General features: G+C 62.6%; 241 protein-coding genes, 5 tRNA genes and 2 pseudogenes (1 of these 248 running past the window's edge). 92 read left to right on the top strand and 156 right to left on the bottom strand.

Translation table 11 applies throughout. The features are described 5' to 3' along the window. The 5 genes from FJ867_RS10350 to eno form a co-directional block, all read right to left on the bottom strand. Window positions 1-415, bottom strand: a 415-nt coding sequence (locus tag FJ867_RS10350) for a biotin/lipoyl-containing protein (RefSeq protein ID WP_246675031.1), incomplete at its 3' end; no start/stop codon positions are given. Window positions 416-433: 18 nt separating this feature from the next. Beyond that, the gene (locus tag FJ867_RS10345; RefSeq protein WP_140515428.1) at window positions 434-1825 is read right to left on the bottom strand and encodes a pyruvate dehydrogenase complex E1 component subunit beta; all 1392 of its coding nucleotides are present in this window, start codon (window positions 1823-1825) and stop codon (window positions 434-436) included. Between the two features lie 15 nt (window positions 1826-1840). After that, a complete protein-coding gene (pdhA, locus tag FJ867_RS10340) occupies window positions 1841-2878 on the bottom strand; it encodes a pyruvate dehydrogenase (acetyl-transferring) E1 component subunit alpha (protein ID WP_140525504.1) in 1038 nt (345 codons plus the stop codon). Window positions 2879-3092: 214 nt separating this feature from the next. Next, a complete protein-coding gene (locus FJ867_RS10335; protein WP_140501344.1) occupies window positions 3093-3416 on the bottom strand; it encodes a septum formation initiator family protein in 324 nt (107 codons plus the stop codon). 157 nt (window positions 3417-3573) lie between these two features. Next, window positions 3574-4848: a phosphopyruvate hydratase gene (gene eno, locus FJ867_RS10330; protein WP_140817298.1), complete on the bottom strand. Its 1275-nt coding sequence runs from the start codon at window positions 4846-4848 to the stop codon at window positions 3574-3576. A 199-nt stretch (window positions 4849-5047) separates the two neighbouring features. Between eno and FJ867_RS29285 the strand changes: the two genes are divergently transcribed. Continuing rightward, on the top strand, window positions 5048-5170 hold the full coding sequence (locus FJ867_RS29285) for a hypothetical protein (protein ID WP_263483006.1): 123 nt from the start codon (window positions 5048-5050) through the stop codon (window positions 5168-5170). A 68-nt stretch (window positions 5171-5238) separates the two neighbouring features. Here the strand turns inward: FJ867_RS29285 and FJ867_RS10325 are convergent, their stop codons facing one another. The 7 genes from FJ867_RS10325 to FJ867_RS10300 all read right to left on the bottom strand — a co-directional run bounded on the left by FJ867_RS10325 (window position 5239) and on the right by FJ867_RS10300 (window position 11697). Continuing rightward, window positions 5239-5604: a PRC-barrel domain-containing protein gene (locus FJ867_RS10325; RefSeq protein WP_140501340.1), complete on the bottom strand. Its 366-nt coding sequence runs from the start codon at window positions 5602-5604 to the stop codon at window positions 5239-5241. Window positions 5605-5776: 172 nt separating this feature from the next. Then, on the bottom strand, window positions 5777-6622 hold the full coding sequence (gene kdsA, locus FJ867_RS10320) for a 3-deoxy-8-phosphooctulonate synthase (RefSeq protein ID WP_140817296.1): 846 nt from the start codon (window positions 6620-6622) through the stop codon (window positions 5777-5779). Beyond that, a complete protein-coding gene (locus FJ867_RS10315; protein ID WP_140584221.1) occupies window positions 6619-7509 on the bottom strand; it encodes a VOC family protein in 891 nt (296 codons plus the stop codon). Before FJ867_RS10315 ends, kdsA begins: the two co-directional genes overlap by 4 nt. A gap of 48 nt (window positions 7510-7557) precedes the next feature. Then, on the bottom strand, window positions 7558-7848 hold the full coding sequence (locus FJ867_RS10310) for a Dabb family protein (RefSeq protein WP_140501335.1): 291 nt from the start codon (window positions 7846-7848) through the stop codon (window positions 7558-7560). Window positions 7849-7966: 118 nt separating this feature from the next. After that, a complete protein-coding gene (locus tag FJ867_RS29280; protein WP_263486323.1) occupies window positions 7967-8101 on the bottom strand; it encodes a hypothetical protein in 135 nt (44 codons plus the stop codon). Between the two features lie 201 nt (window positions 8102-8302). Continuing rightward, window positions 8303-10279 carry a bifunctional 2',3'-cyclic-nucleotide 2'-phosphodiesterase/3'-nucleotidase gene (locus tag FJ867_RS10305; protein ID WP_140817294.1) on the bottom strand — a complete coding sequence of 659 codons (1977 nt, stop codon included), beginning with the start codon at window positions 10277-10279 and terminating at the stop codon, window positions 8303-8305. A gap of 152 nt (window positions 10280-10431) precedes the next feature. Beyond that, window positions 10432-11697 (bottom strand): NAD(P)/FAD-dependent oxidoreductase, encoded by a 1266-nt coding sequence (locus FJ867_RS10300; RefSeq protein WP_140817292.1) that lies wholly within the window; start codon window positions 11695-11697, stop codon window positions 10432-10434. A gap of 165 nt (window positions 11698-11862) precedes the next feature. Here FJ867_RS10300 and FJ867_RS10295 point away from each other — a divergent pair, with 165 nt between their 5' ends. After that, a complete protein-coding gene (locus FJ867_RS10295; RefSeq protein ID WP_140501329.1) occupies window positions 11863-12522 on the top strand; it encodes a 5-formyltetrahydrofolate cyclo-ligase in 660 nt (219 codons plus the stop codon). 30 nt (window positions 12523-12552) lie between these two features. On the opposite strand, the gene FJ867_RS10290 is transcribed toward FJ867_RS10295, so the two are convergent. Next, entirely contained in the window at window positions 12553-13026 is a 474-nt protein-coding gene (locus tag FJ867_RS10290) for an Lrp/AsnC family transcriptional regulator (protein ID WP_140501327.1), read from the bottom strand. A gap of 158 nt (window positions 13027-13184) precedes the next feature. Here FJ867_RS10290 and ald point away from each other — a divergent pair, with 158 nt between their 5' ends. Beyond that, window positions 13185-14300: an alanine dehydrogenase gene (gene ald, locus FJ867_RS10285; RefSeq protein WP_140501325.1), complete on the top strand. Its 1116-nt coding sequence runs from the start codon at window positions 13185-13187 to the stop codon at window positions 14298-14300. A gap of 376 nt (window positions 14301-14676) precedes the next feature. Here ald and FJ867_RS10280 read toward each other — a convergent pair whose 3' ends face one another. The 6 genes from FJ867_RS10280 to FJ867_RS10255 all read right to left on the bottom strand — a co-directional run bounded on the left by FJ867_RS10280 (window position 14677) and on the right by FJ867_RS10255 (window position 19218). Further along, window positions 14677-15144 carry a DUF1203 domain-containing protein gene (locus FJ867_RS10280; protein ID WP_140557270.1) on the bottom strand — a complete coding sequence of 156 codons (468 nt, stop codon included), beginning with the start codon at window positions 15142-15144 and terminating at the stop codon, window positions 14677-14679. Window positions 15145-15287: 143 nt separating this feature from the next. Next, complete coding sequence (locus FJ867_RS10275; RefSeq protein ID WP_140817290.1) at window positions 15288-15845, bottom strand: OmpA family protein; 558 nt, start codon at window positions 15843-15845, stop codon at window positions 15288-15290. Between the two features lie 96 nt (window positions 15846-15941). Next, window positions 15942-16505, bottom strand: a complete 564-nt coding sequence (locus FJ867_RS10270; RefSeq protein ID WP_140761945.1) for a GNAT family N-acetyltransferase — start codon at window positions 16503-16505, stop codon at window positions 15942-15944. Between the two features lie 2 nt (window positions 16506-16507). After that, a complete protein-coding gene (gene sseA / locus FJ867_RS10265) occupies window positions 16508-17359 on the bottom strand; it encodes a 3-mercaptopyruvate sulfurtransferase (protein ID WP_140501318.1) in 852 nt (283 codons plus the stop codon). Between the two features lie 81 nt (window positions 17360-17440). Further along, window positions 17441-18184 carry an alanyl-tRNA editing protein gene (locus FJ867_RS10260; protein WP_140515436.1) on the bottom strand — a complete coding sequence of 248 codons (744 nt, stop codon included), beginning with the start codon at window positions 18182-18184 and terminating at the stop codon, window positions 17441-17443. Beyond that, entirely contained in the window at window positions 18184-19218 is a 1035-nt protein-coding gene (locus FJ867_RS10255) for a cysteine synthase A (protein ID WP_140501314.1), read from the bottom strand. The genes FJ867_RS10260 and FJ867_RS10255 overlap by 1 nt, the downstream gene beginning before the upstream one ends. 229 nt (window positions 19219-19447) lie before the next feature. On the opposite strand from FJ867_RS10255, the gene FJ867_RS10250 reads away from it, so the two are divergent. Both FJ867_RS10250 and FJ867_RS10245 read left to right on the top strand, forming a co-directional pair. Further along, window positions 19448-20269 (top strand): SDR family oxidoreductase, encoded by an 822-nt coding sequence (locus FJ867_RS10250; RefSeq protein WP_140501312.1) that lies wholly within the window; start codon window positions 19448-19450, stop codon window positions 20267-20269. A 92-nt stretch (window positions 20270-20361) separates the two neighbouring features. Then, window positions 20362-21336, top strand: coding sequence for an alpha/beta fold hydrolase (locus FJ867_RS10245; protein ID WP_140625160.1), 975 nt, complete (start codon window positions 20362-20364; stop codon window positions 21334-21336). Between the two features lie 108 nt (window positions 21337-21444). Here FJ867_RS10245 and FJ867_RS10240 read toward each other — a convergent pair whose 3' ends face one another. Beyond that, on the bottom strand, window positions 21445-22860 hold the full coding sequence (locus FJ867_RS10240; RefSeq protein ID WP_140515439.1) for a DEAD/DEAH box helicase: 1416 nt from the start codon (window positions 22858-22860) through the stop codon (window positions 21445-21447). Window positions 22861-23258: 398 nt separating this feature from the next. Between FJ867_RS10240 and FJ867_RS10235 the strand changes: the two genes are divergently transcribed. Next, entirely contained in the window at window positions 23259-24791 is a 1533-nt protein-coding gene (locus FJ867_RS10235; protein WP_140584214.1) for an acyl-CoA carboxylase subunit beta, read from the top strand. A gap of 18 nt (window positions 24792-24809) precedes the next feature. Here the strand turns inward: FJ867_RS10235 and FJ867_RS10230 are convergent, their stop codons facing one another. Next, window positions 24810-26339: an NAD(P)H-hydrate dehydratase gene (locus tag FJ867_RS10230; RefSeq protein ID WP_140817320.1), complete on the bottom strand. Its 1530-nt coding sequence runs from the start codon at window positions 26337-26339 to the stop codon at window positions 24810-24812. A 334-nt stretch (window positions 26340-26673) separates the two neighbouring features. On the opposite strand from FJ867_RS10230, the gene FJ867_RS10225 reads away from it, so the two are divergent. Both FJ867_RS10225 and glnA read left to right on the top strand, forming a co-directional pair. Then, on the top strand, window positions 26674-27012 hold the full coding sequence (locus FJ867_RS10225; protein WP_006205430.1) for a P-II family nitrogen regulator: 339 nt from the start codon (window positions 26674-26676) through the stop codon (window positions 27010-27012). Window positions 27013-27070: 58 nt separating this feature from the next. Next, window positions 27071-28480, top strand: a complete 1410-nt coding sequence (gene glnA, locus FJ867_RS10220) for a type I glutamate--ammonia ligase (RefSeq protein ID WP_140527990.1) — start codon at window positions 27071-27073, stop codon at window positions 28478-28480. An 850-nt stretch (window positions 28481-29330) separates the two neighbouring features. On the opposite strand, the gene FJ867_RS10215 is transcribed toward glnA, so the two are convergent. Beyond that, window positions 29331-30371 carry a glutamine synthetase beta-grasp domain-containing protein gene (locus FJ867_RS10215; RefSeq protein WP_140501300.1) on the bottom strand — a complete coding sequence of 347 codons (1041 nt, stop codon included), beginning with the start codon at window positions 30369-30371 and terminating at the stop codon, window positions 29331-29333. A 311-nt stretch (window positions 30372-30682) separates the two neighbouring features. Here FJ867_RS10215 and FJ867_RS10210 point away from each other — a divergent pair, with 311 nt between their 5' ends. Continuing rightward, entirely contained in the window at window positions 30683-30877 is a 195-nt protein-coding gene (locus tag FJ867_RS10210; RefSeq protein ID WP_140501298.1) for a DUF2735 domain-containing protein, read from the top strand. 77 nt (window positions 30878-30954) lie between these two features. On the opposite strand, the gene FJ867_RS10205 is transcribed toward FJ867_RS10210, so the two are convergent. From FJ867_RS10205 to rpsL, 39 genes are all read right to left on the bottom strand, one after another. Further along, window positions 30955-32844 carry an MFS transporter gene (locus FJ867_RS10205; RefSeq protein ID WP_140525514.1) on the bottom strand — a complete coding sequence of 630 codons (1890 nt, stop codon included), beginning with the start codon at window positions 32842-32844 and terminating at the stop codon, window positions 30955-30957. 172 nt (window positions 32845-33016) lie between these two features. Continuing rightward, window positions 33017-33808: an ATP12 family chaperone protein gene (locus FJ867_RS10200; RefSeq protein WP_140817288.1), complete on the bottom strand. Its 792-nt coding sequence runs from the start codon at window positions 33806-33808 to the stop codon at window positions 33017-33019. A 1-nt stretch (window position 33809) separates the two neighbouring features. Then, on the bottom strand, window positions 33810-34733 hold the full coding sequence (locus FJ867_RS10195; RefSeq protein ID WP_140817287.1) for a DMT family transporter: 924 nt from the start codon (window positions 34731-34733) through the stop codon (window positions 33810-33812). Between the two features lie 2 nt (window positions 34734-34735). Next, on the bottom strand, window positions 34736-35716 hold the full coding sequence (locus FJ867_RS10190; RefSeq protein WP_140515445.1) for an RluA family pseudouridine synthase: 981 nt from the start codon (window positions 35714-35716) through the stop codon (window positions 34736-34738). A 60-nt stretch (window positions 35717-35776) separates the two neighbouring features. Next, entirely contained in the window at window positions 35777-36151 is a 375-nt protein-coding gene (crcB, locus tag FJ867_RS10185) for a fluoride efflux transporter CrcB (RefSeq protein WP_140561136.1), read from the bottom strand. Between the two features lie 67 nt (window positions 36152-36218). Continuing rightward, a complete protein-coding gene (locus tag FJ867_RS10180) occupies window positions 36219-37049 on the bottom strand; it encodes an aspartyl/asparaginyl beta-hydroxylase domain-containing protein (RefSeq protein WP_140584208.1) in 831 nt (276 codons plus the stop codon). A gap of 325 nt (window positions 37050-37374) precedes the next feature. Beyond that, window positions 37375-38682 carry a replication-associated recombination protein A gene (locus tag FJ867_RS10170; RefSeq protein ID WP_140817283.1) on the bottom strand — a complete coding sequence of 436 codons (1308 nt, stop codon included), beginning with the start codon at window positions 38680-38682 and terminating at the stop codon, window positions 37375-37377. Between the two features lie 45 nt (window positions 38683-38727). Then, on the bottom strand, window positions 38728-40218 hold the full coding sequence (locus FJ867_RS10165; protein WP_140525519.1) for a DegQ family serine endoprotease: 1491 nt from the start codon (window positions 40216-40218) through the stop codon (window positions 38728-38730). 162 nt (window positions 40219-40380) lie between these two features. Further along, window positions 40381-40812, bottom strand: a complete 432-nt coding sequence (rplQ, locus tag FJ867_RS10160) for a 50S ribosomal protein L17 (protein ID WP_140501279.1) — start codon at window positions 40810-40812, stop codon at window positions 40381-40383. 43 nt (window positions 40813-40855) lie between these two features. Continuing rightward, on the bottom strand, window positions 40856-41866 hold the full coding sequence (locus FJ867_RS10155; protein WP_023682599.1) for a DNA-directed RNA polymerase subunit alpha: 1011 nt from the start codon (window positions 41864-41866) through the stop codon (window positions 40856-40858). 101 nt (window positions 41867-41967) lie between these two features. Beyond that, on the bottom strand, window positions 41968-42357 hold the full coding sequence (gene rpsK, locus FJ867_RS10150) for a 30S ribosomal protein S11 (RefSeq protein ID WP_006205444.1): 390 nt from the start codon (window positions 42355-42357) through the stop codon (window positions 41968-41970). Window positions 42358-42512: 155 nt separating this feature from the next. After that, window positions 42513-42881 carry a 30S ribosomal protein S13 gene (rpsM, locus tag FJ867_RS10145; protein WP_006205445.1) on the bottom strand — a complete coding sequence of 123 codons (369 nt, stop codon included), beginning with the start codon at window positions 42879-42881 and terminating at the stop codon, window positions 42513-42515. A gap of 191 nt (window positions 42882-43072) precedes the next feature. Next, window positions 43073-43681, bottom strand: coding sequence for an adenylate kinase (locus FJ867_RS10140; protein WP_140501277.1), 609 nt, complete (start codon window positions 43679-43681; stop codon window positions 43073-43075). Further along, complete coding sequence (secY, locus tag FJ867_RS10135) at window positions 43678-45018, bottom strand: preprotein translocase subunit SecY (RefSeq protein ID WP_140501275.1); 1341 nt, start codon at window positions 45016-45018, stop codon at window positions 43678-43680. Before secY ends, FJ867_RS10140 begins: the two co-directional genes overlap by 4 nt. A gap of 191 nt (window positions 45019-45209) precedes the next feature. After that, a complete protein-coding gene (gene rplO, locus FJ867_RS10130) occupies window positions 45210-45683 on the bottom strand; it encodes a 50S ribosomal protein L15 (protein ID WP_140501273.1) in 474 nt (157 codons plus the stop codon). Window positions 45684-45705: 22 nt separating this feature from the next. Next, window positions 45706-45903, bottom strand: coding sequence for a 50S ribosomal protein L30 (rpmD, locus tag FJ867_RS10125; RefSeq protein ID WP_006205449.1), 198 nt, complete (start codon window positions 45901-45903; stop codon window positions 45706-45708). Between the two features lie 24 nt (window positions 45904-45927). Beyond that, window positions 45928-46491, bottom strand: coding sequence for a 30S ribosomal protein S5 (gene rpsE / locus FJ867_RS10120; RefSeq protein WP_006333394.1), 564 nt, complete (start codon window positions 46489-46491; stop codon window positions 45928-45930). A gap of 147 nt (window positions 46492-46638) precedes the next feature. After that, window positions 46639-46998, bottom strand: coding sequence for a 50S ribosomal protein L18 (gene rplR / locus FJ867_RS10115; protein ID WP_140501271.1), 360 nt, complete (start codon window positions 46996-46998; stop codon window positions 46639-46641). Window positions 46999-47137: 139 nt separating this feature from the next. Continuing rightward, window positions 47138-47671, bottom strand: a complete 534-nt coding sequence (gene rplF, locus FJ867_RS10110; protein ID WP_140501269.1) for a 50S ribosomal protein L6 — start codon at window positions 47669-47671, stop codon at window positions 47138-47140. 93 nt (window positions 47672-47764) lie between these two features. After that, window positions 47765-48163, bottom strand: coding sequence for a 30S ribosomal protein S8 (gene rpsH / locus FJ867_RS10105; protein ID WP_006205453.1), 399 nt, complete (start codon window positions 48161-48163; stop codon window positions 47765-47767). A gap of 12 nt (window positions 48164-48175) precedes the next feature. Then, window positions 48176-48481, bottom strand: a complete 306-nt coding sequence (gene rpsN / locus FJ867_RS10100; protein WP_013895695.1) for a 30S ribosomal protein S14 — start codon at window positions 48479-48481, stop codon at window positions 48176-48178. A gap of 27 nt (window positions 48482-48508) precedes the next feature. Further along, window positions 48509-49087 carry a 50S ribosomal protein L5 gene (gene rplE / locus FJ867_RS10095; protein WP_023717521.1) on the bottom strand — a complete coding sequence of 193 codons (579 nt, stop codon included), beginning with the start codon at window positions 49085-49087 and terminating at the stop codon, window positions 48509-48511. Continuing rightward, window positions 49080-49394, bottom strand: coding sequence for a 50S ribosomal protein L24 (rplX, locus tag FJ867_RS10090; RefSeq protein ID WP_006205456.1), 315 nt, complete (start codon window positions 49392-49394; stop codon window positions 49080-49082). Before rplX ends, rplE begins: the two co-directional genes overlap by 8 nt. A gap of 12 nt (window positions 49395-49406) precedes the next feature. Next, the gene (rplN, locus tag FJ867_RS10085; RefSeq protein WP_006205457.1) at window positions 49407-49775 is read right to left on the bottom strand and encodes a 50S ribosomal protein L14; all 369 of its coding nucleotides are present in this window, start codon (window positions 49773-49775) and stop codon (window positions 49407-49409) included. Window positions 49776-49860: 85 nt separating this feature from the next. Next, a complete protein-coding gene (gene rpsQ / locus FJ867_RS10080; protein ID WP_010909280.1) occupies window positions 49861-50100 on the bottom strand; it encodes a 30S ribosomal protein S17 in 240 nt (79 codons plus the stop codon). 11 nt (window positions 50101-50111) lie between these two features. Next, window positions 50112-50312, bottom strand: coding sequence for a 50S ribosomal protein L29 (rpmC, locus tag FJ867_RS10075; protein ID WP_006205459.1), 201 nt, complete (start codon window positions 50310-50312; stop codon window positions 50112-50114). A gap of 13 nt (window positions 50313-50325) precedes the next feature. Continuing rightward, complete coding sequence (gene rplP / locus FJ867_RS10070; protein WP_027026963.1) at window positions 50326-50739, bottom strand: 50S ribosomal protein L16; 414 nt, start codon at window positions 50737-50739, stop codon at window positions 50326-50328. Between the two features lie 27 nt (window positions 50740-50766). Beyond that, complete coding sequence (gene rpsC, locus FJ867_RS10065; RefSeq protein WP_140501263.1) at window positions 50767-51495, bottom strand: 30S ribosomal protein S3; 729 nt, start codon at window positions 51493-51495, stop codon at window positions 50767-50769. Continuing rightward, complete coding sequence (rplV, locus tag FJ867_RS10060; protein ID WP_006205462.1) at window positions 51495-51884, bottom strand: 50S ribosomal protein L22; 390 nt, start codon at window positions 51882-51884, stop codon at window positions 51495-51497. The genes rpsC and rplV overlap by 1 nt, the downstream gene beginning before the upstream one ends. 2 nt (window positions 51885-51886) lie before the next feature. After that, the gene (gene rpsS / locus FJ867_RS10055) at window positions 51887-52165 is read right to left on the bottom strand and encodes a 30S ribosomal protein S19 (RefSeq protein WP_006205463.1); all 279 of its coding nucleotides are present in this window, start codon (window positions 52163-52165) and stop codon (window positions 51887-51889) included. A gap of 16 nt (window positions 52166-52181) precedes the next feature. After that, complete coding sequence (gene rplB / locus FJ867_RS10050) at window positions 52182-53015, bottom strand: 50S ribosomal protein L2 (protein WP_140501261.1); 834 nt, start codon at window positions 53013-53015, stop codon at window positions 52182-52184. Window positions 53016-53037: 22 nt separating this feature from the next. Beyond that, a complete protein-coding gene (locus tag FJ867_RS10045) occupies window positions 53038-53331 on the bottom strand; it encodes a 50S ribosomal protein L23 (protein ID WP_006205465.1) in 294 nt (97 codons plus the stop codon). Continuing rightward, window positions 53328-53948 carry a 50S ribosomal protein L4 gene (rplD, locus tag FJ867_RS10040; RefSeq protein WP_140501259.1) on the bottom strand — a complete coding sequence of 207 codons (621 nt, stop codon included), beginning with the start codon at window positions 53946-53948 and terminating at the stop codon, window positions 53328-53330. Before rplD ends, FJ867_RS10045 begins: the two co-directional genes overlap by 4 nt. Beyond that, the gene (rplC, locus tag FJ867_RS10035; RefSeq protein ID WP_140501257.1) at window positions 53948-54676 is read right to left on the bottom strand and encodes a 50S ribosomal protein L3; all 729 of its coding nucleotides are present in this window, start codon (window positions 54674-54676) and stop codon (window positions 53948-53950) included. The genes rplD and rplC overlap by 1 nt, the downstream gene beginning before the upstream one ends. Before the next feature lie 61 nt (window positions 54677-54737). Beyond that, complete coding sequence (gene rpsJ / locus FJ867_RS10030) at window positions 54738-55046, bottom strand: 30S ribosomal protein S10 (protein WP_006205468.1); 309 nt, start codon at window positions 55044-55046, stop codon at window positions 54738-54740. 66 nt (window positions 55047-55112) lie between these two features. Next, window positions 55113-56288, bottom strand: coding sequence for an elongation factor Tu (gene tuf, locus FJ867_RS10025; protein ID WP_140515452.1), 1176 nt, complete (start codon window positions 56286-56288; stop codon window positions 55113-55115). Between the two features lie 65 nt (window positions 56289-56353). Continuing rightward, window positions 56354-58444: an elongation factor G gene (fusA, locus tag FJ867_RS10020; RefSeq protein ID WP_140764431.1), complete on the bottom strand. Its 2091-nt coding sequence runs from the start codon at window positions 58442-58444 to the stop codon at window positions 56354-56356. A 29-nt stretch (window positions 58445-58473) separates the two neighbouring features. After that, window positions 58474-58944 (bottom strand): 30S ribosomal protein S7, encoded by a 471-nt coding sequence (rpsG, locus tag FJ867_RS10015; RefSeq protein ID WP_008875664.1) that lies wholly within the window; start codon window positions 58942-58944, stop codon window positions 58474-58476. A gap of 63 nt (window positions 58945-59007) precedes the next feature. Next, window positions 59008-59379 carry a 30S ribosomal protein S12 gene (gene rpsL, locus FJ867_RS10010; protein ID WP_006333356.1) on the bottom strand — a complete coding sequence of 124 codons (372 nt, stop codon included), beginning with the start codon at window positions 59377-59379 and terminating at the stop codon, window positions 59008-59010. Window positions 59380-59844: 465 nt separating this feature from the next. On the opposite strand from rpsL, the gene FJ867_RS10005 reads away from it, so the two are divergent. Next, a complete protein-coding gene (locus tag FJ867_RS10005) occupies window positions 59845-60126 on the top strand; it encodes a transcriptional regulator (RefSeq protein WP_140501636.1) in 282 nt (93 codons plus the stop codon). Between the two features lie 164 nt (window positions 60127-60290). Continuing rightward, on the top strand, window positions 60291-61217 hold the full coding sequence (locus FJ867_RS10000) for a Gfo/Idh/MocA family oxidoreductase (RefSeq protein WP_140817281.1): 927 nt from the start codon (window positions 60291-60293) through the stop codon (window positions 61215-61217). 47 nt (window positions 61218-61264) lie between these two features. Here FJ867_RS10000 and FJ867_RS09995 read toward each other — a convergent pair whose 3' ends face one another. The 12 genes from FJ867_RS09995 to tuf (FJ867_RS09940) all read right to left on the bottom strand — a co-directional run bounded on the left by FJ867_RS09995 (window position 61265) and on the right by tuf (FJ867_RS09940) (window position 76725). Then, complete coding sequence (locus tag FJ867_RS09995; RefSeq protein ID WP_140817279.1) at window positions 61265-61930, bottom strand: O-methyltransferase; 666 nt, start codon at window positions 61928-61930, stop codon at window positions 61265-61267. Window positions 61931-62015: 85 nt separating this feature from the next. Continuing rightward, entirely contained in the window at window positions 62016-66212 is a 4197-nt protein-coding gene (rpoC, locus tag FJ867_RS09990; RefSeq protein WP_140501630.1) for a DNA-directed RNA polymerase subunit beta', read from the bottom strand. 135 nt (window positions 66213-66347) lie between these two features. Then, window positions 66348-70484 (bottom strand): DNA-directed RNA polymerase subunit beta, encoded by a 4137-nt coding sequence (gene rpoB / locus FJ867_RS09985; protein ID WP_140817277.1) that lies wholly within the window; start codon window positions 70482-70484, stop codon window positions 66348-66350. 266 nt (window positions 70485-70750) lie between these two features. Continuing rightward, complete coding sequence (gene rplL, locus FJ867_RS09980; protein WP_027146630.1) at window positions 70751-71128, bottom strand: 50S ribosomal protein L7/L12; 378 nt, start codon at window positions 71126-71128, stop codon at window positions 70751-70753. Window positions 71129-71182: 54 nt separating this feature from the next. Then, window positions 71183-71701: a 50S ribosomal protein L10 gene (rplJ, locus tag FJ867_RS09975; RefSeq protein WP_140515456.1), complete on the bottom strand. Its 519-nt coding sequence runs from the start codon at window positions 71699-71701 to the stop codon at window positions 71183-71185. 407 nt (window positions 71702-72108) lie between these two features. Further along, window positions 72109-72807: a 50S ribosomal protein L1 gene (gene rplA / locus FJ867_RS09970; RefSeq protein ID WP_140501624.1), complete on the bottom strand. Its 699-nt coding sequence runs from the start codon at window positions 72805-72807 to the stop codon at window positions 72109-72111. A gap of 4 nt (window positions 72808-72811) precedes the next feature. After that, entirely contained in the window at window positions 72812-73240 is a 429-nt protein-coding gene (gene rplK / locus FJ867_RS09965) for a 50S ribosomal protein L11 (RefSeq protein WP_140501622.1), read from the bottom strand. A gap of 175 nt (window positions 73241-73415) precedes the next feature. After that, window positions 73416-73943: a transcription termination/antitermination protein NusG gene (nusG, locus tag FJ867_RS09960; RefSeq protein WP_140501620.1), complete on the bottom strand. Its 528-nt coding sequence runs from the start codon at window positions 73941-73943 to the stop codon at window positions 73416-73418. A 27-nt stretch (window positions 73944-73970) separates the two neighbouring features. Continuing rightward, window positions 73971-74174: a preprotein translocase subunit SecE gene (secE, locus tag FJ867_RS09955; protein WP_013531408.1), complete on the bottom strand. Its 204-nt coding sequence runs from the start codon at window positions 74172-74174 to the stop codon at window positions 73971-73973. A 399-nt stretch (window positions 74175-74573) separates the two neighbouring features. Further along, window positions 74574-74649: transfer RNA gene (locus tag FJ867_RS09950), tRNA-Trp, on the bottom strand. Window positions 74650-74860: 211 nt separating this feature from the next. Continuing rightward, entirely contained in the window at window positions 74861-75343 is a 483-nt protein-coding gene (locus FJ867_RS09945) for a group II truncated hemoglobin (RefSeq protein ID WP_140564602.1), read from the bottom strand. Window positions 75344-75549: 206 nt separating this feature from the next. Then, window positions 75550-76725, bottom strand: a complete 1176-nt coding sequence (gene tuf / locus FJ867_RS09940) for an elongation factor Tu (protein WP_140515452.1) — start codon at window positions 76723-76725, stop codon at window positions 75550-75552. Window positions 76726-77018: 293 nt separating this feature from the next. Between tuf (FJ867_RS09940) and FJ867_RS09935 the strand changes: the two genes are divergently transcribed. After that, window positions 77019-77906, top strand: coding sequence for a DMT family transporter (locus tag FJ867_RS09935; protein WP_140493546.1), 888 nt, complete (start codon window positions 77019-77021; stop codon window positions 77904-77906). Window positions 77907-78143: 237 nt separating this feature from the next. On the opposite strand, the gene FJ867_RS09930 is transcribed toward FJ867_RS09935, so the two are convergent. Then, a complete protein-coding gene (locus FJ867_RS09930; RefSeq protein ID WP_140525526.1) occupies window positions 78144-78401 on the bottom strand; it encodes a GlsB/YeaQ/YmgE family stress response membrane protein in 258 nt (85 codons plus the stop codon). 129 nt (window positions 78402-78530) lie between these two features. Between FJ867_RS09930 and FJ867_RS09925 the strand changes: the two genes are divergently transcribed. After that, window positions 78531-78989 (top strand): YidB family protein, encoded by a 459-nt coding sequence (locus FJ867_RS09925; RefSeq protein WP_140525527.1) that lies wholly within the window; start codon window positions 78531-78533, stop codon window positions 78987-78989. A gap of 83 nt (window positions 78990-79072) precedes the next feature. On the opposite strand, the gene FJ867_RS09920 is transcribed toward FJ867_RS09925, so the two are convergent. Continuing rightward, window positions 79073-79146 (bottom strand) — tRNA-Gly (locus tag FJ867_RS09920). 90 nt (window positions 79147-79236) lie between these two features. After that, a tRNA-Tyr gene (locus FJ867_RS09915) sits at window positions 79237-79321 on the bottom strand. Between the two features lie 197 nt (window positions 79322-79518). On the opposite strand from FJ867_RS09915, the gene FJ867_RS09910 reads away from it, so the two are divergent. After that, the gene (locus tag FJ867_RS09910; protein WP_140817275.1) at window positions 79519-80364 is read left to right on the top strand and encodes an RNA methyltransferase; all 846 of its coding nucleotides are present in this window, start codon (window positions 79519-79521) and stop codon (window positions 80362-80364) included. Between the two features lie 46 nt (window positions 80365-80410). On the opposite strand, the gene FJ867_RS09905 is transcribed toward FJ867_RS09910, so the two are convergent. The 3 genes from FJ867_RS09905 to gcl form a co-directional block, all read right to left on the bottom strand. Next, complete coding sequence (locus FJ867_RS09905; protein WP_140558704.1) at window positions 80411-81298, bottom strand: 2-hydroxy-3-oxopropionate reductase; 888 nt, start codon at window positions 81296-81298, stop codon at window positions 80411-80413. Window positions 81299-81521: 223 nt separating this feature from the next. Beyond that, a complete protein-coding gene (gene hyi, locus FJ867_RS09895) occupies window positions 81522-82319 on the bottom strand; it encodes a hydroxypyruvate isomerase (RefSeq protein ID WP_140558703.1) in 798 nt (265 codons plus the stop codon). A 21-nt stretch (window positions 82320-82340) separates the two neighbouring features. Then, on the bottom strand, window positions 82341-84122 hold the full coding sequence (gcl, locus tag FJ867_RS09890; protein ID WP_140655961.1) for a glyoxylate carboligase: 1782 nt from the start codon (window positions 84120-84122) through the stop codon (window positions 82341-82343). Window positions 84123-84335: 213 nt separating this feature from the next. On the opposite strand from gcl, the gene bhcR reads away from it, so the two are divergent. Further along, the gene (bhcR, locus tag FJ867_RS09885) at window positions 84336-85157 is read left to right on the top strand and encodes an HTH-type transcriptional regulator BhcR (protein WP_140517623.1); all 822 of its coding nucleotides are present in this window, start codon (window positions 84336-84338) and stop codon (window positions 85155-85157) included. Here the strand turns inward: bhcR and FJ867_RS09880 are convergent, their stop codons facing one another. From FJ867_RS09880 to FJ867_RS09865, 4 genes are all read right to left on the bottom strand, one after another. Further along, window positions 85158-85517, bottom strand: coding sequence for a hypothetical protein (locus FJ867_RS09880; protein WP_140493579.1), 360 nt, complete (start codon window positions 85515-85517; stop codon window positions 85158-85160). Between the two features lie 215 nt (window positions 85518-85732). After that, window positions 85733-86038 carry a BA14K family protein gene (locus FJ867_RS09875; protein WP_140525532.1) on the bottom strand — a complete coding sequence of 102 codons (306 nt, stop codon included), beginning with the start codon at window positions 86036-86038 and terminating at the stop codon, window positions 85733-85735. Between the two features lie 218 nt (window positions 86039-86256). Continuing rightward, window positions 86257-86466, bottom strand: coding sequence for a hypothetical protein (locus tag FJ867_RS09870; protein ID WP_140817273.1), 210 nt, complete (start codon window positions 86464-86466; stop codon window positions 86257-86259). Between the two features lie 218 nt (window positions 86467-86684). Next, window positions 86685-86855 (bottom strand): hypothetical protein, encoded by a 171-nt coding sequence (locus FJ867_RS09865; RefSeq protein ID WP_140493589.1) that lies wholly within the window; start codon window positions 86853-86855, stop codon window positions 86685-86687. Window positions 86856-87013: 158 nt separating this feature from the next. On the opposite strand from FJ867_RS09865, the gene FJ867_RS09860 reads away from it, so the two are divergent. Beyond that, window positions 87014-87089 (top strand) — tRNA-Thr (locus FJ867_RS09860). Between the two features lie 140 nt (window positions 87090-87229). Here the strand turns inward: FJ867_RS09860 and FJ867_RS09855 are convergent. Then, window positions 87230-87799: a DUF2569 family protein gene (locus FJ867_RS09855; RefSeq protein ID WP_140817271.1), complete on the bottom strand. Its 570-nt coding sequence runs from the start codon at window positions 87797-87799 to the stop codon at window positions 87230-87232. Between the two features lie 195 nt (window positions 87800-87994). Between FJ867_RS09855 and FJ867_RS09850 the strand changes: the two genes are divergently transcribed. Continuing rightward, a complete protein-coding gene (locus tag FJ867_RS09850; RefSeq protein WP_140493598.1) occupies window positions 87995-88201 on the top strand; it encodes a hypothetical protein in 207 nt (68 codons plus the stop codon). A 187-nt stretch (window positions 88202-88388) separates the two neighbouring features. On the opposite strand, the gene FJ867_RS09845 is transcribed toward FJ867_RS09850, so the two are convergent. Further along, window positions 88389-89003: a TetR/AcrR family transcriptional regulator gene (locus FJ867_RS09845; RefSeq protein WP_140493601.1), complete on the bottom strand. Its 615-nt coding sequence runs from the start codon at window positions 89001-89003 to the stop codon at window positions 88389-88391. 92 nt (window positions 89004-89095) lie between these two features. On the opposite strand from FJ867_RS09845, the gene FJ867_RS09840 reads away from it, so the two are divergent. From FJ867_RS09840 to FJ867_RS09820, 5 genes are read left to right on the top strand one after another with little or no spacing between them, the layout of a single operon-like run. Further along, window positions 89096-90187, top strand: a complete 1092-nt coding sequence (locus tag FJ867_RS09840) for a spermidine/putrescine ABC transporter substrate-binding protein (RefSeq protein ID WP_140817269.1) — start codon at window positions 89096-89098, stop codon at window positions 90185-90187. 9 nt (window positions 90188-90196) lie between these two features. After that, the gene (locus FJ867_RS09835) at window positions 90197-91036 is read left to right on the top strand and encodes an ABC transporter permease (protein ID WP_140517631.1); all 840 of its coding nucleotides are present in this window, start codon (window positions 90197-90199) and stop codon (window positions 91034-91036) included. A 1-nt stretch (window position 91037) separates the two neighbouring features. After that, window positions 91038-91820: an ABC transporter permease gene (locus tag FJ867_RS09830; protein WP_140817267.1), complete on the top strand. Its 783-nt coding sequence runs from the start codon at window positions 91038-91040 to the stop codon at window positions 91818-91820. Continuing rightward, window positions 91817-92881 (top strand): ABC transporter ATP-binding protein, encoded by a 1065-nt coding sequence (locus FJ867_RS09825; protein ID WP_140558697.1) that lies wholly within the window; start codon window positions 91817-91819, stop codon window positions 92879-92881. Before FJ867_RS09830 ends, FJ867_RS09825 begins: the two co-directional genes overlap by 4 nt. 2 nt (window positions 92882-92883) lie before the next feature. Next, window positions 92884-93645, top strand: a complete 762-nt coding sequence (locus tag FJ867_RS09820; protein ID WP_140817265.1) for an MBL fold metallo-hydrolase — start codon at window positions 92884-92886, stop codon at window positions 93643-93645. 18 nt (window positions 93646-93663) lie between these two features. Here FJ867_RS09820 and FJ867_RS28720 read toward each other — a convergent pair whose 3' ends face one another. After that, window positions 93664-93828: a hypothetical protein gene (locus tag FJ867_RS28720; RefSeq protein WP_181168343.1), complete on the bottom strand. Its 165-nt coding sequence runs from the start codon at window positions 93826-93828 to the stop codon at window positions 93664-93666. A gap of 319 nt (window positions 93829-94147) precedes the next feature. Between FJ867_RS28720 and FJ867_RS09815 the strand changes: the two genes are divergently transcribed. Then, window positions 94148-94921 carry an NAD kinase gene (locus tag FJ867_RS09815; protein WP_140493621.1) on the top strand — a complete coding sequence of 258 codons (774 nt, stop codon included), beginning with the start codon at window positions 94148-94150 and terminating at the stop codon, window positions 94919-94921. A gap of 203 nt (window positions 94922-95124) precedes the next feature. After that, the gene (locus FJ867_RS09810) at window positions 95125-96708 is read left to right on the top strand and encodes a DEAD/DEAH box helicase (RefSeq protein ID WP_181167385.1); all 1584 of its coding nucleotides are present in this window, start codon (window positions 95125-95127) and stop codon (window positions 96706-96708) included. 71 nt (window positions 96709-96779) lie between these two features. On the opposite strand, the gene FJ867_RS09805 is transcribed toward FJ867_RS09810, so the two are convergent. Both FJ867_RS09805 and FJ867_RS29275 read right to left on the bottom strand, forming a co-directional pair. Next, window positions 96780-97385 carry a hypothetical protein gene (locus FJ867_RS09805; RefSeq protein ID WP_140494984.1) on the bottom strand — a complete coding sequence of 202 codons (606 nt, stop codon included), beginning with the start codon at window positions 97383-97385 and terminating at the stop codon, window positions 96780-96782. A gap of 155 nt (window positions 97386-97540) precedes the next feature. Then, window positions 97541-97672, bottom strand: a complete 132-nt coding sequence (locus tag FJ867_RS29275) for a hypothetical protein (protein ID WP_263483010.1) — start codon at window positions 97670-97672, stop codon at window positions 97541-97543. 54 nt (window positions 97673-97726) lie between these two features. On the opposite strand from FJ867_RS29275, the gene FJ867_RS09800 reads away from it, so the two are divergent. Next, complete coding sequence (locus FJ867_RS09800) at window positions 97727-98311, top strand: HXXEE domain-containing protein (RefSeq protein ID WP_210239750.1); 585 nt, start codon at window positions 97727-97729, stop codon at window positions 98309-98311. 101 nt (window positions 98312-98412) lie between these two features. Here FJ867_RS09800 and FJ867_RS09795 read toward each other — a convergent pair whose 3' ends face one another. The 7 genes from FJ867_RS09795 to FJ867_RS09765 form a co-directional block, all read right to left on the bottom strand. After that, on the bottom strand, window positions 98413-99063 hold the full coding sequence (locus FJ867_RS09795; RefSeq protein WP_140493627.1) for an OmpA family protein: 651 nt from the start codon (window positions 99061-99063) through the stop codon (window positions 98413-98415). A gap of 152 nt (window positions 99064-99215) precedes the next feature. Then, window positions 99216-99584, bottom strand: coding sequence for a GFA family protein (locus FJ867_RS09790; RefSeq protein WP_140493629.1), 369 nt, complete (start codon window positions 99582-99584; stop codon window positions 99216-99218). Window positions 99585-99710: 126 nt separating this feature from the next. Next, window positions 99711-100082, bottom strand: coding sequence for a hypothetical protein (locus FJ867_RS09785; RefSeq protein ID WP_140493631.1), 372 nt, complete (start codon window positions 100080-100082; stop codon window positions 99711-99713). A 308-nt stretch (window positions 100083-100390) separates the two neighbouring features. Continuing rightward, entirely contained in the window at window positions 100391-100810 is a 420-nt protein-coding gene (locus FJ867_RS09780; RefSeq protein WP_140517633.1) for a GFA family protein, read from the bottom strand. Between the two features lie 37 nt (window positions 100811-100847). After that, window positions 100848-101979 (bottom strand): peptide chain release factor 2 gene (gene prfB / locus FJ867_RS09775; protein ID WP_140493636.1). Its coding sequence is split into 2 segments (ribosomal slippage): window positions 100848-101912 and window positions 101914-101979, totalling 1131 coding nucleotides; the frame shifts between segments, so codons are not numbered across the junction. Window positions 101980-102103: 124 nt separating this feature from the next. Further along, the gene (locus FJ867_RS09770; RefSeq protein WP_140493638.1) at window positions 102104-104560 is read right to left on the bottom strand and encodes a penicillin-binding protein 1A; all 2457 of its coding nucleotides are present in this window, start codon (window positions 104558-104560) and stop codon (window positions 102104-102106) included. Window positions 104561-104773: 213 nt separating this feature from the next. Beyond that, window positions 104774-106024, bottom strand: a complete 1251-nt coding sequence (locus FJ867_RS09765; protein WP_140817263.1) for an N-acetylmuramoyl-L-alanine amidase — start codon at window positions 106022-106024, stop codon at window positions 104774-104776. Between the two features lie 650 nt (window positions 106025-106674). Between FJ867_RS09765 and FJ867_RS09760 the strand changes: the two genes are divergently transcribed. Beyond that, window positions 106675-109629, top strand: a complete 2955-nt coding sequence (locus FJ867_RS09760) for a ribonuclease E/G (RefSeq protein WP_140817261.1) — start codon at window positions 106675-106677, stop codon at window positions 109627-109629. 93 nt (window positions 109630-109722) lie between these two features. Here FJ867_RS09760 and FJ867_RS09755 read toward each other — a convergent pair whose 3' ends face one another. Both FJ867_RS09755 and FJ867_RS09750 read right to left on the bottom strand, forming a co-directional pair. Continuing rightward, window positions 109723-110652 carry a glutaminase gene (locus FJ867_RS09755; RefSeq protein WP_140817259.1) on the bottom strand — a complete coding sequence of 310 codons (930 nt, stop codon included), beginning with the start codon at window positions 110650-110652 and terminating at the stop codon, window positions 109723-109725. A gap of 4 nt (window positions 110653-110656) precedes the next feature. Beyond that, the gene (locus tag FJ867_RS09750; RefSeq protein ID WP_140631712.1) at window positions 110657-111805 is read right to left on the bottom strand and encodes an aminotransferase class I/II-fold pyridoxal phosphate-dependent enzyme; all 1149 of its coding nucleotides are present in this window, start codon (window positions 111803-111805) and stop codon (window positions 110657-110659) included. 146 nt (window positions 111806-111951) lie between these two features. On the opposite strand from FJ867_RS09750, the gene FJ867_RS09745 reads away from it, so the two are divergent. The 6 genes from FJ867_RS09745 to aat all read left to right on the top strand — a co-directional run bounded on the left by FJ867_RS09745 (window position 111952) and on the right by aat (window position 117276). After that, the gene (locus FJ867_RS09745) at window positions 111952-113343 is read left to right on the top strand and encodes a M48 family metalloprotease (protein WP_140817257.1); all 1392 of its coding nucleotides are present in this window, start codon (window positions 111952-111954) and stop codon (window positions 113341-113343) included. 62 nt (window positions 113344-113405) lie between these two features. Beyond that, a complete protein-coding gene (locus FJ867_RS09740) occupies window positions 113406-114209 on the top strand; it encodes a DsbA family protein (RefSeq protein WP_140493657.1) in 804 nt (267 codons plus the stop codon). A gap of 145 nt (window positions 114210-114354) precedes the next feature. Continuing rightward, window positions 114355-114789: a type II 3-dehydroquinate dehydratase gene (gene aroQ / locus FJ867_RS09735; protein ID WP_140493659.1), complete on the top strand. Its 435-nt coding sequence runs from the start codon at window positions 114355-114357 to the stop codon at window positions 114787-114789. A gap of 26 nt (window positions 114790-114815) precedes the next feature. Then, window positions 114816-115277 carry an acetyl-CoA carboxylase biotin carboxyl carrier protein gene (gene accB, locus FJ867_RS09730; protein WP_140493661.1) on the top strand — a complete coding sequence of 154 codons (462 nt, stop codon included), beginning with the start codon at window positions 114816-114818 and terminating at the stop codon, window positions 115275-115277. A gap of 10 nt (window positions 115278-115287) precedes the next feature. Further along, entirely contained in the window at window positions 115288-116631 is a 1344-nt protein-coding gene (accC, locus tag FJ867_RS09725; RefSeq protein WP_140493663.1) for an acetyl-CoA carboxylase biotin carboxylase subunit, read from the top strand. Between the two features lie 27 nt (window positions 116632-116658). Then, a complete protein-coding gene (aat, locus tag FJ867_RS09720; protein WP_140517639.1) occupies window positions 116659-117276 on the top strand; it encodes a leucyl/phenylalanyl-tRNA--protein transferase in 618 nt (205 codons plus the stop codon). A gap of 12 nt (window positions 117277-117288) precedes the next feature. On the opposite strand, the gene FJ867_RS09715 is transcribed toward aat, so the two are convergent. From FJ867_RS09715 to FJ867_RS09705, 3 genes are all read right to left on the bottom strand, one after another. Next, window positions 117289-117672: a hypothetical protein gene (locus FJ867_RS09715; protein ID WP_140558688.1), complete on the bottom strand. Its 384-nt coding sequence runs from the start codon at window positions 117670-117672 to the stop codon at window positions 117289-117291. Between the two features lie 73 nt (window positions 117673-117745). After that, a complete protein-coding gene (locus FJ867_RS09710; RefSeq protein WP_140564627.1) occupies window positions 117746-118303 on the bottom strand; it encodes a DUF2155 domain-containing protein in 558 nt (185 codons plus the stop codon). A gap of 116 nt (window positions 118304-118419) precedes the next feature. Next, on the bottom strand, window positions 118420-118818 hold the full coding sequence (locus FJ867_RS09705; protein ID WP_140817256.1) for an NADH:ubiquinone oxidoreductase subunit NDUFA12: 399 nt from the start codon (window positions 118816-118818) through the stop codon (window positions 118420-118422). Window positions 118819-119050: 232 nt separating this feature from the next. Here FJ867_RS09705 and panB point away from each other — a divergent pair, with 232 nt between their 5' ends. Further along, window positions 119051-119893, top strand: a complete 843-nt coding sequence (gene panB / locus FJ867_RS09700; protein WP_140517641.1) for a 3-methyl-2-oxobutanoate hydroxymethyltransferase — start codon at window positions 119051-119053, stop codon at window positions 119891-119893. Continuing rightward, on the top strand, window positions 119890-120741 hold the full coding sequence (panC, locus tag FJ867_RS09695; protein WP_140817255.1) for a pantoate--beta-alanine ligase: 852 nt from the start codon (window positions 119890-119892) through the stop codon (window positions 120739-120741). Before panB ends, panC begins: the two co-directional genes overlap by 4 nt. Window positions 120742-120797: 56 nt before the next feature. On the opposite strand, the gene FJ867_RS09690 is transcribed toward panC, so the two are convergent. Next, window positions 120798-121292: a GNAT family N-acetyltransferase gene (locus FJ867_RS09690; protein ID WP_140817253.1), complete on the bottom strand. Its 495-nt coding sequence runs from the start codon at window positions 121290-121292 to the stop codon at window positions 120798-120800. 3 nt (window positions 121293-121295) lie between these two features. Then, window positions 121296-122795: an Asp-tRNA(Asn)/Glu-tRNA(Gln) amidotransferase subunit GatB gene (gatB, locus tag FJ867_RS09685; protein WP_140517644.1), complete on the bottom strand. Its 1500-nt coding sequence runs from the start codon at window positions 122793-122795 to the stop codon at window positions 121296-121298. Between the two features lie 278 nt (window positions 122796-123073). Here gatB and FJ867_RS09675 point away from each other — a divergent pair, with 278 nt between their 5' ends. Next, window positions 123074-123331 (top strand): YjhX family toxin, encoded by a 258-nt coding sequence (locus FJ867_RS09675; protein WP_140493680.1) that lies wholly within the window; start codon window positions 123074-123076, stop codon window positions 123329-123331. Between the two features lie 45 nt (window positions 123332-123376). Here the strand turns inward: FJ867_RS09675 and FJ867_RS09670 are convergent, their stop codons facing one another. Together FJ867_RS09670 and FJ867_RS09665 are read right to left on the bottom strand one after the other, a co-directional pair. Further along, the gene (locus FJ867_RS09670) at window positions 123377-123808 is read right to left on the bottom strand and encodes a CBS domain-containing protein (RefSeq protein WP_140493682.1); all 432 of its coding nucleotides are present in this window, start codon (window positions 123806-123808) and stop codon (window positions 123377-123379) included. Window positions 123809-123895: 87 nt separating this feature from the next. Beyond that, window positions 123896-124654 carry a rhomboid family intramembrane serine protease gene (locus FJ867_RS09665; RefSeq protein ID WP_140522115.1) on the bottom strand — a complete coding sequence of 253 codons (759 nt, stop codon included), beginning with the start codon at window positions 124652-124654 and terminating at the stop codon, window positions 123896-123898. A gap of 401 nt (window positions 124655-125055) precedes the next feature. On the opposite strand from FJ867_RS09665, the gene FJ867_RS09660 reads away from it, so the two are divergent. The 3 genes from FJ867_RS09660 (at window position 125056) to FJ867_RS09650 (ending at window position 127227) form a co-directional block, all read left to right on the top strand. Further along, complete coding sequence (locus FJ867_RS09660; RefSeq protein ID WP_140493687.1) at window positions 125056-125688, top strand: PAS domain-containing protein; 633 nt, start codon at window positions 125056-125058, stop codon at window positions 125686-125688. A gap of 119 nt (window positions 125689-125807) precedes the next feature. Continuing rightward, window positions 125808-126425, top strand: a complete 618-nt coding sequence (locus FJ867_RS09655) for a PilZ domain-containing protein (protein ID WP_140493689.1) — start codon at window positions 125808-125810, stop codon at window positions 126423-126425. A gap of 193 nt (window positions 126426-126618) precedes the next feature. After that, complete coding sequence (locus FJ867_RS09650) at window positions 126619-127227, top strand: transglutaminase-like cysteine peptidase (protein ID WP_140517647.1); 609 nt, start codon at window positions 126619-126621, stop codon at window positions 127225-127227. Between the two features lie 161 nt (window positions 127228-127388). Here FJ867_RS09650 and FJ867_RS09645 read toward each other — a convergent pair whose 3' ends face one another. Further along, window positions 127389-127916: a gamma carbonic anhydrase family protein gene (locus FJ867_RS09645; RefSeq protein ID WP_140493693.1), complete on the bottom strand. Its 528-nt coding sequence runs from the start codon at window positions 127914-127916 to the stop codon at window positions 127389-127391. Between the two features lie 42 nt (window positions 127917-127958). Then, a pseudogene (locus FJ867_RS28955) lies at window positions 127959-128278 on the bottom strand (hypothetical protein). A gap of 102 nt (window positions 128279-128380) precedes the next feature. Between FJ867_RS28955 and FJ867_RS09635 the strand changes: the two are divergent. After that, window positions 128381-129112, top strand: a complete 732-nt coding sequence (locus tag FJ867_RS09635) for a hypothetical protein (protein WP_140817251.1) — start codon at window positions 128381-128383, stop codon at window positions 129110-129112. Between the two features lie 47 nt (window positions 129113-129159). Here the strand turns inward: FJ867_RS09635 and FJ867_RS09630 are convergent, their stop codons facing one another. Both FJ867_RS09630 and cysE read right to left on the bottom strand, forming a co-directional pair. Beyond that, window positions 129160-129363 (bottom strand): DUF3126 family protein, encoded by a 204-nt coding sequence (locus tag FJ867_RS09630; RefSeq protein ID WP_019857879.1) that lies wholly within the window; start codon window positions 129361-129363, stop codon window positions 129160-129162. Window positions 129364-129511: 148 nt separating this feature from the next. Further along, window positions 129512-130360, bottom strand: coding sequence for a serine O-acetyltransferase (gene cysE / locus FJ867_RS09625; RefSeq protein ID WP_140564637.1), 849 nt, complete (start codon window positions 130358-130360; stop codon window positions 129512-129514). Between the two features lie 124 nt (window positions 130361-130484). On the opposite strand from cysE, the gene FJ867_RS09620 reads away from it, so the two are divergent. Continuing rightward, window positions 130485-131090 (top strand): hypothetical protein, encoded by a 606-nt coding sequence (locus FJ867_RS09620; RefSeq protein WP_140625535.1) that lies wholly within the window; start codon window positions 130485-130487, stop codon window positions 131088-131090. A 43-nt stretch (window positions 131091-131133) separates the two neighbouring features. Here FJ867_RS09620 and FJ867_RS09615 read toward each other — a convergent pair whose 3' ends face one another. The 3 genes from FJ867_RS09615 to FJ867_RS09605 are packed head-to-tail and all read right to left on the bottom strand — an operon-like array spanning window position 131134 to window position 133053. Next, on the bottom strand, window positions 131134-131901 hold the full coding sequence (locus FJ867_RS09615; protein WP_140558495.1) for an alpha/beta hydrolase: 768 nt from the start codon (window positions 131899-131901) through the stop codon (window positions 131134-131136). A 20-nt stretch (window positions 131902-131921) separates the two neighbouring features. Beyond that, a complete protein-coding gene (locus FJ867_RS09610) occupies window positions 131922-132485 on the bottom strand; it encodes a DUF192 domain-containing protein (protein ID WP_140493705.1) in 564 nt (187 codons plus the stop codon). A gap of 22 nt (window positions 132486-132507) precedes the next feature. After that, window positions 132508-133053 carry a cold-shock protein gene (locus tag FJ867_RS09605; RefSeq protein ID WP_181165163.1) on the bottom strand — a complete coding sequence of 182 codons (546 nt, stop codon included), beginning with the start codon at window positions 133051-133053 and terminating at the stop codon, window positions 132508-132510. Between the two features lie 268 nt (window positions 133054-133321). Between FJ867_RS09605 and gloA the strand changes: the two genes are divergently transcribed. Then, window positions 133322-133762, top strand: a complete 441-nt coding sequence (gene gloA, locus FJ867_RS09600; protein ID WP_140493707.1) for a lactoylglutathione lyase — start codon at window positions 133322-133324, stop codon at window positions 133760-133762. A 129-nt stretch (window positions 133763-133891) separates the two neighbouring features. Further along, on the top strand, window positions 133892-134185 hold the full coding sequence (locus FJ867_RS09595) for a DUF2218 domain-containing protein (RefSeq protein WP_140493709.1): 294 nt from the start codon (window positions 133892-133894) through the stop codon (window positions 134183-134185). A gap of 31 nt (window positions 134186-134216) precedes the next feature. Here the strand turns inward: FJ867_RS09595 and FJ867_RS09590 are convergent, their stop codons facing one another. Further along, entirely contained in the window at window positions 134217-134771 is a 555-nt protein-coding gene (locus FJ867_RS09590; RefSeq protein ID WP_140493711.1) for a DUF1697 domain-containing protein, read from the bottom strand. Next, a complete protein-coding gene (gene ilvA, locus FJ867_RS09585) occupies window positions 134768-136024 on the bottom strand; it encodes a threonine ammonia-lyase IlvA (protein WP_140493713.1) in 1257 nt (418 codons plus the stop codon). The genes FJ867_RS09590 and ilvA overlap by 4 nt, the downstream gene beginning before the upstream one ends. Before the next feature lie 406 nt (window positions 136025-136430). On the opposite strand from ilvA, the gene FJ867_RS09580 reads away from it, so the two are divergent. Beyond that, on the top strand, window positions 136431-137504 hold the full coding sequence (locus tag FJ867_RS09580) for an alpha/beta hydrolase (RefSeq protein WP_140493715.1): 1074 nt from the start codon (window positions 136431-136433) through the stop codon (window positions 137502-137504). A gap of 142 nt (window positions 137505-137646) precedes the next feature. Then, window positions 137647-138807, top strand: a complete 1161-nt coding sequence (locus tag FJ867_RS09575) for an alpha/beta hydrolase (RefSeq protein ID WP_140584166.1) — start codon at window positions 137647-137649, stop codon at window positions 138805-138807. Between the two features lie 21 nt (window positions 138808-138828). Here the strand turns inward: FJ867_RS09575 and ade are convergent, their stop codons facing one another. After that, window positions 138829-140640, bottom strand: coding sequence for an adenine deaminase (ade, locus tag FJ867_RS09570; RefSeq protein WP_140493720.1), 1812 nt, complete (start codon window positions 140638-140640; stop codon window positions 138829-138831). Window positions 140641-140825: 185 nt separating this feature from the next. On the opposite strand from ade, the gene FJ867_RS09565 reads away from it, so the two are divergent. Together FJ867_RS09565 and FJ867_RS09560 are read left to right on the top strand one after the other, a co-directional pair. Next, window positions 140826-141491 carry an outer membrane protein gene (locus FJ867_RS09565; protein WP_140584164.1) on the top strand — a complete coding sequence of 222 codons (666 nt, stop codon included), beginning with the start codon at window positions 140826-140828 and terminating at the stop codon, window positions 141489-141491. A gap of 659 nt (window positions 141492-142150) precedes the next feature. Next, window positions 142151-142441, top strand: coding sequence for a hypothetical protein (locus tag FJ867_RS09560; RefSeq protein ID WP_140558505.1), 291 nt, complete (start codon window positions 142151-142153; stop codon window positions 142439-142441). 177 nt (window positions 142442-142618) lie between these two features. On the opposite strand, the gene FJ867_RS09555 is transcribed toward FJ867_RS09560, so the two are convergent. Beyond that, the gene (locus tag FJ867_RS09555) at window positions 142619-142855 is read right to left on the bottom strand and encodes a hypothetical protein (RefSeq protein WP_140584162.1); all 237 of its coding nucleotides are present in this window, start codon (window positions 142853-142855) and stop codon (window positions 142619-142621) included. 480 nt (window positions 142856-143335) lie between these two features. Here FJ867_RS09555 and FJ867_RS09550 point away from each other — a divergent pair, with 480 nt between their 5' ends. Continuing rightward, the gene (locus FJ867_RS09550; RefSeq protein WP_140493726.1) at window positions 143336-143635 is read left to right on the top strand and encodes a DUF1236 domain-containing protein; all 300 of its coding nucleotides are present in this window, start codon (window positions 143336-143338) and stop codon (window positions 143633-143635) included. Window positions 143636-143808: 173 nt separating this feature from the next. Here the strand turns inward: FJ867_RS09550 and FJ867_RS09545 are convergent. Further along, a tRNA-Leu gene (locus tag FJ867_RS09545) sits at window positions 143809-143894 on the bottom strand. 135 nt (window positions 143895-144029) lie between these two features. Beyond that, window positions 144030-144608, bottom strand: coding sequence for an NUDIX domain-containing protein (locus FJ867_RS09540; RefSeq protein WP_140522089.1), 579 nt, complete (start codon window positions 144606-144608; stop codon window positions 144030-144032). Window positions 144609-144761: 153 nt separating this feature from the next. Between FJ867_RS09540 and FJ867_RS09535 the strand changes: the two genes are divergently transcribed. The 3 genes from FJ867_RS09535 (at window position 144762) to FJ867_RS09525 (ending at window position 146543) form a co-directional block, all read left to right on the top strand. Beyond that, window positions 144762-145865 (top strand): NADH:flavin oxidoreductase/NADH oxidase, encoded by a 1104-nt coding sequence (locus FJ867_RS09535; protein WP_140584161.1) that lies wholly within the window; start codon window positions 144762-144764, stop codon window positions 145863-145865. Between the two features lie 130 nt (window positions 145866-145995). Continuing rightward, on the top strand, window positions 145996-146274 hold the full coding sequence (locus FJ867_RS09530) for a DUF982 domain-containing protein (protein ID WP_032920128.1): 279 nt from the start codon (window positions 145996-145998) through the stop codon (window positions 146272-146274). A gap of 29 nt (window positions 146275-146303) precedes the next feature. Then, window positions 146304-146543, top strand: coding sequence for a DUF2188 domain-containing protein (locus tag FJ867_RS09525; RefSeq protein ID WP_140493732.1), 240 nt, complete (start codon window positions 146304-146306; stop codon window positions 146541-146543). A gap of 107 nt (window positions 146544-146650) precedes the next feature. Here the strand turns inward: FJ867_RS09525 and FJ867_RS09520 are convergent, their stop codons facing one another. Both FJ867_RS09520 and wrbA read right to left on the bottom strand, forming a co-directional pair. Then, window positions 146651-146947 carry a hypothetical protein gene (locus FJ867_RS09520; RefSeq protein ID WP_140558510.1) on the bottom strand — a complete coding sequence of 99 codons (297 nt, stop codon included), beginning with the start codon at window positions 146945-146947 and terminating at the stop codon, window positions 146651-146653. Window positions 146948-147118: 171 nt separating this feature from the next. After that, window positions 147119-147718 carry an NAD(P)H:quinone oxidoreductase type IV gene (gene wrbA, locus FJ867_RS09515; protein WP_140625543.1) on the bottom strand — a complete coding sequence of 200 codons (600 nt, stop codon included), beginning with the start codon at window positions 147716-147718 and terminating at the stop codon, window positions 147119-147121. Window positions 147719-147892: 174 nt separating this feature from the next. On the opposite strand from wrbA, the gene FJ867_RS09510 reads away from it, so the two are divergent. The 8 genes from FJ867_RS09510 to FJ867_RS09475 all read left to right on the top strand — a co-directional run bounded on the left by FJ867_RS09510 (window position 147893) and on the right by FJ867_RS09475 (window position 156133). Further along, on the top strand, window positions 147893-148636 hold the full coding sequence (locus FJ867_RS09510) for a competence/damage-inducible protein A (protein WP_140517664.1): 744 nt from the start codon (window positions 147893-147895) through the stop codon (window positions 148634-148636). A gap of 80 nt (window positions 148637-148716) precedes the next feature. Beyond that, window positions 148717-149550, top strand: coding sequence for a universal stress protein (locus FJ867_RS09505; RefSeq protein ID WP_140493736.1), 834 nt, complete (start codon window positions 148717-148719; stop codon window positions 149548-149550). Window positions 149551-149663: 113 nt separating this feature from the next. Further along, window positions 149664-150164: a xanthine phosphoribosyltransferase gene (gene gpt / locus FJ867_RS09500; protein WP_140493737.1), complete on the top strand. Its 501-nt coding sequence runs from the start codon at window positions 149664-149666 to the stop codon at window positions 150162-150164. 209 nt (window positions 150165-150373) lie between these two features. Further along, on the top strand, window positions 150374-150862 hold the full coding sequence (locus tag FJ867_RS09495; RefSeq protein ID WP_140493739.1) for an NUDIX hydrolase: 489 nt from the start codon (window positions 150374-150376) through the stop codon (window positions 150860-150862). Between the two features lie 107 nt (window positions 150863-150969). Next, window positions 150970-151281, top strand: coding sequence for a PilZ domain-containing protein (locus FJ867_RS09490; RefSeq protein WP_140493741.1), 312 nt, complete (start codon window positions 150970-150972; stop codon window positions 151279-151281). A gap of 666 nt (window positions 151282-151947) precedes the next feature. Next, window positions 151948-155715, top strand: coding sequence for a vitamin B12-dependent ribonucleotide reductase (locus FJ867_RS09485; protein ID WP_140817249.1), 3768 nt, complete (start codon window positions 151948-151950; stop codon window positions 155713-155715). A 6-nt stretch (window positions 155716-155721) separates the two neighbouring features. After that, entirely contained in the window at window positions 155722-155922 is a 201-nt protein-coding gene (locus tag FJ867_RS09480; RefSeq protein ID WP_140517667.1) for a type II toxin-antitoxin system HicA family toxin, read from the top strand. 4 nt (window positions 155923-155926) lie between these two features. Further along, window positions 155927-156133 carry a type II toxin-antitoxin system HicB family antitoxin gene (locus tag FJ867_RS09475; protein ID WP_140517668.1) on the top strand — a complete coding sequence of 69 codons (207 nt, stop codon included), beginning with the start codon at window positions 155927-155929 and terminating at the stop codon, window positions 156131-156133. A 50-nt stretch (window positions 156134-156183) separates the two neighbouring features. Here FJ867_RS09475 and FJ867_RS09470 read toward each other — a convergent pair whose 3' ends face one another. Together FJ867_RS09470 and FJ867_RS09465 are read right to left on the bottom strand one after the other, a co-directional pair. Then, the gene (locus FJ867_RS09470) at window positions 156184-156810 is read right to left on the bottom strand and encodes a hypothetical protein (RefSeq protein WP_140517669.1); all 627 of its coding nucleotides are present in this window, start codon (window positions 156808-156810) and stop codon (window positions 156184-156186) included. Beyond that, window positions 156803-157324 carry a hypothetical protein gene (locus tag FJ867_RS09465; RefSeq protein WP_140817247.1) on the bottom strand — a complete coding sequence of 174 codons (522 nt, stop codon included), beginning with the start codon at window positions 157322-157324 and terminating at the stop codon, window positions 156803-156805. The genes FJ867_RS09470 and FJ867_RS09465 overlap by 8 nt, the downstream gene beginning before the upstream one ends. Window positions 157325-157530: 206 nt before the next feature. Here FJ867_RS09465 and FJ867_RS09460 point away from each other — a divergent pair, with 206 nt between their 5' ends. Then, complete coding sequence (locus FJ867_RS09460; RefSeq protein ID WP_224519152.1) at window positions 157531-157869, top strand: hypothetical protein; 339 nt, start codon at window positions 157531-157533, stop codon at window positions 157867-157869. A 10-nt stretch (window positions 157870-157879) separates the two neighbouring features. Here the strand turns inward: FJ867_RS09460 and FJ867_RS09455 are convergent, their stop codons facing one another. The 10 genes from FJ867_RS09455 to FJ867_RS09410 form a co-directional block, all read right to left on the bottom strand. After that, a complete protein-coding gene (locus FJ867_RS09455) occupies window positions 157880-158854 on the bottom strand; it encodes a DUF3592 domain-containing protein (protein ID WP_224519151.1) in 975 nt (324 codons plus the stop codon). A gap of 173 nt (window positions 158855-159027) precedes the next feature. Continuing rightward, a complete protein-coding gene (locus FJ867_RS09450) occupies window positions 159028-160110 on the bottom strand; it encodes a GH25 family lysozyme (RefSeq protein ID WP_140817245.1) in 1083 nt (360 codons plus the stop codon). Window positions 160111-160279: 169 nt separating this feature from the next. Then, complete coding sequence (locus FJ867_RS09445) at window positions 160280-161065, bottom strand: phosphodiester glycosidase family protein (RefSeq protein ID WP_140817243.1); 786 nt, start codon at window positions 161063-161065, stop codon at window positions 160280-160282. A 132-nt stretch (window positions 161066-161197) separates the two neighbouring features. Continuing rightward, window positions 161198-161824 carry a transglutaminase-like cysteine peptidase gene (locus FJ867_RS09440; RefSeq protein ID WP_140561002.1) on the bottom strand — a complete coding sequence of 209 codons (627 nt, stop codon included), beginning with the start codon at window positions 161822-161824 and terminating at the stop codon, window positions 161198-161200. 209 nt (window positions 161825-162033) lie between these two features. Then, window positions 162034-162906, bottom strand: a complete 873-nt coding sequence (locus FJ867_RS09435; RefSeq protein ID WP_140817242.1) for an undecaprenyl-diphosphate phosphatase — start codon at window positions 162904-162906, stop codon at window positions 162034-162036. 257 nt (window positions 162907-163163) lie between these two features. Continuing rightward, window positions 163164-163361: a hypothetical protein gene (locus FJ867_RS09430; protein WP_140493757.1), complete on the bottom strand. Its 198-nt coding sequence runs from the start codon at window positions 163359-163361 to the stop codon at window positions 163164-163166. Between the two features lie 244 nt (window positions 163362-163605). Then, entirely contained in the window at window positions 163606-164001 is a 396-nt protein-coding gene (locus FJ867_RS09425) for a GFA family protein (protein WP_140517705.1), read from the bottom strand. 148 nt (window positions 164002-164149) lie between these two features. After that, window positions 164150-165106: an alpha/beta hydrolase gene (locus FJ867_RS09420; protein WP_140561001.1), complete on the bottom strand. Its 957-nt coding sequence runs from the start codon at window positions 165104-165106 to the stop codon at window positions 164150-164152. Window positions 165107-165312: 206 nt separating this feature from the next. Beyond that, complete coding sequence (locus FJ867_RS09415; RefSeq protein ID WP_006206067.1) at window positions 165313-165561, bottom strand: ParB N-terminal domain-containing protein; 249 nt, start codon at window positions 165559-165561, stop codon at window positions 165313-165315. Between the two features lie 128 nt (window positions 165562-165689). Continuing rightward, window positions 165690-166649 carry a LysR family transcriptional regulator gene (locus tag FJ867_RS09410; protein ID WP_140493763.1) on the bottom strand — a complete coding sequence of 320 codons (960 nt, stop codon included), beginning with the start codon at window positions 166647-166649 and terminating at the stop codon, window positions 165690-165692. A 134-nt stretch (window positions 166650-166783) separates the two neighbouring features. Here FJ867_RS09410 and FJ867_RS09405 point away from each other — a divergent pair, with 134 nt between their 5' ends. The 9 genes from FJ867_RS09405 to FJ867_RS09365 all read left to right on the top strand — a co-directional run bounded on the left by FJ867_RS09405 (window position 166784) and on the right by FJ867_RS09365 (window position 175262). After that, the gene (locus FJ867_RS09405; RefSeq protein WP_140737989.1) at window positions 166784-167566 is read left to right on the top strand and encodes an ABC transporter substrate-binding protein; all 783 of its coding nucleotides are present in this window, start codon (window positions 166784-166786) and stop codon (window positions 167564-167566) included. Between the two features lie 62 nt (window positions 167567-167628). Next, window positions 167629-168276 carry an amino acid ABC transporter permease gene (locus FJ867_RS09400; RefSeq protein ID WP_140583319.1) on the top strand — a complete coding sequence of 216 codons (648 nt, stop codon included), beginning with the start codon at window positions 167629-167631 and terminating at the stop codon, window positions 168274-168276. A gap of 11 nt (window positions 168277-168287) precedes the next feature. Further along, window positions 168288-168947, top strand: a complete 660-nt coding sequence (locus FJ867_RS09395; RefSeq protein ID WP_140583324.1) for an amino acid ABC transporter permease — start codon at window positions 168288-168290, stop codon at window positions 168945-168947. After that, the gene (locus FJ867_RS09390; RefSeq protein WP_140493771.1) at window positions 168944-169708 is read left to right on the top strand and encodes an amino acid ABC transporter ATP-binding protein; all 765 of its coding nucleotides are present in this window, start codon (window positions 168944-168946) and stop codon (window positions 169706-169708) included. Before FJ867_RS09395 ends, FJ867_RS09390 begins: the two co-directional genes overlap by 4 nt. A gap of 8 nt (window positions 169709-169716) precedes the next feature. After that, a complete protein-coding gene (locus FJ867_RS09385; RefSeq protein WP_140493773.1) occupies window positions 169717-171357 on the top strand; it encodes a N,N-dimethylformamidase beta subunit family domain-containing protein in 1641 nt (546 codons plus the stop codon). A gap of 1 nt (window position 171358) precedes the next feature. Next, complete coding sequence (locus FJ867_RS09380; RefSeq protein ID WP_140493775.1) at window positions 171359-172744, top strand: aspartate aminotransferase family protein; 1386 nt, start codon at window positions 171359-171361, stop codon at window positions 172742-172744. 4 nt (window positions 172745-172748) lie between these two features. Further along, on the top strand, window positions 172749-173678 hold the full coding sequence (locus FJ867_RS09375) for a 3-keto-5-aminohexanoate cleavage protein (protein ID WP_140583326.1): 930 nt from the start codon (window positions 172749-172751) through the stop codon (window positions 173676-173678). A 52-nt stretch (window positions 173679-173730) separates the two neighbouring features. Beyond that, the gene (locus FJ867_RS09370) at window positions 173731-174237 is read left to right on the top strand and encodes a GNAT family N-acetyltransferase (RefSeq protein WP_140493779.1); all 507 of its coding nucleotides are present in this window, start codon (window positions 173731-173733) and stop codon (window positions 174235-174237) included. Next, window positions 174234-175262 carry a histone deacetylase family protein gene (locus tag FJ867_RS09365; RefSeq protein ID WP_140686202.1) on the top strand — a complete coding sequence of 343 codons (1029 nt, stop codon included), beginning with the start codon at window positions 174234-174236 and terminating at the stop codon, window positions 175260-175262. Before FJ867_RS09370 ends, FJ867_RS09365 begins: the two co-directional genes overlap by 4 nt. 114 nt (window positions 175263-175376) lie before the next feature. Here the strand turns inward: FJ867_RS09365 and FJ867_RS09360 are convergent. The 3 genes and pseudogenes from FJ867_RS09360 to FJ867_RS09350 form a co-directional block, all read right to left on the bottom strand. Then, a pseudogene (locus FJ867_RS09360) lies at window positions 175377-175582 on the bottom strand (cysteine desulfurase-like protein); the annotation flags it as partial. Between the two features lie 47 nt (window positions 175583-175629). Next, window positions 175630-176697, bottom strand: coding sequence for an aldo/keto reductase (locus FJ867_RS09355; RefSeq protein ID WP_140517684.1), 1068 nt, complete (start codon window positions 176695-176697; stop codon window positions 175630-175632). A 121-nt stretch (window positions 176698-176818) separates the two neighbouring features. Further along, entirely contained in the window at window positions 176819-177286 is a 468-nt protein-coding gene (locus tag FJ867_RS09350; RefSeq protein WP_140494990.1) for a hypothetical protein, read from the bottom strand. 219 nt (window positions 177287-177505) lie between these two features. Between FJ867_RS09350 and FJ867_RS28890 the strand changes: the two genes are divergently transcribed. Then, window positions 177506-177838 carry a hypothetical protein gene (locus tag FJ867_RS28890; RefSeq protein WP_181168509.1) on the top strand — a complete coding sequence of 111 codons (333 nt, stop codon included), beginning with the start codon at window positions 177506-177508 and terminating at the stop codon, window positions 177836-177838. Between the two features lie 58 nt (window positions 177839-177896). Here FJ867_RS28890 and FJ867_RS09340 read toward each other — a convergent pair whose 3' ends face one another. Continuing rightward, on the bottom strand, window positions 177897-178403 hold the full coding sequence (locus FJ867_RS09340; protein WP_140738001.1) for a DUF1993 family protein: 507 nt from the start codon (window positions 178401-178403) through the stop codon (window positions 177897-177899). A 142-nt stretch (window positions 178404-178545) separates the two neighbouring features. Here FJ867_RS09340 and FJ867_RS09335 point away from each other — a divergent pair, with 142 nt between their 5' ends. After that, window positions 178546-179583 (top strand): DUF1176 domain-containing protein, encoded by a 1038-nt coding sequence (locus tag FJ867_RS09335; RefSeq protein ID WP_140493792.1) that lies wholly within the window; start codon window positions 178546-178548, stop codon window positions 179581-179583. Window positions 179584-179599: 16 nt separating this feature from the next. On the opposite strand, the gene FJ867_RS09330 is transcribed toward FJ867_RS09335, so the two are convergent. From FJ867_RS09330 to FJ867_RS09295, 7 genes are all read right to left on the bottom strand, one after another. Beyond that, a complete protein-coding gene (locus tag FJ867_RS09330; RefSeq protein ID WP_181168347.1) occupies window positions 179600-180442 on the bottom strand; it encodes an alpha/beta hydrolase in 843 nt (280 codons plus the stop codon). 236 nt (window positions 180443-180678) lie between these two features. Further along, a complete protein-coding gene (locus tag FJ867_RS09320) occupies window positions 180679-182289 on the bottom strand; it encodes a molybdopterin-binding/glycosyltransferase family 2 protein (RefSeq protein WP_140666343.1) in 1611 nt (536 codons plus the stop codon). Further along, window positions 182286-182990, bottom strand: a complete 705-nt coding sequence (locus FJ867_RS09315; protein WP_140686200.1) for an XdhC family protein — start codon at window positions 182988-182990, stop codon at window positions 182286-182288. The genes FJ867_RS09320 and FJ867_RS09315 overlap by 4 nt, the downstream gene beginning before the upstream one ends. Before the next feature lie 6 nt (window positions 182991-182996). Beyond that, on the bottom strand, window positions 182997-183335 hold the full coding sequence (locus FJ867_RS09310; RefSeq protein ID WP_140817240.1) for an XdhC family protein: 339 nt from the start codon (window positions 183333-183335) through the stop codon (window positions 182997-182999). Window positions 183336-183392: 57 nt separating this feature from the next. Then, window positions 183393-184643, bottom strand: a complete 1251-nt coding sequence (locus FJ867_RS09305; protein WP_181168342.1) for a VWA domain-containing protein — start codon at window positions 184641-184643, stop codon at window positions 183393-183395. A gap of 5 nt (window positions 184644-184648) precedes the next feature. Beyond that, window positions 184649-185578, bottom strand: a complete 930-nt coding sequence (locus tag FJ867_RS09300; RefSeq protein WP_140493800.1) for a MoxR family ATPase — start codon at window positions 185576-185578, stop codon at window positions 184649-184651. After that, window positions 185575-186102, bottom strand: coding sequence for a flavin reductase (locus FJ867_RS09295; protein WP_140493802.1), 528 nt, complete (start codon window positions 186100-186102; stop codon window positions 185575-185577). Before FJ867_RS09295 ends, FJ867_RS09300 begins: the two co-directional genes overlap by 4 nt. Before the next feature lie 180 nt (window positions 186103-186282). Here FJ867_RS09295 and FJ867_RS09290 point away from each other — a divergent pair, with 180 nt between their 5' ends. Then, a complete protein-coding gene (locus FJ867_RS09290) occupies window positions 186283-187356 on the top strand; it encodes a branched-chain amino acid ABC transporter substrate-binding protein (protein ID WP_140517691.1) in 1074 nt (357 codons plus the stop codon). Beyond that, window positions 187356-188375: a P1 family peptidase gene (locus FJ867_RS09285; protein WP_140493806.1), complete on the top strand. Its 1020-nt coding sequence runs from the start codon at window positions 187356-187358 to the stop codon at window positions 188373-188375. The genes FJ867_RS09290 and FJ867_RS09285 overlap by 1 nt, the downstream gene beginning before the upstream one ends. Window positions 188376-188386: 11 nt before the next feature. Here the strand turns inward: FJ867_RS09285 and FJ867_RS09280 are convergent, their stop codons facing one another. Next, on the bottom strand, window positions 188387-188641 hold the full coding sequence (locus tag FJ867_RS09280) for a DUF2171 domain-containing protein (protein ID WP_140493808.1): 255 nt from the start codon (window positions 188639-188641) through the stop codon (window positions 188387-188389). A 138-nt stretch (window positions 188642-188779) separates the two neighbouring features. Between FJ867_RS09280 and FJ867_RS09275 the strand changes: the two genes are divergently transcribed. The 3 genes from FJ867_RS09275 to purB are packed head-to-tail and all read left to right on the top strand — an operon-like array spanning window position 188780 to window position 191393. After that, a complete protein-coding gene (locus tag FJ867_RS09275; protein WP_140493810.1) occupies window positions 188780-189505 on the top strand; it encodes a DUF2259 domain-containing protein in 726 nt (241 codons plus the stop codon). Beyond that, entirely contained in the window at window positions 189502-190026 is a 525-nt protein-coding gene (locus FJ867_RS09270) for a hypothetical protein (RefSeq protein WP_246672573.1), read from the top strand. Before FJ867_RS09275 ends, FJ867_RS09270 begins: the two co-directional genes overlap by 4 nt. A 59-nt stretch (window positions 190027-190085) precedes the next feature. Beyond that, complete coding sequence (gene purB, locus FJ867_RS09265; protein ID WP_140522066.1) at window positions 190086-191393, top strand: adenylosuccinate lyase; 1308 nt, start codon at window positions 190086-190088, stop codon at window positions 191391-191393. Window positions 191394-191451: 58 nt separating this feature from the next. Here purB and FJ867_RS09260 read toward each other — a convergent pair whose 3' ends face one another. Beyond that, window positions 191452-192264 carry a VOC family protein gene (locus FJ867_RS09260; protein ID WP_140493814.1) on the bottom strand — a complete coding sequence of 271 codons (813 nt, stop codon included), beginning with the start codon at window positions 192262-192264 and terminating at the stop codon, window positions 191452-191454. A 244-nt stretch (window positions 192265-192508) separates the two neighbouring features. Between FJ867_RS09260 and FJ867_RS09255 the strand changes: the two genes are divergently transcribed. Continuing rightward, window positions 192509-193063, top strand: coding sequence for an alpha/beta hydrolase (locus tag FJ867_RS09255; RefSeq protein ID WP_140656047.1), 555 nt, complete (start codon window positions 192509-192511; stop codon window positions 193061-193063). A gap of 23 nt (window positions 193064-193086) precedes the next feature. On the opposite strand, the gene FJ867_RS09250 is transcribed toward FJ867_RS09255, so the two are convergent. Together FJ867_RS09250 and FJ867_RS09245 are read right to left on the bottom strand one after the other, a co-directional pair. Next, complete coding sequence (locus FJ867_RS09250) at window positions 193087-193860, bottom strand: HpcH/HpaI aldolase/citrate lyase family protein (protein ID WP_140493818.1); 774 nt, start codon at window positions 193858-193860, stop codon at window positions 193087-193089. A gap of 163 nt (window positions 193861-194023) precedes the next feature. Next, window positions 194024-194344, bottom strand: coding sequence for a DUF1476 domain-containing protein (locus FJ867_RS09245; protein ID WP_140493820.1), 321 nt, complete (start codon window positions 194342-194344; stop codon window positions 194024-194026). Between the two features lie 275 nt (window positions 194345-194619). Here FJ867_RS09245 and purC point away from each other — a divergent pair, with 275 nt between their 5' ends. From purC to FJ867_RS09220, 5 genes are all read left to right on the top strand, one after another. Beyond that, window positions 194620-195414 carry a phosphoribosylaminoimidazolesuccinocarboxamide synthase gene (gene purC, locus FJ867_RS09240; RefSeq protein WP_127282327.1) on the top strand — a complete coding sequence of 265 codons (795 nt, stop codon included), beginning with the start codon at window positions 194620-194622 and terminating at the stop codon, window positions 195412-195414. Between the two features lie 69 nt (window positions 195415-195483). Further along, a complete protein-coding gene (gene purS / locus FJ867_RS09235) occupies window positions 195484-195723 on the top strand; it encodes a phosphoribosylformylglycinamidine synthase subunit PurS (protein WP_140517697.1) in 240 nt (79 codons plus the stop codon). A 60-nt stretch (window positions 195724-195783) separates the two neighbouring features. Then, the gene (gene purQ / locus FJ867_RS09230; protein WP_140493824.1) at window positions 195784-196452 is read left to right on the top strand and encodes a phosphoribosylformylglycinamidine synthase subunit PurQ; all 669 of its coding nucleotides are present in this window, start codon (window positions 195784-195786) and stop codon (window positions 196450-196452) included. A 41-nt stretch (window positions 196453-196493) separates the two neighbouring features. After that, a complete protein-coding gene (locus FJ867_RS09225; RefSeq protein WP_140517698.1) occupies window positions 196494-196904 on the top strand; it encodes a hypothetical protein in 411 nt (136 codons plus the stop codon). A gap of 1 nt (window position 196905) precedes the next feature. Then, on the top strand, window positions 196906-197562 hold the full coding sequence (locus tag FJ867_RS09220) for a Pr6Pr family membrane protein (RefSeq protein ID WP_140817238.1): 657 nt from the start codon (window positions 196906-196908) through the stop codon (window positions 197560-197562). An 18-nt stretch (window positions 197563-197580) separates the two neighbouring features. On the opposite strand, the gene FJ867_RS09215 is transcribed toward FJ867_RS09220, so the two are convergent. Beyond that, a complete protein-coding gene (locus tag FJ867_RS09215) occupies window positions 197581-197826 on the bottom strand; it encodes a DUF1127 domain-containing protein (RefSeq protein ID WP_140817236.1) in 246 nt (81 codons plus the stop codon). A gap of 94 nt (window positions 197827-197920) precedes the next feature. Here FJ867_RS09215 and FJ867_RS09210 point away from each other — a divergent pair, with 94 nt between their 5' ends. From FJ867_RS09210 to FJ867_RS09185, 6 genes are all read left to right on the top strand, one after another. After that, window positions 197921-199327, top strand: coding sequence for a PLP-dependent aminotransferase family protein (locus FJ867_RS09210; RefSeq protein ID WP_140817235.1), 1407 nt, complete (start codon window positions 197921-197923; stop codon window positions 199325-199327). A 216-nt stretch (window positions 199328-199543) separates the two neighbouring features. Further along, window positions 199544-201775: a phosphoribosylformylglycinamidine synthase subunit PurL gene (gene purL, locus FJ867_RS09205; RefSeq protein WP_140817233.1), complete on the top strand. Its 2232-nt coding sequence runs from the start codon at window positions 199544-199546 to the stop codon at window positions 201773-201775. A 47-nt stretch (window positions 201776-201822) separates the two neighbouring features. Continuing rightward, window positions 201823-202356: a hypothetical protein gene (locus tag FJ867_RS09200; protein WP_140666361.1), complete on the top strand. Its 534-nt coding sequence runs from the start codon at window positions 201823-201825 to the stop codon at window positions 202354-202356. Between the two features lie 123 nt (window positions 202357-202479). Further along, complete coding sequence (locus FJ867_RS09195; protein ID WP_140493839.1) at window positions 202480-202713, top strand: BolA family transcriptional regulator; 234 nt, start codon at window positions 202480-202482, stop codon at window positions 202711-202713. Window positions 202714-202866: 153 nt separating this feature from the next. Continuing rightward, a complete protein-coding gene (grxD, locus tag FJ867_RS09190; protein WP_013532137.1) occupies window positions 202867-203202 on the top strand; it encodes a Grx4 family monothiol glutaredoxin in 336 nt (111 codons plus the stop codon). 141 nt (window positions 203203-203343) lie between these two features. After that, a complete protein-coding gene (locus tag FJ867_RS09185) occupies window positions 203344-204612 on the top strand; it encodes a multidrug effflux MFS transporter (RefSeq protein WP_140493841.1) in 1269 nt (422 codons plus the stop codon). Window positions 204613-204659: 47 nt separating this feature from the next. On the opposite strand, the gene FJ867_RS09180 is transcribed toward FJ867_RS09185, so the two are convergent. The 3 genes from FJ867_RS09180 to rpsD all read right to left on the bottom strand — a co-directional run bounded on the left by FJ867_RS09180 (window position 204660) and on the right by rpsD (window position 207117). Next, a complete protein-coding gene (locus tag FJ867_RS09180; protein WP_140817231.1) occupies window positions 204660-205487 on the bottom strand; it encodes an inositol monophosphatase family protein in 828 nt (275 codons plus the stop codon). Continuing rightward, on the bottom strand, window positions 205477-206370 hold the full coding sequence (ttcA, locus tag FJ867_RS09175; protein ID WP_140493845.1) for a tRNA 2-thiocytidine(32) synthetase TtcA: 894 nt from the start codon (window positions 206368-206370) through the stop codon (window positions 205477-205479). Before ttcA ends, FJ867_RS09180 begins: the two co-directional genes overlap by 11 nt. A 129-nt stretch (window positions 206371-206499) precedes the next feature. Beyond that, the gene (rpsD, locus tag FJ867_RS09170; RefSeq protein WP_140493847.1) at window positions 206500-207117 is read right to left on the bottom strand and encodes a 30S ribosomal protein S4; all 618 of its coding nucleotides are present in this window, start codon (window positions 207115-207117) and stop codon (window positions 206500-206502) included. A gap of 412 nt (window positions 207118-207529) precedes the next feature. On the opposite strand from rpsD, the gene FJ867_RS09165 reads away from it, so the two are divergent. Further along, the gene (locus FJ867_RS09165) at window positions 207530-207736 is read left to right on the top strand and encodes a hypothetical protein (protein ID WP_140493849.1); all 207 of its coding nucleotides are present in this window, start codon (window positions 207530-207532) and stop codon (window positions 207734-207736) included. Between the two features lie 169 nt (window positions 207737-207905). Here the strand turns inward: FJ867_RS09165 and FJ867_RS09160 are convergent, their stop codons facing one another. Genes FJ867_RS09160 through FJ867_RS09150 form a run of 3 tightly spaced genes read right to left on the bottom strand, consistent with a single transcriptional unit; the run spans window position 207906 to window position 209855 of the window. Then, window positions 207906-208091 carry a DUF3008 family protein gene (locus tag FJ867_RS09160; protein ID WP_140493851.1) on the bottom strand — a complete coding sequence of 62 codons (186 nt, stop codon included), beginning with the start codon at window positions 208089-208091 and terminating at the stop codon, window positions 207906-207908. A gap of 59 nt (window positions 208092-208150) precedes the next feature. Continuing rightward, window positions 208151-208939, bottom strand: a complete 789-nt coding sequence (gene murI / locus FJ867_RS09155; protein ID WP_140493853.1) for a glutamate racemase — start codon at window positions 208937-208939, stop codon at window positions 208151-208153. Continuing rightward, window positions 208932-209855: an RNA methyltransferase gene (locus FJ867_RS09150; RefSeq protein WP_140493855.1), complete on the bottom strand. Its 924-nt coding sequence runs from the start codon at window positions 209853-209855 to the stop codon at window positions 208932-208934. The genes murI and FJ867_RS09150 overlap by 8 nt, the downstream gene beginning before the upstream one ends. A 213-nt stretch (window positions 209856-210068) precedes the next feature. Between FJ867_RS09150 and FJ867_RS09145 the strand changes: the two genes are divergently transcribed. Then, window positions 210069-211280: an NADP-dependent isocitrate dehydrogenase gene (locus FJ867_RS09145; RefSeq protein WP_140493857.1), complete on the top strand. Its 1212-nt coding sequence runs from the start codon at window positions 210069-210071 to the stop codon at window positions 211278-211280. Window positions 211281-211366: 86 nt separating this feature from the next. Beyond that, entirely contained in the window at window positions 211367-211993 is a 627-nt protein-coding gene (locus tag FJ867_RS09140; RefSeq protein WP_140493859.1) for a glutathione S-transferase N-terminal domain-containing protein, read from the top strand. 150 nt (window positions 211994-212143) lie between these two features. Here FJ867_RS09140 and alaS read toward each other — a convergent pair whose 3' ends face one another. Next, complete coding sequence (gene alaS, locus FJ867_RS09135; RefSeq protein WP_140817229.1) at window positions 212144-214810, bottom strand: alanine--tRNA ligase; 2667 nt, start codon at window positions 214808-214810, stop codon at window positions 212144-212146. A 303-nt stretch (window positions 214811-215113) separates the two neighbouring features. Continuing rightward, window positions 215114-216211, bottom strand: a complete 1098-nt coding sequence (gene recA / locus FJ867_RS09130; protein ID WP_010909075.1) for a recombinase RecA — start codon at window positions 216209-216211, stop codon at window positions 215114-215116. Between the two features lie 282 nt (window positions 216212-216493). Here recA and FJ867_RS09125 point away from each other — a divergent pair, with 282 nt between their 5' ends. Together FJ867_RS09125 and FJ867_RS09120 are read left to right on the top strand one after the other, a co-directional pair. Next, window positions 216494-217438 (top strand): carbohydrate kinase family protein, encoded by a 945-nt coding sequence (locus tag FJ867_RS09125; RefSeq protein ID WP_140583368.1) that lies wholly within the window; start codon window positions 216494-216496, stop codon window positions 217436-217438. 46 nt (window positions 217439-217484) lie between these two features. Beyond that, window positions 217485-218402, top strand: a complete 918-nt coding sequence (locus FJ867_RS09120) for a pseudouridine-5'-phosphate glycosidase (protein ID WP_140817227.1) — start codon at window positions 217485-217487, stop codon at window positions 218400-218402. Window positions 218403-218528: 126 nt separating this feature from the next. On the opposite strand, the gene FJ867_RS09115 is transcribed toward FJ867_RS09120, so the two are convergent. Beyond that, window positions 218529-218737, bottom strand: partial view of a TfoX/Sxy family protein gene (locus FJ867_RS09115; protein ID WP_140817225.1) — the 3' portion only. It continues 115 nt past the right edge of the window; only the last 209 of its 324 coding nucleotides appear in the window; its start codon lies beyond the right edge, outside the window; the stop codon is at window positions 218529-218531.

The raw sequence follows: 218737 nt of genomic DNA, 5'->3' as shown, positions 1-218737 counted from the left end.
CGGCAGGCCTTCCGGCCGGGGTGGGGGGCGCGGCGGTGGGTTCATCCGCGGCGCGACCTCCCCCATCGGACGGAGAGGTGGGAGTCTCGGTCTTCGATGTCTCAGCCTTGGGAGGCTCCGCTTTCGCCGGTGCGGCATCGCCACCGCTTTTCGCGGCGGCACTTGCCTCCTCACCCTCGGCGGCAAGCACGGCGATCAGCGCATTGACCTTGACGCCTTCGGTGCCGGCGGGAACGACCAGTTTCGCCACCGTGCCCTCATCGACGGCTTCGACTTCCATCGTCGCCTTGTCGGTCTCGATCTCGGCAATGACATCGCCGGGCGAAACCTTGTCGCCCTCCTTCACGAGCCACTTCGACAGATTGCCCTCTTCCATGGTGGGCGAGAGGGCCGGCATGGTGATGTTGATTGGCATTGTGTCCTCCCGCCCGGTTCAGCGATATGAGACGGCTTTGACGGCCTCGATGACTTCGCCGACATTCGGCAAAGCCAGCTTTTCGAGATTGGCCGCATAGGGCATCGGCACGTCCTTGCCGGCAATGGTGATGACCGGCGCGTCGAGGAAATCGAAGGCTCGCTGCGACACCTGGTTGGCGATATGGTCGCCGACCGAGTTCTGCGGGAAACCTTCTTCCACCACGACCAGCCGGTTGGTCTTCTTCACCGAGGCGATGATGGTGTCGAAGTCGAGCGGACGGATGGTCCTGAGATCGATGATCTCTGCGTCGATGCCCATGCCGCGCAGTTCCGCTTCGGCCTTGACCGCATAGGTCATGCCAATGCCGAAGGAGACGATGGTGACGTCCTTGCCTGACTTATGGATGCGCGCCTTGCCGATCGGCAACACGAAGTCGTCCAGCTTCGGCACGTCGAAGGACTGGCCGTAGAGGATTTCGTTTTCGAGGAAGATGACCGGGTTCGGATCGCGGATCGCCGCCTTGAGCAGTCCCTTGGCGTCTGCGGCGGTATAAGGCATCACCACCTTCAGGCCCGGTATGTGGCTGTACCAGGCGGCATAGCATTGCGAATGCTGGGCGGCGACGCGAGCCGCAGCACCATTCGGCCCGCGGAAGACGATCGGCGCGCCCATCTGTCCGCCGGACATGTAGAGCGTCTTGGCGGCCGAGTTGACGATCTGGTCGATCGCCTGCATGGCGAAGTTGAAGGTCATGAATTCGACGATCGGCTTCAGGCCAGCCATCGCCGCACCGACCCCGACGCCGGCAAAGCCGTGCTCGGTGATCGGCGTGTCGACGACGCGACGCGGTCCGAACTCCTGCAGCAGGCCTTGGGTGATCTTGTAGGCGCCCTGGTACTCGGCAACTTCCTCGCCCATGACGAAGACATCGCCGTCGCGGCGCATTTCCTCCGCCATGGCATCGCGCAGCGCTTCGCGCACCGTGGTCGAGACCATCTCGGTCCCGGCGGGTATGTCAGGATCGGCGGCGACTTCCGTCTTCGGCGCGGCCGCCACAGGCGCCGCTGCCTCGCTCTTGGCCGCGGCGGGTGCCGGTGTCGGCGCCTTTGCCTCAGTCTTGGCGGGCTCTTCACCGATGCCTTCGCCGGCCTTGTCGACATCTTCGCCATCGACAGCCAGCACGGCGATCACCGCGTTGACCTTGACGCCTTCGGTGCCTGCGGGAACCACGATCTTGGCAAGCGTGCCCTCATCGACAGCTTCGACTTCCATCGTCGCCTTGTCGGTTTCGATCTCGGCGATGACGTCGCCGGCGACGACCTTGTCGCCCTCGTTCTTCAACCACTTGGAAAGATTGCCCTCTTCCATGGTCGGCGAAAGGGCGGGCATGAGAATTTCGATCGGCATGTCCTTGCCCTCCCGTTACAATACGATGTCGGTCCAGAGCTCGGACGGATCCGGCTCGGCGTCGTGCTGGGCAAACTCGGCGGCATCGGCGACGACGTCGCGAACCTCCTTGTCGATGGTCTTCAATTCGTCCTCGCTTGCCCACTTCTTCTGGATCAGCCGCGCTTTGACCTGCTCGATCGGGTCATGCTCGGAGCGCATCTTCTGCACTTCTTCCTTGGAGCGGTATTTCGCCGGGTCGGACATCGAATGGCCCCGATAGCGGTAAGTCTGCATTTCGAGGATCAGCGGCCCATTGCCGGCACGGCACCATTCGGTAGCGAGATCGCCGGCGGCCTTGACAGCACGCACGTCCATGCCGTCGACCTGGATACCGGGAATCTTGAACGAGGCGCCGCGATTCGAGAAGTCGGTCTCCGCCGAGGAGCGCGATACCGAGGTGCCCATGGCATAGCGGTTGTTCTCGATGATGTAGATCACCGGCAGCTTCCAAAGCGAGGCCATGTTGAAGCTTTCGTAGACCTGGCCCTGGTTTGCGGCCCCGTCCCCGAAATAGGTCAGCGTGACATTGTTGTTGCCGCGATAGCGGTTGGCGAAGGCCAGACCCGTGCCGAGCGACACCTGCGCGCCGACGATGCCGTGGCCACCGTAGAAATGCTTCTCCTTGGAGAACATGTGCATGGAGCCGCCCTTGCCCTTCGACAGGCCGCCTCGGCGGCCGGTCAGTTCGGCCATGACGCCACGCGGCGACAGTTCCATCGCCAACATATGACCGTGGTCGCGGTAGGCCGTGATCATCTGGTCACCGTCGATCAGCGCCATCTTCATACCGGTGACGACCGCTTCCTGGCCGATGTAGAGATGGCAGAAGCCGCCGATGAAGCCCATCCCGTAAAGCTGGCCGGCCTTTTCCTCGAAACGGCGAATAAGCAGCATGTGCCGGTAGGCGGCGAGCTCCTCGTCCTTGGTGAATTCCACTGGTTTGGGCGCGGAAAGGCCCGATTTGCCGTCGGATTTCGATTTGGCAGGCGCTTTCCTGGCTGCGGTTGCCATGCATCACTCCCTGTTGGCGTCTCTTCGCGGACATTTCGAGCAAGATGAAATCTGCTCGAGCAAGATGAAATCTGCTCAGGGGAGATCAGCTCTCCCCACTGATTTTGGGGAGGCTAACACGTGAGAACGTGTTCCGCCATGTCGAAATTGCATAGCTGGCATGCGACTAAGCAATTAGAATCATTGAAAATATTGGTGATTAACCTGATATTGGTTACTTTGCCGAGACCGGCAACATGATGGTGATTTCGTCGGCCTGGGACAAATTCAGCGCCTTACGCGCCTGCTCGTCGAGCATGTCCTTCTCCAGCGTGCCGTCGTGCATCAGCTTGACGCGCCGTTCCAGCTCCATCCTGCGCGCCTTGATCGCATCGAGCTGGGCCTGCAGGGCAACAGTCTCGGCCTCCAGCTGGTATTTCGAATTGATGCCGAACTCGCCGTGATAGGCATGAAAGCCGAAATAGGCCAGGAACACCGCGCAGAGCGAGGGGATGATCAGCCGGCCGGTGTTTCTCTGTTTGTGCTGACGCGTCCACATCGTCCGTTCCCTCGCAGTCGCGAACTCGGGCGACCACGGTCTTTTTCGCTCCATTGTGCTTAACGGACGGTTACGGATGACGCGTCCACAGGCGCTCCAACGAAAAAGGGCGGGAATTCCCGCCCCTCACCGCCATCCCTGTGTCCGATGCTCCGGCTCAGCCCTTCAACATCGACTTGCCGGCGTAGCGCGCCTGCTTGCCGAGTTCTTCCTCGATGCGGATGAGCTGGTTGTATTTGGCCATGCGGTCGGAACGCGACAGCGATCCGGTCTTGATCTGCCCGCAATTGGTGGCGACGGCGAGGTCGGCGATGGTCGAATCCTCGGTCTCGCCCGAGCGATGCGACATGACGGCGGTGTAGCCGGCCTTGTGCGCGGTCTCGACGGCATCGAGCGTCTCGGTCAGCGATCCGATCTGGTTGACCTTGACCAGGATCGAATTGGCGACCCCCATGCGGATGCCATCGCGCAGGCGCGCCGTATTGGTGACGAAGAGATCATCGCCGACGAGCTGCGTCTTCTTGCCGATCAGGTCGGTCAGATATTTCCAGCCTTCCCAGTCATCCTCGGCAAGGCCGTCCTCGATCGAAATGATCGGATAATCGGCGGCGAGCTTGGCCAGGTATTTCGCCTGCGCCTTCGGATCGCGTGTCTTCTTCTCGCCTTCATAGACGTAGTTGCCGTCCTTGAAGAATTCCGTCGCAGCGCAATCGAGGCCGAGCGCAATCTCCTCGCCCGGCTTGAAGCCGGCCTGCTCGATCGACTCCATGATGAAATGGAGCGCCACCGGCGCGCTCTTCAGGTTCGGGGCAAAGCCGCCTTCGTCGCCGACATTGGTGTTGTGGCCGGCGTCCTTCAGCTTCTTCCTCAGCGTGTGGAAGACCTCAGAACCCCAGCGCACGCCTTCGCGCAGCGTTGGCGCACCGACCGGCAGGATCATGAATTCCTGGAAATCGATCGGGTTGTCGGCATGGGCGCCGCCATTGATGATGTTCATCATCGGTACCGGCAGCAGATGCGCCTTGGTGCCCCCGACGTAACGATAGAGCGGCAGGCCGGCGGCTTCGGCCGCGGCCTTGGCCACCGCCAGCGACACGCCGAGAATAGCGTTGGCGCCGAGCCGGCTCTTGTTGGGCGTGCCGTCGAGTTCGATCATGGTCTGGTCGATGTGGATCTGGTTTTCGGCTTCCATGCCGCCGATTGCCTCGAACAGTTCGCCGTTGACCGCCTCGACGGCCCGCAGCACGCCCTTGCCGAGATAGCGGGCGCCGCCGTCGCGCAGTTCGACGGCTTCATGCGCGCCGGTGGAAGCTCCAGACGGCACGGCCGCGCGGCCCATCGAACCGTCTTCGAGCACGACATCGACCTCGACGGTCGGATTTCCACGGCTGTCCAGGATTTCACGCCCGACAATGTCGATGATGGCGGTCATTGCGATGTCCCCGATTGATCTGACGAAACGTCGCGCCCGTCTTAGCCAAAGCGGCGCAAAAGGCAATCGGGCCACCGCCAATTATTGCCGCCGGCGCGATTCACGAAGCGCAAATTCCTGTCATCATAAGTCATGCGCCATAGGATGGCCGCCGGTCTATGATGGCGGCTGCGCGGGGCGAAACAGGAGGAGTTTCGCCATGTCCGAGTTAAGCGGTATCGTGAGTTTGTTCCTGATCGCGGCGGCGTTCCTGACGTCCTGCGACAACCAGCAGCCTCCACAGGGCGCGGTGCAACTGTCGACCCTCCGCAGCGCGGAGTAAGCACGGCAGGCGATCATGTAAAAGGCCCCCGCTGGTTTGCGGGGGCCTTTTCACGTCAGGCTGGCCGGTCAATGCCAGTAAGGCTCGACCTTGTAGTAATTGTAGGAGGCGTCACGTGCGGCCTCGCCATCGGCGCCCGTCAGCTCGTTGATCGAATAGGCGGGAGCGGCTTTCAGCTGGTCCTTCGAGAATGGCACGACATAGCCGCCCCTATCCTCATCGTAATCCAAACTCGCCCACGGGATGGCGTGATATTTTTCACCCATGCCGAGAAAGCCGCCAAAACCGATCACAGCGAACATGATGCCGTTGGACAGCTTGTCGAGCATGACGTCCTCGATGCTGCCGATCTTCGTGCCTTCGGTGTTATAGACGGATGTGCCGATGACCCGCGAAGCAGCGATAGCCTCTGTGTGTCCTGCCTGGGTTGTCATGATGTGCTCCTCATTGTCGTTGCTCTGGACTTTCACAATGAGGGGCGAGATCGAAGGTTCCCGACTTTTCCGCCGGTCTGTTCGACTTTTTCCACCTGTATAAAGGTGACTTCTTACTGACGTGGCAGGCCGATATATGCCCTCCGCGGCGACGACCTTCAGCTGCGCCGGGTCAGCGGGCCTTCGCTACCCGATCGAACGCCATCAACCTTTCCAGAAGTGCCGGCATGTCCTTCAGCGGCACCATGTTCGGTCCGTCGGACGAGGTCGAATTATCCGGATCCTGGTGGGTCTCGATGAAGACGCCGGCAACGCCGACGGCGACAGCCGCGCGGGCCAAGGTCTCGACAAAGCGGCGTTCGCCGCCGGACGAACCGCCCTGCCCGCCCGGCTGCTGGACCGAATGGGTGGCGTCGAAAATCACAGGCACGCCGATGTCGGCCATAATGGGCAGGGCCCGCATGTCGGAGACGAGCGTGTTGTAGCCGAACGAGGCGCCGCGCTCGGTGGTCAAGACATTGGCGTTGCCGGAGCCAGTGACCTTGGCCACCACGTTCTTCATGTCCCAGGGCGCGAGGAACTGTCCCTTCTTGACGTTGATCACCTTGCCCGTCCTTGCGGCGGCAACCAGCATGTCGGTCTGGCGCGACAGGAAGGCCGGGATCTGCAGCACGTCGACATGCGGCGCAACGATGGCGCACTGTTCCTCGGTGTGGACGTCGGTCAGTACCGGCAAGGAGAATTCCTTGCGCAACTCGTCGAAGACCGGGAGCGCCGCCTCCATGCCGGCACCGCGCGTTGCCGACAGGGAGGTGCGGTTGGCTTTGTCGTAGCTGGTCTTATAGACGAGGCCGATGCCCAACCTGCCTGTCAATTCCTTCAGCGCGCCGGCCATGTCGAAGGCATGCTGCCGTGATTCGAACTGGCAAGGGCCGGCGATCAGCGACAGCGGCGCTGCGTTGTCGAAGACGACATTGCCGACGGTTACCGATGAATTGGGCGCCAAGGCGTTGCTCATTGTATCTCCCGAAAGATGAAGGCCGCGCCCTGCCCGGATGTCGGCTGCACGACGATATCACTGCCCGACATATCGTATCTGATGGAATTGGCTGCAAGCAGACCTGCCGCGACGGCGGCACGCCGAACCGAAAAGACGACTGCCGCGAAGCGGAGTTGCGTCGGCTTACCGGCGGGCACGCCAAAGCGTGCCGTGAAAGAGGCCGGGTCGAGTACAGTCAAGATAGCGTTAGGTAGACGAAAAATGGAGGCGCGCGCGTCAGCCGTTGGATCGTTTACTGCCACGGAAATCAGCCGGCGCTGCTCGGCGGGCTCGTCGCTGATCGCCACGATCTCGACAATTCCCGTGGCACCGTTGGCGTGAGCCTGCAGCGCCGTGCGGTCCACTTCCGGCGCGTTGACACGCTGGCAGGCGAACAGGAACGCATCGGTTGAACCCCCGGTCGACGCGAAGGCCAGTTTGAATGACGCCATGTCGCTTTTACCGGCACCGTCGGTGAACGCCCGCGAAAAGCCTAGCATGTCCCCGCCCGACAGGCTCGCATCGACAAAGCGTGCATGGTCCGCATCGGCGTCGTCCGTGGTCAGGACCACGGCGGAAAAACCTTCATTGCCATTGCGGTCACGATAGAGCCGGTCGCGCGCGACGAAGACATTGCCCTGGCCGGCGGCTTTCATCGCGGCCTGGTCATCGCCGACAGCCAGCGGTTCCAGATAGGTGCCGTCCGCGAGGAAGACGCAGCAATTTTCCGTGCCGAATGGATGGATGCCTGTCGGCGCGACGATGAAGCCGAGGGCCGTTAGCCGCGCCCGCGCCACATCCAGGCTCGAGGTCGGCAGCACGAGGTGATCGAGCGGATGAGTGCCTGTGGGTGGTGTTTGGATCATGCCAGCGCGGTGTGCATCATTGCGCAAAAGGGTTCAAGGGCGCCCGAATCAGCTTCCGGCCACCACATCGGCGGAATAACGCAGTTCGCGCAATGGCTTGACCCTGCTGGTGGTCTGCGCATAGAGCGGATGCGCCTTGTAGGCGGCCAATGCGGCGGCATCGGTGAACTCGGCGTAGACGACCACGTCGATCTCATCCGACAGCGGATCGACCTTGGTGTTCAGCGTCACCTCGAACAGGCTGGAATGGGGAATGCCGCCGAGCGCCAGCAGCCCAGAGCGCACTGCCTCCACATCCTCGCCACGCCGCGCGCTGAAGAAAACGATATGCCGGATCAACCCCGCCTCCTCGATCAAAAATCCGGGGTCTTTTGTGACGACGAAACCGTCAGGTCAACCGTTCAGGGTGCCGCGCGTCCTTGCGACGCGCCCGGGATGCACGAGACCTGAACGGGAACTAGGCCTTGCCGGTGACGTAACGCACCACGTGAGAGACATTCCTCACCGTCATATCGAGGTACCGGCCCTGGTTGTAGAGACCGTCCCAGATCAGGAAAAACGCAACGGCGGCGATGACGATGACATAACGCATGGCTAATCTATCGCATAAGCCCGGCTGTGCTCATAGACGTTTCCGCCAGGCAAAGACGGGATCCGTGTCGACCCTCGTCCGGTATATGAACTCTCGGCACCTGGAACTGCCAAATCAATGCCGGCGCGCCTTCGATCTCGTCGCCGGGCGACTGGCCGGGCATGATCCAGAAATGGCCCGCGGCGCAATTGCGAATGGCGGTCAGAGAAGGATGCGGTATTTCGCAAATCCTGCCTCGCCGGCGCCCGCCGGCTCGATCTTCAATGACTTCACTTCGGCGATGAGGTCCTTCGCCTTGGGCCCTGTCTCGAACACGACGCTGGTTCCGGGCAGCGGCGCGAACGACCAGTTGCCGTCCGCCGACGGGTTGATGGTGCCCTGCTTGACGATGTAGCGGACGATGACGTCGCGGTTGGTGTCTGGCGCTTCGTAGATAATTTTGGAAGCGTCGATGTCAGGAAAATTGCCGCCGCCGCCGGCCCGGTAGTTGTTCGTTGCAACGACAAATTTCTGATTGGGATCAATCGGTTTGCCGTCGAACATCAGGCCGACGATGCGATTGGCACTAGCATTGGCCAGCCCGCCCTTGGCATCGTATTTCGGCGGCTGCGACAGATCTATTCTGTAGGTGACGCCGTCGATAACGTCGAAATTGTAGGACGGAAAGTCGGTGTTGATGAGCGCCTGGTCGGCCTTGCCAGGTTCGATCCGGTTGAAGATGCCGGCCGACATTTCCAGCCATTCCTTGACCTGCGCTCCGGTGATCTCAACGGCCCGCACGGTGTTGGGATAAAGGTAGAGGTCGGCGACGTTCTTGATCGCGATGTCGCCTGCCGGCACATCGGTGTAGTAGTCGGCGCCATTGCGCCCGCCTGCCTTGAAGGGGGCTGCCGCCGACAGCAGCGGCACGTCCTTCCATTGTGTGTTTTTCAGGATGTCCTGGAGGTACCAGGTCTGCGCCTGGCTGACGACCTGAACCGACGGATCGTCGGCGACCAGCGCGAAATAGGAATAGAGCGGCGCTGCGGTCTTGCCGACGGGACGACGCACATAGGCGAGCGTTGCCTGGTGGTCCTGCTCAAGCGCGGCGATGATGCGGTTGTCGTCCGCGACAGTCGGCTTGTTCTTGTTGTCGACACGTTCGAAGATCGGCCGCGCTTCCGAGGTGGCGGAAACGATCTTCCATTTCGATCCGTCGCGCTCCAGCATCAGGTCGATCAGGCCCATATGCGAGCCCCAGAAGCCGCCCATGACGGCCGGCTTGCCCTGCAGCGTACCCTTTTGCGCATCGACGCCTTCGAGCGCCTGAAAATCCTTCTTGCCAGGGAACACCAGATGCTGGTGACCCGTGAACACCGCGTCGATGCCTTCAACGCCGGCGACAAAGAACGATGCGTTCTCCATCATATCGCCCTGCTTGATGTCGATGCCAGAATGCGAGAGCGCGATGATAATGTCGGCGCCCTCTTCCTTCATCTGCGGCACCCAGGCCTTGGCGGCCTCGACAATGTCGCGCGTTCTGACATTACCTTCGAGGTTCTTGAGATCCCAGACCATGATCTGCGGCGGCACGAAGCCGATGATGCCAATCCTGATCGGTTGCTCGGTGCCTGAACCGTCCCTGATCTTCTTGTCGAGGACGACGTAGGGCTTGAGGTAGAGCTTGTCGTCGCGCGGGTTCGCGGCAAGCTCGGTGCCGCGGATCAGGTTGGCGCAGACGAAGGGGAAATTGGCGCCGGCCAGAACCTTGTCCATGAAGGACAGGCCGTAGTTGAATTCGTGGTTGCCCAACGTCGAGCACTCGTAGCCGAGCAGGTTCATGCCTTTCATGATCGGATGCAGGTCACCGTCCTTCATGCCCTTTTCATAGGCGATGTAGTCGCCCATCGGATTGCCCTGCAGCAGGTCGCCATTGTCGATCAGCATCGAATTAACGGCTTGCTTGCGCACCGCGTCGATCAGGGAGGCCGTGCGCGACAGTCCCATCGTGTCATTCGCTTTGTCGGCGTAATAGTCATAGGGCAGCACATTCACATGGATGTCGGTGGTCTCCATGATCCGGAGATGCGCCTGGTTGGCCTGGGCGCGGGCGGAGAAAGGGTGAAGCGCAATCAGCGCGCCTGTGGCGGCGGCGCCCGCGAGGAGACCGCGGCGGGAGACGGAATGGACCGGCGACATGTTTTCTCCTTTTCGACGACACGAAAGACCCTGGCCGAAAGCGAACTTCGCGCTGAAACCTATTCGAGTCCATTCAAGAAGTTGCGCGCATCGGAGTTGTCAGTCGATCAGCAACAGATGACGCGCGGATGAACGGGCGCAAGCGCGGAAGATCAGCCCTTGTCGTCGTCGCCCTGCGTGATCAGGCGGGCGCTGCGTTGGCCCGTGACGTAGATCCATAGCCAGCTCAGCGACACCGCGAGCCGGTTGCGGAAGCCGATCAGGAAATAGATGTGCGCCAGTCCCCACAGCCACCAGGCCGGCCAGCCGGTCAGCCTGATCCAGCCGAAATCGATCGCCGCGGCGCGCTTGCCGATCGTGGCCAGGTCCCCGGCATGCTTGTAGTGGAACGGCCTTACGCTCGTATCGCCGGCAAGCCTGGCCTTGATGGTCGCGGCAACATGGCGGCCCTCCTGCTTGGCGGAAGGCGCCACGCCGGGAACGGGCCGTCCATCGGGCCGCAGCACGAGAGCGGCGTCGCCGATGACGAAAATCTCGGGGCTGCCCGGCACGGTGAGATCGGGTTCAACCAGCACCCTTCCCGCCCGGTCGGCGGCGGCGCCCAGCCATTCGGCTGCCGGCGAAGCGGCAACGCCCGCCGCCCACAATATGGTCCTCGCCGGCAGATGCGTGTCGCCGAAGACGACGCCCTCGGCGTCGCAGCGCGTGACCGCCCGGCCGAGTTCGATCGTCACGCCGAGCCGCTTCAACGCCTTTCCGGCATAATCGGACAGTTTCGGTGCGAAATTGGCCAATATGCGGTCGCCAGCCTCGACCAGCACCACACGCGTCTCGCGCGTGTCGATGTTGCGGAATTCGCCGCGCAGTGTGTCGTGCGCCAGTTCGGCAATGGTGCCGGCAAGTTCGACACCGGTCGGACCGCCGCCGACGATCGCGATCGTCAGCAGCGCCTGGCGCCTGGCAGGATCGGTTTCCCGTTCGGCCTGCTCGAAGGCGAGCAGAATGCGCCGTCGGATGGTGGTGGCGTCCTCCAGCGTCTTCAACCCTGGCGCGAACGGCTCCCATTCGTCGTGGCCGAAATAGGCATGTCGGGCGCCGGTGGCGAGCACCAGCGTGTCGTAGGCGACGGTGCTGCCGTCATCGAGCAGCACGCGTTTTCCGGCTCGGTCGATGCCGGTGACATTGGCGAGCAGCGTCGTCACGTCCTTGCGCTTGCGCAGCAGGTGGCGGATCGGCCAGGCGACCTCCGAGGTCGCCAGCGCCGTCGTTGCGACCTGGTAGAGCAGCGGCTGGAAAAGATGGTGATTGCGTTTGTCGATCATGGTGATGCGCACGGGCGCACCGGCGAGAGCGCGGGTGAATTCGAGGCCGCCGAACCCCGCCCCTACGACGACGACATGGTGATTGGCTTGATCCATCGCATTCACCCTGACCAGCAATATCGCATGCCTTTGATGTAGGAGCTTTTGTGCAATGCAACAACACGAAGGCCGTGCCCGAGACTCGTCGTTCCATGTCGTGAATGCACATGTCGCATCCCCCCGCCGGGTATAGCGTTATGGAAAACAGCGATGAGGTGAAGCATGGCCAACGATCACGACGACCAGGGTCCGGCGCAATATTCCTCGCCGCCATGCTTCATGCACGAACTCGATCCCGCGTTTCACGCGCCGATATCCGATTGGACCGACGTCAGACGATGGCGCAAGGCCGAACGGGAACGCCTGATCGCGGCGCGTCTCGCGGTTTCCGCCGATGCGCGAACGGCGATGTCGCAGAGCATCGCCGGAGCCCTTGACGCGGCGATCGGCGATATCGCCGGCCGCATGGTCAGCCTCTATTGGCCGTTTCGCGGCGAGCCGGACCTGCGGCCATGGATGGCCGCCATCAATGAACGAGGCGGGCGCACCGCGCTGCCCGTCGTCATCGAAAAGGCACAGCCGCTGATCTTCCGGGCCTATGTTCCGGGCGACCGGCTGGAGAAGGGCGTGTGGAACATTCCGATTCCGGCCGAGGGCGAACCGGTCTTGCCCGACATCGTCATCTCGCCGATCGTCGGCATCGATTCCGGCAATTATCGCCTGGGCTATGGCGGCGGGTTCTACGACCGAACGCTGGCGGCGATGCCGTTCAAGCCCCTGGTCATCGGCGTCGGCTACGAATTGCAGCGCATCGCCACCATCTACCCGCAGCCGCACGATATCCCGATGGACCGGATCGTGACGGAGGCTGCCAAGGCGTAGACGGCTGAAGGCATGGAAGGCTGAGAATGCTCAGGCCATTTCGGGCTTCAGGCCCATCGCCGTCCGGTCGACGATTTCGCGCAGGGCAAAAGACGAATTGATCTTCGTCACATGCGGCATCGCCGACAGCCACTCCTTGTGGATGCGTTCGTAGTCGGCAAGGTCCTTGGCCGCGATCCTGAGGATGTAGTCGTACTCGCCCGACATCAGGTGGCAGGACAGCACGTTCGGGCAGCGCTTGATCGCAGCCTCGAAATCCGACAGCGTCTTCTCGAACTGGCCCGACAGCGATATGTGCACGATCGCCGTCATCTGGTGACCAAGTGCTGCATTGGAAAGCCGGGCATGATAGCCGCGGATGGTTCCGGATTTCTCCAGATTGTCGAGCCGGCGCGAACAGGCCGACTGCGACAGGCCGACCCTTTCGGCAAGGGCGGCGTTCGGCATCCTGCCATCCTTCTGCAAGGTCTCCAGAATGGCGATATCAATCCTGTCGAGTGGCATTCTTCGTGATTCCTGCGAATTTTTGCGCATTCTACGCAACAATTATCGAATAGCGAGCCCTCCTGCAAGTGCATTCGCAAACACTTACGCAACGATTCGTGGTTGACTGCGTCAATACAGGGAACGAGCCCCGAAGGGCCGTGTCAGGAGAAATGAAAATGCGCGTCGGCTGCCCCCGGGAAATCAAGAATCATGAATATCGCGTCGGACTTACGCCCGGCTCGGTCCGCGAATATGTCGCCCACGGACATGAGGTGCTGGTCGAGACCGGCGCCGGGGCCGGCATCGGAGCCGACGACAACGCCTATCGCGCTGCCGGCGCCACCATCGCCAAGACGGCGGCCGATGTGTTCGCCAAGTCGGATATGATCGTCAAGGTCAAGGAGCCGCAGCCTAACGAATGGGCCCAACTGCGCGATGGCCAGATCCTCTACACCTATCTTCACCTTGCTCCGGATCCGGAACAGACCAAGGGCCTGCTCGCTTCGGGCGTTACCGCCATCGCCTATGAAACGGTGACCGACGACCGGGGCGGCCTGCCGTTGCTGGCGCCGATGTCGGAAGTCGCCGGCCGCCTGTCGATCCAGGCCGGCGCCACGGCGCTGCAGAAGGCCAATGGCGGCCGCGGCGTGCTGCTCGGCGGCGTGCCCGGCGTGCTGCCCGGCAAGGTCACCGTGCTCGGCGGCGGCGTCGTCGGCCTGCACGCGGCCAGGATGGCGGCTGGCCTGGGCGCCGACGTCACCATCATCGACCGCTCGATCCCGCGCCTGCGCCAGCTCGACGACCTCTTTGCCGGCCGCGTCCACACCCGCTATTCGACCGTGGAGGCTCTGGAAGAAGAGTGCTTTTCCGCCGACATCGTCGTGGGCGCCGTGCTGATCCCGGGTGCTGCGGCGCCGAAGCTGGTCTCGCGCGAAATGCTTTCGGGCATGAAGAAGGGGTCGGTGCTGGTCGACGTCGCCATCGACCAGGGCGGCTGCTTCGAGACCTCGCACGCGACCACGCATGCCGAGCCGACCTACGAGGTCGACGGCGTCATCCACTACTGCGTCGCCAACATGCCGGGCGCCGTGCCGGTCACCTCAGCACATGCACTCAACAACGCGACTCTGCACTATGGCCTTCAGCTCGCTGACAAGGGCCTGAAGGCGCTGGTCGACGACCATCATCTGCGCAATGGACTCAACGTCCACAGAGGCAAGATCACCAACCGTGCGGTCGCCGAAGCGCTCGGCTACGAACTGGTCGAACCGAAGGCGGTTCTCGCGGCCTGATTCTCCTGAGAGGATACCTGCCTCCCGTCAGCCCGCCGGTCATTCCCGGCGGGTTTTTTCTTTCCGGATTGGCGGCTGTCAGGCCTGCACCCGGCTCGGACTTAAAACATGTGCCGCAACCTGCGTCTCGGCGCCAATTGCAAGTTTAACTGAGCCCTCCAGGCAAATAGTCGAAGCCCATATGCTTCTTTGCGCAGAAAATTTCTGTGGAAGGTTCAGGCAAACAAAAAAGCGGAGCCAAGGCCCCGCTTCCTCGATGTCGAGATTTGCCGCCGGTTCATCCGCGGTCGACAAATCGATCGACGGCTACCCGTGTACCGCAATGGTATGACAGGAGTACGACAGCGCTCCGCTATCGCACCGCCACATGCGCCCGTCAGACACGTTCGATCCGGCACTGGAAGCAATTGTTGCGCGCCGAGCGGACATGCACGTAGGCAATCTCGTCGCGTTCCAAGAGAGCCTCGGCGCGCGCGGCGATCGCATCGGTCGCAATGACGCCACCGCTGCCATAGACGATGCGGTCATCCCTGCCGTAGCCGCGCACGATATAGTCCGGGCTTTCGAGAATTTCGGGAAGTGCCTGAGATTCCGCGGCGCGCTCGCATTCCTGCGCGTGAAGGAAGATCGGTCCGGTCTCGGCATAGGGCTGAAGTTTGGGGAATGGCCGGTAGGCCAGGATGAGATAGTCGTCTCCGTCGGCGATGTTCTTCAGGCAATGCCGGCATGGCATGCCGTCGCCGTCGGAGACCTTACGCTCGGGCGTGTTTCCATAGGCATCGGGCCCGCCGCGCTGAAGCGCTCGTACATCTTGTGTCGGCAAGGCTTTGAACTGGATGGTCATGGCGAAAATCTCCGATGTCATTGATCGGAAATTATGCGCATCAGCCCCCGCCTCCCACCCGATTCCTGACAATCATTGGCCCTTGGTCGGCTTGTTCCAGCCGACCAAGGCAAGGCGAACTTCACCGGATTGTCGGAACTCCCTCAGCGAATGAAGTCGTCAAAGCGACGGAGGGTGACCCGCCGGTTCCGCCAGTTTTCGTTCTGCGTCTGCACCAGCAGGAATTCCTCGCCATAACCGACCGTCTCCAAAGCATAGGCCGGCACGCCGAACTCGCGCACCAGCGTGCGCTTCAGCGAGGCGGCGCGCTGTTCCGACAGGATCCGGTTCGATTGGAAGGAGCCGACGGCGTCGGTATGGCCCTCGATGAGGACGCGCGCCCCGGGGTTGCGGCGCAGGATACGCTGCAACGCATCGGCGATAGTGTCGATCTTGTCGTATTGCGAGCTGGAGATCGCGGCCGAGCCTAAAGCGAAATTGATCGACTGGATATCGATCGACCGGGCCATGCGGCGCAGGTCCGGCCGGCGCTTGAACTCACGGATGGTGACGCGCTCGTTCGGGCGCAGCTTCACGCGGGGTGCCGCCTCGAGCTTTCGTTCGATGGTTGCGGCCGAAGGCGTTGTCGCCTGCGCGGCGGCGAGACCGGGCATTGCGATTGCCGCGATCAGCGCGGCGGCGAGGGTACGGCGGGTCAGCATGTCTTTTCTCCTTCGGCCCGTATTATGTGCGGGCAAGATGGCAGAGACAGGCTGAAGCGCGGATGAACGAGAGGTTCAGCTTTTGTGAGGGCGTCGCTATGGCCGCATGACGCTGGCCGAGCGCTCGGCGAAGGGCAGAGGGTGAACGGTCTCCTTCTTCTGCGCCACCGGCGCGAAGCCGAGCTTCTGGTAGAGCGGCAAGGCAGCAGGATGGTCGAGCGTGCAGGTCTGCACCATCACCCGCTTCGGTCCATACGACCAAGCCGCGGCGATCGCCGATCCCAGGAACCAGCGGCCGATGCCTTGCCCGGTGGCGTGTTCCATCATGCCGAAATAGGCAAGCTCGACTTCTTCCGGCAGATGCGGCTTGAGGTCGAAAAAACCGGCGGGCGCGCCATCGAGATAGAGCACCCTGATGTCGCGATCCTCGCGGTGGATGCCGGCCGAAAGCTCGTCGTCATCCAGCCTCAGCACATTGACCCAGTGCCATTTACGCCCCACCCGATCCATCAGGTACCGGTAGAAGTGCAGCGGAATGTCCTTAGTTTTCAGGAGTGCGACCTGGCGGTTGTAGGGCATGGGCGGCGACACGGCCGGTGGCGCATGCATCTCGAGGAACGTCACCGTGACTTCGATGTCCTTCAGCTCGCCGTTTTCCATCGTCATTCCTTGCCTGTCACGACTGGTGTGTCGGAGAGACCGCCCCATTCGGTCCATGAGCCGTCGTAAAGCCTGTTGTCGGTATGGCCAAGCGTTTCCAACGCAAGCGTGATCACCGCCGCCGTAACGCCGGAGCCGCAGGAAGTGACGATAGGCTTCGACAGATCGAGGCCGGCGTCCTCGACCACCTTGCGCAACCGCTCCTTCGGCAGAAGCACGCCGTTTTCCGACAGCGCCGAATAAGGCAAGTTGCGCGCGCCCGGCATATGGCCGGAACGGACGCCCGCGCGCGGCTCCGGCTCCGCGCCGGTGAAGCGCCCTGCCCCGCGCGCATCGGCAATCTGGCTTTCCCGGGTTCCGACGATGCGGCGCATATCGGCAAGGCTGGCGACCCGGCCGGCGTCGAAATCGGCGTGGAACACGCTGGGCGCGATTTTGGTCGGTTCGGCCGTCACCGGCCGGCCGGCCGCTTTCCAGCCATCGAAACCACCGTCAAGGATATACGTCTGGAAGACGCCCATCACCCGGAACATCCACCATGCCCGAGGTGCCGAGAAAAAGCCCGGGCCGTCATAGACGATGATCGTGTCATCTGCCGAAACGCCCATCGCGCCGACATACTGCGCGAAATGCTGCGGCGACGGCAGCGTATGCGGCAGCGCGGCGTCCGGATCGGAGACCGCGTCCTGATCCAGGAAGCGGGCGCCCGGAATGTGCCCAGCGTCATACTCGGCGCGCGCGTCGCGGTTTTGCGCCGGAAGATACCAGGATGCATCGACAATCGTCAGGCCAGGCTGGCCCAAACGCTCCTGCAACCAGTCAGCGTCGACGGTGAAAGGACTGTCTTCAGCCATTGTGGTTCTCCTGCCGCCATTGACCAGACGTTGTCTTGCCTTGCCGCATGATCTTGTCCGAAAACATCGTAGCTTTCGAGATCATGTTTGGGGCATCGGTCCAAACCGGATGCGGAAGCGCCGGTTTTCACGCCCCTTCTTCTCGATCTTGCCGATATGGATTTCGCCGATCTCGCCGGTGCTTTTGACATGGGTGCCACCACAGGGCTGACTGTCCACCGAAGCATTCTCGCCGATGCAGACCAGCCGGATTTTGCCGGTACCTAGCGGCGGACGGACATTCTTGGACTTCACCAGACCCGGATTGGCGGCCAGTTCCTCGTCGCTGATCAGCCTGGTAAAGATCGGATGATCGGCCCGCACCAGGCCCATCAGGCCAGCCGTCACGTCTTCCTTGCTGAAGCTGGCGTCGGGAATGTCGAAATCGACACGGCTGTCGTCTTCCGAAACCGCCGCGCCGGTGATCGGAAACGGGCAGACGACGGTGAGCAAATGGCAAGCGGCATGCATGCGCATCAAGAGATGACGTCGCTCCCAGTCGATTGCGAGCTTCAGGCGCTCGCCGACCGCAGGCGCGGCTTGTTCCGGCGCCGGCACGTGGATGATCTCGTCCTTTGTTTCCCCGGTGATGGTAGCGGCCAGGACGATGCGGCTGCCATCGGCGCGCTGGAGATGGCCGCTATCGCCCGGCTGCCCGCCCGAGGTGGCATAGAAGATGGTGCGGTCCAGAACGATGCCGCCGCGCTCGTTGACGGCGACCACCACGGCATCGGCCGTCCTGAGATAGGCGTCGTCGCGAAACAGCGCTTCGGTCTTGTGCGCCATCACACGACCTTTTCAAACGGCACGGAAATATCTGATTTCTCTTCCATCCAGCCGGGCACCGGCAGCTTCTTTTCGCGCAGGAATTCGGGATTGAACAGTTTCGATTGGTAGCGTGTGCCGTAGTCGCAAAGAATGGTCACGATGGTATGGCCGGGGCCGAGTTCACGCGCCAGTCGGATCGCGCCCGCTATGTTGATGCCGGTCGAACCGCCGACGCAAAGGCCTTCCTCCTGGACCAGGTCGAAGACGATCGGCAACGCATCCTCATCACGAATTTGGAACGAGAAGTCGGGCGTGAACCCATCGAGGTTGGCGGTGATGCGTCCCTGCCCGATGCCTTCGGTGATCGAACTGCCCTCGGATTTCAGCTCACCGCTGGTATAGAAACTGTAGAGCGCAGCGCCCAGCGGATCGGCGAGAGCGATCTTTACGTCTTTGCTTTTCGCCTTCAGTCCGAAAGCGACGCCGGCCAGCGTTCCGCCCGAGCCGACCGCCGAGACGAAGCCGTCGACCTTGCCGCCGGTCTGGCTCCAGATCTCCTGCGCCGTGGTGCGGATGTGCCCGTCGCGGTTGGCGACATTGTCGAACTGGTTGGCCCAGATAGCGCCGTTCGGCTCCGAACGCGCCATTTGCTCAGCCAGCCGCCCCGACAATTTCACGTAATTGTTGGGGTTCTTGTACGGCACGGCCGGAACCTCGATCAGCTCGGCGCCGAGCAGCTTGATCGTGTCCTTCTTCTCCTGGCTCTGCGTTTCGGGAATGACGATGACGGTGCGGTAGCCGAGCGCCTTGGCGACCAGCGTCAGCCCGATGCCCGTATTGCCGGCCGTGCCCTCGACAATGACGCCGCCCGGCCTGAGCAGCCCACGCTCTTCGGCATCGCGGATGATGAACAGGCCGGCGCGGTCCTTGACCGACTGTCCTGGATTCATGAATTCGGCCTTGCCCAGGATCTCGCAGCCGGTTTCTTCCGAAGCCCTGTTGAGGCGGATCAATGGCGTGTTGCCGATAGCGTCGATCACGGAGCGGGGCATTCGGGAGTCCTTGTGTAGCTGCGCGAAACCCTAGAAACCCGAAGCTTCGGTTTCAAGGCAAGAATTTGCCTGGTCCAGTCGCATTTTCCGTACTGCATTTGCGCCGGCGTCACCTTGGTGCCGGGCCTATCCGCGTTGTTCATTTGCGGCCGGCGTCGAAAACCGCTCTTTTCATTCGATTTCTTCGCGGTTAGAGCAAAAGCCAAGAACAATTCGACGGGGGCGCAGCATGACACTCTATCGGGCCGACCCGAAGCATGGCGTCGCCTGGGTCACGGGAGGCAGCAGCGGCATCGGCCGTTCGCTGGCCAGGGACCTTGCGTCCCAGGGCTATGCGGTGGCCGTAACGGCACCCGATGGCGATCCCATCGACACGCTGATTGTCGAGACCGCGCAGATGCCAGGCAAGGTCAAGGCTTTTCCCTGCGACGTGACCGACGAGCCGCGCATGGCAAGAACCGTCGCTGCAATCGAGAACGAGCTTGGCCCCATCGTGCTCGCCGTCTTAAACGCGGGCAACTACATTTCCACGCCTGGCGAGGCTCTCGTCGTCAGCGATTTTCGCCGGTCTTTCGAGGTCAACTATTTCGGCATCATCAACGGGCTTGTGCCGGTCGTCGAACGCATGCGCGTGCGGGCGCGCGGTCATATTGTGCTGGTCGGCTCGGTCACCGCTTATTTCGGCTGGCCGACGACCGCCGCTTATGGCGGCACCAAAGCGGCGATCAACATCCTGGCCGAATCGCTGAAATACGATTTCGACAAGATGAACGTGCGCGTCCAGGTCATGAATCCGGGCTTCATAGACACACCGCTGACCGAGAAGAACATGCTGCCCATGCCGGGGCTGATGCCGGTCAGCCGAGCGACGCGGCGCATGGTGCGGGGTATCAAATCCGGCGGCTTCGAGGTCACATTCCCGCGCCGGACGAGCTGGCCCCTGAAGCTGCTCAGCCTGTTGCCGAGACCGGTGTACCGAGGCGTGATCAGCCTCATGACGAGCTGGAAGGCACGGCCGCTGAATTACGACCGCAAGCCGCCGAGCGAATAGAAGCCAGCGGATCGGCGGCTTCATCGCCGGCCGGTCGTTGCCTGTTCCCCGCCACCGCCGTAGGTTTGTTGTTGTTGCGTTTGGAGTCTGCGATGGGGCGACGAATCGTGCTTGCTGTGCTGGGGTTAGTCGCCATCCTCGCACTGGCCTTCGTGCTCGGCCCGCGGGTTCCCGTCGACACCACGATCCGCTTCGATCCATCCGCAATCGGCGACGATCCGCAGGCCTACGTGGCCAGGACGGAAGCGGCGATATCCGGCATCCGTGACGGGCTGGAGAAAGAGATCATCTGGGCCAATCCGATGGTGCATGCCAGGACACGGCTGTCGATCGTCTATATCCACGGCTTTTCGGCGTCGAAAGGCGAGCTCCGCCCGCTGCCCGACGAGGTTGCCGACCAGCTCGACGCCAATCTGTTCTTTACCCGCCTCACCGGCCACGGGCAGGATGGCGCGGCCATGACGCAAGGCAGCGTCGATGCCTGGATCAACGACTATGAGGAGGCGCTCGCGATCGGCCGGGCCATCGGCGACAAGGTGATCGTCATCTCCACCTCGACCGGCGGCTCGCTGGCGGCCTGGGCGGCAACACAACCGGGTGCTTCGGACGGCGTGGCGGCGATCGCGTTCATCTCGCCGAATTTCGGCGTCAAGGCGTCGGGCGCCGGGATCCTGACCATGCGATGGGGCAAACAAATAGCCGAACTCGTCGCCGGCAAGGAGCGCAGCTTCATGCCGCGCAACGCGCTGCACGAGAAATTCTGGACCACCAGATATCCCCTTGCCGCGACGCTGCCGATGCAGGCGCTGACGGAACTTGCCTATGGCGCGCCGGTGGAGAAAGCGGTGGTCCCTGCCCTCTTCATCTTTTCGGATTCGGACAGCGTGGTGCGGCCTGACCGCACGCGTGAAATCGCCGGGCGTTGGGGCGCGCCGCACGAGCTGGTTCCGGTCGACGATACCGGCGATCCCGACAACCACGTCATCGCCGGCGACGCCCTGTCGCCATCGACCACGACCTTCCTTGCACAAAGAATTGCCGTCTGGATCGAGGCGGTCGCGAAGTAGCCCGAGCTTCCATACGGAAAGGGCGACCGCAGCCTCACCGCGGTCGCCCTTTATCTCACTGGTGACCAGCCGGGCACGCAAATGCCCGGCCAATACGAAGCGGCCTGCCTACGCGGCCCGCGCCGCGGGCCGCTTGCCGCCGAAGCGGCGTTTATTGTTGCCCTTGAAGGGCTTGGCGCCTTCCGGTTTGCGGTCGCCAGCGAAGGCCGGCTTGTCACCGAAGCGCTTCTTGCCGGAGCCGTTGTTCTGGCCGCCCGGCCGCCTGCCGTCGCGACGGCCATTGCGGTCGTTTCGGTCATTGGCAGGCTCGAAGCGCTCGTTCTTCTCAGCCGGGTTGCGCTGCGGATCGGGGCTGCCGAGATGGTCGGCGACAACAGGCAGCTTGGCGCGGATGATGCGTTCGACCTGGCGCAGCTTGCTGTTCTCGGACGGATCGCAGAGCGTAATCGCAATGCCGTCCCGGCCGTTGCGGCCGGTGCGGCCGATGCGGTGGACATAGCTCTCCGCCTCATCAGGCAGGTCGAAATTCACGACATGACTGATGCCGGGCACGTCGATGCCGCGCGCGGCGATATCGGTGGCCACCAGAATGCGCACCGAACCCTCGCGGAAATCGTTCAGTGCCTTCTGCCGCGCATTCTGCGACTTGTTGCCGTGGATGACAGCGGCCTTGAAGCCGTCGCGCTCGAGGTCCTTGGTTACCCGGTCGGCGCCGTGCTTGGTGCGCGAAAAGATGATGACGGACTTCATCGTCTCGTCGGCGAGCATCGTCGACAGCACTTGGCGCTTCTGCTTGGTGCGGGCAAGGACGACGCTCTGCGCGATCTCGGCCGCCGCCGTGCTTTGCGGCGCGACTTCGACACGGATTGGGTTCTTCAGCAGGCCTTTCGCCAGTTCGGCGATTTCATTGGGCATAGTCGCGGAGAACAGCACCGTCTGACGGTCCGGCGCGGTCGCCTTGGCGATGCGCTTGACGTCATTGATGAAGCCCATGTCGAGCATGCGGTCGCCCTCGTCGAGCACCAGCCATTTGGTGTCGGCAAGCATGAGGTCGCCTTCGCGCACCAGATCGGTCAACCGGCCAGGCGTGGCGATCAGGATGTCGACACCAGGCGCAACCTTCTTCACCTGGCTGAAGCGCGAGACGCCGCCCAGCACGAGCGCGGTCGAGACATGCGCGCCCTTGGCGAGGATCTTGATGGTGTCCTCGATCTGCACGGCGAGCTCACGAGTCGGCGCCAGGATCAGCGCGCGTGCCGTCTTCGGCCGGCGCTTGGTGCCGAGCGCAATGATCTTCGACAGGATCGGCAGCGCGAAGGCCGCAGTTTTGCCGGAGCCGGTCTGGGCGATGCCGAAAATGTCACGGCCTTCCATCTGCGGCGGGATCGCCTGAGCCTGGATCGGCTTCGGATCGGTGAAGCCGGCGGCATGGGTGGCCTTGAGCAGCGCACCCGTAATTCCCAGTGCTGCGAAACCGGAGAGTTCTCCAGTGTCGTTGCCGGGCAAAGTGTTTTCGTTGGTCAAAATATTCTTCTTTCACGCGGCCTCTGGCCGCAAACATCAATGGCGGCAGGGCGCAACCTGCCGTCGAATCAATTGTCATGGAACGACAAGGCGGCGGACGTGTTCGTCCGCGCGGCTGCGCTGTCGTGCCCGCAGGCATCATGCCACGGGGCTTTTTCGCCACCTTGCTAACCAATCGGGGCCGATCAGCAGGAAAGAGGGAAAACAGACGCAACCAGTCTCATTCGAGGAGAAGGCCGGATCGGTCCGGCCCAAGCGCCTATGCCGTGCATATGGCTGAGTTCGCTCTGAAATGCAAGGGCATCATGTTGCAGCGCAACAAAACGCCTCGAAAAAGCGACGCTTGCGCTCACCTGCGGGCATCATTACCACAAAGCAGCCCGCGCAGGAGATCGAGAATGAAGGACGTGCTGAAGGAACTCGAGCGTCGTCGCGAGATCGCCCGCATGGGCGGCGGTCAGGCTCGCATCGACGCGCAGCACAAGAAGGGCAAGCTCACCGCCCGCGAACGCATCGAGGTGTTTCTCGACGAGGGTTCGTTCGAGGAGTTCGACATGTATGTCGAGCACCGTTCGACCGACTTCGGCATGGAAAAGACCAAGATCGCCGGCGATGGCGTTGTCACCGGCTGGGGCACCGTCAACGGCCGTCCCGTCTACCTTTTCGCCAAGGATTTTACCGTGTTCGGCGGCTCGCTGTCGGAAGCGCATGCCGAAAAGGTCATCAAGGTGCAGGAGATGGCGCTGCGCAACCGCGCGCCGATCATCGGCCTCTACGATGCCGGCGGTGCCCGCATCCAGGAAGGCGTGGCTGCACTCGGCGGCTACGCCGAGATCTTTCAGCGCAATGTGCTGGCGTCGGGCGTCATTCCGCAGATTTCCGTGATCATGGGGCCTTGCGCTGGCGGCGACGTCTATTCGCCGGCCATGACCGACTTCATCTTCATGGTGCGCGACACCTCCTACATGTTCGTTACTGGACCGGACGTGGTGAAGACCGTCACCAACGAGACGGTGACCGCCGAGAGCCTCGGCGGCGCTTCCGTTCACACGACGAAATCCTCGATCGCCGACGGCGCCTATGACAACGACGTCGAAGCACTGCTGCAGATGCGCCGGCTGGTCGATTTGCTGCCGGCCTCGAACACATCGGAGATTCCCGAGATCGAATGCTACCAGTCGGTCACCGATCACGATCTGTCGCTCGACCGGCTGATCCCCGACAACGCGAACAAGCCTTACGATATCAAGGAGCTGATCCTGAAAGTCGCCGACGAGGGTGATTTCTTCGAGATCCAGCAAAGTTTCGCCAAGAACATCGTCACCGGCTTCGGACGTATTGAAGGCCGCACGGTCGGCTTCGTCGCCAACCAGCCCATGGTGCTGGCCGGCGTGCTCGATTCTGACGCCAGCCGCAAGGCGGCGCGCTTCGTGCGCTTCTGCGACTGTTTTTCGATCCCGATCGTCACCTTCGTCGACGTTCCGGGCTTCCTGCCGGGCACGGCGCAGGAATATGGCGGGCTGATCAAGCACGGCGCCAAACTGCTCTTCGCCTATGCCGAGGCGACCGTGCCGAAGATCACCGTCATCACCAGGAAGGCCTATGGCGGCGCCTATGACGTGATGGCTTCGAAACACCTGCGTGGCGATATGAACTATGCCTGGCCGACGGCGCAGATCGCCGTGATGGGCGCCAGGGGCGCGGTCGAGATCATCTATCGCAAGGACATCGGAGACGCCGAAAAGATCGCAGCTCATACAAAGGCTTACGAAGACCGCTTCCTGTCGCCCTTCGTCGCCGCCGAGCGCGGCTATGTCGACGAGGTGATCATGCCGCATTCGACCCGCCGCCGCATCGCCCGCGCGCTGCGAATGCTGCGCAACAAGGAAATGCAGAACCCCTGGAAAAAGCACGACAACATTCCGCTGTAAGCTGAATGTCGCGGCAAGTCAGCGCGCGCCGCGAGCCGCCACCAGTTCACGCAGCACAGGCACCAGCGCCAGCGGCAAGTCCTCGGCGATCAGCCCCGGCCCGAACCGGCTGCCGGACTCGGCATGGATCCATACCGCCGCGCATGCCGCCTCGAAGGCCGGCATGCCTTGCGCCAGGAAGCCGGCCACGAGCCCCGAGAGCACGTCGCCCGAACCAGCGGTTGCCAACCATGGCGCGCCATTGGAGTTGATCGCAGCCCTGCCATCGGGAGCAGCGATTACGGTGTCGGCGCCCTTGTAGACGATCACGGCGTTGGCACGGGTGGCGGCCATACGGGCCCTGGTCAGTTTGGACGAAACGGCGCCGCCCGCAATGTCAGCAAACAGCCTGGCAAATTCCCCCTCATGCGGCGTCATCACCAGCGGCGGTGCGCCCGGCTTGCGCACGGCCTCGAACAGGACGTCCGGCGCCTCGCGAAACGAAGTGATCGCGTCGGCGTCGAACACCAGGCCGTCAACCCGGGCCGCAACGTTCCGCTGCTGGCCGGCGGCAAGCAGCGTAAGCGCAAAATTCCGCGTTCTTTCACCGACACCGAAGCCAGGCCCCAGCACAAAGGCGGAGGGCCGGCGTTCGCCGATGAAGGCGTCGATGTCGGCGCTGTCATTTGCTTTGCGCAGCATGATCGAGGTCAGATACGCGGCATTCACCTGCATGGCGTTCGCCGGGGATAGGACCGTCACCGCTCCTGCCCCGATACGGGCCGCGGCAAGCGCCGCAAGCCGCGCCGCGCCGGTGGCATTCGGGCCACCGGAAAAGACGCCGACATGGCCGCGCTCGTACTTGTGCGTATCGACACCCGGAATCGGAAAAACGTCGAGCCAAAGCGCCGGCGTGTTCTCGAACGCCTGGGGTCGAATCCGCGCAATGACACCGTCGGTGATGCCGATATCGGCCAGCACGACCTCCCCGCACAGCTTGCGCCCGGGGAGCAGAAGATGGCCAGGCTTTTTGCGTGCGAAGGTGACGGTGACCCCAGCGCGAAAAGCCTGGCCGAGCACTTGGCCGCTGCCTCCGGAAACGCCTGATGGCAGATCGACCGCGACGACCGGCAAGGCCAGGCTTGCCACAATGCCAACCGTTCTCGCCGCTTCACCGGACAGCGGTTTGGACAGCCCTGCTCCGTAAAGAGCGTCGACGACGACAGCGCCGGCTTCGGCCGCGAAATTCGCCAGCGGCCGAGGTTTGACCGGGCATTCGCCGGCGGCGAGCGCGGCATCGCTGCCCGGCTTCGGCGTGCCCGACGCCCACACCATCGTGTCGACGCCAGCGGCTGCCAGGCAGCGGGCCACGACATAGCCATCGCCGCCATTGTTGCCGGGACCGCAAAGCACATGGACCCGCTTCGCCGCCGGATGGCGGCTGAAAATTTCAGCCGCGACGGCTTCGCCTGCACGGCGCATCAGGCCGATGCCGTCGATTGCGCCGGCGGCAATCGTCAACCGATCCGCCTCGCTCATCTCCTCGGGAGAAAGAAGTTCGTTGCTCATGGATTGCCGATCCGCATTCGATAAAGCATTGTCCAGTTTTCGGCTCGACGCAAACGCAGAGGAGTTGGCGCGGTCCCAGCCAAGCTGAGCAATGCCCACCAAATAAGCAATACGCCTAAATATCGGGCAGACATAAACACCGACGCCGCGTAGGCTGCAGCCATCCGTCGCGCGCTGGATGCAGCGAACGATGCGAATTTGCATCTTCGTGCGGCATGGTTCTGGAATCGAATGACACCGCTTGAAATCCCGCCAATTGGCACAGTTCGTGCTTGATGGAGGCGCAAGCGGGGGCTCACAACCCGTTTTTTTGGCAGTGGAGGCCACTTTTTACATGAAAAAGATCGAAGCGATCATCAAGCCATTCAAGCTGGACGAAGTGAAGGAAGCGCTTCAGGAGGCCGGACTGCAAGGCATCACCGTGACGGAGGCCAAGGGTTTTGGACGCCAGAAGGGCCACACCGAGCTTTATCGCGGCGCCGAATATGTCGTCGACTTCCTGCCCAAGGTGAAGATCGAAGTCGTGCTCGGCGACGATGCGGTCGAAGGCGCCATCGAAGCCATCCGCAAGGCGGCCCAGACCGGGCGCATCGGCGACGGCAAGATCTTCGTCTCCAACATCGAGGAAGTCGTGCGCATCCGCACCGGCGAAACCGGCATGGATGCCGTCTGACACCTCGCCCATCTTCCGAAACGTCATTATTAAAAAACGTCACACAGGGATACATGACATGACGACAGCCAAAGACATCATGAAGCAGATCAAGGACAACGATGTGAAGTTCGTTGACCTGCGCTTCACCGACCCGAAGGGCAAGCTGCAGCACGTGACGATGGATGTCATCGAGGTCGAGGAAGACATGTTCGCCGATGGCGTGATGTTCGATGGTTCTTCGATCGCCGGCTGGAAGGCGATCAACGAGTCCGACATGGTGCTGATGCCCGATCCTGAAACGGTCCATATGGATCCGTTTTTCGCTCAGTCGACCATGGTCATCCTGTGCGACATCCTCGATCCGGTTTCGGGCGAATCCTATAACCGCGACCCGCGCGGCACTGCCAAGAAGGCCGAGGCCTACATGAAGTCGGAAGGCATCGGCGACACCATCTATGTCGGCCCGGAAGCCGAGTTCTTCGTCTTCGATGACGTCAAGTACAAAGCCGATCCCTACAACACCGGCTTCAGGCTCGATTCCACCGAACTGCCGTCCAATGACGACACCGACTACGAAACCGGCAATCTCGGCCACCGTCCGCGCGTCAAGGGCGGTTATTTCCCGGTGCCGCCGATCGATTCGGCGCAAGACATGCGCTCCGAGATGCTGACCGTGCTCGCCGAGATGGGCGTGCGGGTCGAGAAGCATCACCACGAAGTGGCCGCGGCCCAGCACGAACTCGGCATCAAGTTCGACACGCTGGTCCGCAACGCCGACAAGATGCTGATCTACAAATATGTCGTGCATCAGGTCGCCAATGCCTACGGCAAGACCGCCACCTTCATGCCGAAGCCGATCTTCGGCGACAACGGCTCGGGTATGCATGTCCACCAGTCGATCTGGAAAGGCGGCAAGCCGACCTTCGCCGGCAACGAGTATGCCGGTCTCTCGGAAAGCTGCCTGTTCTATATCGGCGGCATCATCAAGCACGCCAAGGCTATCAACGCCTTCACCAACCCCCTGACCAACTCCTACAAGCGTCTGGTGCCGGGCTACGAGGCGCCGGTGCTGCTCGCCTATTCGGCGCGCAACCGCTCGGCGTCCTGCCGTATCCCGTTCGGCTCGTCGCCAAAGTCGAAGCGCGTCGAGGTCCGCTTCCCCGATCCGGGTGCGAACCCCTATCTCGCCTTTGCCGCCATGCTGATGGCCGGCCTCGACGGGATCAAGAACAAGATTCATCCCGGCCAGCCGATGGACAAGGATCTCTACGATTTGCCGCCGAAGGAGCTGAAGAAGATCCCGACCGTCTGCGGCTCGCTGCGTGAAGCGCTCCAGAGCCTCGACAAGGACCGCGGCTTCCTGAAGGCCGGCGGCGTCTTCGACGACGACCAGATCGACAGCTACATCGAGTTGAAGATGGCCGAGGTGATGCGCTTCGAAATGACACCGCATCCCGTCGAATATGACATGTACTATTCGGTCTGATTTTTGATCTCCCTGGACCCGGCGCAACCCGGATCCAGCGGCTTCAATTCAGCCTGCAAATGCCGGGCCGGAAGATGAACCTCTTCCGGCCCCTTTGTTTGCACACATCGAGGCTTCCATTCAGCCAAATCCGCGGACACCGACGCGTTCGATCGGATGCTGCCCGATCCAGCGACTGGAAAGGCGCACCGGCTGCTGAGGTTCCGTCGGCTGGTCACGTCACACGTGTCGATTGCGCTGAGGCACAGACCGGCTTGAGCCAGCCAAGCTGGGCGGCCAGGCGATCCGGCATGCGCTTTTTGCAAGTAAAGGGATAAGCCAGGAGCGAGCGGCACACTGCCTCAGGCTGCAATGCCCGCTCGTCCGGCGCCCCCGCCAATGCTGTCGTTCAAGAAACCCCGCCCCGTTCGAACAGCACCGCTTGGCGTATCCCCCAATGCCTGCGAATACGCATGTTGCGCCGCAGCCTGTCAATGTCGCCTGCCGGGCGTCGAGACGGTCGATTTTGGTGTATGAACAGGGGCTTATGAAAGGATCGGTCGACAGGCATTCTTGCCGGAATGGCCGGATTTCCGGGCTTTTTCGAGGATTTCGAAGCCTGCGGCCCGGCGCCAAGGTATGCTTTCGTCAGCCCAAAGCCGCCTTGTCGGGATGGGTTTGAGCCGCCCTTTTTAACCTGACTTTTTTTGGGGGAATTTGCTTTGCCAGGCCAGGAGCCAGGAAGACGAGGAGCGGAGAACGGAAACAGCGGCATGCGATAGTGCCCGCCATCGTCACACGAAAAAGCCCCGGCAACTCCCGCCGGGGCTCGCGTCATGGTTGTCGGGATCTTGAGGCCCGACGTGAAATATCAAGCAGCGGCCGAAACCGATGCGCCGGTCGAAACCTGCGAGATCGTCTTCAGGACCTGGGAAGCGATCTGGTAGGGGTCGCCCTGCGAGTTCGGGCGGCGGTCTTCCAGATAACCCTTGTAGTCATTCTTGACGAACGAATGCGGCACGCGGATCGAGGCGCCGCGGTCGGCGATACCATAGCTGAACTTGTTCCAGGGCGCCGTCTCGTGCTTGCCGGTCAGACGCTTGTCGTTGTCCGGGCCGTACACGGCGATATGGTCCATCAGGTTCTTTTCGAACTGCGCCATCAGGGCCTCGAAATAACCCTTGCCGCCGACTTCGCGCATATATTTGGTCGAGAAGTTGCAATGCATGCCCGAGCCGTTCCAATCGGTGTCGCCGAGCGGCTTGCAGTGGAACTCGATATCTATGCCGTACTTTTCGGTGAGGCGCTGGAGCAGGTAGCGGGCCATCCACATCTGATCGGCGGCCTTCTTGGAGCCCTTGCCGAAAATCTGGAATTCCCACTGGCCTTTGGCCACTTCGGCGTTGATGCCTTCATGGTTGATACCCGCGGCAAGGCAGAGGTCGAGATGCTCTTCGACGATCTGGCGCGCGATGCTGCCGACGTTCGAATAGCCGACGCCGGTGTAGTACGGGCCCTGCGGGGCGGGATAACCGCTCTCGGGGAAACCGAGCGGACGGCCATCCTTGTAGAAGAAGTACTCCTGCTCGAAACCGAACCAGGCATCCTCGTCGTCGAGAATGGTCGCGCGGCTGTTGGACACGTGCGGCGTGACGCCATCGGGCATCATGACTTCGCACATGACGAGAACGCCGTTGGTGCGGGCCGGATCGGGATAAAGCGCGACCGGCTTCAACACGCAATCGGAGCTTCGGCCCTCGGCCTGCATGGTGGACGAGCCGTCGAAGCCCCACAGCGGCAGCTGGTCGAGCTTCGGGAACTCGGCATAATCCTTGATCTGGGTCTTGCCGCGAAGATTGGGGGCCGGGGTGTATCCGTCGAGCCAGATATACTCGAGCTTGTATTTGGTCATTCTAGAGCCTCTCGTTGTGCTTGACCACCGCACGCGGTGTCGACGCATGGCCGGAGCAAGCCGACCTGCCGACTGGTAAAAAGCAATTCATATGCCACTCTGGCATCGACCGGTGCGACAAAATGGTCGTAAGATTCCCGTGAATTCACTGCACCGCCCCAGCAATGCGCCGGGATCGATCAGACGCAGAGATTGCGCAAATAATAGGCAATAACTGATCTTTTCATAAGCATATTGCCTAAATGAATCGCAGAACCTATTTTGAGGAAAAGCTGAATCAACTGACTCTCGGAGAAGAAAGGAGACCGCCAATGGAAGTCACCCTCGCCCGTCCGTCGGCAAAGATCCTGATGTTCCCGCTTGCAGGCCGCGTATCTGCCTCAAATTTAGGCGCGAAGGCCAAGTTCGCGGCAGAGCTTGCCTCGCTGCGTAACACGCATGCCGATTTCGATGGCTGGTATCACGAGGCCGCTGTCGAGGAAGAAAACCAGCAGCCGAAGAGCTGAACGCATCTTCAGCCTCGATATGAAAACCCGGCGCGATCGCTCGCGCCGGGTTTTCTCATGCATGTGGATCCGACCCGTTACTGCTTGGTCTCCAGGTTCGTGCCCAGCGTATCCTTGACGAAGATCATGCCGATGACGAGCGACATCGCCGCGATTATCACGGGATACCAGAGGCCATAATAGATGTCGCCCCTGTAGGCACTGAGCGCGAACACCGTCGCCGGCAGCAACCCGCCGAACCAGCCATTGCCGATATGGTAGGGCAGCGACATGCCGGTGTAGCGGATGCGGGTCGGGAACATCTCGACCAGGATGGCCGCGATCGGACCGTAGACCATGGTCACGAACAGGACGAGGACGAACAGGATGGCGATCGTCATAGGCCAGTTCACGGCCGCAGGGTCGGCGAACATGGCGAAGGCACCGCCGCCGGGTATGTTGTAGACGGTGACCTCAGGCGCACCGGCAGCCTCGTCGGCGGTCAAAAGCTTGTCCTTGATCGCCTGATCGGTAGGAACCGTCGCCTTCTCGCCGGCGCGGATGGCGGCGGCGTCGAGCTTCAGTTCGGGATTGGCAGCGACAAACGCGTCGAGCTTCTGGTCCGGTATCTTGATCGCAGCACGCTTCAGCGGATATCCGCCGTCCTGCAGCGACATGTTGACGGCCTTGACGAAGGCGGCCTCCTTGGCCTTGGCCTGGTCGCCCGCGGCGACAGCATCGTAGGATGCCACCGTTTCATTGCCGATCTTGACCGAAGCAGCCGTACCGGGTGCCGCCGTGGAAACGACGTCATAGGGCACCGAGTTCTTGGTCAGGAACGAGGTCGCGATGTCGCAAGACGTCGTGAACTTGGCGGTGCCCACCGGATTGAACTGGAACCTGCAGTCGCCGGGTGCCGCGGTCACCGTCGCGCGGGTGCTCTGCTGTGCCTCGGCAAGGGCCGGATTGGCGGCCCAGGTCAATGCCTTGAACAGCGGGAAGGTGCAGACGATCGCCAGTGCGAGCCCGGCCATGATGATCGGTTTGCGGCCGATCTTGTCGGACAGCCAGCCGAACACGACGAAGAAGATGGAGCCCAGCGCAAGCGCGATGGCGATCATGATGTTGACCGACTGTGCGTCCAGCTTCAACACGTTCTGGAGGAAGAACAGGGCGTAGAACTGGCCGTTATACCAGACCACGGCCTGGCCAGCCGTAAGGCCGAGCAGTGCCAGCAGCGCGATCTTGGCGTTCTTCCACTGGCCGAAGGCTTCCGAGAGCGGTGCCTTGGAACCCTTGCCCTCTTCCTTCATGCGCTGGAAGGTGGGGGATTCGGAAAGCGACAGCCGGATCCAGATGGAAATGCCGAGCAACAGGAACGACACGATGAAAGGAACGCGCCAGCCCCAGGCGGCATAGGTTTCCTTGCTCATGGAGCCCTGGACGATCAGGATGACGATCAGCGACAGGAACAGGCCGAGTGTGGCGGTCGTCTGGATCCACGACGTATAGTAGCCGCGCCGGTCGTCCGGCGCATGCTCGGCGACATAGGTGGCCGCGCCGCCATATTCGCCGCCCAGTGCCAAGCCCTGGAGCATGCGCAGGATGATCAGGATCACCGGAGCCGCGATGCCGAGGCTCGCATAACCAGGCAGCAAGCCCACCAGGAAGGTCGACAGGCCCATGATCGTCATGGTGACGAGGAAGGTATATTTGCGGCCGACAAGGTCGCCGATGCGGCCGAACAGCAAAGCGCCGAACGGACGGACGAGGAAGCCGGCGGCGAAAGCCAGCAGCGCGAAAATATTGCGCGTCGCTTCCGGAATGGTCGGGCTGAAAAAGGTCGAACCAATAAAAGCCGCCAGCGACCCGTAGAGATAAAAATCGTACCACTCGAAAACGGTGCCGAGCGAAGAAGCGAAGATGACCTTCTTCTCCTCTCGCGTCATGCCGCGGCTCTTTCCGCTGGCGGTCGATGCGATAGCCATTGAGATGCTCCTCCCGTGAGACCCTTGTGCTCGATGCAGCGCCCTTGCGTTCGCATTCTCTTCCGAGCGCAGACTCGCGGCAGCAATCACGGGAAAAATGACAGAAAGCGCCTGCCAACGGCAGATGACTTTGGGATTATGACTTTGGTATTAGGTGCGGTGCGGTGGCCGGTCAGCCTTCGAGCGCCTCGATCAGACCGACGGCAGCCATCATGTCGCGCTTGCGGGCGGAGCGGCGCGCGACAGCTTCCGCATCCTGTCCCCAATGCTCGATCTGCCAATCCTCGTCGACATGGCCGGCAGTCCAGGCCGCCTCACCGCCGAGTTCGCCGAACTCCACGGCCAACGCCAGCAGCGCCGAACCGGTCAGCGAGGTCATGACGTGGATCGCTGCCAGGCGCAGCGGCTCGGCGCGCTGGGCAAGATGCGCACCCAGCACAGCAATGGTTTCGCGCGGTTGATCGACGTGAATGATGCCCTCGGCAAGGTTGAAGCGAGCGCCGAGTGCTGCCTGCGCCCAGTCGAGGACAGGATCCCACAGCTCGTTCTGCCGCTCGACCAAGCCTTGTGGTGCGTCGGCGCGATAACAGAGCAGATCCGACGAGGCAAAGCGCAGTATGTCCTCCAGCACCGCCTGCGGATCGCTGGCGACGCCGTCGAGCGCGGTGTTGACGAGACGCATCACCGGCATCGACACCGGATCGATGGTCTCGCCCTGGGCGGCGAATTCATCGGCGACCAGCGATGCCGCCTTCTCGGTCGGCAGCGTCAGCAGCGCCTTGCCCGGCGTGCGCACCGGCTTGCCGTCGAGATGGACGGCAAAGCCATCATCGGCCGGCGCGACCGAAACGGCCTTGTAAAAACGCTTCGGCAGCGGCTTCTTCATCTGAATTTGGGCGCGGCGCACCGGATCGGGGTCGGAGAGCAGTTTCCCCGCCTCGAGATCGCTGAGAATATCGCGCATGTCAGCCTCCTTCGGCCGTCTGCTGGCGCGGCGGTCTGTTGACGATGACCAGACCGGCGGCAATGAGACCAAGTGCCAGAAAAATGCGTATGGTCAGCGGCTCGTTCAAGAACAGGGCGCCGCACAGCACGCCGAAGACCGGCGACAGGAACGTGAAACTCGACAGGCTGGAGGCGGGATAGCGCCGCAGCAGCCAGAACCACAAAACATAGGTGAAGGCGACGATATAGAGTGCCTGGAAAAGCAGGGCCAAAGTCGGCAACAGCGTGGGATCGCGCACGGAGGGGCCGGCCAGAGGCAACACCAGGACGCCGACGATCGCAGCGCCGGAGAGTTGATAGAGCAGCAGCTTTTCGGCGCTCGTGTTACCCAGCTTCGAGCGCTTGATCAGGATATTGGTCAAGGCCCAGACGAATCCGGAGCCAAGGCTCAGCAGATCGCCGAACAGCATGTCCCCGCCGCCGCCGAGCTTGTCGGAAAAGACCGCGGCGAGGCCGGCAAAGGCAAGCAGAAGGCCAAGGGATTTGCGCAGGCTGATCGGCTCGCCGAGCAGGAAATGCCCTCCCAGCAGCATCCAGAACGGCATGGTGTTGACCAGCAGCGTGTTGCGGGCGACCGTGGTGTGCTCCAGCCCGACATAAAGGCAGAGGAACTCGATGCCGAAGAGCACGCCGACTGCAATGCCCGCGAGCAATGTCCCGTCCCTCTTGAAAAGCGCAATGCCGCGCCAGCGGCACCAGAGGAAGACGCAGAGCCCGCCGATAACCGAGCGCGCGATCGACAGGAAAACCGGATCATAGCCGGCATAGGAGATCTTGGCGGCGACGTAATTCAGGCCCCAGGAGAACGTCAGGCCGACCATTATGGCGGCGGCCGCCATGTCGACCGTATCGCGACGGTCGAGCGCATCGGCAGCGCCGCTCATGGTCAATCCTCCGCACTGGCGTCGTCGAAGCCGATCAGGTTCCAGCTCTGGCGCATATGCGGCGGCATAGGTGCGGTGACGTCGATGAAACCCTGGTCCGGATGCGGGATGACGATGCGGCGCGCGTGCAGATGCAGGCGGTTCTGCATCCCGCCCGGAAAATCCCAATTGGTGTCGGCCTCGAAATATTTGGGATCGCCGATGATGGGACAACCGATATGGGCGGCATGAACGCGCAACTGATGGGTGCGGCCGGTATAGGGCTCCATCTCCAGCCAGGTCAGCGCCTGCGCCGCCTGCTCGATGATGCGATAGTAGGATACGGCATGGTCGGCGCCCTTTTCGCCGTGCTTGGCAATGCGCACCCGATCGCCATCCGGCGTGGCTTCCTTGATCAGCCAGGTCGATATCTTATCCTCGCGCTTGGGCGGCACGCCCTTGACCAAAGCCCAGTAGGTCTTCTTGGTCTCGCGGGCGCGAAACGCCTCGGAGAGCTTCATCGCCGCCAGCCTGGTGCGGGCGACGACCAGCACGCCAGACGTGTCGCGATCGAGCCGGTGCACCAGCCGCGGCTTCTCGCCCTTCTGGTTGCGCCAGGCTTCCAACATGTCGTCGACGTTACGGGTGACGCCCGAGCCGCCCTGCACCGCAAGGCCAGCCGGCTTGTTGAAGACGAAAACCTTCGGATCCTCATGGATCAGCATCTTTGCCAGGACTTCGGCATCGCCCTGGTTGCGGATCGAATGGCCGGTCAGCGGGCTGTCGCCCTTCTTGTCCACTTCCAGCGGTGGAATGCGCACCGTCTGGCCAGGCTCGACACGGGTGTCGGCCTTGACGCGGCCGCCGTCGACGCGGATCTGCCCGGACCGAAGCAGCTTCTGCAGATGACCAAAGCCAAGGCCCGGGAAATGGGTCTTGAACCAGCGGTCGAGCCGCATGCCCGCCTCGCCGGCCTCCACCGTGATCTGTTCAACGCCTGCCATATTGTTTTCGCTTACCCGTTTCCTGGCAGGCCCAGGCCTGCTCTCGGCGCGGCAATAGCATTAAGGCAGGCTTCTTGCGAGCCAAAGACCCAAAAACAGGGCAATGATGGCGCCAATCACGCTGGCCAGCGCATATCCAAACGCCGGCAAGGTGGCTCCCCGCTCCCACAAGGTCGCGAAATCGAGCGAAAAGGCGGAAAAGGTCGTGAAGCCGCCTAAGATGCCGGTGGCAACAAACAGCCTGACTTCGTTAGACCCGCCGCGGCGCGCCAGGGCGGCGATGAACAGGCCCATCGCGAACGAACCGACGATGTTGATCGCCATCGTGCCCCAGGGATAGTTGGGGCCGACAAGGCGCAGCGAGCCCATATTGGTCAGATGGCGAACGCCGGCGCCAATGCCGCCGCCGGCGGCCACGAGAAGCAGATTGAACATCGCCGTATACTGTCCCCGACTATTCATACCTATCCGGCGCGCCGGCTACGTTCGAAAACTTGCCAGCTCAGGTCGTTTCTGCTTTTTTCGGCTTGGTCGAGCCGATCATCTTCCAGTTCTTGTAGAACATCGAATTGATCCTCTCGACGCTCACCGAGACGATGGCGAGAAGGCCGGCGATAAGCCTGGGGACCGGGGACGGCCTGATAATGTCCATGAATACGCAGTAGCGACGACCGTCATACTCGTTGACCGAGCGATGCAGCAGCGTGTCGTCGAAAATGAACAGCGGATTGTCGTACCAGTAGTTCTTGACGTTGCCGCACTCGACGAAGATCTCTGACTTCACCGGAATGAGGTTGTAGAGGATGCGGAGGCTGAGCCGCAGCGGTCCGAAGTGCCAGGAGGTCGATTCGCGCTTGCTGAAGACGGAGACGGCAATCGTCTTGATGTATTTGAAATTCTTGTTGAACTCGGCGACGTTGTCTATTCTGTGCTTGCCATACCATTGGTAGACATACATGCCGCGCCGGCCGGCGCCGAAATTGGCGTCGATGTCGGCGATGATTTCGGCCTTGCGCGCCTTGAAGACATCCAAGACCTCGTTGACTTCGCGCTGATAATCCTGCGGGAACTGCTCCAACTTCCACACGCCCGGATTTCTGTAGCACAGGAGGTCGACCAGCAGGTTGAATGGCGAAAGCAGCCAGGTGAAGAGGCCATTGCCCAGGAAATAGCCGCTGAACAAGGACAGATTCTTGCGGTCGTTGCGCAGCACGTCGATCAGGCCACAAACGACGAAAATCGTCGTTAGGATCGGAATGAAATAGAAGCCAAGGGCAAGGAGCGGGATGGCAATGGCGAATTTGCGAAGGGTCTTGCGAAGGGTTTTTGTCATTTTTCCACGCGCCGAGCGCGATCCTGTTGCGAATGAATAGTGCCAAAATCACGACAACGACCACCGCCCGGCCGTGCGCCTTGATAAGGTCTTTTGGGTTGCCGCACAACGGCCAGGGCATCGTCGCCGGCTGACTGCCTTGTCGAGACCTCGAACTGTCGCGGGGTCAGGATAACCCGTTCTTCCTCCGGCCGGCTCGGAAGCTGCGGCATTGGCATCGATATAATCGTGGCCGTGAGCAGCGCGTGCAGAAGAACCGACGTGGAAATGCCCCAAGGCGAAGCCTCGTTTCGGACCGCAACCGCCACCGGCCGCCGCAAGCCTGCTATTCCCGCTCTTTGCGCAGCTTCGCCCAGTAGTCGAGCCGTTTCCTGATATCGCGCTCGAAACCGCGTTCGGGTGGGTCGTAGAAGGTCTGGCGACCCATCTTTTCCGGAAAATAGTCCTGGCCGGAAAACGCGTCCGGTTCGTCATGATCATAGCGGTAGCCAGCCCCGTAATCTTCGTCTTTCATCAACTTTGTCGGCGCGTTGAGGATGTGCTTGGGCGGCAGCAGCGAACCGTGCTCCTTGGCAGCGCGCGTGGCGGCTTTGAAGGCGGTGTAGACCGCGTTGGATTTGGGCGCCGTGGCGAGATAGACGGTGGCCTCGGCGAAGGCGAGTTCGCCCTCGGGCGACCCCAGATAATCGTAGGCGTCCTTGGCCGCATTGGCGACGACCAGCGCCTGCGGATCGGCCAGCCCGATGTCCTCCATCGCCATGCGCACCAGCCGGCGGCCGAGATAGAGCGGATCCTCGCCGGCGTCGAACATGCGCGCGAGGTAGTAGAGCGCGGCATCGGGATCGGAGCCGCGCACGGATTTGTGCAGCGCCGAGATCAAATTGTAGTGACCGTCCTGGCCCTTGTCGTAGATCGGCGCCCGACGCTGGATGATGCGCTGCAAGCCTTCGGGGCCGAACACTTCGCCTGGTTTGGCGGCGCGCCACACTTCTTCCGCCAGCGTTAGCGAGGCCCGGCCATCGCCGTCGCTCATGCGGATGAGCATCGCTCGCGCCTCATCATCGAGCGGCAGCGCCCTGCCCTCCGTCTCTTCGGCCCTGGACAGAAGCTTTGCGATGCTTTCCTCGCCAAGCGAATGGAAAACCAGCACGCGCGCACGCGACAGCAGAGCTGCATTGAGCTCGAAAGACGGATTTTCGGTGGTAGCGCCGACGAGCACGACGGTGCCGTCTTCCATGACTGGAAGGAAGCCGTCCTGCTGGGCGCGGTTGAAGCGGTGGATCTCGTCGACGAACAGCAGGGTCTGGCGGCCATTGGCGCGGCGCAGCTTGGCCGCCTCGAACACTTTCTTCAGGTCGGCTACGCCGGAGAAAACCGCCGAAATCTGCTCGAAGGCAAGGCTGGTTTCACCGGCAAGCAGGCGCGCCACCGTGGTCTTGCCGGTGCCGGGCGGCCCCCAGAAAATCATGGAGCCGAGCGAACCGGAATTAATCAGCCGGGTCAGCGCACCATCGGGGCCGGTCAGATGCTCCTGGCCGACGACCTCGCCAAGGTTTTTCGGGCGCAGCCTGTCTGCCAGCGGCCGGCCTGGCGGCGCCTTTTCCGGTTCATCGACACTGAACAGATCGGCCATGCACTTCTTTTTGGGTTTGGAGCGCGATCTCTTCAGCGATCGAGCTCAGTAACGCAACACCTGGCGCAGTATCTGCCCGCCGCGCTCGACGGTAAAGCGCCACCAGCGCGTATCCTGCTGGGAAGCCTGCGCCAGCGTCGCCGCCGTATCGATTGTCGTGCCGTTGACCTCGCGCACGATGTCGCCCGGCTGGAAGCCGAAATCGGCGGCCGGCGAATCGCGATTGATGTCGACCACGGTGACGCCCTTGATGTCGGTGCGCAGGCCGAGCTTCTGAGCCAGCCGCGGCGATAATTCCGCAACCTTGGCGCCCGAGAAGGGGCTGCGGCCATGCAGCGTCACCTCCGAGGGTTTTGCACCCTCGGGCGCGCGTTCCAGGGCGATGTCCATCGCCGCCTGCTGGCCTTTGGTCAGCACCGCGAAATTGGCCTTTGTACCGATCGACAGCGTCGCCATGCGATAGTCCAGTGCCTCGATGCTCTCGACCGGCTTGCCGTTGATCTGCAGGACGACATCGCCAGGCTTCAATCCGGCCTTGCCGGCCGGTCCGGACGCGTCAACGGACGAGACCAGCGCGCCGGCAGGCTTTTCCATGCCGAGCGATTCAGCGATCTGCGGCGTCACCGCTTCGAACTCGGCCCCGATGTAAGGCCGCTCGAAGAAATCGAGACCGGCCTTGGCGGCATCGGCGAAAGCGCGCACCATATTGGCAGGAATGGCAAAGCCGATGCCGATCGAGCCGCCGCTGCGGCTGAAGATGGCGGTGTTGATGCCGACCAGCTGGCCGCCCATGTTGATCAGCGCGCCGCCGGAATTGCCGGGATTGATGGCAGCGTCCGTCTGGATGAAATAACCCGAATCCGAAACGCCTATATGGCTGCGGGCAAGTGCGGAAACGATGCCGCTGGTGGTGGTCTGCCCGACGCCGAAAGGATTGCCGATGGCCAGCACCAGGTCACCGACTTCGAGCGCATCGGAATCGCCGATGGCGATGACCGGGAATGGCTTGTCGGATTCGATCTTGAGCACGGCAAGATCGAGCGTCTCGTCCTTGAGCATCACCTTGCTGGTGAATTCGCGCCCGTCGGCGGTCGCGACCTTCACCTCGTCGGCATTCTTGATGACGTGGAAATTGGTGACGATGACGCCACTCGGATCGACAAGCACGCCCGAGCCCAGCGAGGACTGCGCGCGCGGCTGCGCGCGACCGAAGAATTCTTCGAAGAACGGATCGCCTTCGAAGGGCGAAACGACCTTGGCCGTTTGCGAGGCATAGACATTGACCACGGCCGGCGCCGTCTGCTTGACCAATGGCGCGAACGACAACTGCACTTCCTCACGGCCGAACGGCACGCGCTTGTCGGGGCCCGAGGTGGCGTTTTCGCCCTCGACGCCGTGCAGCAGGTCGGTCAGTACGTCGGAGAGGCCCGGATCGGCTTTGGGGGCATCCTCGGCCAATGCCTGCCGGACTGTCGGCGTGGTTGCGAACGCCATAAAGGCGCAGAGCAGAACCAGGGACAGTCTTTTAGCGCGCATTGCGAATCCTCCGTGCGAGTTGGGGCGCATTGTCCCGACGAATGTGCAAAATGAAAGGCTAAGGCGATTAAATCGAATTATTTTGACGCAGGAGCAGCCGAGGCGGCCAGAATATGAAAAAGGGGCCCGCAGGCCCCTTTAAATCATTTGAAAAGCGAAGCCTTAAGCGGCTGCGGCTTCCGCATCGGTGCCTTCGGCTTCGAGGCGGGCGCGGTCGCCGGCGCCCTTGGCCTCCGTGTCGCGGTCTACGAATTCGATGACCGCCATCGCGGCATTGTCACCGTGGCGGAAGCCCGCCTTCATGATGCGCAGATAGCCGCCGTTGCGGGTGGCGTAGCGCGGCGCGATGGTGTCGAACAGGCGCTTGACGACGCCTTCATTGCCGATCTGCGCGATCACCTGGCGGCGGGCGTGCAGGTCGCCGCGCTTGCCGAGCGTCACCAGCTTCTCGACGATCGGACGCAGGTCCTTCGCCTTGGGCAAGGTGGTGACGATCTGCTCGTGTTCGAGCAGCGACACGGCAAGGTTGGCAAACATCGACTTGCGATGGCTTATGCTGCGGGCGAACCGGCGGCCTTTAAATCCATGGCGCATGGCTCTTCTCCTTCATTCCGGGTTCGAGAAGCTCCTCGGAGCCTCAATATTGATCTTCGTAACGCTTGGCGAGGTCTTCGATGTTTTCCGGCGGCCAGTCCGGCACTTCCATACCGAGGTGCAGGCCCATCGCCGCCAGGACTTCCTTGATCTCGTTCAGCGACTTGCGGCCGAAGTTCGGGGTACGCAGCATCTCGGCTTCGGTCTTCTGGATGAGATCGCCGATGTAGACGATGTTGTCGTTCTTCAGGCAGTTGGCCGAACGCACCGAAAGCTCGAGTTCGTCGACCTTCTTGAGCAGCGCCGGGTTGAAGGCAAGCTCGGTGACGGCTTCGGTGGCGACTTCCTTCTGCGGCTCGTCGAAATTGACGAACAGGCCAAGCTGGTCCTGCAGGATGCGGGCGGCGAAAGCCACCGCGTCCTCGCCCGAGATCGAACCGTCGGTCTCGATGGTCATGGTCAGCTTGTCGTAGTCGAGAACCTGGCCCTCACGGGTGTTCTCGACCTTGTAGGAGACCTTCTTGACCGGCGAATAGAGGCTGTCGACCGGGATCAGGCCGATCGGCGCATCCTCGGCGCGGTTGCGGTCGGCCGGCACGTAACCCTTGCCGGTATCGACAGTGAATTCCATACGGATTTCAGCGCCCTCGTCCAGCGTGCAGATGACGTGATCCGGATTGAGGATCTCGACGTCGCCCACCGTCTGGATGTCGCCGGCGAGAACCGCACCCGGGCCCTGCTTGCGCACAACCATGCGCTTGGGGCCGTCGCCTTCCATGCGGATGGCGATTTCCTTGATGTTGAGGACGATGTCGGTCACGTCCTCGCGCACGCCGGCGATGGACGAGAATTCATGCAGGACGCCGTCGATCTGTACGGCGGTGACTGCCGCGCCGCGCAGCGAGGACAGAAGCACGCGACGCAACGCGTTGCCGAGCGTGAGGCCGAAGCCGCGTTCGAGCGGCTCGGCCACCAGCGTGGTCAGCGTCTTCTTCTTCGACGAGAACTCGATCTTGTTCGGCTTGATCAGTTCCTGCCAATTTTTCTGGATCATGATGCTTTCCTTCCGTTGACCCGCCACCATCCAATCGTGGCGGGCGACCTGGAAAACCGCGGAGGAACGCTTCTGGCGTTCACGCGGCGTTCGGTAATTCCTTAGACGCGACGCTTCTTGCGCGGACGGCAGCCATTGTGCGGGATCGGGGTCACATCACGGATCGAGGTGATGGTGAAGCCAGCCGCCTGCAGGGCGCGCAGCGCCGATTCACGGCCGGAGCCGGGTCCGCAGACCTCGACCTCGAGCATGCGCATGCCGTGTTCCTGGGCCTTCTTGGCAACATCCTCGGCAGCCATCTGGGCGGCGAAGGGGGTCGACTTGCGCGAACCCTTGAAGCCCTGGGCACCGGCCGACGACCAGGCGATCGAATTGCCCTGCGCGTCGGTAATGGTGATCATGGTGTTGTTGAAGGTCGAATTGACGTGGGCAACGCCCGACGAGATGTTCTTGCGTTCGCGACGGCGAACACGAGCGGCTTCCTTGGCCATGGTATTCCTTTCAGTTGATCTCTACACCGCCGTAATGCCAGCGGCTCCACCTTGGTAAGGGAGTGGGGAATAGGGCAGTAAGGGAGTAGGGAAAGAGCGACCCGATTGCCGGGCATTCCCTACTGCCTTACTCCCTACTCCCTTACTGCCCTAAATTACTTCTTCTTGCCGGCGATCGACTTGGCCGGGCCCTTGCGGGTGCGTGCATTGGTGTGCGTGCGCTGGCCGCGAACCGGCAGCGAGCGACGGTGACGCAGGCCGCGGTAGCAGCCGAGGTCCATGAGCCGCTTGATGTTCATCGAGACTTCGCGGCGCAGGTCGCCCTCGACCTGATAGTCGCGGTCGATCGTCTCGCGGATCTGCAGCACTTCCGCGTCGGTCAGCTGGTTGACGCGGCGCTCGGCCGGGATGCCGACCTTGTCGACGATTTCCTGGGCGAACTTCTTGCCGATGCCGTGAATGTACTGAAGCGCGATGACAACGCGCTTGTTGGTCGGAATGTTGACGCCGGCTATACGAGCCATGTTCTTCTCATCTCCATATGGGCCGGACGAGCCGGCGCTGTCTGCGTTGCCCCGCGTCCGGTGGAGGCCGGCCCTTGCGGGAGTTTCCTGGTCAAAAACGGCTGCCCTGCCCTTGCGGGCAAGCAAACTCCATGCCTGACAGGAAGACGGGCCGCCATACCCCAGCGGACCGCTTCAGTCAAGCACAATCGCTATTTGGCCGAGGCGGCCTCTTTCACCGTCGCCGCGAGCACGGCTTCGATCTCCGACGTCACGGCATCGATGCCAGCCATGCCGTCCACGCTCTTCAGCCGGCGCTTGGCATAATAATAGCCGATCAGCGGAGCGGTCTTCTTGTAATATTCCCGCAGCCGCTCCTCGAACACCGCCGGATTGTCGTCCTTGCGCACCGGCTGACCGGCTGCCTTGGCCTCATCGGCTCGCTTGACGATACGGCCGACCAGCGCCTTGTCGTCGACGACAAGCTCGATGACGGTGTCGAGCGCAATGCCACGTTCGTCAAGCATCGATTCAACCGCATCAGCCTGCACCAGCGTACGCGGGTAGCCGTCGAGGATGAAACCATTGGCGCAATCGGGCTGGTCAATGCGCTCGGCCACGATGGCGTTGACGATGGCATCCGAGACCAGCTCGCCGGCATCCATGACCGCCTTGGCGCGCTTGCCGACTTCGGTACCGGCCTGGACCGCGGCGCGCAGCATGTCGCCCGTGGAAAGCTGGGGGATGCCGTGTCTCTCTACCAGTCTTTGTGCTTGTGTCCCCTTGCCCGCTCCTGGCGGCCCAAGCAAAATCAACCTCATCTGGCTTTCTTCCCCCCGCGCAGCTTCGACTTCTTGATCAGGCCTTCATACTGGTGCGCGATCAGGTGGCCCTGAATCTGCGCAACCGTGTCGAGCGTGACACTGACCACGATCAGAAGCGATGTGCCACCAAGGTAGAATGGTACGCCAGTCGCCGAGATCAGGAACTCCGGCAGCAGACAGACCAGCACCAGATAGATGGCGCCGACGACGGTGATGCGGGTAAGAACGTAGTCGATATAGTCGGCGGTGCGCTCGCCCGGACGATAGCCGGGAATGAAGCCGGAGTGCTTCTTGAGCTGGTCGGCGGTGTCCTTCGGATTGAACACGATCGCGGTGTAGAAGAAGGCGAAGAACACGATCATCGCCGCGTAGAACAACATGTAGAGCGGCTGGCCATGGCCGAGCGAGGCCAGGATGGTGCTGGCCCAGGCCGGCATGTTCGTGGTCTGCGAGAAGCCGGCGACGGTGGCCGGCAGCAAGAGCAGCGACGAGGCGAAGATCGGCGGGATGACGCCCGACGTGTTGAGCTTGAGCGGCAGGTGAGAAGTGTCGCCCTGGAACATGCGATTGCCGACCTGACGCTTCGGATACTGGATCAGCAGACGCCGCTGGGCGCGCTCGAAGAAGACGATGAGCGCGATGACGACGATGGCCAGCACGATGATCGCCAGGATCAGGCCGGTCGACAGCGCTCCGGTGCGGCCGAGTTCCAGCGTGCCGGAAATGGCATGCGGCAGGCCGGCGACGATGCCGGAGAAGATGATCAGCGAAATGCCGTTGCCGATGCCGCGCGCGGTGATCTGCTCGCCGAGCCACATCAGGAACATGGTGCCGCCGACCAGCGTGACGACGGTCGAGATGCGGAAGAACATGCCGGGATCGCTGACGATGCCGTTGCCGCCTTCAAGCCCGACCGAAATACCATAGGCCTGCACCAGCGCCAGGAGCACCGTGCCGTAGCGCGTGTACTGGTTGATGACCTTGCGGCCCTGCTCGCCTTCCTTCTTCAGCGCTTCCAGCGACGGGATGACCGAGGTCATCAGCTGCATGATGATGGAAGCGGAAATGTAAGGCATGATGCCGAGCGCGAAGATCGCCATGCGTTGCACGGCGCCGCCGGCGAACATGTTGAACATGCCCAGCACGCCCTTGCTCTGCGAAGAGAAGGCCTGCGCGAAGGCATCGGGATTGATGCCGGGAAGCGGGATGTAGGTGCCGAGGCGGTAGACGAGCAGCGCGCCGACGGTGAACCAGATTCGCTTCTTCAGGTCCTCCGCTTTGGCGAAGGCTGAGAAATTCAGATTCGAGGCTAGTTGTTCAGCAGCCGAAGCCATGCCCGATTCTCCGCTTGGTCACGCTTGATGGCCCTAAGGTCAGGCGGCGCGTGTCACCGAAGCTCACGAGATAAGCTCCGGACTGTAAACATGCAAGCGGCCGCGTTGACGCGGCCGCCATATTGAACAGGTCGAAGCGCGATCGAAAGCAAAACCGGATCCGGCCTTGCCGAGCGCGCTTCAAATTGCTGTTACTCGGCGGCCGCCTCTTGCGGCAGCTTGACCGAACCGCCGGCCTTTTCGATCTTCTCGATCGCGGCCTTGGAGGCCCCGGCGACGTCAAAGGCGAGCTTCGCCTTGAGATCGCCGTCCGACAGCACGCGCACGCCGTCCTTCACGCGACGGATGACGCCGGCGGCTACCAGCGCCTCGGCCGTCACGGTCGCCTTCGCATCGAGCTTCTTGGCGTCTACAGCGGCCTGGATACGGGCCAGCGAGACGACGGTAAAGCTCTTGGCGAAGATGTTGTTGAAGCCACGCTTCGGCAGGCGCCGATAGAGCGGCATCTGGCCGCCCTCGAAGCCGTTGACGGCGACGCCGGAGCGCGCCTTCTGGCCCTTGACGCCGCGACCGGCAGTCTTGCCGGAACCGGAGCCGATGCCGCGGCCGAGACGCTTCTTCGAATGCGTCGCGCCGTCCTTGTCACGCAGATCGTTGAGTTTCATCTTGCTTCTCCTGCGCCTGTGCTCAGCCCTCGTCCACGACGCGGACGAGATGCTGGACGGCAGCGATCATGCCGCGCACGGAAGGCGTATCTTCCAGCGTGCGCTGCTTGTGCATCTTGTTGAGGCCGAGGCCGACCAGCGTCGCGCGCTGTTCCTTCGGGCGGCGGATCGGCGAACCGATCTGCTCAACGGTGATGGTCTTGGTTGCTTTCTTGGCCATGGTCAAAATCCCTGGTCAGATCGACTATTCTTCAGCCGCGACGGCGGTGCCGCGGCGGGCCTGAAGGGTCGAATACTTGATGCCGCGCGCGGCAGCCACATCCTTGGGATGCATCTGGCTCTTCAGCGCGTCGAAAGTGGCGCGAACCATGTTGTAAGGGTTCGACGACCCCATCGACTTGGCGACCACGTCATGCATGCCGAGCGTCTCGAAGACGGCACGCATCGGGCCGCCGGCGATGATGCCGGTACCTTGCTTGGCGGCGCGCAGGAGAACACGGCCGGCGCCCCAGCGTCCCTCGACGTCGTGGTGCAGCGTGCGGCCCGAGCGCAGCGGCACGAAGATCATGTCGCGCTTGGCCGATTCGGTTGCCTTGCGGATGGCTTCCGGCACTTCGCGCGCCTTGCCGTGACCGAAGCCGACGCGGCCCTTCTGGTCGCCGACGACGACGAGTGCTGCAAAACCGAAGCGGCGGCCGCCCTTGACGACCTTGGCGACACGGTTGATGTGGACGAGCTTGTCGACCATGCCGTCATCGCGTTCTTCACGATCGCGGCCGCGGCCGCCATCCCTACGTTCCTGTGCCATATCCTGTTCCTTGTTCTTTTCCGGAAGCACGGGTTGCTGAATGCCGACGCCTCATTGCGGGTCGCCGACGGTGAAAATCATCACTCCCTTGCATGATCCGTTTCGAAAAGTCTGCAACTTTCTGCCGACTTTCGGTCCGGATCAGGCTTAGAAGCTCAAGCCGCCTTCACGAGCCGCCTCGGCCAGCGCCTTGACGCGGCCGTGATAGATGTACGGGCCGCGGTCGAAGACGACTTCCTTGACTCCCGCCTTGGCGGCACGCTCGGCGATCAGCTTGCCAATCGCGGCAGCGGCAGCGGTATCTGCGCCGGTCTTGAGCGAACCCTTGAGGTCCTTCTCGAGGGTCGAGGCGGCAGCGATGGTGTGGCCCTTGGCGTCGTCGATGACCTGGACGTAGATGTTCTTCGACGTGCGGTGAACCGACAGGCGCGGACGCTCGCCGGCGACCTTCTTGATCTGGCGGCGGACGCGCTGCGCGCGGCGCTGAGTGGCTTCCTTGGTACCCATGATGGTCTTCCTTGCCTTCAGAAAACGGGGGCCGCCCTGTGCGGTAGGCGAAAGCGCCTCCCGCGACCGCTCCCCGCGGCGTTACACTTCCTGGCTTGGCCCCTTCCGAAAAGTCTGCACCTTCCCGGGGCCAAACCCACTACTTCTTCTTGCCTTCCTTGCGGACGATCTTCTCGCCTGCGTAGCGGACGCCCTTGCCCTTGTAGGGCTCGGGACCACGGTATTCGCGGATTTCCGCAGCCACCTGGCCGACCTGCTGCTTGTCGATGCCGGCCACGGTGATTTCGGTCGGCTTCGGCACGGTGATGGTGATGCCTTGCGGCGTCTCGTAGACGACGTCGTGGCTGAAGCCGAGCGCCAGCTGCAGGTTCTTGCCCTGCAAGGCGGCGCGATAGCCGACGCCGGTGATCTCGAGCTTCTTCTCGAAGCCGTCCTTGACGCCCTGCAGGATGTTGACGATCTGCGTGCGCGACATGCCCCACTTGGAGCGGGCGGTCTTGGACTGGTCGCGCGGCTCGACAGCGATCTCGCTGCCTTCCATCTTGACCAGCACTTCGTCGTTGACCACGAACTTCAGCTCGCCCTTGGGGCCCTTCGCCGTCACGGTCTGGCCGTTGACGGTCGCGGTCACGCCCTGCGGCAGCGAAACGGGTTTCTTTCCAATACGAGACATTTTGTTGTCCTCGTCACTTCTCTTGTTTCAGGTCTCTGTCTTCGGGACGATCCGAAGACCGGATTCCATTTTTTTCGGGATCACGCTGCCGGATCAGAAGATCTGGCAGAGGATCTCGCCACCGACGTTCTGTTCGCGCGCTTCGTGGTCGGCCATCACGCCCTTCGGCGTCGAAAGGATGGCGATACCGAGGCCGTTGGCGACATGCGGGATCGACTTGGCCGAAACGTAAACGCGGCGGCCCGGCTTCGAGACGCGGGCGATTTCGCGCACCACCGGCGCTCCGTCGAAATACTTCAGCTCGATCTCGATTTCGGACTTGCCGTTGTCGAAATCGGTCTGGCTGTAGTCGCGGATATAGCCTTCAGCCTTCAGCACGTCGAGGACGCGGGTGCGCAGACGCGAGGCCGGCGTCGACACGCTCGACTTCTTGCGGCCATAGGCGTTGCGGATGCGGGTCAGCATATCGCCGAGAGGATCGCTCAATGACATGTTATGTCCTCCTTACCAGCTCGACTTGACCAGGCCCGGGATCTGGCCGTTATTGCCGAGATCACGAAGCGCGATGCGCGATACTTTGAGCTTGCGATAGTAGGCACGCGGACGGCCGGTGACTTCGCAGCGGTTGCGGATGCGGATCTTGGCCGAGTTGCGCGGCATGGCGGCAAGCTTGAGCTGAGCGCGGAAGCGCTCCTCCATCGGCTTGGACTGGTCCATGATGATCGCCTTCAGGGCAGCGCGCTTGGGACCGTACTGGTCGGCAAGCTTGCGGCGCCTGTTGTTCTTCTCGACTGAGCTGGTCTTTGCCATTTCAGATTTTTCCTTTTCTCGCTGCCGTTACTGGCGGAAGGGGAAGTTGAAGGCCTTGAGCAGTGCCCTGGCTTCGTCGTCCGTCTTCGCAGTCGTACAAACGATGACGTCCATGCCCCAGATCTGATCAACCTTGTCGTAGTTGATCTCCGGGAACACGATGTGTTCCTTGATGCCCATGGCGTAGTTGCCACGGCCATCGAAGCTCTTCGGATTCAGTCCGCGGAAGTCGCGGACGCGCGGCAGCGCGATGTTCACGAGGCGGTCGAGGAACTCGTACATGCGTTCCTTGCGCAGCGTGACCTTGGCGCCGATCGGCATCTTCTCGCGGACCTTGAAGCCTGCGATCGAATTGCGGGCGCGGGTGACGACGGCCTTCTGGCCGGCGATCATCGCCAGATCCTCGGCCGCGATCGAAGGCTTCTTCGAATCGCCGGTCGCTTCGCCAACGCCCATGTTCAGCACGATCTTGTCGATGCGCGGAACCTGCATCTCGTTGTCGTAGCCGAACTGCTCCTGCAAGGCCTTGCGGATGGTCTCGTTGTAGACCTGCTTGAGGCGCGGCGTGTTCTGGGCAGTCGCCTGCTTGGTTTGAGCCTTAGCCATTGATGACTTCTCCCGAGCGCTTGGCGACGCGCACCTTCTTGCCGTCCTTCTGGAAGATGAAGCCGACGCGGGTCGGCTTGCCATCCTTGGGGTCGGCCAGCGCGATGTTCGACAGCTGGATCGGCGCTTCCTTGGTGATGATCCCGCCCTCTTGGGACTGGGACTGCTTCTGGTGACGACGGATCATGTTGACGCCGCGCACCAGCGCGGTGTCGTCCTTCGGCTGAACCGACAGGACTTCGCCCGAACGGCCCTTGTCCTTGCCAGCCAGCACGACGACCTTGTCGCCTTTTCTAATCTTCTGCATTGGTCCGGCTCCTTACAGCACTTCAGGCGCGAGCGAGATGATCTTCATGTGGTTCTTGGCGCGGAGTTCGCGCGGAACCGGTCCGAAGATACGCGTGCCGATCGGCTCTTTCTTGTTGTCGACGAGAACGGCCGCGTTCTTGTCGAAACGGATCACGCTGCCGTCCGGGCGGCGGATGTCCTTGGCCGTGCGAACCACGACCGCTTTCATCACATCGCCCTTCTTCACGCGGCCGCGCGGGATGGCTTCCTTGATCGACACCACGATGATGTCGCCTACGGAAGCGTATTTCCGCTTCGAGCCGCCCAGCACCTTGATGCACATGACACGACGGGCGCCGGAATTATCCGCGACGTCGAGGTTTGTTTGCATCTGAATCATGACTGGCCGCCTTCTTCTTTTCTAACGGGACGGGTTCTTCACCCCTCCCCGGTCTGTCCAAAATTCGTTTGTTTACGCCCAGAGATCAGGCTTGGTCCGAAGACACGACGATCCAGCGCTTGTCCTTGGAAATCGGCTTCGATTCCTGGATGAACACCTGATCGCCAACCTTGTGGGCGTTGTTCTCGTCGTGCGCCTTGTACTTCTTGGTCATGCGCACGGTCTTCTTCATCACGGGATGCGTGAAGCGCCGTTCGACCTTGACGACAACCGTCTTCTCGTTCTTGTCGCTGACGACGGTGCCCTGCAGAATGCGCTTTGGCATGGTTTTCGTCCTTAAGCCTTCTTAGCCGCGGACTTTTCCGCAGCGATGGTCTTGATACGCGCAATGTCCTTGCGGACCTGCCTCACGCGCGCGGTCTTTTCGAGCTGGCCGGTCGCCTTCTGGAAGCGCAGGTTGAACTGCTCTTTCTTCAGGCTGGCCAGGTCGTCGGTCAGCTGGTCCTGGGTCTTGGTCCGGATGTCTTCGGCTTTCATGATCAGCCCGTCCTTATTCTGCGATGCGCTGTACGAAGCGCGTCCTGACCGAGAGCTTGGCCGCGCCGAGACGCAGTGCCTCACGGGCGGTTTCTTCGTTGACGCCGTCGATCTCGAACATGATCCGGCCCGGCTTGACGCGCGCCGCCCAGTAGTCGACCGCGCCCTTGCCCTTGCCCATGCGGACTTCGGTCGGCTTCGAGGTGACCGGCAGATCCGGGAAAATACGGATCCAGACACGGCCGGCGCGCTTCATCTCGCGGGTGATCGCGCGGCGGGCCGCTTCGATCTCGCGCGCGGTGACGCGGTTCGGCTCAAGCGCCTTCAGCCCGAAACCACCGAAATCCAGGTTGGTCCCGCCCTTGGCGGTACCGTGGATACGGCCCTTGAACTGCTTGCGGAACTTTGTGCGCTTTGGCTGCAGCATCGTTCTAACTCCAAATTCCTAAATGTCTCAGGCGTTTTCGCGACGACGACCGCGTTCGCGATCACCACCACCACCGCCATGCGCATGATCGCCCTCGGTCGCGCGGCGCTCCGAAGCCATCGGGTCGTGCTCGAGGATCTCGCCCTTGAACACCCACACCTTGACGCCGCAGATGCCGTACGCCGTATTCGCCTCGGCCGTGCCATAGTCGACATCGGCGCGCAGCGTGTGCAGCGGCACGCGGCCTTCGCGGTACCATTCCATGCGCGCGATTTCGGCGCCGCCGAGACGGCCCGAGCAGTTGATGCGGATGCCTTCGGCACCGAGGCGCATCGCCGACTGCACGGCACGCTTCATGGCGCGGCGGAACGCGATGCGGCGCTCGAGCTGCTGGGCGATCGACTGGGCGACCAGGGTCGCGTCGATTTCCGGCTTGCGCACTTCCACGATGTTGAGGTGCGTCTCGGACTTGGTCATCTCCATCAGCTTCTTGCGAAGCTTCTCGATGTCGGCGCCCTTCTTGCCGATGATCAGACCCGGGCGCGCGGCATGGATGGTGACGCGGCACTTTTTGTGCGGACGCTCGATCACGACCTTCGAGATGGCAGCCTGCTTGAGCTCCTTCTCGAGGTACTTGCGGATCTTGATGTCCTCATGCAGCAGCTTGCCGTACTCGCCGGTGTTCGCGAACCAGCGCGAATCCCAGGTGCGGTTGATGCCGAGGCGAAGACCGATCGGATTGACTTTCTGGCCCATTATGCGGCCTCCCCTTTTTCTTCGACTTCACGAACGACGATCGTGAGGTGCGAGAACGGCTTCTCGATACGGCTGGCGCGACCACGGCCCCGGGCATGGAACCGCTTCATGACGATCGACTTGCCGACATAGGCTTCCGCCACGATCAGCGCATCGACGTCGAGGTCGTGGTTGTTTTCCGCGTTGGCGATCGCCGATTCCAGCGTCTTCTTGACCGTGCCGGAAATCCGCTTGGCCGAGAATTCCAGGTCGGAAAGCGCTGTCGCGACCTTCTTGCCGCGGATCAGCGCGGCAACCAGGTTCAGCTTCTGCGGGCTGATACGGATCGTGCGCAGTACGGCGCGCGCTTCGTTGTCAGCAAGCCTGCGCGGAGCTTTGGCCTTGCCCATGATTATTTCCTCTTCGCCTTCTTATCCGCGCCGTGACCGTAATAGGTCCGCGTCGGAGCGAATTCACCGAACTTGTGACCGACCATGTCCTCGTTCACCGAGACGGGAACATGCTTCTGGCCGTTGTAGACACCGAAGGTGAAGCCGACGAACTGCGGCAGGATGGTGGAGCGACGGCTCCACATCTTGATCACCTCATTGCGACCACCTTCACGAACCTTGTCCACCTTCTTGAGAAGGTAGCCGTCGATGAAGGGGCCTTTCCAAATAGAACGAGTCACTTGGCGTTACCTCTTCTTAGCTCTTGCGCTGATGGCGCGAGCGCAGGATGAACTTGTCGGTCGCCTTGTTGGACCGCGTCTTCTTGCCCTTGGTCGGCTTGCCCCACGGCGAGACCGGATGGCGGCCACCGGAGGTGCGGCCTTCACCACCGCCATGCGGGTGGTCGACCGGGTTCATGGTCACGCCGCGATTGTGCGGGCGCTTGCCACGCCAAACCGTGCGGCCGGCCTTGCCGTCGTTGATGTTGCCGTGGTCCGGGTTGGACACGGCACCGACGGTAGCCATGCAGGAGCCGTGAACGACACGCTGCTCGCCCGAGTTGAGGCGCAGGATCGCCATGCCCTGGTCGCGGCCGACGAGCTGGGCGTAACCGCCAGCCGAACGGGCGACCTGGGCGCCCTTGCCCGGCTTCAGCTCGATGTTGTGGACGATCGTGCCGACCGGCATCGAGGCCAGCGGCATCGCATTGCCCGGCTTCACGTCGACCGCTTCGCCAGCCACGATCTTGTCGCCTGCGGCAAGGCGCTGCGGAGCGATGATGTAGGACAGCTCGCCATCGTCATACTTGATCAGCGCGATGAAGGCGGTGCGGTTCGGATCGTATTCAATGCGCTCGACCGTGCCGACGACGTCGAACTTGCGGCGCTTGAAATCGATGATGCGGTACGAACGCTTGTGACCGCCGCCGATGAAGCGTGCAGTGATGCGGCCGTAATTGTTACGGCCGCCCGACTTGGTCAGGCCCTCGGTCAGACCCTTGACGGGCTTGCCCTTGTAGAGGCCCGAGCGGTCGACGATGACCAGCTGACGGGTGCTCGGCGTTATCGGGTTGAATTTTTTAAGTGCCATTGTCCTGTCCTCGCGGCCTTGCTCAGAGACCCGTCGCGACGTCGATCGACTGGCCGTCGGCCAGCGTCACTACCGCCTTCTTGACGTCGCTCTGGCGGCCGATCGTGCCGCGGAAGCGCTTGATCTTGCCCTTGCGGACAAGCGTGTTCACGGCCATCACCTTGACGCCGAACAGCGCTTCGACGGCGGCCTTGATTTCCGGCTTCGACGCCTTCTTGGCGACGTTGAAGACGACCTGGTTCTGCTCGGAAGCCATGGTCGACTTTTCGGTGATCGCCGGGCTGACGATTACGTCGTAGTGACGAAGGTCGGTCATTTAAAGCGCTCCTCGAGAGCCTCGACGGCGGCCTTCGAAAGGACCAGCGTGCCGCGGCGCAGAATGTCGTAGACGTTGATGCCCTGGATGGGCAGCACGTCGATGTTCGGGATGTTGGTCGCGGCCAGCTTGAAGTTCCGGTCGAGCTCGGCGCCACCAATCACCAGGGCGTTCGTCAGGCCCAGCGTCGCGAAATTCGCGATCAGCGCCTTGGTCTTTGCCTCGGTCAGCTTCAGCTCGTCGATGACGATGATCGACGCGCTCTTGGCCTTGGCCGAGAGAGCATGCTTGAGGCCGAGCGCGCGGACCTTCTTCGGCAGCTCGTGCTCGTGGCTGCGAACGACCGGGCCGTGAGCCTTGCCGCCGCCGCGGAACTGCGGAGCGCGTGCCGAATGGTGACGGGCGCGGCCCGTACCCTTCTGTTTGTACATCTTGGCGCCGGTGCGCGCGATCTCGGCGCGGCCCTTGGCCTTGTGCGTGCCCTGCTGCTTCTTGGCGAGTTGCCAGCGCACGACGCGCTGCAAAATGTCCTCGCGCGGATCAAGGCCGAAAATCTCCTCGGAGAGTTTCACCTTGCCGGCGTCCTTGCCGCCCAGCGTTGTGATCTTGAGATCCATTATTCCGCTCCCTCTGTGGCCGGAGCCTCATTCTTCGTGCCCATACCGGCAGCAACTGGGCGGATCGCGGCGGGCTTCGGCGCATTGGCCGGAAGCGCCACCTTGGCGGCGTCGCGAACCAGGATCCAGGCACCCTTCGACCCGGGAACCGCGCCGCGGATCAGGATCAGGCCGCGGTCGGCATCGGTCGAGACGATCTCGACGTTCTGCGTGGTGACGCGCGTGTCGCCCATGTGGCCGGCCATCTTCTTGCCCTTGAACACCTTGCCGGGGTCCTGGCGCTGGCCGGTCGAACCATGCGTGCGGTGCGAGACCGAGTTACCGTGGGTCGCGCGGCCACCACCCATATGGTGGCGCTTGATGACGCCCTGAAAACCCTTGCCGATCGTCGTGCCGGTGACGTCGACCTTCTGGCCGGCGACGAAATGCTCGACGGTGATCTCGGCGCCGACATCGATCATGTTGTCGGCAGAGACGCGGAACTCGGCAAGCTTGGCCTTCGGCTCGACGGAAGCGGTCGCGAAATGGCCGCGCATGGCCTTCGACGTGTTCTTCACCTTGGCAAGGCCAACGCCGAGCTGAACGGCGGTGTAGCCATTCTTCTCCTGCGTGCGCTGCGCCACGACCTGGCAGTTCTCCATCTGGAGAACGGTGACGGGAACATGTTCCCCGGCATCGTTGTAGATGCGGGTCATTCCCACCTTCTTTGCAATCACACCTGAACGCATCGGTTCAATTCCTTTAGAGTTCCGGGCCAGGGGCACCGCCCCTTACCGCGCTCTCATTCCCTTAGAGCTTGATCTCGACGTCGACACCGGCGGCCAGATCGAGCTTCATCAAAGCATCGACGGTCTGCGGGGTCGGATCGACGATATCGAGCAGACGCTTGTGCGTGCGCATCTCGAACTGCTCGCGGCTCTTCTTGTCGACGTGAGGCGACCGGTTGACCGTGAACTTTTCGATCCGCGTCGGCAGCGGAATGGGGCCGCGGACGTTGGCACCGGTGCGCTTGGCCGTCGACACGATTTCGCGCGTCGAGGCGTCGAGCACCCGGTGATCAAACGCCTTCAGGCGGATGCGGATATTCTGTCCGTTCATGCGTCACTTCCTTGTTCTGGCGCGGCGCGGGCACCCGCGCCCGCGACAGATCGGTTTAAGTCCAAATTACTCTTTGATGGTGACGACGATGCCGGCACCGACGGTGCGGCCGCCTTCACGGATGGCGAAGCGCAGCTTCTCTTCCATGGCGATCGGCACGATCAGCTCGACGTCGACCGTGATGTTGTCGCCAGGCATCACCATCTCGGTGCCGGCCGGCAGCGACACGATGCCGGTCACGTCGGTGGTGCGGAAGTAGAACTGCGGACGGTAGTTGGTGAAGAACGGCGTGTGACGGCCACCCTCGTCCTTGGTCAGGATGTAGGCTTCGGCCACGAACTTCTTGTGCGGCTTCACCGAACCGGGCTTGGCCAGAACCTGGCCGCGCTCGACACCTTCACGGTCGACGCCGCGCAGCAGCGCGCCGATGTTGTCGCCCGCCTGGCCCTGGTCGAGCAGCTTGCGGAACATCTCGACGCCCGTGCAGGTCGTCTTGGTGGTCGGACGGATGCCGATGATCTCCAGCTCCTCGCCGACCTTGACCACGCCGCGCTCGACGCGACCGGTCACGACCGTGCCGCGGCCCGAGATCGAGAACACGTCCTCGATCGGCATCAGGAACGGCTTGTCCAGCGGACGAACAGGCGTCGGGATGTAGGCGTCGACCTGAGCCATCAGCTCGCGGATCGCGTCCTCGCCGATCTTCTTGTCCGAATCTTCCAGCGCCGCCAGCGCCGAACCCTTGACGATCGGAATGTCGTCGCCGGGGAACTCGTTCTTGGTCAGCAATTCGCGAACCTCGAGCTCGACCAGCTCAAGCAGCTCGGCGTCGTCGACCTGGTCGACCTTGTTCAAGAACACCACGATCGACGGCACGCCGACCTGGCGGGCCAAAAGGATGTGCTCGCGGGTCTGCGGCATCGGGCCGTCGGCGGCCGACACAACCAGGATCGCGCCGTCCATCTGCGCCGCACCCGTGATCATGTTCTTCACATAGTCGGCGTGGCCGGGGCAGTCGACATGGGCGTAGTGGCGGTTCTCCGTCTCGTACTCGACGTGAGCCGTCGAAATCGTGATGCCGCGCGCCTTCTCTTCCGGCGCCGCGTCAATCTGGTCATAGCGCTTGTATTCGCCAAAATACTTGGTGATCGCTGCCGTCAAAGACGTCTTGCCATGATCAACGTGGCCAATCGTGCCGATGTTCACATGCGGCTTGGTGCGCTCGAATTTACCTTTTGCCATGTGATGTCTCCATTCCTGCTCGCCCGTACGGGCTCTTAATTAAGTTGCCGCAGCACCCTGCCGGGTTACGCGTATTTCTTCTGGACTTCCTGGGCGACCGCGGTCGGGACCGGCTCGTAATGGTCGAACTGCATCGTGTAGGCCGCACGGCCCTGGCTCATCGAGCGCAGATTGTCGACGTACTTGAACATGTTGGCGAGCGGCACCATCGCGTTGATGACGACTGCCACGCCGCGGGCTTCCTGGCCCTGGATCTGGCCACGACGGCCGTTGAGGTCGCCGATGACACCGCCGACATAATCTTCCGGCGTCACGACCTCGACCTTCATGATCGGCTCGAGCAGCTGCACGCCGAGCTTCGGCGAAGCTTCCATAAAGCAAGCGCGGGAAGCGATTTCGAATGCGAGCACCGAAGAGTCGACGTCGTGGAAAGCGCCGTCGATCAAGGTAGCCTTGACGCCGATCATCGGGAACCCGGCAAACGGGCCGGAACCCATCTTGCTCAGCAGGCCCTTCTCGACACCCGGGATGTATTCCTTCGGCACAGCGCCGCCGACGATCTTGGACTCGAACACGAAATCCTCGCCCTCGGGGTTCGGCTCGAAGACGATCTTCACGCGAGCGAACTGCCCGGTACCACCGGTCTGCTTCTTGTGCGTGTAGTCCTGCTCGTGCCTGCGGGTGATCGTCTCGCGATAAGCCACCTGCGGTGCACCGACATTGGCCTCGACCTTGAACTCGCGGCGCATGCGGTCGACGATGATGTCGAGGTGCAGCTCGCCCATGCCGGAAATGATGGTCTGGCCGCTTTCCTCGTCGGTCTTGACGCGGAAGGACGGATCCTCGGCAGCCAGGCGATGCAGAGCGAGGCCCATCTTTTCCTGGTCGTTCTTGGTCTTCGGCTCGATGGCGATCTGGATGACCGGATCGGGGAATTCCATACGCTCGAGGATGACCGGATGAAGCGGATCGCACAGCGTGTCGCCGGTGGTCGTGTCCTTGAGACCTGCGAGAGCGACGATGTCGCCGGCATAGGCCTCTTCAACGTCGGCACGGGAATTCGCATGCATCTGCAGCATGCGGCCGATGCGTTCTTTCTTGCCCTTCACGGTGTTGTCGACCGAGATGCCCTTGGTGAGCTTGCCCGAATAGATGCGGGCAAAGGTCAGCGAACCGACGAACGGGTCGTTCATGATCTTGAACGCCAGCATCGACAGCGGCTCGTCGTCGACGGCGTGACGCTCGATCTCGGCGTCGGTCTTGGCATCGACACCCTTGATCGCGGGCACATCGGCCGGCGACGGCAGGTATTCCACGACGGCGTCGAGCAGAGGCTGCACGCCCTTGTTCTTGAATGCCGAGCCGCAGAACATCGGGAAGAACTTGACCGCGATGGTGCCCTTGCGGATCAGCGCGCGGATCTCGTCATTCGACGGCATCTTGCCTTCGAGGTAGTTCTCAAGAGCCGTCTCGTCCATCTCGACGGCGGCCTCGATCATCTTCTCGCGGTATTCCTCGGCGCGGGCCTTGAGGTCGGCCGGGATCTCGACGACGTCCCAGGCAGCGCCCAGCGTCTCGTCGCGCCAGACCAGCGCGTTCATCTCGACCAGGTCGACGACGCCCTTGAATTCGGTCTCGGCGCCGATCGGCAGCTGCATGACGACAGCCTGCGCACCGAGGCGCGAGCCGATCATCTCGACCGAGCGGTAGAAGTCGGCGCCGGTCTTGTCCATCTTGTTGCAGAAGATCATACGCGGCACGCGGTACTTGTCGGCCTGGCGCCAGACGGTTTCCGTCTGCGGCTCCACACCGGCATTGGCGTCGAGCAGCGCGATGGCGCCGTCAAGCACGCGCAGCGAACGCTCGACCTCGATGGTGAAGTCGACGTGTCCGGGCGTGTCGATGATGTTGAAGCGGTGCATCTTGCCGTCACGACCCTTCCAGAAGGTCGTGGTCGCGGCCGACGTAATCGTGATGCCGCGCTCCTGCTCCTGCTCCATCCAGTCCATGGTCGCGGCGCCGTCGTGCACTTCGCCGATCTTGTGCGACTTGCCCGTGTAATAGAGGACGCGCTCGGTGGTCGTCGTCTTGCCGGCGTCGATATGCGCCATGATACCGAAATTGCGGTAGTCTTCGATTTTATATTCGCGGGCCATCGTAACTGCCTCTCAGTCTCTTTCGCGCTTTACCAGCGGTAGTGCGCGAAGGCGCGGTTGGCTTCAGCCATCTTGTGGGTGTCTTCACGCTTCTTCACGGCGGTGCCGCGGTTGTTGGCCGCGTCCATCAGCTCGCCGGAAAGGCGGTCGACCATGGTGGTCTCGTTGCGGTTGCGGGCCGCGGCGATCAGCCAGCGGATGGCCAGCGCCTGACGGCGCTCGGGGCGCACGTCGACCGGAACCTGGTAGGTGGCGCCGCCGACGCGACGCGAACGCACTTCCACATGCGGCGCGACATTGTCGAGCGCCTGATGGAAGACGGTGACCGGCTCCTGCTTGGTCTTCGACTGGACCTGGTCGAGCGCGCCGTAGACGATGGTCTCGGCAACCGACTTCTTGCCGTCATACATGACGGCGTTCATGAACTTGGTGACGATCAGATCGCCGAACTTGGGGTCCGGATTGATCTCACGCTTTTCTGCACTGTGACGACGGGACATGGCTTTTGTCTCTCAATCTCTCATAGCCCGGCGCAGTCAAAAAAGCGCCGAAGCCGGAAAACCTTACTTCGGACGCTTGGCACCGTATTTCGAACGGCGCTGCTTGCGGTTCTTCACACCCTGCGTGTCGAGCACTCCGCGGATGATGTGGTAACGGACACCCGGAAGGTCCTTGACGCGGCCGCCGCGGATCATGACCACGGAGTGCTCCTGAAGGTTGTGACCTTCGCCGGGGATGTAACCGATCACCTCGAAACCATTGGTCAGGCGGATCTTGGCCACCTTGCGCAGCGCCGAGTTCGGCTTCTTCGGCGTCGTTGTGTAGACGCGCGTGCAGACGCCCCGCTTCTGCGGGTTCTGCTGCATGGCCGGGACCTTGTTGCGCTTCACCGGCGCAATGCGCGGCTTGCGGATCAGCTGGTTGACGGTAGGCATTAAACCCTCTTGTCTCTCAATTCCGTGTCTCGTGCCGGTCAAGGCTCGCTCAAAGCGTCATTTCCATACGCAAATTCGGGCCACAAACCGCGCCTTGCGGTCTTGCCCGAACAAATCGCAGAGGAAGCGGATACCGCTTCGTGCACGCCGGAAATGTCTTTTCGCTCGTAAAACGAACCCTGTTTGAGGCAAACTCCAAAGCGTGTCGCTTCGGAAGGGAGAGCCTCACATCGGTTCTGACTGGGCGGCTTCTACTCGCAAGCCCGCGTACCGTCAACCCCGGAGCGGCAAATATTGCATTGAAGCCGGGGCTTGGCAGCCATGCGTAAACCGCATGTAATTTTCTTTCGTCATTTTGCAAGGGCGAGGAAGAAAGTGACCGGGTTTTGGCTGTTGCGCGGCGCGGCTTCATGCGAAAAAAGCCGCATGAACAGTCAAAGCCCCTCGCCGCGAAGGAATCGGCCCGTGAACGACAACGAGGAACGCCCGGTCACCATCATCACCGGCCGGGTGTGGAAGAGAAAAGGCGGCAAGCCGGAAGGCGTGCACGTCATGCTGGTTGCGCCTGATGACGATTCGGCGGTGCGCCGTGCGCTCGAATCGCTGGCGGCGGAGGGTTACGCCGAAGCCGAGCTCGACCAGATCGGCGACATGGAGGGCGAGCCCGACGAGGAGCCGCATCTTTCGGCCTTCCAAGGCGCGCTCGAAGGCGAAGTGTCGATCGTGACCTTTGACGTGCCGATCTGAAAGCGTGCCGGCCCTTGCCGTTCGAATCGCCGCTGAAGCCTTCCAACGAGTGAAAGGCCCACGCTGCAGCTCCGGCAAAGACGGAGTTGACCTTTCGGCTTCGGCTTGTCCGGGGCAAGTGTTCTGATAAGAAGCGCTCACCATCATCCACAGACGGAGCGGCCGTGTCCCAGCCCATCAAGATAGGTATTGTCGGTGTCGGCAAGATCGTCCGCGACCAGCACCTTCCGGCGCTTGCCAAGGACCGCGACTACCGGCTGCTCGCCGCTGCCAGTCGGCATGGCAAGGTTGAAGACATCCAGAATTTTCCCGATATCGAGACGATGCTTGGCGCCGTTCCCGAACTCGACGCCGTCTCACTCTGCATGCCGCCGCAATTCCGCTACGCTGCGGCGCGCATCGCACTCGACGCGAAGAAGCACGTGTTCCTGGAAAAGCCGCCCGGCGCCACGGTCAGCGAGGTCGAGGACCTGAAGGCGCTGGCGGCAAAACAGGGCGTGTCGCTGTTCGCCAGTTGGCATTCGCGCTATGCCCCGGCGGTGGAAGCGGCACGGACATTCTTGGCATCGACGAAGATCAGATCAGCGGCGATCGTCTGGAAGGAAGACGTGCGCCGCTGGCACCCGAACCAGGACTGGATCTGGCAACCTGGCGGCTTCGGCGTCTTCGATCCAGGCATCAACGCGCTGTCGATCGCGACCTACATCCTGCCCGCCATGTACATCACCTCGGCCGCGCTCGATTTCCCGGAGAACCGCGACGCGCCGATCGCAGCCCAGGTCGCCTTCCGTGCGGCGAATGGTTCGGCGGTGACGATGGATCTCGATTGGCTCCAGACCGGACCGCAGAGCTGGGACATTCTTGCCGATACCGATACCGGCAAGATGGTGCTCTCGGGCGGTGGCTCGAAACTCGCCATCGACGGCCGCGTCGTCCATGAAGAACCGGAAGCGGAATATCCTGAACTCTACAGGCGTTTCGCCGAGATCGTGCGCGCCGGTATCTCCGATGTCGACCTGGCGCCGCTCCAGCATGTCGCCGACGCCTTCATGCTCGGCAAGCGCAATGTGGTCGAAGCGTTCTTCGACTGAACAGCGACTGTCGCCCGGATCTCGGATCCGACCGCCATCGCAACAACTCAATCGACAATCGCTATGGCAAACCCGTCATAGCCCTTGGCGCCGACAGTCTGGATCGCGGTGCCGTCCAGGCGCTTGTCGGCACCGATGAAAGAGAATGCAGCGCGTGCACCTTCGACATTGGCGTCGCGACCATCCTCATCGAGCACCGCGCCGTCACGGATGACGTTGTCGCAGACGATGACCGTTCCCGAGCGCGACAGCCGCATGGCCCAGGAGAGATAGTTGGGGTTGTTAGGCTTGTCGGCGTCGATGAAAACGAGGTCGAACGGCCCAGCGTTTTCGGCGCCCAGCGCAGCGAGCGACTGCAGCGCCGGCCCGACCCGCAGATCGACCCGTCGGGAAACCCCTGCCCGCTCGAAATTCGAACGCGCGACCTTGGCGTGGTGCGGATCGAGTTCGAGCGTCACGATCTTGCCGCCGGCCGGCAATCCCCGCGCCATCCAGATGGTGGAATAACCGCCCAGCGTACCAATCTCGAGCACCTTTTTCGCGCCGCGAATGCGCACCAGCAGCGAGAGTAGCTTTCCTTGCGCCGCCGAGACGTCGATCGCCGGCAAGCCACCGTCGCGGTTGGCCGCCAGGACCGCGTCGAGAACGGGATCCCCCTCGAAGAGCGAGGAAACGATGTAGTTATCGACAGCCGTCCAGGTTTTCGTGCTCATCTGCCTTCCTCGATCGTTCGTTGAAACGAAAAGGCCGCCAGGTTGCCCCGGCGGCCTTGTTGCCTGAGATTTCGTGCCGCCGCGCTTACTGCGCGGCGGTTGTCATGTCGGCCAGCATCGGCTCGGCGACTTCGACACCGGAGGCCTTGCGGCGCTCGTCGATGATCAGTTCGTCGCGCGAGGTGGCGATGCGGCGGATCTGGCTCATCGTGCCGCCGGTACCGGCCGGGATCAGCCGGCCGACGATGACGTTTTCCTTCAAGCCCTGCAGCATGTCGGTCTTGCCGGCAACCGCGGCTTCCGTCAGCACTCTGGTCGTCTCCTGGAAGGAGGCGGCCGAGATGAAGGACGGCGTCTGCAGCGAGGCCTTGGTGATGCCGAGCAGCACCGGCTGACCTTCGGCCGGCTTCTTGCCGTCCTCGATCAGGCGCTCGTTGACCTCTTCCAGTTCGATCACGTCGACGTGGTCGCCCGGAATATAGGTCGAGTCGCCCTGCGTGGTGATCTCGACCTTCTGCAGCATCTGGCGAACGATCACCTCGATGTGCTTGTCGTTGATCGACACGCCCTGCAGACGGTAGACCTCCTGGATCTCGTTGACGAGGTAGGACGCAAGCGCCTCCACGCCCTTGATCGCCAGGATGTCGTGCGGCGCCGGATTGCCGTCGAGGATGTAGTCGCCCTTCTCGATGACGTCGCCGTCCTGGAGATGGAACGGCTTGCCCTTCGGGATCAGGTATTCGACAGGCTCAAGCGTCGAGTCATGCGGCTCGATGATGATGCGGCGCTTGTTCTTGTAGTCGCGGCCGAAGCGGATCGTACCATCGATCTCTGCGATGATGGCGTGATCCTTCGGACGACGGGCCTCGAACAGCTCGGCAACACGCGGCAGACCGCCGGTGATGTCCTTGGTCTTGGCGCTTTCCATCGGGATACGCGCCAGGACGTCGCCGGGACGAACCTGAGCACCCGGCTCGACCGAGAGAATGGCCTCGACCGAGAGCAGGAAGCGGGCATCGCCGCCCTTCGACAGCTTGCCGACCTTGCCCTTGGCGTCCTGAACGACGATCGCCGGCTTCAGGTCGTTGCCGCGCGGCGTCGAACGCCAGTCGATGACCTCGCGCTTGGTGATGCCGGTCGACTCGTCGGCCGTTTCCTGGACGGAAATGCCGTCGACCAGATCCTCGAACGCCACCTTGCCCTCGATTTCGGTGAGGATGGGGCGGGTGTAAGGATCCCATTCGGCGATGCGCTGGCCGCGCTTCACCTTGTCGCCATCGTCCACGAAGATGCGCGAACCATAGGTGACGCGGTGCGTGGCGCGCTCCTTGCCGGCCTCGTCGAGGATCAGCACCGCCATGTTGCGGCCCATGACCATCTGCTGGCCGTCCGAGTTGCGCACCACGTTGCGGTTGCGGATCTCGACCTTGCCCTCATAGGAGGCTTCAAGGAACGAGCTATCCACCACCTGCGCCGTACCGCCCATGTGGAAGGTACGCATGGTGAGCTGGGTGCCCGGCTCGCCGATCGACTGCGCCGCGATGACGCCGACGGCCTCGCCCTGGTTGACCGGGGTGCCCCGGGCCAGATCGCGTCCGTAGCAGACTGCGCAGACGCCGACCCTGACTTCGCAAGTCAGCGCCGAGCGGATGCGGACCGACTGCACGCCGGCCTTCTCGATCTGCTCCACGTCGCGCTCGTCCATCAGCGTTCCGGCCTTGACCAGCAATTCGCCGGTCACCGGATGGTTGATGTCGTCGAGCGCGGTGCGGCCCAGCACGCGCTGGCCGACCGAAGCGACGACCTGACCGGCATCGACGATCGGCTGCATGGTGAGGCCCTTGTCGGTGCCGCAGTCCACGGAGTTGACGATGCAGTCCTGCGCCACGTCGACCAGACGACGGGTGAGATAGCCCGAGTTCGCCGTCTTCAAGGCGGTGTCTGCCAGACCCTTGCGGGCGCCGTGGGTCGAGTTGAAGTACTCGAGCACGGTCAGGCCTTCCTTGAAGTTGGAGATGATCGGCGTCTCGATGATTTCACCCGATGGCTTGGCCATCAGGCCGCGCATGCCGGCGAGCTGGCGCATCTGGGTGGGCGAGCCGCGCGCACCGGAGTGCGACATCATGTAGATCGAGTTCATCGGCTTCTGACGACCATTGTCCTCGAACTCGACCGCCTTGATGCGGGCCATCATTTCGTCGGCGACCTTTTCCGAGCACTTGGCCCAGGCGTCGACGACCTTGTTGTACTTCTCGCCCTGCGTGATCAGGCCGTCATTGTACTGCTGCTCGTATTCCTTGGCCAAGGCCTCGGTGTCCGACACCAGCTTGATCTTGGTGTCCGGGATCAGCATGTCGTCCTTGCCGAATGAAATGCCGGCGCGGCAGGCATGAGCAAAACCGAGCGCCATGATGCGATCGCAGAAAATGACGGTCTCCTTCTGACCGCAATGGCGGTAGACGGTGTCGATCATCTTGGAGATGTTCTTCTTGGTCATCTCCTGGTTGGCGGTCTCGTAAGGCACGTTGACGTTCTTCGGCAGAAGCTCGCCGATGATCATGCGGCCAGGCGTGGTGTCGTAGATCTTCGACACGACCTTGCCCTCGGCGTCGACCGAGCGGAAGCGGCCCTTGATCTTGGCGTGCAGGGTCACCGCCTTGGTCTCGAGCGCGTGCTGGAGTTCGCCCATGTCGGCAAACACCATGCCCTCGCCCGGCTCGTTCTGGTTGACGATCGAGAGGTAGTAGAGACCCAGAACCATGTCCTGCGACGGCACGATGATCGGCGCGCCGGAAGCCGGGTGCAGGATGTTGTTGGTCGACATCATCAGCACACGGGCTTCCAACTGCGCTTCCAGCGACAGCGGCACGTGGACCGCCATCTGGTCGCCGTCGAAGTCGGCGTTGAAGGCCGTGCAGACCAACGGATGCAACTGGATCGCCTTGCCTTCGATCAGGATCGGCTCGAACGCCTGGATGCCTAGGCGGTGCAGCGTCGGCGCGCGGTTCAAGAGCACCGGATGCTCGCGGATAACCTCGTCGAGGATATCCCAGACTTCCGGACGCTCCTTCTCGACCAGCTTCTTCGCCTGCTTGACGGTCGAGGAGTAACCCTTCGCGTCGAGGCGGGCGTAGATGAAGGGCTTGAACAGTTCGAGCGCCATCTTCTTGGGCAGGCCGCACTGGTGCAGCTTGAGCTCCGGACCGGTGACGATGACCGAACGGCCGGAATAGTCGACGCGCTTGCCGAGCAGGTTCTGGCGGAACCGGCCCTGCTTGCCCTTGAGCATATCCGACAGCGACTTCAGCGGACGCTTGTTGGCGCCGGTGATGACGCGGCCACGGCGGCCGTTGTCGAACAGCGCGTCGACGGCTTCCTGCAGCATGCGCTTTTCATTGCGCACGATGATGCCGGGGGCACGCAACTCGATCAGCCGCTTCAGACGGTTGTTGCGGTTGATGACGCGTCGATAGAGATCGTTGAGGTCCGACGTCGCGAAACGTCCGCCGTCCAGCGGGACGAGCGGGCGCAGGTCCGGCGGAATCACCGGAACCACCTTCATGATCATCCATTCCGGACGGTTGCCGGACTCCATGAAGTTCTCGACGACCTTGAGCCGCTTCAGATACTTCTTCTGCTTCAGCTCGGACGTGGTCGAAGCCAGCTCCGAACGCAGGTCGCCGGCGATCTTCTCCAGGTCCATGCCGGCCAGAAGGTCATGAATGGCCTCGGCGCCGATCATGGCGGTGAAGCTATCCTCGCCATATTCGTCGACGGCGATCATGTACTCTTCCTCGCTGAGCAGCTGGTGCTCCTTCAGCGCGGTGAGGCCGGGTTCGGTGACGATGTAGTTCTCGAAGTAGAGGACGCGCTCGATGTCCTTCAGGGTCATGTCGAGCAGCGTGCCGATGCGCGAGGGCAGCGACTTCAGGAACCAGATATGGGCGACGGGTGCCGCCAGCTCGATATGGCCCATGCGCTCGCGGCGAACGCGCGACAGCGTGACTTCGACACCGCACTTTTCGCAGATGACGCCCTTGTACTTCATGCGCTTGTACTTGCCGCACAGGCACTCGTAGTCCTTGATCGGGCCAAAAATGCGCGCGCAGAACAGACCGTCACGCTCCGGCTTGAAGGTGCGGTAGTTGATGGTCTCCGGCTTCTTGATCTCGCCGAACGACCAGGACAGAATCTTCTCAGGGCTGGCGAGCGATATCCGGATGGAATCGAACACCTGCGCCGGCGCCTGGGGATTGAAGAGATTCATGACCTCTTGGTTCATGCCGTTCTCCTTTCGGGGTCCTCGAAAACCCCTTGCATCTGATGCGGGGCAAATGCCCGCTGAGTGGTCGGCCCACCGGCCGAAGAATTTGGCGCACCCGGTCGCGGGAGCCTCTCCCGCGACCGGGTGTCTTGTTTATTCCGCTGCGTCGGGCAGCCGAACCGGGGCTTCGTCGAGCTTGGTGTTCTCCAATTCGACGTTGAGGCCGAGCGACCGCATCTCCTTGACGAGAACGTTGAAGCTCTCGGGAATGCCGGCCTCGAAGGTGTCGTCACCGCGGACGATCGCCTCGTAGACCTTGGTGCGGCCAGCGACGTCGTCCGACTTCACCGTCAGCATTTCCTGCAGCGTATAGGCGGCGCCGTAGGCTTCCAGCGCCCAGACCTCCATTTCGCCGAAGCGCTGGCCGCCGAACTGCGCCTTGCCGCCCAGCGGCTGCTGGGTGACGAGCGAGTACGGACCTATCGAACGCGCGTGGATCTTGTCATCCACGAGGTGGTGAAGCTTGAGCATGTAGATGTAGCCCATCGTCACCTTGCGATCGAACGGCTCGCCGGTGCGTCCGTCATAGAGCTGCGACTGACCGCTGGTGTGCAGGCCCGCCTGCTCCAGCATGACGTTGATGTCGGCCTCGTGCGCGCCGTCGAACACCGGGGTTGCGATCGAGACGCCGCGGCGCATCTGCTCGCTCAGGCGAACGATGCTCTCGTCGTCATACTCGCGGACCGGCTCGTTGCGGTCGTTGGCGGGTATGAAGCTCTCCAGCGTCTTGCGCAGCGGCTTGATGTCGCCGGCAGACTTGTAGGCGTCGATCATCTCGCCGATCTTCCTGCCCATTCCGGCGCAAGCCCAGCCCAGATGCGTTTCCAGGATCTGGCCGACATTCATGCGGCTCGGCACACCCAGCGGGTTGAGCACGATATCGGCATGCGTGCCGTCCTCGAGGAAAGGCATATCCTCGACCGGAACGATGCGCGACACGACACCCTTGTTGCCGTGACGGCCGGCCATCTTGTCACCCGGCTGCATCTTGCGCTTCACCGCCACGAAGACCTTGACCATCTTCATGACGCCCGGAGGCATTTCGTCGCCGCGCTGCACCTTCTCGACCTTGTCCATGAAGCGCTGTTCGAGTGCCTTCTTGGAATCGTCGTACTGGCCGCGCAGGGCTTCCAGTTCGCTCTGGAGCTTTTCGTTCTCCACGGCGAACTGCCACCACTGCGAACGCGGATACTCGTCGAGCGTGTCCTTCGACAGCGTCGAGCCCTTCTTGAAGCCCTTCGGTCCGGCGATCGCTTCCTTGCCGACGAGCACGTCGGAAAGGCGCGCGTAGACGTTGCGATCCAGGATCGCCTGCTCGTCGTCACGGTCCTTGGCGAGGCGTTCGATCTCCTCGCGCTCGATCGCCATGGCGCGCTCGTCCTTCTCCACACCGTGGCGATTGAACACGCGCACCTCGACGACGGTGCCGAAGGTGCCCGGAGGCATGCGCATCGAGGTGTCGCGCACATCGGATGCCTTTTCGCCGAAGATGGCGCGCAGAAGCTTTTCTTCCGGCGTCATCGGGCTTTCGCCCTTCGGCGTGATCTTGCCGACCAGGATATCGCCCGGCTGAACTTCGGCACCGATATAGACGATGCCGGCTTCATCGAGGTTCTTCAGCGCTTCTTCCGAGACGTTCGGAATGTCGCGCGTGATTTCCTCCGGTCCGAGCTTGGTGTCGCGCGCCATGACCTCGAACTCCTCGATGTGGATCGAGGTGAAGACGTCGTCGGCGACGATGCGCTCGGACAGGAGGATCGAGTCCTCGTAGTTGTAGCCGTTCCACGGCATGAACGCGACCAGCACGTTGCGGCCGAGAGCCAGATCGCCGAGCTCGGTCGAAGGACCGTCCGCGATGATGTCGCCCTTGTTGACCCGGTCGCCCATGCGCACCAGCGGACGCTGGTTGATGCAGGTGTTCTGGTTCGAACGCTGGAACTTCATCAGCCGGTAGATGTCGACGCCGGACTTGCCCGGATCGAGGTCTTCCGTTGCGCGGATGACGATACGCGTCGCGTCCACCTGGTCGACGATGCCGCCGCGGCGGGCGCCGATGGCGGCGCCCGAATCACGGGCGACGATCGGCTCCATGCCGGTGCCGACGAACGGCGCTTCGGCGCGCACCAGCGGCACGGCCTGGCGCTGCATGTTCGAGCCCATCAGCGCGCGGTTGGCGTCGTCGTTCTCAAGGAACGGGATCAGGGCCGCGGCCACCGACACCATCTGCTTGGGCGAAACGTCCATCAGGTCGACGTTTTCGCGCGGCGCCATCATCACTTCGCCGGCACTGCGGCAAATGACGAATTCGTCGACAAAGCGACCATCCTTGTCGAGCTCGGCATTGGCCTGCGCGACATGGTGCTTGGCCTCTTCCATCGCCGACAGATAGACGACGTCATTGGTCAGCTTGCCGTCGACGATCTTGCGGTACGGGCTCTCGATGAAGCCGTACTTGTTGACGCGCGCGAAGGTGGCGAGCGAGTTGATCAGGCCGATATTCGGGCCTTCCGGCGTCTCGATCGGGCAGATGCGGCCGTAATGCGTCGGGTGCACGTCGCGCACCTCGAAGCCGGCGCGCTCGCGGGTCAGACCACCCGGTCCAAGCGCGGAGAGACGGCGCTTGTGGGTGATCTCCGACAGCGGATTGGTCTGGTCCATGAACTGCGACAGCTGCGAGGAACCGAAGAACTCGCGCACGGCGGCAGCCGCCGGCTTGGCGTTGATCAGGTCCTGCGGCATGACCGTGTCGATCTCGATCGAGGACATACGCTCCTTGATCGCGCGCTCCATGCGCAGCAGGCCGACGCGGTACTGGTTTTCCATCAGCTCGCCGACCGAACGCACGCGGCGATTGCCGAGATTGTCGATGTCGTCGATCTCGCCCTTGCCGTCACGCAGTTCGACCAGCGTCTTGACCACGGCCAGGATGTCGTCCTTGCGCAGCACGCGCACGGTGTCCTCGGCCTTGAGTTCGAGGCGCATGTTCATCTTGACGCGGCCGACGGCGGACAGGTCGTAGCGCTCGCTGTCGAAGAACAGCGAGTTGAACATGGCTTCGGCGGTTTCGAGCGTCGGCGGCTCGCCGGGGCGCATGACACGATAGATGTCGAACAGCGCGTCCTGGCGGCTCTCGTTCTTGTCGACGGCGAGCGTGTTGCGGATGTAGGCGCCGACATTGACGTGATCGATGTCGAGGATCTGGATCTCGTCCTCGCCGGTGCCAAGCAGCACCTTCAGCGTCTTGTCATCGATCTCGTCGCCGGCCTCGAGGAAGATCTCGCCGGTGGCGTAATTGACGATGTCCTCGGCGAGATAGTTGCCGAGCAGGTCCTCGTCGGTCGCCTTGATCGCCTTCAGGCCCTTTTCGCCGAGCTGGCGGGCCTGGCGGGCGGTGATCTTCTTGCCGGCCTCGACAACGACCTCACCCGTGTCGGCGTCGACCAGGTCGCCGACGGCCTTGAGGCCGCGGAAACGATCCACGTTGAACGGAATGCGCCAGTGATCGCCGGCGCGCTTGTAGGTGATCTTGTTGTAGAAGGTCGACAGGATCTCTTCGCCGTCCATGCCGAGCGCCATCAGCAGCGACGTCACCGGAATCTTGCGGCGACGGTCGATGCGGGCGTGCACGACGTCCTTGGAATCGAACTCGATGTCGAGCCACGAACCGCGATAGGGGATGACGCGCGCGGCAAACAGGAGCTTGCCCGACGAGTGCGACTTGCCCTTGTCATGGTCGAAGAAGACGCCCGGCGAGCGGTGCATCTGCGAGACGATGACGCGCTCGGTGCCGTTGACGATGAAGGTGCCGTTCGAGGTCATGAGCGGCATGTCGCCCATGTAGACGTCCTGCTCCTTGATGTCCTTGATCGACTTCGCGCCGGTATCCTCGTCGATATCGAACACGATCAGGCGCAGCGTCACCTTCAGCGGTGCGGCATAGGTGAGGTCGCGCTGACGGCATTCGTCAACGTCGAATTTCGGTCCTTCGAACTCGTACTTCACGAACTCCAGCATCGAGGAGCCGGAAAAATCGGAGATCGGGAAGACCGACTTGAAAACAGCCTGCAGTCCCTCGTCCGGACGTCCGCCCTTGGGCTCGTCCACCATCAGGAACTGGTCATAGGACGCCTTCTGAACCTCGATGAGGTTCGGCATCTCCGCAACTTCCGGGATCTTTCCGAAGAACTTGCGTACGCGTCTGCGGCCATTGAAAGTCTGGGTCTGGGCCATCGTCGCTCCTTAGCTCTAAACTCGGGGCGAGCCTCGCCGCGGCTCGCCTTGCATCCGAACCGCCTGGGCAGCGGCTCTCTGTCTGTTCTCCGGCCCCATTACCAAACTACTTGGCGGCGGCCGGCTAAAACGGGAGAAAACCCGTTTCCTGAGAGCCGGTTTTCGGCCCTCAGGAAAGAGGTTTTCGTGCATCTCGCGCTACGCAGCCTCCCCAGGTCACCCGAGGGAGTGGCGGACGGCGCGAGGCCGTCCGCCGATTGTTACGCTTACTTCAGCTCGACCTTGGCGCCGGCTGCTTCCAGCTGGGCCTTGAACTTGTCGGCGTCGGCCTTGGAAACGGCTTCCTTGACCGGCTTCGGAGCCGCTTCGACCAGGTCCTTGGCTTCCTTGAGGCCAAGGCCGGTGATGGCGCGGACTTCCTTGATGACGTTGATCTTCTGGGCGCCGGCGTCGGTGAGGACGACGTCGAATTCCGTCTTTTCCTCGACCGGAGCAGCGGCAGCGGCAGCACCGCCGGCAGCGGCAACAGCCACCGGAGCAGCAGCCGAAACGCCCCACTTTTCTTCCAGAAGCTTCGACAGCTCAGCCGCCTCGAGGACGGTCAGCTTCGAAAGGTCGTCTACGATCTTTGCGAGATCAGCCATTGTTGTATTCCTTCATAAGGTTCGAACGTGTGTTTGTGATAGCGAGGAACGGCCTCATGCCGCCTCGTCCTTCCGGGCGTAAGCGCCGATGACACGCGCGACCGAAGCCGCGGGCGCATTGACGATCTGGGCGATCCGGGTTGCCGGCGTGGCGATCATGCCAACCAGCCTGGCGCGCAGCTCGTCGAGCGACGGGAGTGTGGCGAGTGCCTTCACACCGTCGGCGTTGAGCGAGGTGGTGCCCATTGCGCCGCCGAGAATGACCAGCTTGTCATTCCCCTTGGCGAAATCGGACGCGACCTTCGGCGCCGCAATCGGATCCTCCGAATAGGCGACCAGCGTCTGTCCCTTGAACAGATCGATGATCGATGCGGAGTCCGTGCCCTGAAGAGCGATTTTGGCGAGACGGTTCTTCGCGACTTTAACGGTGCCACCGGCAGCGCGCATTTTCGACCGGAGGTCGTTCATTTGCGCGACGGTGATACCGGCATAGTGGGCCACGACCACTGAACCCGCGTTCGAGAACGCATCGTTCAGGCCCGTGACGAGTTCGCGTTTTTCCGCTCTGTCCACTGCCTATCTCCAGTTGACCCCCACCCTGCTAACGGGAACATTCCCATTCACGAGGACAGGCGTCGGGTTGCCTTTTGCCGGCCGGGCCATCCAGTAACGGATCTCCCGAACAGCGCTCGAGGATCCTGCCCCCTTTCGCCACATCGCCGGCAAGCCGGACGATGCGCAGACAAAAGGCAAACACGGTTCGAACCTTTCATTGGAGCGCTTGCTCCGTTGTCAGGTCTTCACCCGTCTCATGCAGGCCCACATGAATTAAGGCCCCCCTTTTCAATCAAGGCCGGGCCGCCTGCAATCTCGGACAGGATGTCCGGAAACCTTTCGGCTCCCGGTACCGGGCCCAGAACGATCCAGGCCCGGAATTCACTTACGGATCGGCCCGTTCAGCGGCCGATCCAAACGGTTAATCAGGACGCCGCGAGCGTCGAGACGTCGAGCTTGAGGCCCGGGCCCATCGTCGAGGTGACGGACACCTTCTTGACGTAGTTGCCCTTGGCGCCAGCCGGCTTTGCCTTGGTCACCGCATCGGCGAAGGCGCGGACGTTTTCTTCCAGCGCCTTGACGTCGAACGAGACCTTGCCGACGCCGGCGTGAACGATGCCGGCTTTCTCGACGCGGAACTCGACAGCGCCGCCCTTCGATGCCTTGACGGCGGCCGCGACGTCGGTGGTGACGGTACCGACCTTCGGGTTCGGCATCATGCCGCGCGGGCCGAGCACTTTGCCCAGACGGCCGACGAGCGGCATCATGTCCGGCGTAGCGATGCAGCGATCGAAATCGATCGTGCCCTTCTGGACGATATCGACCAGGTCCTCCGCACCGACGATGTCGGCGCCGGCGGCCTTGGCTTCCTCGGCCTTGTCGCCACGGGCGAACACGGCGACGCGGACCGAGCGGCCGGTGCCGTTCGGCAGGTTGACCACGCCGCGGACCATCTGGTCGGCATGGCGAGGATCAACGCCGAGATTCATCGCGACTTCGATCGTCTCGTCGAACTTGACCGTCGAGCGATCCTTGAGCAGCTTCAGCGCGTCACCCAAGGTATAAGCCTTGTTGGGATCGATGCCTTCGCGGGTCTTCGATACACGCTTTGCAATCTTTGCCATGATCTCAGCCCACCACTTCCAGACCCATCGAGCGGGCGGAGCCCTCGACCATGCGCATGGCCGCCTCGACGTCGTTTGCGTTCAGATCCTTCATCTTCTGCTCGGCGATGGCGCGGACCTTGTCGCGGCCGATCGTGCCGGCCTTGACCTTGCCCGGCTCCTTGGAGCCCGACTTCAGGTTAGCGGCCTTCTTCAGGAAGTAGCTCACCGGCGGCGTCTTCATGACGAAGGTGAACGACTTGTCCTGGTAGTAGGTGATGACGACCGGAATCGGCGATCCCTTTTCCATTTCCTGGGTCTGCGCGTTGAACGCCTTGCAGAACTCCATGATGTTGATGCCACGCTGACCAAGCGCCGGGCCGATCGGGGGCGACGGCGTAGCCGAGCCCGCGGCAACCTGGAGCTTGAGCTGGCCTGCAATTTTCTTAGCCATCTCTATTCCTGCCTTTGTCTATGCCGGCCCCTCGATCTGGGAAAACACCGGCTGTTGCAGTCTGGTGGTGCGGTTCCTGCGGCCGGCTAAAGCCGCATTCGCCTCCCACCGTTCTCAGGCCGCGCGTTGCCGCGCCGCCTCCCCTGACCACCGGAACGGCGCCAGGGATTTCGGATCAGCCTTTTTCGACTTGCCCGAATTCCAGATCGACAGGCACGGCGCGCCCGAAGATCGAAACCTCCACCTTGAGCCGCGCCCGCTCCTCGTCCACTTCCTGGACGAAGCCGTTGAAGGACGCGAAGGGGCCATCCGAGACGCGGATCGCCTCGCCGATCTCGAAAGTAACCGAGGGCTTCGGGCGCTCGACGCCTTCCTGCACCTGGTTCAGGATGCGCTGCGCCTCGGCCTCGGTGATCGGCACCGGCTTGGAGTCGCCCAAAAACCCGGTGACCTTCGGCGTGTTCTTGACCAGCGAGAACACGGCGTCGGTCAAGTTGGCCTTCAGGAGCACATAGCCCGGAAAGAACTTGCGCTCGGCGTCGACCTTGCGGCCGCGACGAACCTCGACGACCTTCTCGGTCGGCACGACGATCTGCTCGATATCGGCGGACAGGCCCTTCTGCTTGGCCTTGTTCTCGATGTCCTCGGCGACCTTCTTCTCAAAGTTCGAATAGGCGTGGACGATGTACCAGCGCGTAGTCATTTCACGACTTCTCCGTAATCGCCGGACTTAGCGTCCAATGCCCAGAATCTGTTCGACCGCGAGGCCCATGAGCTGATCGGCGGTGAAGAAAAAGATCATCGCGATCACAGCGAAAGCCAGAACCATCACCGTCGAGATCATCGTTTCGCGTCGCGACGGCCAAGTCACCTTGGCGGTCTCCGCGCGAACCTGCTGGAGAAAGACGAAAGGATTTGTGGTTTTCGAAGCCATATGCCGCTCTGTCTTCAAGACCCGTTGGCCGGGTCTCCTGGATGATCCCGCTGGCCGGGACGTGCCGCCTGGGTCCACTTTCGCGCCGAATCAGCGCAATCATTTCGCCCATGCAAATCAGACGCGTAAAGCCGGCTTCCCAGCTCCACGCGTCGCGTGTCTGTTTCGTCTACATAAAACCGATTCTTGATCCACGCAAGTGGCAAGTGTCCGCTTTATGACCAAACACCGCCTCGGAACCATCCAGTCGTTCCGTCCCGGCTATGGCGCCCTTATGCCTCAATCAGCCTCATATGGCAAGCCGGTCGTCGATTTTCAAAGGGCGGCCCGCAGAAATATCGTTTCTGACGGCCATTTAGGAAATGGCTGAGTTTTTGTTTGACGTGCCATTTCTTGAAATGGCACGGGCAGCAGGGCTCGAACCTACGACCTGCGGTTTTGGAGACCGCCGCTCTACCAACTGAGCTATGCCCGTACACGTGCGCCTCGGCGCAGCAGGGGCTTCCTAAAAGCTTCCGCGCGCTCTGTAAAGAGCGGTTTGCAAGCAAACGCGCCTTCATCCCCTTTCCCGGAAATCGGGATGGTCGACGACCAGCCCGCCGCCATCGATCTCCGGTTTCATGCTCGAGTGCGCCGGCATGCTGTTCGCGGAGATCTTGCCTGCCGGCCCGTGTATCCGTTGGACGCTATTTGGTGTCCGGGACCCGGTAAGGCCCGCCGGGCACGCCCCAGCCCCAGGCCGGCATCGGCTCGGTCTCCGGGTCGCACGTTTCGCCGAGATTGGAATTCATCCTGGCGAGCCGCGATCCCCACTCGACATAGCCCATGAAGGCGGAACGGAACTCCGGATCGTCAGGCAGCCCGACGGCATCCGCGGCATCGGCCAGCAGGTTGATCCAGCGGCGGCGCTGCTCCTCCGTCAAATGCTTGCCCAGGTGATGCATCACCATCTCGCGGTGGCCGCCGAATTTTTCGCTGTAGGTTTTCGGCCCGCCGAAAACCTCGCCGATAAAGGCCGCGACATGGGCGGGATGGTCGGGCGACATATGCTTGAACACCGGCCCGACGACCGGATCCTGCGCCACCTTGTCATAGAAGGTCTGCGTCAGCCGGTTGAGCGCTTCGCTGCCGCCGGCCCATTCGTACAGTGTCGGAACATCCTGGCTCATACTTGACCTCCGCCCAGCGCCGCCTGCAGCGACGATAGCGGAAAAATCGAGCAAGCCTCAACCTGCCTCGATGGCCAGTTCGATGACGCGGCTACCGTTCGACCGCGTGTCGGCCCCGGCATGCCAACGGCTGACCTTCGGTCGCCGACAAAAAGGGCGGCCCGAGGACCGCCCTTCCTTCTCGATCCGGCTGATGCCGGTGTCGATTACTCTTTGATGGTGACGACGATGCCGGCACCGACGGTGCGGCCGCCTTCACGGATGGCGAAGCGCAGCTTCTCTTCCATGGCGATCGGCACGATCAGCTCGACGTCGACCGTGATGTTGTCGCCAGGCATCACCATCTCGGTGCCGGCCGGCAGCGACACGATGCCGGTCACGTCGGTGGTGCGGAAGTAGAACTGCGGACGGTAGTTGGTGAAGAACGGCGTGTGACGGCCACCCTCGTCCTTGGTCAGGATGTAGGCTTCGGCCACGAACTTCTTGTGCGGCTTCACCGAACCGGGCTTGGCCAGAACCTGGCCGCGCTCGACACCTTCACGGTCGACACCGCGCAGCAGCGCGCCGATGTTGTCGCCCGCCTGGCCCTGGTCGAGCAGCTTGCGGAACATCTCGACGCCCGTGCAGGTCGTCTTGGTGGTCGGACGAATGCCGATGATCTCCAGCTCCTCGCCGACCTTGACCACGCCGCGCTCGACGCGACCGGTCACGACCGTGCCGCGGCCCGAGATCGAGAACACGTCCTCGATCGGCATCAGGAACGGCTTGTCGAGCGGACGAACCGGCGTCGGGATGTAGGCGTCGACCTGAGCCATCAGCTCGCGGATCGCGTCCTCGCCGATCTTCTTGTCCGAATCTTCCAGAGCCGCCAGCGCCGAACCCTTGACGATCGGAATGTCGTCGCCGGGGAACTCGTTCTTGGTCAGCAATTCGCGAACCTCGAGCTCGACCAGCTCAAGCAGCTCGGCATCGTCGACCTGGTCGACCTTGTTCAAAAACACCACGATCGACGGCACGCCGACCTGGCGGGCCAAAAGGATGTGCTCGCGGGTCTGCGGCATCGGGCCGTCGGCGGCCGACACAACCAGGATCGCGCCGTCCATCTGCGCGGCACCGGTGATCATGTTCTTCACATAGTCGGCGTGGCCGGGGCAGTCGACGTGGGCGTAGTGGCGGTTCTCCGTCTCGTACTCGACGTGAGCCGTCGAAATGGTGATGCCGCGCGCCTTCTCTTCCGGCGCCGCGTCAATCTGGTCATAGCGCTTGTATTCGCCAAAATACTTGGTGATCGCTGCCGTCAAAGACGTCTTGCCATGATCAACGTGGCCAATCGTGCCGATGTTCACATGCGGCTTGGTGCGCTCGAATTTACCTTTTGCCATAGTCTCTTTCCTTGGACGGCCTGGACCTTCAGTTCAGTCGAATGCGGGGCGATTAGCGACAAAGGCCAAAAAACACAAGCGTCTTTTGCCCGGGCGCCTTCTCACTCGGTCCGAACCCGTGATCCGATTGCGGGGATATGGCGCTGATATAGGAACGTGCCGCATGAAATGGAATGGCCTAAACCCCTGCGCAATCGCGCCGGCCTCCCGCGCCCCGCTCGTCGGTCGCTGTCGGATTTGTCGGCGCTTCATGGCCCATTGCGGCGGTGTTCCCGCTCTGATTTCCTGCACCGATGCATTTCATCCCGACAGCCGTTCGCGGCCCTCTGTTCATGATCGTCTCGACCGGGTCGTATCTCGTCAACGATACGATGATGAAGCTCGCTACGGCGGGCCTGCCGTCCTATGAAGTGCTGTTCCTGCGCGGCGCGGCGGCAGCGCTCTGGGGCTTTCCGCTGCTGTTTGCGCTTGGTTATGGCAAACAGATCCCGCTGATCTTCGACAAGCGCGTGCTGCACCGCAACCTGCTCGAACTGGCCGCCATCCTTTGTTACGTCGTGGCGCTCGCCAACATGCAGATTGCCGATTCCACCGCGCTCGGACAGGTCACGCCGCTGTTGATGCTGGTCGGCTCCTCTATCCTGTTCGGCGAGCGCATCGGCGGCCAGCGCATGGCGCTGATCGGCCTCGGCTTCATCGGCGCGCTGATGGTGGCGCAACCGACAATGCAGGGCATCTCGGTCTATGCCCTGCTGGCGCTCGGCAACGCGGCATTGTCGGCCGCGCGCGATCTCACCGGCAGGCGGGTTCCGGCCGAGGTGCCGGGAATGATCGTGGCGATTTCCGCCGTCGTCGTGGTGCTGATCGGCGCCGGTGCGGCACACCTGGTTTCAGAGCGCTGGATCATGCCCGGAGCACATCATTTGCTGCTCATGGCCGGAGCCGGGTTCTTCCTGATCTTCGGCCATTTCTTCATCTTCATGGCCTATCGCGTCGGGCCGACCAGCGCAGTGGCGCCGTTCTACTACTGCTTCACCGTCTGGGCGATGATTTCGGGCCTGCTGGTGTTCGGACAATTCCCAAACGCGCTGGCGATCTGCGGCATCCTTCTGGTTGTCGGTAGCGGACTGGCCATCGTCTCGCTCGACCAGCGCAGGCGCCGGCTGACTGTCGTCGCCTAAGTCGGCTCCAGTTGCGGCCGATTATCGCCGGGGGTCTCGCCGCAAGCTCAACACGCTGTCCGCGATATCCTCAAGAGGGTCAGATAAGACGCGCCAGACGGCGCTCCGCGGTGGCAAACACCGCCGATGAAGGACGGGACGGGCGCATGACCCGAGTGCGGGATCCGGTTTCGGGGAAGCTCATGCACGAGCGGACAGGTAGAAATCCCATCCCGAACTATCGGAATGGGACTGGTGCTAAATCGGCCGCTTGCCGGCGAACTGGTGGTAAGCCCATAACACGACCACGGCGCCCACCACCGCGACGATCAGGCTGTATATGTTGAGACCGGTCACGCCCGACGCGCCGAAAGCGCTGAAGATCAGGCCGCCGACAATGGCGCCGACAATGCCGAGCACGATATCCATGATCATGCCCTGGCCGCTCTTGTTGACGATCTTGCTGCCAAGAAAGCCGGCGATGACTCCCAGAATAATCCAGCTGATGATTGACATTTTTCCTCTCCAATCCCCTGCCGCGTCCATCATTTTCATATGATTGTCAAAAGCTCAAGCCAGCTTGAAATTCCGCCCGTTTGCGTCATTGTGAGGATGGGACGGGCTTGGTTGACAAGGAGATCCACGATGGGACTGTTTGACAATGCCGTTCCGGGCGGCAACATCACCAAACCCCTGATGATCGCGCTTGGCGCGCTGCTGGTCGGAAAGATGCTCAGCGGCAGGAGTGCCGAACAGCCGGAGCAACCCCAAGCTCCCGTACCGGCCGAGCCCGGTGAAACCACGGCCGGCGATGGCGGCCTGCTTGGCGGACTGGGCGGCCTGCTCGACAAATTGAAGAACTCCGGCCACGGCAACGTCGCCGATTCCTGGGTCGGCACCGGCCAGAACCAACCGATCAACGCCAACGACCTGGGCAACGCGATCGGACCGCAGGTCATCCGCGAGATCGCGCAACGGACGGGACTCGACGAGCAGGAACTGCTCAAGCAATTGTCCGCAGCCCTGCCTGGCATCGTCGACAAGCTGACGCCGAACGGCCAGGTGCCGCAGCAACATCAGGTCGCATCGGCCTTCAACAGCTGAAGCGAGTGAACAATCATCCTCTGGAGCGCTGCGCGACCTGGCCGCGCAGCGTTTCAGCTTGCCGATGGCATGGGTTGGAAATCTGGAGCGGGTAGCGGGAATCGAACCCGCATATTCAGCTTGGAAGGCTGCTGCTCTGCCACTGAGCTATACCCGCGCCGTGCCCTGAAGTATCGGATTCCGCGGAAAAGCGCCATGCGCTTTTCGCCTCCGATGCTTTCACGTTTCAGGGCTTCCGGGCCGGCAGTGGTGGAGAGGGTTGGATTCGAACCAACGTAGGCTAAGCCAACGGATTTACAGTCCGTCCCCTTTAACCACTCGGGCACCTCTCCAGTCTGCCGCCGGAGCCATGCAACGAGGCATTCTTGCCGATCCGGACCCGAGTATCACTTCTCCGAAATCAGCGAAGCGCCTTATGGCGGCAAGGCCAGTGGGTGTCAACCGCGTGGCAAGGGTTTTTCGATGTTGTTCGCCGGCTGCGGCGACGGGCCATATCCCTGGCCGCCGGAGACCGCTATAGAAGCCGGCCATGAGCAACAAGACCGGCACCCCGAAAGACACCCACTACGCCAAGCTGCGTCGTGCACACCGCGACGAAAAGAGCGGCGGCGCGCCGGCATTCCGGCCGCGCCAGCCCATGCCGCCGGGCGAGAACGCAGCCGACGGGCTGGTGCGGCTCTATGGCCTGCATACGGTGCGCGCGGCACTCGACAATCCGCGCCGCAAGATCCGGAAAATGCTGGTGACGCGCAATGCCGCCGAGCGGCTGGGACTGGCCGACTTCGCGGCCCTGCCCTTCAAGGCGGAGCTGGTCGACCCCAGGGACATCGACAAGATCACGGGTTCGGATGCCGTGCATCAAGGCGTGCTGATCGAGGCCGAGCCGCTGAAGCCCAAGCGACTCGACGCTCTTGGCGACACAAAGCTGGTGCTGGTGCTCGACCAGATCACCGATCCGCACAATGTCGGCGCCATCCTGCGCTCGGCGGTCGCTTTCGATGCCGGCGCGCTGATCACCACGGCGCGCCACAGCCCGCAGGAATCGGGCGTGCTGGCGAAATCAGCCTCCGGCGCGCTCGAACATATCGACCAGATCGAGGTGAAGAACCTGGCCGACGCGCTCGCGCAACTGCACGAGGCCGGCTTCCAGACAATCGGTCTCGATTCGGACGGCCCGGCCGAACTCGAAACGAGCTTTGCCGGCGACAAGCTTGCCCTGGTGCTGGGCGCGGAAGGCAAGGGCCTGCGCCAGAAGACGCGCGAGACGGTGACGACACTGGCTCGCCTCGACATGCCCGGCGCCATCCGCTCGCTCAACGTGTCGAACGCGGCGGCGGTAAGCCTTTATGCGGCACGGAAATTCTTGAGGCAGTAGGGCAGTACGGCAGTAGGGTTTCCAAATCGGCCGGAACGGGCGGCTCCTACTGCCCTACCTCATGCCCGGCCATCCGCTCCAGCGCCCTGACCAGGGCCGAGTGATCCTCCCTGGCGCCGCCATTGGCCGTGCAGGAATTGAACAGTTGCTGGGTGGTCGACGTGTTGGGCAGGGAGACGCCGAGCGCCCTTGCGCCTTCCAGGGCGAGGTTGAGATCCTTCTGGTGCAGTTCGATGCGGAAACCCGGCGCGAAGGTGCGCCTGACCATGCGTTCGCCATGCACTTCGAGGATGCGCGAGGCGGCCAACCCGCCCATCAGCGCCTGCCTGACCTTGGCGGGGTCGGCGCCGGCTTTTGAAGCAAAAACAAGCGCTTCGGCGACGGCTTCAATGGTCAGCGCGACGACGATCTGGTTGGCGACCTTGGTGGTCTGGCCGACGCCGTTCGGTCCGACCAGGGTGATGTTCTTGCCCATCTTCTCGAAAACGGGCCTGGCGCGCTCGAACGCCCTCTCCTCGCCGCCGACCATGATGGTGAGCGATGCGGCCTTGGCTCCCACCTCGCCGCCCGAGACCGGCGCATCAAGATAGTCGCAGCCCAGTTCGTTGATTTTTTTGGCGAAGACCTTGGTCTCGATCGGTGAGATCGAGCTCATGTCGATGGCCAATTTGCCTTTGGAAAGACCTGATGCGACGCCGTTGTCGCCGAACAGCACCTCGGCTACCTGCGGTGTGTCGGGCACCATGGTGATGATGATATCGGCGGCCTTCGCCACGGCGGCATGGCCGGTGACAGTTTTCAGTCCCTTGGCCACCAGTTCGGCCTGTGGCCTGGAGCGGTGGTCGCTGGCGATCACCGTGTAGCCGGCGTCCAGCAAATGTCCCGCCATCGGCGCGCCCATGATGCCAAGGCCGATGAAGCCGATGGTTTCCATTGTGGTTCTCCGTCTTGTTGAGGTTGCGTTCCTTCACGCCCCCCTCTGGCCTGCCGGCCATCTCCCCCACAGGTGGGGAGATTGGCAGTTTCGGCGCTGGCCCCAACTTTCCCGGTTCAAAATTTAGCGAAGCCGCCGGTGACATCCAACCTCCGCCCTTGGTGGGGGAGATGGCCGACAGGCCAGAGGAGGGCGTGAAGGAACGCGAGTTCGATTTCGACAGCTAAGCCGCCGCGCTTCCCTGCCCGGCCAGTTCCCGGAACCACCCCAACCCTTGCTCAGTTCCGGCCTTCGGCTTGTATTCCGCGCCGACCCAGCCGGAATAACCAATGCGGTCGATATGCTCGTAGAGGAAGGGATAGTTGATCTCGCCCGTCCCCGGCTCGTGACGGCCGGGATTGTCCGCAAGCTGGATATGCGCGATGCGGCCGAGGTTTGCCTCGATGGTACGGGTGAGATCCCCCTCCATGATCTGCATGTGGTAGATGTCGTATTGCAGGAACAGGTTCTTCGAGCCGACGCGGTCGATCAGCGCCAGCGCCTGGTCGGAATAGTTGAGGAAGAAGCCTGGAATGTCGCGCGTGTTGATCGGCTCGATCAGCAGCCTGATGCCGGCCTGCTCCAGTTTCTCCGCCGCGAAGGCGAGGTTCTCGGCAAACACATCCTCGAGCACCTTGCGGTCGACGCCGGCGGGCGCGATGCCTGCCAGGCAATTGACCTGTGAGCAGCCGAGCGCCTGCGCGTAGGCGATCGCCTTGGCGATGCCCTGGCGGAATTCCGGCACTCGGTCCGGCAAAACGGCGATACCGCGCTCGCCCTTGCCCCAGTCGCCGGCCGGCAGGTTGAACAGCACCTGCGTCAGACCGTTCTTGTTCAGCCGCGCGGCCACCACCTCGGGCGCATGGTCGTAGGGGCCTATATATTCAACGCCTTTGAAGCCCGCGCGGGCAGCTGCGTCAAAACGTTCGAGGAAGTCATGCTCGCCAAAGAGCATCGAAAGATTGGCTGAAAAACGCGGCATTCTTTTTGTCCTTCTTCCGTCCTAGTCGAGCATCACGATCGCTGTCGGGGCATCCTCTTGATGTTCGGCAAGGTCTTCGAATTCGGTGATCTTGTCGATCTCGGTGCCCATCGAGATATTGGTGACGCGTTCGAGGATGAATTCGAGCACTACGGGAACCTGATGCTCCTTCATCAGCCGCTGCGCCTCCTTGAAGGCACCGGCGAATTCTTCCGGTTTGCGCACCCTGACCGCCTTGCAGCCCATCGCCTCGGCAACAGCGACGTGGTCGACGCCGTAGCCGGCCTCGGGATCGTCCGATCGGTTGATGTTCTCAAAAGCAAGGCTAACCTCGTAATCCATCGAGAAGCCGCGCTGCGCCTGGCGGATCAGGCCGAGATAGGCATTGTTCACGACGACGTGGATGTAGGGCAGCCTGTGCTGCGCGCCGACCGCCAGTTCCTCGATCATGAACTGGAAGTCATAGTCGCCCGACAGCGCCACGATGGTGCGGTCGGGATCGGCGGCGCGCACGCCAAGGGCTGCCGGCAGTGTCCAGCCGAGCGGGCCTGCCTGGCCGCAATTGATCCAGTTGCGCGGCTTGTAGACATGCAGGAACTGCGCGCCGGCGATCTGCGACAGGCCGATCGTGGTGACGTAGGTGACGTCGCGCCCGAACGCCTTGTTCATCTCCTCATAGACGCGCTGCGGCTTCAGCGGCACCTGGTCGAAATGCGTCTTGCGCTTCATGGTCTTCTTGCGGCCCTGGCATTCCTTCGCCCAGCCCGACCAGTCGCGCAGTCTTCCGGCCGTTTTCCATTCGGTGGCGACGTCGAGCAGCATCTTCAGCGCAGCGCCCGCATCCGAGACGACGCCGAGATCCGGGGCAAACACACGGCCGATCTGCGTCGGCTCGATGTCGACATGGATGAACTTTTTTCCCTTGGTGTAGACATCGACCGAACCGGTGTGGCGGTTGGCCCAGCGGTTGCCGATGCCGAAGACGAAGTCGGCTTCCAGCATCGTCGCGTTGCCATAGCGGTGCGAGGTCTGCAGGCCGCACATGCCGGCCATCAGCCGATGGTCGTCGGGGATCGCGCCCCAGCCCATCAGCGTCGGGATGACGGGCACGCCGGTAATCTCGGCGAATTCTATCAGCAGGTCCGACGCATCGGCATTGATGATGCCGCCGCCGGCGACGATCAGCGGCTTTTCGGCGGCGTTGAGCATCGCCAGAGCCTTTTCGGCCTGGGCGCGTGTCATCGCCGGCTTGAACGGCGCCAGCGGCTCGTAGGCGTCGATGTCGAACTCGATCTCGGCCAATTGGACGTCGACCGGCAGGTCGATCAGCACCGGTCCCGGGCGCGAAGACCTCATCAGGTGGAATGCCTTCTGCAGCGCCATCGGCACGAGATAAGGCTCCATGACGGTGACCGCCCATTTGGCGACGGGCGACGCGATAGCGGCGATGTCGACGGCCTGGAAATCCTCCTTGTTCAGCCGCGCCCGCGGCGCCTGGCCGGTGATGCAGAGGATCGGGATGGAATCGGCTGCGGCCGAGTAGAGCCCGGTGATCATGTCGGTGCCGGCCGGGCCGGACGTGCCGATGCAGAGCCCGATATTGCCTGCCTTGGCCCTGGTGAAGCCTTCGGCCATGTGCGAGGCGCCCTCGACATGACGGGCCAGCACATGGCGGATCGTGCCCCTCGCCTTCAGGGCCGAGTAGAGCGGATTGATCGCCGCTCCCGGCACGCCGAAGGCGCAGGCGATGCCTTCCTTTTCGAGAACGAGAACCGCAGCGTCGACAGCGCGCATCCTGGCCATTGTTCCGACCCTCCACAGGGTTGTGATTGTTGGATGACCGAGAATGTCAGCAAGCCCGCTATTTTTCAATTTTTTCAGAATATTTTTTCATTTCTAGGAAGCTGCCGTTGCCAATTGATTTCCTTTCTCTTTTTGTTTTCCAAAAAGTGGCAATGCAGAAGGCGTGAAAAACTTTTTCATTGTCCATTCGGGAAAATCGGGCATGATGGCGTCATGGAAACCGCCGAAAAACGCCAGCGCGGCCGGCCGCGCGCCTTCAACGGCCCCTCGGAAGCGGCTTCGGTGCAGTCGTTGGACCGGGCCTTGCGCATCCTGGCCATCGTTGCCGAAGGCAGCGGCCTGTCGCTGAGCGAGATATCCGCGCAAAGCGGTCTGGCCGCCTCCACCGCCTACCGCATGCTGACGACGCTCGAAAACCACGGCATGGTCGAGTTCGACAGTTCGGACCAGCTTTGGTCGATCGGCGTCGAGACCTACCGGATGGGCGCGGCGTTCCTGCGCCGCCGCAAGCTGGTCGACCGCGCGCGCATCGTCATGCAGGAGCTGATGGAGAAAACCGGCGAGACCGCCAATCTCGGCGTCGCCGAGGACGACTGCGTGGTGTTCGTCAGCCAGGTCGAGACGCACCAGGCAATCCGCGCCTTCTTCCGACCGGGGACGCGCAGCCCTTTTCACGCATCCGGCATCGGCAAGGCGGTGCTGGCCCATCTCGAGCCGGAGCGCGTCGGAGCCATCCTGCGCAAGGCCGGCCTGCAGCGCTTTACCGACAGGACGTTGTCCGACATCCCTGCCCTCGCGCATGATCTCGCGACGATCAAGCTGCGCGGCTGGTCGGTCGACGACGAGGAGCGGCACCCAGGCATGCGCTGCGTGGCATCAGCCATCTTCAACGAATTCGGCGAGCCGATCGGCGGTGTCTCCGTGTCGGGCCCGACGGTCCGGGTGACGCCTGAGCGGCTGGCCGAGATCGGCCCGCTGGTGCACAGCGCCGCGGCCGAGGTCACAAAGATGATCGGCGGCGTGCAAACCGGATGATCAACCTGCTCCGGGCAGCGCGCTTCTGCTCGCAAGATCGAAGAAATCGAGCAGGATCGCCATGCCGACACCGCAGGCGGTGAAGACGAGGCCGGTGATGAAGATGCGGTTGGCGCGTTCATAGGCGCTCAGCCGCAGGCACTTTGTGTCGAGCAGAAGCGACAATGCCCGCATCTGCAAGGCGATGCCGGCCAGGATCGGCAGCACGGCGACGAGATGATAGGTCTGCCACGGGATCGGATTGGCGGCCCAATGCGTGATGAAGCCCAGGGAAAACGCCAGCAGGATGCCAACGGCCGTGACCGTGCCGTTGCGGAAAATGATTTCGACCTGTTCCTCTTTCGGGTCCTGCTCGTCCAAGGATCACCCTCCCCCATATCGCCCGCAGATTATCGCCAAGCAGATTAGGCCTTCGGGAAATGCCTGTACATTGCCGATCGCATCGACAAAAGCCGATGACCGAGGGTTCAGGCGTCTCCGTGAAAGTCGGCTAATCCAACAGGTGTGCCGCCATCCAAGCGTAGAAAAGGGGCTCGCCTGAGCCCCTCTTCTGGTGCTGAACGGTGCTCCTCCTCTCAGAGACGGCAGTAATGGCGATAGCCGTCGTAACCGATGTAGGTGTCGGAGTCCGGATCGTAGCTCGAATAGCGATCGAAGCAGCGGCGGACGTGCCACGAGCCGCCGCCCTCGTCGACGTAGACGGTGCGGGGCTGGGCAAGCAGGCTGCCCAGGACAAAACCGCCGACGCCGGCGGCAATGCCGATGCCGATGCCATGGTGGTGGTGATGCGAATGAGCCGCCGAGGGCTGGACGGTGCCGACCAGTGCGGTGGCGGCGACAGCGGTGGCGATGAGGCCGGAAACGAGTGCGCGCTTGAACATGACGATCTCCTTGCTTCGTTTGGAGAGGCGACTCATCCGCCTCTTGATCATCTGTCGTTCGGCACAAGAAAAAGGTTCAAATCTTTTTTGAACGTGAACCAAGGAGGTCATGCTGACGGCGGCCTGCAAGGGCCTGGCTAGACATTGATGACCGTCCCATTTCGCCCAACGAAAAAGGGCGGCCGAAGCCGCCCTTTCGGGAGAATTGGGTCCCTCCATCAAAGAAAGATGATCACCTTGCCGTGCTTGTGGTGATGATGGTTGTGGTGCTTCCACCAGAACTTCTTGAAGTGCTTCTTGTGATGGTTGTGGTGGTGATGATGATGGCCGTGCATGCCGTGGGCTGACGACGTGCCGACGGTGCCGACGAGCGCGCCGGTGACGACGAAGATGGCAACGAGGCCTGAGACGAGAGTGCGCTTGAACATGATGATCTCCTGGATCTTTTGATCGAGGCGACCCATTCGCCTCTGACCATCAGTCGGGGCGGCGCGGGAAAAGGTTCGAAAGGTGGAGGAGATTTTTTTCGGCAAGGCCGGAGACGGGATGAATCGTGAGTAGTGAGCTATGAGCAGCAGGCTGACTACCCACTAATGACTACTGACTACTGACTACTGACTACTGACTACTGACTACTGACTACTATTCACCACCCCATGCCCGTGACATGGCGCAGCCAGAAGGCGAGCGCGATGAAGCCGATGATGGTGGTGACACCGGTCCAGTCGATGTTGGCGTTCTTGACGCTCCTGATAAGCTTCACCAGAAGCATCCAGGCTATGACGACGATCGGCAGGATGATGACAAATCTGATCATGCGGCAGCCTCGCCCAAGCGATTGCACCTGCCGTAGATATAGGAAGCGAATTGGCCGTTTTCAGGATGCCGTGCCTGTTGCCCGGCAGCGTTCATGAGCGCCTCAAAACCGACATTTGTCTTTACTGGCGCCGCAAATATGGCTAACCGGTGCCGCATGCCCTTGTAGCTCAGCTGGTAGAGCAGCGGTTTTGTAAACCGAAGGTCGCGGGTTCGATCCCTGCCGGGGGCACCACCCTTCGCTCTTCAAGCTTCGGGTGGCAGGCCACCCAGCCCGTTATAAGAACACCAGATCTCGCAAAACGAAGGAGTGTCCTCCGAAGCCTGTCGCAGGAGGACTGCTCATGCGAAGAGGCGAAACCCAGCGGACTTTCGCTAGGAGGCTGTCGCAACCTGGCCGGCTGCCACTTCGCCGCAGAACGTGTTCTTCACCCTGACGGACTTGTAGACGTAGGCGACCCAAGCCCCGGTGAGGATGAACGACAGGACGGGTGTCGCCAGCGCATCTCCAGCAAGGATCTGGCTCACCGGGACGCCCAGAGTTGATGAGATCAAGATCGTGTCCAGGACGAACACAACCGGTATCGCAATCCACTGAACCAGAAACAATTGTGGAAAGCGTCGGCTTCGCCGCAGCATCGAAATGAGCACAACCAGTTGAAGCGCCAGAAATGCCAGATTGAGGGCAACCTCGCTATACACCGCAACCAGTCCATTTGGCAGGGGCATGAGTTGCCGGTAACCCTCGGCCGAATTGGCCAAGTCGGCGAGCGTGCGCAGCGGCGACAAAACCTGACCGATCGCAAGCAGCATAAGCCAGCCACCGAATCCTACAAGAGCCGCCGGGCCCTGTGACGGCTTCACGGCTGAGCGAACCGCAAAGAAAACAGGCACGCCGATGATCAGCAGTACGATCGTCCAATGCCAGATTGAAAACGTCCCCATTAACCTCTCCCCTTCGCACTCCTATAAGTTGTATCAGATTTCAAATTCAACTCAAGAGGCGACTTCGCGTGCAATGTGGTCGGTGCCGAAGCGGCGACTTTCTCCTGCTGTCCTGAGTCTCGAGCCGCAACCCGGAACCAAACCCGGCCGGAGACGGTTAACGATCGAAGGGACCGCAAACTCTGTAGCGGAACAATGATCGAACTCTTGGACATGGAACTGGCCAGAGCCAGGCAGCGGATTGGCCGAGCGGTACTCGCCCTCAAACGAGCGGAAGAAATGCTGGACGGAGACTGTGGCGTCGGCATCAATCTCGCGCTTTGCAGCAGGATAAGGTCCGCGCAGCGGCGCGTCACCGAAGCGCGAGAGCGCCTGACGAAGATCGATCCGACCGATCACTGATTTTTACCTGCGACACTGCGGCCGCGTCTTTCCTTTCGGTCGATGCTTCGAAGGAATCGCTGATTAGGCCCAGCGGCTACGCTGCCCTGTGCGCGGGGCCCGGCGGTGTAGACGGGCGCCGCCGTTGGCACTCATCGTCAGTCACACTGGCAGCGGAAGCTGGTTCATGCCGCGGTCGCTTCCATCCTCACATCCCGATCGCCGCCACCAGGATCCGGTTCTGCCGTCGGATCGCCGCGCGCAGTTCCGCTATCCTTGCCTCGTCGCGCTTCACGAACTCGATGAACATCATGTTCATGTTGTTGAAGACCAGCTCACCCACCGCCTGCCCGTCGATGTCGCGCCGCACCAGGCCGATCTCCTGCAGCCTTGCGATCAGGGCACGGATCTGTTGCGTCAGAGCGCGGTCGAGCGCCGTGTAGGCTTGGCCGAACGGGCTGTCGGGCAGTTGCGTCGAGATCGCCATCGCCTGGCGCCACATCTCCTTGCTGAGATAGTGCAAGGAGTGCTCGATATAGATGCCGATCAGCGTGTCCAGCGCATCGCCGACATTGGCCGGTGGGCTGTCGACCACGCCTCGCCCGGCATTCAGCACCTCGTTGACCTCCATGGAGACGATGGCGCCGAGGATGTCGCCCTTATTCTGGTAGTAATTGTAAATCGTCCCGATCGACACTTCGGCCTGGGCGGCGATCGTCTCGATCTTGGCACCTTCATAACCGGCCTCGCGGAAAAGCTCGGCCGCCGCCTCGATGATGCGGCGGTGCCGGTCGGCCTTTTGCCTTGCCCTCAATCCACTCATGCCGGCTGGTCTGCCACAAAAACAGAATTGACTCAATTTTAGAATTGGTTCAACTTTTTGCAAGAAGCCACAAAGGCAAGGGAGAACACTCGATGTCCGCACGATCCGCAGCCAACAATCCGCTTTCAATCCTGAAGAGACATCTGGGCGCCGCTTGCGGCGCCACGGCGCTGGTGCTCTCAGCAGCCAGCGCCAGCCAGGCCGCCGATCTCAACGCCCTGATCTGGTGCGATCATGCCGACCCGGCGCTGCTGCAGCCCTTCGAAGAGGCCAACAACATCAAGGTCAACGTCAAGGAATTCGAGGGCACCGGCGCGGGGCTCGCCATCGTCGAACAGTCGCAACCCGGCGACTGGGACGTGATGGTGATCGACAGCATCGACGTGCCGCGCGGCGTGGAAAAAGGCCTGTTCGAGCCGCTGCCGGAGGACAAGCTGCCGTTGGGCGACCTCTTTCCGCAGGTGAAGATGGACAACTCTACCGTGGTCGGCGGCAAGCGCTACGGCATCACCGAAAAGTTCGGCTACAACACGATCGGCTTCAACAAGACCAAGGTCGACCCGGCCGACATGCAATCCTTGGCGTCGCTGACAAGCGACAAGTACAAGCGCAAGGTCGCCATCTACGATTATTACCTGCCGGTCATCGGCATGGCAGCACTCGCCATCGGCAAGAAGACGGCTGAACTCACCGAGGCGGATCTTCCCGCGCTCAAGGCCGAGCTGCTCAAGATGAAGGCCAACGCCAAGCTGGTCGGCGAGGTGACCGCCAGCCAGACGGCGCTCGCCACCGGTGAGGTCGACATATTGGTCGGCGGTGGTGAATGGGTGACGGCGGGCCTGGCCAAGGAGAACCCGGCGCTGGACTTCTCGATCCCCAAGGAGGGCGCGGTGCTGTGGTCGCAGTCGCTCGCCATGTTCAAGGATTCCAAGGACAAGGACATGGCGCTGAAATTCATCCAGTACATCATGAGCCCGGAAGGCCAGGCCCGTCTTGCCACCTCGTCCTGCTACTGGGGCATGCCGGCGAACAGCAAGGCGGCGCTCACCGACGACCAGAAGAAGATTCTGCGCTTCGACGAGCAGCCCGAATTCCTTGCCCGCGCCCAGGCCTATCCGGCGCCGAATGCCGACCTCGACAAGAAGATGCAGGACATGTGGACCGAGATGCTGCAGGCGCAGTAGACGGCCGTCGTGAGCAGCACCGCGAACAAGGCCCTGCCCTGGGCGCTGGTTACGCCGGCGCTCGGCTGGACCTTACTGTTCTTCGTGTTGCCTTTCATTGCCATGGGGCTTTCCAGCCTGACGTCGCATGAGGGCGGCGGCTTCACATCGGCCAATTACAGCCAGTTCTTCACCAATCCTGCCTATTGGCAAGCGATGGTGAACTCGCTGGAGGTGACGGCAATCGTAACCGTGGTCTCGGTGCTGCTCGCCTATCCTTTCGCCTGGATCCTGGCCGAACAGGTGCCGGAACGCTGGCAGCGGCTGGCGCTGATGCTGGCCGTGCTGCCGTTCTGGACGTCCTATGTCGTGCGCTCCTATTCCTGGCTTCTGGTGCTGGCGCAGAACGGCGTCATCAACCGGACGCTGACCGGCATCGGCTTGACCAGCGAACCGCTGCAGCTCGCCAATACGCGCTTCGCCACCGTGACCGGCTTCGTGCATTTCTTCGTCATGCTTTTGACGCTGACGATCTTCGCCAATTTGAAGCAGCTCAGTCCGAGCTACCGCAAGGCCGCCGCTGATCTCGGCGCCGGGCCGGTGCGCACCTTCCTGCACGTCATCCTGCCGCTGACCTTGCCCGGCATCATGGTCGGCGCCTTCCTGACCTTCGTGCTGTGCATCGGCGATTACATCACGCCGCAGATTCTGGGCGGCAACAACGAGCTGGTCATGCCGCAGCTGGTGATGATGCAGATCGGCCGGCGCGGCGACTTTCCGCTGGCCTCGGCGCTCTCGATCATCCTGATGGCGGTCGTGACCATCGCCTATCTCGCCTGCGCCCGCTGGCTGAAGATCGAGCGGGCCTGAGATGCGCCGGATCGTCCGAACCGCTTCCTGTCTCTACGCGATCGCCATCTATGGCTTCATTTTCCTGCCGGTGGTCGTGCTCGTGCTGTTCTCGCTGCAGGCAACCTCCTTTCCCATCCCGCCCTTCACCGGCCCGTCGCTGCGCTGGTACCAGGCCGTCCTGTCCGATGCGCGGCTGACCTCGGCGCTGGTGAACTCGCTGCTGGTGGCCGTGCTTTCGTCGCTCGCGGCCGTCACGCTCGGCTTCCTCAGCGCCTGGGCGTTCGCGCGTTTCGTGCTGCCGGGTTCGGCCCTGCTGCGAGGGTTGATCACGCTACCGCTTACCGTCAGCTATCTCATCATCGGCATGGGGCTGCTGGTGCTGTTCAACTGGGCCGGCGTGCCGAAATCGCTGATGGCCGCCGGCATCGGCCATGTCGTGATCAACCTGCCGCTCTGCTTCGCCATCGTCTACAGCCAGATGGGCGACCACCAGATCAACATCGAGCGCGCCGCGCGCGATCTCGGCGCGCCGGAATGGAAAGTGCTGCTCTTGATTACTGTGCCTGTCATGGCGCCGGCCATCTTCGCCGGCTTCTTCCTGTCGATGACCTTTTCCTGGGACGAATTCGTGATCTCCTTCCTGCTGACACGCTTCGAAACCACGCTGCCGGTCGAAATCTGGAATCTGCTGCGCTCTGGCCTCAACCCCAAGACCAACGCAGTCGGCTCGCTGGTGTTCGCCGTTTCCATCGTGCTGGTGGTGCTGTTCGAATTGACATTGCTGCGGAGGAAGCCGGCATGAGCGCGCCCCTGGTCGACATCCGCGGGGTCTCGCACCGTTTCGGCCAGCTGGCGGTGCTGAAAGACGTATCGCTGCGGATCGAGCCCGGTAGCTACACCATCCTGCTCGGACCGTCGGGCTCCGGCAAGACGACGCTTTTGTCGATTTTGGGCGGCTTCGTCACACCGAGCGAAGGCAAGGTGTTCATCCGAGGCGAGGACTGCACCGCCGTTCCGCCGGCAAAGCGCCCGACAACGACGGTGTTCCAGGATTATGCGCTGTTTCCGCATATGAGCGTCGGCGGCAATGTCGGTTTTGGCCTGCGCATGCAAGGCGTCGATGGCGCGGCACGCGCCGCGCGGGCGCGTGAGACGCTGGCGCTGGTCGGGCTGGATGCCGCCTTCGACAAGAAGCCGCACCAGCTCTCCGGCGGCCAGCGGCAGCGCGTAGCGCTGGCGCGCGCACTGGTGATCGAGCCGGCGGTGCTGCTGCTCGACGAGCCGCTCGGCGCGCTCGACCTCAAACTGCGCCGGCAGATGCAGGACGAATTGAAAGCGATCCAGAAGCGCGTCGGCACCGCCTTCATCCATGTCACCCACGACCAGGAAGAAGCGATGGCGCTGGCCGACCACTGCGTGGTGATGAGTGACGGCCGCATCGAGGACGAAGGGCCGCCCGAACGCGTCTATGCGCGCCCAAAGACACGCTTTTCGGCGACCTTCATGGGCGAGAGCACCATTCTTCGCGGAACGGTGGCGGAGATGATGGACAGGACAAGCACTGTCGCGACACAGGTCGGGCCGGTCTCGGCGTCCGGAGCGTTGCCGGTGGGATCGGCGGTTGCCTTGGCCATCCGGCCGGAGCACCTTGCCCTGGGCGCGACCTCAGGCGCCACAAAGCTGGGCAAGGCGCAGGTCAGCGATGTCGTTTTCCAGGGCAGCTTCAAGCGCGTGCTCGCGGTCTCCACTGAAGACGCCACGCTGCAATTCATCGCCAAACTGCCCGCGACGTCCGTCGTGCAGCCGGGCGACACGGTCTCGGTTTCCTGCGATACAGACAAGATCATCCTGCTGACGGATTGAACATGGGCATGCTTGCGGTCGTCGACGCACCTGACTGGTACGAAACCATCCGCATGGGCGACGGTGTCACGCTGATCCACGAGCCATGGATCAAACCGTTCTTCCGCTGTAATATGTGGCATGTGCGCGGTCGCGACCGCGACCTGCTGTTCGATACCGGGCTTGGCCATTTCAGCCTCAGGCGCCATGTGCCGCTGGTCAGCGAGCGCAAGCTCACCTGCGTCGCCAGCCACACGCATTTCGATCATATAGGCTGCCACCATGAATTTCCCGACCGCTGCGTGCACCGCGCCGAGGCGGAGATTCTGACCGATCCGCGCAACGAATGGACGGTGGCTGACCGCTACGCCAATGAAGAGATGTTCGATCGCCAGCCACAAGGTTGGGATACGGCGCGCTATCGCATCATGCCCGCCCCGGCGGACCGCCTGCTCGAACATGGCGATATCGTCGACCTCGGCGATCGCGCCTTCGAGGTGATCCACACGCCCGGCCATTCGCCAGGCGGTATCGCTCTGTACGAGAAGAAGACCCGCATCCTGCTTTCCGGCGACATCATCTATGACGGCCCGCTGATCGACGACGTCTACCATTCCGATATCGATGATTATTTGCAGACGCTGCTTGCCATGCGCGACCTCGACGTCTCGGTCGTGCATGGCGGCCATTTCCCGAGTTTGGGCAAGGTGCGCTATCGGCAGCTGATCGACGAGTATCTGGCACAGAAACGCCAGGCCGGCTGCCATCTGCAACCACGCTCCTAGCAATCAGCTTGTTTTGATCTACAGCGCCCTTTGCGGACAAGGCATACCGGCGGCGTCGCCGCAGCGCGAGGCAGTGGGCAAGGGCCTGAGGCTTGTTTCTTCCGAGTGGCGCACCAGTTCGGCGAAGACAAGCGCGAAGCTTCCCAGCACGACGGAGATGATGATCAGGCGTGTTACCAGCAATATGTTGGTCCCGGCTGGCGCGTGTCCCCGGAATCGGGCTCGACTCTCGAAGGATTCACGCACGATCAAAAGTGCCACAGCGTCTTTCGTATCCTGAAAGGCATAAGATCGCTGTGGGCGCCCCCACGCCACCCATGCCGGCTAACATGATCCATGGGGCTTTACGAGAGTTTAAGCCCGGCCTTAACCATCACATTGGCTCGTTCCCTGATATGATTCGCGACTGCCGGTTCGAACCGCACGTCTGCGGGCTCTCTTTGCACACAGGCCCGCCCATGCTACCCCGGCCCAGCCGCCAACCGGTCACCGTCGGGGAGCCATGAGCAAAGCCGCCAACAGCATCGCCTTCGTCTCGTCCGGCACGCCTGACGCCAAAGCGGCGCTGGAAAGCCTGTCGGCGCGCTATGGCCAGCATTCGGTCGCGGAAGCCGATGTCGTCGTGGCCCTGGGCGGCGACGGTTTCCTGCTGCAAACTTTGCGCGATACAATGGGAACCGGCAAAAAGGTCTACGGCATGAACCGTGGCACCATCGGCTTCCTGATGAACGAATATCGTTCCGGAGGTCTCGCCGAGCGCATCGCCGCCGCGGTCGCCGAAACGATCCGTCCGCTGGAGATGCAGGCCGTTACCTCGGATGGCGAAACCGTCTCGGCGCTGGCCATCAACGAAGTGGCGTTATGGCGCCAGTCCTATCAGACGGCCAAGATCCGCATCACCATAGATGACCAGGTACGGCTCGAGGAACTGAATTGCGACGGCGTGATGATCGCCACGCCGGCTGGCTCCACCGCCTACAATCTTTCGGCGCATGGGCCCATCCTGCCGCTCGACGCGCCGCTGCTGGCGCTTACCCCCGTCAGCCCGTTTCGCCCGCGCCGCTGGCGCGGCGCTTTGCTTTCCAACAAGGCAACCGTGCGCTTCGATATACTAGAGGCGGAAAAGCGGCCGGTGAACGCCGCCGCCGACCATACGGAGGTCAAGGCCGTAGCTTCCGTGACGGTGAGGGAATCTGCGACGGCGACCGCAACTTTGCTGTTCGATCCCAATCACTCCTGGAACGAACGCATACTGGCGGAACAGTTCCGTTATTGAGCCGATATTGAGCCGGCGCGCGGATAAGCGGCCGGATCAGACATAGTAATTAAGGTTACGACTTCACAATCGAGCCATTGCCGGCCGTTTGTGTTGACAAATCGCGGGCTTGCGCCTAGTTGCAGTGATGATCTTGCGGGCGCGCGGCGCCTGCCGCGACGGATGCCGTTGCGCTTCCCCGAACAGCCAAAGACAGCCAGAACTTGTCCTCAGACACCCAGACCGCTCAAGAAGCGTTGACTTTCGCGGACCTCGGCCTATCGCCGAAGGTCCTTTCCGCAGTCACCGACGCCGGCTACCTCAAGCCGACGCCGATCCAGGCCGGCGCCATTCCGCACGCGCTTCTGGGCAAGGATGTGCTTGGCATAGCACAGACCGGTACCGGCAAGACGGCCTCCTTCGTGCTGCCGATGCTGACACGACTGGAAAAGGGCCGCGCCCGCGCCCGCATGCCCCGCACGCTGATCCTGGAGCCGACCCGCGAGCTTGCGGCGCAGGTCGAGGAAAACTTCATCAAATACGGCAAGAACCACAAGCTCAACATCGCACTGCTGATCGGCGGCGTGTCGTTCGACGAACAGGACAAGAAACTGGAGCGTGGCGCCGACGTGCTCATCGCGACGCCCGGCCGCATGCTCGACCACCGCGAGCGCGGCAAGCTCTTGCTCAACGGCGTCGAGATCCTCGTCATCGACGAAGCCGATCGCATGCTCGACATGGGCTTCATTCCCGATATCGAGCGTATCTGCGAGATGATCCCCTTCACCCGGCAGACGCTGTTCTTCTCGGCGACGATGCCGCCCGAGATCACCAAGCTGACCGAAAAGTTCCTGCACGCGCCGGTGCGCGTCGAGGTTTCAAAGGCCGCCTCCGCCGCGACCAACATCATCCAGCGGCTGGTGAAGTCCGGTTCCAAACCCTGGGACAAGCGCGAGACGCTGCGCAACCTGATCAAGGCCGAGGATGCGGAGCTGAAGAACGCCATCATCTTCTGCAACCGCAAGATCGAGGTGTCGGAGCTGTTCCGCTCGCTGCTGAAATATGACTTCGACGCCGGCGCGCTGCATGGCGACATGGACCAGCGCGCGCGCATGCAGATGCTGGCCAATTTCCGCGACGGCAAGCTGCGGTATCTGGTCGCCTCCGACGTGGCCGCGCGCGGCCTCGACATTCCCGATGTCAGCCACGTCTTCAACTATGACGTCCCGATCCATGCCGAGGATTACGTCCACCGAATCGGCCGTACCGGCCGCGCCGGGCGCTCCGGAAAATCCTTCACCATCGCGACCAAGTCCGACACCAAGTACATCGACGCCATCGAACGGCTGATCGGCACCAAGATCGAGTGGCATGACGGTGACCTGTCGACGGTGGTGGCCAGCGAAGGCGAGGACGAAGCACCGCGCCGTGGCCGCGGTGCGCCGCGGCGCGCCGGCCGCAAGGACGACGACCGCAAGGACAGGGGCGAGCGCAAGAGAGGCGGACGCCAGGCCAAGCACGGCGAAGACGCGGCACCGGAAACCGTGCGCGAGGAACAGCCGGTCGCGACCGAGGAAACGGTCGCCGGCACTGGTGAGCGGCGCACGCGCAAGGACGCTATCCGCTCGGAAAATTCCGAGCGCAAGAGCTCCGCGGCGCGCAGCGAGCGACGTGCACCGGAGCGCGGCGACACCAGGCCGCAGCGCGATGACCGTCGCCCTGCCCGCAACCGAGAAGACGAAAACGACGCCACCGTTGGCTTCGGCGACGACATGCCGGCCTTCATGCGCATCGTCGCCAAGGGCTGACCGACGAGTGGTTCCAAGACAAGACGGCCATCCGGCTTGCCCTCCCGGCAAGCTCCTGGCTGGGCTGGCCGTTACATCGGCCCAGGCATCATCTTGGTCGGTTTCTCCAACATCGGAAACTCGGCCTTGTTGCATTTCACGTTCGGGTTCGTCGGACTGAACATGCCGTTCGGATTATCACCCAGCCAGGCGTGAAGATCGTAGTGGACGAACTCCCTCGGGATGAGCGGATAGTGTCCCTCCATCGGACCCATGAAGGTTTGGCCAAACAGCTTCGGTGGCTCTTTGACGTCCGGCGTCAGCGGCACAAGCCATTCCGCCCCGACCAGGCGCAGACCGTTTTTCGTCGGCTCGTAGATCAGCACATTGGGGCGCATCGGGTCGAGTTTTTGGCCGACACTTGGGACGTTGACGAAATGGATGCCCATGGCGCCTTTCGGGTAGTACATCGCTCCGGATATCTTTTCTCCGCTATAGTAGACGCAGCCGACCGTCGACAGATAAAGGTCGCGGACAGCCGCGGTGTAGTCCTCATATTTGGCGAGCGACTTTTTCAAGGCCTCGATGTCAGCTTTGTTGGCATCCTCGGCTCGAGCCGCCGCGACGCCCAACCATGCGCTTACAAGACCTGTTAAAGCGAAGACGCCGCAGCGCCCAAGGCTGGCTGTTCTTGTCATGCATTCCTCCCAGATTTTTTTGATCTGGCCGTGCAAGACCGAGGCTGAAAAAGAAAATGCTTATTGCGCGGCCAAGTGTACCGCCTCATCCCCTCCGGAACAGCGACGATGCTATTCCTTTCCATGGCTGCGGGAAAGCGGTTATTTAGGACTGGCTAATTCTCGGGCACGCCAATCTCAATCTGAGCGCGGCGGTCGCGGCCGGTGAAGCTGTTGCCGTCATCGCCGAGCGACACCACCGTTGGCTTCGGCGACGACACGCCGGCCTTCATGCGCATCGTTGCCAAGGTCTGATATCGTCGTGTGTTGCAAGGACGCGCGGCCTCGCCGAAGGTGGCGTGATGAAGCGTCTGGTGGAAGATTGGGTCTATGGTGGCGTGCTCGCCGGCCTCACCCTGTGCGTGGTGGCGATCGGGCTGGCTGCTCGATTGGAGACAGCCGAGCTCGCCGTCTTCCTGCTGATCCCGATTTACATGCTCCACCAATACGAGGAGCACGCCGAGGACCGGTTCCGGCTTTTCGTCAACAAGATGCTCGGCGGCGGGGCGCCGCTGCTTACCCGCTTCGATGTCTTTGTGATCAACGTACCGGGTGTATGGGGCATCTACTCCCTGGTTTTCACCCTCGCTGTCACGGTCAATGCCGGGATAGGGCTGATCGCCGCCTACACCACCCTGATCAACGCTTTGGTTCACGTCGCGCAGGCCATCAGGATGCGCAGCTACAACCCCGGGCTCATCACCGCAATTGTCTTGTTCGTACCCGCATCCATCTGGTCGATCCTGACGCTTTCCGGTTCGGGAACGGGCTTCCATATCCTTGGACTTGCGGTCGGGCTGCTCATTCATGGACTGATCGTTGCCCATGTCGTCCGGCGGCAGCGCCTGACCCAACGAGCGACGGTCGATAAGCCGACCTCACCGTAAGATCATGGAAGAACCCGGGGCCGCAGGCTTGGCCGTCGGTCGCATTTTGCAAACAAAAACGGCCCCTTGCGAGGCCGTTTTTGCATTCTGATCGATGCTGCTCAGGTGAGCGGCGAAAGCTGGATCTCGACGCGACGGTTTTGAGCGCGACCCTCGGCGGTGGCATTGGACGCTACCGGACGGGTCTTGCCGAATCCCGTGACGGCGAAGCGGCGCGAATCGACGCCCTGGCCAGCCAGGTAGTTGGCGACCGCCAGCGCGCGGCGCTGCGACAGATCGAAATTATGCTGGTCGCCGCCGGTCGAATCGGTATGGCCGAACACGTCGACCGTGGTCTGCTTGAACTTCTTCAGCACCAGCGCGACCGAATTCAGCACCTGGTAGAAGCCGGGCTTCACCGCATCCTGATCGACGTTGAAGGTGATATCGGACGGCATATTGAGGATGATCTGGTCGCCGGAGCGGGTGACGCTGACGCCTGTGCCCTCCAACTGCCGGCGCAGTTCGGCTTCGTTCTGGTCCATGGTGGCGCCGATGGCGCCGCCGGCCAGCGCCCCGATGCCGGCGCCGATCAGCGCGTTGCGACGATCATTGCCGCCCGCAAGCAGGCCAAGGCTGGCGCCGGCCAAGGCGCCGAGGCCGGCACCGGCCGCCGTGTTGGAAATTTTCTGGTCGCCGGTATACGGATCGGTGGTGGTGCAGGCGCTCACCAGCACAGCCGTCGCCACGACGACGAGCACGGTCTTCTTCATAGGATTGTCCCTCTCCAAGTCACGCCTTGCGATGGCGCCAAATCAGCCCTTCGCGCGACTTGTACCATGAAATGCGGCGAAAAGCGGAACGGGAAAACACCGGCAACGGCTTTTCCCCGGGGCACGATTTTCCCGATTGGGCGTCCAGGAATCTACCAGAGATTCTTGCCGTCGATGGCCACCACTTCGACCTTGTCCAGGTCGAAATCGTCGAACAACCGCGAGTTGACGCTGATCTTGGGATTGTCGAAATCCGGCTCTCCGCTCGACCAGTCCGGTGTTTCGGTGAAGGTCCCGCAGCCGCAGGTGTCGCAAAAACCGTGCTTAACGGTCTTCGATCCCCACTGATAGAAGGAAACATTCTTCTGCGGCGTGAGGAGTTTGAACTGCGCAGGAGTGTAGTAGGCCCAAAGCGAGCCGCGTTTCGAGCAGAACGAACAAGTGCACTGCGTCAGCGTCTGCGGCGCTTGCGAAACCTCGAATATCGTCGCCTTGCAGTGGCAGCTTCCCTTGATGGTCATGGACGTCACCTCTCCCTTGTCCGCCGCCCGCAGGCAACGCAACACAAAGGAGCGGTCCTGGCAACCGTCCGTCAGCAGGCCCCCGCCCATCGCGGTCCGGGCCGGTCGCCGCTGCGCCTTTCGGGCCTAGTAGGAGCGCGGCGGCACGAACAGGCAGATCGTCTTACCCGCGTCGAGACCCGCTTGATGCGCGCACCAGTGGAATTCGCCGTCCGGGCTGTCCTTCACACGCTTATCGGTCATGGGGACAACTTCCCCCGTGCCGGCGATCACATAACCCTCGGGTTTTTCCAAAACCTCGCCCGTATGGGCCGTGCGGCAATCGTAGTTAGCGCAGCATGCGAATGGATAGCTCCAACCCAGCGGCTTCGCCGCTGTAGGCTTGGCGTCGTGGGCGAAGGCAGGCGCCATCGGCAACGCAATCGCTGCGATTGCAAGCAGGCAGAGCATGAGTCGGCCCACCGCGGCCCGAGCCGATTTTGATGGGGCAGCAGACATGGAAGCGCTCCTTTCGACGAGCATCAAGCGTTTCGCTTGCCCGTTCCTGAAACGTGTCTTCCCAGCGGCCGGATCGTCAGCAGGCATTTCTGCCGCGCCCGGCCATAGATGCTTTTGTCTCCCCTCGACCATGGATGGTGGGCCGATTTGTGAGTCGGCGCAAGAAACCACTGCATGCCGATGTCGCAGGCTGAATGCCGCGCATCGGCAACAGAAAACAGGCGCCGTCTCTTGATTGGATAGGCAGGCACAACCATGCCCAGCAGACGGGATCGCAGATAACGAGATTCAGCGAGAGAAGTTCCGGCCTATTCGCCAGCAGGTCCTGTGATCACGTGTTCGTCATACTGCGGCAGGCCGTCGCTGATCGTGTACCATGGCGCCTTGGAACCGACGAAGATATGCTCGGTCGGGCGGATGCTCGGGTTGTCGACGAGCGTTCCCATCGCGACATGGACGAAGGCGCCCTGGCGCACGACCGAATAGAGCAGCGAACCGCACCGCTTGCAGTGCGCGTCATGGCCGTTGTCGTCGCCGAAGACCAGCAACATGTCGTGGCCCTTGGTCAGGACAAACTTGGCGCGTTCGATGCCCGCGAAGGGCTTGAAAGCCGAACCTGTCGTGCGCCGGCAGTTCGAGCAATGGCAATTCGCCGCGTACAGGAACTCGTCAGCGACCGCATAGTGCACCGCGCCGCAGAAGCACTTTCCAACAAGCTTGCGAGCCATCATCCAATCCAAATGTGTGGCACTGTAGGCGCCGGCCCTAATCCAGGTCCGCCACCGCTTCCCCAGCACCACCCTCGATGCGTTGCGACAGCGAGGCTTCCATGAAGTCATCGAGGTCGCCATCGAGCACGCTCGACGGGCTGGTGCTTTCGACACCTGTGCGCAGATCCTTCACCAGCTGATAGGGCTGCAGCACGTAGGAGCGGATCTGGTGACCCCATCCAATGTCGCTCTTCGATGCTTCGGTGGCGTTGGCGACGGCTTCGCGCTTCTTCAGCTCTTCCTCGTAAAGCCGCGAGCGCAGCATCTCCCAGGCCTTTGCCCGATTTTTGTGCTGCGAACGTTCGGCTTGGCAGGCGACCGCTATGCCGGTGGCGAGATGGGTAATGCGCACCGCCGAATCGGTGGTGTTGACGTGCTGGCCGCCTGAACCGGACGAACGATAGGTGTCGATGCGCACGTCGGATTCGGAAACGTCGATCTCGATCGTATCGTCGATGACGGGATAGACCCAGACGCTGGCGAAGGATGTGTGCCGGCGCGCGTTGCTGTCATAGGGTGAAATGCGCACCAGGCGATGGACGCCGGATTCCGTCTTCAGCCAACCATAGGCATTGTGGCCCTTGATCAGCAGCGTCGCAGACTTGATGCCTGCCTCTTCGCCGTCATGCACTTCCAGCACCTCGACCTTGAAGCGGCGGCGCTCGGCCCAGCGCGTGTACATGCGCAGCAACATCGAGGCCCAGTCCTGGCTTTCGGTGCCGCCGGCGCCTGCGTGGATTTCGAGATAGGTGTCGTTGGCGTCGGCTTCGCCCGACAGCAGCGTCTCGACCTGGCGGGCCTTCGCCTCGCCTTGCATCGAGCGGATCGCTGCCTCAGCCTCGGCAACGACGCTCTCGTCGCCCTCTTCCTCGCCGAGTTCGATCAGGCCGATATTGTCTTCCAGCGCCTGGGTCAGGCCCCTGACCGCCGCGATGCCTTCCTCGAGGCCCTGGCGCTCGCGCATCAGCTTCTGCGCTTCCAGCGGTTCGTTCCAGAGGCTGGCGTCCTCGGCGCGGACGTTGAGATATTCAAGCCGCTTTATGGCCTGATCCCAGTCAAAGATGCCTCCTCAGCAGGGTAATTGCCTGCCTGATCTCGTCGACAATATTCTGCGTTTCCGCGCGCATGGCCTGATGTTTTATCCTGTTGCTGAAAGTGACGCCTGGTCGGCGCGATACATAGGGACGGCGCCGCCGCCTGTAAAGCAAATTGGACCGGCCCAGGGCCGGCCCAATCCTGCATGCATACCCGTCAGTAGAGGCCGCCGCCGCCCGACTGGATGGCCTGGTTGGCCTGAGGCGACAGCGCGCCGCCGGAGGCATTGGACCCGTCAGCGCCCATGCCGATCACCCAATAGCTGTCGGCTGGCCCGGTGCCCGGCTTGAAGGCCTCGATGATGGTGCCGGGATCGCCCGAATTGGCCCGCATGCCGGTCTTGCGGTTGATGGCGACCAGATTCATGCCTTCGGGAACCTTGAAGTCGACATTGGGCGTGCCATCCAGCGCCACGCGCATGAAATCCTTGAAGATAGGAGCGGCGAGGCCGCCGCCGGTGGCGCCATGGCCAAGGCCGCGCGGCGTGTCGTAGCCCATATAGAGGCCGACGACGAGGTTCGGCGTGTAACCGATGAACCAGGCGTCCTTTTCGTCGTTGGTGGTGCCGGTCTTGCCGGCGATGTGGCGTCCGAGCTCGGCGATGGTGGCGCCGGTGCCGCGCTGGACGACGCCTTCCATCATCGAGGTGATCTGGTAGGCGGTCATCGGATCGAGAACCTGTTCGGAATTATCGACAAGCTCAGGTTCGGGCTGGTTCTGCCATTCGGCCGCGTTGCAGCCTTCGCAGCCGCGTTCGTCCTGCTTGAAGACGGTCTTGCCGTAGCGGTCCTGGATACGGTCGATCAATGTCGGCTTGATCGACTTGCCGCCATTGGCCATGATCGAATAGGCCGAAACCATGCGCATCACCGTCGTCTCGCCGGAGCCCAGCGCCATCGGCAAATACGGCGCCAGATGGTCATAGACGCCGAAACGCTCGGCATATTCGACGACCAGCTTCATGCCCATGTCGTTGGCGAGGCGCACAGTCATCAGGTTGCGCGACTTTTCGATGCCGGAGCGCAGGGTTGCCGGACCAGCGACCGTGCCGTCGTAGTTCTTCGGCGTCCAGGTCGTGTTGCCGCTCTGGATGGTAATCGGCCCGTCCATGATCACCGACGCCGGCGTATAGCCATTGTCGAGCGCCGCGGAATAGACGATCGGCTTGAACGAAGAGCCGGGCTGGCGCATGGCCTGGGTGGCGCGGTTGAACTCCGACTGCGCGTAGGAGAAGCCGCCGACCATGGCCAGCACGCGGCCGGTGTGTGGATCCATGGCGATCAGGCCGCCTTCCACTTCGGGGACCTGGCGCAGGCTGTAGGCGTCGTCGGAGCCTTCGTTCTTCTGGACGAAGACGACGTCGCCCGGCTTGAGCACATCGGCCGGCGACTTGGCCCTGACCGTCTTGCCGCCGACCACATGGCGCATGGCAAAGCCCATGTCTTCCTTGCTGACGGTGCCTTCGACGCGCTCCTTGACGATGTCGCCGGACGCCTGGCGTGCCGGCTGCAAGCCAATCGACAGGCCGGATGCCGAACTGTCGAGCACGACTGCGAGCTTCCATTCGGGAACGTCTTCCAGCCCCTTCACATTGCCCAGCGGCACACCCCAGTCGCCGGACACGTCGATCGTCTTTAGCGGCCCGCGGTAGCCGCGCAGCGTGTCGTATTTGATCAAGCCGTTCTGCATCGCCTTGCGGGCGATGAGCTGGATCTTCGGGTCGAGCGTGGTGCGGACGGACAGGCCGCCTTCATAGAGCGCGTTCTCGCCGTAGCGGGCGATGATCTGGCGGCGCACCTCCTCGGTAAAATATTCGCCGGCGAACAGATAGGTGCCGTTGCGGCGCGGCGTGACGCCGAGAGGCTCCGCTTTGGCCTTGTCGCCTTCCTCGCGCGTGACGTAGCCGTTCTCGACCATCTGGTCGATGACCCAGTTGCGGCGCTCAAGCGCGCGGTCGGCATGCTTGAAGGGGTGATAGTTGTTCGGCCCCTTGGGCAGCGAGGCCAGATAGGCGGCCTCGGCCACGGTCAGCTCGTTCACCGACTTGTCGAAATAAGTGAGCGCGGCACCCGCCACGCCATAGGCGCCGAAACCGAAGAAGATTTCATTGAGGTAGAGTTCGAGAATGCGGTCCTTGGAATAGGCCTGCTCGATGCGGAAGGCGAGGATCATTTCCTTGATCTTGCGCTCGTAGGTCTGGTCCGAGGTCAGCAGAAAATTCTTCGCCACCTGCTGGGTGATCGTCGAGGCGCCAACCTGACGCCTGCCCGAGCCGAAATTCTGCAGGTTGACGATGATAGCGCGGCCCAGGCCGGTCACGTCAATGCCGGGGTGGTTGTAGAAATTCTTGTCCTCGGCCGACAGGAAGGCCGCCTTGACGCGGTCGGGGATGGCCTGGATCGGCAAATACAGGCGCCGTTCGCGCGCGTACTCGGCCATCAGCGCGCCGTCCGAGGCATGGATTCGGGTGGTCACCGGCGGCTCGTACTTGGCCAGCACCTCATAGTCGGGCAGATCCTTGGACAAATGCCCGATATAGATGGCAACCCCCGCCGCGACCAGCAGGGCCAGCGTCGTGCCGATACCGAAGAAATAGCCAATGAGACGAATCATGCCCGCTCCAGTCCTTGGTTCGGGAATTTCCTAAACGAAGCCGCCTTCCGCGCAAGCATTCGAGCCGGTCCCAACCCGTAATCGAAAACCCATGTCGCTACCATGTGGGCAAAATACGGCAAGGCCGGATTTCGCGGCCGTGAGTCGGAAATAAAAGCGTCGGGTGTTGTCGCCGCGCAACGCTGCCTGTGGTTGCAGGCGTCGTCAGGCATGTCAGCCCCCAGTTCCCGTTCCGGCACGCGCGGAAGCGAACAGCGCGACGGCGTTGGTGATGCTTTGCGCCGCCTTGCCGCGCCAGTCGGCGTTGAGCAGTTGCGCCTCGTCCTTGGCATTCGAGAGATAGCCGAGTTCGACCAGCACGGAGGGGACGTCAGGCGCTTTCAGCACCTTGAACCCCGCGGAACGCTGCGGATTGTTGATGAGGCCGACGCTGGTCGACAACTGGCCGACCAGCGTGTGGGCGAAACTCATCGAGAAGGTGTGGGTCTCGCGGCGGATCAGGTCGATCAGGATATCGGTGACTTCCTTGTTGTCGTCCTTGATCACCATGCCGGCGAACTGGTCCGAGAGATTTTCACGATCGGCAAGCGCCTGCGCTTCCGGATCCGAAGCCTTGTCGGAAACGGTATAGACGGTCGCGCCACGGATGCCCTTGAGGCTGATGGTGTCGGCATGGATGGAGATGAGCAGGTCGGCCTCATGCTGGCGAGCGATGCGCACGCGGTCGTCCAGCCGCAAATATTCGTCGGTGTCGCGCGTCATGAAGACATCGTATCTGCCGACGGCGGCGAGCTTGTCGCGCAGTTCCGTGGCGAAAGCCAGCGTGACGTTCTTTTCGACCGTGCCGTTCAGGCCCTCGGCACCGCCATCGACGCCGCCATGGCCCGGATCGATGACGACGGTGAAGCGATGGCCCGGATTGGAGACCGGCCCGGTGCCGACCCGTCCGCCCTTGTCGGTCGAAACCGTGGAACCGGTGGTCAGCGCCTGATTGGCAAGGGCAGTGTCGAACTCGCGTTCGGAGGCCGCCGACATGTCGATGGCGATGCGGTAGCCCGCGCCGTCCTCGTTCTTGAGAACATCGAGCTTGTCGACCGCGAACGGCCCCTTCCCGGTGAGAACCAGCCGCGACACGCCTGCCTCCAACTCACCCAGGCGCACGCCCTTGACCAGCCCGCGAGGCTTCAAATCCTTGGCATCGATGGCTAACTTCGTATTCGCCAGATCGATGACCAGACGATTGGGCCCGCGCAAAAGGAACCATTTGACGTCGGGCTCGCGGTCGAAATCCATGACGATGCGCATCTTGGTGGCATCGCCCGCCATCTTGTAACCGGTTGCCGTGAGCGGGGCATCGGCGGCGTTGGCGACCAACGAGATGGTCATCGACAGCAGGAGGCAGAAGATCGCGAGCAAACGGCCGCCGGCACGACTGCCCTTGTCTGTGAAGCCTGCCAGTCCCATCTCTTTGCAGTCGCTCCCGGTTTGGCGCCAAGGCGCCCGGTCATGTAGTCGAAGTGCCGGTTAGGCCGCGAACTCGATTAACGATTGGTATCCAGAGAAGGTTAACCAAGCCTTTTCACGCGAGGCCCGGACCCGTGCTTACGTGGCGGAACCGCTTTTGCCGGCGTCGGAAAACGGGGTTGCCTTCCAACCCGCCAAATCATAAAAGCGATAGTGGATCACTGCAATCCTGGAACCGCCCTCCTCCGCAGCTTCCCGCTACAGGTGAGACGAAAGGCGGCTCCTTTCGCTCCATGCGAGAAGGGTTCAGGTGATCGCGACGAATTTCGCAGGTGTGCGCCCGTGGCGGGGGAATCGCCTGCGTGAGGAAAACGGCCGGGTTTGTCCCGCGCCGGCTCTGTATGAGCAAACAAGCTGGTCCGGTTTCCGGGCTTTGGTTCAAAAGGTTCTGCTGGTGACGATGGCTTCAAGCGCAATCATGGAAAGGTCCGCATCAAACCGCGCCAATATGGCTGCGGGCGGCACCGCCATGGCGCGCAGGCACCGTCCGGCGGACATTCAGACATCCGGCACCCACATTCATCCAGACACACAGCAGCGGCCCTTGCGCCGCAAGCTGCGGCTGACGGCTGCCGGGGGGAAACGAAATAATGCCCAACAAAATGCTGATAGACGCCTCCCACCCGGAGGAAACACGCGTTGTCGTCGTACGCGGTAATCGTATCGAAGAATTCGACTTTGAATCACAGGACAAGAAGCAGCTCAAAGGAAACATCTATCTCGCCCGCGTAACGCGCGTCGAACCCTCCCTTCAGGCAGCCTTTGTCGAATATGGCGGCAACCGTCACGGTTTCCTCGCCTTCAGTGAAATACACCCCGACTACTACCAGATCCCCGTCGCCGACCGTCAGGCGCTGCTGCGCGCCGAAGCGCAGGAAGCCGAGGACGAGGACGATGAGGACGGCGAAGGCGACGACCGCCAGAGCCGCGATCGCGGCCGGCGCGGGCGCCGGCGCGGCGGCAAGGGCCGCGACCGCGCAGAACACAAGCGCGATGCGAGCGGGGCCGATGCCGACGAGGCAACCGAAACGGCCGGCGAGGCAGGCGACGCCGACAATGGCAATGACGCCGTCTCGGAGAACACTTCCCACGGTTCGGAAACCATCGAACATGCGGCCGATATCCCGGAACAGGCCGCGGATGCATCCAATCATGGCGAAGCCTCCCCCGAGCAGAGCGACGAATCGTCCGGACAGGACGAAGGCGAGACCCGCGAGGGCGGCCCGACGTCGATCGCCGCCTCCGTCGACGCCGACGTGATTTCCGAACCCGTCCCGCTGACGGAACAGGGCAGTGAATCCAGCGACGATGATCGCGGCATGCTGGAAGAGGTTCAGTCTTCGCATCCGGACGATCACGAGGTCGAATCGGTCGGCGCCGAGGATGCCCTGGAGGAAGCGCGCAACCGCCGCAAGCCGATGCGCCGCCAGTACAAGATCCAGGAAGTGATCAAGCGCCGCCAGATCCTGCTGGTGCAGGTTGTCAAGGAAGAGCGCGGCAACAAGGGCGCAGCGCTCACCACCTATCTGTCGCTTGCCGGCCGCTATTCCGTGCTGATGCCGAACACGGCGCGCGGCGGCGGAATTTCGCGCAAGATCACCAGTGCTGTGGACCGCAAGCGCCTCAAGGAAGTGGTCGCCGATCTCGAAGTGCCGCAAGGCATGGGCGTCATCCTGCGCACCGCAGGCGAGAGCCGCACCAAGGCCGAGATCAAGCGCGATTACGAATATCTGATGCGGCTTTGGGAGAACGTGCGCAATCTCACGCTCCAGTCCACGGCCCCTGCCCTCGTCTACGAGGAAGGCAGCCTGATCAAGCGTTCGGTGCGCGACCTCTATAACAAGGACATCGACGAGATCCTCGTCTCCGGCGAAGAGGGCTACCGCGAGGCCAAGGACTTCATGCGCATGCTGATGCCGAGCCACGCGAAGGTGGTTCAGCCGTTCCGCGATACGACGCCGATCTTCGTGCGCAATGGCATCGAGGCGCAGCTTGACCGCATGCTGCAGCCGCAAGTGACGCTGAAGAGCGGCGGCTACATCATCATCAACCAGACCGAGGCGCTGGTCGCCATCGACGTCAATTCGGGCCGCTCGACCAAGGAGCACTCGATCGAGGACACCGCGCTCCACACCAATCTGGAAGCGGCGGAGGAAGTCGCCCGCCAGCTCAGGCTGCGCGACCTTGCCGGCCTGATCGTCATCGACTTCATCGACATGGAGGAGAACCGCAACAACCGTGCCGTCGAGAAGCGGTTGAAGGATCATCTCAAGAACGACCGCGCGCGCATCCAGGTCGGCCGCATCTCGCATTTCGGCCTGATGGAGATGTCGCGCCAGCGCATCCGCGCCAGCGTGCTGGAATCGACCATGAAGCCTTGCCCGCATTGCGGCGGCACGGGCCATGTGCGCTCCGATTCGTCTGTCGCGCTGATGGTGGTCAGGGCGATCGAGGAGTTCCTGCTCAAGGATTCGCGCAGCCACATCACAGTTCGCACGCCCGCGGCGACCGCGCTCTATGTGCTCAACCACAAGCGCGGCACGCTGGTGGAACTGGAAAGCCGCTTCGGCCTGACCATTACGCTTGAGGCCGACGACACGGTCGGTTCGCAGCATTATGCGATCTTCCGCGGCGCGCTGGCCGAAAAGCCTGAAGGCTTCGTCGAGGCACGCACCCTGCCGGCCTATGTCGAACCGGAAGAGCTCGAGGATGAGACCATCGTCGAGGAGGAAGACGAAGCACCGGCCCAGGCCGAACAGCCGCGTCAGCCGCAGCAAGGTCAGCACCAGCAGAGGCCCGGCGAAGAGGGCGAAGGCCGCGACCGCAAGCGCCGCAAGCGTCGCAGACGCCGCGGCGGCAAGGATCGCGATCGCGAGCATGGCCACACCGACGGTGCTTCCGTGTCGGCGCAGGCCGACGAGTTGTCCACATCGGAAAACCTGTTGAGCCGTGACGAGGCGGAAGCCGGCGACGAGGCTCCGGTCCCCGCGGCCGGAACTGCCGAAACGGCGGAAGCATCCGACGAGGGCCAGGGCAAGAAGCGTCGCCGCGGCAAGCGTGGCGGCAAGCGCAACCGGCGCGAGGACGGCGAAGGCGAGGCCGAGGCGATCACCGATGAAGCGACCGAACCTTCCGGGGTCGATGCTTCCGAAAGCGAGCCTGCGATCGAGCCGGTAACCGTCGTGGCTGCGGAAGAGCCGGTGGCTCCAGTGAGCGACGAGGCGACGACCGCCGAGAAGCCCAAGAAGCCGCGGCGCGCAGCCAAGCCGAAGAAGGCAGCCGCCGAGGCTGTCGCCGAGGAGCCGATCGCTGAACTGGTCGTTCCGGCACCCGCCGAGACGCCAGCCACGGCATCGGACGAGGCAGCGGCAGCGGTAGCGACCGCCGAGGAAACACCGAAGGCCCGTCCGTCACGACGCAAGCCGGCGGCCATCGATGCGCCGATCGTGCCGGTGGTTTCCTCGACCGTCGCCGAAGAGCCGGAAACCAAGACCGAAGAGAAGCCGAAGCGCGCCGGCTGGTGGCAGCGGAAAGGTTTCTTCTGAGATTTCAGCCCTTTGAACTGACTTCCTGAATAAAAAAAATCCCGCGCCGGTCGAAAGACGGCGCGGGATTTTCATATCCGGTTTGCCGGAACGTTACGGCGCGAAGATCGACCAGTTCATCATCCTGGCGAGCTTCTCCAGGGCGATAGAGCCCAGCTTGGAATTGCCGTTGGCGTTGAGGCCGGGCGACCAGACGGCGAGCGAGGCGACGCCGGGCACGATGCCCAATATGCCGCCGCCGACGCCGCTCTTGCCCGGAATGCCGACGCGGAAGGCAAAATCACCGGAGCCGTCATAGTGGCCGCAGGTCAGCATCATGGCGCCGATGCGGCGTGCCCGCTCGACTGATACCACGGAATGTCCGGTCGCCGGATTTTTGCCGCCATTGGCGAGGAACCGGCCGGCCATCGCCAGCTGCCGGCAGCTCATGGCGATGGCGCAATGATGGAAATAGACGCCGAGCGCCAGCTCCGGCGCATGATGAAGATTCCCGAAGGATTTCATGTAATTGGCGAGCGCGAAGTTGCGATAGCCGGTGGCGCGCTCCGACGCCGCAACCTCGCGGTCGATGATGATGGTCTCGTCGTCAGCGAGGAACTGGATGAAGCGCAGGATCTCGCCGATCGCCTCGCGCGGCTGATGACCGGCAAGCAGGATGTCGGAAATGACGATAGCGCCCGCATTGATGAAGGGATTGCGCGGAATGCCGTTCTCATGCTCGAGCTGCACGATCGAGTTGAACGGATTGCCCGAGGGTTCGCGCCCGACCCTTTTCCACAGCGCATCGCCGACATTGCCCAGCGCCAGCGTCAAGGTGAATACCTTCGAGATGCTCTGGATCGAAAAGGGCTGGTCGGCGTCGCCCGCCATCAGCACACGGCCGTCATTGGTGACGGCTGCGATCCCGAATTTCTTGGGATCAACCTTGCCGAGTTGCGGGATATAGGTGGCGACCTCGCCGCGATCGGTGCGTTCGGCCATTTCGGCCGCGACTTCGGCCAGGGCCTGCTCGAGTTCCGGCATGGATCTATCTCAGCCAGCGTTCGATGCGCGCCAATGCCTCGACCATGTCGTCATGGCTGCCGGCATAGGAGAACCGCATGGTGCGGTGCCCGGCCTGGGTGTCGAAATCACGGCCGGGCGTGGCCGCGACATGCGCCTCGGCCAGCATCTTGCGGGCGAAAGCCATGCTGTCGTTGCTGTGCCTGGTGACGTCGCAAAAGGCATAGAAGGCGCCATCCATCGGTGCTGCGAGCGGAAAACCGAGCTCCGGCAGACGCTTCATCAGGAGCTCGCGGTTCCAGGCATAGCGACCCTTGACCGCTTCTAGCTCCTCGGTAGCGGCAAAGGCCTCGATTGCGGCGACCTGCGACAGTTCCGGCGGCGAGATGTAGAGGCTCTGCGCAATGCGCTCGATGGGCCGCACCACCGCTTCCGGCAGCACCATCCAGCCGATGCGCCAGCCGGTCATGCAATAGTATTTCGAGAAGGAGTTGATCGCCGTGACACCGGCTCCAAAGGCGAGTGCCGTGGTGTCGGGCGCCGCATAGGCCAGCCGGTGGTAGATCTCGTCGGAGATGACGGCAATGCCGAGCGCCTCCGCCGTCCGGACCAGGTCCGCGAGATCATCGGCCGGAATGACCGCGCCGGTCGGGTTGGCGGGACTTGCGAACAGCACGCCCTTCAGCGGTTTTTCGCGATGCGCGGTCTCCAGGTGAGCGGCATGAAGATAGGCCGCGTCGCCGAGCTCGATCTCGATCACTTCGATGCCCAGCGCCGCCATGATGTTGCGATAGGCGGGGTAGCCGGGCGCTGCGATGGCGACGCGGTCACCGGGATCGAACATTGCCAGGAAGGCGAGATTGAAGGCGGCCGAGGATCCCGTGGTGACCGCGATCCGGTCGGGCGCGACATCAAGCCCGTAGTGATCCCCATAGTGTTCCGCGATCGCCTTGCGCAATCCAGCCAGGCCCAGCGCATCGGTATAGCCAATACGCCCGTCCTGCAAAGCCCTGGCCGCCGCGGCACGAACGCGGGCCGGAGCCGGATCGGACGGCTGGCCGACGGCCATGGAAATGACCGGCGCGCCCGTCGCTCTCAGCCGGTTCGCCTCGGCCAGCACATCCATGGCGTGGAAGGGTTCGACATTGCCACGGCGTGAGAGCGAAACGACCATTTTGACCTCGATCCGACGATTGAGCGCACCACGTCCTGGCGCATGCGCCGCACAAATGCCCGATTGGTGTGAGGATCACAAGTTGAGGAAGTTTTTCCGGTGCCGACTTTTCATCTTTCGCCCGCTCGTCTACCAGTGGACACGTCATGTTGAGCCGACCCAAATCGATGGTTGCCCGGGTAGCGCGCGTCGTTGCGACGCTTTCGCTTGGCGTGGCCGTCGCGGTGTCTGGTTCCATCAGCGCCTTCGCCCAGAACGTGCCGGTGGTGCGCGATGCCGAGATCGAGGCGCTGGTGCGCGACTACGCCCGCCCGATCTTCAAGGCCGCCGGTCTGGCGAATGACGGCATCGACATCGTCCTGGTCAACGACCAGAGCTTCAACGCGTTCGTCACCGGACGCCGGCTGTTCATCAACACGGGCGCCTTGATGGAAGCCGAAACGCCCAACGAGATCATCGGCGTCATCGCCCACGAGGCCGGCCACATCGCCGGCGGCCACCAGCAGAAACTGCGTGACCAGCTCGAGCGCGCCAAGACGATGGCCATCATCGCAACCTTGCTGGGCGCTGGCGCCATGGTCGCCGGGGCGACCACCAACAGCCGCGGACTTGCCGGCGCCGGCGTGGGCGTGGCGGCTGGCGGCGGCGAGATGGCGCAGCGCAGCATTCTCGCCTATCAGCGCACCGAGGAGATGACGGCCGACCGCTCGGCGATCACCTATCTCAACGCCACCGGCCAGTCCGGCATGGGCATGCTGAAGACGTTTCAGCGTTTCCAGACGGCCTTGTCGCTGTCGGGCGCGCAGGTCGATCCCTACCGGATCAGCCATCCAATGCCGCGCGATCGAATCTCCAACCTCGAAGTGCTGGTCAAGCAGAGCCCCTATCTCGACAAGGTCGATGCGCCGGCACTGCAATTGCGCCACGACATGATGCGGGTGAAGATCGCTGTCTACATGGAAGGCCAGGCCGCCGCGTCGCGGCTGATGCGAAAGATGCAGGGCAGCCTTGCCGCGCAGTATGGCGAGGCCCAATCGGCCTATCTTTTCGGCAACATCGCCACCGCACTCGCCAAGACCAACGCCTTGATCAAAGCCCAGCCCGGCAACGCCTATTTCCAGGAATTGCGCGGCGATATATTGATGAAGGCGAACAAGCCCAAGGAAGCTGCCGATGCCTACGCCAAGGCAGTCAGCCTCGACAAGGCGCGATCTGGATTGCTGCCGGTTTCGCTCGGCCAGGCGTTGATGGCGACGGGCACCCCAGACGCTCTGAAAAAGGCCGTGGTCCAGATCAACAACGGCTTGCGACGCGACAAGGAAAATTCCGTGGGATACCGCTATCTGGCGCAGGCCTATGGCGAATTGGGAGACATACCGGGCGCCGAGCTCGCCACGGCCGAGGGTCATTTCTATTCCGGTAACTACAAGGATGCGAAGATCTTCGCCATGCGAGCGCAGCAGCAACTCAAACGCGGCGAGCCGCGATGGATACGCGCCCAGGACATCATAAACTACAAGCCGTCGGGCAAGGTATAGTGAACCTTCCGGCCGTGCGCTGCGACGCAGCCAGACCGGAAAACAGGCAAAGGAACGGAACGATGAAAAAGGCACTGTTGCTGGGCACCACGGGAGTTGCGATAGCCCTTGCCATGCTGGCGTTCGGTTTCGTGGCCGGCAGCCCGCAAATCGCGGAAGCCGGTGCGGCGCAACCGCTTCAGACGGCAGCGGCCGATACCAAGATCGACCGCACCGAGGTCGAAGGCATCATCCGCGATTATCTCCTGAAGAATCCGGAAGTGCTGCTGGAAGTCCAGGATGCGCTCGAGGCCAAGCAGAAAGAAGAGCAGCGCATTGCCCATCTCGGCGTCATCAAAGGCGCCAAGGAGCAGATCTTCAACTCCTCCTTCGACGGCGTGGTCGGAAACCCGAAAGGCAAGGTCACGATCGTCGAGTTCTACGACTACAATTGCGGCTTCTGCAAACGCGCCATCGAAGACATGCAGGCGCTGACCAAGGCCGATCCGGACCTGCGTTTCGTGCTCAAGGAGTTCCCGATCCTCGGCCCGGATTCGCAGAAGGCCAGCGTCGTCTCGATGGCCTTCCACCTGATGATGCCGCAGAAGTACGGCGAGTTCCACAATGCGCTGCTCGGCGGCCAGGGACGCGCCACCGAGGCGGCGGCGATCAAGGTCGCGCTTTCGCTCGGCGCCGACGAAGCGACGCTGCGTGAAAAGATGAAGGACCCGTCCATCACCGAAGCCTTCTCCAAGACCTACGATCTCGCCAACAAGCTGGCGATCACCGGAACGCCGTCCTATGTCGTCGGCAATGAGGTCGTGTTCGGGGCGCTCGGACAGGAAGTCCTGGCGGAGAAGATCGAGGCGGCGAAAGCCGCGCTTTGATCGGCCGCGGGTTTTCTTCACGGGCGCATTTCCGCCTGTTGTGGACAGTGAAAGAACGCACTTGCGCTCTTTCCGCGGGCGTCTATGCCCATTATAGAGGGCCCAGCGCCGGTTTGACGCCGGTGCCGGAAAAGGTCGGCATTTTTTGAAAACGGTTTTCGTCCTGAACGGTCCCAATCTCAACGCGCTCGGCAAGCGCGAGCCTGGCATCTATGGCGGCAAGACGCTTGCCACCATCGCGGACGACTGCAGAGAGGCGGGCGCGGCGCTCGGGCTCGAAATCGATTTCCGCCAGTCGAACCACGAGGGCGACCTCGTCGACTGGATCCAGGAAGCCGGCGACAAGGCCGCCGGCATCGTCATCAATCCCGGCGCCTATAGCCACACCTCGATCGCGATTCACGACGCCATTCGTTCCGTGGCGCCGCTGCCGGTCGCCGAGGTCCATCTTTCCAATATCCATGCGCGGGAATCATTCCGCCACGTCTCCATGGTCGCGCCGGTCGCTGTCGGCATGATCTGTGGCTTTGGGCCGCTCGGCTACACGCTGGCGCTTCAGGCGCTGGCCGCACGCCTATGACCGGCCAACAAACAGAAGGCTCGAAAATGTCGATAAAGAAGACCGGTGTTGACCAGCAGCTGATCCGCGACCTGGCGGGCATACTGAACGACACCAATCTCACCGAGATCGAAGTCGAGCTGGGTGACCTGAAGGTGCGCGTATCGCGGCAGGCACCGGCCGTTCACGCGATAGCCGCGCCGCAGCCGGCCTTTGCGCCGGCGCCGGCGGCCCAACCTGCCACCGCAGCCGTTCCGGCCGCGGCCGACGTGTCGAAAAACGCCGTGGCCTCCCCCATGGTCGGCACCGCCTACCTGGCGCCCTCGCCGGATGCCAAGCCGTTCATCGAGATCGGCCAGAACGTCAAGGAAGGGCAGACGCTGCTGATCATCGAAGCGATGAAGACGATGAACCAGATCCCCTCGCCGCGCGCCGGCACGGTGACGGCGATCCTGTTCGAGGACGCACAGCCGGTCGAATACGGCATGCCGCTCGTCGTGATCGAGTAGAGCGGCCCTAATGTTCCAGAAGATTCTCATCGCCAATCGCGGCGAAATCGCGCTTCGGGTGCTGCGTGCCTGCAAGGAGCTTGGCATCCAGACGGTGGTGGTGCACTCGACCGCCGACGCCGACGCCATGCATGTTCGGCTCGCCGACGAGAGCGTATGCATCGGGCCACCGCCATCGCGCGACAGCTACCTCAATATCCACCAGATCGTCGCCGCCTGCGAGATCACCGGCGCCGACGCCGTGCATCCCGGCTACGGTTTCCTGTCGGAGAACGCCAAGTTTTCCGACATATTGGCCGCGCATAACATTACCTTTATCGGTCCGACCGGCGACCATATCCGCATCATGGGCGACAAGATCGAAGCCAAGCGCACCGCCAAGCGACTCGGCATTCCGGTGGTTCCCGGCTCCGATGGTGCGGTGACCGAGGAAAAGGAGGCCAAGCGCATCGCCGCAGAGATCGGCTATCCCGTGATCATCAAGGCGTCGGCCGGCGGCGGCGGACGCGGCATGAAAGTGGCGCATACCGAGGCCGACCTCGAAGTCGCCTTGCAGACGGCCCGCTCGGAAGCGGGCGCGGCCTTCGGCGATGACGCCGTCTATATTGAAAAGTACCTGCAAAAACCGCGTCATATCGAGGTTCAGGTGTTCGGCGACGGCTTTGGCCGGGGCGTGCATTTCGGCGAGCGCGACTGCTCCTTGCAGCGTCGCCACCAGAAAGTCTGGGAAGAGGCCAACTCACCCGCCCTCAACGCCGAGGAACGCTCGCGCATCGGCGATATCTGCGCCAACGCCATCGCCGACCTCGGCTATTCCGGCGCCGGCACGATCGAGTTCCTCTACGAGAATGGCGAGTTCTATTTCATCGAGATGAACACGCGCCTGCAGGTCGAGCATCCGGTGACGGAGGCTATCACTGGCATCGATCTGGTGCATGAGCAAATCCGTGTCGCCTCGGGCGGCGGTCTTTCGGTCAAGCAGGAAGACATCCGCTTCCAGGGCCATGCCATCGAGTGCCGCATCAATGCAGAGGATCCGCGCACCTTCACGCCCTCGCCCGGCACGATCACCCATTTCCACACGCCAGGCGGCCTTGGCATCCGTGTCGATTCCGGCGTCTATTCAGGGTACAAGATCCCGCCTTACTACGACAGCCTGATCGGCAAGCTGATCGTGCACGGGCGCAACCGCGTCGAATGCATGATGCGGCTGCGCCGGGCGCTGGACGAATTCGTCGTCGACGGAATCAAGACGACGTTGCCGCTGTTTCGCGACCTCGTCGGCAACGCCGACATCGCCAATGGCGACTATGACATCCACTGGCTGGAAAAATATCTGGCCAAAGGCGAATAGCCCCGGACTTGCCGCTATAATGAAGCGATGACTCGCCCCTACGCGCCAGGCTATCGTATCCCGACCGACCTTCTGCTCAAGGCCTACGCCTCGGGCGTCTTCCCGATGGCCGAAAGCGCCGCCGATCCGGAAGTGTTCTGGGTGCGGCCGGAGACGCGCGGCATCATTCCGCTCGACCGCTTCCACACGCCGAAAAGTCTGAAGAAGGCGCTTCGGCGAAACCTCTTCGACATCCGTTTCGACTTCGATTTCGAGGCGACGATCGATGGCTGCGCCGAAAGGCGCGAGGAGCGCCGTTCCACCTGGATCAACGCGCCGATCCGGGAGGCCTATGTGCAGTTGCATCGCATCGGCCATTGCCATTCTGTCGAGGCCTGGCGCGAGGAGCGGCTGGTCGGCGGCCTCTACGGTGTCTCCCTGGGGAGGGTGTTCTTCGGCGAAAGCATGTTTTCCCGGGAAACGGATGCTTCGAAGATCTGCCTTGTGCATCTCGTCGAACGCCTGCAGGCGCGCGGTTTCGCACTGCTCGACACGCAGTTCACCACCGAACACCTCAAGCGCTTCGGCGCAATCGACGTGCCGCGCGGCAAATACGAGAAGATGCTGGCCGACGCGCTGAAGGGTGAAGCGGTGTTTTTCCCCTGATGATCCAGCCCGTCAGCGGACCTTCGTTTCCAGCGGAGCCTGCGAATGGAACATCATCTTCCAGCCGTTGACGCGATGGACATAGCCGGTGCTGACCAGCGCCGCGTAGGCTTCGCCATTGCCCTTCACGGCATGCGCCTCATAGGCCAGGATGACGATGTCGCTGCCTGGTTCGACCACGCCCTTGAGATCGATCTCGAGATCACGCCATCGCTTGGGATCGGCGGCGGTTTCGGCGAGATCGGCATTGCTCATGGTCTGGGCCATCCGCGGAAATGCCACGAGGCACTCGGTGTCGGCATTGGCCGCGAAAAATGCCGAATCGCCTGTCCAGAAGCCCTTTTCGAGCTCAAGCAGTTCCTTGATGCTGGCGGTGATCCGCTTTCTGGCAGACATCGGAAAATCCTCCCGGCGCGCATCGTGTGGCCGTCAGGGCCCAACGCGTTGCCCTCAGGGCGGTTCCGAAGGATCAGTTGGTGCTGGTCGTAGGCGGTTCCGTGGCTTCCGGTTCGGCCGCAGCCGGAGCGGCCGTGGCATTCGGCTGGGCCGTATCGGGCTTGGCCGCATCGGTCTTGGCCGAATCGGGCGCTGGCACATCCGACTTCTGCTTGCAGGCCTTCAGCCAGACGTCATAGACGGCATGCTCGACGGCATTGAGACCAGGGCTTTCGGCAAACATCCAGCCAGTGAAGATGCGGCGGATCTTGCGGTCGAGCGTGATCTCGTCGACTTCGACAAAAGAATCGGTCTTCGGCTCCTCGTTCTGCGGCCGGGAGTAGCAGACGCGCGGCGTCACCTGCAAAGCACCGAACTGCACCGTCTCGTCGATATAGACGTCGAAGGTGATGATGCGGCCGGTGATCTTGTCGATGCCGGCGAATTCGGCGACCGGGTTGGTGATTCGGTCCGATCCCGGCGCCGGCGCGGGTGCGGCCGGCGTTGGCGAAGCGGCAAGTGCCGCGGTGCTAACGGTGAGCCCGGCGGCTACTATCAGTGCGCCCATCGATGTCAGGCTGAAAATGCTCATGCAGGGATACCGGTGGTTAGCGCCCGGGTGATTCTCTCTATCACAAAGGCTAGTCGCCGTTTTCTGATGAGCAAGCTGCTAGACACCAATTGTGGCGATAAAGGACCGACGCCCGCTTATGATCCGGGCGTCCAGGCGTCGTAGTCGCCGGTGACCTGCGGGCGGTGCTGGTTGGTCAGCACCGAGCCCTTCGGACGATAGGCTGAGGGCGAGCCGGTCAGGTTCGGTTGATGCGGTTTCTGCCAGTCGCGCGGCTTGTAATCGTCGCTCGGCGGCGCGACGTCGACGCGGTGATGAATCCAGCCGTGCCAGCCGGGCGGGATAGAAGAAGCCTCGGAATAATCGCGATAGATGACCCAGCGGCGCGTGCGTCCTTCGGAATCGACACCGCCTTCGTAGTAGACGTTGCCCACCTCGTCCTGCCCGACCTTCCTGCCGTGCCGCCAGGTGTGCAGGCGCGTGCCAAGCGTCTGGCTGTTCCACCAGGTGAAAAACTGCGTAAGGAAAGTCTTCATCTTCAAACCCTCGCGCCGATGGCGTCCGTTTCCTGCTTATGGCGTCAGCCCTTCGTGAAGGCAAGGGGCTTGCCGCCAAGAGGGCGCAAATGGCGCGCCGGTAAGGCGACACAAGCCGGTGATGCATTGCCGGCGCCGTATGGTGCTTGCCAACCACCCTCAGCCTTTCTAAAGCTCTGCGCGCGCGCCCCGTGCGGGTATCCGGCCGACCGTTGGCCGAGGGAGGTGACGATTGGCCAGGAAATCGCCGACCGCCGACATTCGCATCGGTGCCGACGCCATTCGCCGCCGCAAGCGTGACGTGCCGATCGTCTGTCTCACCGCCTATACCTACCCCATCGCCCGCCTGCTCGACGAGCATGTCGATCTGCTCCTCGTCGGCGACAGCGTCGCAATGGTCCTGCATGGCCACAAAACGACGCTGGGCGCCTCGCTGGAGATGATGATCGCGCATGGGCAAGCGGTGATGCGCGGCTCGGCCAGGGCTTGCGTCGTCGTCGACATGCCAGCCGGCAGCTATGAGGATTCGGCTGCCCAAGCGGTTGCCTCGGCGCGGCGTATCGTTGGCGAAACCGGCTGCCAGGCTGTGAAACTCGAGGGCGGCGTCGGTATGGCCCGGCAGATCGCCGCGGTCGTCGATGCCGGCATCGCGGTCATGGGCCATATCGGCCTGCTGCCGCAATCCGTCGAGAAGGATGGCGGCTACAGGATCAAGGGCCGGACCGACGAGAATGCGGCAGCGCTGTTTGCCGATGCGCGCGCCGTCGAAGAAGCCGGCGCCTTTTCGATGGTCATCGAGGGCACGGTCGAAGCGGTCGCGGCCGAAATCACCCGCCGCATCGCCATTCCGACTATCGGCATCGGCGCGAGTGGCGTTTGCGACGGCCAGATCCTGGTCATAGACGACATGGTCGGGCTCACCGTCGACCGCGTGCCGAAATTCGTCAAGGAGTACGCCGATTTGCGCAGCGTGGTCTCGCAGGCGGCCGCACGTTACGCCAGCGAGGTACGAGACCGGACATTCCCCGGTTCCGAAAATGTGTTTTCGGCCACCTTGGGCAAGGACAACCGATGAGCCGGCCCCTCGTCGTCGACACGGTCGCCGGCCTTCGCGCGCGGATCCGCGACTGGCGGCGTGACGGCCTTCGCGTCGCCATGGTGCCGACAATGGGCGCCTTGCACGAAGGGCACCTATCGCTGGTCAGGATCGCGCTTGAAAGAGCCGAGCGCTGCATCGTCTCGATCTTTGTCAACCCGACGCAGTTCGCGCCGAGCGAGGATCTCGACAAATATCCACGTCAGCTCGCCCGCGATCTCGACCAGCTGGCTTTGGCCGGAGCCGATCTTGCCTACACGCCTGGGGTTGGTGAGATGTATCCTGCCGGCTTTGCCACCAAAATCTCGGTCGGCGGTCCCTCCGCCGGGCTCGAATCGGATTTTCGACCGACTTTTTTCGAAGGCGTCGCCACCGTCGTGGCGAAGCTGCTCCTGCAGGCGTCGCCCGACGTCGCGGTCTTTGGCGAAAAGGATTATCAGCAATTGTGCGTCGTCAGGCAGCTCTGCCGCGACCTCAACCTGCCCGTCGAAATCATCGGCGCGCCGACGATCCGCGACGCGCATGGCCTCGCCATGTCATCGCGTAACGCCTATCTCGGTGAGGCCGAACTCCAGATCGCCCGCCGGCTCAACGTGATCCTGCGCAAGGCAGCCGCGGCGCTGGCGGCCGGCGCCGACCAGAACGGCGCGACAGGCGAAGCCAGCCGCGCCCTACTCGCGGCCGGCTTCCACAAGATCGATTATGTCGAAGCTCGCGAGAGCCGGACGCTGACGCCGTGGCGCCGCGGGCACGAGGGCCGCCTGCTCGCCGCCGCCTGGCTGGGCAAGACCAGGCTGATCGACAATGTGGACGTCTCCACCAGTTAGGCTGCGGCTCGATCGCTGAATTCGACCGCCGGATTGCGCACCCGAAAGGTCCGCTGCTATGCGGCAAGCGGCCTTTCATAGACGAGCGCCGGGATAGCGGATTGGGCCGAACCGCAATTGTCGGTGCGGCCGGTCTGGACGAAGCCGTTCGCCTGGTAGAAGGCAATTGCGCGCGTGTTCTTCTCTTCCACTTCCAGCCGGATGGCGCGGGCCTCAGGGAAGCTTTCGATGATCTCGTCGAGAAGCATACCGCCGATGCCCCGGCCCTGCAGGCCGGGCTGCACGTAAAGCTGCTTCAGCATGACCACGCCGCCGCCATCGAGCGCTTCGGCAAATGCCATGCCGCCAATGCGCTGGCCATCGTCGGCGACGAGGAACTCGCTGTTTGGCTTCGCCAGCCGCGCCGTGAGCGAGGCGATCGAATGCCACACATCGGTGATCTCTGTCACCCGTTCGGCGCCATAGATGGCGTCGTAAGTCGCATGCCAAGTCTCGACCAGCAGCGCCCGGATGGCGGCGAGGTCGCGATCCCCGGCGGTGCGCACGAACATAGTCTACTCGATGCCCAGCTTGGCCTTGACCAGGTCATTGACGGCCTGCGGGTTGGCCTTGCCACCGGTCGCCTTCATCACTTGGCCGACGAACCAGCCGGCCATGGTCGGCTTGGCGCGCGCCTGCTCGACCTTGTCCGGGTTGGCTGCGATCACCTCGTCCACCGCCTTTTCGATAGCGCCGGTGTCGGTAACCTGTTTCATGCCGCGGCTCTCGACCAGTTGGCGCGGGTCGCCGCCCTCGTTCCAGACGATCTCGAACAGGTCCTTGGCAATCTTGCCGGAGATGGTGCCATCCTTGATCAGGTCGATGATAGCGCCGATCTGGTCTGGCGAAACCGGAGCGTTTTCAATGTCCTTACCAGCTTTGTTCAATTGTCCGAGCAGGTCGTTGATGACCCAATTGGCCGCGAGCTTGCCGTCGCGGCCGGCGGCCACCTTCTCGAAATAGTCGGCGATCGGCTTTTCCGACACCAGGATCGAAGCATCGTAAGTCGAGAGGCCGAGCGAGGAGATCAATCGCGCCTTCTTGTCGTCGGGCAGTTCCGGCAACTCCTTGGCCAGCGCTTCGACATAGGCCTGGTCGAATTCCAGCGGCAACAGATCGGGATCGGGAAAATAGCGGTAGTCGTGCGCCTCTTCCTTGGTGCGCATCGAACGGGTTTCGCCCTTGACGGCGTCGAACAGCCGCGTTTCCTGGTCAATCGTGCCGCCATCCTCGATGATAGCGATCTGCCGGCGCGCCTCGAAATCGATCGCCTGGCCTATGAAGCGGATCGAATTGACGTTCTTGATCTCGCAGCGCGTGCCGAATTCGCCGCCCGGCCGGCGCACCGAAACGTTGACGTCCGCGCGCATGGAGCCTTCGTCCATGTTGCCGTCGCAGGTGCCGAGATAGCGCACGATGGTGCGCAGCTTGGTGACATAGGCCTTGGCTTCGTCGGCCGAACGCATGTCCGGTTTCGACACGATTTCCATCAGCGCCACGCCGGAGCGGTTGAGATCGACATAGGACATGGTCGGATGCTGGTCGTGCATCGACTTGCCGGCGTCCTGCTCCAGATGCAGGCGCTCGATGCCGACCTCGATGTCCTCGAACTCGCCCTGGCGGTCCGGCCCGACGGAGACGATCACCGTGCCCTCGCCGACGATCGGCTGCTTGAACTGCGAGATCTGGTAGCCCTGCGGCAGGTCCGGGTAGAAATAGTTCTTCCGGTCGAAGACGGACTTGTGGTTGATCTGCGCCTTCAAGCCGAGGCCGGTACGGATCGCCTGCTTGACGCATTCCTCATTGATGACGGGGAGCATGCCGGGCATTGCCGCATCGACCAGGCTGACATTGGCGTTGGGGGCAGCGCCGAACGACGTCGAAGCGCCGGAAAAGAGTTTTGCTTCCGATGTCACCTGCGCGTGGACCTCGAGCCCGATGATGATTTCCCAGTCGCCGGTGGCGCCGGGGATCAGGCGTTTCGCGTCGGGCGTGCGGGTATCGATGATGCTCATGGTGGCCTGCGTAGTAGAACGATGGAAACGTGCGTTTTGCACATCCTGATTTGCAACTTCGCTAGTGCAAACCGCCTCGCGAGACAAGCGTAAAGCCGCTCGCTGGCCTTTTCCGCCGCTTTCGCCTATAGGCCATCCATCCCAATGGAGAGTGGATGTCCACTTACGCTCAGTCCCGGTAAGGCCCTGACCTCGCAGCGAGGCAGGGCAGAAAACCTGAAACCCCGTGCCGCGAAGCTTCGCGGCGGCGGCTTTTGTGTTTTCCCGGAAACTCTCCCATGGATATTTCGCGTATTGAACAACGCGTTCTGCACCTGCTCGCGCAGGGCGGACGCATCGAGATCGAAAAAAGTGAGAAGAAGCGGATCGCGTCCGTCAAATGCCTGACCCGCGACGGCTGGCACTACCCCGGCGTCGATCTCGACCTGTTTCGGAAGCTGAAGCGCAAGAAGGCGGTTTCGTCGTCGGACGGCGGCCCCTACCGCATCACGCGGCGCGGGCTCCAACTCGTCCGCTCCGAACTCGACAACAGGTAGCCTATCGCCCGCCGGCCGTTTGCGCGGCCGGCGGTTGCTTGCCGCTCAGGCGGTAGCAATATAGGCGCGGATTTCCTCAGCCTCGCGCTCGACATCCTCGATACGACGCTTGACCACGTCGCCGATCGAAACGATGCCGTCGAGCATGCCGTCCTTTTCCACCGGAAGATGGCGGAAGCGGCCCCGGGTCATGATCTCCATCACCTCGTTGACGGTGTGATTCTCGTTGCAGATCTTTACTTTCGGCGTCATCGCGGAACGAACGGCTATGTCGAGCGCGGCAGCGCCTTCCCTGGCGACGACGCGCACGATGTCGCGCTCGGACAGGATGCCGACGATCTTGCGGTCTCCATTGGTGATGACCAACGCCCCGATCCTGTGTTCGGCAAGGATGCGGATGGCTTCGCTCAGTTTTTCGTTCGGCCCGAGCGTCAACACGTCGTGGCCTTTTTGCTCGAGAATGGCCTTAACCGTCATGGCGTCCTCCTCTACTTTGCCAACCGGTTCCTGCCCTGACCGGCTTTCACGTAAGAGTGAACATCGTGCGCCGCGATCGGTTGCATTTCAAGTGCGGTGGTCGGTCGTCTCCCAATCGAGCGGCTGCCAACGCCTGTCGAACCAGCGCAAGCCGAAGAAGCCGGCGACAAAGCCGCCAATATGAGCCTCCCAGGCGATCTGGCTGTCGACGCCGGGGGCGAAGCCGACAAGGCCGGTGACAAGATTGATCATCATCCAAACGGCAAGGAAGATCATCACGCCACGCGAGCGCAGCACCATTGCGATCGGCAGCACGGGGCCGGCGAAAGCGGCTTTGCCCGCCGAACGATCCGTACGGAAGCCAAAGCGTGCCGCCGCTCCCATCATGCCCGATATCGCACCGGAAGCCCCGACCAGCGGCGCTTCGCCATATGGATGCATGGCCCAGAAAAGCGCCACTGAAGCCAGTCCCGTCGCGGCGAAGAACAACGCGAACCAGAACGCTCCGAGCCGATTGGCCAACGGCGAGCCAAAGGCAGCGAGCCAGACCATATTGATGGCGATATGCGCAAATCCACCATGCATGAAGGCATAGGTGAAGGGCCGCGTGAACAGGAACCAGTCGAAGCCGTATTGGCCGGTGTAGAGGACAGGGATGAAGGCCCCATCGTAAAGCAGTGTCATTTGCTGAGCATCACTCAGCACGTATTGCTGCAACAGGTAGATGGCCACGCAAATGGCGATCACCGCCAGCACGATCGGCGGCAGGTTGAAGATCGGCTCGCGACGCGGCTCGGGCTCGCGATCCGCCTGTTCTATTTCCGGTGGGCTTACAGGTTCACTCATGCGCACTAGCACTCGGTCCAGGATTCGTCGTTGCGAGCATCTAGACCACTGCCCGCCGGACCACAAAGGGCGAATCGCCGAGCGCGAATCAAAAGTGCCGAATCAAAAGAAAGCCGTCCAAGGTTTCCCTTGAACGGCTGTCGAGTCCCCTGTTCCCCCGAACTCTTGACTGAAGTGCTGCCGATCGTCGCGAAACGACCGCTTCTGGAGTGGTTTTTGTGTGCCACGCGGCTCGACCGGGCGCAACGTAAACCACTTGTTAACCTTAACGGCCCCGACCCGTGAACAAGTGTTAACGACGCTGGCACGCTTCCTGCTCCGCAACGCATGTAGGTCATCGGAGGGCGCCCTTCTGTTCACCGATGGGACATCAGACGACAGAATGCGCGGAGCTGCTTAGCATGAACCAGAACGGATCGATCACGCTGTTCCAGTATTGGAACCGCTTGCGTGATGGACGCCCAGCCCCGAAGCGCTCGGAAGTGGAGCCGGCCGATATCAAGTCGCTGCTGGCCGACACCTTCATCCTGGAAAGGGACACGCGTGGGCAAGCGGTGTTCCGGCTGGCCGGCACAAGGCTCTGCGCCTCCTATGGCCGCGAACTCAAGGGGTTCTCCTTTCCCTCGCTGTGGCGCGAGAAGGACCAGCGGCTGGTCTCGAAGCTGATCCATGGCGTGTTCGACCAGAAATCCGTCGTGCTGATCATGTTCGAGGGCTTCAGCCGCAACGGCCGTTCCAACAAGTTCGAACTGCTTGCCTTGCCGCTGGATGGCGGCGTCGAAAACCCGCGTTGCCTTGGCGTGATCAGCGCTGTGGAGAAGCCGTTCTGGCTGGGCGCCGACCCGCTCACGGACGCGTTGATCGATTCGATCCGTGTCATCGATCCCGAAAAAGAGTTGCTGGCGAGCCGGCCGGCGATCGACGTTCCCTCGCTTGTTCCCGCCGAACTGGAGGCGCCCGAAACCATCTCCGCGCTCGGCCGAGCGCGCCGCATCCGCCACCTCGTCGTCTTCGATGGCGGGCGCGAGGAATAGTTGACGATCCTACAGCCCCGCCTGCCCGTTTTTCCCCTTTGTTAACCCGCTTTGCTGTAGTTCTGGGATGAAGTCCCTGGCATCGGCGCGCGGGGATGCCAAACGGGGTGTAGGCAGTCATGAGGTCAGCGGCGGTCGACTACGCGCCGTCCCAAGCTGAGAGACGTAACTTTCAGCGCGTCCGGGTCAAGATATACGGGCGCTTCATGCTGGAAGACCGCACCGAACATCCTTGCCAGGTCGTCGATATGTCGCCGGGTAACGTCGCGTTTCGCACGGACCGCATCGGCATGCCCGGTGAAAAGGTCATCGCCTATGTCGACCATATCGGCCGCATAGAAGGCGTCGTCACCCGCACCTTGCAGGACGGTTTCGCAATGACGGTGATTGCGTCGGACCGCAAGAAGGACAAGCTCGCCGCGCAATTGACGTGGCTCGCCAACAAGCACGAGCTAGATCTGCCGGAAGACCGCCGCCACGAGCGCGTCGCCCCCCGCAACCCGACCAGCATCCTGCAGCTCACCGACGGGCGTCAGTACCAGTGCCGCATCATCGACCTGTCGCTCTCCGGCGCCGCGATCGAGATCGATGTCAAGCCAGCGATCGGCGTCCAGGTCATGCTCGGCACCATGCGCGGACAGATCGTGCGGCATTTCGAGGATGGCGTCGCCATCGAATTCGCCGTTATCCAGCGGCCTGAGACGCTCGATTCGGAATTCAACACGCCGCGCGCCTGACAAGGCCCAACAGCGTCCAGATCAAAACCGGCCGCGCGGCCGGTTTTTTGTATTTTACGACAACGATTGACCACTCAAAAGTTTCAAATTTGATACCTATTCTAGGGACGTTTTACTCAATATCTACTGCGCGCTTTTGCGTCGAATAAATCCACCTGTGGCAATGTCTCCCTCGAACGGGGAGACAAAAACAATGAAGAAAACGAGAGGCAAGCTGTTGCTGATGGCAATGGCGATGCAGCTTTCCGCTTGGGGATCAGCATATGCCGCGGGACCGGCCTATATGCACACCGGCGGCCGCACCACACAGCCTGTCGGACACTATGAATTCTGCCAGCGCATACCGGGCGAATGCAGCGAGCGGACACCCAAGGGGGCGCCGGTCGAACTGACCCGCAAGCTGTGGGCGACGATCCTCAGCATCAACAACTCGGTCAATACCCGCGTCAAGCCGCGCACCGACATGGAAAACAACGGCGTCGAGGAATATTGGGCCTATCCCGACAATGGCTATGGCGATTGCGAGGACTACGCGCTGGAAAAGCGCCGCGAGCTGATGGACGCCGGCGTTCCGGCCGGCAACCTGTTGATGACGGTCGCGCGCCAGCCAAACGGTGACGGCCACGCGGTGCTGACCGTGCGCACCAGCCTCGGCGAATTCATCCTCGACAATCTGGAAACCAAGGTCCTGTCCTGGACGGACACCGACTACACCTACCTCAAGCGACAGTCGGATACCAATTCCGGCGTCTGGGTGACGATCAACGACGGCCGCGCCGACGCGGTCGCCAGCGTCCGCTGACGGCGTCGATCCGGCACGCGTGAACCAGAGACCAGGCGCTACGCATCAACGCGATGCGTCTAAGGAGAAACCCGGTCGAGTCCCCACCCTCCCCGTCCCAACGACCGGGTCTAAGGAGCCGGCCCCGTCCCCGGGCCGGCTCCGCCATTTCTGGCGGAGGCCTAGACCTTCTCCAAACCCGCCTTGAAGCGCCTGCCGTTGGCGACATAGTGCGCGGCCGAGGCCCGCAACCTTGCAATCGCAGCCTCGTCCAGGACCCTGATCGCCTTGGCCGGCGAGCCGACGATCAGCGAATTGTCCGGGAATTCCTTGCCTTCGGTGACCAGCGCGCCGGCGCCGACCAGCGAATTCTTGCCGATCCTGGCGCCGTTGAGCACGATTGCGCCCATGCCGATCAGGCTGTTGTCGCCAATGGTGCAGCCATGCAGCATGGCGCGGTGGCCGATCGTGCAGCCTTCGCCAATGGTCAGCGGGAAGCCGGGATCGGTGTGCATGACCGTGTGCTCCTGCACGTTGGTGTCGGCGCCGATCACGACAGGTTCATTGTCGCCGCGGATGACGACGCCGAACCAGAAGCCGGCATTGCGGCCGATGCTGATGTCGCCGATCAGCGTCGCATCGGGCGCGATCCAGTTTGAGCCCGCATCCGCGAAGTTCGGTTCGGTGCCATCGATCGCATAAAGCGGCATTTCTGGTCTCCGATTCGTCTCAAGCCTGGAAGTCGAACGACCCTAGGTTGACACCTCCCAACACGCAACGGCCACAAGAACGATGCCGAGCGCCAGCGTCCAGGCGACCGCCGTGCAGCCACAGGAAATCAGCGCCACCGACGAAATGCGACCCTCGCGGCGGGCGTCCAAGGCATCGTTGACCAGCATGAACGGCCCGGCGCACGCGTGGCGGCGAGCGAACGCAGTACGTGCGCGGAGGACACATAAGGCTCGGTGAACGCGACCTTGCGCCCGGCAACCAACTCCATCGCCGATCCGACCAGCCCGCAAGCCGTCAACCCGACAAGAAAAGCGAACGCAGTTAGCTCAACCGGGCCCATCTTTACCTTCCGTTTACCATGAAATCGCACAGTCGCTGGAAGGACTGCAAGAGCCGTGCCGTGCGATGCGTGCCGTCACGGGACAGGAATCCGGGGACAGAGATGAAGCAGGCAGCGATCGCCGACGACCCCCAATTCACCGTGGTCGATTCCACGCTGATGAAGCGGGTGTTCTACGCCTTCGCAGCACTCGCCCTGCTGTCGGTCGCAATCAGCCTGGGCGGCAAATGGTTCGGCCATTCGATCGCCATGGCCGGCTACACGGATGATGCGACGATGCGCAAGGTGGTGATCGGCAACAATGTCATCGCCGTGCCTGCCAACTTTATCCGTTTCGAACAGGCGCGGCGCGACGGCATCGCCTCGCGGCTCGACCTCTACCTGCGCTATCCCCAGATGGATGGCTACAGCGAAGCTGCCCGCGGCGATTTCAATCACACGGGGCCAGCCAAAAGCATCGTCTTCCTGTCCTTCGAACAGCAGATGATGTCTCGCGACATGAGCGGACGTTTCGGGCCGATCTACAGCGCGTTGATCGTGCAGCCCGGCACGGCAGGTCCGGGCGGCACGACGATTTACGGTTTCAACGCGAAATCAGGTTACCTCAACGAGGTGCTCGTTGTCGGCAACCGGCCCGGCAAGGACCCGTTCGTGGCCCGCTGCCTGAGTGGGCCGGCAGCCGAACAATCGCTGGCGCCTTGCGAGCGCGACATCCATGTCGGCGAGGATCTCAGCCTCACCTATCGCTTCCCGAAGGAATTTCTGGGGGATTGGCAGGCGCTTGACGCGGCAATCACCGCCGAGGCCGGGCGTGTCATGAAGGCGGGACAGTGACGGAAAGGCCGGCCGCGTTTGCGTCCGGCATCGCCATGGGCGTGGGATCAGCCCAGATCGATGTCGAGGATCGCCATCGAGAAATTGTAGTCGCCGTCATCCTCGTCTTTGAAGACGATGCCGAGGAATTCGTCGCCGACGTAGACTTCGGCCGAATCCTCCTTGCGCGGCCGTGCCTTGACCTCGAGCTTGGGGTTCTGGAAGACGCGCTTGAAATAGGCGTCCAGCTTTCTGATTTCGTCAGGCTTCAACAGTCTTCTCCGATCATCGGGCTTGCTCGTTTGAACGGCGCTTCTGACACGTTGACGATGGCCATGTAAAGGCAAGCTCGCCGTATTGCACGGCAATCGGACTCGTCGACGCGAGCAGTGCGAAACTCCCCGACGCCCCTCAGTAAAATTAGATGTCGAAGCTGACGACCTGGTCCATCGTCTGCGACGGTAGAAGCTGGTCCATCTGGCGCGACGGCTGGTCGCAGCCGGTCTCGCCGACGACGCGAGCCGGCACGCCTGCGACCGTCTTGTTATGCGGCACCGGCGACAGCACCACCGAACCGGCGGCGATCTTGGAGCAATGGCCGATTTCGATGTTGCCGAGAATCTTGGCGCCGGCACCGATCAAGACGCCACGACGAATCTTGGGGTGACGGTCTCCGCCGGCCTTGCCGGTGCCGCCGAGCGTGACACCGTGCAGGATCGACACGTCGTCCTCGATGACCGCTGTCTCGCCGACGACCAGGCCGGTGGCGTGGTCGATGAAGATGCCCTTGCCGATGCGGGCCGCCGGATTGATATCGGTCTGGAAAACCGAGGACGAACGGCTTTGCAGATAGAGCGCGAAATCCTTGCGCCCCTGGTTCCACAGCCAATGCGCCAGCCTGTGGGTCTGGATGGCGTGAAATCCCTTGAAGTAGAGCACCGGCATGATGAAGCGGTCGCAGGCCGGATCGCGGTCGTAATAGGCCTGGATATCGACACGCACGATGGTCGGCCAATCCTTGTCGTCGGCCAGCATCGACTTGAAGGTCTGGCGGATGAGATCGGAACCTATGTCCTGGTGCGCCAACCGCTCGGCCAGCCGGTGGATGACCGCCTCCTCCAGGCTCTCCTGATTGAGGATGGTCGAATAGAGGAAGGCGGCGAGCAGCGGGTCGCGATTGACCGCGTCCATCGCTTCGTCACGGATCGAGCGCCAGATCGGATCGACCGGCTGCAACGCGCTGTGTCGGGAAATGCTGATGCTGTTCATCGACGTCGTCCTGCCGCCTTGCCTAATGTCGGGCCGCACATATAAGCCAGATCATAGCACGATTGAACTCAATTTTCCTTAGTGCTCTGTCAAATGGATTTGGTTAGCGGGAATTCAAGCCGGCATGGAAAATGAACTCTTGCTCGACAATGCCCTCAAACGCGAGCTTTCCGCTCTCTATGAGAGACAGGACCGCCATTACCACAACCTTACCCATATCGAGGCGATGCTGGCGCTCGCCGGCGAGTACCAGAAGCTGCTCGACGATCCCGAGGCCGTCGAGGCGGCGATCTGGTTCCACGACGCCGTCTATGACAGCCGGGCTAAGGACAACGAGGCGCAAAGCGCAGCACTCGCGGAAAAAAAGCTCGCGGGCCGCATCGACGCCCAGCGCCTCTGCCGCATCAGCGCCATGATCCTTGCCACCGCAACACACCAGTTGCCGGGCTTCGAAGACACGGCCGCGGTGCGTGACGCCGCTCTTTTCCTGGACATGGACCTGTCGATCCTCGGCGCAGCGCCGGATGCATTCGATGCCTATGAGCGCGCGATCCGCGCCGAATATCAATGGGTGGAGGAGCCGATCTGGCGGGCCGGACGCGGCGCGGTGCTGAACAGCTTCCTGACACGCCCGCACATCTTCCACAGCGAGGAATTCCGTCGGCGCTTCGAGCAGCAGGCCAGGCTGAATCTCACCCGGTCGCTCGAAGCGCTGCAAAAACCAGCGTGACATCTGGCTTGTGCATCAGGTTTTATCGGGCTCTTGCGCCGGGTCAAAGCGGATTTTCGGCGTAGAATTCCAGCACACGCCGCTTGAAGGTCTTGTCGCCGACGGCCAGCATATGGTCACGGCCTTCGATGTGGAAAGCCTTGGCGTTGGGCATCAGTGCGGCAAGTTCGTCGGGCGAGCCGCCAATGTCGTCGGTGGTGCCGACGGCGATCAGCGTCGGCTGGGCGATCCGGGCAATTTCATCCTCGCTCAGCAACTCGCGGGAGGTGGCGATGCAGGCCGCGAGCGCCCGGCGGTCGCTGCGAGTCTGGTCGGCGAAGGCGCGAAACGAACGGCCGCGGGGATGAGTGGTCTTGGCCGGATCGTCGGCAAGAAGGGCTGCCGCGATCGGATCCCAATCGCCGACGCCGTCGATCATGCCGATGCCGAGACCGCCGAAGACCAGCGTCGCCACCTTGTCGGGATCCGACAGCGCCAGGAATGCCGCTATCCTCGCGCCCATCGAATAGCCCATGACATGGGCGCGCCCGATGCCGAGATGATCGAGCAAAGCAGCCGCGTCCGAGGCCATCCGGGCCGGGGTGTAATCTGCCTCTTCGTAGCTTTTCGATGACGAGCCGTGGCCGCGATTGTCCAGCGCAATGGCGCGGTAGCCGTCATCGTTCAGCGTCTTGAACCAGCCGGGCGAAACCCAGTTGACGTAATGGCTGGAGGCAAAGCCATGGATCATCAGCACAGGATCGCCCCGGCCCGATTCCGGCTGGCGGTCGAGGAAGGCGATATCGAACCCGTCATGGGAAAAAAACTGCATCGGCTATACTGCCCGCGTCCTCAACCGCCACCGCCGTTCGGCGCATCGCCATTGTCCGATGGCGGCACCTCGGGGCCTGATATGGTGCCAACGGCCGGATGGCGCACCAGGTCGCCATAATCGATACCGTTCCTGGCGGCGGTGCCCGCCTTGAGCTCAAGCACGAAGCGCACCGGCACGCCGGGCGAAATCAGCGCCTGGGATTGCGGCTCGCCGTGCTTGACCGCCCGGATCTTGCCATCCTGGCCGATAAAAACCAGGTCAAGCGGCATCGGCGTGTTCTGCATCCAGAAGTTGACCTGCTGCTGCATGTCGAAGACGAACAACATGCCGTGATCGTCCGCCATGTCCTGGCGATACATCAAGCCGGCCTCGCGTTCAGCATCGGTGTCGGCGATTTCGATGGAAAAGGAGCGATCTCCGCCTTTCGTCGCCACGACCAGCGGCGTCGGGTCCACCGGCAGGGTCATCACCCGGCTGTCGGCCGCCGTCGGTGCAGGCGAATAGAAATAGGCGCCCGCGGCGACGATGACGGCAGCCAGGACGCACATTGCGCCCGCCGTCAGCCAGTTCCTATGTGTCATGCGAAAATCCTCGGCAACCGCCCTAATGCGCGACCGGCAAGGTTCCCATATCGGGGTGGATTTCGGCAGCCATAAGGCCTTTGTCGCCGCGCCCGAAGCGGACAAGCACGACCTGCCCCGGCCGAAGCTCGGTGATGCCGTAGCGGCGCAAGGTCTCCATATGGACGAAGATGTCCTCGGTGCCCTCGCCCCGGGTCAGGAAACCAAATCCTTTGGTGCGGTTGAACCACTTCACCAAGGCACGCTCCAGCCCGCTTTCGGGCGTCACCGAGACATGGGTGCGCTGTTCCTGCATTTCCGCCGGATGGACCGCTGTGGTGACATCCATCGAGAGAACCCGGAAAGCCTGCAATCCGCGCTCGCCCTGCTTGACGAGGCAGACAACGCGCGCTCCCTCCAGAGCAGTCTGGAAACCATCCCGTCTAAGGCATGTCACATGGAGGAGGATGTCGCCTGAAACGCCGTCATCCGGGAGGATGAAGCCATAGCCCTTGGCTACATCGAACCACTTGATGGCGCCGGATATTTCGGTCAGATCGACGGCATCGCCGCCTTCGTCGCGCTTCATGGCGTCGCCAAGGGTTTCGGCCCGCCCCGTCAAAGAGGCTTTTTCCCCCATAAGAATGCCCCCTTTTTTCAAGAACACCGCAACTGATTCTTGACACCAGATTAACACTGCGGCTTCCGGTGAGTGCAAGACCTGACGTGCCTTTTTTCACGGTTCATTATGCGAATACCGGATTTGTTCTTTGGCGGCGCCGGCGGCCGCCTGGGATTTGCCCTTTGGACGGCCCACCCCTATGTTGCGCCGCAACCCAACAAGTCGAGGAAATCACATGCGCTATCTGCACACCATGGTCCGCGTCGCCGACATCGATGCTTCGCTCGATTTCTACTGCAACAAGCTCGGCCTGAAGGAAGTGCGCCGCTACGAGAACGAGCAGGGCCGCTATACGCTGATCTTCCTGGCCGCGCCGGAAGACGAGCAAAGTGGCATCGACGAGAAAGCACCGCTGGTCGAGCTCACCTACAATTGGGACCCGGAAGACTACAAGGGCGGCCGCAATTTCGGCCACCTCGCCTATGAAGTCGACGACATCTACGCCACGTGCCAGCGGCTGATGGACAACGGCGTCACCATCAACCGGCCGCCGCGCGACGGCAACATGGCTTTCGTCAAGTCGCCGGACGGAATCTCGATCGAACTTCTGCAGAAAGGTCCGGCGAAGGCAAAGGCCGAACCGTGGGCGTCGATGCCGAACACCGGAAGCTGGTGATCGATCACCTTTTCGAGCGGTCGGCAGCCGGCCTATGGCGGCGGGCGAGCTTGCGCCTATCTATGCGGCGATAGCGCCCGCCTCGAAAGCGGGCACCGTTTTGTGCGTTTCACCCTCGGAGATCCCTTCATGACGATCAGCCATGCCGATGTCACCACCGCACATGCAAGCCGTTATCTGCAGCAATTGTGCAAACATTGGGCGCACAAATTCCCCGTGGAATTCGATCCCAATCATGGCGCCATCGACCTTTCGCTCGGCCGCACCATCATGGATGCCGACGGAGCTGCGCTGCACATCACCGTGTCGAGCGACGACCCCGGCTCTATCGAGCGCCTTGAAAGCGTCGTCGCCGACCACATCAGACGCTTTGCGTTTCGCGAGGAGCTGACGTTCGACTGGAAACGCGCCGAGGCGGCGTAGGCTCTTCTCCGCGCATTACGGCAGGCATTAATCAGCCGCCGCCGGGCTTGCCGGCCATCTCCAGCAGCGCCAGCACCGAGCGCCAGTTGCGCGCAGTGCCCGGTACCTTCAGTACGCGTGGAATGAGATTGGCAAATACCGATTTGCCCAGTCCGCCGGGTGCATGCAGGTAAAGCACGTCGCCCTTGATCTCGAACCGCTCCGGACCCGCACATTTTTCGGCCAGCCGCGCCGCCTCCTCGGCGGTAGGCGCGCGCTCCAGCGCATACGCGTGCAGCTTGGTCGGCTCCTCGGCAATCTCCGGATAGGGATTTTCCCTGACCAGCCGTTCGACCCAGCCGAGATCGCGCACCATGATGCGCGAATGAAAACCCCATTTCTCCTCGAAAGCCGCTTCGATCTGTTTGGTCAGCGTGGCGGCGTCACCTTCCTTGGCCCGGAACACTGCGTTGCCGCTCTGCACGTAGGTAGCGACATCGCAAAACCCGAGATCCTCCAAGAACGCCCGCAACTCGGCCATCCTGACGATGCGGTTGCCGCCGACATTAATGCCTGAAAACAGGGCGATGAAGACGTTTCCGCTCATATGATGAACCCGGCCAATGTCTCGTTATCGGTGATATCCTGATACTGGACGCCTTCGGCCTCGAAATTCGCTTTCAGCAGGTCGAAATTGCGGCGATCCTTGGTTTCGATGCCGATCAGAACCGAGCCGAAATTGCGTGCCGACTTCTTCAGATATTCGAACCGGGCGATGTCGTCGTCCGGCCCCAGCATTTCAAGGAAGTCGCGCAGCGCGCCCGGCCGCTGCGGAAAGCGGATGATGAAGTATTTCTTCAGGCCCTCGAAGCGCAGTGCCCGTTCCTTGACGTCCGGCAGCCGTTCGAAATCGAAATTGCCGCCCGAAACCACGGCCACGATGGTCTTGCCGCGGATTTCCTTCCTGGAAAAATCCTTCAGCGCATCGATAGCCAGCGCGCCGGCCGGCTCCAGCACCACGCCCTCGACATTGAGCATCTCGATCATGGTCGCGCAGAGCCGGTTTTCCGGGATCAGCCGCACCGTGTCGGCGGCGAAGTCCTTGAGGTGCCGCAGGGGCTCACGGCCGATTTCGGCGACCGCCGCGCCGTCGACGAAATTATCGACCTTGGCGAGTTTGAGCCGTTTTCCCGCCGCAAGGCTCTCGCGCAGGCTTGGCGCCCCTGCCGGTTCGCAAAAGACGAAGCGCGCCTCACGCCCCTGATCGGCGAAGTAGTGCGTCACCCCTGCGGCCAGACCTCCGCCGCCGACCGGCAGCATGACGATGTCGGGCATGCCCGCGCCGGGCATCTGGTGGGCGATCTCATAGGCGACCGTCGCCTGTCCCTCGATGATGTCCTTGTGGTCGAAGGGCGGCACCATATGAGCGCCGGCGCTTTCGGTGAATTCGATGGCGGCGCGATAGCAATCGTCGAAGAAATCGCCGACGAGCCTGATCTCGACGAAGTCGCCGCCGAACAGCCGCGTCTTGTCGATCTTCTGCTGCGGCGTCGTTACCGGCATGAATACAACGCCCTTTTTACCGAAATGACGGCAGACGAAGGCGAAACCCTGCGCATGATTGCCGGCGGAAGCGCAGACGAACAGTTCGGCCTGATTGCCTTCGCCAAGTGCCTTGCGGAAGAAGTTGAAGGCGCCGCGGATCTTATAGGAGCGCACCGGGCTCAGGTCCTCGCGCTTCAAAAGCACCCGCGCGCCGGTCTTCTTCGACAGATAGTCGTTCTCCTGCAGCGGCGTTTCCGGAAAGATCCGGCGGATCGCGGAAGCAGCGGTGGCAACACGGGAAGAGAAGCTGGTCATCGGAAAGCCACCTTGAACGCATGTCGTTTGGGAACGTCTATCATCGATTGGCTGCGGAACGCCCTTTTGTCGCGAGCCTTGCCGCCAAGCAACCCGATTCCGTCTATTGCACAGGCGACCCCGTGAAACCATTGCCCGTCACTCATGTTCCCAAGCGGTCGGCGTTTAGTGACATATTTGCCGTTAGTTGGAGGTGATTGTTCATGTAATTCTTAAAATCCATGCGGGTGCCAAGGCCCGTCGGGGCTCGCCCTGATGCAGTCTGGCTTTCGTGCAACACTGCGGCGGCGGTCGCGAGACGCCGACCGCTTTTCGGCTGGGCACGACTTACTTCCGCCGCACTTGCGCTGTCGGGGGAGACTTGCGGAGGCGATTGGCCTTTTCGGGCCGGAGTGGAATTTCAGACGTGCCGTTGAAGACGATTTTTGCCATTGGCCTAGCCTTGCTTGTCGCGGGCTGCGCGGGACAGCAGACCCAGGAACTGCTCGGCAGCGCCATCGTGGCAGCGCCGGTGACCGAGATCGCCGGCAATCACAGCATCTTCATCGCCACCACGCGCAAGAAATCCGACGATCCGAACAAGGTCTTCGACGGCGAGCGATCGGCCACGCTGAACTACGCCCGCGTCAACGTCACCGTGCCCGGCATCCACCAGACCGGGCAGATCGAACGCCGCTCGCGCGGCAAGTCGAACGATCCGGCCAAGTATTTCATGGCCTCCGAGGTCGTCGGCTACGACACCCAGCCGAAATTCGCCAATGCGCTAAGTGCTGACATCGCGGCGCGCGGCGACCGCGTCATGGTCTTCGTCCATGGCTACAACACCGGCTTTGACGACGCCGTTTACCGCCTGACCCAGATCGTCCACGATTCCGGCTATCCCGGCACACCCGTGCTGTTTTCCTGGGCATCCGGCGCCAAGACCACCGACTATGTCTACGACAAGGAAAGCGCCAGCGCCGCGCGCGACCAGCTCGAGGTGACGTTGCGCATGCTGGCGCAGACCGGCGCGCGGCGCATCGACATCGTCGCCCATTCAATGGGAACCTGGGTGACCATGGAGACGCTGCGCCAGCTCGCCATCACCGGCGACCGTGATCTCGGCGGCAAGCTCGGCGACGTCGTGCTCGCATCGCCCGACATCGATGTCGACGTGTTCAAGAGCCAGATGCGCCGCTATGGCAAACCCAACAAGCCGTTCATCCTGTTGTTGTCCGATGATGACCGCGCGCTCCGGCTCTCCGGTCTGATTGCCGGCGCGCGGCCGCGCGTCGGCGACTACAAGGACGCCGCCGACCTTGCATCCTACGGCGTAACGGTCGTCGACCTCTCCAAGATCAAGGGAGCAGACAGTTTCAACCATACGAAATTCGCCGACAATCCCGCGCTGGTGAAGATGATCGGCCAACGGCTGCGCGAAGACGATGGATTTGCCAGCGACCGCGACGTGACCGACCGCATCAGCCTGCTCGGCCAATAGATGCATCGCCGCGGGTTCGCGTGGCCCGCTCGGCCTTGCGACAGAGTCGACCAACTTTGAACTGGACCGCGCCGGCCTCTGGCCTTATCGAAATATCCAGCGACGTCACGCGTTTGACGTCCTCCTTTGCGGGAGCCGGCGTGTGACGGTGCATTCGAAGAGTTTCGTCGTCATTGCGTTCACGCTGCTGGTCGCAGGCTGCGCCGGCCGAAACACGCACGATCTGCTGAACAGGACGACGGTTGCCGTACCCGCGTCCGACATCGCGGCCACCCACGAGATATTCGTCGCCACCACCCGCCAGAAGGCGACCAAGGACCCGCGGCAGGTGTTCGACGGCGATCGCTCCTTGACCACCAGCTTCGCCCGGGTCGACGTCACCGTGCCGAAAAGTCACAAGGTCGGCATGATCGAGCGTGTCCGGGGGTCTGCCAACAGCAATCCAGCCAAGGATTTCACCGCCAAGGATGTCGCGTTCTATGCGGATGCGCCGCAATTCGCCAAAGCGGTCGGTGCCGACATCGCCATGCGCGGCGACCGTGCGCTGGTTTTCGTGCACGGGTTCAACAATGGTTTCGACGACGGTATCTACCGGCTGACGCAGATCGCGCACGACACGAAATATCCGGGCACGCCGGTGCTGTTTTCCTGGGCTTCGAGCGGCAAGACGACGGGCTACATCTACGACAAGGAGAGCGCCAACGCGGCGCGTGACGACCTCGAGGCAACGCTCAGGATGCTGGCCAAGACGCGGGCTAAGAGCATCGACATCGTCGCCCATTCGATGGGAACATGGGTGACCATGGAGGCGCTGCGCCAGCTTGCCATCACCGGCGACCGCGATCTCGACGGCAAGCTTGGTTATGTCATCCTGGCCTCGCCCGACATCGACGTCGACGTGTTCAAGAAACAGATGATCCGCTACGGCAAGCCGGACAAACCGTTCGCCATCCTGCTTTCCGCGGACGACCGGGCGCTCAAACTGTCTTCCCTGATTTCGGGCGACAAGCCCCGCGTCGGCGACTATGGCGACGCGGCCGATCTGGCCAGCTATGGCGTGTCTGTGGTCGATCTCAGCCAGACCAAGGGTGGCGACCGGCTGAACCACGCCAAATTCGCCGACAATCCGATCCTGGTTCAGTTGCTCGGCGACCGGCTGCGGGCCCCGGCCGGCCTGGCGTCGGACGAACCTCCAGTGCAGCTCAACAATCTCGGCCAAGGCCTCGGCAAGGCCGTCGGCTCGGTTGCCGAGATCGTCATCACCACGCCGTTCAAGGTGCTGACGATCGCCACCGGCGGATGAGCGAAGCGACCGCAACTGCTCTTATACGAAGAGGTCGACCTTCTGGAAGGTCGTCACGTCGATCAGGCCGACATCGGAAATCCTGAGCTCCGGAATGACGACCAGCGCCAGCAGCGAGTGCTGCATGTAGGCGTTGTTCAGCGAGCAGCCCATCTGGCGCATGGCCTCGGTCAGTTTGTCGGCCTTGGCCGCGACGATTTCGGCCCGCTCGTCCGACATCAGCCCGGCGATCGGCATTTCGACCAGTGCCAGTTCCTTACCCTTGGAAAACAGCACGACGCCGCCACCGACCTCGCCCAGTCGGTTGACCGCCAGCGCCATATCCCGCTTGTTGGTGCCGACGACGATGATGTGGTGGGCATCATGCGCCACGCTCGACGCCATCGCGCAATCGCCGATGTAACCGAAGCCGGAGACAAAGGCATTGGTGACGCCGCCGGTACCCCTGTGGCGCTCGACCAGCGCGATCTGGCAGACGTCGTTGCGGCGATCCATGGCGACCAGCCCGTCCTCGACGGCGAGATCCGCTTCCAGCGCCCGCGTCGGTGCCTGATTTTCGATGACCCCGATGACCCGGACCCGGACTTCGTTCGCGCCGTTGGGTGCCGTGATGTCGAAATCGTGGGCCTTCAGCTTCTTGCCGAGCTTGACGGTGTTCTTCGCCGCCTTGGGATAGTCGTAGACCGGAATGTCGATGTCGAGCTTGCCGGCCTTGGCCAGCCTGACGCCACGCGCATAGACCTCGTCGATGGTCATTTCGGCGAGATCCGAGACGATTAAAAGGTCAGCCAGCCGCCCCGGCGCGATCGATCCGATCTCGCGCTCCAGCCGGAAATGCTGAGCGGTGTTGAGCGTCGCCATCTGGATCGCGGTCACCGGTTTCAAGCCCTGGCTGATGGCGTGGCGGACCACGCGGTCCATATGCCCCTGGTGAACCAAGGTGCCGGAATGGCTGTCGTCGGTGCACAGGATGAAATTGCGCGGATCGATGCCGCCCTCGGTAACCGCCTTGATCTGCGAGGCGACGTCGTACCAGGCCGAGCCCAGCCGAAGCATCGCCTTCATACCCTGGCGCACGCGGGCGATGGCATCTTCGGCGCGCGTGCCCTCATGGTCGTCCTCCGGGCCGCCGGCGACATAGCCATGGAACGGCAGGCCGAGATCGCGCGAGGCATAGTGCCCGCCGACGGTCTTGCCGGCTTTCACGGTCGCGGCGATCTCGCCCGACATCACAGGATCGTTGGCGGCTACGCCAGGGAAATTCATCACCTCGCCCAGCCCGATGATATTTTCCCAGCCCATCGCCTCGGCGACGTCGGCGACCGTCAGTTCGGCGCCGGCATGTTCGAGCCCGGGGGCCGAGGGCACGCAGGACGGCATCTGGACATGCACGTTGATCGGCATGGCGACGGCCTCGTCATGCATCAGCCGCACGCCGGGCAGGCCGAGCACATTGGCGATCTCGTGCGGATCGATAAACATCGAAGTCGTGCCATGCGGGATCACCGCGCGGCAGAATTCGGTCACCGTCACCATGCCGCTCTCGACATGCATGTGCGCGTCGCAAAGGCCGGGCACCAGATAGCGCCCGCCGGCATCGACCACCTTGGTGCCCTGCCCGATGGCATGGCCGGCGTTCGGACCGCAATAGGCGAAGCGGCCGCCGGCAATAGCGATGTCGGTGCCGGCTACGATCTCGCCGGAGTGAACATTGACCCAGCGCCCGTTGCGGATGACGAGATCGGCGGGTTTCCTGCCCATGGCGACATCGACCAGATGCGTTGCCATTTCAGTCCATGGTCTGGGTTTGCTGCCCGACGGCGTGTTCGCCATGAAGCGACTCCTGTTTGCCCGACTGTGCCAAGCCGCCACGGTTTTGACCAGCCTCACACTTTCTCCCGATTGTTCCAAGACCGACGGAGAGCGTAAATCGGCCGCACAGAAATGCGATTCCGTTTTGCCGCAAATCGGGTTACCGTGCCTGCCAGGATCTTCCAGCTCTTCGTTCGGGCAGTTCGATGCGTCGCCTAATGCTTGCAAGTGTCGGTTTTCTTGCCGCTCTGGCCGCACCGGCTTTCGCAGCCGAACCTGTGGCCGATGTGCCGATGACCGCCCCCGGTTTCGACTGGACCGGCTACTATGCCGGCCTGCAAGGCGGTTATGGCTGGGGCAGTTCCGACATCTCGGGAACCGAGGGCGAGCCGTTTGCCGCCTCGCCAGACCTCAACGGCGGTTTCGTCGGTGGCCATGTCGCCGGTCTGTGGCAATTCGACGAGGCTGTGCTCGGCGCCGAAGCAGAGCTTAACTATTCCTCGGCAAAGGGCGCCGAAGAACTGGGTGCGGGAAATCTGCTCGGCACGGATGTCAAGTGGTTCGGTTCCATCAATGCCAAGGCCGGCTATGCGATGGATCGGTTCCTGATCTACGGCATCGGCGGCGTCGCCTTTGCCGGCATCGAAACCTCCCAAGATGCCGGTACCTCGTTCGACAACACGCGAACCAGCATAGGCTGGACGGTTGGGGCCGGCGTCGACTATGCGCTGACCGACAGGTTCGTCGTCGGGGCGCAGTATCGCTACTATGATTTCAGTAAGGAGCATTTTGATGCGCCGGACGATTTTCTCGATCGCGACCAGAATGTGAAGCTGAATACGGTCGGCATCAATCTGAGCTACAAGTTCTGAGCCCCATCGCCGCGCCCGGTCACCGGGCAGGATCATGCTCGATCTCGCATGGTCCGCGACGGCAATTCTACGGCAATTCCAAGGACTGAGGGGCCGGCGTCCCCAGTGGGCGGGGGGATGGGTTGGGCCTGGTAGACGCCGGCCTCGACGGATCAGATCCGCCGCGCAGACAACGTATCATTGCCTGCGGCGCGCGGAATTGCGTGATCGCACCAGTATCACCATGCCCGCTTGTCTGAACGTCACCGGCGCAGCACTTGATGCCGCGTGCCGTTTATGATCCTGCCCTCGCACGCAGGCGCGCGTCCGCCATCGCAGTACCCGCGCCCGATCGCGCAGTGAACACTCAAAGAATTGCATCGAGAAAAGAGCCATCGAACCCGCAAGTGCGGACGAAGGTCCAAGAACATCAGCAAGACCTTGGTCCGAATACCTACAGCAGAGGTCCGATCAGCTCTCCTGCAAGGAACGTACTCGCATTCCTTTCATTTGTTGAACGGGTGCAGCAATGGTCCTTCATGTGCCCACGAGAGCAGGGTTACAATCATTTGCACCCTCAACCCCCTGCTCAGTTCGCAGGCAGAAAGCTCAAATCGAGATCTCGTGCGGCTTGAGCTGTCGTGAAACTACCCCGAGGGATCTGGAATGGAGAAACACTTATGAAAGCGATTTTTCTGACAAGTGCCATGGCGCTCGTTTTCGTTGCAATGCCGGTTGTCGCTTCGGCGGCAGAAGCCGACGTCGTCATCAAAACCCATCGCCATCATCACCGTCACGTGGCAGTGATCAACGATCAGGGCCATCGCCTCCATCATCGGCGCCATGGCACGGTGGCTTTCTATGACCAAGGTCGCCGGCATCATCGCCGCGACACCGTCGTCATAACGGGCTCAACTGAACGCCGTCACCACCGGCGTCACCCAGTGGTGATCTACGACAGCAACGACTAATATTGTGCAATCCGGCCCGGCTGATCGCCAACCCTGCCGGGCCGTGCCCGCGAGCGGCGGACCGACAACAAGGGAAGTGGAGGAAGCCAGGCGGGTCTTCCCTGTTGAAAATGAGTGCTTAATCGCAGCCCGGGTATGAGAGGCCGGTCGTGCTCTCCAGCTTGAGCTTCTGGTCCCTCAAGAGGGCGCCAGTAAAAAATAAGCGCCGGCGACCAGTGTCGATGTCAAACAAATCGCCATTGCCACGACCACCTTGGTCGCGAAGCGCTCAGCTCTCGCGCAAAGCGCTTCAGCAAAATCGTCGCTCTGGATACTTTTCAAGAGCGGCTTGGTGTCGACGCCAGCCATGTGATTGTCGTTGTCGGGGATTGTGACACGGTCACGGCCATCAGTTTTGATGGAACCAGGGGTCATGCTTTGCCTCACGAAGCGTCGGATTGACATCAGCCACCATTCGACGGAGCTGCCGGATTCGCCGATGCGGACGGCACTTTGGCTTTGGGAGCGTCAATCTTGACGCCGAATATTTTTTCCGCCTGCCAGAACAATGGCCACGGCAGCGCTGCCGCCAGAATTTACCACAGCGGGCCCGGCTGCCATGATCGGCCTCCAGTTGAAGATCATTAGCAAACGCAACGCACGCTTCCTACCGGCGGTTCCACTGCTAGGGCTTGGGTCCTATTGAACATGCGACCAAAGTCAGATCGTGGCGCGCAAAAGGCCCAAACCCACGGTTGTTTGGAACTCACGCGTCTAAGAGCGATTGCCTGACAGGCCATCGAACGATGGTTCCCCTGATCGATGGCCAGCATTGGGAGCCCTTGCCAACCCTGGCAATCCTTCGGGCGCCACCGCGCTTCGCGTCAAGCCCAACGAGAGAGAAAGGAAGCAACAATGAGAACCGATCTTACAACCGTCGTAGCGGGATTCCTGCTGCTTGCCGGCATCGGTGCCGCCGCCGCACAGGATGTGGTCATTCAGCCGCAGGACGAAACCGTCATACAAGAATACGTAAAGAAACAGCCTCTGGCCTCAGTCAAGATTCCCGGCGTCGAGCTCAACGTCGGGACCGCCCTGCCCGACACGGTCGAGCTTCATGAAATTCCCAACGTCAAATATCGCTACGTCGTCGTGGACAATCACACCGTCGTCGTGGATCCCGGCACACGCAAGATCGTAAAGATTATCCAGTGAGCGCTTGAACGCCACGATCCGTCGTTTCAGGTCGGCGGATCGTGGCAACGTTCGCCGAGGGCCCATAGCCGACGGCGCGCCTCGGCGCACGGTCGCCGAGCCGCCGCTAAGAGACCCGGGTGGCACCCGTTGGTGGCGGCTAGGCTCTGCAGAGCATTGAAGTAGAGTTAAGGTGGTGCGGACGACGGGAATCGAACCCGTACGATCAGAGATCGAGGGATTTTAAGTCCCTTGCGTCTACCAATTCCGCCACGTCCGCGCGCCTTTCGTTTCAACTACCTAGGCGATCTCGTCAATCGGGGCCCATGCAGTCCCAAAAAAGCGTTGTGCAAAACACGTTCGTTTTCATTCGCCCCGCACCGATTCTTCGTCCCGCAGGGGCGACCGGTATCGGTCAAACAGCGATCGGATGGAGCTTCAGATGCTGGATCAGGATGATGGTCTTGGCGTCGATGATGCGGCCATCGGCAATGCCGGCCAGAGCCTCGTCGAGCGGCATTTCCAGCACCTCGATGTCCTCGCCTTCGTCCGCTGCGCCGCCACCGGCCGAAATGCGGTCGGCGGGCGAATAGAGGGCGGTGAAGAACCAGAGCCGCTCGGTGACGCTGCCTGGGCTCATGTAGGGCGAAAACAGCCGCTCCACATGGTTCAGCCGATAGCCGAGCTCTTCCTCCGCCTCCTTGCGGATGCAGGTCTCCGGATCGTTTTCGTCGAGCAGTCCCGCGCAGGCCTCGACCAGCGGCTCGCGGTGGCCGGTGACATAGGCGGGATAGCGGAACTGGCGCACCAGGAGCACGGTTGAACGCTGGGGATCATAGGGCAGGATCACCGCGCCATCGCCGCGATCGTAAGTCTGGCGGATTTGTGTCTCCCATTGTCCGTCGCGGCGACGGTAGTCGAGGACGGTCTTCTTCAGAATCGCCCAGTCGTCGGATAGGATTTCTTCAGAACGGATGCGGATACGATCTTCCATCGGCTGCCTCCACGTTACCCGGGAGGCGTAGCCGCGAACCGGCGTTCACGCAATCGGGGCAGCGGTTGGTCCAGTAAGCATTTCACTCTCTCGTGTGTGGCATGGCGGCGATCGATCGCCTAAATAGCGCATCCTATTCCCGGAGTTTCGTTCATGACCACATCGCTTTTCCAGCCGATCACGCTCGATGGCTTGAGCTTTCCCAACCGCATCGCCGTCGCGCCGATGTGCCAGTATTCGGCCGAGGACGGCTCGGCGAGCGACTGGCATCTCCACCACTGGATGAACCTGGCAATGTCCGGCGCCGGCATGGTCACGGTCGAGATGACCGATGTCGAGCGGCGTGGCCGCATCAGCCATGGCTGCCTCGGCCTCTATTCCGAAGACAATGAAGCCGCTGCGCGCCGCGCCCTGGACGCAGCAAGGCGCGTGGCCGCACCCGGCACCAAATTCGGCACTCAGCTTGCCCATGCCGGCCGCAAGGCCTCGAACCGCAAGCCCTGGGAGGGGGGCGGACCGCTGCAGCCGAACGAGGATCCCTGGCAGACCGTCTCGGCCTCGGCAATCGCCTACGATACCGGCTGGAACGTGCCGCGAGCGCTGGAGGAAGAGGAGATCCTCCAGCTCATCGAGCGGTTCGCCGAGGCGGCGAGGCGGGCCGAACGCGCGGGCTTCGACTTCATCGAGCTGCACGCGGCGCACGGCTATCTGATCTTCCAGTTCCTGTCGCCGCTCTCCAACCAACGCACGGACCGCTGGGGCGGCTCGCTGGAAAACCGCATGCGTCTTGTCGTCGAGATCGCCAAGGCGGTGAAAAAGGCAGCGCCAAAACTGATGCTGGGCGCCCGGCTGTCGGTCAAGGATTGGGTCGATGGCGGTTTCGACGTCGAGGATGCGATCGAAGTGGCGAAAGCGCTGAAGGCCGAAGGCGTCGCTTATCTCTGTTGCTCGAGCGGCGGCAATTCGCCCTTGCAGAAACTGCCCTCCGGGCCCGGCTACCAGGTGCATCTGGCGGAAGCCGTGCGCAGGGGCGCCGGCATCCCTACCCGCGCGGTCGGTCTGATCGACGATCCCAAGCAGGCCGAGGCGATCATCGCCGAAGGCCGCGCCGACATGGTTGCGCTGGCGCGCGCCTTCCTCGCCGACCCGCGCTGGGGGTGGCGAGCGGCCGCCACGTTCAGCGAGACGATCCATCCCGCGCCGCAGCTCGCGCGCTCGGTGACGACGATGCAGCACTGGATGAAGGCGGCGGGCTGAGCGACCCTTCCGAGAAGGGCGGAACGCGTCGTCGAACGACCGCGCAATGGAGCTTCCAAGGAGGTCTGGGACGTTTGGGCGCAGGCTGAGGACACGGTTGCAACCAAATTGACTGCTTTGCGTTGCGGCCATGATGGACAACAAGCCTTTTGAAACACCGGTCGTGGTCGAACTCGGCCATGTCGGCAAATATCGCCACATCCGCAGTACCCAAGAGGCGGCGGAGTGCCTGATGACGGTTTGGCCGCTCAATCGCGGCCCCCGTCATCGTGATGCTCTCGACACTTGCCTCAAAGTGCTGGAAGGTTATCGTTCGACAGCGGATGCGCGCCGGGCCCTTATCGAAGCCGCCAGGGAATCGGAAGTGCTGGTGCCAGACGACAAGCTGTCCGACGACCGCCTGCATTGAGCGGACGGACCTTTAAACCGGAGGTTTTGATGGCGAAGCTGACTTACAAGATCGTCGAGCATGACGGCGGCTGGGCCTACAAGGTCGGAGCGACCTTCTCGGAGACGTTTCCCACGCATCAGGACGCGTTGCGGGCCGCCGAGATCGCTTCAGCCGAGCAGCAGGTCGCGGGGTCGACGGACGGCATCCAGTACGAGGATGCCGACGGCAAATGGCATGAGGAACTGGCTGATGGACGCGACCGGCCGCAGACCGAGGTTTCCGACTGATCTTTCAGCCCAAAGCCCGATCGCCCCAAAGGCCGGCCGCCCCGGAGCGCCGACCGCGGACGTCGGGAGAGAAAACGTCCTACGGTCAGCAGGGAGCTTACGGCTGATTATTTGCCGCAGTACTGGTCATTGACGTTGCCTTGAGCATTGGCGTCCGGACCTGGAGTGTTGTGAGCACATGGGCCCATCCCACCGGTATTGCCTTGGGTGCTCAACCCGGAGCCGTATGCGTTAATGCTCCCGGTGGTGCTCTGGTCGATGGCTGATGAATCCTCATTGCCGAACAGCGACCAATTGTTCCACCAATTGTCATGGTTGTAATACCTGCCGTCCGTCGACTGCGCCATCGCCGATGTGGCAAGACCGGCCGTCAGAACGAATGCCGCGAGAAGTTTTTTGTACATTGGATCACTCCGTTTTGTCTTCGTCGCCTTGGGTGCGACACGGGGCAAACCAGTCATCAGCCGAATGGTTCCTTGAATTCCTTGTGAAGCGTCGGTGAAGCGACGATCCACGGCGTGGACCACAAGCATCGCCAGCAGGAGCAACGCCGGCAGGCACCGGCGGCACAACGATCAGCCGTGCAGCTTCGCGGCGATTTCGGCGACGCGCCCGCCCTGGAACTTCGCGCCTTCGAGTTCCTGCGCCGAAGGCTGGCGCGAACCGTCGCTGTCGCTTGTGGTGGTCATGCCGTAGGGCGCCCCCCCACGCACGACATCGTTGCCCATCTGAGCCTGATAGGCATAGGACAGGGGAACGATGATCATGCCGTGGTGCTGAAGCATGGCCTGGGTGCTGATCAGCGCCAGTTCCGCGCCGCCGTGCTGGGTCGCGGTCGAAGACATCACCGAGCCGATCTTGTTGATCAGCGCGCCCTTGACCCATAGCGGGCCGGTCTGGTCGAAGAAGTTCTTCAGTTGCGCGCACATCATTCCGTAACGCGTCGAGGCGCCGACGATGATCGCGTCATAGTCGCTCAGTTCCAGCGGGCTGGCGATCGCCGCTTCCTGGTCGAGCTTGTAGTGGGCGGCCTTGGCGACCGCTTCGGGCACGAGTTCGGCGACGCGCTTGATGGTCACCTCGGCACCGGCTTCGCGAGCGCCTTCGGCTGCGGCCTTGGCCATCTGCTCCATGTGACCCCAGCTCGAATGGTAGAGAACAAGTACTTTGGCCATTTGCGTCTCCTTGACGTGATGATCCTCGTCCGCCCGGCCACGCCAGGGTACTTAGGGCGCCAATATTCGGGGAATACCGCGTAGGCGGGCACAGTTTGTTCACCGGTCGGGCGGCATTGCCGCTGGCCGCGTGCCGCGCTATTTCAGGCGACCCCGTTTTTGCCGGAGCCTTCGATGTCTGAAATCGTTACCGCCGCCATGCTCGTCATCGGCGATGAGATCCTGTCCGGCCGCACCAAGGACAGGAATATCGGCCATCTGGCTGACATCATGACGGCCATCGGCATCGACCTGAAGGAGGTGCGCATCGTTCCCGATGAGGAAGACGAGATCGTCGCAGCGGTAAATGCAGTGCGGGCCCGCTATACCTATGTGTTCACAACCGGCGGCATCGGCCCGACCCATGACGACATCACAGCCGATTCGATTGCCAAGGCCTTCGGCGTGCCGTGCGAATACGATGCCAAGGCCTATGCCCTGCTGGAAGCAAGCTATGCCGCTCGCGGCATCGAATACACCGAGGCCCGCAAGCGCATGGCCCGAATGCCGCGCGGCGCCGACCATATCGACAATCCGGTGTCGGTCGCGCCCGGATTCCGCATCGGAAATGTCCACGTGATGGCGGGCGTGCCCTCGATCTTCCAGGCCATGCTCGACAATGTCGTGCCGACGCTGAAAGCCGGCACGAAAATGCTGTCGGCAGCGGTGCATTGCCCGTTCGGCGAAGGTCTCGTCGGCGGGCCGCTGGGCGAGATCCAGAAAGCGCATCCGGACACGATCATCGGCTCCTATCCGAAATACGGCGACGGCAAGTTCTGGACCGAACTGGTGGTCCGTGCCCGCAGCCAGCAGGCCCTGGACGCTGCGCGCGCCGATGTCGAGGCGATGGTGGCCGGCTTTGCCAGCAGCGCGAGCTGATCCGGTCCAGGCCGGAACCAAGCACAACGCGGCGACGTTCCTTGCCGCGGGCGGATCGCTCGCAAAATGAGGGGATCACCATGCGCTTCAAGACCATCGTCGCCATTCTGCAGAACGAGCAGGACGCGGAGCGCGTGCTCGACTTCGCCATTCCGCTTGCCGGCCGCTTCCAGAGCCATCTGATCGGCATCCACGCCGAAGCGCTTCCGGTGCCCTACACGTCGGCCACCGGCTTTCCCGACACCGAGTTCCTGCAGGTTTCGGCCGACATGAACCGCGAACGGGCCGAAAAGCTGCGGGCCGCGTTTCTCAGGCATATCGAGAATTCCGGCCTGTCCTTCGAATGGCACAGCCTGGAGAGTTTTTCCGGCGACAGCGCCCTGACCGGCATTTCAAGCGTGCGTGCCGCCGACCTGATCATCGCCGCGCAGCGCGAGACGGGCGGCGATGCGAGCGCCGACGTCGACACACTGGTCTACGACGCCGGACGGCCGGTGCTGGTAGTGCCGCACCTGGGTCCACTGATCACCACCTTCAAGCGTGTGCTGCTTGCCTGGAACGGCAGCAAGGAGGCCGCACGCGCCGCCTTCGATGCGCTGCCCTTCATCATCGAGGCCGACAAAACCGACATTCTGGTCATCGATCCGCCGGACACGCTCGATGAACGCCCCGAGGCCGCCGGAGCGGAAATCGCTTCCGCCTTGTCGCGTCATGGCGCCAGCGTGAGTGTCTCGGTGCAGAGATCGGGCGGCACCTCGGTCGACGAGGTGATCCAGACCAGGATCGCGGAGACCGGCGCCGATTTGCTGGTGCTTGGCGCCTACAGCCACTCGTGGCTGCGCCAGCTCCTGTTCGGCGGAGTGACGCGCTCCGTGCTGCGCACCGCGCCGGTGGCGGCTTTCCTGTCGCGGTAAGTTCACAGTGTCGTTTGCGGCCGCTCTTGCCAAGCGCGAGGTTTTCCAGTTACTTCCGCGCGCATTCCCCTGTTTTCTGCGCGCGACCGCGCGTGCTGCGGAGTGCGCGAAAGATGTCCCTTCCCGAAAAAGCCTTTCCGGTCTCGTGGGACCAGTTCCACCGCGATGCGCGCGCGCTCGCCTGGCGGCTTGCCGGCACCAACAAGGCGCAATGGAAAGCGATCGTCTGCATCACGCGCGGCGGCCTGGTGCCCGCGGCGATCATCTCGCGGGAGCTCGGCATCCGCGTTATCGAGACGGTCTGCGTCGCCTCCTATCATGACTACAGCAGCCAGGGGCAGCTGCAGGTGCTGAAGGAGGTCACGCCGGCCCTGCTTGCCGACGACGGCGCGGGCGTGCTGATTATCGACGACCTGACCGACACCGGCAAGACGGCTGGCATCGTGCGCGCCATGATGCCGAAGGCGCATTTCGCCACCGTCTACGCCAAACCGAAGGGGCGACCGCTGGTCGATACTTTCGTCACCGAGGTCAGCCAGGATACCTGGATCTATTTTCCCTGGGACATGGGCTTCACCTACCAGAAGCCGATCGCCGACGATCACGCCGGCTGATTCGCGGCAAGCAACCTGCTGCAAATCGAGCCGCAGGGAAGTCTCATCCACTAGGCAAAGGGTCTCGCGAGGCTGGCTGGCGCGCGGAAATCGGCGTCTATTGGCGAAAATCGGCCATCCTGATGAAAGTTTTTACTTTTATTGCCGACAATTGGCCGTAAGATTCGTGAGACGGCAAACGATTCTGGAGGCTGGGGCTAGCTTCTCCGATGCTGACGAGGCCAACGACGCACAACCATCTGGCCGAAAGGGTCCGGCGACTCTTCGGCACCGCGCCGTGCCGTCTGCAGGTAGCCGCCCTGCCCTGGCGCGAAACCGGAAACAGCGTCGAGATCATGCTGATTACCAGCCGCGATACCGGCCGCTGGGTGCTTCCGAAGGGCTGGCCTGAAGCCAGGGAGCCGCTTTGCGAAGCCGCGGCGCGCGAGGCTGTCGAGGAAGCCGGACTGCGCGGGACGATCTCGCATCTCGAGGCCGGCCGCTACTTCTACGCCAAGGCCCTGGCCTCCGGCGAGGAAGTGCCGTGCGAGGTATTGGTGTTCCCGCTGCATGTCGACAAGGTCGCCGACCATTGGAAGGAAAAACGCTCCCGCACCCGCAAATGGGTCAGTTCGAGCGAAGCGGTGCGCATGGTCAACGAACCGGATCTTTGCCAGATCATCGCCTATTTCTGCGCCGACCCGCGTCGGTTTGCCTGAACCGGGACCGGCCGCGCCACCAAGCAGCTCGGACGGGGGCGCCTGCGGCGTGAATGCTTTTCTAATGAAGACGTAATAGGATCTGATCCGATCCTGGCGTTTTACCGATGACAAATCCCGCAAATCCCAATCCAGAGAGATCCGACGAGCACAAGCGCGAGCATCGCCAGCGCGTGCTCAAGGGCGGCACGATCATCACGGGCATCTCGAATTCGGAAGTTGGCTGCACGCTGCGCAATCAAAATGAAGGTGGCGCCGAACTCAAGGTTCCGCCCGAAGCAACGATTCCGGATCATTTCCTTCTCTATGTGCCCGTCGACGGCATCGGCTATCGATGCGAGGTCCGCTGGCGCCGCAACGGCCGGATCGGGGTGCACTTCACCGGAACCGAGCCGAAGCCCAGGACGCATTACGGCTGATCCGCGACGTCGGATGCGCCAGATGGTCTGTGCCTGGATCACGCCCCGGAGCCGTCGCGAAGCCTGACAAGCGCGTCTTTGTCCCCTCGGCCGGGGGCTACCGCGGCAGCTCCATTCTATCCCCGTTATCCACATGTGTGACACACAAGATGTTGAGGTCACAAAAGCTACGCAAACGAATCCTTGACGGCGCAAAACGAGTCGCCTTTTATAGGCCATGCGCTCCTGTTGAGAGCGCGACCGGAAAGTTCTGAGCCCGGTCTTTTTCCCGGATTATGTGCGTTTTTCCCCACATTTCCGCCTGTTTACGAGGCTGGCGGAAGCGTTGGGATTGTGGGGGCGTGGGCGATAAAAGGGAGAATTGTCGGACTGGAATAAATTGTCTGTTAACACTATATTTAGTGTTTGCAGGCAGGTTCGACGCTAGATAATGTGAATTTCCCTCGAGTGAGGGAATCGGAAAAAATCAGTTTTGAGGGACCCGCGGGTTCGTCGGTGAGTTGGACAGGCGCTTCGCAAGAAGTTTGACCAGCAAGGCGGACGAAGACCGCGAAAATGGAGAGCCGGCCGTTTTCGAACGCCGGCAGACGGCGGACATGCGCGTTTCGCATTGGGAGCAGAAATCTCCTGACGAAAGCGCTATATATAGACAAAAGGGACCGGACAATGCGCATCGAGCGTCGTTTCACCAGACAGGGACAATCGGCTTACGCGGAGATCGAATTCCGCAAGGCGCTCTCCGAGATCAAGAATCCGGATGGCTCGGTGGTGTTCCGCTTGGACAATATCGACGTGCCGGCGCAATTCTCCCAGGTCGCCGCCGACATCCTGGCGCAGAAATATTTCCGCAAGGCCGGCGTCCCCGCGCGGCTGAAGAAGGTCGAGGAGAACGATGTTCCCTCCTTCCTGTGGCGCTCCGTCGCCGACGAGGCCGAACTTGCCAAGCTGCCGGAAGCCGAGCGCTACGGGTCCGAGATCGACGCCCGCCAGGTCTTCGACCGGTTGGCCGGCACCTGGACCTATTGGGGCTGGAAGGGCGGCTATTTCAAGTCGGAGGAAGACGCGCGCGCCTTCCGCGACGAGCTTGCCTACATGCTTGCCACCCAGCGCGTGGCGCCGAACTCGCCGCAATGGTTCAACACCGGCCTGCACTGGGCCTATGGCATAGACGGCCCGAGCCAGGGCCACTTCTATGTCGACCCGTTCACCGGCAAGCTGACCAAGTCGAAATCCTCCTACGAGCACCCGCAGCCGCATGCCTGCTTCATCCAGGGCGTGCAGGACGACCTCGTCAATGAGGGCGGCATCATGGATCTGTGGGTGCGCGAGGCGCGCCTGTTCAAATACGGCTCGGGCACCGGCTCCAATTTCTCGCTGCTGCGCGGCGAGGGCGAAAAGCTGTCCGGCGGCGGCCGTTCGTCCGGCCTGATGAGCTTCCTCAAGATCGGCGACCGCGCCGCGGGCGCCATCAAGTCGGGCGGCACGACGCGCCGCGCCGCCAAGATGGTCATCGTCGACGCCGATCACCCCGACATCGAGGAATTCATCGACTGGAAGGTCAATGAAGAGCAGAAGGTCGCCTCGCTGGTGACCGGCTCCAAGATCGTCAAGAAGCATCTCGAAGCGATCATGAAGGCCTGCGTCAACTGCGAAGGCCATGACGACGACTGCTTCGACCCCGCCGTCAACACCGCACTGAAGCGCGAGATCAAGGCGGCCAAAAAGGACGCGGTGCCGGAGAACTATATCTACCGCGTCATCCAGTTCGCCAAGCAGGGCTACACCTCGATGTCGTTCAAGACCTACGACACCGACTGGGATTCCGACGCCTACCTCACCGTGTCGGGCCAGAACTCCAACAATTCGGTGTCGCTGAAGGACAATTTCCTGCGCGCCGTCGAGGATGATGCCGACTGGCATCTCACCGCCCGCAAGGACGGCAAGGTGCTGAAGACGCTGAAGGCCAGGGATCTCTGGGAAAAGATCGGCTACGCCGCTTGGGCATCCGCCGATCCGGGCCTGCACTTCAACACGACGATGAACGACTGGCACACCTGCGCATCCGCCGGTGCGATCCGGGCATCCAACCCGTGCTCGGAATACATGTTCCTCGACGACACGGCCTGCAATCTCGCCTCGATCAATCTGCTCCCCTACCGCAATGCCGACGGCACGATCGACATCGCTGCCTATGAGCATACGGTGCGGCTATGGACCATCGTGCTGGAAATCTCGGTCATGATGGCGCAGTTCCCGTCGAAGGAGATCGCCAAGCTCTCCTACGACTACCGCACGCTGGGCCTCGGCTATGCCAATATTGGCGGCCTGTTGATGACCTCGGGCATTCCCTACGATTCCGATGAGGGCCGCGCCATCTGCGCCGCGCTCACCGCCGTCATGACCGGCACCGCCTACGCCACCTCGGCCGAGATGGCGTCCGAGCTCGGCGCCTTCCCCGATTACGACCGCAATGCGCAGAACATGCTGCGCGTCATGCGCAATCATCGCCGCGCCGCCTATGGCGACAAGGACGGCTACGAGAAGCTGGCCGTCAACCCGGTGCCGCTGGTCGCTTCCGACCTCAAGCAGCAGGAGCTGGCGACGCACGCCAAGGCTGCCTGGGACCGTGCCATCGAACTCGGCGAGGAGCATGGCTATCGCAACGCGCAGGCGACCGTGATCGCGCCGACCGGCACGATCGGTCTGGTCATGGATTGCGACACAACCGGCATCGAGCCCGACTTCGCGCTGGTGAAGTTCAAGAAGCTCGCCGGCGGCGGCTATTTCAAGATCATCAACCGCGCCGTGCCGGAAGCGCTGCGCACGCTGGGCTATTCGGAAAGCCAGATCGCCGAGATCGAGGCCTACGCCGTCGGCCACGGCAATCTCAACCAGGCGCCCGGCATCAACCCCGGCTCGCTCAAGGCCAAGGGCTTCACCGACGACAAGATCGCGGCGCTCAACGCGGCGCTGAAGTCGGCCTTCGACATCAAGTTCGTCTTCAACCAGTGGACGCTCGGCGCCGACTGGGTGAAGGAGACCTTTGGCTTCACCGACGAGCAGCTCAACGACTTCTCGTTCGAGATGCTGCCGGCACTGGGCTTCTCCAGGAAGGACATCGAAGCCGCCAACATCCATGTCTGCGGTGCGATGACGCTCGAGGGAGCGCCCTTCCTCAAGGCCGAACACCTCCCCGTGTTCGATTGCGCCAGCCCCTGCGGCAAGATCGGCAAGCGCTCGCTGTCGATCAACAGCCACATCCAGATGATGGCGGCGGCACAGCCTTTCATTTCCGGCGCCATTTCCAAGACCATCAACATGCCGAATGACGCCACGGTGGAGGACGCCAAGAACGCCTACATGCTGTCGTGGAAGCTGGCGCTGAAGGCCAACGCGCTCTACCGCGACGGCTCGAAGCTCTCGCAGCCGCTCAATGCCTCGCTGCTCGCCGATGGCGAGGAGGACGAGGACGAGGCGATCGAACAGCTGGTCGCCGCGCCTGCCGCGCAGCGTGCGGTGCAGGTCACCGAAAAGATCGTCGAGCGCGTCGTCGAGCGTCTCTACCGCGACCGCGAGAAACTCCCGAACCGCCGCAAGGGGTATACGCAGAAGGCGGTCGTCGGCGGCCACAAGGTCTACCTGCGCACCGGCGAGTTCGACGACGGTCGTCTCGGCGAGATCTTCATCGACATGCACAAGGAAGGCGCTGCCTTCCGGGCGATGATGAACAATTTTGCCATCGCCATCTCGCTCGGCCTGCAATATGGCGTGCCGCTGGAGGAATTTGTCGAAGCCTTCACCTTCACCAAGTTCGAGCCGGCCGGCATGGTGCAGGGCAATGACGCGATCAAGAACGCGACGTCGATCCTCGACTACGTGTTCCGCGAACTTGCGGTCTCTTATCTCAACCGCCACGACCTCGCCCATGTCGACCAGTCGGATTTTGACAAGACGGCACTTGGCCGCGGCATCACCGAAGGCAAGGCCACGCCGTTCTCCAAGGGCCTTTACCGCGGTGCCTCGCCGGTCAAGCTGGTGTCGGGCGCCGAGCCTAAGGGATTTGGCGGGTCTGGCCCGGCCACGGCCCCTGCCCGCGTGGCGCCGACGGCCTTCTCTGGCTCCAACGTGCTGGCGCTGAAGCCGGCGAGCGACGAGGCCATCGCCTACAAGCGCGACTATGAGGAACGCGCCAGGGAACTGGTCGAGGACATCGCCGAGGAGGAAGCCGAGGCTTCGGGCGCCGAGGGGCTGTTCTCCGACGCCGCCGCGCACGAAGCCGCGGAAGCCAAGGCGCTCGCCGCCACCCGGCGCCAGCAATCGCTGATGCAGGGTTACACCGGCAACGAATGCTCGGAATGCCACAACTTCACCATGGTGCGGAACGGCACCTGCGAGAAGTGCGATACGTGTGGAAGCACGAGCGGGTGCAGCTGAGAGCTGATGCCGCCTCGGCTTACAGTCCGCGAAGTCATTCGCTTGCTGGAGACCGATGGCTGGTATCTGGTTGCAACCAAGGGCAGCCATCGCCAATATAAGCACAAGATAAAAGCCGGCCGCGTCACCGTGGCCGGCAAGTCGTCTGAAGAGGTTGCACCAGGGACATTGAACAGCATCCTCAAGCAGTCCGGGTTAAAGGAGTGACGACATGCGTTACGCTGTGGTGATTGAAAAAGCAGGAGATAATTTTTCTGCTTATGTGCCGGACCTGCCCGGCTGTATCGCGACCGGCGCGACGGTGCCTGAGGTGGAAACCGAGATTCGCGACGCAATACGCTTTCATATCGAGGGCTTGCGTGCCGATGGGTTGGATGTGCCCGAAAGTGTCAGCCTGGCAGAATATGTAGAGGCATAGAAGGCGCCGCTGCGATCCTTCCAATCCAGATCAGCCTCTGACCTCAGCACCTATTCCGCCGGCAACACTCGCAGCGTCTGCTCATCAAACAGCGGCTCGTCCTGGCCAATCCGGACAAACAGCAGCTTTTGCGCCGCACCCGCCGGTATCTCGAAATACTGGATGCCATCGGGCATCTCGCCCCAGTCGCCGCAGGGCGGTTCGGGGACCTCGTTGGGGTCGGCAAGTGCCTTCAGCTCTTTCGCGTAGGCGGCGTCGGGGCTGAATGTATAGCGTTTGACACCGGCGGGCACGGTTCCTTCCGTGTAGGGGGCGAGCACGCAGCGTGCGCCGACGGCGTTGTCGGTCTTTTCCAGGAACAGCCGCTGCAACGCGGCTTCGGCAGTTTCGCCGGGCTTGATGTCGAATACCTCAACCAGAGGATCGGCCGCGCCGCCATCGCTGTATTTGACGGCGAGCGCCTCGCCTGCGAACTCAAAGTGGATCTGGCGGAAACCGAAATCGCAGCGCTGCACCCAGGCGGCGAGCCCGACGGTTTTGTCGGTCAGCCTTTCCCAGGCGCATTTGTCGATGGGCGGGCGCGACGGCGCCGGTTCATCCGCTCGTGCCACGGCCGATATTGCCACGGACGCAAACAGGGCGCTGCCCCAGACGATCGATATCATGGCGCTATTCATCGCTGCATCCTGTCAAAGTGAAGACATCCCACGCCGAGCCACCGGGGTTGGCGTTGGCGAAGTCGACCCAATCGGTGAAAGCCACGCCGAAATCCGGCAGCAGCAGCCCTTTCGGCGCCGGCGTCGCTTCGCGCGAGTTCAACTGCTGGGCGCCGCCTCCGGTCAAGGCATAGACTTGGCCCTCCCATATCCTGCACAGGCCGCTGCCGTCCTGCAGCCCCGCTTCGCGGTCATCGTCGGTGCAGGGATGGCGGATGGTGCCGAGCGGCAACGAATTCCTGCCGTTGGTCCAGGTGATATCGGCCGGGAGGCGGATATCGGTCTTGGGCACGGCCAGCGAAAACACCTGCGCCGTCAGTGCCGCCGGCTCATTGGCGAGCGGCCGGAATTGCATGACCGCACCGGAGCGCTGCTCCCGATAGGTGGCATGGCTCAGCAAGCATTCCCCGGCGTTCGCCACCTGCATCGAACTGAGCAGACCCGCGAAGACGAAGGCCAGTTTACGGGTGATCATCAAATGTCCCTGGGAAAGCGTTGTGAAAGCCAAATGCTGGCCGCATACCGTCCCGCACAGTCGCATCATCCACGCAAAAGCATAAGCGAAATCCGGAACGGCTGCATTGTCGGCTCCTTGGACGAAAACTTATCTCTCGCAACCCAACAGCCTGTATGGTCGAGCGCACTGATCGAGGGGTGGTGATGCGACGTTTGGTGATTACGATGGCAATGTCCGCATTCGCGACTGGTGCTGCGCTGGCGGCGTCGCCCTATGTCGGGACTTGGTCCAGCGACCGACTGAACTGCCACGCGGCCGCCGACATCCAACGCCAGACCGTCTACTCCGTAGACCGAGCGGCCCTGTCGCTGCCCGAGTTCGGCTGCGAGCACGCGTCATTTCGCAAGTCGCCGACCGGCTGGGTGGTACATGCTAGCCGGTGCTACGGATCGTACCCGTCACTGGAGGAGCCCTTCACTCGTGTCATCCATATCGAGAGGCATGGCGCCACGATGCGGTTCACCTGGCCTGGCTTCGACAGCGGACTTCTTGTGCATTGCTGAGGCGTTCGCGTCAGACCAGCCCGACCAGAAAAGCAGCGCTGCCGAGAAAGCCAACCGAACAGACCCACAGCACCCACAATCCGAGCACCCTGCATTCGAGCACCGCCGAAGCAGGGTTGGCGGGGTCATAGTGCACGTCCACCTTGGTGCCCTCGACATAGCGCCGCGCCTGAGCCCCGACGAGGCCTGGCAACGAAGCCGTCACGCTGGCGCCGAAAGCGACGCGATCGGCACTGTATCGCTGGCCGGCGACGCCATAGCTGTAGACGATGCGGGATTTGAAAACAGTACGCCAGGGCCGATAGCTCCCGGTCCGCTCGCGGGTTTTGATCGCCTGCAGGCCCGACGCGTCGATGCGGCCGACGGCGACCGGCCATTTTGCCGCCTGCTCGGCCATCGATTTCTGGACGAAGCCCATGCGCAGGACAAACAGGCCCATGAACAGCAACAGAGCCGCCGCACCGACATACTGCGGCTTGGGCAAATACGGGCCGATCGCCTCCAGGACACCGCCGACGGAAAACACCAACACCAGGGCGCCGACCACCAGCCCGGCGGAAAGCTGCACCATGAATTTGAAGGCGCCCTCCGGCATGGTGCGCTCGATCACGGCCTTGGCCGGATCGACAGGGTTATAGAAGACGGTCACGGCTGCGCCGCGGGGAAATCGCGCAAGGGTTTCGGCGACTTCGAAATTCCCCAGATTTTCCTGCACGCTGTAGTGCGAACTCTGAAATGTCTTCTTATCCACCTTGTACTCGAAGGTGATCGCCGGAAAATTGCGGATCTCGGTGGAATCGCTGCTGTCAGACCCGGAGCCGGAGCTTCGGACCTCGCGCGCTTCGACGCGCGAGGAGATGATCTTTCCCGGCGCCGGCAACCAGCGGCTGACCGCTTTGACCTCTCGCCATTTCAGGAAAGTGACGATCGACAGCCCGCCGGCGACCGCGCAGGCAAAGCCGACCAACAGAAATTTGAGTTCCAACTCATCTCCCCCGGAGTTCAGGAGCCCGCACATAGACATCATGACGACGGCAATGTCTTGCTTATTCGCTGAAACGGCCGAAGCCTCCGCGGATGCTCATCATCGTCTCCCATTTGCTGGCCAAACCGGCGGAGACCTGGGAGAGCGAAGCACGCCAAGCCTGATGGCTTGTTTCAATCCGCGTCGGCCACCATCTGCCGGCCGCCGGCCCAGGCGCGCCATTGCCGTTCGTCGCCGTGGAAGACGTTGAGGTCGATGCGGCCGGTTACGCCGTGCGACAGGCCGGAGCCGGAATATTGCCAGAACAGCCATTTGCGGCCGGGATAGACTTTTGAGGGGTGCTGCGCCACGGCGCGCAGCCAGAACGAATAATCGAGGAATTCGCCTTGCAGATTGTCGCGGTAGAAATCGGGCGCGGTGTAGATGATGGGCCGCTGGCCGTAGTGGCGTTCAAGCTTGTCCATGAACACCTGCATCTTCTCCAGCACCTTTTCGCGCGACGGGCGCCGCTTGCAGCTGGATTCGCCGTTCCATTCGACATCGATCACCGGCGGCAGGGCGCCCTCGACCCTGGGCACGTTGCGGATGAACCAGTCGGCCTGCTCGCCAGCGGTGCGGCACCAGTAGAAGAAGTGATAGGCGCCGCGCTTCAGCCCTGCGGCGTCGGCGTTGCGCCAATTCCTGGTGAACATCGGATCGAGATGGTCGCCGCCGTCGGTCGCCTTGATGTAGGCGAAGTTGGCGCCTTGGGCGCGCAGCTTCTCCCAGTTGACGTTGCCTTGCCAGCGCGACACGTCGACGCCATGCACGGCAAGGTGTCGCGGCGAAGAGCGGCCGAAATTGATCGGCTTGGCATCGCGAAAGCCGTAGCGCGTGACAGGCCCGGCCAGCATCGGAGGTGCCGCCCGTGACAAGAGCTTCGGCGGCGATACAAGCGCCGCCGGCTCGACGACCGGCGGCTCGACGCTGTCCGGCAGGTCGGGCGCCGGAAACGCCACCGTCTCTTCCTCCGCCAGGCCGTAAGGCCGGACATTCTCGTCCACCGGCATGGCTTCCGCCATCCTGCGTTCGGCTGCCATTCTCCGTTCGGCCTTGGTCACTGGGGCGGATGCGATCGGCGCGCTTGGTCGCACCACCGAGTTGGTGATCTCGTTCGACGGCTTCTGGATGTCCAGCGCGTCCATGCCGGATGTCGACGAGCAGCCGGCAAGGCACAGCGTTGCGATCACGAAACTGACGGCGCCTGGTAACCGCATCTGGACCTGTACTCAAACACAACAGACCGAAGGCAACGGCCGACGGACAAACCAGGTCTAGTTATGAACGAGAAATTACCAATAAAGATTGAATCAAGTTTTTAAGCATGTTGGGCACGGTTGCGGGTTTGGGCCGCGCGACGACAAGCGCAATCTAGGCCTGCCCATCCTATCGCCTGAAGACGCCGATCATCGGCCCCAGGTTCCAGTAGTCGTCATTGCGGCCGATGGCCGGCGCGAGCAGGCTTGATATCGACCCGTCGAGGAACAGCGCATTGTCGCAGCCGAGCCCGTCGCGAAACAGGCGTGCGAATGTATGGAATGTCACCGTGCCATTCGAAATGGCGAAGACGACGACGCCGTCCTTTCGCACCCCGACACCGTCGCGCGTCTTGCGCGAGGTGCTGTCGGCCCGGAATTTCTGGTGCAATCGGCCGTTGATCACCAGCATCGGCCCGGACTGAGTGGCATAATCGGTGGGCGGACGCTTCTTTAGGAAATCCCTCGTCGCGCGGACCGCGGCCTTGCCGTCGCTGATGTAGAAAATACCATTGGGCTGGAGCGAAAAATTGCCGCTTCCCGACCCGACCTTCGCCGAGGCCAGTTCCTGTCCGCGCTCGACATAGAGGCCGACCGGCGCGAGGTTTGGATGGTACATTCCGGCATTGATGGCGAACAGCATCGTGCGCCCGGCCCGCCGCTGGGCATCGTCGAGATTGTGCAGCGATTGATAGGGCTTGCCGGCCGGATCCTTCCAGAACAATTCGATCCGATATTGCTTGGGATCGACCTCGCAGACCAGGTAGCTGGTGGCCTCGAAGACGAGGTCGCGGCACGGCGGCAACGAGGCGAACCATTCGCCGACCCCCATGCCGATCGCCGCCGCCGACGGCAGCGCGGTCTTGATCAGCGCGAGCAGTAATGGCGCGGATTGGAGGACAGTCAAAAGATCCATGCGCGCACCGGATTTCCAGTTCCAACGAGCCGCCGCCAGCATTCGCCGGCACGACGCAAGAACGGTCCCAAGCGGGAATGGATCAAACGGCCAAGGTCGAAGTGCGGCTGCCGACGCAAGACATCGGCGACATCATTGAACAGAGCTGACGAGCCGCTCGTCGCCGCCAAGGATGGAAACCCAGCGACCGCTGTTGTCGCTCGCCTGTCTCTTCAGATAGCGATAGCCTGTCTGGTTCCAGAGGCGAACCTTGTCGCTGAGATTGTCGAGGACGAAATCGCCCTTGTCGGTGCGCACCGTAAGCACGGCGTGGCCTTCGCCGTCGGGCTTGCGCACCACCGTCATCAGCAGATTGGCAATGGCAATGCCGGCGGCCTGGAGTTCGCGCTGCTTTTCAAGCGCGTAGTCTTCGCAGTCGCCAAACCCGTTATCGGGGTAGGCCCACCACTCATCCTTGCCGTAATTGTCCATGTCGCTCATCGGCTTGACGCGGGTGTTGACCGAGAGATTTACGGCGGAAATTTCCCGCAACAGCTGGCCGGTCATGCTCTCCGGAGCGTTGGCGGGCGAGCGGATGGAGCATTCGGCAGAATGGACCTTGCAAAAGTCATAGTGCCCGATCGGCTGGGAGGTTTGCCCGCCGATGGTCATGGAAAGCGGTCCCGCATTCGCCAAACCCGCGGCCGAACAAAAAGCCGTCAGCGCAAACGCAAACCCCAAACCCCTCGCCTTGCGGCGCCAACCCACCGAGGATGCCATGCGGCCCCACCCATCTATTTTTGTTAACAGAACGTTAAAGATGGATTTTGCCTGGAGTCAATGAAGGCGGCCGATCACATCTTTGGCGATCGACTCATGCCCGACCGGGGTTGCGCCGAAGCAACACCGGCTCGCACGTTCCTGGAGTTGCCTTTTAGTCCCTTGTCTGAAGTCGGCGGAAAACCGCTGCGCGCTTTTCCGGAATTGCTTCAGGCAAGCCATCCCATCGCCAGGCCCAGCAGCAAAGCGATGCCGAGCACGCCGCGATAAATGACGAAAGGCCAGGCCGAGAAGCGTTCCAGCACGCGCATCAGGCTCCATATAGCAAAGAAGGCGGATAGCGAGGCAACCACCAGGCCGACCGCGAGGATCGACCAGCCATGGGCATCGAGATGGGCCTTGTGTAGTTCCCAAAGCTCCTTGAGACCGGCGAGTGCGATGGCCGGCAGCCCAAGCAGGAATGAAAAGCGCGCCGCTTCTTCCCGCTTGAAGCCGAGCCCCAGTGCTGCCGTCAAGGTCGAACCGGACCGCGAGACGCCCGGGATCAATGCGCCGATTTGGGCGATGCCAACGAGCAGCGCATCGGCCATGGAAGCCTGGCCCATGGTGCGCGCATGGCGGGCACGGAGTTCGGCCAGCGCCAGCAGGAGTGCCATGACGATGCAGGCCCAGCCGATTACCCCGAGGCCGCGCAGCGGCGAATTGCAGGCGTTGAGAAGGCCAGACAGAGCCACGCCGGCGATGACGATCGGGATCGTCGCCAGCACGATCCAGAGCGCCAGCCGGAAATGTCGGTCAGCCAAATCGCACCGTTTCAAGGCACTGACCGAACCGGACAGGATGTCCCTGACATCGTTCCAGAAGTAGCTGATCACCGCGGCGAGGGCCGCAAGCTGCATGGCGGCGGAGAAAGCGGAGCCGGGATCCTGCCAGCCCAGCATCGCCGGGACGACGCGCATGTGGGCGGTCGAGGAAATCGGCAGCAGTTCGGTGATGCCTTGCACCAAGCCGAGAAATGCGACCTTGGCGTAGCCCAGGCCGACAAAGCCCATGTCCATGCCTTGCATGCAGCTGTCGGCCATGTCGAATTCCATGTCAGAGAGATCGGAGTTGCGCGGGGAACGACTGGGGCGATCGGCCCCTGGGCAAGCCATACCGCCATGGGACGGAAAATCAATTTACGGATTTGTGAACTGGCACCCGGGAATGGGCGTCAGCGAGTGCGGAAGGCGCGTTCGAATATCAACACCGCGCCGCCTCGGCGCGTTGGCAGCACCAGGCAGTGGCCAGACCGGCCCGGCGGGTCGGTCCGCAAAAACTGGAGGAAATCACGATGCGATCAGGGGCACAGCCAGAGTTTCTGGCACGCCCTGGCGATCACGTGCGCCGGCGGGACAACCGGCTCCTCGACGGAAGGCCGACGCGCCCGTTCGAGCAGCATGCGCACCTGTTCCGGGCGCACACGATCGCGCTCCATCACAAGCAGGACCATCGGATCGCTCAAAAGCTCGTCCAGGGTACTGATGCTGTCGTTCATCCGTCGTCTCCTCGAATGCCGGCCCGCACCGGTTAAATAGGGAGACAATGATGGCTCGCCAATGACGCTTTGCCGGCTTTCGCGTGACTGTTTCGGTTATTTCGTGACTGTTTCGATTAATTTTTGTCACGGTCACGTAATTTCACCCTTCTGTTGGCCCGCTTCATCCGGCACAGCTCATCGGTTTCGGCGCTCAAGCGCCGATCCACCTTCTTTCATAAGGCGGGAAGGGAGGCCGGAGACCTCAGGCAGGCGGCGCGCCTTCGTGCTGCGGCAAGCCGTCATCGAGCGCCACCCAGGGCTGCTTGGAGGCGGTCCAGATGTGCATCTGCGGTTTGAAGACGGATGGATCGTCGAGTGACCCGGTGGTGACGCCTATAATGCCGGCGGCATCGCGCCGCGAAAACATCGTCGTACCGCAGCTTGGGCAAAACCCGCGTTTAATATCCGGCGAGCTGTTCGCGGTCGCCAACGGCCCTTCGACCGTCACATCGTCGATGCGAAACAGCACACGCGCATTGAAGGCGGCGCCGATCGCCTTTTGACAAAGCCGACAATGGCAGATGCGTTCGTTGACGGGCTCGACGTCGGCGCGATAACGCACCGCCCCGCACAGGCATCCGCCCTGATAGTTAGCCATTGCCGTATCCATTCCCGAGAAGATTTGATGCGAGACTATCGAGGCCGGATATCGGGTCAATTCAAAAGCATTGATACGATCCCATCGACTGCAGCGATAAAACTGCCGGCCGCCTCGAGGGAGACCGCCGGCAGCCAATGCCGGCAAGCTATTCGGTTTCGCCGACCACCTCGTCCCAGCTCTTCACCTTGGTCTCGCCGTTGAGGAACGGCAGCGCGGCGGCCGTCAGCTCTGGAGCGAAGAAGACGTCGTAGTGGGTGCGATTGGGCAGGATCGCCAGGCGGTTCCGCGACAGGTTTTCACGCATCCAGCCCGCGTCCTTCAAACCGCCGCCGAGCATCTGGTAGAACTTGATCTCGTGCTCGGGCTTGTACATGTCGCTGTCGCCGTAGGCCAGCATGACCGGCATCTTCAGCTTGGGAACATCGGCCGAGTAGTCGTAGTTCTGGCGCATGAAGTTGCCGAGCGTGTCGAGCAGCTTCGGGAACTCCTCGGGATGCGGCGCCACGGCGACGTAGGATTTGTACATCGGCGTGTCCTTCATGAAATCGGCCGCTGCCGCGCTCACTTGCGCCTGCTGCGGGCGCATCTCGTCATAGAAACCGTCGGCGGCATAGCCGGTCGAGACCAGCACAAGCCGGCGCACCGTTTCGGGGTGCTGGACGGCCATCCGGAAGGCGACGCCGCCGCCCAGAGAATAACCCATGACGTCGACCTCGCCGTAACCAAGCCGTTTGACGATATCAGCCATGTCGTCGCCCATCGCCTCCAGCGTGAACGGCCGGTCGCCAAGCGCGGTGCGGCCATGGCCTTGCAGGTCGACGGTGATGACAGTGCGATGTTCGGCAAGCTTCGGCAGAATAGGGGCGAACATGTCCGCTGTGCCGAGACCGCCATGCAGCAGAAGCAGCGGCTCGCCTTTGCCGTGGACGGCATAATAGTAATTCAGGCCGTTGATCGGCAGCAGGCCGGATTTTTCAGGCTTCGGCGGTGTCTTCGCTTCGGTCGTCATGGCAGATTTTACCTCGTTTGCGTTGGCGATGCCCGGACAGGCGAGAAGCGCCGCGGCCGAAGCAAGAATGGCGAAAAGCAGGGCTTTGGACATATCAATCTCCTCCAGTCTGTCCGTGTGTCGGTGCGTTCTTGAGCTGGCTGGTGCATCGGCCCCAACCCGCGCGAAAACCGATCGAGAATATTGGTCTGACCGGCTTCCGTCCCAAGGACGAACCAGCGAAATGCAAACCGACATCATCAAGGAGAAATTCTGGGGCTTTCCCGTGGATGAGGACCAACGGCGAAATCGAGGACGCGTCAGTGGCGCTTGGCTTGCACCAGATAGGCATCGATCTCGGTCTCGCCGAGCCACTTGGCCGCTTCCAGCCGATGCAGGCCTTCTACCAGGATATGACGCTTGCCGTCGTGACGGACCTGGATCGGCATCTTCATGCCATTTTCCAGAATGTCCTCGGCGAGATGACGGACCGTCTCGGGATGCAGCGTCTTCTTACGCGCCGTCGGCACGTAGATGTCGTCGACCTTGACCTTCTGCACTCTGAGCATGTCGACCCCCCGGGCGGAACGCCGCCTTGTCCTGAGATAGTCGCTTTGTTGACGAGGGCCAAGGGCGTGGCGACGAATAGGGCGGAGGCAACCGGGTTTGTCTGCCGCCGCGCAGTCGATATTGCGTATCAGCCTTTGTAGATACGGTCCTCGAGCGGCGTCTCGGCAATCAGCGCCTGCAGCCCTGACAGCAACGCCTTCTCGGCGCGGTTCATCGCCTTGTCCGGATTGACCAGCAGGAAGATATCGATGGCCGGCGGCGCATCATAGGGCGGCAGCCGCCACAGCGCGCCGTCGGCCACATCGCGCCGCGCCACATGCAGCGGCAGCGGGCCGATGCCGAGCCCGGCGACGATCATGCGCCGCACCTCCTCCAGGCTCGACGAAACGCCCACGACATCGGCGTTCAGCCGTGCTTCGCTACGCAACAGTGCGACCGGCCGCAGCGCATCCGAAATATGGTCGGTCTGGAACGATACTGACGGCTCGTCGCGGAGATCGGCGAGCGTCAGTCCGGTTTGCCCATAGAGCCTGTGCCGCGGCCCGCAAAAGAAGCCGAAGAACTCGCGATAGACCATGTCGTATTGCAGCGCCGGATCGCGCTGGCTGACCAGGCAGACGCCAAACGAAGCACGGCGCTCCCTCACCTGCTTGGCCACTTCGGTGCTTGCCGCGACCGAAATGGTGATGCTGGCGCGCGGATAGTTGCGGTGGAATTCCGACAGCGCCCGATCGAACAGCGGCGAGACCACATGGCTGGCGGTCGCGATCATGACGTGGCCGGTGACATCGTCGCTGATGCCGCGCATCAAGAGCGGCAGCTGCGATATGGTGCCGAACACCTCGATGCTCTGCTCGTAGAGAAGCCGTCCAACCTCGGTGAGCTCGAAGCGCGTCGCATCGCGTTCGACCAGCCGCCGGCCGACCCGGTCTTCCAGCCGCCGCAGCGCATTGCTGACGCTTGGCTGCTTGAGGTTCAGCCTCTCGGCGGCACGCGTTATGCTCTTCACCTCCGCGATGACGACGAATGTCCGCAAAAGGTTCCAGTCCAGATCCCAGACCAGCCGTTCGGGGCGCGGCAATGCCATTCCTGATATCTATGCTCCCTATTTCCATTATCTATTTGCGCAATGCTACCGCAAAGGCAATCATTGCCGTCAGGAGTGCGCCCCAACGCCTCCCAAGAACAAGCCTTCGCGCTCCATCCAGAGGACAGGTTCAAATGAACAAGGTATTTTCCGGCATTGCCGTCGCGGCGCTGCTGTTTGCGTCTTCCTTCACTAACGTCTCGGCCAGGGCCGATGACCTCGAGAAGGTCAAGGCGGCGGGCGAATTGAAGATTTCCATGAGCGGGCAGTATCCCCCCTTCAACTTCGTCAACGACCAGAACGAGGTCGTCGGCTTCGACGCCGATATCGGCAAGGCCATCGCCGAGCGTATCGGCGTCAAGGGCACCATCATCACGACCGCCTGGGACGGCATCATCGCCGGCCTGCTCGCCAACAAATACGACACCGTGGTCGGCTCGATGACGATCACGCCGGAGCGTGAGAAGGTGGTCGATTTCGTCGGCCCCTACTATCACGCCGGCCGTGCGGTTTTCGTCAACCAGGATTCCAAGGTGCAGAGCCTCGACGAACTCAAGGGCAAGACCCTTGGCGTGACGCTCGGCGAAACACATGAGAAATGGGCGCGCCAACAGGGCGGCTGGGACATCCGCACCTATAAGGGGCTGCCGGAATTGCTGCTTGAGCTGAAGGCGGGCCGCGTCGACGCCATCGTCGTCGACAACATTCCGGTCATGGTCGCCGTCAAGGAGACCGGCGAGAAGGTACGCAAGCTCGACACGCCGGGTATCGAAGGCGGCAGCGTCGCCATCGGCATCGCCATCCGCAAGGACAATCCCGAGCTCAAGGCCGCCATGCAGAAGGCGCTGGACGGCATGATGGCCGATGGTACCTACGAGAAGATATCGATGCACTGGGTCGGCAGCGACATCCGCTAACTTCGCCAGGCTTCGGCGGTCCAGGCCGCCTGAAGCCGAAAGCCACTGCGCCGGGCCATTCCATGGATTTCTCCTTGATGCAGCGCGTCTTCCCGTTCTTCGTGGAAGCCGCCTTGGTGACGCTGGAACTGACAGCGCTGGCCCTGGTTCTGGGGCTGGCCGTGGCAGCACTGGCCGCGACCGCAAGAATGTCGAGATCGGCGGTCCTGCGGGCCGTCGGCACGCTCTATGTGAGCCTGTTCCGTGGCACACCGTGCCTGATCCAGCTCTTCGTGCTCTATTTCGGCGGTCCGCAGATCGGCATCAATCTGGATCCGTTCGCGGCCGGCGTGATCGGCCTCGGCCTCAACATCGGCGCCTATATGGCGGAGTCAATCCGAGGCGCGGTGGTGGCGGTCGACCGGGGCCAGACGGAGGCGGCCCGCACAATCGGATTCGGCCGGTTCCAGACCTTGCGCAAGGTCGTGCTGCCGCAAGCCGCCCGGCTGATGATCCGCCCCCTTGGCGTCAACACGGTCGCGCTGTTGAAAGGCTCGGCCCTGGTGTCCACCATCTCGGTCGTGGAATTGACCTACACCGCGCAGCGCTTCATCGGCTCCACCTACAAGCCGTTCGAAATCTTCGGCGTCGCGGCCCTGCTCTACATGATCATGGTCTATGCCGTCGCCCGCATAGTCGACATGCTCGACAAACGCTTCGCGATCGTCTGAGGCAGAACACGATGCAAGGCCTGGATTTCACAGTCATCGCGGCCTACTGGGATCTTCTGCTGACCGGCGCCTGGTGGACATCAGTGCTGACGGTCTCGGCGGGAGCGCTCAGCTTCGTCGGCGGCATCTTCTTTGCCGTGATCGTACTTTACGCGCCGGCAATCCTGGCCTACCCCGTACGCGCCTTCATGTGGGTATTCATGGGCACGCCGCTGCTGTTGCAGCTCTTCCTGATCTATTTTGGCCTGGTGCAGGTCGGCATCGACATCCCTGCCCTCGTGGCCGGCATTGTCGGCCTTGGACTGCATTTTGCCGTCTACAATGCCGATGTCATCCGCGCGGGCATCGTGGCCGTCGATGTCGGCCAGACGGAAGGTGCACGCAGCATCGGCTTCGGCAAGTGGCAGACGCTGCGCCATGTCGTGATACCGCAGGCCATCCGCAACACGGCGCCGCCGATCGGCAGCAATTTGATCGCGCTGTTGAAGGAATCCTCCATCGTCTCGGTCATCGGCATTGCCGAGCTGGTTCACTCGGCGCAACTGGCGATCAGCGAAACGTTTCGCCCTTTCGAATTCTACATCACTGCCGCCGCGCTCTACTACATTCTCAACCTCGCGCTCGAAGCGGCCCTGCATAGGTTCGAAAGACATGTGGAGGTTTCCCGATGAGCACGCAGCGGCCGATGGTCGAGGTCCGCGGCGCACGCAAATCGTTTGGCGCCGTCGAGGTCCTCAGAGGTATCGACCTATCGGTCGAACGTGGGCAGATCGTCGCAATCATCGGCCCGAGCGGCTCCGGCAAGAGCACGCTGCTGCGTTCCATCAACCATCTCGAGGGTTTGAACAGCGGTGAGGTCTGGCTGGACGGCCTGCAGGTCAACCAGAAGCTGCATGGCCAGGCGTTCGAAAGGCACATCAACAAGGTGCGCCAGCAGATGGGCATGGTGTTCCAGCACTTTAACCTGTTCCCGCATTTGACCGTGATCGAGAACATCACGATGGGGCCGGTGATCCTGAAAAGCATGCCGAAAGCCGAAGCTCGTGCGCTGGCGCTTGGTCTTTTGTCCAAGGTCGGGCTCTCCGACAAGATCGACGCCTATCCCTCGCGTCTTTCGGGCGGGCAGAAGCAGCGCGTCGCGATTGCCCGCGCGCTGGCCATGCAGCCCAAGGTGATGCTGTTCGACGAGGCCACCTCGGCGCTCGATCCGGAGCTGGTCGACGAGGTCAACGCGGTGATGAAGCAGCTTGCCGCCGAGCACATGACCATGCTCATCGTAACGCACGAAATGCGCTTTGCCGGCGAAGTGGCCGACAGGGTGCTGTTCATGGATGGCGGCGTGGTGGTGGAAGAAGGCCCGCCGGGCGACATCTTCCGCGCCCCGCAAAAAGAACGCACCCGCACCTTCCTCAAGAAATACCTTTCCGCCTGAGTACGACGATGACCAGATTGACCACTGAATTCCCCGATTTCGGACTGACGCCGGAGCAGCGCCGGCACGCAGTGCGCGGCCACTATTATGAGTGGCCGGGCATGGATGGCGAGCGCGGCGAAATCTGGTGCTACAGCGACCGCTTTTCCTACCGCGCCGGCGAGACAGTGACGCTGCATGTCAGTTCGACGGCTCCGTCCTTCAGCATGACGATCGTCCGCGACGGCGGCACCGAGACAAAGGTGTTCGAGAAGTCCGGCATTGCGGCGCGTTGGCAGGAAAGTCCAGACCAGTGCTCGGCCGAAGGCTGCGGCTGGGAAGCCTCGTTCGAATTCAGCGTCGGCAGCGACTGGCCGTCCGGCGCTTACCGGGTGACGCTGACTGCTGAAGGCCGCGACGGCAAGCCGATCCAATCCCATCATCTTTTCATCGTCGCGCCCCTGCCCGGCAAGAAGCCAGGCCGTGTGCTGCAGGTGGCGGCGACAGGCACCTGGCTCGCCTACAACACCTGGGGCGGCTCCAATCACTACCAGGGCATCACCGGGCCGGACCGTAACGAATATTCTCCGATCGTCTCGACGCAGCGCCCCTGGTGCCGCGGCTTCGTCGTGCTGCCCAAGGAGGCGCCGCGTGTGCCGTTGGAAGTCGCGGTGCCGCCGAAGACAGTGCCGCGCTATCCACACATGGAATGGGCGCTCGCCACCGGCCATTCGAAGAAATACGCATCGTCGGGCTGGGCGAGCTATGACAGCCACTTCTTCCGCTTCGCCGAACGGGCGGGCTACGCCGTCGATCTCGCCAGCCAGCACGATCTGCATTTCTCGCCCGACATTCTCGATGGCTACGACTGCGCCGTCTTTGTCGGCCATGACGAGTACTGGACCTGGGAAATGCGCGATGCGGTCGACAGCTACGTCGAACGTGGCGGCCATGCGGCGCGCTTCGCCGGCAACTTCATGTGGCAGACGCGGCTGGAGGATGAAGGCCGGCGGCAGGTCTGCTACAAATACCGCGCCCGAGCCGAGGACCCCGCCTATCGCGGCGGCGACGTCACCCGCGCCACCAATTCCTGGGAGGCGCCCGAGATCGGCCGGCCGGGTTCGGCGACCTTCGGGCTCAACGCCACACGCGGCCTCTATGCCGGATGGGGCGGCTGCGCGCCACGCGGCGTGCGCGGCTTTCCCGTGTATCGGCCCGAGCACTGGGCCTTTGCCGGAACCGGCATCTACTATGGCGACCTGCTTGGCGCCGACAGCCATGTCTATGGCTATGAGGTCGACGGGCTGGATTTCGAAATCCGCGGCGGCCTTCCCTACCCGACCGCGACCAGCGGCGCACCGGACGGCTTGCAGGTTCTCGCCGTCGGCATGGCCAGCCAGGTCGAGGAAAGCGCCGATATCCCGATCGAGGATCAGTTTCTCACCGACGAGGATGGTCGCTTCAGCGCCGAGACGCTGTTCGGCGATCGGAGCGACGCCAATCTGGAAAAAGTCAAACGCGGCAACGGCATGATCGTCAATTTCCCGCGCGGCAAGGGCGAGGTCTTCCACGCCGGAAGCTGCGAATGGGTCGCCGGCCTGCTGAGGCAGGACCCGATGGTCGAACGCGTTACCCAAAATGTCCTCGATCGTTATCTCGGAAAGTCCTGACATGTCGAAAGCCCAGACCGCCGCCCCGGACACCGAAGCCCGGCGCCAATCGCATCTGTTCTATCTCTCCAGCCTGCGCCGGCCGCTGATCGACCGTGCCGAGGGCATCTATATGTGGACGCAGGACGGCCGCCGCTTCATCGACGGATCAAGCGGCCCGATGGTCGCCAATATCGGTCATTCCAACCGCAATGTGCTCGACGCCATGAAGCGGCAGATGGACCGCGCCACCTTCGCCTACCGGCTGCATTTCGAGAACGAACCGGCAGAAGAGCTGGCGCGTGAGCTGGCCGGCAAGCTGCCCGAAGGCATGGATCGCATCTTCTTCGTCTCAGGCGGCTCGGAAGCGACCGAATCCTGCATCAAGCTGGCGCGGCAGTGGGCGGTGGCCACCGGCCAGGCCAGCCGCTGGAAGGTGATCACGCGCTTCCCCTCCTATCACGGCGGCACGCTGGGTTCACTGTCGATCACCGGCGACTACGCGCTGGCCGAGACCTTCACGCCAATGATGCGGGTGATGCCGACCGTGCCGGCACCGGCGGCCTGGCGCGACCGCGACAATCTCTCGATGGAACAGCGCGGTCTCCGCTATGCCGACATGCTGGAGGAGAAGATCCTGGCCGAGGGGCCGGAGAGCGTGGTCGCCTTCATCATGGAACCGATCGGCGGCGCGGCGACAGCGGCGCTTGTCGCGCCGGACAGTTATTATGGGCGCATCCGCGAAATCTGCGACCGCTACGGCATCCTGCTCATCCATGACGAAGTGATGAGCGGCGCCGGCCGCACGGGAAAATTCCTCGGCGGCGACCATTGGAACTGCAAGCCGGACATCGTCGCGCTATCAAAAGGCCTGGGATCAGGTTACGCGCCGCTCGGCGCGCTGGCGGCGCCGATGCGGCTGGTGCAGCCGCTGCTCGCCTCCGGCGGCTTCCAGCACGGCCATACCTATGCCGGCAATCCGCTCGCCTGCGCCGCAGGGCTGGCCGTGCTCGGCGAAATGGACCGCCTCGACCTGATCGCCAATGCCGCCGCCATGGGCGATGTGCTGATGGACGGATTGCGAGAGCTAGCCGAGCGCTTCCCGTTCATCGCCGACGTGCGCGGCAAGGGCCTGCTCACCGGCGCCGAGATGCTTGCCGATCCCGAAACGCTGCGGCCGATCGACCAGAGCAGGAAGGCGACGCAGCGCCTGCTCGACCTCGCCTATGAGCGCGGGCTGATCATCTACGGCCGCAAGGTCAAGGGCGGTGTCGACGGCGACAATTTCATGGTCGCACCACCGATGATCGTCACCAGCGAGCAGGTCGGCGAGATCATCTCCATCATCGGCGACTCGCTCGAAGTCCTGGCTGCCGAACTCGACCTTCCGGTCGAAGGCCGGGGATAAAACAATGGCGCCGAGAAAGGTCATCATCACCTGCGCCGTCACCGGCTCGGTGCATACACCGTCCATGTCGCCTTATCTGCCGGTAACGCCGGACCAGATCGCGGCGGATGCCATCGCCGCGGCCGAGGCCGGCGCCTCGATCCTGCACTTGCATGCCCGCGACCCAAAAGACGGACGGCCTACGGCCGATCCGGACGTGTTCATGCAGTTCCTGCCGCGCATCAAGCAGGCGACGTCGGCGGTGATCAACATCACAACCGGCGGCTCCTCCCTGATGACGCTGGACCAGCGGCTGGCGGCACCTTTGCGGGCCGAGCCCGAAATGTGTTCGCTCAACATGGGCTCGATGAATTTCGCGCTGTTCCCGATGCTCGACAAGCCAAGGGAATGGCAACACGAATGGGAACCGAAGTTGCTGGAAGCCACACGCGACACGATCTTCAAGAATACCTTCGCCGACATGGAGGGCGTTCTCGAGAGACTGGGCAAGGGTTGTGGCACGCGTTTCGAATTCGAGTGCTACGATGTCGGCCATCTCTATTCGCTGGCGCATTTCCGCGACCGGGGGCTGGTGTCGGGGCCGCTGTTCGTCCAGTTCGTGCTGGGTATTCTTGGCGGCATTGGCGCCGATCCGGACAATCTCATCCACATGAAGCGCATCGCCGACAAGCTGTTCGGCGACAGCTACCAGTTCTCGGTGCTGGCCGCGGGCCGCCACCAGATGCCGCTGATCTCTATCGCCGCGGCCATGGGCGGCAATGTCCGTGTCGGGCTCGAAGACAGTCTCTACGACGGCCGCCAGCTGGCGAAATCCAATGCCGATCAGGTGCGCCGTATCCGTGGCATTCTCGATGGACTGTCGCTGGAGGTTGCCACCCCGGCCGAAGCACGCGACATGCTGGCGCTGAAGGGTGGCGACAGGGTAGCGTTTTAATGCGACTGGCTGAGATGATAGTGCTCCGTCACACCTTGGCTCCCTGCTTGCCATGACAAGTCCGGAAAAAATCCTCCTCCGCCCCGGACGAATCGAAGACGTCGAAACCATCCATGCCGCAATTCTGAAGCTCGGCACCCATATCGGCGCGCCCGAAGAAATCGTCTCAACGCCAGACGATCTCAGGACCTGGGGCTTTGGCGAAAGACCTGCCTTCTCGACCCTGATCGCCGAAGTCGATGGCGAATTCGCCGGACTGTGCCTCTATTTCCCGATCTTCTCGACCTGGATGGGGCGGCCCGGCGTCTATGTGCAGGACCTCTATGTCGAGGACCGGTTTCGCGGTCGCAGGATCGGCGAGCGCCTGCTGCGGCGCGTCGCGGCCGAGTGCCGCAAGCAAGGCGGCGCTTATCTCAGATTGTCCGTCGATACCGACAATGAGAGCGCAAAGGCCTTTTATGAACGGCTGGGCATCGCCTGGTCGAGCTACGAGCAGACGCAGAAGATCATCGGCGACGCCTTCTTCGCCTTTGCCGACGCGCCGGAGAAAAAAGAATGAAAGCCTTCTACGCGCAGGAGCAGAAGCGCCACGACCCCAAGGCTTTCCTTTCCAGCGGCGCCCCGCAGCCCAATCCGGAAAAGCCGGAGCGCGTCGAGAGATTGTTAGCAGGCGCAAAATCGGCCGGCTGCACGATCGAGCGGCCGCGCAATCACGGACTTGGTCCGGTCGCGGCGGTGCACACGCCCGAATATCTCGATTTCCTGGAGCATATCTACACGCGTTGGCAACGCATCGAGGGTGCCTCGGCGGAAGTGATCCCCAACATTCACCCGATCGTGCGCAACGGCTCCTATCCGGCCTCCGCGGTCGGCCAGGCTGGGTACCACATGGCCGACACGGCCTGCCCGATCTCTGGCGAGACCTGGCAAAGCGCGCTGTGGAGCGTCTGGAGCGCGGTCGAGGCGGCGGAAGCGGTGATGGCGGGCGCGCCGGCCGCCTATGCGCTTTGCCGCCCGCCCGGTCACCATGCGTTCGCCGATGTCGCCGGCGGCTTCTGCTTCATCAACAATTCGGCTGTGGCGGCGCAGGTACTGCGCAAACAGGCGGCACGTGTGGCGATCCTTGACGTTGACCTGCATCACGGCAACGGCACGCAAGGCATTTTCTATGCGCGGCCGGACGTGCTCACCGTCTCGCTGCATGCCGATCCGGTGCGGTTTTATCCGTTCTTCTGGGGACATGCCGACGAGCGCGGCGAAGGCCCCGGTCTCGGCTATAATTTCAACCTGCCCTTGCCACGCAAATCCGCCGACGCGGCATTTCTGGAAGCGCTTCAGGTGGCGTTCCAGCGTATCCGCGCCTTCGCGCCCGACGCGCTGGTCGTGGCGCTCGGGCTCGACGCGTTCGAGGGTGATCCGTTCGGCGGGCTTTCGGTGACGACGCCAGGTTTCTCGCGCATCGGCGAAGCCATCGCCAAGCTCGGCCTGCCGACGGCAATCGTCCAGGAAGGCGGCTATCTCTGCGACGAACTCTGTGGCAACCTCACCGCTTTCCTGACCGGGTTCGGCACCAAGGCACGCTGACAGGTCGAGCTCGGGTCAGGGCCGCTGCTGCCTGAGCATGGCAACCACCCGGTGCACGCTCTCGAGCGTTTCGTCGATTCCGGCCGCTGTATTGTAGTGTGCAATGCCGATGCCCACGACAGCTTGAGCCGCGATCGTGGTTTCGAAATGGCCGCCGAGATTGGCGTTGGTGATCAACAGATACGCGACACCGCGTCTGCCACAGCCTGCGGAACCTGCGTTCCGGCGGGATTGTAGAGATAGATGCGCCTGAGACCTCCATCGGTCAGAGCGAGAGCGGGAAATTTTCCACGCAATGTTTCGATCGGAAAATCCACCATCGTCTCCATCCCGCTGTTATTCCCCGACAATTCAACTTCCGAGTCGATCAAGGACAGGGATTGCCGACCCGCTGGTGAATGGCGTCGACCGCCTTCTGCATCTCTTCGGTCCAGACGACCTCCACTGAAGACAGCGCCATTTCGAGCTGCGAAATGGTCGTGGCACCAATGATGTTCGAGGTGACAAAGGGCCGGCTCGATACATAGGCGTTGGCGAACAGCGCCGGCTCCAGGCCGAAGGAGCGCGCCAGCTCGTTGTATTCAAGCTGCGCCTCGGCGGCATTGGGCGTCTCGTAACGCTGGCCGCGGTTGAAGAGCTGCGAGCGCGACCCCTGCGGGCGCGCACCATGGTCGTATTTGCCCGAGAGATAGCCCTGCGCGAGCGGCGAATAGGCAAGCAGCGAGACCTCTTCGCGATCGCAGACTTCGGCGAGGTTCACCTCGAAGGTCCGGTTGACCAGATTATAGGCGTTCTGGATCGAGGCGACCCGTGGACCAATAGCTTTGTCAGCCTCTGCAATGAAGCGCATGACGCCCCAGGAACTCTCGTTGGACAGGCCGAAATGGCGGATCTTTCCGGCCTTCACCAGGTCATCGAAGACGGCAAGCGTCTCCGCGATCGGCGTTTCTCCGGTCGGCGCCCCGACGGAATCAGCGCGGCGCGCCACGGCCCCGACGCGCGTCGGATTGGCGCCCCAGGGTATGTCCCGCTCCGGCCAGTGGATCTGGTAGAGATCGACATAGTCCGTGCCGAGCCTGGCCAGGGACTTGTCGACGGCATCGAAGATATCGGCGCGCACCAGCTGCGACGGCCTGTCGCCGCGAAACCAGCTGTTTGCGGTGCGACCGACGACCTTGGAGGCGAGTATCACCTTGTCGCGGTTGCCCTTTGCCTTCATCCAGCTGCCGATGATCTTCTCGGTCCGCCCTTGCGTCTCCGCCTTGGGCGGGATCGGGTAGAGCTCGGCAGTGTCGATGAAATTCACCCCGCGCGAAAAGGCCAGGTCCATCTGGGCGTGGCCGTCGGCTTCGGTGTTCTGCTGGCCCCAGGTCATCGAACCGAGGCAGATCTGGGTGACAAGAAGATCGGTCCGACCGAGACGGCGTTTGTGCATGGAAGTGTGCTCCGGCGGGAAAAGCTTGCGCGGCTGCGCGGGGAAGGAATTTTCATCCTACAAGAAAGCAGAGGCGCTCTCCAAGCCTCGGCAAACCGACTTTTACGTGAACCAGACTGCGCTAGCGGCGAGCCCCTGCCAGGGCGCGCCGCTTGGCCTCGTCGATCAGCATGTTAGCCACCTGCATGCGGATCATGGCGCGCTGGCGCAGGTGCGGCGCGACGCGATCAGGATGGTTCGAAAAGGCGAAGCTGCGGCGCATGCGGCCAAAATCGGCGACAGCCTTAGGCGTGTCCAATCCCAATTCCACGGCAATCGATTCGGGATCGATCGGCGGCAGTTTTTCTTCGGGCCTTGTCTCTTCGCCCGCAAGTGCCAGCTTCGCATGATCGAGCAGAGCCGCGAATTCTGCGGCGAGATCCGCGCCTGCCTCGCGATATTCCGTGGCAAATCCGCTGCCAGAAACCTTGATGCGGCCCGAATGGAGCTCGTCGGCGACGGAAAGATAGTCAAACGGAATCGACGGGCGAGTGGCGGCCTCTTCGCCTCCCCCGTCCTTGTCGGAGGCAACGAAGAGATCATCGAGCAACGAAGCGAAATCCCGCTTGGCGCTGGTAACGATGTCAGCCTCCCCAGTCTCACGGTGTGTCCGAGACATCCACCTTAGGGTCCGCTCGTTAAAAATGCATGCCGCCGATTTTAACAATTGAAGGTTTACGGGGCTGGACCACGCCCGGTCAGTCACAAAAAGCCGGACTGCGGTTGGTGCAGTCCGGAATTCGCCAGAAGCGGCGAGGAAAAACCGGCCATGTGCCAGCAAGAGGGATACGATTCGCGATCTGCGAAAGTTTCAGGCGATGCAGGATCATGGCAGAAAAAATTTTGCAGAGCATGGCAGGCATGCAAATGCTGCACTGCACAATTGTCACGAATCCCCTATATTTGGACGCTGGGAGGTCCAACAGGGGCCTGGATTATGGGGTTCTTCACTGAAATGTTCGCGCGGCCACGGCCGCAGGAACATCTGCGTTATCGTGCCGCGCTCGCGCTGCTGCATTCCATGAGCAATGCGGACCGCGCCGACATCGGCATCAAGCCCGCCGATTTCCCGCGCATCGCCCGCGAAATGTCCGTTCGCTAGTTCGGCCAGCCAGGGATATTCCGGCTCCGGACGGGCAACGCCTTGATGGCGTGATCCGTCAACGTGAGCCCAGGAACGTTGCCTTGCCCAGCGGCACGCCATTGTGGCGAAGAATGTCGTAGGCGGTGGTGAGGTGGAAATAGAAGTTGGGCATGGCCACATGCAGGAGATACCGCAAACCGGCCATCGAGACCTCGCGCCCGCCGAGCCTGACCTCGACAATCCGCTCGTCCGAACCTTCCAGATCGGCCGCGGAGAACGTCGCCAGATGGTCAAGCGTCTTGGCGATGCGCGCCTGCAATTCGGCAAAGCTCGCCTCGTTGTCCTCGTATTTGGGAATCTCCCGGCCGGCGAGCCGCGATGGGGCTCCCTTGGCATGGTCGGTGGCGATCTGCACCTGCCTGGTCAACGCGAACATGTCGGGCGCCAGCCGCGCCGTCAGGAACACCTGCGGGTCGATCTTGCGCTCGCCGGCGTTCTGTTCGGCCGTGGACAGCACGCTGGACAGCGCTTTCAACCGGGCCGAAAACACAGCCACCGATACTTCATACATGGATAGGGTCACGCAATTATCTCCCGGGGCAGTTGAAGCGCCGCGAGCGCGAACTAGCGCCTTCCCGGGCGATTCTTCAAGCGATACCCGCAAGGCGTCACCACGTCGCCGCAATCACCGTGGTAGAATCTCCGTTACCGCGTGGAGATTCCCGATGAGACACGCTTTTCTCGCAGCGACTGCCTTGTTCTCCCTTGCCTCGATCGCCCAGTCGGCACCTGCCGACGAGGCGCCCTACGTCGATGACAGGTCGAGCGCCGAGGCAGTTGTCCGCTCGCTCTACAGTGCCATCAACCGGCATGAATTCGCACGTGCCTGGGGTTATTATGGCGATACCAAGCCGGCCAAGGACTTCGACAGCTTCGTCAAGGGCTATGACGGTACCGACAAGGTGGATGTCAGGACCGGCGCCGTATCCAACGAGGGCGCGGCAGGCAGCATCTACTACAGCGTGCCGGTCGCCATCCAGGCAACCGACAAGAAGGGCGAGGCGAAGGTCTTTGCCGGCTGCTACACGCTGCGCCAGGTCAATGCCCAGATTCAGGCGCCGCCATTCCAGCCGATCTTCATCGACAGCGGAGCGCTGAAGCCGTCGAGCGCGGACTTCGAGGAGGCTGTGCCGGCTAGCTGTGGCGACGGCCCGCCGCCGCCGAAGAGGGATGCAGCGCTGGAGCAGGCCAAGAAGGCTTTCCTGGCCAGCTATAGCGACCAATGCGACAAGGATCTCGCGGCCAAGGAGCCGGAGATTTTTTCCATCAAATACAGGGACAAGGATGCGGCGGCCGGCGATCCCGACAAGGAAACGCGCCTGTTCCATTTTTCCTGCTCGGCGGCCGCCTACAATGAAAGCTCGATCTACTACATGACCGACGAGGCGAACGGCGTCAGGCAACTGCAGTTCACCGAACCGGAGATGGACATCCGCTACGTGAACAACGACAGCGAAGGCAAGGTCGAATCCATGCACATCGTCGGCTTCCGGACCACCGGCTGGGCGACCAATTCCAGCTACGACCAGGACGCCCACACGATAACCACCTTCAACAAGTGGCGCGGCGCCGGCGATGCCTCGTCAGCAGGCACCTATCTGTTCCGCAACGGCGATTTTTCACTCGTCCAGTACGACGTCGACGCCTCCTATGACGGCGAGGAAAACCCGCAAACGGTTGTCGACTACAACACCGCTCCCTGAGCCCCGCGAGGTCCGATCACGGCGCCTTCGACAGCATCCAATTCAACGCGCGGCGCCAATCGACCATGCGGATTGGGGTGCCGTGCGTGCCCGTCTCGAAGCGCACGAAGCGGGTCGGATAGGCTTTCGACTTGGCGATGATGGACCGGAAGAAGGATTCCTGGTTTGCCACGGGAAAGACCACGTCATGGCTGCCCTGACCGAAGAAAACCGGCACGTGGCGCCTGAAGGCTGGGCTGGAGAAGAAACTCTCGTCCCACAGCGAGCCAAGCAGCAGAAGCCCATCGATTTGCCCGCCCGTGTCCGTGCGGGCGGCAAGCTTCCAGCACAATGCGCCGCCCATCGAGCCGCAGGCGACGAAGATCTTCGCGCCCGGCGACTGTTGCGCATAGTGCTCGATCAGCGCCGCGACCTGTGCCGCCCCCTTGTCGCCGAAATCGGGGAAGTCAGGGCTGAGATAAAGGCCGCCATTGCCTGCCATCAGGTTTTTGATGCGGTTGAAATTGCCGCCGAAGGTGAAGTCATCGACACCTTGCTTGCGGCTGCCGCCTTGTCCGTGCAGGTAGAGCACGATGACGGAAGCTCCTTGCGTCTTGCCCACAGCGATGTGCCTGACGTCGCCTGCATCGGTTTTCAACAGCAGATCCTGCTGCACCTTGCGCACACCGGTATCGGTATACTGCGCATGGACGCGCTTTTCCGGCATCTCGTCGCGCTGGTTGATGTCGCGCATCTCGCGGTAGTCGATCACCGTGTAGGCGCCGTCTGACGAGAGCGTCGCGGGATAGGCGAACAGATCGTCCTTGAAGGGTTTTAGTTGGAGAGCAGAGGCCTGGGCAGCAGAAAACAGGAAAAATATCGAAATCAGAAAGGCAGGGAGCGTGAGCACCCCCCTCTGGCATGCCGGCCATCTCCCCCTCAAGGGGGGAGATTGGCAGTTTCGGTGGCTGCGCCCTTCTGCCGGCCTTCGAGATTGGCGAAAGCCGAAATGATGTCCAATCTCCCCCCTTGAGGGGGAGATGGCCGGCAGGCCAGAGGGGGGTGCGACGGTACGATTAGCCATGCCCAAGGCATGCGTTTTTCGACTTCGCTTTGTCAATCCTGCAGCACGCCGCCGGCGCCCTCAAGCGCCTCGCGAGTGTCAACATCGACGGATGCGCCCTCGCCGATCTCTACATCGACGACGTCAAGTCCTCCGGCTTCGACAAGGTGGCGTGCGCCGGTATCACCTTCGAGATGGGCGACAGCCGGGAACAGCGAGCGCGGCAGGAGGACCGGATTGCCGCGTTTGCCAAGGTGCGAGGCGCGGACGACCAAATTGCCTCCCGCCCCGCGAAACGCATCGATCAGCCGGTCGAGATCGCCGGTCGAGACACCCGGCATGTCTCCGAGGACGATCATCGCACCGGCGGCATCTCCCGGCAGATAGGCCATACCGGCTTTCAGGGAGGTGGAGAGCCCATCGGCAAAATCGGGATTGTCGGCGAAAGTCACGTCCAGGCCCGATAACGCGCCGCGCACCCGCTCACGCTGGTGGCCGGTAACGACGATCGTGCCCGAAGCTTTTGAGGCGAGCGCACGCTCTGCTGTACGGCGGACCAACGGTTGGCCGTCGAAAAGCGCCATAAGTTTGTTCGGCCCGCCCATGCGGCTCGAACGGCCTGCCGCCAAAAGCACGATCCCGACCTTGAGCCGGCTTACGGCCGGCAGCGGTTCGCGCGGCTGCGGGCGTGTCGGGATTTCCATCAGCAGGCCGCCGACGCCCATGCCGGCGATGTCGGTCGCCGTTACGTCGAGGCCGGCGATCAGCCGGTCGAGCACCCAGTCGAAGCCGTTCTCCTTGGGGCTGCGGGCGCAGCCCGGCGCGCCGATGATCTGCTTGCCGGCGACCCTGCCGAGCACCAGCAGATTGCCGGGGTCGACCGGCATGCCGGCGCGGATGACAGTACCGCCCGCTTCCTCGATCGCGGCCGGAACGACGTCGGCGAAATCGCTCATGGCCGAAGCGCCGAAGATCACGACCATGTCGTTATCGCGCGCCAGCGAGGCGGCCGCCTCGGCAACCGGCGCAACCTCGTGCGGCGTGCGGCGCTCGGCCGTCAGCCGCCCGCCCGAACGCGCCAGCCGTGCCTCGGTGACGCGCAGCGTCTTGTCGAGCACGCTCGGCTTGACGCCCGGCAAGACGGTCTGGATAACACCGACACGAATGGGCCGATAGGCATTGACGGCAAAGATCTCGCCGCCGGCGCAGATTTCCATGACCGCATCGACCAGCGCCGACCCAACGGCGAAGGGAATGATCTTCACGGTTGCTACCATCTGGCCCTTTTCGACCGGCGCATGCTGGCCAAGCGTGGCGATGGTGATGGTTGGATCGACGGCATTGATGGCGTCGATCATCGCGCTGTTGACGGTGAAGACGCCAGCGGCTTCGGCATGGAGGTTGACCCGCCCCGTCGCGGCAGGCTTGGCCGCGACATTGCGGTGGCGCATACCGGTCGCGATCCGTTCGGCGGCGGCGTCTTCGCCCAGATCGCCGGGAGAAAGCACGGCCGCGACGACTTCGCTGATGCCCGCCGCTTTCAGCACCCCGACATCCTCTGCACTCAGCCGATGCGCTTTGCGGAAACGTCGCTCGCCGACCGTCGTCGCGTGCGCAAGCACGGCGCCTTCGGCCTGTTCGATAGGAACCGGGCCGAATTTCACGCTGCGGCGTCCCTGGCTTCGAGGCCGCGCGAGCGAAACGCGTGAATGACCTGCGCCAGCACGGCGACGGCGATCTCGGCGGGGCTGGCCGCACCGATGTCCAGACCGATCGGCGCCTGGATGCGGGCGATCTGCTCGGAACTGGCGGCCAGCGCCAACAGGCGCTCGATACGCTTCGCGTGGGTTTTCCTGCTGCCGAGTGCCCCGACATAGAAGCAACTGGCGTCGAGCGCCGCCTTCAGCGCGAAATCGTCGATCTTGGGATCGTGGGTGACGGCGGCGACCGCCGTGTAGCTGTCGAGTGGCTGTCGTTGCAGCACCTCCTCAGGCCATTCGGCGTGCAACGCGACGTCGGGAAAGCGGTCCGACGTGGCAAAAGCCGTGCGCGGATCGATGATCTCGACTGGATAGCCGGCGATCCTGGCCATCGGCGCCAGCGCCTGGCTGATGTGCACGGCGCCGATCACCACCAGGCGCGGATGCGGCAGATGCGCGTTGAGAAAAAAGGTGCGCCCTTCCGCTTCGACCGAGCCGGAATTCCCGGTGCGGAACGCCTTGCTGATCGCGGCACCGAGATCGCCGGCGACCGGATCGCCTTCGCGCACGATACGGTCGCGGCCGTCACCAAGATCGGTGACCAGGATCGCGGCGCGGCGGGCGCGGCGCTCGGCGTTGAGTGTTTTCAGCGCATAGGGATCCATCGAAGATCAGCCTAGCCTTTCCACATACACTTTGATGCGGCCGCCGCAGGAAAGGCCCACCTGCCAGGCGGTCTCGTCGGCGACGCCGAATTCCAGCATTCTGGGCTTGCCGGTGCCGATGACGTCCATGGCCTCCGTGACCACGGCGCCTTCGACACAGCCGCCCGAAACCGAGCCGTGGAAATTGCCGTCGGCGTCGATAACCAGATGGCTGCCGGCCGGGCGTGGCGCGGAACCCCAGGTCTCGACAACGGTCGCGATGGCGACACCCTTGCCGTCCTTCATCCAGCCTTCCGCGATGATCAGCGGGTCGCGGGCCTCGTCGAGATAAATGCTGTCGCTCATCGTTGCTTCTCTCAGGGTCTGTTTTTCCCGGAAATATGTGTGTTCAGCAGCATATGGCTACGCGGCGCGCCTCGCGCCACCCTCCATCCATCGCCGCGGATCGACGGCATATCCAGGCTTCCGGTCCAGCGAGGCGCAGAGATCGGCGAGCGCGTCGAGATTGTGCACGGCACGGAATTCGTCGACATGCGGCAGCATCGCCCTGACGCCGCGGGCGCGCGCCTGGAAACCGTCAAAGCGCAGCAAGGGGTTCAGCCAGATCAGCCGCCGGCAGGATTTGTGCAGACGCTCCATTTCCTCCGACAGGCCGTCGACCTCGTCTCGCTCCAGCCCGTCGGTGATCAAAAGCACCACCGCGCCCTGTCCCAGCACGCGCCGCGACCATATCAGGTTGAACTCGGCCAGCGTGTCGCCGATGCGCGTGCCGCCCGACCAGTCCTTGACCGCGGTGGAACAGTCGGCCAGGGCGGCGTCGGGATCGCGATGGCGCATCTGTCGGCTCAGATTGGTGAGCCTGGTGCCGAAGACGAAAGTGTGCACGCGCCGGCGCTTTTCCGTCAGAGCATGCAGGAAATGCAGGAAGATGCGCGTGTACTGGCTCATCGAACCGGAAATGTCGGCAAGCACGACCAGCGGCGGATACACTTCGCGGGGCGAGCGGAACTTCGGCAGGATCAGTTCGCCCCCAGTGCGTGCGGCCGAGCGCATCATGGCACGCGGATCGATGCGGCGACCGTGCGAATCGGCCTTGAAACGGCGCGTCCGCACCATATCGAAGGGCAACCGCAGTTCGGCGATCGCTTTCCTGGCGTCGGCCATCTCGGCGGCATTCATCTGAGCGAAATCCTTGGCCCTCAGCACCTCGTTGCCGGAGAAAGTAAAGCGCGCGTCGACCTCGATCTCGGGGATTTCCTGCGCCGGCTGGTTCCTGCTGTGGCCTGCGAACATGGCCTGGCTGACACGGCTTTCGGCCGCGCGTGGCTTCTGCTTCTCCCTGGTATCGGGCGCCACCGGCGAAAGCATCGCCAGCATCTTTTCGATCAGCTCACGCGACTTCCAGAATAGCCGGAAGGCCTCGTCAAAGATGGCATGGTCCTCATGCCGCGACACCAGCACGGCATGCAGCGTCCAGTAGAAATCGTCGCGCGCGCCGATGCCGGTGGCAAGTACCGCCTCGATGGCATCCTTGACCGAGGCCGGACCGACGCGCATGCCTGATTTGCGCAAGACACGGGCGAAATAGACGATGTTGTCGGCGATGTGACCGTCGACAGTCGCCTCCCTGGGTTCCGCGCGAGGCATGGCCATGAGCCCTACTCCGCCGCCGAAAGCTCGGCCTTCACCTCGTCGAGGATACGCCGGCCTTCGCCCTCGCCGATGCGGGCAATGTCGTCCTGGTATTTCAGCAGCACGCCGATCGTGTCGGAGACGGTTTCCGGGTCGAGCGCGACCTTGTCGAGTTCGGTCAGCGCGCCGGCCCAGTCGATGGTCTCGGCAACGCCCGGCATTTTGAACAATTCGATCTGGCGCAGCTTCTGGATGAAGGAGACCACCTCGGCCGAAAGCCGGCTGTTGGCCTGCGGCACCTTGCGGCGCACGATCTCCAACTCCCGCTCGGCGCTGGGATAATCGACCCAGTGATAGAGGCAGCGCCGCTTCAGCGCGTCATGGATTTCGCGGGTGCGGTTGGTGGTGATTATGACGATCGGCGGCTCCTCCGCCCTGATCGTGCCGAGTTCGGGCACCGTCACCTGGAAATCGGAAAGGATCTCGAGCAGGAACGCCTCGAACGCCTCGTCGGTACGGTCGAGCTCGTCAATCAGGAAAACCGGGGCGGCGCCGGCCTTGCCGGTCAGCGCATCGAGCACCGGACGGCGTATCAGGTATTTTTCCGAGAAAACGTTGCGCTCCATGTCGGAGCGGTCAACCTTGCCGGCCGCCTCCTCCATGCGGATCTCGATCATCTGCGCGGCATAATTCCACTCATAGACGGCGGACGAGACGTCGAGACCCTCATAGCATTGCAGACGGATCAGCCGGCGGCCGAGCGCCTCTGCCAACACCTTGGCGATCTCGGTTTTGCCGACGCCGGCCTCGCCCTCGAGGAACAGCGGCCGCTTCATGCGCAGCGACAGGAAAAGCACGGTGGCCAACGACCGGTCCGCCACATAGTCCGCGCCGGTCAGGAGATCGAGCGTCTCGTCGATCGTCCGCGGCACGGGGCGCGGTTTTAGCTCGGTCATTCCTTCTCCGTGGACGCCTCTGCCCCGCTTTCCAAAACGTGGTAGCCGCGGGCGTGATAGATCAGCGGCCGCAAATTATCGCCCATGCGCAGGCCTGTCACCTTGCCAAAAAGCACACGATGGGTGGCCAGGTCCTTGGTGTCGATCAGTTCGCAGTCGAACACGGCGAGCGCGCCCTTCAAGGTCGGCGCGCCGGTGGAGATCACATCCCACTCGCCGAGCGCGAAACGTTCCTCGACCGGCAGGCCGGTGATGCCGGAAAAGCCGATCGACAGCGGCTCCTGGTGCGAGGCAAGCGTGTTCAAGGCAAACCTGCCGTTTTTCACGAACGGCTCGTTCTTGGGATTTTCACGGTTCAGGCAGACCAAAATGGTCGGCGGCGTATCGGAAACCGAACAGGCGGCGATGACCGTCGCGCCGCGCTTGCCGGCCGGCCCGTCGGTGGTCACCACATGGACGTGACCGGCAAAATGGCTCATCGCGTCGCGATAGGCCTGCGGTCCTATGTCGTTCTTCTTCAACACCGGAGATTTTCCATAGCCTGAACCCTATCGCTATATATGGCTAGATATGACAAGCCACAAGCGAAGTGCTTGGCCCATATCCCGAAATTCGCGTGTTGCGCCAAGACCGGGCAGCCTTTAGGTCTTGGCGGGAGTGGCGCCGGGACCATCCGGGCTCGCTTGGAGGAAGTCTTCGACAGGATGCGACCCGGGGCAACGATATCTGCCGCGCTGGCCTGGCTGCTGCTGACCGGCGCCGCCAACGCCCAGACGCTGCTCGTCGGTGTTGCCGCGCCGCTCTCCGGATCCTCGGCGATCCTTGGCAGGCAGATCGAAGCCGGCGCCGAAGTGGCGGCCCAGGCGAACGGCATCGAGCTCAAGACCATCGACGATGCCTGCACGGCCGATGGGGGTGCCGCGGCAGCCCGGGAATTCGCGACCGCCAAGGTCAATGTCGTCGTGGGATTTCTCTGTACGGAAGCGATCGAGGCGGCGATGCCGATCTTGAAGGACGCAGGCATCGCCGTCATCACCGTTGGCGTGCGAACCGAAAGCCTGACTGACCGTCGTCCCAAGACCGGCTGGCCGGTCTACCGGCTCGGACCGAGGGGCGACGACGAGCGCAATGCCGTCGCCAACACCCTTACCCGGCTTTGGCAGAACGAACTGTTCGCCGTCATCGATGACGGCACCATCTACGGCCGTGAGATCGCCGAGACGTTGCGGGCGGCGGCCGAACAGGCGGCGCTGAAGCCGGTGTTCGTCGATACGTTCCGGCCGCAGCTCGACAACCAGATCGGTCTGATTGGCCGGCTGAAGAAGGCCGGCGCAACCCATGTCTTTGCCGGTGGCGACGGCGACGACATCGCCATCATGGGTCGCGACGCCGCGCAACTCGACGCCGGCATCGTATTCGCCGGCGGCGAGAACCTGCGCACTCCGCCCGGCGCAGTGCCCTATGCCACGGGAACGCTGATGATCGCTCCCCCGGAATGGGCCGATGTCGCCAATCCCAAGGTGCTGGAGGTGTTTGCCTCGCAGAAGATCGTGCCGGACGGCTACACGCTGCCGGCCTATGCGGCGGTAGAAACCGCCAAGGCGGCGATGGCGGAAGCCGCAAGCTCCGGCAGGCCGCTTGCGGAAGCGCTCATCGGGCATGATTTCACCACGGCGATCGGGCCGGTGCGCTTTGATGCGAAGGGCGACCTCAGCCGGAATCCGTACCGCGTCTTCCGGTTCGATGGCGCCCGCTTCGTACCGTTGGAAAGCAACTGATGTTTCGCACCGGCCCGCGCAACCTGATCACCGATGTCGCCGGTCTCAGCGTCGGCAATGCCTCCGATGCCCGACTGAAATCCGGCGTGACGACGGTCCTTTGCGACGAGCCGGCCGTAGCCGGCGTCCAGATCCTGGGCGGTGCGCCGGGCACGCGCGAGACGGACCTGCTCGAACCCCACAATTCGGTTGAGACGGTCCATGCCGTGGTGCTGTCGGGCGGGTCGGCTTTCGGCCTCGACGCAGCGTCCGGCGTACAGGCAGCACTGCGCGAGCGTGGCATCGGCTTCGAGGTCGGCGGCTTTCGCGTGCCGATCGTGCCGGCGGCGATCCTGTTCGACCTGCGCAATGGCGGCGACAAGGACTGGGGCCGCTATCCGCCATACCGCGACCTCGGCTACGAGACGGTGCAGGCCGCCGGTTCGGATTTCCAGATCGGCACGACCGGCGCCGGCACCGGCGCGCTGACCTCCGGTCTCAAGAGCGGGCTTGGCTCGGCTTCGACGCTGCTTGACAATGGCGTCACCATCGGCGCGCTGGCGGCGGTCAATCCGATCGGCTCGGTGACCATCAGCCGAAGCCGCCATTTCTGGGCGGCTCCGTTCGAGATCGGCGATGAATTCGGCGGGCTTGGCTATCCCTCGCCAATGCCGGACGACGCCAAAAGCATCCTCTTGAAGTTTCGCGACAAGACGTTCACGGGCAAGGCGGATGCCGGCGGCAACACCACCATCGCCGTTATCGCCACCGATGCCGTTCTCACCAAGGCCGCCGCAAAGCGCCTGGCCATGTCAGCGCATGACGGTTTCGTGCGGGCCATATGGCCGACGCACACGCCGGCCGATGGCGATCTGGTCTTCGCGCTGGCGACCGGCAGGAGCGGTATCCGGCTCGAAGCCGACGCGGCAATCGACCTTTATGCCGCGGCAGGCGCCACGATGGCGCGCGCCATCACGCGCGGCGTTTTCGCCGCGACGCCCGCCGAGGGCGATCTGTTTCCGGTCTGGTCTTCGCGCTGACTTATACGCGATCAGGTGGGGTCGGACTTTTCTTCCTCGAAAGTGACCGCGACGTCGGAATTCGCCGACAGCCAGACCTTCTTTCCCTCGACCTCCGCGACAAGGCTCAGGGGAATGAAATGATGGTGCCCCTTATGCGTGCCCATACCGCTGTCGGACTTGGTCAGCTTGATCCGCTGCCCCTCGACTTTGTCGACCGTGCCGACATGAACGCCATCGGCACCGATCACTTCCATATGCTCACGAATTTTGCTGGTGTCGGTCATGGTGGTTCTCCATTGGGACTGCCGACAATAACAGACGAGGCCGCGATTGGATGCATGGCGCTTGCTTTATCGGGCAGCGCGACGCCGGTATCTTGTCGTGATAGGGAATGGCGATATCGTTGGCCGGCGGAAAACCTCATGCAAAACCTTCTTCTGTTTGCCGTTTGCCTGCTTGCGCAGTTTTGCGCAGTCGTCGCCGCCCGGGCCGGGGATGTCGCCGAGCTTGAAATCCTGGGCTTCACCAAGGACGGCGGCATCTTCGCGTTCGAAGAATATGGCGTGCAGGATGGATCGGGATTTCCCTACGCCAATCGCTATTATATCGACACCAGCAACGACAGCTTTCTCCAGGGAACGCCTATTCGCGTCCGGCTCGACGACGAGAACGCCACGTTGACGGCGGCTCGTATTCAGGCCCGCGAGAAGGGCGAAGCGGTCGTCAGCCAGGCGGAGTTGGCCGCGAACAAGGGCATCACCGCAGGCTTCAACCCGGTAACGGAGATGTCCGCCGACCCGCATCGGATGGCGGTCAATCCGCGTCCGATCTTCTCGCCAGTCGACCAGCCGCTCGAGTTCCGGCTGGACGAGATCGGCATGAACGAGACTAAGGGCTGCGAGAGCCAGGGTGAGATCAATGGCTTTCGGCTGCTGCGCGTCGAGGCGCAAGCCGGCGGTACGACGAAGCTGTTGCACGAGGACAAATCGATCCCCAAGAGCCGGGGTTGCCCGAACGGCTACCGCATCGGAGCCGTGCAGACATTTTCGATGGACAATCCCAGCGCCTATGCGGTGCTGATCGCGGTGCGCCAATATGGCTTCGAAGGCCCGGACTATCGCTGGATCGCGGTAACCGGCCGCCTGTGACACCGCTCGTCCACCCCGCCAGGCGTCATCGCGCCCTGGGCCGCCTCCGCGGCGCCATACCAACGCCGGGCACGGCGCTGCTCGGCGCGCTGCTTTGGGCCGCCACGATGGGCGCCAGCGCGCTCCTCAACCTGTTGCTGGAAAGTTGGCTGACGCCAGATAAAATCCGCACCGTGACGCTGCTGTTTGCAGGCGGCGGCGCTCTGGCCTTTCCTGTTGGCCTGTTCGCGGCACGGCTGGTCTCGCGCGGAAGGAGCTGGGAAGTCGCCTTCGCGGCGGCATTCGTGGGTCTCGCCGCCGCGACGATCGGCCTGACCGCCGGGCTGTATGCCTTGCAATACCGGTCCTACTATGCCGCATGGCATGCACCTACCTTCACCCTCACCTGGGGGCTCCAGTTCGTCTTCACGATGGCGGTGGCGCTCTACCAGTTCGTGGTGCTGGGCATCAGGCTCTATTTCCCGATCGGGTTCCTCGCCTTGTTTGCCGCCAGCCTCTGGTTTGCGCGGCGGCGGCGTTGAGCATTTTGTCCGCCTCTGTTAGGACGCGGGCAAATTTCTCGACACGTCAGGACTGACCGATGATCCCTCGCTACTCCCGGCCGGAAATGGTGGCCATATGGTCGCCCGAAACCCGGTTCCGCATCTGGTTCGAGATCGAGGCTCATGCCTGCGACGCGCTGGCCGAACTCGGCGTCATCCCGAAACAGGCGGCGAAGACCATCTGGGAAAAAGGCAATGCCGCGAAGTTCGACGTCGATGCGATCGACGAGATCGAGCGCGTCACCAAGCACGACGTCATCGCTTTTCTCACCCATCTCGCCGAATTCGTCGGACCCGACGCCCGCTTCATCCATCAGGGCATGACATCCTCGGACGTTCTCGACACGTGTTTCGCGGTGCAGCTCACGCGTGCCAGCGACATGCTGCTGGCCGACATCGACGCGCTGCTTGCGGCGCTGAAGCGCCGCGCCTTCGAGCACAAGGATACCGTCACCATCGGCCGCAGCCACGGCATCCATGCCGAGCCGACCACCTTCGGCGTCAAGCTGGCGCAAGCCTATGCCGAATTTTCGCGCTGCCGCGAGCGGCTCGTGCATGCTCGCGAGGACATAGCCACCTGCGCCATTTCGGGAGCGGTCGGCACCTTCGCCAATATCGAGCCTTATGTCGAAGAGCATGTCGCGGCAAAGCTCGGGTTGAAGCCGGAGCCGGTATCGACGCAGGTGATCCCGCGCGACCGCCATGCCATGTTCTTTGCCACGCTCGGCGTCATCGCATCGTCGGTGGAGCGGCTGGCGATCGAGATCCGGCATCTGCAGCGCACCGAGGTGCTGGAAGCCGAAGAGTATTTTTCGCCTGGCCAGAAAGGTTCGTCGGCGATGCCGCACAAGCGCAACCCGGTGTTGACCGAGAACCTAACCGGCCTTGCCCGCATGGTGCGCTCCTTCGCGCTGCCGGCGATGGAGAATGTGGCGCTCTGGCACGAGCGCGACATTTCGCATTCCTCCGTCGAGCGCATGATCGGGCCGGATGCGACGGTGACGCTGGATTTCGCGCTGGCGCGGCTGACCAGCGTCATCGACAAACTGCTCGTCTATCCCGACAACATGCTGAAGAACATGAACAAGTTCCGCGGCCTGGTGCATTCACAGCGCGTGCTGCTGGCATTGACGCAAGCCGGCGTCTCCCGTGAGGATGCCTACCGGCTGGTGCAGCGCAATGCCATGAAGGTGTGGGAGCAAGGCGCTGATTTTCTTGAAGAACTACTGGCCGACAATGACGTCACCGCCGTCTTGCCGGAAGCCGAGATCCGCGAGAAATTCGACCTGGGCTACCACACCAAGCATGTCGACACGATCTTCCGGCGGGTGTTCGGAGAGGCCTGAGGGGCTTTCCTTCTCCCCGTCGCTACGAGGAGAAGGTACCGCAGGACGTAACTGCCGATCACGCTTTGCCGGGAACGGTCCTGATCACCGTGCCCCACGGATCTTCGCGGGTCGTTTCACTGGCCACGTTGTCGGACCGCATCTCGACCCAGGCAAGGCCTGACCGGGTCGGATCGCGGCGGCCGGCGCCGGCGCTCTGCCACGCATTGGCGCCGATATGATGATGGTAGTGGCCTGACGACAGGAACACAGCCTGGCCGCCATACTTCGCCACCGTGTCGAAGCCGAATTCCTGGTTCCACCAGGCTTCCGCCTCTTCCGGCCGGCCGACGCGCAGGTGGACGTGGCCGACAATGCTGTTTTCAGGCGCTCCCTGCCAGCCCGCGTCGCCCGCCGGCACTTCGGCGACGACCGAAGGAATGTTCAGCCGTTCGGTCGCCATCGCGATCTTGTCGCCGTTCCACGTCCAGTCCTGCGGACGGCGATCGGCATAGATCTCGATCCCGTTGCCCTCGGGATCGGTGAGGTACAGCGCTTCGCTGACCAGATGGTCCGAAGCGCCCTCTATGGCGATCTTGTCTGATATGGCGTGGTTGATCCAGCGGCCGAGATCGGCACGGCTGGGCAGCAGGAAAGCCGTGTGGAACAGGCCGGCGCTGCGCGGATCGTCAGGCTTGGCCGAGGCGTCCGGCTCCAGCACCAACAGCGGACGGTTGGCGGCGCCCAGGGTGATCGCGCCATCGGCGCGGCTCAATTCCTGCAAGCCGACAACAGCGCGATAGTAGGCCGCTAGGCTTTCGGCGTCGCGCGCCTTCAGCCCGACCCGGGCAACGCTCACCGGCGTGGTGGCGGCAAAGGGCAGTTCGCTCATGATTGTCTCCGTTGCGGCGACGCTTTGGCATAAACCCCGAGGTCAGGAGCCCGGCGCCGGCGATCATTGTACATCGTGTCAGCACCAAATGCGGTCCTTCACGGCTGTTTCTTTCCAGAGGACAAATCGGCGATCGTGATCGTTCACACAAGACAGCGAAAAGCGAACATGGTGTTCACCATTGCAAGCAGGAGCGCACCCATCGGCGGTTGCATGAGGCAATCACGCTCGCTATCTCAGCGCCATGAAAGTCAAAGACGCAGATATTCTCATCATCCCGGGCTACACTAACTCCGGACCCGAGCACTGGCAGACCCGCTGGCAGTCAAAGCTGTCGACCGCGCGGCGCGTCGAGCAGGCGGAATGGTCGAAGCCCGTGCGCGAGGACTGGACGGCGAGCGTGGCTAAAGCGGTCAACGAAGCCGAGAAGCCCGTCGTCCTCGTCGCGCATTCCCTTGGCGTTGCCGCGGCGGTGCAAGCCATCCCGCAGTTTCGCAAGCCGGTCGCCGGCGCATTCTTCGTGGCGCCGCCCGATGTCGCCAATCCGGAGGTACGGCCAAGGCACCTGATGACGTTCGGCCCCTACTCGCGCGAGCCGTTGCCCTTCCCGTCCATGGTGATTGCCAGCCGCAACGATCCGTTCTGCGCCTTCCACGTCGCCGAGGACATTGCCGGCGCCTGGGGGTCTCTCTTCATCGATGCCGGTGAAGCCGGTCACCTCAACACCGATTCAGGCTTCGGCCCATGGCCCGAAGGTTCGATGACCTTCGCCAAATTTCTCACCGAACTGAAGGCCTGACGACCCCGACCGGATCGCGGCTCTCAGCCGCCGATCGAATCCTTGATGCCTTTCAACAGCGTCTTCGCCCCTAGTGAAATCAGCGCGTGCTCGGACCCTGTGGCCAGCAGGCGGTAGCCCATCGCCACGACGCGGCCGGCGATGGCCGGTTCGATGACGTAGATCGCCGCATGTTTGCCGGCCTTGCGGGTACGCTCGGCGATCGAACCCACCGTTTCCATCATGCTTTCGAGCGTCGAATTGACGGTCGTGCCGTTCGACCAGGCAATCGAGAAGTCCGATGGCCCCAGGAAAATGCCGTCGATACCGGGTGTATCGAGGATGCCGTCCAGCGCATCGAGCGCCGCCCGCGTCTCGACCATGGCGAAGGCCATTGTGCGCTGGTTGCTGTCGCGCAGCCATTCGGCATGATCACCCTTGCCATGGCGTGGGAAGGCATAGGTGGGGCCCCAGGAGCGCTCGCCCACCGGCGGGTATTTCATCGCCGCAGCGAACAGTTTTGCATCCGCCACCGAGTTGACCATCGGCGCGATCACCGCCTCGGCGCCGAAATCGAGCGCCCGGCTGGCCATGTCGAAACGGCCGACGGGAATACGCACCAATGCCGGCTTGCCGGTGGCAAGCACGGGCGCCAGGCCGCGCAACACGCTGTCTTCATGATGGCCGCCATGCTGCATGTCGAGCGTGACCGCATCGAAGCCCTGCCTGGCAAGGATTTCGACGGTCAGCGCGTCCGGCACGCCTGACCATGCGGTGACCAGCGTTTCATCGGCCGCAAGGCGGGATTTTAGGGACATCGGCTGTTTCCTCGCTAAGGATCGCAGTTTCAGCCGGAAACGACGGGAAACGCAAAGAAAAACCGCCCGGCTGGGCCGGGCGGTCGATTGGTCCAGTCATTCTTTTGCCGCAGGTTCCGTCGCAAAATTGTGGGACATTTTTGCGGAACCTGCTTCGGCCGGATCAGGTGTTCTTGATCTGCTCGATGGCCTGCGCCATCAATTCGTCCATGGTGCGGCGGATCTGATGGTCCGACTGGCTGACGCCGGCAGCGTCGAAATCCTTGCGGATCTTGCGGAAGACGTCGTGATCGCCGGCTTCCTCGATATCGGAAACAACCACTTCCTTGGCGTAGGCATCGGCCTCGGCGCCGGATTTCCCGAGCTTTTCCGCGGCCCACAGGCCGAGAGCCTTGTTGCGGCGCGCCGACGCCTTGAACCGAAGCTCCTCGTCGAACACGAATTTGCGCTCAAAACCCTCTTCGCGATCCTTCATGTTGCTCATGGCGTCCCTCCGATGGAAATCGATTCGCTGGCATTGATGAATATGTGATGGCGAAGCACAAACCAAAAGGCTGGCGGCCGGTCAATACGCTTCGTGGCTTGCTGCGCTGCGGCATTTCGGTCCCGAAAGCAGTTGATTGAAAGGATTTGCCGATTGAGCAAACAAGGCGATTACGATAGACACCGGCATTGAACGCCACCGTCGCCACACTAATTTAGGCAGACGGACAGGAACTGGTCGCTTGCCGCCTGCCCGCAAATCCAGAGAAAAATCAAATGAAAAATCGCCGCCGCATTTATGAAGGCAAGGCCAAGATACTTTATGAAGGCCCTGAGCCCGGGACGCTGATCCAGTTCTTCAAGGATGACGCCACCGCGTTCAACAAGAAAAAACACGAAGTCGTCGATGGCAAGGGCGTGCTTAACAATCGCATTTCCGAGCACATCTTCAATCATCTCAACCGGATGGGCATTCCGACCCACTTCATCCGCCGGCTCAACATGCGCGAGCAGCTGATCAAGGAGGTCGAGATCATCCCGCTCGAAGTGGTGGTGCGCAATGTCGCCGCCGGTTCGCTGTCCAAGCGCCTTGGCATCGAGGAGGGCACGGTCCTGCCCCGCTCGATCATCGAATTCTATTACAAGGCCGATGCGCTCGACGACCCGATGGTCTCTGAAGAGCACATCACTGCCTTCGGCTGGGCGAGCCCGCAGGAAATCGACGACGTCATGGCGCTGGCCATTCGCGTCAACGACTTCCTGTCCGGCCTGTTCATGGGCGTCGGCATCCAGCTCGTCGATTTCAAGATCGAATGCGGACGCCTGTTCGAGGGCGACATGATGCGCATCGTCGTAGCCGACGAGATCTCGCCCGATTCCTGCCGGCTGTGGGACGTGGCGACGCAGGACAAGCTCGACAAGGACCGTTTCCGCCGCGACATGGGCGGCCTCGTGGAGGCCTACCAGGAAGTCGCCCGCCGTCTCGGTATCATGAACGAGAACGAGCCGCCGCGTCCAACCGGACCGGTGCTCGTCGCGTCGAGCGAGCCGCCGAAGGGCATGAAGCACTAATTGCCAGCAACGGGCTTGCCGGAAACGGCAGGTCCGGCGCAGACCGATACCGATCATTCAGGAGCATCGATGAAAGCCCGTATCACCGTAACCCTCAAAAACGGCGTGCTGGACCCGCAAGGCAAGGCGATCGAGCATGCGCTGTCGGGGCTAGGTTTTGACGGCATCGGCTCGGTGCGGCAAGGCAAGGTGTTCGACGTCGAGCTCGCCGGGACCGACAAGGCCAAGGCCGAGGCCGATCTCAAGGCCATGTGCGACAGACTGCTGGCGAACACGGTGATTGAGAACTATAGTGTGACGCTTACCTGAGGTTGTGCCGGAGGCACGGATGCCCCAACTTGCCGAAACCCAGAGGCCTTACGAACCAAAATGAAATCAGCCGTCGTCCTCCTGCCTGGCCTTAACCGCGACCGCGATATGATCGCGGCGCTGACCAAGATTTCCGGCAAAGCGCCAGCCACGGTCTGGCAAACCGACACCGAAATCCCGGATGTCGACCTGATCGCCATTCCCGGCGGCTTCTCCTTCGGCGACTATCTGCGCTGCGGCGCGATCGCGGCGCGCATGCCGGTGATGCGGGCGGTCGCTGAAAAGGCGGCCAAGGGCGTCATGGTCATCGGCGTCTGCAACGGTTTCCAGATCCTGGTCGAGGCCGGCCTGCTGCCGGGAGCGCTCATGCGCAACTCCTCGCTTAAATTCGTCTGCCGGCAGGTGAAGCTCGAGATCGCCAACGCCAACACCATGTTCACCCGCCGCTACCAGCCGGGCCAGATCATCCGCTCGCCGGTGGCGCATCACGACGGCAACTACTTCGCCGATGCCGAGACGCTTGCACGCCTGGAAGGCGAAGGCCAGGTGGTGTTCCGCTATGCGGACGGCACCAATCCCAACGGCTCGATCAACGACATCGCTGGCATCATCAGCAGCCAGGGCAACGTGCTGGGCCTGATGCCGCATCCCGAGAACCTGATCGAAGCGGCACATGGCGGCAATGACGGGCGGGCGTTGTTCGAAGGCGCGCTCGGCATCGCCGCCTGATATCTTCCGAAATTCTTTCAGAACCTGGGGGCGGCCTGACGATGAGACTGACGATTGCTCGCTTTGCTCTCCTGGCTGCCGCCGGCCTTGCGCTGGCATCCTGCCAGTCGGGTCCGAAGAGCGCTCCGCCGCCTTCCGGCAAGAGCGCGGCGCTGCTGGCCATGGAACAGGTGGCGATCTCCGCCCACAAATGCTGGATCGCCAGCAAGGACCCGGCCTTCAAATCCTACCAGATGGCCAATGAGCTGAATTCGTTCAGCGGCACGCCGCGCTTCCTGCTGGTGCCGGCCAAGCATTATGGCGGCAAGCCGCTGCTGGTGGTGCAGGCGCAAGGCAATTCGAGCCGTGTAGACGTGTTCGGTCCGCTGATGGCCGAGCCGCTCGGCGCGCGCATCGGCTCCGACATCGCCCGCTGGCAGGCCGGCAATCCGGCCTGCGCCGCCGCCGCGTAAGATGGACCGGCTGCTGCAGGTCGCGGGTCTGGTCGCAGGGCTGGCCGGTCTTTTCCTGCAGTTCTCGATCACCGTTCCGGCCTCGATGGAAGCCGGCCGCGGCCTGATCGGTTCGGTCGTCTTCTACTTCAGCTTCTTTACCATCCTGACCAATATCGGTGCGGTGCTCGTCCATGCGTCGCTGCTGTCGCCCGCCGGCCATGCCTGGTTTCCGGCCTTTGCCGGAGCGCGGATGCGGGCAGGCGTCGCCGTCGCCATCACCGTGGTCTTCATGGTCTACGCCACCGTGCTGGCACGCCTCTGGCAGCCGCAGGGCCTGTTCCTGCTGTGCGACGTGCTGCTGCACTATGTGACGCCTGCACTGTTCGTGCTGTGGTGGCTGGCCGCCGGTGCCGACGGCAAGACGCGATGGCAAGACGTTTCCTGGTGGATGCTTTATCCGCTCGCCTATCTGGCCTATGCGCTGGCGCGGGCGTCCATAACAGGCGAAGTGCCCTACCCGTTCCTCGATGCCGCCAGGAACGGCATCGCCAGCGTCGCCATCGCCTCGCTGGCCATCACCGCCCTTTTCCTGGCGCTATGCGTTGGCGCCGTGCTTGCGGACCGCGGCCTGTCGCGGATCAGGGCGCCTGTTGTGCAGCCACGCAAGCAGGATTGAACACAGCATCGCGCCTGTTCATTTCCAGAATGGCCTGATCCCTTCGCGATGGGCGTCGCAGCGGGAAATGCCGATGTCCTTCAACTGATCGTCGGTCATGTCCAGCAAGGCGAGCCGGCTGCGCCTGCGCTCCAGCAGGCCGTCGATCCAGCGCCCCAGCGATTTGACCATACGCACGATGCGGCTGACAAAGCCGCCGCGGCCCACAGGTCGCGCGGCGAACAATCCTGCGGCTGTCTGGCTGATTGTCTCGATTGTATCCATCTTCGCTCTACCAAAGCTGCAAATTGCACTCTTTTATTCCACACAATGCATGTGAATTGACTCATCGTTCGACGCAATATACAAAATTGTCACCATGACAAATTGGCTTCCCGACCTCACCGCCAGCTCCGGCCCGCTTTATCAGCGCCTTGCTGACAGCATTGAGTCAGATATCGACCGCGGCGTGATCGACGCCGGGGCAAAGCTGCCACCGCAGCGGGATCTCGCCTATGACATCGGCGCAACCGTCGGCACGGTCGGCAGGGCCTATCAATTGTTGCGCGAGCGCGGGCTGGTCAGCGGCGAGGTCGGGCGCGGCACCTATGTCCTCGGCCGGCAGAACGCGAAGCCCGACTTCATAGCGCCGGACGCGCAAGGCACGCGCGACATCGATGCGCCGCGCGGCAAGCTGCGCTTCGACAGCACCGCGGCGCCCGATGTCGGCCAGGGCGCCATCGTCACCGAAGTGCTGTCGCGCACGGCTTCGGATCATGCGCATGAGATTTCGAGCTACACGCGGGATTTTCCCGAGCGCTGGTTCGAGGCCGGCGCCAGTTGGCTGTCGCGCAACTCGTTTCGACCGAGCGCCGATACGATCGTGCCGACGCTCGGTACCCATGCCGCTGTCATGGCGGCGATCGCCGCACTGACCACGCCCGGCGATTACGTCGCCTTCGAGCACCTGACCTATTCGCAGATTTCGCGCAGCGCCGGCCTGATCGGTCGTCGCACGGCGCTGGTGGCATCGGACCATCAGGGTCTCGACGCCGACGATTTCGAGCGCGTCTGCGCGCAAAAGCACCCGAAGATGATCTTTCTGATGCCTACGGTGCAGAATCCGACGCTGGCGATCCTGCCGGCAGCGCGACGTGAGGCAATCGCGCGGATCGCGCGTGAATACAATGTCGTCATTATCGAGGACGATCTTTACGGCGGCCTGACCGAAGATCCGACGCCAATGCTGGCCGACTATGCACCCGAGCGCACCATCGTCGCAGGCGGCCTGTCGAAATCGGTAGCGGCCGGCGTTCGCGGCGGCTGGCTTTCCTGCCCGCCCGCTTATCGCCATCGCATCCGCGTTGCCCATAAGATGATGACCGGAGGCATGCCTTTCCTGCTGGCCGAGGTGAATGCCCGGCTGGTGCTGTCGGGCCAGGCCGCGGACATACGCAAACGGGCCATCGCCGAAATCAACGCCCGCACCGCCATCGTGCGCGAGACTTTGGCCGGCTTCGAATTCAAGTCGCGGGACAATATACCCTTTGTCTGGCTGACCTTGCCCGACCCCTGGCTTTCCGGCACGTTCAAGAACGCCTGCCTCGAGCACGGCGTGCTAATCGACGACGAAGACGAGTTCAAGGCGGGCCGTTCCGAGCAGGTCTTCCACGCTGTGCGCTTCGGCATTTCGCAGCCGAGGCAGCGCAAGGACATCGCGGACGGCGTTGCGGCAATCCGGCGGCTCCTCGATGAGGGCCGTGCAGGCTACGACAGTTTTTCCTGATCCGCATCGCCTTGGAGCGTCGACGTTCAGGACGACGGCATGCCTCCAGGCAAGACCGAGGCGCGTCGGTTGAGTCCGGTCCGGTGGAACGCGCGTTCAAGGCGGCTTTCTCCGGATTTCAGCCACTTTTCGTCAGTCCGTGGGTGTATCGGCCGCAAAGCTTGCGATAAGAGGAGACTCAAAATCCCAAGCTCCCACGGATAAAAACCGCTGCCCATGACCATTTCCAATTCCGTGCCGATCACGCCCGAGCTCATTGCCGCGCACGGGCTGAAGCCAGACGAATACCAGCGCATCCTCGACCTCGTCGGGCGCGAGCCGAGCTTCACCGAACTTGGCATCTTCTCGGCGATGTGGAACGAGCATTGCTCGTATAAATCCTCGAAGAAATGGCTACGCACGCTGCCGACGACCGGTCCGCGGGTCATCCAGGGGCCCGGCGAGAATGCCGGCGTGGTCGATATCGGCGACGGCGACTGCGTCGTCTTCAAGATGGAGAGCCACAACCACCCCTCCTTTATCGAACCCTACCAAGGGGCGGCGACAGGCGTCGGCGGCATATTGCGCGACGTCTTCACCATGGGCGCGCGGCCGATCGCGGCGATGAACGCCTTGCGCTTCGGCGCTCCCGATCATCCCAAGACCAGGCACCTGGTGGCGGGAGTGGTTTCCGGCGTCGGCGGCTACGGCAATTCCTTCGGCGTGCCGACGGTCGGCGGCGAGGTCAATTTCGACGCCCGCTACAACGGCAATATCCTGGTCAACGCTTTTGCCGCGGGTCTTGCCAAGACGGACGCGATTTTCCTGTCGGAGGCCAAGGGCGTCGGCCTGCCGGTCGTCTATCTCGGCGCCAAGACCGGTCGCGACGGCGTCGGCGGCGCCACCATGGCCTCGGCCGAATTCGACGACAAGATCGACGAGAAGCGCCCGACCGTGCAGGTCGGCGATCCCTTCACCGAAAAGTGCCTGCTGGAAGCCTGTCTCGAACTGATGGCGTCCGGTGCGGTCATCGCTATCCAGGACATGGGTGCTGCCGGCCTTACCTGCTCGGCGGTCGAGATGGGCGCCAAGGGGGATCTCGGCATCGAGCTCGAGCTCGACAAGGTTCCGGTGCGCGAGGAGCGCATGAGCGCCTACGAGATGATGCTGTCGGAAAGCCAGGAGCGCATGCTGATGGTGCTGCGCCCCGAAAAGGAAAAGGAGGCCGAGGCGATCTTCCACAAATGGGGGCTCGACTTCGCCATTGTCGGCAAGACGACCGACGATCTGCGCTTTCGCGTCCTGCATCAGGGTGATCAGGTTGCGGACCTGCCGATCAAGGATCTCGGCGACAAGGCACCGGAATATGACCGTCCGTGGGTCGAGCCGAAGAAGCCGGCGCCGCTTGCGGCCAATGACATTCCGCAGGCCGATGTCGCCGAAGCACTGCTGAAGCTGCTCGGCGGCCCTGACCTGTCGTCGCGCCGCTGGGTGTGGGAACAGTACGACACGCTGATCCAGGGCAATTCGCTGCAGCTTCCCGGTGGCGATGCCGGCGTGGTGCGGGTCGAAGGCCATCCGACCAAAGCGCTGGCTTTCTCGTCGGACGTGACGCCGCGCTATTGCGAGGCCGATCCCTATGAGGGCGGCAAGCAGGCGGTGGCCGAATGCTGGCGCAACCTGACCGCCACCGGCGCGCTGCCGCTGGCGGCGACCGACAATCTCAATTTCGGCAATCCGGAACGGCCGGAGATCATGGGTCAGTTGGTCGGCGCGGTGAAGGGCATTGGCGATGCCTGCCGCGCGCTCGGCTTCCCGATCGTTTCCGGCAATGTCTCGCTCTACAACGAAACCAATGGCCAGGGCATCCTGCCGACGCCGACCATCGGCGGCGTTGGGCTCATCGCCGACTGGTCGAAGATGGTGCGAGCCGGCTTCGCTGCGCAGGGCCAGATGATCCTGCTGGTCGGCGCGCCGGCCTCATGGGGTACGCATCTCGGCCAATCGGTTTACTTGCGCGACATCCACGGCCGCAGCGACGGCCCGCCGCCGCCTGTCGACCTCGACCATGAAAAGCGTGTCGGCGACCATGTGCGCGCCCTCATCGCGTCCGGCATCGTCACCGCGGCTCACGACGTTTCCGACGGCGGCATTGCGGTCGCGCTGGCCGAGATGGCGATGGCATCAGGCATCGGCGCGACGGTCCCCGGACTGGCCGGCACCGATCCTATTCCGGTCTGGTTCGGCGAGGACCAGGGCCGCTATCTCCTGACGCTGTCAATCGATCCAGACAGTGAGGACTGGGACGCGATCCGCAAACAGCAAGGCGAACTCGGTATTTTCGCGCCCTGGATCGGCTCGACCGGCGGCAACACGCTGAAACTCGGCGAGGCACGGGCGATCCCGCTCGGCGAATTGACCGCCGCGCACGAAGGCTGGTTCCCGCGCTTCATGGATCAGGCCATTTGAGCAGAGCGTGATCCCGAAAAGTGGGAAACGATTTTTTCGGAAAAATCATGCTCAACCACAGGAAACTGGCCGTCCGGGCACTGCTTGCAGTCGTCTTCTGGCCATCGCTGTTCTTCTTCTGGTTTCTCGGCCCGTTCGTCTTTTTCCTGCTGTCGACGACATCGAGCGAGGTCTGCGCCCGGTTGGATACACGCGCGGAGTTCCTCGCCGCGGCCAACGACACGCTTCCGATGCTTGGCCTGCAAAACCTTTTCTATGCAGTTCCGCTTGTCTGCCTGGTGCTTTGGAGCCGGCTTCTGCCGGACCGGGCACGGACAAGGCACATCTTCACCTGCATAAAACTTTTCGCCGTCGCGGCCGCATTGGGGGCACTGTGGGAGTATGGCTCCTCGCTGGCCTGCGATGGCTACGGCCAGCCGTTCTTCTCGCCCGTCTGGCGGATGACCGCCTACCTGCCGATTGCCAACCTGGCGATCAACCTTCCCCTCTATGTGCTGACCTTCAGCCTTGGGCGGACCTTCTCGACGCCCGAGGACGAGCCCGCAGACGACGCCGGCGGTCAGAGCGAGAACGCGTCGTGAGCCACAATCGCGCTGGGGCTGGACGGAACGGCTTCAATCCCGGCCGGAAAGGCTTTAGGTTCACCCCGACTCTCATCGCACGGGCAGCCACGCCGCAGCCCGCCCTAAAAACAGGAATTTGCCATGGCAATGGATGCCCGCGACATTGAAAAACTGATCAAGGAGGGGATCCCGGACGCCAGGGTGACCATCCGTGACCTTGCCGGCGACGGCGATCACTATGCGGCCGAAGTGGTCGCCGAGAGCTTTCGCGGAAAAAGCCGCGTGCAGCAGCACCAGATGGTCTATGACGCGCTGAAGGGCAATATGGGCGGCGTGCTGCACGCGCTGGCGCTGCAGACCAGCGTGCCGGACTAGGGGCTTCCAGCGCCAAAGTCGCTTGGCCCAAAACGCCGCATCTTTTGCGCCATTCAGGCCACCACGCGGCTAAAGTCTTGTTTCGGGCAACCTATGGGTTTATCTGATGGAAAAGCTTCGAGCCTGACTCCCACAGGCGGGAAAGGATATTCCATGAGCGGCATCAACGACTACATCGACAACGAGGTGAAGGGCAACGACGTCGTGCTTTTCATGAAGGGCACGCCCGGTTTCCCGCAATGCGGATTTTCCGGCCAGGTTGTCCAGATCCTCGACTATATCGGCGCCGACTACAAAGGCGTGAACGTGCTGGATTCGGCCGAGCTGCGCCAGGGCATCAAGGAATACTCCAACTGGCCGACGATCCCTCAGCTCTACGTCAAGGGCGAATTCGTCGGTGGCTGCGACATCGTGCGCGAAATGTTCCAGGCGGGCGAGTTGCAGACATTCCTTGTCGAGAAGGGCGTGAGCGTCAAAGGCGCCGCCTGATTTCGGTTGGGCATGTCGCCGTCGACATGCCCTGAGCACCGGGGCAGCCCCGCCTCGGCAATTTTGCGTCCGGGACCCGGACCAGGACGAGCCAATGCGCCGGGCCACCGGCGCGTTTTCGTTTGAGAGATCGGACTTGCCGTGGACCAGCAGACGTCAGCACCGCAATCGGCAAGCAAATTGCCCATTCCGCGCTGGGAGTTCATCGCGCTGTGCGCAGCGCTGATGGCGCTCAATTCGTTGGCCATCGACATCATGCTGCCGGCGCTGCAGCAGATCGGCGCCTCGCTTGGCGTCGAGAACGAAAACCACCGGCAATATGTCATCACCGCCTATATTCTGGGTTTTGGCGGCGGACAGCTGTTTTTCGGACCGCTCTCGGACCGATTCGGGCGCCGTGCGCCGCTTGTCGCCGGCCTGATCATTTATGTGGCGGCGGCCGCCGCGGCCGCCATATCGCCAAGCTTTGAAACGCTTCTACTTTGCCGGGCCGTGCAAGGCATCGGTGCGGCCGCGACCCGCGTCATCGCCGTCTCGATCGTGCGCGACACGTTCGATGGCCGGCGCATGGCCGAGGTGATGTCGCTGATCTTCATGGTGTTCATGGCGATCCCGGTGATTGCTCCCGGCATCGGCCAGTTCATCATGCTGTTCGCGACCTGGCATTTGATCTTCGTCACCATGGCCGTCGGCGCGCTTGTCGTCTCGGCCTGGTCGCTGCTGCGCCTGCCCGAGACGCTACATCCGGAATATCGCCGGCCATTGACCGTCAATGCCATTGTCGGCGGGTTCCGCATCGTGCTGACCAACCGCGTCGCGATCTGCTATGCCTTCGCCAGTACGTTCATCTTCGGCGCCATGTTCGGCTTCATCGCCTCGGCGCAGCAGATTTATGTCGACATATTCAATGTCGGCGAATTGTTTCCGGTCATCTTTGCCGGCGTTGCCGGCGTGCTCGCCTTCTCCAACTATCTGAACTCGCGTCTTGTCGGCCGCATCGGCATGCGCCGCCTGTCGCAGAGCGCGCTGCTGTTGTTTCTGGTCATCAGCCTGGCCTGGCTGGTCGTTTCGCTGGAAATGAAGATGCCGCTCTGGCTGTTCGTCACCTTCTTTGCCTGCGCCATGCTCCCTTTCGGTGCGCTCGGCGCGAATTTCAATGCCTTGGCTATGGAGCCGCTTGGTCAGCTGGCCGGCACGGCCTCGTCCATTCTGGGCTTCATGCAGACGTTTCTCGGCGGCATTCTCGGCACGCTGATCGGCCAGGCTTTCAACGGCACGGTGACGCCATTGGCCGCCGGCTTCTGCAGCGTCTCGGTCGCAGCCCTGCTGATGATCTTCATCGCCGAACGCGGCAAGATGTTCCAGCCGCAGAATCAACCCGTCTCGGGGCACATTGCCGATCTGCATTGAATTGTCGCCTTTGCGGCGCTCGGCTGGGTAATCGAATTGGCAGCCGGCTATTGCGCCCAGAGTTCGCTGCGCAACTCGCGCCAGCTTTCCCGGTCGGGTGCGACAAGCAGGCCGCCGCCTACATGCGACGGTAGGTAGGCACTGGCGTCGAAACGCGCGGCGTGGCCGCCGGCCTCGGCATGAATCAGGACACCGGGCAGATGGTCCCACGGCATCAGCTTGTTGTAGACGACGAAATGGGCATGGCCGCTGGCCAGCAGGCGATATTCATGCGCGGCGCAGCGATAGGCGAATTGCGACAGGATTTTCGTCTGGTTGCGCGCCAGCCGCGACCGCTCTGGTTCGGCCATGTACTGCCAGGAGACGGAGCCGGTCATTCCCGAGATCGGCACGGGCGCCGCGACACGCACTTTTTCCAGGTTGCCATGCGCGTGCCTGATATGGCTGCCGGCGCCCCTGGCGCCGATCAGCCAGTCCTTGCCGACCGGATCGTGGATGATGCCTGCGACGGTCTCACCCCGGACCACGACACCCAGCATGACGCCGAACAACGGCACGCCGGAAGCGAAATTGAAAGTGCCGTCCACCGGGTCGATGGTGAAAGCCAGATCGGCATCGCCAAGACCGTCGAGCAGCGCCGGATTGTCGGAACAGGCTTCCTCGCCGACAATCATGGCCGTTGGGTAGCGCTCACGCGGCTTGGCGGTGATCAGCCGCTCGGCACTGACGTCGGCTTCCGTCACCAGGTCGGCGGCCGACGTCTTCTGGCGGACGTCGCCGCCGCCCAACCGGCGAAAGCGCGGCATGATTTCGGCTTCGGCTGCTTCGGCCAGGGTGCTGGCCAGCCAGTCGATCGCGGTATCGTCAAATGTCATCGGAAATGTCTTGCCTGCTGGAGAGCGTTTCATCGAGTGCGGCGAAATCGAACAGTTTCCTGTCGAGCAGATGCGACGGCCTGGTGTTGGACAACGCACGCAGCATCGTGTCCTTGCGCCCGGGCATGCGCTTTTCGATATCGTCGAGCATGGCCTTCATGGCGTTGCGCTGGAGACCTTCCTGGCTGCCGCAGAGATCGCAAGGGATGATCGGGAACCGCATCGCCGCGGCGAGCTTTTCCAGATCGATTTCGGCGCAATAGCTCAGCGGCCGCAGCACCATGACGTCGCCCTCGTCGTTGAGCAGCTTTGGCGGCATGGCGGCGAGACGGCCGCCGTGGAACAGGTTCATGAAGAAGGTTTCGAGAATGTCCTCGCGATGATGGCCGAGCACCAGCGCCGAGCACCCCTCCTCTCGGGCTACGCGATAGAGATGACCACGCCGCAGGCGTGAACAGAGCGAGCAATAGGTGCTGCCCTGCGGCAGCTTGTCGGTGACGACGGAGTAGGTGTCCTGGTATTCGATGCGGTGTGCAATGCCGTGGGCATTGAGGTAATCGGGCAGGATGTGCTTGGGAAAGTTCGGCTGGCCCTGGTCGAGATTGCAGGCCAGCAGCTCCACCGGCAGCAGGCCGCGCCATTTGAGGTCCAGCAGCATGGCAAGCAGGCCGTAGGAATCCTTGCCGCCCGACAGGGCCACCAGCCAGCGCTCGCCTGGCCTGACCATCGAAAAATCCTCGATCGCCTGGCGGGTCAGCCGCAGCAGCCGCTTGCGCAATTTGTTGAACTCGACCGAAGACGGCACATCGGCGAACAGCGGGTGAAAACCGCCTTCGATGTCGGCGGCCTGCTCAAGCGATTGAGCGTCTGGCAGCATGTTCATGGCGTCGGTTCCAAATCCTGGAGCAACGAACGTTCGGAGCTTCGTTGCCGCCCGGATTAGCGGACATGGCCGACAAAGAAAAGGCCGCCTCGATGGGCGGCCCCTTCCGGTCTCGCAAAAAGCCTTCGCTTAACGCGAATAGAATTCGACGACGAGGTTCGGTTCCATCTGGACGGCGAACGGAACGTCCGCCAGGCCCGGGATGCGCGAGAAGGTCGCGGTCATCTTGTTGTGATCGGCTTCGATGTAGTCCGGCACGTCGCGCTCGGCGAGGCCGACCGATTCCAGGACGATCACCAGCTGCTTCGACTTTTCACGCACTTCGACGACGTCGCCCGGCTTGCAGCGGTACGAGCCGATGTTGACGCGCTTGCCGTTGACGTTGACGTGGCCGTGGTTGACGAACTGGCGGGCGGCGAAAATGGTCGGAACGAACTTGGCGCGATAGACGACCGCGTCCAGACGCGACTCGAGCAGGCCGATCAGGTTCTCCGAGGTGTCGCCCTTGCGGCGGTCGGCCTCCTCATAGACCTTGCGGAACTGCTTTTCCGAAACGTCGCCATAGTGGCCCTTCAGCTTCTGCTTGGCGCGCAGCTGCAGGCCGAAATCGGAAAGCTTGCCCTTGCGGCGCTGGCCGTGCTGGCCGGGGCCGTATTCACGCTTGTTGACCGGGGACTTCGGGCGGCCCCAGATGTTTTCGCCGAGACGGCGGTCGATCTTGTACTTCGCGGATTCGCGCTTGCTCATCGCATTCCCTTTCAAAACAACATAACCCGGAGCCTCATGGTCCGGGTGAAGGAAACGCGCCCTCCTCTGGCCTCCGTTTTCGAGACCTGACAGGGTTTTTCCACGCAACGCGGCGAAAAACCCACGGGACACGTCAGTTCAAACAAGACCTTGGAAAACAGACTGGCTTCCGTCGAGGTCTTGCGCATGCAAAACAAACCACCGGGCGTTGCGGCCCGGTGTTGGGAGCGCTGTTAAACAGAGATTTAACCGCTGTCAAGGTTCCAACTGGCGCCGCCCGCGCTATTAGAACAATTCCCGGAAAGCGCTAGCGGTTTCTACCCGGGATTGTGTAAAAAACCGGAGCGGGGCGGCGATTCCCTGAAGCTGAACCGCTCCAGGAAGGGACTTGAGCAGAGGAGCCTGAATTCGGATGAAGAAGTTCTTTCTAAGCCTGACTGGTGCGGCGGTGTTGGCCGGATCGATGGCCGTCATTACTCCTGAGCCGGCGATGGCAAGGCATTGGCAAGGCCACCGGCCTCATCAGGTATGCCGGATTGTGGTCAGGAAGCGCGTCGTCTGGCGCCATGGTCACCGCCATGTCATTCGCCAAAAAGTGCGACGTTGCCACTGGCGCTAACAGCTGCCACTGGCGCTAACAGCCGCCACTGGCGCTAACAGCCGCCACTGGCGCTGATTACGTCGGCCATTGACCAGACAATAACATCAAGGCCTGCGACCCCGTCGCGGGCCTATTTCTTGCCATTGGACGAGCCCTTCACAAAGGGCGTTGCCAAATAGCGCTTCCCTCAGTGCTTCTTTTTCTCCGGCAGATCCTTGCGCTTGGTTTCGGCGAATTCCTCGAGCTGCTTTTCGCTCATGGATTCGTACATCCCTTTGGAAGCGCCTTTGAGCTCGCTCTTCTTGGTCTCGCCGCGCTTGGCCGACAATGCGGCGCCGGCGGCCTTCTGCTGGGCTTTCGAGGTGGCAGGCATGGTTTTTCTCCCTTCATTGCCTGGGAGAAAACGAAACGGCCTCGCCAATGTTCCGGAAATCAGGCGACCGCCAGTCCAAAGCCCTGCATCAAACGGCTGGTGGCAAAATCCGCCTTGCCGGACGTGAAGACCGCGATGTCCGGCTCACCATGCGGCAACGGTCCATTGACCGGCGACAGCAGCGACATCGCCCGCCGGGCGATCGCTTCGGCAGGATCGATCCAGTCGACCGGCCAGGGTGCGGTCTTGCGCATGCGGTTGACCAGAAAAGGATAGTGCGTACAGGCGAGCACGGCGATGTCGGTGCGCATGCCGTCGCGCTCGATGAAACACGGGGAGATCTCGGCGCGCACGGCTTCCTCGTCGACGAACCCTTCGCGCATATAGGCTTCGGCCAGCCCCGCCAGGCGGTCGCTACCGACCAGCCGGACATGGCACTTCTGCGCCCATTTGCTGATCAGGTCGCGCGTGTATTGCCGTTTCACCGTGCCCGGCGTCGCCAGCACGGAGACGAGGCCGGAGCGGGTACGCTCCGCCGCCGGCTTGATCGCAGGCACGGTGCCGACAAAGGGATGGCCGGGAAATCTCTCGCGCAACGCATCGATCACCAGCGTCGAGGCGGTGTTGCAGGCGATGACCGAGATGGCCGGGGCGAACCGGTCGAGCAATTTGCCGAACAGGTCGAGAATATGGACCCGCAGCGCCGGTTCCTCCCAGGCGCCAAAGGGGAAGGCGGCATCGTCGGCGATGTAGACGAAGCGGCGGTCGGGCATCAGCACGCGCGCCTCGCGCAGCACAGTCAGCCCGCCAATGCCGGAATCGAACATCAGGATCGGCTGATCAGTCATTGTCGGTTCCCTTGCCGCCGAGCGGCGGCGCGGCGTTGTCGTCGTCATCGGCCACCTGACGATCCGCATTGGTCTTGCGGCCGGGACCGCCGGCGCGCGCCGCTGCCGGAAGCCGCCTTGGATCATCTCCCGGAGAGCCGTCGCCGCGCGGCATCGCCGGCGAGAACCTGTCCAGCGACGAGATGATGCCGCGCAGCACCTTGAGCTCCGGCTCGGCAAATCCCGCCCGGGTCAATACGGCGCGCAGATTGTCAACCATCTTCGGCTTCTTCGGCGCCGGCCGGAAATAGCCGCGCGCTTCGAGTGCGCCTTCGAGATAGGCGAACAGGCCGTGCAGTTCTTCCTTGCTGGCCGGCTTCATGTCCGGACCCGTAAAGTTGGTCTTGGTCTCGTCCTCGAGGCCGGATTTCATCCACTCGTAGGACATGAGAAGCGCGGCCTGGGCGATGTTGAGCGAGGAAAAATCGGGATCGACCGGAAAAGTGACGATCTCGTCGGCGAGGCCAACCTCGTCATTATAGAGGCCGAAACGCTCGCGGCCGAACAGGATGCCGGTTCGCTGACCCATGCCATGGCGAGCCCGGAGCACCCTGCCCGCCTCGACCGGCCCGCGCACGGGCTTGAAGCCGTCGCGTTGCCTTGCGGTGGTCGCGAAAACGAAATTCAGGTCGGCCATCGCCGTGGCGAGATCGTCGAAAACCTTGACGGCGTCGATGACATGGTCGGCGCGGCTGGCCGCCGCCCGCGCCTTCTCGTTCGGCCAGCCGTCGCGCGGGTTGACGAGGCGAAGTTCGACCAGGCCGAAATTGGCCATGGCGCGCGCAACCATGCCGATATTCTCGCCGAGCTGCGGCTCCACGAGGATGATGGCGGGGCTGGCGACTGAAGCGGTATCGGAATCTTTGGTGACGGGCATGATTGTCAATGAACTGCTGTTTGCGGCATTTCAGCGTCCCCTGCCATATTCGGCCGCGAAAATGAACCATTCGCAAATGGCGGGGCGATCGCTTCGCTTTCGTGACCGATCGTCGTTTGCGCGGCCAAAAACGCTTTGATATAGGGGCGCATCCCCGGCCGAACGCCACGCGGGCAAGGCCGTCCCATTTCCCAGCAACGAGGCATTCTTTCCATGGCGAAGATCAAGGTGGCGAACCCGGTCGTCGAACTCGACGGCGACGAGATGACCCGCATCATCTGGCAGTTCATCAAGGACAAGCTGATCCACCCTTATCTCGACCTCAAGCTTGAATATTACGACCTCGGCATCGAGCATCGCGACGCCACCAACGACCAGGTGACCGTCGATTCGGCCAACGCCATCAAAAAATACGGCGTCGGCGTGAAATGCGCGACCATCACGCCCGACGAGCAGCGCGTCGAGGAATTCAAGCTGAAGAAGATGTGGAAATCGCCGAACGGCACCATTCGCAACATCCTCGGCGGCACCATCTTCCGCGAGCCGATCATCATGAAGAACGTGCCGCGGCTGGTGCCCGGCTGGACCAAGCCGATCATCGTCGGCCGCCACGCCTATGGCGACCAGTACCGCGCCACCGATTTCCGTTTTCCCGGCAAGGGCAAGCTGACGATCAAGTTCGTCGGCGAGGATGGCCAGGTGATCGAGCACGACGTGTTCGACGCGCCCGGCGCCGGCGTCGCCATGGCCATGTACAATCTCGACGAGTCGATCCGCGAATTCGCCCGCGCTTCGCTGAACTACGGCCTGCTGCGCAACTACCCGGTCTATCTCTCGACCAAGAACACCATCCTCAAGGCCTATGACGGCCGCTTCAAGGATATTTTCCAGGAGGTCTACGAGGCTGAGTTCGAGGCCGAGTTCAAGTCCAAGAAGCTGTGGTACGAGCACCGCCTGATTGACGACATGGTGGCCTCCAGCCTGAAATGGTCGGGCGGCTATGTCTGGGCCTGCAAGAACTATGACGGCGACGTACAGTCCGACACGGTGGCGCAGGGGTTCGGCTCGCTTGGCCTGATGACGTCGGTGCTGATGACGCCGGACGGCAAGACGGTGGAAGCGGAAGCCGCGCACGGCACCGTGACGCGCCACTATCGCCAGCACCAGAAGGGCGAGGAAACCTCGACCAATTCGATCGCCTCGATCTTCGCCTGGACCCGAGGGCTGGCCCACCGCGCCAAGCTCGACGACAATGCCGAATTGAAGCGTTTTGCCGAAACGCTGGAAAAGGTCTGCATCCAGACGGTCGAATCCGGCTTCATGACCAAGGACCTGTCGCTGCTGATCGGCCCCGACCAGCCTTGGCTGTCGACCACCGGATTTCTCGACAAGATCGACGAGAATTTGCAGAAGGCGATGGCGTAGGCACCCGCGGGTTCAACACGCCGAAGGCTCCGGAAGGAGCCTTCGCTTTTTTGGGCCAACGAAATCGAAAGCAAAGGACTGGCAACATGGCCAAACCGGTCCTCTACGGCGCGGACTACAGCGTTTACGTGCGCATAGCGCGCATGGCGCTGGAGGAGAAGGGCGTCGACTATGAGCTTGTGCCGGTCGATGTCTTTGCCGCCGAGGGCATCCCCGGCTGGTATTTCGAGCACCACCCGTTCGGCCGCATCCCGGCCTTCGAGCATGACGGTTTTCGCCTGTTCGAGGCCAGCGCGATCACGCGCTATGTCGATGAAGCTTTCGACGGACCGCCCTTGCAGCCGAACGATCCGCGCGGCCGCGCGCGGATGAACCAGATCATCGGCATGCTCGACGCTTATGGCTATCGGGCCATGGTCTGGGACGTCGCCGTGGAGCGGCTGGAGAAGGCGTCGCCTGACGAAGCGCTGATTGTCAGCGGATTACGACAAGCAGGAACGGTCCTTCAGGCGCTCTCATCATTGAGATCCCCGGGGCCGTGGTTGCTCGGCAATCAACTGACGCTCGCCGACCTGCATGCGGCACCGATCATCGGCTATTTCGTCAAGGTGGCGGAAGGGCGCAAACTGCTGGCTCGCTTTGCCGACATACAGGACTGGTGGGATTGTATTGCTAAACAGGCAAGCTTTGCCAGGACTGAAAAGGCCGGCTGATCTGCGACAGCGCAGCGCAGCGATATTCGATTCAGGTCAACGATTTCGCGGACAGCCGATCATTGATGTCGCGCCGCCCATCATGAGGGGCCGCGCGACCTCGAAGGGAAGCAACCGGCCTGGAGCGTTGCCCCCCAATTCTGCAATGAATCACGCCGCCTCCAGCGCCGCCCTCACCGCAGCAATCGCGTCGTCGGCCTTCGAGGCATCGGGGCCACCGGCCTGCGCCATGTCGGGCCGGCCGCCGCCGCCCTGCCCGCCGAGGGCGGCGGAGGCGACACGCACCAGGTCGACGGCGCTGAAACGGCCGACGAGATCATCGGTGACGGCGACCACGACGCTCGCTTTGTTGTCCTCGCCCGCACCGACGAATACGACCACGCCGGAGCCGAGCGAGCTTTTGCCGGCGTCGGCGAGCGGCTTCAGATCCTTCGGCGAGACACCGGAAACCGACTTGCCGAGGAAGCCGACGCCCGCGACGGTCTCGTTGGCGGCCGGCGCGTCAGCGGGCGACCCGCCGCCCAGCGCCAGCTTCTTGCGCGCTTCGGTGAGCTCCTTCTCGAGCTTCTTGCGCTCTTCGAGCAGGGCTTCAACACGCGCCGGCACGTCGGCCGGCGAGATTTTCAGTGTTGCCGCGGCCGCCTTCAGCCGCCGGTCCTGTTCGTCGAGATGCTTGCGCGCGGCCTCGCCCGTCAGCGCCTCGATGCGGCGCACGCCTGCGGCGACGGCGCTGTCGGACACGACGCGCACCAGGCCGATGTCACCGGTTGCCCTGACATGCGTGCCGCCGCAAAGCTCGACCGAATAGGGGCGGTTGGCCTTGGCGCCATGTAGGCCCGTGCCCATAGACACGACGCGCACCTCATCGCCGTATTTCTCGCCGAACAGCGCCATGGCGCCTTCGGCAATGGCATCGTCGACCGACATCAGGCGCGTGATCACCGGGCTGTTCTGCACCACGATCTCGTTGGCCATGCGCTCGACCTCCTCGAGTTCCGAGGGCGAGATGGGCTTGTTGTGCGAGATGTCGAAGCGCAGGCGCTCGGGCGCGACCAGCGAGCCCTTCTGTGCGACATGGGTGCCCAGCACCTCGCGCAGCGCCTCATGGATCAGATGCGTCGCGGAATGGTTCGCGCGCAGCCTGGAGCGCCTCGCATGGTCAACCTTCAGCTCGACGGCGGCACCCGTCCTGGCAGTGCCGCTGACCACCTTGCCGAGATGCACGAACAGCCCGTCGGCCTTCTTCTGCGTATCGGAAATCTCGATCGAGAAGCCTTCGCCTGAAATGGTTCCGGTGTCGCCCATCTGGCCGCCGGATTCGGCATAGAACGGCGTCTGGTTGACGACCACGGCTACCGCTTCGCCCTTGCCGGCGCTGTCGACGGTCTTGCCGTCGCGGACAACCGCCTGGATGATGCCTTCCGCCTGCTCGGTCTCGTAGCCGAGGAATTCGGTGGCACCGGCTTTTTCGCGCACCGGGAACCAGACCGCTTCCGTCGCCGCCTCGCCGGAACCTGCCCAGTGCTTACGCGCCTCGGCCTTCTGCTGCTCCATCGCATTGGTGAAGCCGGCAAGATCGACCGAGATGTTGCGCTGGCGCAGCGCATCCTGCGTCAGGTCGAGCGGGAAGCCATAGGTGTCGTAAAGCTTGAAGGCCGTCTCGCCGTCCAGCATGTCGCGGGCGCCGAGCTTTTCCGTCGCCTCCGACAGCAAACCGAGGCCACGCACCAGTGTCTTGCGGAACCTGGTCTCCTCAAGCTTCAGCGTCTCGGTGATCAGCTGTTCGCCGCGCACCAGTTCCGGATAGGCCTGACCCATCTCGCGAACCAGCGCCGGCACCAGCTGCCACACCAGCGGCTCGTTCGCACCGAGCAATTGCGCATGCCGCATGGCGCGGCGCATGATGCGGCGCAGCACATAGCCGCGGCCTTCGTTCGATGGCAGCACGCCGTCTGCGACCAGGAACGAGGACGAGCGCAGGTGATCGGCTATGACGCGATAGGATGCGACGGTCTCGGCGTCGGGACCGCGGCCGAGCGCGGACGACGCCGCATCGATCAGATGGCGGAACAGGTCGGTCTCAAACACGCTTTCCGCGCCTTGCAGGATGGAGGCCATGCGCTCCAGGCCCATGCCGGTGTCGATCGACGGGCGCGGCAGGTCGATGCGCTCGTCCTTCGTCACCTGCTCGTACTGCATGAACACCAGGTTCCAGAATTCCAGGAACCGGTCGCCATCCTCCTCCGGGGTGCCGGGCGGACCGCCCCAGATGTGCTCGCCGCGATCGATGAAAATTTCCGAGCATGGCCCGCACGGCCCGGTGTCGCCCATCGCCCAGAAATTGTCGGAGGTCGGGATGCGGATGATGCGATCATCGGAAAAACCGGCGATCTTCTTCCAGAAGCCGGCCGCCTCGTCGTCGGTGTGATAGACGGTGACGAGCAGCTTGTCCTTCTTCAGCCCGAACTCCCTGGTGATGAGGTTCCAGGCCAACTCGATGGCGCGCTCCTTGAAATAGTCGCCGAAGGAGAAATTGCCGAGCATCTCGAAGAAGGTCAGGTGGCGCGCGGTGTAGCCGACATTGTCGAGGTCGTTGTGCTTGCCGCCGGCGCGAACGCTTTTCTGGGCGGTCGTGGCACGCGAATAGGGCCGCTTCTCCAGGCCGGTGAAGACGTTCTTGAACTGCACCATGCCGGCATTGGTGAACATCAGCGTCGGATCGTTGCGCGGCACAAGCGGGCTCGACGCCACGACCTCGTGACCCTCCTTGCGGAAATAGTCGAGAAATGTCGACCGGATCTCGTTCACGCCACTCATGAATGCTGCCTTTTCGAGAGAGCCGCCGGCCGGACCGGCGGAAAATGGGCTCTGCTTTAGAAGATGGAGCTGGCCTTTTAGCCGCCGCTTGGCACCCTGTCCAGAAACACGCAAGCTGGCCAATTCGCGGTTCGCCAGCCGCTCAAAACGCAAACCGCCGGCACGGGGCCGGCGGTTCGAAACGCAATACTACAGAACTCGATTACATAAGCTCAAATTGATGAACCGGGATTATGACCGAACTCGGGCCGTAAACCGAACGCTAGATCGCGCCAGCGAACGCTAGATCGTGCCGGCGAACGCTTACATCGCGCCGGCTTCATCCTCGAACCCATCATCGCCACCTTCGGAGCCGCCATTCTCAAGGAATTTCTCGGCGATCAGTCCGGCGTTCTGCCTGAGCGCAAGTTCGATCTCGCGCGCCGTATCGGGATTGTCGCGCAGGAACAGCTTCGCGTTCTCGCGGCCCTGGCCGAGACGCTGCGAATTGTAAGAGAACCAGGCGCCCGACTTCTCGACCACGCCGGCCTTGACGCCGAGATCGACCAGCTCGCCTGTCTTCGACACGCCTTCGCCGTACATGATGTCGAACTCGACCACCTTGAAGGGCGGCGCCAGCTTGTTCTTGACCACCTTGACGCGGGTCTGGTTGCCGACGACCTCGTCGCGGTCCTTGACCGAGCCGATGCGGCGGATATCGAGACGCACCGAGGCGTAAAATTTCAGCGCATTGCCGCCGGTGGTGGTTTCGGGCGAGCCGAACATGACGCCGATCTTCATGCGGATCTGGTTGATGAAGATGACCATGGTGTTGGAGCGCGAGATCGAGGCGGTCAGCTTGCGCAGCGCCTGGCTCATCAGGCGGGCCTGCAGGCCGGGCAGCGAATCGCCCATCTCGCCCTCGATTTCGGCGCGCGGCGTCAGCGCCGCGACCGAATCGACCACCAGCACATCGATGGCGCCGGAGCGCACCAGCGTATCGCAGATCTCAAGCGCCTGCTCGCCAGTGTCAGGCTGCGAGATCAGGAGGTTTTCGAGATCAACGCCGAGCTTGCGGGCATAGACCGGATCGAGCGCATGCTCGGCATCGACGAAGGCGCAGATGCCGCCCTTCTTCTGGGCTTCCGCCACCGTGTGCAGCGCCAGCGTCGTCTTACCCGAGCTTTCCGGCCCGTAGATCTCGATGATGCGGCCGCGCGGCAGGCCGCCGACGCCAAGCGCGATGTCGAGGCCGAGCGAGCCGGTCGGCACGGTTTCGATCTCGACGACCTGCTCGTTCGCGCCGAGCCGCATGATCGAGCCCTTGCCGAAAGCCCGCTCGATTTGCGACAGCGCCGCATCCAGAGCCTTTGATTTGTCCACTGCCTTATCCTCTACAAGCCGCAAGCTGTTCTGAGCCATGATACATCACCCCGTAGTCGTCAATGAAGGCCGGACAATCCGTAATCCTTGGTTATTTGTACCTTTTTTGTTCTCATTTGGCAAGAGGGATCAAGCATTTGAAAAATAAGCAACATCCTGATTTGTTCTTTTTTTGTCTCACGATTCGGCTCCAGCATAACCCGAATATTGGGCCAGGCTGGTTCGCCGTGCCGGCCTCACGAATCGCTGGTTGTTGCCTGCGAAGCTCCGTCGCACAGCATGGCGCTTGTGCGTGACCGCCAACAAAGGTCATATCGGCGCATGGTGAGATCTCCAAGAGTCCTGGCGGTGGGCGGCGCCCATATCGACAGGCGCGGCCAGGTGTCCGGCGCTTACGTGCCGGCTGCCTCCAACCCGGGCACGATGCGCGAGGACGTTGGCGGCGGCGTCTTCAACGCATTGCGCAGCACGGTGCGGCGAGGCGTCTCGGGCTCGTTGCTGTCGGTGCGCGGCGGCGATGCCGCCGCCGACACGGTTTCGCGCGCCATCGCCGAAGCAGGCATTGCCGACCTGTCCGCGGTGTTCCTCGACCGCACGACGCCGAGCTATACGGCGCTGATCGACCGCGAGGGCGAACTGCTCGTCGGCTTTGCCGACATGGCGCTTTATGAGCTGGCATTTGCAAAGCAGATCCGCCGCTCCAGGGTGAGGGAGGAGATCGCCGCCGCAGATGCCGTCCTGTGCGACGCCAATCTGCCATCGGCGGCTCTGGAGCGGCTGGTATCGCTTGCCGCCGGCAAGCCCGTGTTCGCCATTGCCATTTCACCGGCCAAGGTCGTGCGCTTGACACCAGTGCTCGGCGGCCTGGCCGTCGCCTTCATGAACAGGCGCGAGGCGGTGGCGCTTGCCGGGCTTGACGATGCCGCCTCTCAAAAAACTGTCCTCGACGGGCTGAGAAGCGCCGGCCTCGACAGCGCGGTGGTCACGGCGGGCGGCGGCCCGGTGCTGGGCTTCGACCGCGACGGCAGCTTTGCCGTCGTCCCGCCCCCTCCAAGAAAGGTCGTGGACGTCACCGGCGCCGGCGATGCGCTTGCCGGCGCGACGGTCGCCGCCCTACTGCGCGGCATGCCCTTGCGCGCGGCGCTGCGCGAGGGCGTCGCCGCCGCGACGCTGGCTATTGAAAGCGCGGGCGCCGTTCCCGATTTCACCACGGCGACTTTCGCGCAAGCGCTGGCTCTTGTGCCCGAAGAGCAGGAAATGGCATGAGACCGGCATCCGAAAGGATGCGCCGCACTTCGGATTGGAGATCCAGATGACCCCAGACACCGCCCGCCCCTTCATCGATGTCCACGCGCCGGTGGCGCAAGCCTTGGCCGCCGGGAAGCCCGTGGTGGCGCTGGAAAGCACCATCATAACCCATGGCATGCCCTACCCCGACAATGGCGCCATGGCGGCCGACGTGGAAAGGATCATTGCGAACGGCGGCGCGGTGCCGGCGACGATCGCCGTGGTGGCGGGCCGCATCAAGATCGGCCTCTCCGACGGAGAACGCGAATCGCTCGCCATGACCGGCGACGCCATGAAGCTCTCTCGCGCCGATCTCGGCTTCGCCGTCGCGCAAGGGCGCACCGGCGGCACCACGGTTGCCGCCACAATGATCGCCGCGCATATGGTTGGGATAAGGGTGTTCGCCACCGGCGGCATCGGCGGCGTGCACAAGGGCGCCGAAAAAAGCTTCGACATTTCGGCTGATCTCGATGAGCTGGCGCGCACGCCCGTCATCGTCGTCTCGGCTGGGGCCAAGGCCATCCTCGACATCGAAAAGACGCTGGAGGTGCTGGAGACCCGCGGCGTGCCCGTGATCGGCCATGGCTGCGAGACCATGCCGGCCTTCTGGTCGCGGCAGTCGCCGTTCCGCGCGCCGCTGACCTTGCACGCGCCGGAAGAGATCGCGCATTTCTACAAGACGCGACAGGCGCTGGGCCTGAGCGGCGGCATGCTGATCGCCAATCCGGTGCCGGAGGATCACGAAATCCCGGCCGGCGAGATGGCCGGCTACATCGAGGCCGCCCAGAAGGCCGCCGAGGCGCTCAACGTCACCGGCAAGGCGGTGACGCCATTCCTGCTCTCCAAAATCCTCGAACTCACCGGCGGCCGGAGCCTGAAGACCAACATCGCGCTGGTCGAAAACAATGCTCGGCTGGCAGCGCGAATTGCCGGGGCGCTGTAGGACGCCGGAAATACGAGCGGCGGCACCACGGCTACTCGCGACCACCGAGTTCCGTCACGCCCTCCTCTGTCCTGCTGGACGTCTCCGAAAAAGTCTGCACTGCCTCATCGCCCCGAGGTCCTAGCGTTATTTTCCCGCCCGCCGCCCCGCCTCATAGGCCCGCCGCGCCCATACCGCCATCTCGTCGGGGTCGTCGAAGGCACTATCGGGAATACTCCAATAGGGCATCGCCACCAGCTTGCCGTGGCGAGACCCGGTGTAGGTCCACTGCGTGCAGCCGGCGGCCTCGAAGTCGGGCGCGCTTTGCTCGTCCGCTTTCAGCATCAATTCGCCGC

Origin of the sequence: Mesorhizobium sp. B2-5-3 (assembly GCF_006441005.1) — a bacterium.
In the GTDB taxonomy this organism is placed as follows: Bacteria; Pseudomonadota; Alphaproteobacteria; order Rhizobiales; family Rhizobiaceae; genus Mesorhizobium.
This window is presented reverse-complemented; position numbering and strand designations above follow the sequence as displayed.

What these genes read in the sequence shown, in the direction of transcription:
- FJ867_RS09525 (WP_140493732.1), top strand. Translation starts at nt 146,304, where the DNA reads ATGGCGAAGCTGACTTACAAGATCGTCGAGCATGACGGCGGCTGGGCC.
- FJ867_RS10140 (WP_140501277.1), bottom strand. Translation starts at nt 43,681, where the DNA reads ATGAGGTTGATTTTGCTTGGGCCGCCAGGAGCGGGCAAGGGGACACAA.
- eno (WP_140817298.1), bottom strand. Translation starts at nt 4,848, where the DNA reads ATGACCGCCATCATCGACATTGTCGGGCGTGAAATCCTGGACAGCCGT.
- FJ867_RS09615 (WP_140558495.1), bottom strand. Translation starts at nt 131,901, where the DNA reads ATGCAGTTTTTTTCCCATGACGGGTTCGATATCGCCTTCCTCGACCGC.
- gcl (WP_140655961.1), bottom strand. Translation starts at nt 84,122, where the DNA reads ATGGCCAGGATGCGCGCTGTCGACGCTGCGGTTCTCGTTCTCGAAAAG.
- FJ867_RS09290 (WP_140517691.1), top strand. Translation starts at nt 186,283, where the DNA reads ATGCGACCCGGGGCAACGATATCTGCCGCGCTGGCCTGGCTGCTGCTG.
- gloA (WP_140493707.1), top strand. Translation starts at nt 133,322, where the DNA reads ATGCGCTATCTGCACACCATGGTCCGCGTCGCCGACATCGATGCTTCG.
- FJ867_RS09910 (WP_140817275.1), top strand. Translation starts at nt 79,519, where the DNA reads ATGAGCAACAAGACCGGCACCCCGAAAGACACCCACTACGCCAAGCTG.
- accB (WP_140493661.1), top strand. Translation starts at nt 114,816, where the DNA reads ATGTCGATAAAGAAGACCGGTGTTGACCAGCAGCTGATCCGCGACCTG.
- FJ867_RS10345 (WP_140515428.1), bottom strand. Translation starts at nt 1,825, where the DNA reads ATGCCGATCGAAATTCTCATGCCCGCCCTTTCGCCGACCATGGAAGAG.
- FJ867_RS09780 (WP_140517633.1), bottom strand. Translation starts at nt 100,810, where the DNA reads ATGGCTCGCAAGCTTGTTGGAAAGTGCTTCTGCGGCGCGGTGCACTAT.
- ttcA (WP_140493845.1), bottom strand. Translation starts at nt 206,370, where the DNA reads ATGAACATGCTGCCAGACGCTCAATCGCTTGAGCAGGCCGCCGACATC.
- FJ867_RS09415 (WP_006206067.1), bottom strand. Translation starts at nt 165,561, where the DNA reads ATGCTCAGAGTGCAGAAGGTCAAGGTCGACGACATCTACGTGCCGACG.
- FJ867_RS09465 (WP_140817247.1), bottom strand. Translation starts at nt 157,324, where the DNA reads ATGATCACCCGTAAACTGGCCTTCGTCTTCGCGGGTCTGCTCAGTTCG.
- FJ867_RS09445 (WP_140817243.1), bottom strand. Translation starts at nt 161,065, where the DNA reads ATGGATCTTTTGACTGTCCTCCAATCCGCGCCATTACTGCTCGCGCTG.
- FJ867_RS09355 (WP_140517684.1), bottom strand. Translation starts at nt 176,697, where the DNA reads ATGCACAAACGCCGTCTCGGTCGGACCGATCTTCTTGTCACCCAGATC.
- FJ867_RS09215 (WP_140817236.1), bottom strand. Translation starts at nt 197,826, where the DNA reads ATGGATACAATCGAGACAATCAGCCAGACAGCCGCAGGATTGTTCGCC.
- FJ867_RS09815 (WP_140493621.1), top strand. Translation starts at nt 94,148, where the DNA reads ATGAGCAAAGCCGCCAACAGCATCGCCTTCGTCTCGTCCGGCACGCCT.
- rplL (WP_027146630.1), bottom strand. Translation starts at nt 71,128, where the DNA reads ATGGCTGATCTCGCAAAGATCGTAGACGACCTTTCGAAGCTGACCGTC.
- secY (WP_140501275.1), bottom strand. Translation starts at nt 45,018, where the DNA reads ATGGCTTCGGCTGCTGAACAACTAGCCTCGAATCTGAATTTCTCAGCC.
- FJ867_RS09120 (WP_140817227.1), top strand. Translation starts at nt 217,485, where the DNA reads ATGACCCCAGACACCGCCCGCCCCTTCATCGATGTCCACGCGCCGGTG.
- FJ867_RS10170 (WP_140817283.1), bottom strand. Translation starts at nt 38,682, where the DNA reads ATGGCCGATCTGTTCAGTGTCGATGAACCGGAAAAGGCGCCGCCAGGC.
- FJ867_RS10210 (WP_140501298.1), top strand. Translation starts at nt 30,683, where the DNA reads ATGGAAGTCACCCTCGCCCGTCCGTCGGCAAAGATCCTGATGTTCCCG.
- crcB (WP_140561136.1), bottom strand. Translation starts at nt 36,151, where the DNA reads ATGTTCAATCTGCTTCTCGTGGCCGCCGGCGGCGGCATTGGCGCCGGC.
- rpoC (WP_140501630.1), bottom strand. Translation starts at nt 66,212, where the DNA reads ATGAACCAAGAGGTCATGAATCTCTTCAATCCCCAGGCGCCGGCGCAG.
- rpsG (WP_008875664.1), bottom strand. Translation starts at nt 58,944, where the DNA reads ATGTCCCGTCGTCACAGTGCAGAAAAGCGTGAGATCAATCCGGACCCC.
- FJ867_RS09520 (WP_140558510.1), bottom strand. Translation starts at nt 146,947, where the DNA reads ATGTACAAAAAACTTCTCGCGGCATTCGTTCTGACGGCCGGTCTTGCC.
- FJ867_RS09550 (WP_140493726.1), top strand. Translation starts at nt 143,336, where the DNA reads ATGAGAACCGATCTTACAACCGTCGTAGCGGGATTCCTGCTGCTTGCC.
- FJ867_RS09840 (WP_140817269.1), top strand. Translation starts at nt 89,096, where the DNA reads ATGTCCGCACGATCCGCAGCCAACAATCCGCTTTCAATCCTGAAGAGA.
- FJ867_RS09300 (WP_140493800.1), bottom strand. Translation starts at nt 185,578, where the DNA reads ATGACCGAGCTAAAACCGCGCCCCGTGCCGCGGACGATCGACGAGACG.
- FJ867_RS09785 (WP_140493631.1), bottom strand. Translation starts at nt 100,082, where the DNA reads ATGTCTGCTGCCCCATCAAAATCGGCTCGGGCCGCGGTGGGCCGACTC.
- recA (WP_010909075.1), bottom strand. Translation starts at nt 216,211, where the DNA reads ATGGCTCAGAACAGCTTGCGGCTTGTAGAGGATAAGGCAGTGGACAAA.
- rplE (WP_023717521.1), bottom strand. Translation starts at nt 49,087, where the DNA reads ATGGCTAAGGCTCAAACCAAGCAGGCGACTGCCCAGAACACGCCGCGC.
- FJ867_RS09825 (WP_140558697.1), top strand. Translation starts at nt 91,817, where the DNA reads ATGAGCGCGCCCCTGGTCGACATCCGCGGGGTCTCGCACCGTTTCGGC.
- FJ867_RS09460 (WP_224519152.1), top strand. Translation starts at nt 157,531, where the DNA reads ATGGCAATGTCCGCATTCGCGACTGGTGCTGCGCTGGCGGCGTCGCCC.
- FJ867_RS09665 (WP_140522115.1), bottom strand. Translation starts at nt 124,654, where the DNA reads ATGAGTGAACCTGTAAGCCCACCGGAAATAGAACAGGCGGATCGCGAG.
- FJ867_RS09560 (WP_140558505.1), top strand. Translation starts at nt 142,151, where the DNA reads ATGAAAGCGATTTTTCTGACAAGTGCCATGGCGCTCGTTTTCGTTGCA.
- purC (WP_127282327.1), top strand. Translation starts at nt 194,620, where the DNA reads ATGAAAAATCGCCGCCGCATTTATGAAGGCAAGGCCAAGATACTTTAT.
- FJ867_RS10245 (WP_140625160.1), top strand. Translation starts at nt 20,362, where the DNA reads ATGGGGCGACGAATCGTGCTTGCTGTGCTGGGGTTAGTCGCCATCCTC.
- FJ867_RS09760 (WP_140817261.1), top strand. Translation starts at nt 106,675, where the DNA reads ATGCCCAACAAAATGCTGATAGACGCCTCCCACCCGGAGGAAACACGC.
- FJ867_RS09335 (WP_140493792.1), top strand. Translation starts at nt 178,546, where the DNA reads ATGAGACACGCTTTTCTCGCAGCGACTGCCTTGTTCTCCCTTGCCTCG.
- FJ867_RS09875 (WP_140525532.1), bottom strand. Translation starts at nt 86,038, where the DNA reads ATGTTCAAGCGCGCACTCGTTTCCGGCCTCATCGCCACCGCTGTCGCC.
- FJ867_RS09150 (WP_140493855.1), bottom strand. Translation starts at nt 209,855, where the DNA reads ATGCCCGTCACCAAAGATTCCGATACCGCTTCAGTCGCCAGCCCCGCC.
- nusG (WP_140501620.1), bottom strand. Translation starts at nt 73,943, where the DNA reads ATGACTACGCGCTGGTACATCGTCCACGCCTATTCGAACTTTGAGAAG.
- rpmD (WP_006205449.1), bottom strand. Translation starts at nt 45,903, where the DNA reads ATGGCCAAGAAAGCAACCAAGACCATCACCGTTGAGCAGATCGGTTCG.
- aat (WP_140517639.1), top strand. Translation starts at nt 116,659, where the DNA reads ATGACTCGCCCCTACGCGCCAGGCTATCGTATCCCGACCGACCTTCTG.
- rpsQ (WP_010909280.1), bottom strand. Translation starts at nt 50,100, where the DNA reads ATGCCAAAGCGCATTCTGCAGGGCACCGTCGTCAGCGACAAGAACGAG.
- FJ867_RS09245 (WP_140493820.1), bottom strand. Translation starts at nt 194,344, where the DNA reads ATGAGCAACATGAAGGATCGCGAAGAGGGTTTTGAGCGCAAATTCGTG.
- rplK (WP_140501622.1), bottom strand. Translation starts at nt 73,240, where the DNA reads ATGGCTAAGAAAATTGCAGGCCAGCTCAAGCTCCAGGTTGCCGCGGGC.
- FJ867_RS10315 (WP_140584221.1), bottom strand. Translation starts at nt 7,509, where the DNA reads ATGATCCAAACACCACCCACAGGCACTCATCCGCTCGATCACCTCGTG.
- ade (WP_140493720.1), bottom strand. Translation starts at nt 140,640, where the DNA reads ATGGCGAACACGCCGTCGGGCAGCAAACCCAGACCATGGACTGAAATG.
- FJ867_RS09620 (WP_140625535.1), top strand. Translation starts at nt 130,485, where the DNA reads ATGGAAAATGAACTCTTGCTCGACAATGCCCTCAAACGCGAGCTTTCC.
- FJ867_RS09490 (WP_140493741.1), top strand. Translation starts at nt 150,970, where the DNA reads ATGACAAATCCCGCAAATCCCAATCCAGAGAGATCCGACGAGCACAAG.
- FJ867_RS09385 (WP_140493773.1), top strand. Translation starts at nt 169,717, where the DNA reads ATGACCAGATTGACCACTGAATTCCCCGATTTCGGACTGACGCCGGAG.
- ald (WP_140501325.1), top strand. Translation starts at nt 13,185, where the DNA reads ATGCGCGTCGGCTGCCCCCGGGAAATCAAGAATCATGAATATCGCGTC.
- rplD (WP_140501259.1), bottom strand. Translation starts at nt 53,948, where the DNA reads ATGGATCTCAAGATCACAACGCTGGGCGGCAAGGACGCCGGCAAGGTG.
- FJ867_RS09710 (WP_140564627.1), bottom strand. Translation starts at nt 118,303, where the DNA reads ATGAGCATTTTCAGCCTGACATCGATGGGCGCACTGATAGTAGCCGCC.
- bhcR (WP_140517623.1), top strand. Translation starts at nt 84,336, where the DNA reads ATGGAAACCGCCGAAAAACGCCAGCGCGGCCGGCCGCGCGCCTTCAAC.
- rplV (WP_006205462.1), bottom strand. Translation starts at nt 51,884, where the DNA reads ATGGGCAAGGCCAAAGCTCCGCGCAGGCTTGCTGACAACGAAGCGCGC.
- FJ867_RS09505 (WP_140493736.1), top strand. Translation starts at nt 148,717, where the DNA reads ATGCGCTTCAAGACCATCGTCGCCATTCTGCAGAACGAGCAGGACGCG.
- rpmC (WP_006205459.1), bottom strand. Translation starts at nt 50,312, where the DNA reads ATGAAAGCCGAAGACATCCGGACCAAGACCCAGGACCAGCTGACCGAC.
- rpoB (WP_140817277.1), bottom strand. Translation starts at nt 70,484, where the DNA reads ATGGCCCAGACCCAGACTTTCAATGGCCGCAGACGCGTACGCAAGTTC.
- FJ867_RS09855 (WP_140817271.1), bottom strand. Translation starts at nt 87,799, where the DNA reads ATGGGGACGTTTTCAATCTGGCATTGGACGATCGTACTGCTGATCATC.
- ilvA (WP_140493713.1), bottom strand. Translation starts at nt 136,024, where the DNA reads ATGACCAGCTTCTCTTCCCGTGTTGCCACCGCTGCTTCCGCGATCCGC.
- FJ867_RS10290 (WP_140501327.1), bottom strand. Translation starts at nt 13,026, where the DNA reads ATGCCACTCGACAGGATTGATATCGCCATTCTGGAGACCTTGCAGAAG.
- FJ867_RS29280 (WP_263486323.1), bottom strand. Translation starts at nt 8,101, where the DNA reads ATGCGTTATGTCATCGTCATCGCCGCCGTTGCGTTTTTCCTGATCTGG.
- FJ867_RS09405 (WP_140737989.1), top strand. Translation starts at nt 166,784, where the DNA reads ATGAACAAGGTATTTTCCGGCATTGCCGTCGCGGCGCTGCTGTTTGCG.
- rpsJ (WP_006205468.1), bottom strand. Translation starts at nt 55,046, where the DNA reads ATGAACGGACAGAATATCCGCATCCGCCTGAAGGCGTTTGATCACCGG.
- FJ867_RS09645 (WP_140493693.1), bottom strand. Translation starts at nt 127,916, where the DNA reads ATGCCGCTTTATGCGATCGATGGCACCGAACCGAACTTCGCGGATGCG.
- FJ867_RS09165 (WP_140493849.1), top strand. Translation starts at nt 207,530, where the DNA reads ATGAAGAAGTTCTTTCTAAGCCTGACTGGTGCGGCGGTGTTGGCCGGA.
- tuf (WP_140515452.1), bottom strand. Translation starts at nt 76,725, where the DNA reads ATGGCAAAAGGTAAATTCGAGCGCACCAAGCCGCATGTGAACATCGGC.
- FJ867_RS09425 (WP_140517705.1), bottom strand. Translation starts at nt 164,001, where the DNA reads ATGGCTAACTATCAGGGCGGATGCCTGTGCGGGGCGGTGCGTTATCGC.
- FJ867_RS09705 (WP_140817256.1), bottom strand. Translation starts at nt 118,818, where the DNA reads ATGAAGACTTTCCTTACGCAGTTTTTCACCTGGTGGAACAGCCAGACG.
- FJ867_RS09540 (WP_140522089.1), bottom strand. Translation starts at nt 144,608, where the DNA reads ATGGAAGATCGTATCCGCATCCGTTCTGAAGAAATCCTATCCGACGAC.
- FJ867_RS09715 (WP_140558688.1), bottom strand. Translation starts at nt 117,672, where the DNA reads ATGTCTGCCAGAAAGCGGATCACCGCCAGCATCAAGGAACTGCTTGAG.
- FJ867_RS10275 (WP_140817290.1), bottom strand. Translation starts at nt 15,845, where the DNA reads ATGCTGACCCGCCGTACCCTCGCCGCCGCGCTGATCGCGGCAATCGCA.
- FJ867_RS10270 (WP_140761945.1), bottom strand. Translation starts at nt 16,505, where the DNA reads ATGGAAAACGGCGAGCTGAAGGACATCGAAGTCACGGTGACGTTCCTC.
- FJ867_RS09530 (WP_032920128.1), top strand. Translation starts at nt 145,996, where the DNA reads ATGATGGACAACAAGCCTTTTGAAACACCGGTCGTGGTCGAACTCGGC.
- FJ867_RS09380 (WP_140493775.1), top strand. Translation starts at nt 171,359, where the DNA reads ATGTCGAAAGCCCAGACCGCCGCCCCGGACACCGAAGCCCGGCGCCAA.
- FJ867_RS09145 (WP_140493857.1), top strand. Translation starts at nt 210,069, where the DNA reads ATGGCGAAGATCAAGGTGGCGAACCCGGTCGTCGAACTCGACGGCGAC.
- FJ867_RS09635 (WP_140817251.1), top strand. Translation starts at nt 128,381, where the DNA reads ATGAAGCAGGCAGCGATCGCCGACGACCCCCAATTCACCGTGGTCGAT.
- fusA (WP_140764431.1), bottom strand. Translation starts at nt 58,444, where the DNA reads ATGGCCCGCGAATATAAAATCGAAGACTACCGCAATTTCGGTATCATG.
- FJ867_RS10255 (WP_140501314.1), bottom strand. Translation starts at nt 19,218, where the DNA reads ATGCCCCGCTCCGTGATCGACGCTATCGGCAACACGCCATTGATCCGC.
- FJ867_RS09670 (WP_140493682.1), bottom strand. Translation starts at nt 123,808, where the DNA reads ATGACGGTTAAGGCCATTCTCGAGCAAAAAGGCCACGACGTGTTGACG.
- rplX (WP_006205456.1), bottom strand. Translation starts at nt 49,394, where the DNA reads ATGCAGAAGATTAGAAAAGGCGACAAGGTCGTCGTGCTGGCTGGCAAG.
- FJ867_RS09390 (WP_140493771.1), top strand. Translation starts at nt 168,944, where the DNA reads ATGAGCACGCAGCGGCCGATGGTCGAGGTCCGCGGCGCACGCAAATCG.
- FJ867_RS09450 (WP_140817245.1), bottom strand. Translation starts at nt 160,110, where the DNA reads ATGCGGTTACCAGGCGCCGTCAGTTTCGTGATCGCAACGCTGTGCCTT.
- FJ867_RS09365 (WP_140686202.1), top strand. Translation starts at nt 174,234, where the DNA reads ATGAAAGCCTTCTACGCGCAGGAGCAGAAGCGCCACGACCCCAAGGCT.
- FJ867_RS09850 (WP_140493598.1), top strand. Translation starts at nt 87,995, where the DNA reads ATGATCGAACTCTTGGACATGGAACTGGCCAGAGCCAGGCAGCGGATT.
- sseA (WP_140501318.1), bottom strand. Translation starts at nt 17,359, where the DNA reads ATGGCTGAAGACAGTCCTTTCACCGTCGACGCTGACTGGTTGCAGGAG.
- FJ867_RS10300 (WP_140817292.1), bottom strand. Translation starts at nt 11,697, where the DNA reads ATGGATCAAGCCAATCACCATGTCGTCGTCGTAGGGGCGGGGTTCGGC.
- FJ867_RS10280 (WP_140557270.1), bottom strand. Translation starts at nt 15,144, where the DNA reads ATGACCATCCAGTTCAAAGCCTTGCCGACACAAGATGTACGAGCGCTT.
- FJ867_RS09275 (WP_140493810.1), top strand. Translation starts at nt 188,780, where the DNA reads ATGCAAAACCTTCTTCTGTTTGCCGTTTGCCTGCTTGCGCAGTTTTGC.
- FJ867_RS09595 (WP_140493709.1), top strand. Translation starts at nt 133,892, where the DNA reads ATGACGATCAGCCATGCCGATGTCACCACCGCACATGCAAGCCGTTAT.
- FJ867_RS09430 (WP_140493757.1), bottom strand. Translation starts at nt 163,361, where the DNA reads ATGAACGACAGCATCAGTACCCTGGACGAGCTTTTGAGCGATCCGATG.
- FJ867_RS09180 (WP_140817231.1), bottom strand. Translation starts at nt 205,487, where the DNA reads ATGACATTTGACGATACCGCGATCGACTGGCTGGCCAGCACCCTGGCC.
- secE (WP_013531408.1), bottom strand. Translation starts at nt 74,174, where the DNA reads ATGGCTTCGAAAACCACAAATCCTTTCGTCTTTCTCCAGCAGGTTCGC.
- gpt (WP_140493737.1), top strand. Translation starts at nt 149,664, where the DNA reads ATGTCCCTTCCCGAAAAAGCCTTTCCGGTCTCGTGGGACCAGTTCCAC.
- FJ867_RS09485 (WP_140817249.1), top strand. Translation starts at nt 151,948, where the DNA reads ATGCGCATCGAGCGTCGTTTCACCAGACAGGGACAATCGGCTTACGCG.
- purL (WP_140817233.1), top strand. Translation starts at nt 199,544, where the DNA reads ATGACCATTTCCAATTCCGTGCCGATCACGCCCGAGCTCATTGCCGCG.
- wrbA (WP_140625543.1), bottom strand. Translation starts at nt 147,718, where the DNA reads ATGGCCAAAGTACTTGTTCTCTACCATTCGAGCTGGGGTCACATGGAG.
- murI (WP_140493853.1), bottom strand. Translation starts at nt 208,939, where the DNA reads ATGACTGATCAGCCGATCCTGATGTTCGATTCCGGCATTGGCGGGCTG.
- rpsH (WP_006205453.1), bottom strand. Translation starts at nt 48,163, where the DNA reads ATGTCATTGAGCGATCCTCTCGGCGATATGCTGACCCGCATCCGCAAC.
- FJ867_RS09805 (WP_140494984.1), bottom strand. Translation starts at nt 97,385, where the DNA reads ATGACAAGAACAGCCAGCCTTGGGCGCTGCGGCGTCTTCGCTTTAACA.
- FJ867_RS09255 (WP_140656047.1), top strand. Translation starts at nt 192,509, where the DNA reads ATGAAAGTCAAAGACGCAGATATTCTCATCATCCCGGGCTACACTAAC.
- FJ867_RS09280 (WP_140493808.1), bottom strand. Translation starts at nt 188,641, where the DNA reads ATGACCGACACCAGCAAAATTCGTGAGCATATGGAAGTGATCGGTGCC.
- FJ867_RS10335 (WP_140501344.1), bottom strand. Translation starts at nt 3,416, where the DNA reads ATGTGGACGCGTCAGCACAAACAGAGAAACACCGGCCGGCTGATCATC.
- FJ867_RS09535 (WP_140584161.1), top strand. Translation starts at nt 144,762, where the DNA reads ATGACCACATCGCTTTTCCAGCCGATCACGCTCGATGGCTTGAGCTTT.
- FJ867_RS09800 (WP_210239750.1), top strand. Translation starts at nt 97,727, where the DNA reads ATGAAGCGTCTGGTGGAAGATTGGGTCTATGGTGGCGTGCTCGCCGGC.
- FJ867_RS09225 (WP_140517698.1), top strand. Translation starts at nt 196,494, where the DNA reads ATGAGACTGACGATTGCTCGCTTTGCTCTCCTGGCTGCCGCCGGCCTT.
- FJ867_RS09830 (WP_140817267.1), top strand. Translation starts at nt 91,038, where the DNA reads ATGCGCCGGATCGTCCGAACCGCTTCCTGTCTCTACGCGATCGCCATC.
- FJ867_RS09590 (WP_140493711.1), bottom strand. Translation starts at nt 134,771, where the DNA reads ATGAGCGGAAACGTCTTCATCGCCCTGTTTTCAGGCATTAATGTCGGC.
- purB (WP_140522066.1), top strand. Translation starts at nt 190,086, where the DNA reads ATGATCCCTCGCTACTCCCGGCCGGAAATGGTGGCCATATGGTCGCCC.
- accC (WP_140493663.1), top strand. Translation starts at nt 115,288, where the DNA reads ATGTTCCAGAAGATTCTCATCGCCAATCGCGGCGAAATCGCGCTTCGG.
- FJ867_RS09925 (WP_140525527.1), top strand. Translation starts at nt 78,531, where the DNA reads ATGGGACTGTTTGACAATGCCGTTCCGGGCGGCAACATCACCAAACCC.
- FJ867_RS29285 (WP_263483006.1), top strand. Translation starts at nt 5,048, where the DNA reads ATGTCCGAGTTAAGCGGTATCGTGAGTTTGTTCCTGATCGCGGCGGCG.
- FJ867_RS09750 (WP_140631712.1), bottom strand. Translation starts at nt 111,805, where the DNA reads ATGGTCGTTTCGCTCTCACGCCGTGGCAATGTCGAACCCTTCCACGCC.
- FJ867_RS10235 (WP_140584214.1), top strand. Translation starts at nt 23,259, where the DNA reads ATGAAGGACGTGCTGAAGGAACTCGAGCGTCGTCGCGAGATCGCCCGC.
- rpsE (WP_006333394.1), bottom strand. Translation starts at nt 46,491, where the DNA reads ATGGCACAGGAACGTAGGGATGGCGGCCGCGGCCGCGATCGTGAAGAA.
- hyi (WP_140558703.1), bottom strand. Translation starts at nt 82,319, where the DNA reads ATGCCGCGTTTTTCAGCCAATCTTTCGATGCTCTTTGGCGAGCATGAC.
- FJ867_RS09140 (WP_140493859.1), top strand. Translation starts at nt 211,367, where the DNA reads ATGGCCAAACCGGTCCTCTACGGCGCGGACTACAGCGTTTACGTGCGC.
- kdsA (WP_140817296.1), bottom strand. Translation starts at nt 6,622, where the DNA reads ATGAGCAACGCCTTGGCGCCCAATTCATCGGTAACCGTCGGCAATGTC.
- FJ867_RS09995 (WP_140817279.1), bottom strand. Translation starts at nt 61,930, where the DNA reads ATGAGCACGAAAACCTGGACGGCTGTCGATAACTACATCGTTTCCTCG.
- FJ867_RS09565 (WP_140584164.1), top strand. Translation starts at nt 140,826, where the DNA reads ATGCGTCGCCTAATGCTTGCAAGTGTCGGTTTTCTTGCCGCTCTGGCC.
- panC (WP_140817255.1), top strand. Translation starts at nt 119,890, where the DNA reads ATGAGCCGGCCCCTCGTCGTCGACACGGTCGCCGGCCTTCGCGCGCGG.
- FJ867_RS10190 (WP_140515445.1), bottom strand. Translation starts at nt 35,716, where the DNA reads ATGGCAGGCGTTGAACAGATCACGGTGGAGGCCGGCGAGGCGGGCATG.
- FJ867_RS10295 (WP_140501329.1), top strand. Translation starts at nt 11,863, where the DNA reads ATGGCCAACGATCACGACGACCAGGGTCCGGCGCAATATTCCTCGCCG.
- FJ867_RS09305 (WP_181168342.1), bottom strand. Translation starts at nt 184,643, where the DNA reads ATGGCCATGCCTCGCGCGGAACCCAGGGAGGCGACTGTCGACGGTCAC.
- pdhA (WP_140525504.1), bottom strand. Translation starts at nt 2,878, where the DNA reads ATGGCAACCGCAGCCAGGAAAGCGCCTGCCAAATCGAAATCCGACGGC.
- FJ867_RS09605 (WP_181165163.1), bottom strand. Translation starts at nt 133,053, where the DNA reads ATGAAGCGCGACGAAGGCGGCGATGCCGTCGATCTGACCGAAATATCC.
- FJ867_RS10180 (WP_140584208.1), bottom strand. Translation starts at nt 37,049, where the DNA reads ATGACAAAAACCCTTCGCAAGACCCTTCGCAAATTCGCCATTGCCATC.
- FJ867_RS10250 (WP_140501312.1), top strand. Translation starts at nt 19,448, where the DNA reads ATGACACTCTATCGGGCCGACCCGAAGCATGGCGTCGCCTGGGTCACG.
- FJ867_RS09200 (WP_140666361.1), top strand. Translation starts at nt 201,823, where the DNA reads ATGCTCAACCACAGGAAACTGGCCGTCCGGGCACTGCTTGCAGTCGTC.
- tuf (WP_140515452.1), bottom strand. Translation starts at nt 56,288, where the DNA reads ATGGCAAAAGGTAAATTCGAGCGCACCAAGCCGCATGTGAACATCGGC.
- FJ867_RS09440 (WP_140561002.1), bottom strand. Translation starts at nt 161,824, where the DNA reads ATGGCATCCTCGGTGGGTTGGCGCCGCAAGGCGAGGGGTTTGGGGTTT.
- FJ867_RS09395 (WP_140583324.1), top strand. Translation starts at nt 168,288, where the DNA reads ATGCAAGGCCTGGATTTCACAGTCATCGCGGCCTACTGGGATCTTCTG.
- FJ867_RS09675 (WP_140493680.1), top strand. Translation starts at nt 123,074, where the DNA reads ATGGATATTTCGCGTATTGAACAACGCGTTCTGCACCTGCTCGCGCAG.
- FJ867_RS09845 (WP_140493601.1), bottom strand. Translation starts at nt 89,003, where the DNA reads ATGAGTGGATTGAGGGCAAGGCAAAAGGCCGACCGGCACCGCCGCATC.
- rplB (WP_140501261.1), bottom strand. Translation starts at nt 53,015, where the DNA reads ATGGCACTTAAAAAATTCAACCCGATAACGCCGAGCACCCGTCAGCTG.
- rpsK (WP_006205444.1), bottom strand. Translation starts at nt 42,357, where the DNA reads ATGGCCAAGGAAGCCGCTCGTGTTCGCCGTCGCGAACGCAAGAACATC.
- FJ867_RS10230 (WP_140817320.1), bottom strand. Translation starts at nt 26,339, where the DNA reads ATGAGCAACGAACTTCTTTCTCCCGAGGAGATGAGCGAGGCGGATCGG.
- FJ867_RS09420 (WP_140561001.1), bottom strand. Translation starts at nt 165,106, where the DNA reads ATGTCCAAAGCCCTGCTTTTCGCCATTCTTGCTTCGGCCGCGGCGCTT.
- FJ867_RS09310 (WP_140817240.1), bottom strand. Translation starts at nt 183,335, where the DNA reads ATGAGCGACAGCATTTATCTCGACGAGGCCCGCGACCCGCTGATCATC.
- FJ867_RS09905 (WP_140558704.1), bottom strand. Translation starts at nt 81,298, where the DNA reads ATGGAAACCATCGGCTTCATCGGCCTTGGCATCATGGGCGCGCCGATG.
- FJ867_RS09660 (WP_140493687.1), top strand. Translation starts at nt 125,056, where the DNA reads ATGAACCAGAACGGATCGATCACGCTGTTCCAGTATTGGAACCGCTTG.
- FJ867_RS09865 (WP_140493589.1), bottom strand. Translation starts at nt 86,855, where the DNA reads ATGATCAGATTTGTCATCATCCTGCCGATCGTCGTCATAGCCTGGATG.
- FJ867_RS10325 (WP_140501340.1), bottom strand. Translation starts at nt 5,604, where the DNA reads ATGACAACCCAGGCAGGACACACAGAGGCTATCGCTGCTTCGCGGGTC.
- rpsM (WP_006205445.1), bottom strand. Translation starts at nt 42,881, where the DNA reads ATGGCTCGTATAGCCGGCGTCAACATTCCGACCAACAAGCGCGTTGTC.
- rplP (WP_027026963.1), bottom strand. Translation starts at nt 50,739, where the DNA reads ATGCTGCAGCCAAAGCGCACAAAGTTCCGCAAGCAGTTCAAGGGCCGT.
- rplF (WP_140501269.1), bottom strand. Translation starts at nt 47,671, where the DNA reads ATGTCTCGTATTGGAAAGAAACCCGTTTCGCTGCCGCAGGGCGTGACC.
- purS (WP_140517697.1), top strand. Translation starts at nt 195,484, where the DNA reads ATGAAAGCCCGTATCACCGTAACCCTCAAAAACGGCGTGCTGGACCCG.
- grxD (WP_013532137.1), top strand. Translation starts at nt 202,867, where the DNA reads ATGAGCGGCATCAACGACTACATCGACAACGAGGTGAAGGGCAACGAC.
- FJ867_RS10260 (WP_140515436.1), bottom strand. Translation starts at nt 18,184, where the DNA reads ATGGCGCACAAGACCGAAGCGCTGTTTCGCGACGACGCCTATCTCAGG.
- rplR (WP_140501271.1), bottom strand. Translation starts at nt 46,998, where the DNA reads ATGGGTACCAAGGAAGCCACTCAGCGCCGCGCGCAGCGCGTCCGCCGC.
- FJ867_RS09755 (WP_140817259.1), bottom strand. Translation starts at nt 110,652, where the DNA reads ATGCCGGAACTCGAGCAGGCCCTGGCCGAAGTCGCGGCCGAAATGGCC.
- FJ867_RS09495 (WP_140493739.1), top strand. Translation starts at nt 150,374, where the DNA reads ATGCTGACGAGGCCAACGACGCACAACCATCTGGCCGAAAGGGTCCGG.
- FJ867_RS09250 (WP_140493818.1), bottom strand. Translation starts at nt 193,860, where the DNA reads ATGTCCCTAAAATCCCGCCTTGCGGCCGATGAAACGCTGGTCACCGCA.
- purQ (WP_140493824.1), top strand. Translation starts at nt 195,784, where the DNA reads ATGAAATCAGCCGTCGTCCTCCTGCCTGGCCTTAACCGCGACCGCGAT.
- FJ867_RS09470 (WP_140517669.1), bottom strand. Translation starts at nt 156,810, where the DNA reads ATGAATAGCGCCATGATATCGATCGTCTGGGGCAGCGCCCTGTTTGCG.
- FJ867_RS09610 (WP_140493705.1), bottom strand. Translation starts at nt 132,485, where the DNA reads ATGACACATAGGAACTGGCTGACGGCGGGCGCAATGTGCGTCCTGGCT.
- FJ867_RS09510 (WP_140517664.1), top strand. Translation starts at nt 147,893, where the DNA reads ATGTCTGAAATCGTTACCGCCGCCATGCTCGTCATCGGCGATGAGATC.
- FJ867_RS09790 (WP_140493629.1), bottom strand. Translation starts at nt 99,584, where the DNA reads ATGACCATCAAGGGAAGCTGCCACTGCAAGGCGACGATATTCGAGGTT.
- FJ867_RS09650 (WP_140517647.1), top strand. Translation starts at nt 126,619, where the DNA reads ATGAAGAAAACGAGAGGCAAGCTGTTGCTGATGGCAATGGCGATGCAG.
- alaS (WP_140817229.1), bottom strand. Translation starts at nt 214,810, where the DNA reads ATGAGTGGCGTGAACGAGATCCGGTCGACATTTCTCGACTATTTCCGC.
- FJ867_RS28890 (WP_181168509.1), top strand. Translation starts at nt 177,506, where the DNA reads ATGTGCCAGCAAGAGGGATACGATTCGCGATCTGCGAAAGTTTCAGGC.
- FJ867_RS09375 (WP_140583326.1), top strand. Translation starts at nt 172,749, where the DNA reads ATGGCGCCGAGAAAGGTCATCATCACCTGCGCCGTCACCGGCTCGGTG.
- rplA (WP_140501624.1), bottom strand. Translation starts at nt 72,807, where the DNA reads ATGGCAAAGATTGCAAAGCGTGTATCGAAGACCCGCGAAGGCATCGAT.
- FJ867_RS09690 (WP_140817253.1), bottom strand. Translation starts at nt 121,292, where the DNA reads ATGTTCGTGCGCACCGCCGGGGATCGCGACCTCGCCGCCATCCGGGCG.
- FJ867_RS09285 (WP_140493806.1), top strand. Translation starts at nt 187,356, where the DNA reads ATGTTTCGCACCGGCCCGCGCAACCTGATCACCGATGTCGCCGGTCTC.
- FJ867_RS09410 (WP_140493763.1), bottom strand. Translation starts at nt 166,649, where the DNA reads ATGGCATTGCCGCGCCCCGAACGGCTGGTCTGGGATCTGGACTGGAAC.
- rpsD (WP_140493847.1), bottom strand. Translation starts at nt 207,117, where the DNA reads ATGAGCAAGCGCGAATCCGCGAAGTACAAGATCGACCGCCGTCTCGGC.
- FJ867_RS09160 (WP_140493851.1), bottom strand. Translation starts at nt 208,091, where the DNA reads ATGCCTGCCACCTCGAAAGCCCAGCAGAAGGCCGCCGGCGCCGCATTG.
- FJ867_RS09930 (WP_140525526.1), bottom strand. Translation starts at nt 78,401, where the DNA reads ATGTCAATCATCAGCTGGATTATTCTGGGAGTCATCGCCGGCTTTCTT.
- FJ867_RS10195 (WP_140817287.1), bottom strand. Translation starts at nt 34,733, where the DNA reads ATGAGCGGCGCTGCCGATGCGCTCGACCGTCGCGATACGGTCGACATG.
- FJ867_RS09870 (WP_140817273.1), bottom strand. Translation starts at nt 86,466, where the DNA reads ATGTTCAAGCGCACTCTCGTCTCAGGCCTCGTTGCCATCTTCGTCGTC.
- FJ867_RS09435 (WP_140817242.1), bottom strand. Translation starts at nt 162,906, where the DNA reads ATGGCCGACAGCTGCATGCAAGGCATGGACATGGGCTTTGTCGGCCTG.
- FJ867_RS09125 (WP_140583368.1), top strand. Translation starts at nt 216,494, where the DNA reads ATGGTGAGATCTCCAAGAGTCCTGGCGGTGGGCGGCGCCCATATCGAC.
- FJ867_RS09370 (WP_140493779.1), top strand. Translation starts at nt 173,731, where the DNA reads ATGACAAGTCCGGAAAAAATCCTCCTCCGCCCCGGACGAATCGAAGAC.
- FJ867_RS10215 (WP_140501300.1), bottom strand. Translation starts at nt 30,371, where the DNA reads ATGACCAAATACAAGCTCGAGTATATCTGGCTCGACGGATACACCCCG.
- FJ867_RS09195 (WP_140493839.1), top strand. Translation starts at nt 202,480, where the DNA reads ATGGCAATGGATGCCCGCGACATTGAAAAACTGATCAAGGAGGGGATC.
- FJ867_RS09400 (WP_140583319.1), top strand. Translation starts at nt 167,629, where the DNA reads ATGGATTTCTCCTTGATGCAGCGCGTCTTCCCGTTCTTCGTGGAAGCC.
- rpsN (WP_013895695.1), bottom strand. Translation starts at nt 48,481, where the DNA reads ATGGCAAAGACCAGCTCAGTCGAGAAGAACAACAGGCGCCGCAAGCTT.
- FJ867_RS09935 (WP_140493546.1), top strand. Translation starts at nt 77,019, where the DNA reads ATGCATTTCATCCCGACAGCCGTTCGCGGCCCTCTGTTCATGATCGTC.
- FJ867_RS09765 (WP_140817263.1), bottom strand. Translation starts at nt 106,024, where the DNA reads ATGGGACTGGCAGGCTTCACAGACAAGGGCAGTCGTGCCGGCGGCCGT.
- FJ867_RS10165 (WP_140525519.1), bottom strand. Translation starts at nt 40,218, where the DNA reads ATGCGCGCTAAAAGACTGTCCCTGGTTCTGCTCTGCGCCTTTATGGCG.
- rplN (WP_006205457.1), bottom strand. Translation starts at nt 49,775, where the DNA reads ATGATTCAGATGCAAACAAACCTCGACGTCGCGGATAATTCCGGCGCC.
- FJ867_RS09480 (WP_140517667.1), top strand. Translation starts at nt 155,722, where the DNA reads ATGCCGCCTCGGCTTACAGTCCGCGAAGTCATTCGCTTGCTGGAGACC.
- FJ867_RS10200 (WP_140817288.1), bottom strand. Translation starts at nt 33,808, where the DNA reads ATGCGCGATATTCTCAGCGATCTCGAGGCGGGGAAACTGCTCTCCGAC.
- FJ867_RS09315 (WP_140686200.1), bottom strand. Translation starts at nt 182,990, where the DNA reads ATGGATCCCTATGCGCTGAAAACACTCAACGCCGAGCGCCGCGCCCGC.
- FJ867_RS09820 (WP_140817265.1), top strand. Translation starts at nt 92,884, where the DNA reads ATGGGCATGCTTGCGGTCGTCGACGCACCTGACTGGTACGAAACCATC.
- FJ867_RS10155 (WP_023682599.1), bottom strand. Translation starts at nt 41,866, where the DNA reads ATGATCCAGAAAAATTGGCAGGAACTGATCAAGCCGAACAAGATCGAG.
- rplQ (WP_140501279.1), bottom strand. Translation starts at nt 40,812, where the DNA reads ATGCGCCATGGATTTAAAGGCCGCCGGTTCGCCCGCAGCATAAGCCAT.
- FJ867_RS09795 (WP_140493627.1), bottom strand. Translation starts at nt 99,063, where the DNA reads ATGAAGAAGACCGTGCTCGTCGTCGTGGCGACGGCTGTGCTGGTGAGC.
- rplO (WP_140501273.1), bottom strand. Translation starts at nt 45,683, where the DNA reads ATGAAACTCAACGATCTGCGTGACAAGGACGGCGCGACGCATTCGAAG.
- FJ867_RS09475 (WP_140517668.1), top strand. Translation starts at nt 155,927, where the DNA reads ATGCGTTACGCTGTGGTGATTGAAAAAGCAGGAGATAATTTTTCTGCT.
- FJ867_RS10205 (WP_140525514.1), bottom strand. Translation starts at nt 32,844, where the DNA reads ATGGCTATCGCATCGACCGCCAGCGGAAAGAGCCGCGGCATGACGCGA.
- FJ867_RS09220 (WP_140817238.1), top strand. Translation starts at nt 196,906, where the DNA reads ATGGACCGGCTGCTGCAGGTCGCGGGTCTGGTCGCAGGGCTGGCCGGT.
- FJ867_RS09210 (WP_140817235.1), top strand. Translation starts at nt 197,921, where the DNA reads ATGACAAATTGGCTTCCCGACCTCACCGCCAGCTCCGGCCCGCTTTAT.
- FJ867_RS09745 (WP_140817257.1), top strand. Translation starts at nt 111,952, where the DNA reads ATGTTGAGCCGACCCAAATCGATGGTTGCCCGGGTAGCGCGCGTCGTT.
- FJ867_RS09260 (WP_140493814.1), bottom strand. Translation starts at nt 192,264, where the DNA reads ATGAGCGAACTGCCCTTTGCCGCCACCACGCCGGTGAGCGTTGCCCGG.
- rpsC (WP_140501263.1), bottom strand. Translation starts at nt 51,495, where the DNA reads ATGGGCCAGAAAGTCAATCCGATCGGTCTTCGCCTCGGCATCAACCGC.
- rpsL (WP_006333356.1), bottom strand. Translation starts at nt 59,379, where the DNA reads ATGCCTACCGTCAACCAGCTGATCCGCAAGCCGCGCATTGCGCCGGTG.
- FJ867_RS09770 (WP_140493638.1), bottom strand. Translation starts at nt 104,560, where the DNA reads ATGATTCGTCTCATTGGCTATTTCTTCGGTATCGGCACGACGCTGGCC.
- FJ867_RS10305 (WP_140817294.1), bottom strand. Translation starts at nt 10,279, where the DNA reads ATGTCGCCGGTCCATTCCGTCTCCCGCCGCGGTCTCCTCGCGGGCGCC.
- cysE (WP_140564637.1), bottom strand. Translation starts at nt 130,360, where the DNA reads ATGAACAGCATCAGCATTTCCCGACACAGCGCGTTGCAGCCGGTCGAT.
- glnA (WP_140527990.1), top strand. Translation starts at nt 27,071, where the DNA reads ATGACGACAGCCAAAGACATCATGAAGCAGATCAAGGACAACGATGTG.
- FJ867_RS09945 (WP_140564602.1), bottom strand. Translation starts at nt 75,343, where the DNA reads ATGAGCCAGGATGTTCCGACACTGTACGAATGGGCCGGCGGCAGCGAA.
- rplC (WP_140501257.1), bottom strand. Translation starts at nt 54,676, where the DNA reads ATGCGTTCAGGTGTGATTGCAAAGAAGGTGGGAATGACCCGCATCTAC.
- FJ867_RS10225 (WP_006205430.1), top strand. Translation starts at nt 26,674, where the DNA reads ATGAAAAAGATCGAAGCGATCATCAAGCCATTCAAGCTGGACGAAGTG.
- FJ867_RS10045 (WP_006205465.1), bottom strand. Translation starts at nt 53,331, where the DNA reads ATGACCGACCTTCGTCACTACGACGTAATCGTCAGCCCGGCGATCACC.
- FJ867_RS09740 (WP_140493657.1), top strand. Translation starts at nt 113,406, where the DNA reads ATGAAAAAGGCACTGTTGCTGGGCACCACGGGAGTTGCGATAGCCCTT.
- FJ867_RS09555 (WP_140584162.1), bottom strand. Translation starts at nt 142,855, where the DNA reads ATGACCCCTGGTTCCATCAAAACTGATGGCCGTGACCGTGTCACAATC.
- FJ867_RS09655 (WP_140493689.1), top strand. Translation starts at nt 125,808, where the DNA reads ATGAGGTCAGCGGCGGTCGACTACGCGCCGTCCCAAGCTGAGAGACGT.
- gatB (WP_140517644.1), bottom strand. Translation starts at nt 122,795, where the DNA reads ATGAGCATCATCGATACCCGCACGCCCGACGCGAAACGCCTGATCCCC.